Below are 192,239 nucleotides of genomic sequence, written 5' to 3' on the forward strand. Positions count from 1 at the left end.
AATTTAATTGATCTTCATCGTATAGATATGTCACATCGAAATAACGTCAAAATTTTAGCACAAAACGGGATAACAATTGGTAAGCAAAATAGTAACGGCGAACGATATTATGATGGAACTGAAGATTTGAAACGAGTACAATTTGCGATTTTTCTTAGAAAGACGATGGAATAGAAGGGGTGGTGCCGGGGTAGGTGCCTGTCACTCCCCGAGTTTTGTCGAATCGGGGCATGGATACTATGACGGTTATACCAAAACTTATAAAAAGCTCTCTCGGTATGAATTATCGAGGGAGTTTTTTTGCCCTTTTGATGGTAGGAGTAACTGCAATTTACTACTGTATTTTGGATGAAGGCCTTGCGGGAGTAATCGCTGCAAGGTCTTTTTACTTTTCCATTTTAAATATAGAATATTACTAGTCAATAATATATAATGGGGGTAAAGAACGCGCTGTTGGTAGATGTTTACTAGGGGAACATCACCCGCACTAAAAAAGAGCGCGATAGATAAAAAAGAATGAAATGGCTAGGGAAAATCCGTAAATTGGCAAATAACGGTCGAACCAGTAAGTTAATGACATCATAATATACGATATTCACAATACTTCAACAGGGGATGTTACGTAATGGGGCAAAGAGGCAGAAAAAAAGGAGCAAATGGAGAGCAAAGTCGTGCGTTATTACTTACTATTGCAGCTGAGGAATTTGCTGCAAATGGTTATTATCAAACAAAGGTTAGTAACATCGTCAAAAGGGCGAATGTTACACAGCCAACCTTCTATCTCTATTTCCAAAGCAAGGAGGATATATTTCAAGAACTGGTCCAATTATTTCACGATAAATTGGCAAAGTTTATTCAAGATAGTCGTTTGGAACCGGGGGTTGAAATAAATTCTGTACCTGAGCAAATTACTACCGGATTAACAAAAATCTTTAGCTTTTTTGCAGAGAACCCTGATCTTACTAGGATTGGATTCATCATTTCATCTAAAGCGGAAGTTTTAAAGGAAGAAGTAGTTGCTTATATTGAAGAAAATCTTACATTTGAGGCAGAAGCGGGATATTTCCGTATGGATATTGATATGAATATGGTTGCCGAAAGTTTAGTTGGCATCATCCAACGGCTTACGTTCACCAAATTATTTCCAGGATTAAAAAGCCAGGCGCAATTGGCAAAAGAGATCGTTCAACTTTTGTTCTATGGAATGATTAGAGAAAAAGGAGATCTTACAGGTGAATGATGTGAAATTATTCGAGCCTCTAAACCCCTACATAGATATTTAAAAAGGAGAGAACTGGTCTTAGGATTGGTTCTCTCCTTTTGGGTTCCAGATACCTAAGTCACAAAAATATTCAAAATTTATCGGTAGTTAGCCATTTATATTATTGACAAGTAATATAAATGGTTTATACTTTGATTAAAGAGAAAGAAGTACAAAGTCCTGACTTCAGAATTGAGGTGGTATGTTGGCTTACATTATTTACGGGGATGTAAAGATGCATTATGAGTGGTTGGATGCTCCGTCCCCTGATACGAAAGATACAATTGTGTTCATTCATGCAGTTGGCTTGGATATGCATTCATGGGATTTTATCGTTCCGCAGTTAAGAGAGCACTACAATATATTGCGTTATGACCTCAGGGGCCACGGGCAAAGCACTGCTGGAAATAGAGAAAGAACCATCGATTTGCTATGTGAGGATCTTTCAAACTTGCTGGCATCCTTAAACGTGAAACAATACCACTTGATAGGACAAGGAATCGGTGGATTTTTGGCCATTCAGCTGGCAACGCAAGCAGATGAGCGTTTGCAGTCATTAATTTTGATCGGATCGCCTATTCATTATCCAAAGTCGCTTGGCAAAAAAATTGCGGCGCAGCGCAAAGCACTTGCTCAAGCCGGCTCCATCATGCCAATGGCAGAAAATCTGGTGACAAAGATTTGTTACCCACCTACAGCGGAAAAGACAAAAATACTGCTTGATGCTTATCGAAAAGTACCGACCAATGTGTATTTTGACTTATTTCAACCTGCACAAGGAGCAATCAGCGTGCGGAACTTGCAGAAAGTTTCTGTGCCGATCCTCATTTTGTCGGGAGCTGAAGATGCGATTTTTCCTCCAGAGTTATCCAGTGTCAGCATGATTTTCAACCCGAATGCGAGATATTTTACTGTCCCATATGCTTCCTTTATGGTTCAAATGGATCAACCTGACATCACTGTCGCATGGATACACGATTTTATCGGAAAGAGCAAACTTCAGCAGAAAAATATTGTTTCCATTGATTATCAAACACGATTGACAACAGAAATGTACAATGAAATTAAGGATATGATGGAAAATGATACTCATGCAAAGCCTATCAATCAACTTAAACTCGATTTCATGCATTGCTTCGGCGTTTATGTAAACGGTGAAAAAATCCTGGATGGCTGGAATAAACGAAAAGCCAAAGAATTACTTGCATTTCTGGTGTTGCAAGCGTCCGTGACGCGGGATCAGTTATGCGATATGTTCTGGCCTGATGCAGATGTAAAAAGTGCGCGAAACCGATTAAGGGTTTCTTTACACCACTTGAAAAAAGTGCTTGCAACATCCACTTCCCTTTCTAACGAGGCCCCATTATTGATCATGGATCGGGAACAAGTTTTCTTGCAGGGACATATTGAATCCGATTTGCTGACGTACATAGAGTCCATCAAAGAAGCAAAACGTGAAAAAAATCTTGAAAAAAAATGCAATCAGTTCGAACAGCTCCTTCAAGAAGAGACAGATCATTTGATGCCTGGTTTTTATGATGAATGGTTCCTTGACCTGCGTAACTGGATAGAACAGGAATGGGGTGAAATGGCAGCATTTCTGGTTCACCTATATGGGCAGCAAAAAGATTTTTCAAAGGTAAAACATTATTCGGCTATCGCTGTAAAGTATGGTACAACGAATATGGAATGGAATTTAACTGAAACGGAACCCGAACCGTCAGTCATCAAATAAAATTTTCAATACCTTCTTTTTAAAGAGTAAAGTATAGAATTTGGGCGTTAGTTCGTTCCTTTATAGGAATAGCCACGTCCGGTTCTACGCCCATTGCTCTTCCGGTACCCCCTTAAGTTAACATTGAACCATCCTTAAGCTGGATGTAGTTCGCCTATATAAGTCTGAATATTGGAAATGCATTCAAGAGCAGCCATACTCTTTTAATAAGTTCAACAACATAGATGGTGTAATGATGATGTAATGTTTCGTTTGTTACAGTGGTTGATATGTTAGTTACCAGTATGGAATTGTCATGCAGTATTTGAAAAATTAATAAATACTGTTTGTCAGCTTTAGCTTATCAGATGAAGTAAATGCTGTAATCTATCTAAAGTTGGTAATTCCGGTCATGTAATGATAAATGGGGGGAACCAAAGTGAAAGAAATTGTTACCGATCGACCTTTATCCATGCAAATTCCCATCTTACAGACGAAGCTAAATGTGCCACAAAAAACTACCACAACACTCATACGAACAAAACTGATGGAAATACTGAATGAATCTAAAAGCAAGCAAGTGATTACCGTTACTGCACCAGCTGGGTTTGGTAAGACATCGCTTGTTAGTGAATGGATTCGTGGTTTACCGTTTGAAGTTGGTTGGGTTTCGCTTGAACTGGGAGAAAATGATCCAATTAGGTTTTGGAATTACATTTTATGTGCATTGAAGGATGTCGTTCCCTTGCTTGTGAAAAATGCACATACGTTGCTTGAGTCCATGCCATTATCATCTGCAGAATCAATTGTCGTTCCACTTATTCAGGAAGTTGCCAAATATCCGTCTGATTTTTTTCTGGTACTAGATGATTACCATATGATTGAAAATTCACTTATCCATCGGGCGATGATTTACCTAATTTCACATCTTCCAAAAAATATGAAGCTCGTGTTGATATCACGTGCATTACTACCACTTCCTTTACATCGTTTGCGTCTGGAAGATCTTGTGATGGAGCTGGATACGGAGGATTTGCGATTTTCACGTTCGGAGATCAAATGCTTCTTTGATAAGGTAGACATCCCTTTGCTTACGGATTCGGATCTGGATTTGCTGGAGAAGCATACAGAAGGTTGGATTGTTGGGATGAAATTATTAGCATTATCGATTGGCAAGAAAAAAAATGTCTCGGCATTTCTAACGTATTTTTCAGGATTTGACAGATATATTTTCGAATATTTGACAGAAGAAGTATTAAAGAATTATAACGCGGCAACAAGGAATTTCCTATTGGAGACTTCTATTTTGGAACGAATGACAGGGCCACTTTGCAAGACCGTAACAGGGGAAAAACATGCCAATGATATCCTAGTCACTTTACATAAGGAAAGTGGTTTTATTTTCCCGCTAGATCATGATGGGCATTGGTATCGATACCATCAGTTTTTTAGAAATTTATTGAAACGGCGGCTACTTGATGAACAGGGAGAAAATGTTTTACTTTTACACCAACGTGCGGCGTACTGGTTGGATCAACATGGGTTTGTCCAAGAAGCAATTGACCATGCTTTTTTATCACAAGATTTTGAGATGGCGACCAAGCTGATTGACAATATTGCTCCGGAAATTGTCAAGAAACGGGAATTCTCCACGATTCAAACGTGGATGAATCGGTTTCCGGAAGAATGGATGGATACACACCCTTCATTATGTGTCATTATCACATGGGTATTTGCCTTAACGGGGGAGTACAGTAAGGCAGAGGCGACACTTTTAAAAACTGAAAAGTATGTTAAAGGTGCCAAGGGGGAATCGTTTGAACATATTTTGGTAGAAATGGATGTGCTCCGCGGCTATCTGGCAATTATTGCGAAAGATGCTGACAAGGCTGTGCAATATATGCGGAGTTCCATCACCAGACAACCAAAATATAGTCGTTTTTTCCAATTGGGAATGATATTAAATCAAGACGGTCCATGTTTATTGCATAGTGAACTCGGTTTAAAAGGAAGCCTGACAAAAGTGAACCAGATTTATACGCAGTTACGTAAAATCTGGAAACATAGCGGTCTGCCGATTGTTGGCTATGGATCTGTCATACTTGGGGAATTGTACTATGAAAGAAACCAGCTGGAAAACGTACATTACTTTATCAAAAGAGGACTACAGATTGGAGAGGAAAATCAAAATATAGGGATTTTAATGCCCATCTATTTTCTTGCAATAAACATGAAAAGAGCGCTGCAACAGCAAGATGAAATAGGACCATTGATTGAAAAAATGGAGAAAAAATTGATGGAATGGAATATTTCCCCACACTGGAGTGAAATGCTTGATTCGTTGAAGGTGGAGATGCTGATAAATGCTGGAAGGCTGCCAGAGGTACACAAGTGGCTAGATACAAAACAATTGCATTCTGACGATAGCGTGATGAATGCTAAAACTTATCCATATACCATTTACGCTAGATCCCTTCATGCTGTCGGTAGAACTGAAGAGGCCATCGCATTGCTGGATAAACTCATTACTAATGCAAAAGCCGATGATCGCTTAGCCTCCACCATCAAAATGCTTTTTATAAAAAGTTTGATGATGCATGAGACAGGAAAGAAAAATGAGGCTTGCCAATTGTTGGATCGGGTGCTTGATTTGGCGGAACCGGACGGATATGTGCGTACATTTTTGGATGAAGGCGAGCCTGCACAGAAACTATTTATTAGTTATAGCCGAAATAAAAAAGGGGCGTATCTGTCTCGATTATTGCTTCTGTTTGATGAAGAATTTGGCCCAGCAGTCAATCATTCCAACCAATCCCTTATTGAACCGTTGACAAACAGGGAACTGGAAGTGCTTGAACTTTTAGAAAAGGGATTAACCAACAAGGAAATTGCTAACAAACTTTTTATTACGATTGGCACGGTAAAAAGTTATAACCATAATATTTATGCAAAACTACAAGTGAAAAATAGGACACAAGCATTGGCACATGCCAGAAAAATTGCCTTGCTTGGGTGAAACGATTTGAGATAAAAATCTCCCACCATGTGGGGGATTTTTTAATGTAATCCTATGGGAAAGTCACAATCAATCATAAAAACCAACCACCTTTAGTACCAAAAACCTATCTTTGGATAGGGTGAATATTTCTATTTTTTTGTTAAATTACAACATATGGGCAGGGGATCTGGCTGCTTTATTTCGTAGCGCAAGGAGGACGAGTTAAATCGTACAATTGAACAATTAAACGAAGAAATATAGAAAGAAGCATAGTAAATGAAGGAGGAGTACGAATGTCAAACAAAAATAAGAAGCATAATCGTAAATTATTTTTAGCAGGATTGGCAACAACGACTGTGGCAGTTAGTGCAGTAACGCCAGCTTCTGCTGCAACACATTTTATGGATTTTGGTCCTGGACAGAGCGGCTATGAAGCTACCATGGCATTGGTGAAGCAGCAAATCATTTTTGGTTACGGGGATAAAACGTTTCGTCCATATGAACACATTTCACGCGAACATGTAGCAACCATCCTAGTTAATGCGAAGAAATTGCAAACGCCACCCAATTTTTCCGAAATCATCTCACATTATCGTGATGTAGATGAAAGTATGGTTTATGCAAAACAAATCGCTGCTGTTACACATGAAGGCATATTCAAAGGGGCGCATGGCTACTTTGCTCCAAATACCAGTATTACCCGAGAACAAACAGCAACGATTCTTGTGAAGGCTTTTCATTTAGAGCCAACGGACACTCCTGTGGCTTTTGTGGATATGAAGAAAGTGGATGGTTCCCATCGAGAAAATGTTAAGGTTTTGGCACAACACGGTATTTCTATCGGAATATTGAATCAGGCGGGAGATCGTTATTTTGATCCACAAGCACCCATTACACGGGCGCAGTTTGCCAGCTTGCTTTATAATACAATGCGCGTAGCAAGCGGTGAGGTATTAACATCAGCCCCTGTAGCGAAAAATGTCGTCATCAGCGGAACGGAAAAAGTCGGTAGTACCCTGACTTCTTCTTATAACTATTATGACGAGGATGGGGATAAAGAAGGGAAAACGCGTTACCAGTGGTACCGTTCAGATACTTCATCCGGAGATAAAAAGGAAGCAATAGATGGTGCAAACGCATTGGGTTATACCTTGACGGCTGCTGATGAAGGAAAATATGTAACATTTGAGGTTACACCAGTTGCCAAGACAGGAAATCAGCTGGAAGGGAAACCAGCGCAATCGGCAACAACTGGAAAAATTACAGCGAAATCAGGCAATGCACCGATTGCGAAAAATGTCCTGATGAAAGGTTCGGAAAACGTTGGTGAAACATTAAGTGTTTCGTATGATTTTTCAGATGCCGATGATGATGCGGAAGGTAAATCACTGTATCAATGGTATCGCAGTGATCATGCTGCTGGAACGAATGCAGAAGCAATTACAGGTGCAAATAATAAGAGCTACAAACTTACTGCAGATGATGAAGGCAAATTTATCAGCTTTAAAGTAATACCTGTTGCAGCAACAGGTACGCCTAAGGAAGGGGAAGCGGTTGTCGTCAAATCGTCTGGTTCTATTGGACCTTCCAATGGCAAAGCGCCCGCCGTTTCGGGATTGCAAATCGATGGACCGGAAATCGTTGGTGGTGAATTAAAAGCAACGTATACCTTTTCAGATGCGGATGGGGATGCAGAAGGTGCTTCTAAGTACCAATGGTATCGTGCTGATAATGTCAGTGGGAAGAATCAAGTTGCCATTTCAGGAGCGACTTCGAAATCTTATAAACTGACAACAGCGGATGAAGGCAAGTATATCAGTTTTTCTGTTACTCCAGTATCCAAGACAGGAGAACCATCTGAGGGAGAAAAGATTAGTGCTGGAACAAAAGGTCTGATTTCCGCAGCGCAAGGGTCTGCACCAGTAGCTAAAGAAGTTTCGATTACAGGGGCCTATACAGTCGGTGCGAAATTGACGGGTTCATTTGATTTTTATGATGCCGATGGAGATGCTGAGCAGGGAACTACTTTTCAGTGGTATCGCAGTGTGTCGCCAAATGGTGCCAAGGAAACGATTGATGGGGCAACGAAAGAAACTTATACGTTACAACCGGAAGATGAAGGCAAATATATTTGGTTTGAAGTCACTCCGCGCACTGCAACCGGAAAAGAAAAAGAAGGCAGTCCAGCATCGGAAGTAACCAGTGTAGCCATTTCCCCTGCTGTGATTGATCACGCACCAACAGCCAGCAATGTACAAATTGACAAGGATAACCATCCAGTTGTTGGTGATACATTAACTGCATCCTATCAGTTTGCAGATGTGGATGGGAACAAAGAAGGGGCAAGTATTTACCAGTGGTATCGTGATGGTAAACAAATTGATGGTGCAAATTCCCTTACTTATACGTTGACGAAGGAAGATGAAGGCAAAAATATTACCTTTAAAGTAACACCGGTATCTGCTACAGGCAAAAATAATATCGGTGATACAGTTGGAAAAGAGACTGCAAAGGTTCAAGCAGCGGATGGTGTAGCTCCAAAGGCAAACGATTTGTCCATCAATGGTACCCATACAGTTGGCGGAACATTGACAGGTCATTATACATTTGGGGATGCAGATGGTGATGAGGAAGGAGTAAGTACCTACCAGTGGTATCGTGCAGATGCTGATGATGTGAAGGGTGAAAATAAAACAGTTATAAAGGGCGCGACAGATCAAGCCTATACATTAACCACAAAAGATGAAGGCAAATATATTTGGTTTGAAGTCACTCCGGTTTCTAAAACAGGGACAAATAAAACAGGTGAGGCTGCAAGTGTTGCATCTAGTAAAACAATTGATGCGGCAAATGGTAGTGCGCCAACAGCCAAAAACATCCAGGTGACAGGCATACCTACTGTTGGAAAAACATTAAAAGCAACATATGAATATGTGGATGCCGATGGAGACAAAGAAGCAGGATCTGTTTTCCAATGGTACCGTGGGGAAGAAGCTATTCCTGGCGCGAATGATTTGGAATACACACTGACACGTGCTGACGAAGGTAAACAAATCCGTTTCAGTGTGACACCAAAAACGGCAACCGGTGACGTCAAAGAAGGGACAGAGACTTTTTCCGCAAATACAAATGCTGTTTCTCCAAAAGCAGGAGATGCACCAGTTGCGGATAAATTAGTAATGGAAGGCGCACTTCAAGTTGGGGCAACAGTGACAGGATACTATGAATTTTCAGATGCAGATGATGATGAGGAAGGCAACAGTATTTATCAATGGTACCGGGCGGAGGATGCAAATGACAAAAATCCGGAACACATCCAAGGTGCAAATGAAAAAAGTTATACCTTAACGGCTGATGATGAAGGAAAATATCTTATATTTAAAGTGACACCGGTAGCTAAAACAGGGACACCTAAAGAGGGAGAAACACAGCATGTATATTCAAATGGCGCTGTTGCTGCAGCGAAGAGCAGTGCACCAGTAGCACAGGATGTTACCATTGAAGGTGCAGGCAGTCCGGTGGTCGGAAATGAGCTAAAAGGCCAATACAAGTACCTTGATGCAGATGGCGATAAGGAATCGGGAACAACCTTCCAGTGGTACCGTGATGGTAAACCTATTGAAGGAGCGACCAAACAGACATATACGTTAACAAATAAAGATGAAGGCAAAGTCATTACCTTTAAAGTAACGCCAAAAGCGGCAACAGGTGATGTGACAGTTGGTAAAACGGTTGAAGCTTTTACGTCAGAAGTTCAAGCAGCGGAGGGATCAGCACCGACAGTAAGTAACGTGAGTATCACAGGTGCATTATCTGTTGGGCAAGCGCTAACAGGGACTTACATCTACAATGATGCAGATGATGATCTTGAGGGAGTCAGTATATATCAATGGTATCGTGATGGATCCCCGATTACAGGCGCCAATGCTAAAACGTATAAATTAACAGAAGCGGATAAAGGACACACTATCTCTTTTGAAGTGACACCAGTAGCTAAGACAGGTTCACCAAAAGAAGGTCAGCCAGTAAAAGTGAAGTCAAGCAGTACCGTTAAAGAAGTCGGCATAGCTTTAGACCATTATATCGTATCCGAAGCCACAGCTAATGATGGCAGTATTTCTGATACATTAGAGATCACGATCACGGGAGGTACTTTTAAAGAAGATGTGGTAGAAGGAGTAGAAGTTAATCATTTGCCTGATGGACTACGGAAGCATGTTACGCGTGATAGCGATACGACGTTAACAATTTCTTTTTCCGGTCAGGCTAAACATCACTCAGACAATGATGATGTACATGATGCCAGTATTACGATCAGCAAAGAATATGTAAATAATGCTTCAGAAAACATTAGATCAGGGAATTTTACATTTGATTTTGCGGGTCCGGATAAGACTGCACCGGAACTAGTAGTGTCGGAAATTACGCCTGGTGATAAAGCCGGCGAACTTGATTTACTTGTCGGATTGAACGAACCAGGTAAAGTTTATTATGTAGTACAGCCAGCAGGAGAAAGCGCACCAAGCGTGGAACAAGTAAAAGCTGGTGAAAATAGCAAGGATGAGGAAGCGGTTGGCGCCGGGACTATCGATTATGTGGATGTAAATGATAATCAATTTAGAACAATTACAGGTCTGAATCCTGGAAAAGGTTACGATTTCTATTTTGTAACAGAAGACGTACATGATAACACCTCTTCCATCGTGGCAAAAACCAATATCACCGCGACAATCGAAGTGGATAAGACGGAACTGCAATCGGCCATTGATGAGGCTCAAGAAAAAGTTGAAGCGGCAGAACCAGGTGCGGCTGATGGCAATTATCCAGAAGAGGCTATTACAGCTTTGGAAGATGCGATTGCTGCAGCACGGGCTGTAGCTGACGATAAAGATGCTACAGAGGAAGAAGTTGAAAAAGCTATCGATCGGCTAAATACCGCGGTAGATAAATTTAATGCCTCTAAAGTTGTGGTTGTGAAGGACGCATTAGGTACAGCCATTACCCTTGCAAGTGTGCTTAATGAAAAGAATTATACGAAAGATAGTTGGGGCAATTTGGTAAGTGCGCTGGATGAGGCAGATCGTGTAAATAATGATAGCAATGTATCTCAAGAGGATGTAAACGAGGCGTATGCAGCGTTAAATGATGCTATTCAAAATTTGGAGAATGAAACACCTCCTACAATAGATAAAGTGGATCTTATTTTGGCTATCTCCAATGCACAAGCCGCAGTAGATGGGGCGACAATAGGAAATGTGCATGGTGACTATCCAAAATCAGCAGTTACTGCATTAAAGGAAGCAATTGGCAAAGCACGTGCTACATTTAATAAGAATGATGTAACACAAGATGAGGTTGACAAAGCGGTAGCAGACTTGCAAACAGCAATGGATGTATTTAATGCAGCCAAAGTAGTAGTGGATAAAACAGCATTAGGTATTACCATTGATCAAGCGGAGCCCCTAGAAAAGGATGATTATGAAGCAGACGGATGGGAAGTTTTACAACAGGCGTTAACAAAAGCGAAAGATGTAGAATCCGAGCCAGCGGTAACACAGGCTCAAATTGATCTGGCTCGCGCTAATTTGCGTGCTGCTATTCGAAATCTGAAACCATCTGAGGATATCAATAAAATATATTTGGGAATCGCTATAGATTCAGCTGAAAAGAAATACGATGAAGCTGAAACAGGTGATACGGATGGGAAATATCCGGAAGCGGCCAAAGAAAATTTGAATGATGCGATACAAGTTGCAGAAGCAGTTTTTGAAGATCCTTCATCCCAATTAGATGTTGACCTTGCCATTACAACATTGGAAAAAGCAGTAGAAAAATTTGAAGCGCAGGTCGTGAAAGTTGATCGAACAGGTTTGGGTACTGCAATTGCTTATGCAAAACAATTAGATGAAAGTAAATACGAGATAGACAGCTGGAAAGCACTACAAACCGCACTAGCAGATGCGATGGATTTGGTAGATTCGGCTGATGCGTCACAGGCTGATTTGGATGAGGCACAACATAATTTGAATGCCGCAATCAACGACTTAGTGCTAGATGACACACCGGCAGTTAACAAACTTGATTTGTCATATAGCATTTTCGCTGCTAAAGATAAGGCGAAAAATGCTGTAGCTGGTAACGAGGAAGGCAACTACCCGCAATCAGCCATTGATGAGTTAAATGATGCGATAAAAACGGCTGAAGATGTGGTTAATAAGGAAGATTCCACGCAATTAGATGTTAATTTGGCAAAACGGACACTCGAAAAAGCAGTGGAAAATTTTTATGGGCAAGTCGTAACAGTAGATAGAACAGCACTAGGAAATACAATTGATCTTGGAAGGTCGCTCATACAATCAAATTACACATCTGAAACTTGGTCAGCATTGCAAACAGCGTTAATTGACGCTGAAAATGTGGAGACGAAAGCTGCTGTGACGCAGGAGGAAGTAGATGGCGCACATGCAACATTAAGTGATGCTATTAGAGGTCTAAAGTTAGCTGATACAGAAAATGTCAGTACCACAGATCTATTGCTAACCATTTATAAGGCTCAAGACAAATTGGACCGCGCCACGATTGGGGCTGCAAATGGCAACTACCCTAAAGAAGCTGTAGAAGCATTGCAAACAGCTGTTGATAATGCTAAAGCAGCAGCGAATAATTCTGAAGCCAAACAGTCAGTTGTTGACGATGCTGAGAAAGAATTGAGTGAAGCTATTGCGGCTTTTGATAAGCAAGTCGTGAAAGTGGATAAAACAGGATTGCAAACCGCACTAGCATTTGCAAACACGCTTGATAAGGCAAATTATACAGAAGGTACTTGGGCTGCTTTGTCAACTGCTTTATCAGAAGCCAATGAAGTTGATAGTAATAAAGGTGCGAGCCAAAAAGAGGTTAACACTGTACTTTCCAATTTGAATGAAGCTATTAAAGGTTTGGAATTAAAAGAAACGGAAAAAGCAAATACCGTTGATCTATTGCTTGTTATTTACAAAGCGCAGGACAAATTGGACCGTGCCACGATTGGGGAAGCAGATGGCAACTATTCAGAAAAAGCAGTAAAGGTCTTGGAAAAAGCAATTACCGATGCCAAAGCTGTAGTGACTGATTCCGATGTAGACCAAGATACCATTAATGATGCTGAGAAAACTTTGAAGGATGCTATTGCGGCCTTTGAAAAGGAAGTAGTCAAAGTAGATAAAACCGGATTACAATCTGTATTAGCTTTCACCAGCACCTTAACGGAAGATAATTATACGTCTGAAAGCTGGAAAGCATTGCAGGAAAAAGTGTCTACAGCCAAATCCGTAAATAATGATACAAAAGCGGCACAATCACAAGTCAGCGAAGCAACTGCAGCATTGAATACTGCAATAGAAGGTTTGGAAAGGGCGGATAAAGTAAACACTGGAAAACTTTTGCACACAATTTATAACGCGCAAAATAAAGTGGATCATGCAATGCCAGATAAGGACTATCCAGCTGATGCAATAGATGTCTTAAAAGCGGCTATTGAAGAGGCGCAGGATGTAGCAGGAAATTCAAGTGCCACGCAAGATGAAGTGGATCATGCATTCACAGCATTAAACAATGCAATAGAAACGTTTGAAAATGCAAAAATTGTAGACGAAGGTGAAGCACCAGAAGTAGATACAAAAAATGTTACTAATACAGAGTTGGGATTAACAGCAGAAACTGTAACCACAAGTGATAACGCTGTAGCGGAAGTAGATAAGACAGCGGAGGGTGTAACTATCACTGCGGTAGGAGCAGGCGATGTAACGATAACTGTAAAAGATAGTAAAGGTAATGAAGCAACAATTAGCGTTACAGTTGCAGATGATCTAAGTATTACAAAAGCGGATGTTACCCCTTATGAAGATGAAGACCAAGCACCAACCATCGCGGGTGTTAGTAATAATACTATTGGGCTATCCAAAGTCGATAGTTGGGATCCTTTATCAGGGATAACAGTTAGTGATGATGTAGATGATCTTACTACAAGTGATATCAATGTATCCTACTTGAATGTCTCAACAAATGAAGCAATGAGTCTAGACGAAGCGAAGGTCTATTTAAAAGCAGCTGCTGGAAATCAAGTAAAAGTAATGTATAACCTGGCAGATAAAAAAGGTCATCCAGCATCAGCAAATGCAATATTTACATCTAAAGATGATGTGAATACCATCTCGTTGACATCTGCATCTGTGGGATATTTACCGCAATATAATAAACTTGAGATAAAAGGAATAACTGGATATGAAGGGGGTTCAACATTTGATTTCACTAAAATTACGTATACTAATGGGCAAGGTCCTGTTGCGTTAAGTGGAGGTACTTATACAGTGGCAAATGGTGAAGAGCCGGATGGTCCACAGCAGTATCTTATTGAAAAGGAAACAGACGGCACATACACATTACATTTACAGGTAAGTGATGCAGATGCCAATTCTATTGAATATGCAGAAGATTATAATCCAGGTGGAGATATTTTTGAAGATACTATTACTCTAGCAGATGGATGGAATACGGATGAAAATGGTAATCAGGCAGTTAAAGTAGTTAATATAAGTACATCAGTGCAGCCGTAGAAGAGGGTTTGGTATCTAGGCGGGACGAGGGAACGGATTTCCTCGTCCCGCCGTTTTTTTGGGTGGGTGCCTGTCACTCCCCGAATTTTGTCGAATGCACGGGTCATGGGAACCCTGGGACATGGGGACAGGTCCCTTGTCCCGGTCAAAAACCCCGTATTATCAAGCAAACCCAACCGGGACAACAAACCTGTCCCCATGTCCCGCACACAGTTCTTTTTACCTAATTTTTAACTTAAAGGTTTTCTTCTTTTTTTGTGTAAAATGGCACAAAATACCCTGCAAAATAAGCTTATATTCAAGTATGCTTAAATTACTAGAAAAATACCTAAATTAAGAATCTAAATTGAGCAGAATGGATTAGTCGAGTGGGGTGATAACATGAGCGCAGTGGGTGCACAGCTTGCGGCTATTCAGAGTCTTATAAGTGCATATCGTATACAGTTAAGAGAGAAGCAGGAAGAATTAAGACGTTTAGAAAAGGCCTTGTCCGAGTTGGGAATGAATAAGAGCGACTTTATTGAATCGAAAGGAATATGTCTGAAGCCTGAGTTTACGGCTAAAACTTTTCATGGTGAAAATGCCAGTGACTTAGATGAGTTTAGAGAAGATGGTTTGCAGGCAAGCTTTGTTGCGATCCCAAATGAACAAATTAGTGCTGCAGAGGGGAAAATAAGTGATCAGATTGCAATAGTGGAACAGGAAATAGCAAGCCTGGAAAGCACTATTTCGTCACTTGAAGCGCGGCTAGCGGCATTATCAGCAGCATTGTAATTGGAGGTGAAAATCAATTATGAGTAATGAAATTAAGCTTCAGCCCGATAAGATCGATAAGGGCATCGCTGATTTACGTTCATCCGCAGAGGCGCTGAAGACTACTTTTGCAAAAGAAATCGACGGGGAAAACGAACTTGATATGGTTACCACATTCAATGAAATTAAAAAAGATTATGATGAGCTGCTCAGTCAGTTTAAAGCGCTGTTTCTGAATAATGTTCAAGCAGCGGATGAAGCAGTTGATGATTTTCTGGAGAAGGAAAAACAGGTGGCAGAAGCAATCGAGATGACCGATTAGTCTTATGTGTTTTATATATAAGACCACTATGCATTTATAGATATTGCGCATGGATTAGGAGGTACTTGCATTGAAAGTTTTAGAGGTTAGTAGCTTGGAGACTGGGATCGATAATGCTGTTTGGGACATTGATACCTTTTACGATCAAATTAGTGCGATGCAGCGGGGAGTACGTGATTTTTATGGACTGGAAGAAGCTCTGAAAGGGAAGGGCGGAGAGGCGATCCGCTCTTATTTCAATGAGGTTCACCAGCCCTTTTTAATTTATTTATATCAATCGATGGTCGATTACCAAAATATATTGACAGAGATGAAAGATGCGATTGATTCGTTCGAGTCGAATTCAAATGGTTTTGTCAAACAGCAGTTTCTGGAACAGGATGTGGAAGAAGGATTTAACAAGGTAAAAAAGAAGACAATTACATTAACGGACGATGCGAATAGTATCATTGATAGTGTGCGGGATTTGGTTGCGATTAAGAGCATTGATGATTCGGAGGTTCTTAATAATGTTCAGGATGGGAAGAAGAAGGCGGAGAAAGTTGTGGAGAGATTAAATGCCCTTGATGAATCCCAAGTTAAAGCATTGCAGTCAGTTAAAGAAGATTTAAATACGATGAAAAATTATATTTCAGATATTGAGTCTAAGTTTAAGGGTGGAGATTTGTCAGTAGGAAATTTTGACATGGAAGCTGTGAAGGGTATAGGGTCCTATAATAAAATACAGGAAGTTTTTGGTCCTATAAATGATGTAACTGACTTCAATTTTCAAAAACGGAATAATGATGTCGCTGAGGTAATTTCCGCTTATGAGTCGATGTTTCCACAAAGTTTTGCCTTAACAAGATACAATGTAATAGATAATATGATTGCAATAAATAGAAATAAAAATAATTACAATGATATCACAAAAGGAGAGGTTGTTCTTGAGGGTAACAGTAATGGTCAACATGAAATTACTAAAGGAGTAGAGGCTGATTTAGACAGCCTAGGAATAACATATAATACTGTTAGATTTGATAAAAATGAAATAGAAATAAACTATGCAGTAGAAGATGGCAAATTTATAATATTCAAGGATAATCCGGATCTTTACTACTATACACAGAGTGCGGAACATGGAAAGTTTAATTACTATGTTGCTGGTGCAACAAAGGCCTATGGGCAGGTATACAGTGCATATATCTTAAAAAAAGGTTCGGATAAGATACCGGGTTTTAATAAAATTACCAGTATGTTAGATCCTAAATTGTTGGACTTCGGAAAGTATGGTGGGTCATGGATGATTAAGGATAATATTCCTTACGTAAAGGATATACTTGGTGCGGAAATCCCTAAGGCAGGAAGTAAGGAAGTTATTTTGTATATTAGTAAGGACGGAGAAAATTGGGATAAAGGTGTAAGGTTTGTTGTGAAAAAGGGTGAGGATCCCGATACTAGCAAGTTCACTCCAAACACTTGGTAAAAATTCCATTCCCCCTTGATTAAGAGTACGTCCTGTTGAATTGTGTTATAACGGATGAATTTATTTTCAATTCTTCATTAAACTAGGGACTGGTTTAAATACATTGGATTAAATTGATGATTAAATTGATCACTTTCCGCTTAGATTTTGCGAGAGGGGCATATAAAATGAAAAAATGGGAAGGGAAATATCGTATAATTACACTTTTAATCTTTCTTTTATTCTTATTGTTATTTCAAAAATTTGTATGGAATGAATATATTGTAAATCCAACAGCTTCGGATGCGTTAGAAAAGGGGGAAGGTAAGCAAGGATTTCTTACGGAGATTGATAAGAAGCAATCACTCGGTATTTTAGAGACAGAGGATGGTTACCATGCCTATGCCTTATCGCAAGGTTTTTGGGGCTGGTCGATTACAGGTGGTGTATATATACAAAACGCATCGAGTAAAGAAAATTTTGTTACTAAAAAAGAAACATTTGAATTCAAAGATAATAAAGAAGCAGACGTTATTTTAATTACTACCAAGGATGACAGCATTTCGTACTTTTTGGCCTTTGACGAGAATGGAAATGAAATCCACTTCGACACTACTAGGGACGAGGGTAAAGAGTTACATTATGCATACAGCGAATCTCCTTTATCAGGTAAAATCACCTTTGAGGCTTACTCGTCTGATGATGAATTGTTATATCGAAAGTAAAATCTAATATTCTAATAGAATGGATTGAGGAAAAATATTGCCTGGGCACTTTAAAACATCTAGTGAGAATATACATAATATGCTATCCGCTGGTACTGAATCTACTACAGGAATACACGGATTGAGTTCATTTATTTTGGCTGCCACCACGGCAATGCAGACTGCCTACTGTAATGTCAAATATGCACAGTCTATATAGCTTCAAAGTATCCATGGATGGAGGGAAATCGTGTTATTTAGAACGGAAAAAGAAAAAAGAGTGCTGTCAGATGCATAGTAAATAATACGTGCCAGGCACCTGAACTATTCTGAATTGTTTGGGTTCATGGCACGTACTCACGTACTCACGTGAGGGACCGTTCTCTAATAAATACATACCAAACTCGTGGTAAACTTAATTTTGCCTCGGTGCTTAGGCAAATAGGAAGGGAATCTATTTAAATTATATTAATTAAGTTCCTTAAATCCTGGTTAATGTACATAGGGGGATTATGATCGCATAAAAAAATCTGTAGATAAAAGACACATAGCTATGATTTCTTTTTTCCTTCTCGCCTTAACTGTTATTTCAACAATTTGTATGGGATAAATACATCGTTAATCCAACAGATTCGGCTGCGTTAGAGAAAAAAGAAGGTGAAAAAAGCTTTATGACGGAGATTGACAGAAAGCACTCATTCGGTATTTTAAGGCTGGAAGACGGTTTTCGGGCAACTGCCATATCGGAAGGATTTTGGGGATGGTCTGTAACCGATGACGTTTTTATATCAACTAAATCAGTGGAGGAGCCGTTTATCACTAAAAGAGAAACAATCCAATATAAAGATAATAAGAAATTAGATGTCATTTTAATTACTGTAAATGATAAGGAAATCGCTGACATTGATGCTTATGACAAAAATATGGAGAAGATTCATTTTGGAAAGATTCCTTATAACGACACATATTTATATTATGCATACAGCGAAAAACGATTTTCAAATAATATAACGATTAAAGCATATTCAGTAGATAAAACGTTGTTATATAATTGGAAATGAAGTCAAAGAAACATTTAGCAATGTAGTGGAGAGCACTGGTGAGGCTATTAAAAGTGGATTGGACTTTATTAATCCAATGAACTGGGGACGGTGATTATTTAATGGATTGTGAAGTTCAGTACCTAAATAAAAATATGAGGTTAAGATATAAGCTTCTGATTATAAACGGAGAAAACTACATTATTGACGTAGATAAACCATTTTGGATATATTTATTTCCTTTTGCTTACTGGTTTCTTCCAAATACCGTCTTTAGAATTGATGATGAAAAAACCTTGGAGCAAATAAAAGTCCCCAAAGTTAAGCAGATAAAAACTAGTTATTTTAGTGCATTAGGGACGGGGATTTCACTAATCCTAGCAAATTTATTAACTCCTTTGATGGACTTTTTTAATATCGAAACATCAACAATTTTAAATTGCTTAATTCTTTTCTTTTTTACAGTATTGGTTATTCTGTTTCGTTTCTTTTTAAGTAAGATAAACGGAAAAAACTTATATAAAATTGTCAACACGGATCAACTACAAATCGATAAATTATGGATTAGACCTAAATCTATTAAATATTTTTTTCAATATCTAATAGGATATTTATCTTTTTTAATATTTGCTGTTTTAACTATTTGGATGTTTATTGATCACGGTAATGTGATGATGCTGTTGTTTTCAATGTTTCTTTTGTTTTGCTTATTGTTAGCTAATATCCTAACAATGGTACCGGGAACTACTAAAGTAAAATTTAAGAAAAAGCAACATGTTGTCTAGTTTGGGTTTCAAAGGTTATAAAGTGGATAGGGAGTAATTGGAGAAATGTGTTCTAGGATATAAACTAATCTAAATTTTCTTTAGAAATATAGGGGGAATAGCAAAATGTTATCTATAGGTTCAATTATCTATTTAAAAGAAGGAACAAATAAATTAATGATTCTAAACAGGGGACCTATTATTGAAATGGATGGCGAAAAAACGATGTTTGATTATTCAGGATGTTTATATCCTTTAGGTCTGGTACCTGAAAATGTTTTATATTTTAATGATGAAAATATCGATGAGGTTGTTTTTGAGGGATTTAAAGATTCAGAGGAAGAGCGTTTTCGGAAGTTGTATAGCGAATGGAAAGAGGAAAATGAAGAAAATTTTAAAAGAGGGACAGTGACAGAACCGCTTAAGTAAAAAGAGAAAATTAAAATGGTATTATGCGTGTCTCATCTGATCATATGTTAGGGTGAACTTAAATGAAAAAAAGTTGTTACTTATTCTTTTTATCATTCTGCTTACCGGTTGTAGCAAAGACGTGACTGAAGATTACTTAATCGGCGGTCATTGGGTTGGAACGGCAGGGTATGAGGATGGGGAAAGTGGAGGGGAGCCATATTGTACCCCTTTCGATGAAGGCATGGATTTCAAGGATGAAGATACTGTTTATGTCGACGCCTATGAAAGGGATTTTGAATACAAACTTGAGGATAACGATTATGGGTTTGTAATCGAATTTTACGATCCAGATAAGTCTTTACTTAGTTATTATCTTACAAAAGTTAGTGATGATGAAATGGGATTTATCGGAATAGGTGATTTTCAAGACGGAGAGTCATGTTATTTGGAAAGGAAATAAAAGCTAAGTGAAGGTCATTCGTGCCAGGCACCTTAACTATTCTGAATTGTTTGGGTGCCTGGCACGTGCCCACTGGCAGCCCGCTACCATGCCAAATTATAACCTATAAATCTTAATACCATTACTTCCCTTATGAAATTCAATCATTAACTTAGTAGAAAGTAAGATTTTTAGTGATGGCTTATAAAAGGAGAGTTAAACTATTGAAAAAATTTTTCATAATTTTTCCTATCCTTTTTATGCTTATAGGATGCAGCCAAAAAGTAACGGAAGAAGATTTAATCGGTGGCAACTGGACTGCTACAGCGGGATATGAAGATGAGGAAATAGGTGGGGAACCAAATTGTTATCCATTTGAGGAAGGCATTGAATTCAAGGATGAAGTCACTGCCTATAATGAAACGTATGAAAGAGATTTTGAATATGACATTAGAGATAAAGGCTCCAAAATAACATTTCTTGATAAAAGCAGATCATACAGTTATCAAATAAAAAAGATAAGTCAAGATGAAATAGTTTTAGAGGGGTTAAACTTTCAAGAAGGTCGGGCGTGTACCCTTGAGCGCAAATAAATTACATAATACTTGGGGACTGACTTCTTGATCCTGCGTTCCGTGACCTTCCTTGTTTTTATAGGATATAAAGGATGAAGAAAAGGACTTCCTGACAGCTTTAGTTTTAGGATCGAATAAAATAATGCGTGCCGGATACCTGAGCTATTCCGAATTATTTGAGTGCCAGGCACGTAGAAGATTGCTGAAAGGTTAGATTGGATAATGAAAAATAGCAATAAAAAAAAGAATATGATGATTGTCATTACTTTATTTATTATATTTATTATTTAAACATTTTGTATGGAATGTTTATATTGTTAATCCTACTGCTTGGGATACATTGGAAGACAAGGACGGGCAAACGGTTATTAAAAGATTTATTGATAAACAAAAAGGATATGCTGTTTTACATACAAACAATAGCTTTCATATGTATGCCTTTTAAAGGGGTTTTGGGGATGGTCGATAACCGATGAAGCATATATAACGGATGAATTAAACGAAAAGCCTTTCGTTGCCAAAAAAGTGACATTTCAAATTAAAGGAGAAGAAGGGCTAGACATTATTTTAATTATTTCACAAGATGAAGATATTGATCATTTTATTGTACATGATGAAAATAATCAAAAGGTTCATTTTAATAAAACTATAATAAATGAAAATGATGATTCTAATTATTACAGACTGTACTTTAATTATAGTGAAAAACCGTTAAAGGGCAAAATCATCTATGAAGCTTATTCATCCGATAATGAATTATTGTATCGGGAATGAAATTAGAATTCTAATGAATATTGTAACATAACGGCGATCTATCATGTGGAAGTATGTTGCAACATATGCTTCTTTCATTTGTATACGGTTCGGTAGAGATGAAGTGGATGGTGACCTCATAGGCTGTTGGCTGCCAAATTCGCAGGGGAAATCAACCATTTAGTGGTTCTTAAGTCAATAATATCCAAAGCATATTTAAAACCATGAATGATAGCAAAGATTGGTATTTTAATTATAGTGAAAAACCTTTAAAAGGAAAAATCACTTATGAGGCTTACTCATCTGATGATGAATTGTTGTATCGTAAGTAAAATAAAAATCTTGATGACCGTGAAACTTCGCAACTTGAACAAACGAAAGAAGATTTGCGGACAATGAAAAAATATATATCGGAAATTGAGGCCAAATTTAAGGGCGGCGATTTATCGGTTGCAAATTATCTGGGGTGCCTGTCACTCCCCGAATTTTGTCGAATGAAAAACATTCCATTGACGGTCAATTTTTGAAATGTTATATTATTAATATAATTACCTGTAAGCGCTCGCATGAAACAAGCTACTGCAAGTTTCCCTTGTTGGTCCCTTGTATCGTCTGTAGTGTGTTGAAGGAGATTGTATAATTGTATAATCAGATTACCATCTATGTAATTGGGGATGCGAAGGCACCACAGAATAATCCGATTACAAAAAAGTATAGCCAATTTTTCTTGGCGTTGGTGATTAATGTTACCAATGATGAAATTGTTGATAGTGAATGTTCCTCGACCATCCAATTGACGAATCAGTTTGTGCGTTCCTTATTTATCGGGCGTTCTGTATATGATGGTAATATTGAGGAGAATGTTCGCAAACGGTATCAGGGTTCTTCGCAAAAAGCGCTTATTGTTGCATTCCATGATGCCAAAAATAAATATGAGCAAGCAAAAGCTGCTTTGACTACATAAACCTAGTCAGAATCCAGCCTAACAATCATTTGTTGGGCTGGATTTTTTCATTCATCAAAGGGGGAAGAAAATGATTACAGATGGCTTTTTGTATATCGCTATCCTGGTGGCGCTGGCTGCTTTGATGGTGGGAGTTGAAAATAAATTTAACTCTAATCGTTTCTTTAAATTTATTCCGGGGATTGTGCTTATTTATATTGGGGCAGCATTCCTACAGACAATTGGTTTGTTTGATAATGATGCTACGGAGGCTGCGTATACCAATGTGAAAGGTGCACTGCTTCCGGCGATGCTGATGATCATGCTGCTGAAATGTGATATTCGCAGTATTATCAAGCTTGGACCGCGGATGCTGGGCGGTTATCTTGTAGCAGTGGTCAGTATTATGTTTGGTTTTGTTATTGTTTATGCAATTTTTCAATCGTTTTATGTGGAAGATACATGGCGTGCTTTCGGTGCGCTTGCAGGAAGCTGGACTGGTGGCTCAGCGAATATGGTTGCGTTGCAGGATATTCTTAAAGTTCCGGAAAATATTTTTGGCTATGTTCTAATGATGGATACAATTAATTATGCAGTATGGGTAATGTTCATGTTCTGGCTAGTTCCGTTTGCAGGTGCATTTAATCGCTGGACAAAGGCGGATACGGCTTTAATGGAAAATGGACTGGAAGAAAGTGCAGCAACACAGCAAATTGATCAAAGACCTGAGTTTAAGCATATTATGTATCTTCTTGGAATTGGGTTACTCGTTTCTGCGCTTGCTACATTTGCCGGCGACCATTTGCCAGCATTGGGAGACGTGTTCAGTTCAACAACTTGGACCATTTTAATCGCTTCTGTTGTAGGCTTAATTCTTGGTCAGACACCGGTTTCCCGTATTCCTGGTGCACTCGATGTTTCCAATGTGATGTTGTATATTATCGTGGCATTAATTGCTTCTCAATCGGATTTTTCACAGATTGCCCAGGCTCCGATTTATCTCGTTTCTGGCTTTCTGATTATGCTGTTTCATTTGGTTATCATGCTGCTGCTGGCGAAGTTATTTAAATATGATTTATTCACACTCGGCATCGCCAGTCTTGCCAATATTGGCGGCATGGCATCAGCACCAATGCTTGCGGCTGCATATAGTCGGACCTTGATTCCAGTTGGTGTCATCATGGCATTAATCGGCTCGTTCCTCGGAACCTATTTCGGCATGCTAGTCGGAAAAATTCTTGGAATTATGTAAGGCGGAAATTGATATTTTTGAATAGGAGGGGGAATTTGGATGCTTATTAAGGATTTACAAGTGGAACACCGCGGAATACCACTGCACACACCGTTCAAAACAGCGTTAAGGACGGCAACTGAAATCGAGAGCATCGAGGTGAAGGTGGAACTGGAAGGGGGAATTACCGGCAAGGGTGCTGCGGCGCCGACATGGGTAATTACTGGCGATTCAACCGAAAGCATTCAGGCTGCTTTACTGGGACCGATCAAGCAGGCTTTGATCGAACAAGATATCTATCATTTCCAAGCATTGCTAGATGCAATTCAAACATGCTGTATTGGGAATACAAGTGCGAAGGCCACAGCAGATATGGCACTTTACGATGCGTACAGTAAACTGCTACAAGTACCGTTATACCAATTTCTAGGAGATAAAAAACAACTGAAAACTTCGATGACGGTTGGCGTGGACACACCGGAAAAAATGGTAGCTGACGCAGAAAAATGCGTGGCAGAAGGGTTTAGCAGCTTGAAAATTAAAGTTGGCGCTCAGCCTGAATTGGATATTGCCCGGATTTCTGCAATTCGAAGGGCGGTACCGGCAGATGTAATGCTCCGACTTGATGCAAATCAGGGTTGGAAGCCAAAACAGGCTGTCCAGCTGATTAAGCAATTGGAGGCCATGAATGCGGGTATTGAATTTATTGAACAGCCTGTAGCTGCCCGGGATTTGGATGGATTGAAATTTGTGACAGACCATGTAGGCATACCGATCATGGCGGATGAAAGTTTATTTTCTCCAAAAGATGCGCTTCAGTTGGTGAGCGGCCAGTATGTGGATCTGTTGAATATTAAATTGATGAAAAGCGGAGGAATTGCTAACGCATGGAAGATTGCTAGTTTGGCCGAAATTGGCGGAGTAGCTTGTATGATCGGCAGCATGATGGAGCCAGCTCATTCAGTCGCAGCAGCCGCCCACTTTGCTGCCGCCCATCCGAACGTTATCTACTTTGACCTCGATGCACCGTTGTGGCTGACGGAAACACCGAAAGCGATGACGTATGAAGGGGAACAGCTTTATTTGTCTGGGGATCCTGGAATTGGGTGATGGTGCCTGTCACTCCCCGAATTTTGTCGAAACAAACGTCGGCTATCAGATACGATAGCCGGCGTTTTTTCTACTGTTGTTTCTTATATTTTTATTGCTCAGAAGGCATCGATACATACACTAACCCTCAGACAGCAATTCTAAAGTATATGTTATTCCTCCAGTTTAAACTCCCAATCCTGCTCTGGATAAAGTGGCATTCTCATAGCGCGGTAGGCCTGTTTTCCGCTAAATTCGGTGAAATCTGATACAGTTATTTCAAAAACAACATTTGAACCGGACAAAGGGACAGGTTCCTTGTCCCGAGCGCCACGCCATACTCCGCGTCATAATCACCTGGAAACCTAACCTGTCCCCACATCCCATTAAGAGAACTGTGGAATGTGTGTTTTTTAATTCATTTTGTCCTCCTATCTTTAATCTTTAAAGGACAACCGGCTATTTGTTGCTTATTATTTCAAATATGGCTGCTCAATTTTGGTTGTTATAACGTGAGTGATTTATATCTACACAGTCTAGTGATCTGAAACTATTTAATTAATCAGAATTATATAGTATGATAGTACTACTATCGGTCTTACTTCAGTATTTTTAGGGAATTGACCTGATCTTTGCAAGAAAGCAATGATTAACCTTTTAATAGTGTGGGGTGCTAAATGGGAAATTATTCGAACTTGAGTTTAGAGAAGTCCGTAAACCTCTTAGAAATTAATAAATTACTTACACAATCCTTAAAACTGGAAGAAGTACTACAAAACGTTATCATATCAGCTAGTAAGTTAATTAGTGTTTCGGATACATTCATTATATATTTATATGATGAAAACACCCACAAGCTTCGTTTTGCAGAAGGAAAAGGGATATATAAGGATACGTTACAACAAATTGCATTTTCTCCAGGCGAGTCAATAGCAGGGCTAGTATTTAAAAATAAAAAACCTAAGCTGTTTAAATCAGAGGAAGAAATAGATGCTTGTATGAGCAACATGTCTGCGGTAAATTATCATCATTACTATAACGGGGTTTATCGGCGGAAGATTAAAAGCACTATTTGTGTTCCCATCCTTAATAAAGATCGATGCCTAGGTGTTATAGTAGTAAATAACTTTAAACAAGATGGGATTTTTACTGAATCAGATATGCAAGTAATTAAGGCGGTTGCTGATCAGAGCGCTATTGCGATTGATAATTCAAATGTATACTACAGCCTTAAAGAAAAGAACGATTTGCTATTGCAATCAACTACAATACATAAAAAATTTTATAAGCTAATTATTGAGGGAGGAGGTATTGATAAAATACTTTCCTTATTGGAATCCATTATTAATACCAAAGTTTCTTACCAATTAACATCCTTTTACACGAAAGGAGATGCAGTCTTTCCGATCGTTCGCAGGAATGAAGTATTGGGTTTATTAGAGCTTGAAAAAGCGTTTCAATCATACACAGAAATGGAACAAATAGCTATTGAACATGCCAGTTCAACTATTGCATTAGAATTGATTAAAGACAACGCTTTGTTCGAGAAAGAGTTATATTTCCGCCGCGAAGTATTTAATCAGTTGTTAGAGGGATTATCAATGGACGACCTTCATCGTGTTTTAGATTATATCAATTGGGAACGGAAATGGAATATGCAGTGCATTATAGTAGAGGGTAAACAGGAACCTTTATGGGATCAGGTTAAGCTAATCGACAAAGAATGGTTTGTTCGATCAATTGAGGATATTTCCAAAAGTATTTGCGGCCGAAGTTTCGTCTTTACGAGTGCGTTTCAATTAATAATAGTAGTACCTAAAATAGGGGAAGATTTTATTGATCAAATTATAAGTAGTATTGAATTAAAATGGGGTGCTAGAAAAGGATTAATATTTGGTATTGGGAGAGAAACTACTATTCGGGAACTATCAACCTCGTACAATGAGGCCATTAGTTCAATTAGATACGCAAAATCCAATAAGGATATAAATGTAGTTGAATATGCCAAATTAGGAATTGAGAGAGTACTTCATGAAGTGGAACCAACAACAATTGAGATGTTCATAAGTGATAAACTTAGTGGATTACTTAAAATGGATTATCATTTTATAGAAACATTACGAACGCTTATTAAACATAATAAAAATCATAAGAAAACAGCTAAAGCTCTTCACATCCATGCAAACACTCTATATTATCGTTTGAAGAAAATTGAAGAAGTCCTCAATATAAGTCTAAATGATGAAAAAGAATGGTTAGATTTAGTGATAGCTATCCGTCTATTTGTTGCAAGTAACAAAGAATAATAATAAACTTTGTTGCTGACCACATTTAATTATATAAGTCAGAGTATTATAATTACTCCAACAAGGTTAAGGGGGAATATTGATGACCGCGACTTATCATAATTATATAAATGGAGAATGGGTACCATCTCACACCGGAGAACTTTATACTAGTATCAATCCAGCTAAAGCAACAGAAGTGCTAGGACAATTTCAGCTATCTGATGCGAATGACGTAGAAAAAGCTATTACATCATGTGAAAATGCATTCAATGGATGGTCTAACACACCTGTACCGCAGCGTGGTGAGGTATTATTTCGTTTAATTGACTTATTAGAAAAACAAAAAGATGAATTAGCTACGATTATTACAAAAGAAGTAGGCAAAACAAAACATGATGCTATCGGAGAGGTAAAGAAGACAATTGAAGCAATGAAACAATTCAGTGGTGAGTCAACACGTCTGAATGGTGAGACTGTACCATCCCAAGATGGTGACATATTTGCATATACGATTAGAGAACCATTAGGTGTGGTGGGGGTTATTGCGCCATTTAATTTCCCTCTTGGTATTGGCATTTGGAAAATAGCGCCTGCAATCCTAGCAGGAAATACGGTTGTGTTTAAACCTGCAAGTAATACATCTCTAATTAGTGTAAAAATCATGGAGTTATTCGAACAAGCGGGAGTACCTGCTGGGGTAATTAATATGGTGACTGGATCAGGTGGTGTAATCGGTGGGGCTATTGGAAATCACCCGAAAATAAAGGCAGTATCTTTCACAGGATCAACAGATGTCGGACTTACTCTGGGAAAAGCGGTTACCTCAAGAGGTGCAAAAATGCAAGCAGAAATGGGAGGGAAAAACCCATCTATCATATTGGAAGATGCTGATATCGATCAAACAATAGAAAATATTGTTGTGAGTGGCTTTTTTGATAATGGCCAACGTTGCACTGGTACAAGTCGCCTAATTGTCCTAAAATCTATTGCCGAAGAAGTGACCAAAAAATTGGTTGCTCGAGCAGAGAATCTTGTTGTTACAGACGGTTTTAGTGAAAATGTTGATAATGGACCCATCATTGATGAAAATCAGATGAATAACTATTTACAATATGTAAGCGCTTCAATAAAAGAAGGTGCGAAATTAGAATGTGGTGGTAAGAGGTTAACTGATGATGGAAAAGATAAGGGCTATTTTGTGGCCCCAACAGTATTTAGTCATGTTACCAAAGATATGACGATATTCCGTGAAGAAATCTTTGCTCCAGTTATCGCAATTACTGAAGTTGATAACTATGATGAAGCATTAGTAGTGGCTAATGATAGTGATTTCGGTTTATCCTCTACCATTTATACAAATGATTTAAAGAAAGCATTCCATTTTGTTAGAAATATTGAATCAGGTGTGACGCACGTTAATATACCATCTAACTATTTTGAAAACCAGTATCCTTTCGGCGGAAAAAAGGCATCAAGCATTGGTCCACGTGAACAAGGATCAACTGCATTGGACTTTTGGACAGAATATAAGACTGTATATATAAAACCGTGAAGGGAGGGGAAGTATTATGGAAAAGGTTGGCGTTGTTGGCTGCGGTCTAATGGGTAATGGAATTACGAAAAATTTAATAAGAAGCGGCTATGAAGTTTATGTTCATGACATTAATGAACAAGCAGTAGAGCGATTAGTAAATGAAGGAGCATTTGGTACTGAAGATATTAAGTCGATGGGCGAAGTGGTAGATTACATGATTTTATCACTCCCTTCACCAAAACTAATTAAGGAACTGATGTTGGGCCAAGAAGGTGCCATTCATTCTATGAAGAAAGGTACATTTATTCTTGATATGAGTACCAATGATGTTGCAGTTACAAGGGAGTTATATGAACAAGCCAAATTAAAGGAAATTGAGTTTTTCGATTGCCCATTGAGCGGTGGGCCAGACGGAGCCGAAGATGGTACACTTACTATTATGGTAGGGGGGGACGAGAAAGCATTTCCTTCTATCTTACCTGTATTGTATGCAGTTGGCGAGTATATCGAATATATTGGTGAAAGCGGTGCAGGCCAAACAGTAAAACTCTGTCATAACATGGTGGTAGGTGGAATTATTACTCTATTGGGTGAAGCCTTTTTGACTGGGGAAAAAGCTGGAGTAACAAAGGAGAAGCTAGCCGTTATATTACAAAAGGGGTCTGCAAACACGCGAGTGATGGATGTGTTCGGATCAAACATTTTAAATAGCTCATTTGAAGATATAAAATTTTCACTTGCGAATATGAGAAAGGATATCCATTTATATCGAAACCTGGCCGAGAATAAACAAATACCAACAATTGCAAGTCAGTCTATACATCAAATTTTTCAACTCGCTAATTGTAAAGGAAAAGGAACACAGGACTCCACAGCAGTTTATGAAATAATGGCTGAGTTAGGAAATGGTCTTACTGTAAGCTGAATGAATTCAAAACAAGGGGGTAGTTATTATGAGCAGTGAAGTGTTACCTGGACTTTGGAAGGATTGGCGGCTCCACTTACTGGTTTTAGTGACTGTTGTGGCTACAGAAGCTATTGGAACGATTAGCTTTTCGGTGGGACCTGGGGTTATTATGTTACTACCAATGCTTTATGCTCTAATTATTGGGCTAATCTTATATTTCACACCAGTTGTTCAAGAAAAACAATCCAAGAATGCTGAACCGATTATTGTCTTAGGTGTTGCGTTGTTACTGGCTAAGATAGGAGTAACAATTGGACCTTCATTACCTGAACTAATTGCAGCTGGCCCAGCATTGTTGTTGCAGGAACTAGGTAATCTAGGAACAATATTTATTGCATTACCTGTTGCTATTTGGTTAGGTTTGAAGCGGGAAACTATTGGGATGACACATTCGGTAGCACGCGAACCTAACGTCGGATTAATAATGGATAAATACGGTATCAACTCACCTGAGGGACGAGGCGTTATGGCGGTTTATATTTTTGGGACTGTATTTGGCGCTGTATTAATGGGTGTTCTCTCAGGATTCTTGGGAACATTAACGCCGTTGCACCCTTTATCATTCGCAATGGCCTCTGGTATTGGTAGTGGTAGTATGATGGCTGCAGCGAGTGGGTCATTGATTGAAGCATTTCCTGCCATGGAAAATCAAATCGTGGCGTTTGCTGGTGCAAGTAATTTATTGTCTCTATCAACAGGATTGTATGTCAGTATTTTTGTTGCACTACCACTTACAGAAAAACTGTACAGTTCAATGACGGCGCGTCGTGATAATAAGGAAAAAGCTGCATAATTAGGGGGAGACTTAATGCTATTAAAAAATATCCAAGAATGGACATTGTTGCTGCTCATATTCGGCTTTATATCGTTGTTAGGTAACTGGGCGGGTTATAACATTATGCCGCTAACGGCAATCCCGGGTATGATAATACTCATATTAATCTGCTTGACGGGGTTTATACTAAATAAATTAATACCTATTAATTTCCCGAGTGTTGCCTATATTGCGATTATAGGTGTAGTTGTTTCTATGCCGTGGATGCCTGGATCTGAGAAAGTGGTTGAATGGACTAGTGAAATCCAGTTGCTTGCACTGGCGACCCCAATCCTTGCATATGCAGGTATTGCAATTGGACGCTCATGGGCAGATTTCAAAAAACTTGGATGGAAAACAATTATAGTATCCAGTCTTGTACTGATTGGATCATTTGCGGGATCTGCTATAATAGCTGAAATAATCTTACGGTGGCAAGGAATTATATAATATAACTCTATCAATGATTGTTAGCATCAAATAAATTATAAGATAAAATCACTATAGTTTATGCAAGGAGGGCGCTAGGATTGGGCAGTGGTACCTGTCACTCCTCAAATTTTGTTGGAACAGGGAATTTTAATATTGATAAACATCCATGAATGACTATCCCTATTGCTTTATAGCTTTAATTGGGTCCTCATATCTCATAACAAAATACCGCCGGCAATAGCAAACGAAAGCCGGCGGTATTTTGTTATATTTTTTCATATATTACCTGCTGAAATTGTTTAGAAAGTCTCGCATCAAACCTTTAAAGCGTATGTTATTCTTTAAGTCCAAACTCCCAATCCTGCTCTGGATATAGCGGCATTCTTACAGCGCGGTAAGCCTGTTTTCCGCTAAATTCGGTGAAATCTGATACAGTTATTTCAAATACAACATCTGCATCATCTTTGTCATTTGTTTCAACGACTTTACTAATTCTTGCATCTGAGTCTTCTTCCGGTGCGATATACCCGGAAGTAATTAGGCGGTTACCGGTATCGGGTAAGTACTGGGTATTGCCGACGATGGCGGAAAAGAATGATTCCCCACGATCTTTCCCATATTCCCATACCTCGCTGATTGTATGTTCTTTTTCATTAATCCGGTACTGAACCGCATGACTGTATTTATCACTAGCTTCACGATCTCCTCTTGTAACCACATGATTATTGTCAAAGAGTAGTATATCAAGTGTGTCATCGTCCCTATCCATGTCTGGCAATGTTTTCACTGCATGCTGACCTCCAGGGAATTTCATATCTTCATTTTCCGGATCCAGTAAATACTGCTCATAATCTTTTGGCCATTCTTCGTGTGCAGCCAAAATCCACTTAATTTTCGCATCTGGATAAGAAAGCTTCATTACAGTATCCTGGTGACGGCCCGAAATTAGGATTGAATTATCTGTTTCATCAAACCAGATCGCATTTAGATGGAACCAGTCGTGATCCTCAGCATATTCTCCGTCATATTCCTCATAAGCTTCTTTCGGGAATATATCTTTAAGATCGATTTCTTGCACAGTTTCTCCAGTTTCCCTGTCGATAACGTGCATGTGATCTTCCGTATATTTGGAATCCGGCTCATGTGTAGTGGCAAGCCAGTTTCCATTCGGCAGTTCGATCACGTCATGATGAAGCAGATTGTCCTTCTCATAACCATCAATATGAATCTTGTAGCCATTGCTTATTTTCCCAAGTAAATCCATTTCTAGTAATTCAGGATATTGCTCCTGCTCGCTTTCCTTTGTGTTAATTAGGATATTGCCATTATCAAGTCGGGTAAAAATAGTCCGGAATTCCATATCGGTATACCAGCGAATATCAGCGTTTTCATCCACAGCATATAAATAGTTTTTACTCGGAACTACAAAGGTGAGCCCATCTTCCATTGCCTCCGGGTTTGCTTTAACAAGTTCTGTCGTTGGCAACCCATCTGGTAAGGCCTCTGTCTTAATAGATAGTTCTGTTGTCTTCGTATTTCCATCTTTGTCTTGCGCCTTTAGAACAACGGTATTGTTCGTGTCTGGATATAGTCCGAGCACAGGAATTTCATGATCTGTTTCGTAGCCCTTCCACTTTTTTTCAATCGGAGTCTGACCGTTTCCACTGCCAACGATCACCTCGATCTCCATTGGCTTGTCCGTTTCAAATTTAAGTAGTGCGGTGAGTGGTGCGACGTTATATGGATCCAGTTTTATGAACGGGTCATCGAATGAATAAGAGCCTTTCTCATATTCGGCTAAAAGTTTTTGATCAATTTTCTCCTGTTCTTTTATGCGATCCTCATCATAAGTAGATATTTGAGTTGCATCCGGATTTGGCTCCGGATCGAACACTTTTTCTTCCGCTTCTTCCTGTTTATTTTTCTCTTCGTCTCCCCCCGCTGTGCATGCAGTAAGCACTGCCAGCACAAGCATAAGGAGACCAAGCATCTTGATCAGACTTTTTCTTTGCATGTTTATCCCTCCAACAAGTTACTCTTCCGGGTTAATATTACCTCACTTTTTGGTGCCTGTCACTTCCCGATTTTTGTCGAAAAAATTTGTTGACAAGAAGAATCCTGTGGAGATAATCCCAGCACGGATTTTAAAAAATTTAGGACAGTTACTGATTTTATTTTAATTGTTTCATGAATAGTAAAATTGATGATGGAAAGTACTCATGGAATATAAAAAAATTCATGTTATAATTAAATTCTGATCGGAGTCGTAACTATTGTATACCAATCATAACCCTGATTTGCCTCTGTATCATGGAACAATTAGTTTGTACTCCGACAGTATTGTTAAACATGGAGTGAAAATATTTCCAAGAAAAAAAGGCGGAGTTGATTTTGGACCGGGTTTTTATTTAACAAACAGTTTTGATCAAGCTAAAGAATGGGCAGAGCGTAGAACCGATAGGCCAATTCCTAATAAACAAGTACTAGATTTATCTGGTATTACTATTCATGATTTTCTTGGAATGAAAAGAGGCTTTAAACCGGTTGTTCTAAGGTTTCGGATTAATGATTTAATCAAATGGAAACAATTAAACTATAAAATATTTGAATTTGATAACAACAAGTGGAAATTTCTTGTTTGGAATATGCGACAAGATAACCAGCATTTACTAAAACCTAAGTTTAATTTTGATTGGATTTACGGACCGGTTGCTGATGGCGGTTTAGTATCAATGAATTATAAGGACATAAAAGCATATAATAATAAAAATCAACTGGCAGTATTAACAAACGGAGCTGCTGAGTATTTGGAGTTATTGGAGGTGATACAATGTTAAATGGTTCTGAAATCCGTAATGAAATCAACTTAATAATTAATCGTATTACCTATGAATTAATTAATGAGTTCGGTAAAAGTCAAGATGAAGCTATGGATCTAATAAAAAGATCAAAAGTAGAAAAGTCTTTAATTGAGGATGGGATGGGGTTTCATGAGTCTCCGTATAATTGGGCAATAAGCGTACTGACGGACCAGAATGATTATGAAGCATTAGAGAAATATTTATATCATTAGTAAAGGAAGCAAAAACAAATAGTTGTTTTACTTCCTTTTTTTGTGAGTGCCTGTCACTCAAGTTATTTACTATTATATGCCCGATCTATAAATGAAGATATTTGATTTAATGACTCTACCCACTCTAAACGGATGTATGCCTCATGTGGATATTTATCATATTCATAATCTTTTCGTTCAAAGTTTCTTCCTAGAACTCTGTCAATTTCCTTTTGCATTAATAATCCGTATCTATTTTCCTTTTTTCCAACATGCAATATCAAACATCTTTGTCTAGCAGTTGTAAGTGTGACGAATTTTGTTTTAGTTATCTTTCTATAGCCGATTCCATCTTTCGTTCCTGCATCCTCAATTTGATTAGAGTAATGTTGCCAAATATAGTTATCGATTTGTCTTGCTAATTTCTGAGCTTGTAACTTTTCGAACTTTAAGAAAAAGTACTCCTTTGATTTTTGGCGATCTCCAATACAATTTATGATGCAGAATTCCTCAAACTGCTCAATCAAAAAACAAGTAACGGAATCCTGATTTGACTTAAAAAACTCTAGTTGATTTTTTAAAAAGCCCCTTATCTCACTCCAAGTTAAAATGATGGGATCCTCTTTATAGTTTGTCCCTAAAGCAAAAATTTTTTTATGTCCCTCTAATTGGTAATGTTCAAGGTAGGAATTATAGCCGATTTTATTCTCAATTAATAAGGAGTGCTTATTAGATAAGATAGCCCCATCTGGTATGTTGAATGATTTTTTTAATCCTTTGTGAACCTCCGTACTTTCTGCGATACCTAGGATAACACCGGCTTTTGTTGGACTTTCCAATCTGTTTTTGACCTGATATCGATAATCATATGTTTGTGTATTAGTGTAATCAAACCCGATGAATTTAAAAAAATGAGTAGTTAATTCTGGTGAAGAGTGCTGAAGAACATTAAGAAATGCCTTCGTTACATTATTCTCAATTTGAAGTTGTTTTGTGTCTTCCGTTTTTCCTTTGGTTTGTCCTCTGTAATAATGAAAAATATTTTTATAATTGGACATAAGATCCCCCTTAAAACTTTTGTATAATAAAATAGTGAAATTGAAACAGTTGGGCGCTTCAACGTGAAGTGGATTGTTTATTCCGAACATTCTAGTAACAATTCGATATCATGATTTCTGTTATATTCTTCCCAATAGCTCCGTACAAGTAGAGAATTCAATATTCATAGGGGTTTCAATTACTAAATGGCCAACATCTAATATACGACCTTTTTCACTAGAGTTTAGCAATAAAAAAATATCTTCTTACTGTGCAATGATCTTAGGAACCATTTTAGAATGCTTAACCTTAACATAACTACAACTATTTTTGATACACAGGCGGGGTGAACATCTATTTCAAAGCCACCGTCTTCCTGATTCTTCATACTTTCCCATGCATCTTCCACTAAACTCGCGCAGCAATTTGGACAAATTAATTTTTAATAAAATTCACTTTCCTAAAAGTATATACGATTAAATGATTGAAAACAGCAAGAATTTAGTGCGTATCATTCTATAAAAATTTTAATAAAGGATATCAACATGCTTATTCATTATGCGATTGTCTTATGACTATAAAGAAGAACTATTTTAGAAGTTATAGAAATCAGCTTGGACCCTCACAGCACAAGCCTACTTGACCTAATATTAATGAATCCAGTTGTAGACAAAAAATATCAAAGAGCAACAGGGCGATAGAATTTATGCTAAACTTTTTTGCAATCTCTCCGATATTTATAAGTGACCACAAATAATTAAAGGGGATAGCGAAATGAAAAGGTACATGTATGTCTTTCTAGCTTTTGCACTCATTGTAAGTTTATTTTTCTTTGAAAGTGGCAATGTCAGTGCTGATACAGCTGCTAAAATAGCACCAGCATCAACAAAGTCTATTCCATCAATCCTCAGCCAATCCTCTGAATCTACTACCCAGCTAGACGATAGCTATGTGGTAACTTTTAATGCAGGTACATCTATTGAACAGATGAAATCAACGATCAAGCAATATAGTGGAAAGATTGTTGACAGCAGTTTCAACAGTCAGACGGTTAAAATTCATCTATCCACAAACCAATATAAGAAAATGAAGAATGCCCCTAATGTGAAATTTATTGAAGAGAATCATACTTTTCACACTTTAGGATTTGGACCTTTAATACAATACAGTCATGAAAAAACGCATATTTCCAATGCTTGGGATCAAGATTTAAAAGGTAAAGGGATTGACATTGCTATTTTAGATACGGGCATTTCATCTCATGATGATTTAAATGTTGCTGGTGGTTCTTCGACTGTTAGCTATACTGATTCCTACAATGATGATAACGGGCATGGTACGCACGTTGCGGGAATTGTTGCTTCAAAAGATGATGGACGTGGGACTACAGGGGTTGCAAGTGAGGCCAATATCTATTCGGTAAAGGTCCTGAAAGGCAATGGTAAAGGAGATCTTATGGACATCATTGAGGGTATAGATTGGTCTATTAGAAAAGGTGTCGATATTATCAATGTCAGCTTGGGATCAAAAATTGATTCAAAAACGTTAAAGGCAAAAATTGACGAAGCAAGGTCAAAAGGCATTATTGTAGTAGCTGCCGCGGGCAATACAGGCGATACACATATGACATATCCAGCTAAATATGATGATGTTGTTGCGGTTGGGGCTACAGACAAGAACAATTATATAGCCTCGTTCTCTTCTAGAGGGGATGAATTGGATGTCGTTGCTCCGGGAGTAGAAGTAGTCAGCACATATTTAGGTAATATGTATGCAAATGGAAGTGGGACTTCACAAGCTGCTCCTTATGTATCCGGCATGTTAGCTCTTTTAAAAGAAGAACATCCTAGTAAATCAGCCGACGAATTAATTCAAACTCTTTATGATGACACCTTAGATTTGGGTGTGAAGGGAAAGGATCCTTTATACGGTTATGGTTTTGTTCAATTCCCTAATGAGGAAAAAGCGGATGATATAGATTCAAACAAAATGGATAAAGTAGATGAGAAAGAATCAACGGGTAAAGATATAAATGAGGAGCTGGATACATTAAATTATACGGATGTGAAACCGGGAGATTCGCATTATCCGGGCGTCAAATGGCTAACCGAAAACGGAATTAAAGGATACAGTGATGGAACCTTTGGCGTTGGTCGTGATTTAACTCGTCCACATTCCGCCATCATGTTTACCCGAGCTCTGCATTTGAATATTCCAAGTGCCGAAAGTATAGAGGATTATTTTGATGATGTTAGCCCTAATCATATATATGCTGAATTTATTGCTGCAACAGGAAAAGCAGGTATTTTCAAAGGCAGCAACGGTAAGTTCTTGCCTAATAAAAAATTAGATCGGTGGTGCCTGTCACTCCCCGAATTTTGTCGAAAAAAGTTCTGTGGTGGGGAATCACCAAAGGGCTTTTCTTTTTTTAGTTGAAATTTAAATTCAAGTGGTTGTTTAACCCAATTTTTTTATCGTCATATTCCAAAATTGAGATATACGAGTGTATAACTTAGAGATAATTTCATTTCTAAAAACTAATTATTGATTTTAGCCTTTTGACATTCCCATCCCAACGGTATATTTTATACTTAAATGATGGCTATAGGTAACTTGTATTGGAATGGAATAGAATAGGGGGAGACCATACCTACCGTGTGCAAATGGAAATTCAGCTGCTCCCGGGAATCGAGGTGATTGTATTGTCGGGCTGCCTGATGCCAAACAGAAGGATTGTGAGCACTGGCAGCAATCCAGGAGACTGTCACAATGCGGTGTATGTATTTAGCAAAGAAACAGAATAGGATGGTGAAAAGTTGGCAAGAAAGAAACGAATTTGGATACCTGATGCCTATTATCATGTAATTTGTCGCGGTAATCGTCGTGATGCGCTTTTTATAGATGATAGTGATTTCAGGATTTTTCTCCACATGCTTGATCAAGTCAATAAAAAAACCCCTTTTGAAATGGTGTCCTATTGCTTAATGACAAACCATTTTCACCTACAAATGCGATCCACAGAACAACCTCTTTCAAAAGTAATGTCCCTGATCAATAAACGGTATGCCAATTATTACAATACAAAATATCGACTCACCGGCCACGTATTCGAAAAACGGTATTATGACAAAATGATTGATTCTAATATTGGTATGTTGGAAGTCAGTCGTTACATCCACCTAAATCCCGTGAAGGCTGGAATGGTTGTGCAAGCAGAAAGGTATCGTTGGAGTAGTTACCGGTATTATCTTCATACCTCAAGTCATAAGCCTTTAAATATGAATGTGATTTTAGATAGCTTCTCGGGAAATCAAGGGGATAAGCAAAGGAAATACCGGGATTTTGTGGAGAGTGGTTAGGGTGCCTGTCACTCCCCGAATTTTGTCAAAATATCGGGATTACTCCTTAGAATTTTAGCCACAAAAGTCCAGCAGAGATAGAGAATAAATCTCAGCTGGGCTTTTTGTGTTGATATTGGGGGGAAGCTCTCTTTAAAAAAATATTCGACACTTTTCGGGAAGTGACAGGCACCACCCAAACTAACCCGGGACTATCAATCTATTTTTAGCGAAAACAGGGTGAAAGCGTTGACATCAGAGTGGTAGTTTTATAGAATCACTGTTGAAATATTACGATCATTATCAAAAAAGGAGGTTTTTTAGTGTTTAAGGGGAAGCTAAGCAAAAAAATAGCACCACTTGCGCTGTCATCTGGTTTAGTATTATCCAGTTTTGCTGGAATTGGGACAACTAAGGTCAGTGCAGCTGAAAAGATGGATGGTGAAATTGAAAATATCATCTTCATGATTGGGGATGGAATGGGGCCAGCTGCTCTCACAGCCCACCGATATATGGAAGATGATGATCTGTCAACTTCTTTAATGGATGACATGGCATTTGATCCATACTTTGTAGGTATGCAATCCACTTTTCCAGAAGATGATGATGAAAACATTACAGATTCTGCTGCAGGCGCAACAGCAATGGCTACAGGAATAAAATCATATAATGGCGCAGTTTCTGTAGACAATGATAAAAAGGACGTAAAAACAGTTTTAGAACGAGCAAAGGAAGTAGGGAAAGCTACTGGAATGGTTGCTACCGTTCAATTAAACCATGCTACACCTGCATCTTATGGTGCTCATGCGGTCGAACGGCATAATTATAATGAAATTGCGGATGAGTACTATGATGAACTAATTAACGGTGAGCATAAAATTGATGTTTTACTTGGAGGCGGAACGGATTATTTTATTCGTGAGGACCGCAATCTAGTTAAGGAATTTAAAAGTGATGGCTATAGCTACGTTACAAATCGTGAAGAATTGCTTAACGATAATAATGAGCAAATACTAGGTCTATTTGCGCCTGTTGCGTTACCAATGATGATCGACCGTACAGAAGATATCCCGTCTTTAGCCGAAATGACAAATGCTTCAATTGAACGATTAAATCGGGATGAGGACGGATTCTTCTTAATGGTTGAAGGCTCTCAAATTGATTGGGCCGAACATGATAATGACATTGTTGGTGCAATGAGTGAAATGAAGGATTTCGCGGAAGCATTTAAGACAGCGATTGAATTTGCTAAGAATGATGGCCATACATTAGTTGTAGCAACTGCTGATCATTCTACAGGCGGACTCACGATTGGACGCGAACATGACTATGTTTGGCATCCGGAAGTTATTAAATCTGTCAAACATTCTCCAGACTATATTTCAGAGCAAATTGTTGAAGGTGCAAATGTAGAAGCAGCATTGACAGAAAATATCGATCTTGATTTAACAAATGAAGAAATTCAATCTGTTATTGACGCCAAGGAAAGTGCAAATCCAGATGAGGCCCTGGATAATATCTCCTCTGCGATTAAAAAAATTATAGACATACGCAGTGCAACGGGTTGGACGACTAGTGGACATACAGGAGTCGATGTTCCAGTTTATGCGTATGGACCAGGTAAGGAAATGTTTGCTGGCAAAATCGATAATACGGATCAAGCCAAAAACATTTTTAAGATTTTAAATGAAGAAGAGACTGAAGCTGATTATACCGATGTTAAACCAGGGGATTCCCATTACGAAGGTATCCAATGGCTAACGGAAAAGGGAATAAAAGGATATCAAGATGGTTCGTTTGGCGTTAGCAACGATCTTACTCGTCCACATGCCGCAATTATGTTTACGAAAGCGTTGGAATTAGACGTTCCTAGTGCCGAAGAAGTAGAAAAATATTTTGATGACATCGATGCTAATGACCAATACGCTAAGTTTATAGCAGCTGTTGGAAAAGCTGGTGTGTTTAACGGCAGCAATGGAAACTTTTTGCCTGAAAAGGATTTAACACGTGAACAAATGGCAACGACGCTTGTAAATGCATTTGACCTTGAAAGTAACGGAAAGAATGTTGATGTTAATTTGGATAATGTTAGTGATTCGCACAAAGCTAACGTCCAAATTTTAGCGGACCTTGGAATTACTAATCAACTAGAAGATTTCCATCCAAAAGATGCAGTAACACGCGGCCAATTTGCGACATTTTTATATCTTTCCCGGTAGGTGGTGTATGTCACTTCCCGTATTTTGGTGGATGAAGTTCTCTGGATTATCAAGGAATTATTACGTAATAATAGTTCCAAAAAAATTGCCGAGTGTTGATCCAAGGATGCAATATGTTTAACTTTAGAATGCTGTGGGGTGAGTGTTTTATTATAAAATACTCGCCCTTTAATTTGGAAGCTGTAAAAAACTTGCGGATGCCAGCCGTTTTCCGGATTTTACCGAATGAAAGAAAGGTGAAATCATAGTGGAAACTGATAGCTTTATATAGAGAGGATGTTCAAAAAGTCACCAAATGATAAGCGGCGAATCTCTTCGTTGCTTGTTTCTCCGCTGCTCACGTATCTAACTGCATACGTTCCGCTGCTCGAAACTACGCCGCCTCGACCTTCTTGCTTCTAATTTCGCGACTTTTTGAACACGCACATATAGTAACCCGCCAATGGAATGCTTGTGAGATGAAGGGTTTGTTTTCACAAAATTGACCTAAATGCGGTCGGAGTGTTTTTTGACCATGAGATCATATGGGTTTATTTTAAAAAAACCAAAATTTAAAATTTTAATGTTTGTTCAATTCAATTTTTCGATCTTTATATCCAAAAATCTAAATTTACGAAACCTAATCTATCGAATAATACCATTTTCCAAGCGATTGGCCAATTTTTACTCTTTTGACATTTTCATCCTCACAGCCTATCTTATACCTAACATATGAAAAGGTCCTACTGTTTATACCGCTATCATATATGATAAATCAATTACTTGAAGGTGAAAGGAAATACTAGAAGAGGGCACTTATGAGTAATTCGGCCCCACTATAAGGAAGGTTAATTTATGAGTGTTGTTTTAATTGCGGATGATTCAAGGTTTATGCGAATGTGGTTAAAAAGAATACTTCAACAGTATGGATATAAAGATGTTGTTGAAGCAATTGACGGCCAAGAAGCGATTGACCAATACAAACAAGTCCGGCCTGAAATTGTTTTCCTCGACATAACCATGCCCAATGTAAATGGATTAACTGCATTGACGAAAATTATCAAATTTGATTCTAAAGCGAAAGTGGTTATGTGCTCAGCTTTAGGTACAAAAACAAATATTATTAAGGCTTTACAAATAGGAGCGAAAGACTTCGTTGTTAAACCTAATTTTGATAGTTTGATTAACATTTTGGAAAAGCTGGAAGATTATTCAGCGAGGGTATAAAACAAACTAGATTACTGCAACGAGCCCGAAACCATTAGATATAGAAGCAATTAGAGAAATTTATACAAACGCATACGAAGGAAAACGGGTTAAAGAACTTTTAAACGACAAGAAAGAGTGGAATATATAAAACGATTATAGAACTGCGTGTCTCGGAAACCGATGGAGTTGGACAGATTAACAATACGGTTGTTCCTGTTTGGCAGAAATAAAATTTTTGAGTTGTTTACTCCAGATTATCGCTTTGAAAATTGGAGAATGATTATCATCAATATGAATATTAATTATGTTAGTCAGATTTATTTCGGAAAGAATGAGGAAGTTTATACCTGGGTGACAGGCACCTGGTAGTTATTTAGTCCCAAAATTCAGTAAACTCATTGACATTTTTACCCTTTGGAAGTATGTTTAGTTCATATGAAATTTGAATATGGAATGGGAAGACACCTTGGGATCGACATCAATTAATGTGTGTGCGTTCGCCAAGGTGTCTTTATTCTGACTGCCATTTTCTATTAATCTATTATCAATGGAGTTTTCAATACTCCTGATATAAAAAACCTTAGGAGGGGATGTATTAATGGTAGATAAGAAGTTTTTTAGGAGGTTTACTGGTACAATGGCCACGGTTGCGGCTGCAGCAAGTTTAACTTTCGTACCGGTTGCCTCAGCAGCACCCGATTCGTACCCGGATGTAAAAAAGGGTGACAGCCATTACGAGGGTATCATGGCTCTAACAAAAGAAGGCGTTGTTAAAGGGTATGAAAATGGCAAATTTGGCCAATGGGATGATATTACGCGTCAACAAGTAGCTGTTATCTTGTATGAAGCTTTTGACTTGGAGGAGCCAAAAAATCTTGACAATGTGTTGAGTGTTTACGATGATATTGACAGCAAGCATATCTATGCGAAACAAATTGCTGGGGTAACCGAGGCGGGTATTTTCAAAGGAAGTAGTGGTTCTTTCCACCCCGGTAAGATGATTACCCGTGAACAGGTAGCATCAGTTATTTTGCTAGCAAAAGACTTAGAAGAATACGACTCAGCTGAGGTAAAAGAAATTGAACTTGATAATGTTGATGCGTCACATAAAGAACGCGTTCAAATTCTGGCTAACCTTGGAATCACGAACCAGTATGAAAATTATCGGGCACAACAACCTATTAGCCGTGGTGCCTTTTCGACAATGCTTTATAAATTGGGACAAAAAGTTGATGAATTAGGAAGCAAGTATCAGCTTTATGACAACAAAATTATTAAGGATATCAATGTTGATAGTATGTACGACAATATTGCCTATCTATCTGAAGTACCGAGGGAAGCTGGAACGGATGGCGAAGTGAGGGCCGTAGAATACATCGAAAGCGAGTTTAAGAAACTAGGATATGAAACGGAAATTCAGCCATTTCCTATCTATGATTATAAATCAGAGGCCAATGTTCAAATTGACGGTACGGAACTTGAGTCACCACATGCATTTAACGGAAGTGAAAGTGGTAAGGTAACAGCGCCACTTGAGTATGTTGGAAAAGCATCACCTGAGGAAGTCGGGGATGTAGAAGGGAAAATTGCTTTAATAAAACGTGGGGATTTGACCTTTGTTGAAAAGGTCCAGAACGTTCTAGACAAAGGTGCTGTAGGTGTAATAATGTTCAACAATAACGATAATGGAAACTATTTTGGCGAAGTACGTAATGGTCAAAATATCCCTGCAGTCGCTATTACAAAGGAAGCTGGACAAAAATTGGTTGAGCAATTGGATTCATCAGAAGTTTCGGCTACGTTAGATGTTAACACTGAAAAAATCGAGAAGACTTCCTATAACGTAATCGCTTCAATGAAACCAGATCAAGAGCAAGATACTGGTCAACTCATAACAATCGGAGCTCACCATGATTCTGTTCCTGGAGGCCCAGGTGCAAATGATGATGGTTCTGGGGTTTCGGCTGTGCTTGAGCTAGCAAGAATATATGCTGACTCTCCGATTGATACAGAGGTTCGTTTTATGACGTTTGGTTCAGAGGAAAGAGGACTAGTTGGATCTTCTTATTATGTAGATTCACTTCCTCAAAGTGAGATTGATCGTATGGTCGCCCACTTCCAAATGGATATGATTGGTGGTCGTGATGCTGGGGCTGATAACCCTGCTGGTGGCTTAATCATGTATACAATTGACGGTGAGAAAAACCTTGTCACGGATTTAAGCGCCGCTTCTGCCTCAAGAATGTTAACAGAAATGATTCCATACGGGCAATTAGGACGCAGTGATCACCAACCGTTCCATGATGTAGGCATTCCATCCGCATTGTTCATCCATTCACCTGTTGAGCCTTGGTACCATCAGCCAACAGATACAATAGATAAAATTAGCAAAGAAAAATTACAACAAGTTGCCGAGATTGTTGGTTCATCTGCTTATCAAATCGCTCGCCCAGAAACACCAGCATTAGCAAACGATCAAGTAGCAGAAGGATTTGTTGACTATCAATTTGAAGACCGCCCAGTAGACTAAAAAAGAAGTATATTGTGCCGAAAGCCCTGCAAGGAATAATCCATGCAGGGCTTTTTTGCTGGTCGTATGGAGGTGGGACGTGGGGACAGGTTTGTTGTCCCACCTCACATGTCTTGCTTGGTACGGGAACGCGTGTGGGACAACAAACCTGTCCCCACGTCCCGACAAATTTTTTAATATTTTGGTAGTTTTTTTAATAGAATTCCATTATAATCGTATTGCGATGTAGTTTTTTTATGGTTTGCAGTTTTGCGATAATTCAGGGAGGGGGATTTTATTTAATGAAAGATGATAAGAAGCAGTCACGTACATGGTCAGGGGCAACGATTGCTACTGCAGCGGTGGCCGGGGTAGCACTTACACCAGTGGCAGTAGCGGCGGATACAGGAATTTATACAGATGTGGATGCTGATGATTCTCATTATGATGCGATCAAGAGTCTGACAGAAAAAGGGTATGTGCATGGTTATCCGGATGACACGTTCAAACAATGGAACGACATCAGTCGCCAACATGTTGCGGTTATTTTGGCAAACGCGATGGATTTGCAAACACCGGAAAATGTCGAGGAAGTATTAAAGGTATATGATGACGTGGACCCGGATGATTTATATGCTGAGGAAATTGCAGCAGTGACAGAGGCAGAGGTTTTTAAAGGGGAAAATGGTAGTTTTCAACCTACTGAACCGATAACAAGAGAACAAATGGCAACCGTATTATACAATGCTTTGGATTTAAATGATTATTATACGAATACGAACGATGTTGACATTGATTTAGGCAATGTGGACGCTTCTCATAAGGAACGTGTCCAAACATTGGCCAATTTAGGAATTACGAATCAGTTAGAGGACTTCGCACCAACAGCATCTATCTCACGTGGTGCCTTTTCTACGATGCTTTATTTATCACTCAAAGCAGTTGATTCACCTGAAATTCATCATATTCAGGGAGCAACACACTACTCTCCTTTTAATGGGAAACGCGTAAATAATATAGATGGCATTGTAACCTACAAATACGAAATGAATGGATCACATTATTTTCATTTGCAACAATCGACAGATGAATATGATAACAATCCGGCTACTTCAGAGGCACTAGTTGTCTATCTGGGTACAAATGATCTTGTTGAGGTTGGAGATCGTGTCACTGTTTCCGGGGAAGTGGATGAATATGCGATTGACGGATATGGAGATCGCCAAGAAACTGACCTTCCAATTACAGAGATTAATGCAAGAGATGATCAAGGTGGGAGTGTAACGGTAGAAGAAAGTGGTGTTGACCTGCCTGAGTCAATAAAAATTACGTCCAGTGGGATACCTGAAAAAATTGCTGATGAGACAACATTTGAAGCATTTGATCCCGCCAGTTATGCACTGGATTATTGGGAAAGTTTGGAAGGAATGCGAGTTACGGTAGCACCAACAAAAGCTGTAGCGCCACAAGAGCACGGTGATATTTTTACCGTTACCCAAGAATTTGAAACAGATACGATGAATGATGGTGTTTTATTAAAACCTACTGGACAAAACGCTCAAGCAATACCGTTCAAACTATATCCAAATGGAGATGCACGCGATTTTGATGTGAAAACAGGTGACCTATTTAATGGTGACATCACTGGCGTAGTGAATTATGGTTTCTCCAATTATAAAGTTTATGCGGATTTAAATGAAATGAAAGCGGTCTATAAAGATGGTGGAACGACACAGGAGCAAACGACGATTACACAAAAAGAAGGAAAATTAACAGTAGCCTCCTATAATGTGGAGAATTTCTCTGCAAATGCCGATGAATACGAAACTCCTGATGAAAAAGCACAGCGTATTGCCGAGGCTTTTGTAAATGATATGAACAACCCTGATATCATTGGTATTACAGAAGTACAGGATAATAACGGGGGAGAGAAGGGCCCAGACGATGCAGACGCTTCTAAAAGTTTTGAACGACTAATTGCGGAAATAGAAGCTGCTGGTGGTCCGAAATACGATTATGTCAGTATTAATCCAGAATATAATGCAGATGGTGGAAAACCAGATGCGAATATTCGTGTTGGATTCTTGTATAATCCTGAGCGTGTAAGTCTAAAAGGTGACAAGCCTCAAGGTGATGCTGATGATGCGGTGGCTTATCAGGATGGTGAATTATCGTTAAATCCTGGACGTATTCAACCGAACAATCCTGTATTTGAAGATACACGTAAATCACTCGCGGCCCAATTTACATTCCAGGGAGAAGATGTGGTAGTAGTTGCTAACCATTTGAACTCTAAAAGCGGAGATACAGGAGCATTTGGTTCTACACAGCCTCCTGTGTTGGGTAGTGAAGCAGAACGTGTTGAGCTTGCAAAAGTGATTAATGGATTTGTAGAAGATATTCAAAAAGATAATGCCGATGCAAATGTCATCGTACTTGGTGACATGAATGATTTCCAATTTTCTAAGCCACTAGAAGTATTAGCTGGTGATGAATTAACAAATATGATCAATGAAGTACCACTTGGGCAAAGATATTCTTATGTTTATCAAGGAAATTCCCAAGTACTTGATCATATTCTTGTAAGCAATCACCTAGCAGAAAAAACAGCAATTGACATTATCCATGTAAACGCCGACTTCACAGAAATGAGTGGAAGAGCAAGCGACCACGAACCAGTACTAGTACAAATCGATTTATAAGGGACATGGGGACAGGTCCCTTGTCCCACCAGCATACCACCGCCAAACAAGGCTTGTCAGGTGGGACACCTAACCTGTCCCCATGTCCCCATAAAAAGGGGGAAATAAATAATGAAAAGTAAAAAGAACATTGGTAAATTTACTGGAAGTACACTTACAGCAGCTGCTGCGGCTAGTTTAGCGTTTGTGCCGGTTGCTTCAGCCGCAACGTCAGATGGTTATACAGATGTAGCAAAAGGTGATAGTCATTATGACGCAATTATGGCACTTACAAAAGATGAAATTGTAAAAGGTTTTGAAGATGGTTCATTCGGTCAATGGCAGAATATAAATCGTCAACAAGTTGCGGTTATATTATATGAAGCTTTTAATCTAACACCACCAGAAGATATGGATCAAGTTCTAGAAGTATATGATGATGTGGATAGTGACCATCTGTATGCAAAACAAATCGCTGCTGTAACAAAAGCAGGAATTTTCAAAGGGAGTAATGGATTATTTGCACCTGATGAAAAGATTTCGCGTGAACAAGTTGCCTCTGTTATTTTACTTGCTGAGGACCTAGCAGACTATCATGTGATAGATGGAAAAGATATTAATCTGGATAATGTAGGTGATTCACATAGAGAGCGCGTACAGATCCTAGCAGATTTGGGAATAACGAACCAAACGGATGATTTTCGCCCGAACGAAGACATTACAAGAGGGGCATTTGCTACATTATTCTATAAGCTAATGAACAAAGCGGATGAGTTGAATGACAAGTACCAGCTTGACTTAATGCATACAAGTGATACACATGCACACGTAGATAATGGTGCGAAGCGTGTTACTGCTGCTAAAAATTTCCGCAGCGAGTATCCAAGTGCGCTATTACTTGACTCTGGCGATGTATTCTCAGGTACTTTATACTTCAACAAATTTTACGGGCAAGCAGACATGGCTATCATGAACCTAATGGGCTATGATGCGATGACGTTTGGAAACCATGAATTTGACCTAGGCCAAAAAGAAGGAAATCACGAGAAATTAGCTGAATTCATTGATACCGCTAATTTCCCAATTGTTAGTTCAAATGTTAATGTTACCGCTGATGAAAATTTAAGCCCACTTTATAAAGGTGGAATTACTTCTCAGCCCGAGGAAAGCAATATATATGATGGGATTATCAAAAATGTTGATGGAGAAAGGGTTGGAATTTTTGCTTTAACAACCGAGGAAACAGAAAATATTTCAAGTCCATTAAATGTAACGTTTGATGATTATGTAGCGACAGCAGAAAAAATGGTTACAGAATTTGAAGCTAAAGGTGTCGATAAAATTGTTGCTGTGACACACATCGGTTATAACGATAATCCTGATAGTAATGACATTAATTTGGCAAAAGCTGTTGACGGTATTGACGTCATCCTTGGTGGACATAGTCATACTGAATTAGATGAGCCAGCTGTTGTTACAGTGGATGCAGCAGGACAAAAGAAAGCGCCGACTATTATTGACCATACATTCCAATACAGCAATTTCCTTGGTACGCTAAATGTGAAATTTGATGATCACGGAAAAATCATTGGCCATGCAGCTGAATTGGTATCCATTGATGATCAGGAGCCAGATGCTGAAGCTGCAAATGTATTAGCACCGTTCAAAGAAGAAATAGATGAAACAATGGAGAAAGAAACTGGTGCAACTGCAGCCCATCCTTTCGACAACCCGCGTGGTGATGTGAGTGTTCGTAATAGTGAAACGGCCCTTGGTAACTTGATCACAGATGGTATGTTGAAAAAGGCGAAAACAATTAATAGTGATACAATCATCGCTCTACAAAATGGTGGAGGTATCCGCACAAATATCGATGAAGGACCAATCACGTACGGAGAAATCATGGAAGTTCTTCCATTTGGTAACACGCTTGCAACTATGGAGATAACCGGAGCAGAATTAAAACAGGCGTTTGAACATAGTGTAGCTAATGTGCCAAGTGAATTTGGTGGTTTCTTACACATCTCTGGCATGAAGTTAACCTATGATAGCTCAAAAGATGCAGGTGAACGAGTTGAAAGCATGGAACTTGCAGACGGTACACCAATCGATCCTGAACAAACATATGTAGCAGCAACAAATGCATTTACTGCAATGGGTGGCGATGGCTACGAAGTCTTTGAAAAAATCTACAAAGACGGACGCGTACAAGACCTCGGATTATCCGATTGGGAAAACTTAAAAGAACACGTAGTCAACCTCGAAACAGTAGAAACCGAAATTGAAGGAAGAATTGTTGACCAAAACAAATAAGTGGGACATGGGGATAGGTTTGTTGTCCCGCTCATTACGCACCCACAAGGTTGATGGTTCTGCTGTCGCATGCCTGGGAGGGTAGTGAGCAGTGGAACCGTCCCTACATCTTGCCTATATAGATAATTATCCCGGCAACCTCTACCTCAGGGTGGTGGTTGCCTATTTTAGGAACCACCTTTCTGCTTAGCAAAGGAGTAGGTGTCCTTGTTGTTTTTTATTATTTTTTCTGAAACTAATTTTTCAAAACATCTTAATTTAAATGGCCGAGAAGTGGGACAAGAAACCATGTCCCACTTTGAATAATAGCTATTACGTGGTAAACTTTCCCGTGGACCAAACAAAAAGAAAAGGAGAAATGTCAAACATGTCGAATAACAACATACATCTTAGAAGAAAGGCAGTTTTATTTTTTTTGGCCTTTATTCTATCAGTAAGCAATATATTCATAGCTTTACCTCAAAACGCTCATGCAGATTCCCAAAAAATTAAAAAGCAGTACAGGGCATCTGAGGGAATCACCTATAAGAATATCAACTTTAATAATGGATCCACCCGGAATAATGTGAATTTGATGCAAATAAATTTGGGAGATCCATATACAAAAGTGCAATTGGGAATAGCTGATCCAATGAACAAATTAGAAACACTTAGAAATAAGGCGGAAAAATCGAGTAAACCTGGCAATAAAGTTATCGGAGCTATCAATGGATCTTTCTATAACTTAAAAGATAGGATTCCAGTCAATTTGATTTCCAAGAATAATCGCTTGGTGTTTGCTGGGAATGTTCACAAGAGTAAAAACACCTATGTCAATGAACCAATTGCATTTGGCATAAATGCAAAAGGAAAAGGGCTAATTGATCAATATGATTTGACATTGAATTATACATATAATGGAAAGAAGTATAAAATAACAAACACGAACAAGCCGCGTAAGAAAAATAATACTATTTTATATACGAGTGAATTCTATCAATCTACTACGGGGACAAATCAATATGGGACCGAAGTAGTTTTTAAAACATCTTACCATCCAAGACTTACTTTTGGCTCAAATTATAACCTGGAAGTAACCTCGATACGCGAGGCCGGGGATAAAAAGCCTGTTAAAATACCGAAAAACGGTTTTGTTTTATCGGGACATGGAAAGGCTTCCGATAGGCTTGCTAAAATGGAAGTCGGGGATAAGGTAGAAATCAATGTAGATATTGATGATAAATGGAAAGATTCGTCCTTTATGCTTGCGGGTGGACCGCGGCTTGTAAAGGATGGAAAGGTAAATATGACAATTAATGAAGATAGTGCAGTTGCTAAAGCGGTTGCTCCGCGGACAGCAGTTGCAGTAGATAAGACTGGAAAGAACGTATTTTTTGTAACGGTAGATGGTCGACAAGATGGAAGTCCAGGAATGAATCTGAAACAATTTGCAACGTATTTAGCTTCTATTGGTGCAGATCGTGCATTGAACTTGGATGGAGGTGGATCTACAACAATGGTAGTCCGCCCTCCAGGGAAAAAATCCCTTCAAGTGGCTAATTCATTATCGGGTGGCTTTGAGCGTAGTATTTCTACTATTTTAATGGCTGTAGATACAGTGCCAGAAAATACGATTTTTAAAGATGTCGCTTATCGAAATTCCCATTATGAAGGGATCAATTGGCTCAAAGACCATGGAATTCAAGGGTATCCTGATAATACATTTGGCGTAAATGAAAAGTTGAAACGTAAACATAGTGCGATTATGTTTACCAAGATACTAGACTTGAATTTGCCACAAGCTGAGAAGGTAGAAAAACTGTTTAATGATGTCGAAGCTTCGTATGTGTATGCAGATTACATTGCAGCGGTCGGCAACGCTGATATATTCAATGGAAGCAATGGCGATTTTCAACCCGAAAAAACGATGACTAGAGAACAAATGGCAACCACTCTTGTTAATGCTTTTGGGTGGGAGGAAAATGGAACACATAAAAAGGTTAATTTAGCTAATGTTGATCCATCCCATAAGAAAAATGTACAAATACTGGCTGATCTTGGAATAACAAACCAGTTGGAAGATTTCCGACCGCAGGAAGCAGTGACAAGAGGACAATTTGCTACTTTCCTTTATAAGGCAAATGAAAAGAAATAGGTAGAATTGGCTGGAGTTAAATTGTAAAGTTGGTCCATCCATAATGGTATTTATTTTAGAAATCCAAAGCATATTAAGTGAACAGCCCCTCACCAAGCACGCAAACGGAATGAGGGGCTATTTTTTTGGAAAAATAATGATAACCTGCCAAAACTATTCACTATTTTACCATGTTTATATTTGATAGAATGGGAAATAGTTAAGTAGAGGTTTTCGTAAAGAAACCATAAACTTGATATAACATAAGGGGCAGTTCAAAAATAGATACATATATTAGCGAACTGTACTTAACATCTTTGGGAGGGCATAATTTATGTCAAATAAAAGAAATTATAGAAAGCTTGCTACTTCTACAATGGCAGCAGCAGCTGCTGTAACTGCAATAGCTCCTGTTGTTTCGGCAGCAGAATCGACTACTGAATTCTCAGATGTCGACAAAAGTAATGACCATTATGAAGGTATAATGGCATTAGCAGAACAAGGAATCATTCAAGGATATACGGACGGTAGATTCGGCCCATGGGACAATGTTACTCGTGCGCAAGTAGCGGCAATGTTGAGCAATGCATTGAATCTAGATGCTCCTGCAGATATAGATGAAGTGTTGAAAGGTTATACAGACGTTAATGCAGATAATGAATACGCAGAGCAAATAGCTGCTGTAACTGCTGAAAATGTATTTAAAGGTCAACTTAATAATAAATTTAATCCATGGAATGATATTTCCCGTGAACAAATGGCTACTGTTCTTGTTAAGGGATTAGATTTGGATAAATATGATACAGGTGAAAAGGCCGACGTTAACCTTGATAACGTTACTCCTGACCATGCGGATAACGTACAAGTATTAGCTGACCTTGGTATCACTGTTGAATTGGATGATTTCCGTCCAACTGAAAAAATATCTCGTGCTCAATTCTCTACAATGTTGAATAAAGCATTGAATGTTGTTGAAGAGAATGCTACACCAGTTGTTGAGAGTGTAAGTGCGGTAACTGCTGGGGAAGTAACGGTTAATTTCAACAAACTTCCTGAAAACTTGAATGCTGATCAATTTACGATTGAAAATAGCAAAAATGTTGAGGTTCCAGTTAAAGAAATTAAAGCATCTGATGATAACTCTGTTGTTTTAGTATTAGATCGTGATTTGGAAAACAATGGTGAATATAGTCTTTCTTATAATAACGGGGAAGAATCTAAAAGCTATGATTTTTCTTATGTGAAAGCAACACCAACTTCAGTTGAAATCACTACATCTACTATTGCTGCTAATGATGGAGCTGCAGCAGTTGAAGCAAAAGTACTTGCTGGTTCTACAGATGTTACTTCTGACTTTGATGTTATTTTCTCTGATGATAATGGATACTTGAACGAAGATGGTAGCTTGAAAGACGAACTTGAAAAAGGAACAACTTTCTTAGCAAAAGCAAAAGTTGTTTCTGATGATACTACAATCGAATCAAAACCAGTACTAGTAACAGTGGAATCAGCAGTAGCAGATGATTATAACTTCTTTACTATAGCTGATTCAGCAGTAGCTGATTCTACTCTTAAAGAGGAAGATACAGTAACTACCGTTGAGACTGACTATGTTAGTGAAAATGCTAAGTATGTAGTACCATATGTTAATGATCAATTTGGCGATTTACTAGAGAATACGGATGAAACTTTCCAATTCAAGTCATTAAATCCTGATACAGTTCTTGTTAACGAGAACAGCGGGAAAATCCTTGGTGTTTATAAAGAAGGAAAAGCTCAAATTGAAATTACTTCTCCTGGTACCAGCTTTAAACAAATTGTTACATTAAATGTACAAAAGCCAGCTGAGGTATCATCATTTGAATTATCTGATACAGAATACTCAACTGTAGATACAGCTAGCGCTAAAACAATTTCTGTAACAGTAAAAGACCAATACGGCAAGGCTGTTTCTGGTGTTACTCCAGAGGTTACTGTAGCAGATAATAGTAAAGATAAGGTGTCAGTAGATAATAATATTGAAGCTACTGATAAAGATGGTAAAACAACTTTTACAATTGAACCAAATGCGGGAGAGTCAGGTAAAGCAGTAATAAATGTCAAAGCCGGTGAACTTGACGTACAAACTGTTACTGTCGATATTGAAAAGGCTGGACAAACAGTTGGTTATGATATCACTAATACTGGCGATGATCTTGTATATGATAAAAACGATAGCAAAGACGACGCTCTTGCATTCAGTGTATATGGTGTAGACGCAAATGGTAATCATACATCTAAGGATTCAGTAGATGATGTTAAATATGTTGTTAAAGACGATGAAGGCAATAAAGTTGAATCTAATGGTCTATCCTATGATGTTTCAAAATCTGAACTAGGAGTAGGGAAATATACACTAGAAGCTAGTAAGAATGGATTCTCATATGGTTCAGTATCATTTGAAATTGTAGATACAACTTCTCATTTAGCAACAGTAGACTTCCAAACTACTTCAATCGAATTAACCGGTGATACTAATTTAGTAGATGCTCTTAATGGAGTGAAACCAGTTCTTAAAGATCAGTTTGGTGAAGTGATCAAGAGTGATGATGATAAAAATAAACAACTAGACGCTACCGATATTGATTTTGAGAATATTGTAGTAACAAATGAAAAAGTATTTGACATTGATGAAAATAAAAATATTAATCTTAAGTCCTCTGGCACAGCTACTTTAAACGTACCATTCAAAGTTGTTGATGCGGATGGAAAAGAAACAACTAAGAATGTATCATTCCAAGTTACAACTAAGATTGATACTCAAGACGAATTAGAAGATGCTATTAGTCATTCAACCGCTGCTACAGATACAATTACTCTAGCAGGAGATATTGATCTTGATAGTGAATTGGATATTAATAACCCTGTTACAATCAATGGTGATGATGCATTTACAATTGACGGTTCAGTACTGGTTACCGCTGACAATGTAACACTTAAAGATCTAACTGTAGATGGACCAAATACAGTGGCTGATCATTGGGATGGAGACTATGCAATCCAACTTTATGATGTAAATGATGCTAAGCTTACTAACGTAACTGCTAAAAATAGTGATGCAGGTATCTTAGTAAATGGTTCAACTGCTACATTCCATAACATTACTACTTCTGACAATGAATTTGGAGGAATTGAAGTATCAAAAGGCACAGGAGTTTCACAAGATCCAGAATTAACAGTTACTGGTACATCTAAACATAATGATGCGGAAGGTAAACCAGCGATCTGGATAGATGGAGAAACTTCAAATAATGGTTGGGTAAGTGCAGATGCTTATGAAGAAACTACCGAGAATGATAAAACTCAAGTTTGGTTTAATTTGAAATAAGCAAACCATGTTGGGAATCATGGGAACATTATCATTTCCCAAGATTTGTCGAATTAAACTTCTAGACAAATGAGAAAGCTCCGTGGAGAGAGATCTCTACGGGGCTTTTCTTTTCTTTTATTAATTACAGGGACAATCCATAGGTGCTTTGGTAAAGTACATAAAAAATACAAAAGGCATAATTTGCCACCGGTATATAAAATTTAAACTCGATATAATCATATAGTTCGTAATTGAGAACATAAGTAGTACGTTATCAATTTAACCATAATAGTTAGGGGTGTTTAAAATGGGGGAAATCATCAATATACAAGCATCAGAAGAGGAACGATTACGAAAAGTTGCGGAACAAAACGGAAGAGATTTTGATTCTATCGTATTATTGTATTTGCAAGAGCGTCTTTTGCAACGCTTGTCCGTCTCCGAATATCGGAATAAATTTTTGCTGAAAGGGGCATTGTTCTTACATACTTTGATACCTTTTAGGACAAGACCAACAAAAGATATGAATTTTTTGGCTGGGCAAATTTCCAATGATGTTCAATCTATAAAGGAAGCATTTGTAGCAGTTTGTGCAATATCTAGTGAGGATGGCGTGACATTTGATGAAACTAGTATTACCGTAAAACGTTACAATGAGGGAGTCGACGATGAAGGGATTCGGGTAATGATTCCAGCATCGCTTGGAAATCTAGAAAAGGAATTACAGCTAGATGTCCACTTTGGTGATGTAGTTGTACCAAAGCCACAGGATCTTCAGTACCCTACGATGATTGGCATGACGCAACCTAGCCTTTGCGCATATTCAAAGGAATCCGCTGTAGCTGAGAAGTTTGAATCCGTTTTGCGAATGGAAGCTGATCGTAGAATGAAAGACTTTTATGACCTTTATACATTATTAACTACGGAAAACTTTGATGGTCGTGTTTTACTTGAGGCTGTATTTGAAACATTCCAGAGAAGAGGAACGGTTTTAGAAAAAGAACATCTGGTATTTTCCGGCTCATTCGCAGAGGATAATGCAAACCAATGGACTACCTATTTAGGCAGAATTGGATTAGAAGAGAATTTGGAATTCCGTGTTGTAATGAACGCAATTAGCAATTTTTTATTTCCTATCTATCAAGCTATCATTGAAGAAAATGAATTCTTTAAAACGTGGAATACCCAACTTCAAGCGTGGGAGTAGCTGGGGGAACTAGATACACATTAAATAAGGAAGTCCTGTGGAAAGAAATCGCTACAGGACTTTTTTATTTTGTTCTCAAGGAGTAGGGTTACATCTACAAATGCTAGAAAATTTCACAAATTAGGTTGATCTTCTTTTTTTGTTACTATAAGCTAGACTATAAGTGTCTTTTTAATATCAGAAGACCGTGTTAAGGAGGTAGATTATGAAAAAGGTTTTATTTAGTACAATGGTTTTATTGATCAGTTTGTTTGGAATCTCAACGCAGAGTGCATTAGCCAGTGGAGATCAAACAAAGTCTAGTAATCTCTCAATACAAGAAACAAAACAGATCATTTCTGAAACGGCTAGAGAATATGGAATCCCACCGGAAATTTTAAAAGCCATCGCAGCTATGGAAAGTGAAGACGAGTATAAGCAATTTAATGAAGATGGAACTCCGGTAATTTCATCAGATGGCGGAATTGGTGTTATGCAAGTAACCCCGGATAAAATAAATATACCAGTGGATATTGAAAAGTTAAAAACGGACATAGACTATAATATTGATATTGGTGCAAGAGTACTAATGAACAAGTGGAATCTGGATTATTTACCGAAGATTAATAGTCATGATAAAAATATTCTAGAAGATTGGTATTTTGCTATTATGGCATATAATGGATTATCAGAAACAAACGATCCGAATCTTCATAAAGGCAAGGCCTACCAGGAGCGGGTGTATAAACGGATTGAAAGCGCATCTTTGCTTTATGGTAACGAATCTTATTTTGAGTTTCCTAAGTTTACTATTAATTATGAAGCGGACAATGATACAATGTTCTTTCCGCCAAATAAAAACTATGAGACAGGAACTTCAACTACTTCTCGGGAATTCTATCAAAAAGGGGATATTGTCTATATTGATGGAAGAGATGGTTCTGTTAGTCTAAGGGAAGGTTCATACAATGGTCCTGTATCAACAAAACTATGGTCATATACACCTTTAACCATTACAGGTGACCCAGTTGAGACTTCAAGTTTTGGTAATGAATTTGCATATTATCCAGTAAGTGGTGTGGATGCGAATGGATTTGTAGCCTCTGCATACCTGAATAAGGGTAGTGAAGATTTAATGTTCACTGATCCGGTCGATGATAAACGTGCTGCAGCTCTAGCATTTGCTGCTAAGAATGGATATGTGAAAGGTTATCCAGATGGAAGTTTTGGTTCTAATGATCCACTGAAACGAAAACACGTGGCAGTTATTCTAGACAAGATATTATCACTTTCCGCACCGGATAGTTATCAGATGGTTGCTGATGATGTACCGGTAAACCATAAATATTATGAACAGCTAAGAAGAGTTGAATATCATAAATTGCTTGGCGGTGGCGGAAAACTTCGTCCAAAACAGAATCTAACACGCGCGCAAATGGCTGAGGTTATGGCAGAAGCATTTGATTCCTACTATGAAAAGCCGGAAAAGCAGCATATTTTCATAGATCAGAAAGCCATCTGGAATCCAGAGAAGGTGAATACGATTTATTATAATGGGGTTACTGTAGCGGATCCATTCCGCCCAGGAGAGAATATCACCCGATCTCAATTTGCGCTATTCATCTACTTAACAATGGTTGACGTTGAGTAGTTAGATAGTTTCTTTAAGCTTTTTAAATTTTGTCTTTGGAAATAAAAGTGCGATTAACGCTTATACTTAGTTCGATTACTTTTATGTTCTAATGTTTCTTCATTAAAAGTACTTGTTTACAGTAAAAAAATGAGAGTATACCTAATTACATAGAGGGAGGTTTACATTTATATGTTCAAAGATAAAAGATATCATAAATTTGAGGCTGCCACGATGGCAGCAGCTGCCGCAGTGGTAGCAGTTGCCCCTGTGGCGGTTGCCGCAGACGAAACGGGTTTCTCTGATGTAGATACAGATAATGATCATTATGACAATATCCTAAAGCTAAAGAATGCTGGAATTGTCATAGGAGATAATGGCAAGTTCAAACCTTATGAAGAAATTACCCGTGGCCAGGTAGCGGCAATTTTAAAAAAATCACTGAACTTGACTGTCCCTACTCCAATAGGGCCAATTTTGACAAGGTATTCAGACGTATCAGCTCTCGACGATGAATATGCAGGTCAGATTGCAGCCGTAACCAAAGCAGGTATTTTCAGCGGTGATAATGGTAAATTCAACACATATACCAACATTACTCGTGAACAGATGGCAACAGTACTCGTCAAAGCATTTAATCTAGATAAGATTGATGCGGAAGAGGTGGCATTAACTGACAAGAAGATAAGCGATTCCCACAGAGCAAATGTACAGGTGCTTGCTAATCTGAACATTACGAACCAGACAAAGAACTTCCATGCGTATGAAGATATCTCGCGCGACCAGTTCGCAACAATGGTTGTTAAATCAATGGAAGCGGCTGGTGTGAAAGATGTGAAGGAAATCGATGTAAATTCCATAGGGACGAGTGAAGCCGCAGCTTACAGTGAGGATACTGATGGTGGTCGTGATTTCGAAGCAACTGTCTCTGAATGGAATGGTTCCCTAGCTCCTGAAGGAACCGACGTATATGTGACGATTTCAGATAATGATTTACAAGGTAACGTACAACTTCAGAATGCGGATGGTCATACAATAACAGCAGAAGATGGAGATGACAGATTTAACGGAAATGCGGAAAACATCTTCGCTTTGGAAACGGACAAAGACGGCAAGATAAACTTCACGTTAATTGGAGAAATGAATGCCAATGCGCAACCGACTGTCTTTCTAGATAACGGCGAAATAGAAGGCGAGCTGGACGCCAAAGATACGCAATCCATAGGTGAAACAACCTCATTCGGCAAGGCTGTTTTTAAAAATTCTACGCTGAAAGTGCTGGATAAGAATGGGGAAAAAGTAGAAGATGTACAAGTCGGTGAAGAAGGATTTTTCGTTTATCAATTATTGGATCAAAATGGGAAAGTTAACATATCATTGGAACATGCAACGACTTTTGAAGTGAAGAATATTGGATTGAATGAGATTGAAATTGAGGGTCAGACTATCCCGCGATATGAGTCCGAAACTATTCAAATTGACTCAGAAGACGGAAAAGCAATTTTGAATATGACTGCACAGGGACCGGCACATGTATCTGTAAAGGCTTCCAGTTCAAAGGACTCAATTCCGGATAAAAACGCAATGTTTGAATTCAAAGCAGGAGCTGAATTAAAGGAAGGCATGTATTATTTTGGTACGGGTAAACTATACAATAGTGATATTGATGCTAAAGAGATTACCGTGCGCATTAATGGTTATCCACACAAATTGGCATATGACGAAGCCGATTTGTACTTTAATCGCAATCAAACTTCCATTGATACATTTGAAAAAAAATCGATGTATGCTTCAAAATATGTTTTCTACAAAGCGAAGTCTGATGAAACCGATCAGCTCAACGTGACAAGATATTTGAGCGTGACAGAAGAGCCCGAAGAGGTGATAGCCCCAAGTAATGATATAGAAATCACTTCCTTGGAAGCAAAAAGTTACTTTAATCCGGCAGTCCTTGGGCTAAACTATAAAGTATCATTAAAAGGAACCATTGCACTCGAAGATATTGCGGATATTAAAGAAGTTACCGTGACTTTGTCTAGTAAAGAAACTGGCGATAAAAAAACAGAGTCCCTTTATGTAAACGAATACGGGATGTTTATGGGTTCATTTATAGAGAACAATTACGATTACCTTAACGGGCTTGTAGATGAATTTACTTTTGCTTCTTATGATCAGATAACGATTTCTTACACCAATGCAAAGGGCGAGGAATTGTCTGTAACAGAGGATTATGAATTCTAAGATGAATAACGCGTGTTAATCCAAAATCCATCAGAGGAAAGTTTATTCTAAATTTCCTCTGATGGATTTTGTTGTATTCAGCAATCTAGCGCGCGCGACATGTTCCGCTTTAAACACTTTGAAGCGTGAATATGTAAATAAGAATTTAGTGGAAGGGGGAACGCTATGTTAAAATTGGCTTACTCGCCGGTTTCGCATTCTTGATCAGAATTTACTAAGCTTAAAATGCTCAAAATAGCGGCAGTAGAATATTCTATTCTACTGCCGCTTTTCTATTATTGGATCGGATATGCTTGCCATTTGCTTAGGTCTATTTCTTCCTTTTTGATCATTGTTGAAGGAAAGACAAATGACCATGGTTTGCTCGTATTGGCCTTTACTGTAAAGTTTTCCAGCTTGAAACTCCCCCGAGCAATTTCTTCGTTGCTCGCATCTTTGATACCGAGCGGGATTTGTTCCAGTTGAATATTTTTATCCGCGCCATTGCGAATTAAAATGGTTACCGCTAAATCACCGTTCTCCACTTGTTTTGCTTGAATACCCATGAAATTTACTTCCCCAGGCTTTAATGAAGGTGCGTTATTCAAAAATTTTGTCAATGAGGCCTTTGTGTCTTCAGCAATTGATTTTTCCCATGATTCTTCTAAATCAAGTTGGTGTTTTTTCTTAAGTTCAAATGCGAGTGACCAGTCATCTATCGGTTCATCACTATTCGTCATGATCTTATTTGACTCAAATATAAAGGTCCATGGTCGCGCACTATTTGTAGGAAGCGTTCCAAGTTTGCTAAGGTCAAATTCCTTTCGCGCAATAGGCTCTCGATCGGCATTTAATAATAAAATAGTCGTTTTCCCGAATTGAATGTTTTTTGTCACTGTGCTTCTTATCAATCCTGTAACTTGTAAACCATTCTTGCCTTTTGTCAGTTCCATCCCGTAAATGGATATCTGATTCACATTAAGTTTTGGGCTTTGACTATTATGAAAAGCGTAAACATATCGCGCTTCATCCGTTAAATTCCAACCTTCTGGAATTGATAATGTCGTCTCGATTCCAGCTTCGTCAGATTCTGAATTGCTAGATTCTGATTCCAAAAAATCATTAGCATCGGCTACATCATCCTTGGTTTGTTTCTGTTTTTTCTTGTCTTTTGAAAAGTTGAACATAAGATCTCCCTTTCTAGATTTTAATGTTGTGATTCTGATTCTCGGCGTTCGTTTGTACGTTTTATAAAGCGGGCAATTTGAACTGCAATCTCGTAATTGATTTCCTTAAACAACGATTCAAATAGTGTGTAGCCTTCTTTTTCAAACAGTTGAACAGGATCCTCCTGCTGGTATTGCCTAATGCCGATTCCTTCTTTTAGCTGGTGCATCGTATTCAAATGAGTTTTCCATAAGTTATCAATGACAAACAATGCTAGTCCTTCCGAAGTTGTCAGGACTTCCTCGTCTTCTTCAAACGATTGCAATTGTTTGAAGTGCTCATCAATTGATGGCTGTACATAATCTTTCATTTCTTCAACGCTTTCGAACAATTGTTCAGCAAATGAGACTTGTACAAGTAACACTTTGTTTAATTCTTTCGCCAACTTTTCTAAATCCATTTCCTCAGGTAATTCTTCAACAGCGCAAAATGCATCAACTATTTCCATTGGTAGGGATTCTGTTTGTTTCATTAGAAAAGATAGCGCATTATCAGATTCCAGAATCTTGTCCCGGAATTGGTAAATCACTTCACGTTGATTGTTTAAAACACTTTCCAATTTCAAATTATATTCCCGGAATTGATAATGGATGCCTTCACATATTTTTTGAGCAGTATCTACAAACTTGTGAATACTTGCTGAGGTTATACAACCGTTTTTATCTGACTTTACCTTTGACTCGATCCGTTCCAATTCATCGGATGCGTAGCGGGTAAATAGATAATCTTCCAGGGAAATGATAAATTGGGTCGAACCAGGATCACCTTGACGAGCAGAGCGCCCTTTAAGCTGATTGTCAATTCGTTGGCTTTCGTTACGCTCCGTTCCTATTACATGCAACCCACCAAGCCTGTCCACACCTTCACCAAGGATAATGTCTGTACCGCGTCCAGCCATATTCGTGGCAATGGTGATTTTTCCTTCTAGACCTGCTAGAGCGATCAATTGTGCTTCTTTTTCAACGCTTTTGGCATTTAATAATTGATAATTCAAGTTTCCATCATCAAGTGTTTTGGCAATCTCTTCTGACTGCATGATAGATGTTGTGCCAATAAGAATCGGTTGACCCTTGTCATGTCGTTTTTTAATTTCTGTTAATAAATAATTGTTTTTTTGTTCTCTAGTCATAAAAACCATGTCAGGCATATCGATGCGCTGATTTGGTTTGTTCGATGGTACGATGATAACATCCATGCCATAGACTTCTCTTATTTCTTCTTCTTCCGTCTTGGCTGTTCCTGTCATACCAGATAAAGTTGGATACATACGGAAGTAGTTTTGAATGGTGATCGATGCATGTGTTTTGTTTTCTTCGGTATTCATTAAACCTTCTTTTGATTCGAGTGCTTGATGGAGACCATCGCTCAAACTTCGCCCTTCCATAATTCTGCCGGTATTCATGTCAACCAGTTTTATTTCTCCGTCTTCTACTATATAATCCACATCACGTTCATATAACACTCTGGCACGTAATGCTTGTAGTAGGGAATGGAATAGTGTGCTGTGCTGCAAGTCAAATAGGTTATCGATCCCGAACACTTTTTCACATTTCGTTATTCCGTCATCCGTGAAATTAACGACTTTTAATTCGCGGTCATACACATAATCATCGTCTGGTTTCAGTCCTTTTACGGTGCTTGCGCAAACTTTATAAAGTCTGCCACTTGGCTGATCTTTTCCAGCAATGATTAGCGGTGTTTTGGCTTCGTCGATTAAAATACTGTCAACTTCATCAATGATGGCATAGTGGTATGGACGTTGTACTTTGTTTGAAGTGGATTGAGCCATGTTATCACGTAGATAATCAAAACCAAATTCGGTTCCAACCCCATAAGTAATGTCACGGTTATAAGCTTCTTTCTTTTCAAAATTACTTAAACCAGCAACATTTAGACCAACCGTAAGTCCGAGGAATTCGTGAATTTGTCCGATTAATTCCATATCCCGTTGTGCAAGATAATCATTGACCGTGATCACGTGGACGCCCTTTCCTTCAAGGGCAACAAGATAACTTGGCAGGGAGGCAACAAGTGTTTTCCCCTCACCTGTTTTCATTTCTGCTATATTCCCTTTCAGCAGGACAAGCCCACCTAATAACTGCACATCAAAATGGCGCATACCTAATACACGTTTGGAAGCTTCCCTTACTGTGGCAAATGCTTCCACCGCTAAATCGTGTATGGTTTCACCTTTTTTTAATCGTTCTTTGAATTCAATTGTTTTCTCTTTCAATTGTGCATCTGTTAATTGCTGATACTGTTCTTCGATTGCATTTATTTTTTCAACCATTTTCAGATATGGTTTTAATGCACGAATATTTTTCGGCTTTTGATCCGTAGTTTGTTTAACCATACAAATTAATACTCCTTAGATGTGGTATTCATGGTACTAGTATAACATGAATGAGCATGTTAAGATAAGATATTGGAAAAACATTATTTGGGTGTTTTTCCTTTATTCAGTGTACGATAATCTATGCTATATAATAGTTTGACTTTAGTTGTTTAGGTTTGGAAGGATTGAAAAGAAAATGACAATTGGAATTGTAGGAAACTACGGTAATAATAACCAGGGTGACGAAGCAATACTGGAAGGTATCCTCGTCCAAATTGAAGATGCGTATCATATGGAACGGAAGGATATGATCGTTTTTTCATTGCGGGCGGTTTGAAATTTGTTAAGTGATTAAGATCAAATTTTAAAGAGAGGTACATGACTTATGTATGGCTTTTGTTGCTGCCGTCACTATATGTTAAATTTTCTTTTCGCATTTGAGAAAGTTTGGTATTATTTAAACAGTTATTTTAATTAAAAATGAGGATTTGACTTATGAAACAGGTAAATAAAAAGGCTGATTATGAAAGAATATTTTTCGCTTTATTTTTCATTTTATTATTGATGAACACATTTGTGCGCACGCAATTAACAGGATTGTTCAGTATTGGGGAATTAAGTACTAATCTTACGCTTTTTTTTATGTTCCTATTACTCGTTAAAAGCTTTATAACTAACAAGCAATATGACATTTCTTTGGGAAAAGTCTATATTTCGTTGTCCCTTTTGATTGCGATTTTTTCGTTAAGCTTTTTAACCAGCAACCAAATGGAGTCATTTGAGTTTGTTAAATTATTCTTTTTATTTTTATTTATTCTTGGTGCAATTCGAATCAAGTGGCATCAAACACATATCAAAATTGCAGGATATGTATTTAGTGTTGTGATACTGCTTTTCTTTGTCCATTGGGTGGCATCAGGGTTTTTGATCCATGGATTTAAGAGTGTATTTCGTAATGAGAACTATTTAGGTGTACTCCTTTTTTCGATGCTTTATTTTAATATCTTATCGATTAAATACAGTAGAAGATTTGAACGTTCCTTTTTTACAGGTATTCTTTTTATTACGGCCGTGTTGATAATGGCTTCCGGTTCAAGGTCTGTTTTAATAGGTATCGCGGTTGCGGTATTCGGCTGGGTTATAATGAAAAAGTTTAGGAGTAAGTTTTCCTATCTTATTTATATCGTGTTGTTTGGCAATTTATTATTTATTGCTACATATGTCAAACTTAAAAATACATCACTTGGACACATGCTAAATGAATGGAGCAGGTCATTATTTGAAAAGAACTTATTTTCCGGAAGAGTGGAAATCTGGGAAGGTGTTATTCATGCTATTTTGAAGAAGCCTTGGTTCGGACATGGAGTGGGAATCAGGGCATCGGATGTAACGGATATTAATCTAACAGCGCATAACCTTTATCTACAGTTATTCCTTGAAGTAGGGGCTGTTGGTGTTATTTTCTTTTTTGCTTTTATTATAGGTATTTGGAAGCTGCTAAATGCGCGGCTGGATCATTATGTTTCCCGTTGGTCTGCTTGTTTTATGTTGGGAATCCTGGTTTATGAAACATTGGAATTAACTTTATTTCAAAACAATTATTCCATAGCAATGCTACAATGGCTAACTATAACGTTTGGTGTTAGCTTCGTGGACAATGACAAAATCGCTAAAAAAAGTAATTCCCGGTTATCACATCGACGGTATTATTAATTGAAATCTACAAAACTTGAATACGAAAGAAGTATAATCTAGGTATAAAAGTATTGGGTTATACTTCTTGTTTGCATGATCCCCCTTGTAACCACATGATTATTATCAAATAGTAATAGATCAGGTGTGTAGTCCCTTCTATACGAATTAAATATAGAATTATTCCTATGATATAGATTAAACTTCTTACAACCTTATCATCCCAGTATACCAAGTTAGTCATTAGTCGTTTGTAAATAAGTGCGAATTATTAGAGAGTCAGACATAATTTCTAGGCTAACAGTATTATTATGTACACTGTGTAGAACGTCATGGGACACTTAGTGGAAAACTTTAGATATTTAGATTGTTTGAAAAGGCCACCAAGTATCAGCACGGTAGCCTGAAAAAGTGTACAAAAGAGAGTGCCGGAAATATTGGTCTTATAACTAGGTTGAAAAAGTTGATATATACTGTGTATTGATTGTACTAGTATAACATGAATGAGCATGTTAAGATAAGATATTAGAAAAACATTATTCGGCAGTTTTTTCCTTAAATCGACAGGTTGTTGTTAGAAATTATCATATGGTTAGTTTGGAAGGATTGAAAGTGTATGGCAATTGGTATTGTGGGTAATTACGGAAATGATAATCAAGGTGATGAGGCAATCCTTGAAGGCGTTCTTGTCCAGTTGGAAGATGCGTATGCAGTTGAGCGGAAGGATATTATCGTCTTTTCCAATAATCCGGAACAAACGCGTGAGAAATTTGGTGTTCAATCTGCAAAACTTTATCATAAGAAAAAAAGCGCACCAATGACACTAATTGCAACCATAATGAAGAATAAATCCATTTTCCGTAAACTTGATATTTTGTTTGTTGGGGGTGGCGGAATTTTAATGGATTTATATGTAAATAGCCTTGTTATATTTAGCATGTACGGCTGGATTGCAAAGTTAACAAAAACCCCAGTTGTTATTTACGGGGCTGGTGCTGGTCCAATCTCAACTTTGACTGGAAAGGTGCTATTAAGGGCTCTTGCAAATCAGGCAAGACTTGTTACGGTTCGTGATCAAAAATCCAAAACGTTGTTGCAATCCATTGGTGTCAAAAAATCAATACATGTAATTACAGATCCCGCATTCCAAAATGGCGTTCCGGAAAAATCTATAGGAAGTAAAGATAAGCTTCGTATTGGGGTTACAGCGGTACCCTTTTACCATCCAGCTTACTGGCCAGAGGAAGACATGACAAAATATAATAATTATATTGATGGGATGGCTCGTAATCTTGATGAACTTTTACGTGAATATCCTGATGCAGTGGTGAATTTTTTTGCGACCAAACACCCACAGGACACTGCGGTAACAAAAGATATAAAAGAACGAATGAACAATAAAGATCAATGTGTAATATACGACGAAGGGCTGAATCATAAAGAAATTGTTCAACTTATTAATGAACAGGATATCGTGATTGGAACAAGACTTCATTCGTTGATTTTGGCACTTGTTACAAAAACTCCCATTATTGCTGTTGCTTACCATCATAAGGTGCAGGATTTTATGGATTCCATCGAATGTCATGATCTTGTGATTCCGATTGATGTGGTGAATAAACGGGATGATTATTTTTTCAGTGCCTACAGGGAAATGAGGGGAAATTGGAATCATACCTTGAAACGTTTTGATACAATAGCAAATGAAATGAAAAACAAGACACCAAAAGGGATGGATTTGGTCAAACGTGTTTATAGACCTTAGTGCAATTTCTGGCGTGTGTCAGGATGTCAGAGGATAGGTGCGTATGTTGAAATCTCGCTTTTTAAAGTTATTAGGTGCTATCACCATTATTAATATTGTCGCACGGTTATTCGGCTTTTTTAGGGAAGTATTCATCGGTTATCAGTATGGTACGACCTACCATGCTGACAGTATTATAACAGCATTTACAATTCCAAACTTTCTCTATCTTGTTCTTGGTGGAGCTTGTACAACTGCGTTTATTTCTGTTTATAGTAAGATGAATGCGTCGGTGAAGAATGATTTTGTGCAAACGATTTTTACACTTTTAAGCATAGTAGTTGGGGCATTAACAATATTGTTCATGGTCTTTCCTGAATTCTGGATTAAAATTATTTTTTCCGGGATGTCGAAAGAAGCACTAACATTAACAAGTAACTTATTCCTATGGACGGCGCCCTCAACATTATTTTTAGTATTATCTATTGTTTTTAGTGGACTGCATAATGTTCATGAAAATTATCGTTTAAGCACTTTTTCTACATTTACTTTTAATGGTATCTATTTATTTATTGGTGTCGGATTAACACCGTGGTTAATGGAATATTCATATGCATTAGGTGCGACAGCGGGTTCCGTGTTCATGTTTATCATTCTAGTTCATTATATTCGGAAACAGCAGCTTGTTCCACTTCGTTTTAAGATTGTAAAACTACCTGAGACAAGGCGGTTTTTGAAATTGGCCTTGCCTCTAATTTTTGGCGGAGCGACGATGCAGTTTTATCTATTGATCCAACGTATTTATGCGGCTGAATTAAATGATGGGACAATAGCTGCGATAAACTATGCATCAAAAATGACACAATTTCCCCAAGCAGTACTAATGACGAGTGTTACCACTATCATTTATCCGATGTTGGCCAAAGCGGCTGGTGAGGGTGATTTCACAAGAATTAATCAATCATACAAAAAAGGCTTTCGTATGCTGACATTGATTTTATTGCCAGCAAGTATTTTTATCTTTATTTATGCAAAAGAAATTATTACCTTTATTTTCGAATATGGGAATTTCAGTCAGGATTCAACAAATGTAACATATCCATTGTTGCAGATCTTTTCTATTTCTATTTTTTCTCTAGCGCTGAATACGTATGTTACTCGGTTCTTTTATGCGATGGAAAATACATTATTACCAACTGTGTTAAATGTTGTCTCGATATTCGGCATCAATATTTTATTGATCACTTTATTCATCGATCAATTGGGTGAGAACGCTATTGCGCTTGGAACGGTAATTAGCGCTATTATAAATATGATTTTACTGATTTCCTTTGCGAAATTTAAGCTGAATTTAGTTGTATGCAATTGGAGGTACTTGGTAGGTCTGTTAGTATTCATTATATTTTCCGCAAGCATACTATGGCTAACCTCGTTTATTCCAATTCGTTCTATCATCCTTTCCCTTCTTATTGGAGGAACAGTGACACTATTACTAATTGTTGGAGGCTTAAAATTAGTTAAAGAACCGGAGAGTGGACGATAATGTATGAAAAAAGTAAAGATGGTTTAGTCTCAATAATCATGCCGGCATATAATTGTGGTGATTATATAGGGATTGCAATTGATTCTGTAATCGCACAAACATATAAAGATTGGGAAATCATTGTAGTTGATGACTGTTCGATCGACCATACCGAAGAAGTAGTGAAAAATTATATGTCAAGGGACTCCAGAATTAACTATTATAAGCTAGAAAAAAACTCGGGTGCAGCAGTGGCTAGAAATACTGCCATTGATATTGCTAGTGGAGAATATATAGCTTTTCTTGACAGTGATGATGTTTGGTTTTCTGAAAAATTGACAAAACAGCTTAAATTTATGAAAGAAAACAATTATAATTTTACTTGTACAAATTACACTAAAATTGATGAAGACGGAAATTATCTTAACCAAATGATTACAACTAAAAACAAGAGTGATTATAATGGGATTTTAAAAACCAGCGCAGGAAATTCAACAGTTATGTATAATGCGAAAAAATTAGGTAAGTTTAAAATTCCAGATATCAAAAAGAGAAATGACTATGTAATGTGGTTGAAAATAATTAAAAAAGCGAAGTATTTGTATGGATTAGATGAATCACTTAGTAGTCACCGAATAAGAACTGGCGCAATATCACGAAAAAAGACAGGTCTGGTTGGCTATCACTGGAAGGTATATAGAGAAATAGAACATTTATCCTTTGCAAAGTCCGTTTATTTAATTGTTCACTGGGTGGTAGTAACAGTTTTTAGAACGTTAAGAAAATAAACTAAAGGCTAGACCATGGCCAAAGTGCTCAGTATCTAGATCGTGACACCTGTATTATATATGCAAGCGATTGGGTTGTTGCAATGGTTTATTATTGCTATTGGTATAAGCGGCGTGATTTCGTATAAACGTCGAGAACCAGATTAACAATTACATCTTCTACAACTAAAAATTGTTATATTTTTTCCTGCTTTTTGATGCTATAATTGAGAGTATGCAAAATTAGCTAGACCTTGCAAATAAGTCTATCATGATAGAAGGGGAATGACGTTATGAGATATCGAACCAGGCTGATATTACTTATAATCATGGATTCGATCATTGTCAGCACAGCCATATTTATCGGTGCTTGGATTGCATATCCATATGAACCTGTTATTCAGACGTCGTCACTTGTTATAAGCGCAATAGCACTACTTGTATTTCATCACCTATTTGCGTTAGTTTACAATTTATATAAAAAAGTTTGGGCATATGCCAGTGTTGGGGAATTAACAGCCATCGTAAAGGCGATAACATTATCCATTATTGCAACCGCGGTTGTTCAATATGTGGCAAGTGGTTTTGTTATCTACAAACGCGCATTATTGGTTACATGGATGCTGCACATCATTCTTATTGGTGGATCGCGGTTTGTTTGGCGTGTTTTTCGTGATTGTTATGTGAATAAAGATGGTAACAAAAAGAACACCTTGATTATTGGTGCGGGTTCAGCCGGTGCTATGATTGCTAGACAATTGAAAAACCAAAATAATTCAGGGTTGCTGCCGGTTGGGTATATTGATGATGACTGGTCAAAACAGAAAATGCAATTATATGATTTACCTATTTTGGGCCAAACCGAGGATATTACAACGGTTGTTCAAAATCATAATATAGAACATATTGTCATTGCGATTCCATCATTACAAAATGGCGCATTGAATAAAATTGTAGAAACTTGTAAGAAAACAAGAGTAAAAACACAAATACTCCCGAAAATGGAGGATATAATGACGGGGAAGCTTTCGGTAAGTCAATTGAAAGATGTTGAAGTAGAAGACCTTCTAGGACGCGAACCAGTAGAACTCGATATTGATGCCATTTCTGGGGATATCACGGGAAAGACAATAATGGTTACCGGTGCAGGTGGATCAATTGGGTCAGAACTATGTCGTCAACTTATGCGTTTTACTCCAAAAAAAATCGTATTAGTGGGGCATGGTGAATACAGTATTTATTCCATTGATATGGAGCTTAAGGACAAGTATTCTGATACGAATATTGAAATCGTTCCGGTTATTGGCGATGTTCAAGATCGTGCTCGTATGTTTGAAATTGTCGAAATGCATAAACCGGTTATCATTTATCATGCTGCAGCACATAAGCATGTTCCATTAATGGAATATAATCCACATGAGGCAGTAAAAAATAATATTATCGGTACGAAAAATGTAGCAGAAGCAGCGGATGCATTCGGTGTTAATTCGTTTGTCCTCGTTTCATCAGACAAGGCTGTCAATCCAACAAGTGTGATGGGTGCAACAAAACGACTTGCGGAGATGGTTATCGAGGACTTGAATAAGCGTAGCAAGACAAAGTTTGTTGCGGTACGTTTCGGTAATGTATTAGGCAGTCGTGGAAGTGTTATACCGTTGTTTAAGAAGCAAATCAATCAGGGTGGTCCGGTCACGATTACAGACCCGGAAATGAGTCGCTACTTTATGACGATACCTGAAGCATCACGATTAGTCATTCAGGCAGGAACACTTGCAAAAGGTGGAGAAATTTTTGTGCTGGACATGGGTGATCCAGTCAAAATTATCGATCTTGCTAAAAATTTAATTAGACTATCAGGTTTCACGGAGGAAGAGATACCGATTGTATATACTGGAATTAGACCCGGGGAAAAAATGTATGAGGAATTGTTAGATGACAATGAAATTCTCCCTGGTGAAGTGTACGAAAAAATATATGTTGGCAAGACGACGGAAGTAGAACCCGAGTTATTGTCAAACCTTGTCACGTATTTTAAAGGCTATTCAAATGAGGACTTAAAACATGAATTGATGCGGATTGTCTTTGTGGATAACGCATTAATGAAAGCAAGGTAATTAAAAAACAGAAATAGTAAACAGGAACGGTGATAATCAAATGAAAGTCTGTTTTTTGGCGGCAGCCTCTTCAATCCATACTGTACGTTGGGTGAATGCAATAGTAGAACGAGGACATGACGTGGATTTAATAACAATGCACCATTCAAAATCGGATCGTATAGATTCTAGGGTGTGCTTACATCAATTAAAGGTTCCTGCTCCGATTGGTTATTACCTAAATGGACTAGAAGTAAAAATGCTTATTCGCGGGATTCAGCCGGATATCTTGCATGTACATTATGCGAGTGGATACGGTACATTAGCAAGATTAATTGACTTTAATCCGTCTTTATTATCCGTGTGGGGAAGTGATGTCTATTTATTTCCTGATAAAAGCAAGCGAAATGAAAAGACGTTGAAAAAGAATCTTAATGCCGTAACGCAAATTACATCGACCAGTTACGCAATGAAGGAACAAACAGAACAATTTGTTACACCGAAGTCTCCAATAGAAGTTATTCCTTTTGGGATTGATTTGGATTTGTTTAAAGCTAGTGGGACAAAAGATTCTAATTCAATCGTAATTGGGACTGTAAAAAAGCTGGAACAAATTTACGGAATTGATATACTAATTATAGCTACTGCAAAATTAGTCGATTATTTACGTTCAACTAATTACGAAGATATAGTGAAAAGATTAAAACTAATGATTGTTGGTGATGGTTCTCAGTTAACGTACCTACAAGAGTTAGCTAGAAAATTGCATATAAGTGAAATCACAGAATTTGTTGCTGCTGTTCCGAATAATCAAGTTCCGCACTATCTGAATCAATTGGATATTTATTGTGCATTTAGCAGAAGTGAGAGCTTTGGGGTCGCGGTCTTGGAGGCATCTGCTTGTGAGGTGCCTGTCGTGGTTAGTCATGTAGGTGGATTACCAGAAGTAGCAAAAGACGGACAAACTGGTTACATGGTTGATTACGAAAATATAGATGATATTGTAAACAGGTTATTTGAATTAGTGATTGATAAGGATAAAAGAAATCATTTCGGAAAAAACGGTCGGGATTTTGTGAAAAATAATTATAATTGGTATCGAAATGTGTCGCATATGGAAGAAATATACCTCGGATTGAAATAATTTTAATAAGGAATTGAGTTTACGATGAATTTTCAAGAGAAGCTAGCTGAAGAACTGAAGTATTTATCCGCCCATGATAATAAGGCCATTACCATTAATAACACTGCAAAATATGAGACTAATTTTAGAATACTTCCCAGAAGATATGCACTTGATACAGCGATATCGAGTTTCTTGATCAATGATTCTAAACTGCTCCACGATACGCTTCGTTATTTTGATGGTAAAGTTGAAACTATTTTTGTTGATGTCGAACAAAAGCTGGAAATTAACCTGTTTAAAGTTGCCAAAGATGTTGTGAAGCAATCACGATTAATAGCAATAAAGCCAAATGACATGGCCATCGAGGCTTGTGACTTATTAATACGTCATGAGTTTCGTGATGATTTGATGAATAAAAATGTGTTGGTTATTGGCACAGGAAACTTGGCTAGTAAAATTGCGTTACGAATGAGTGAAAGACAAGCAAATGTATTTATAAAGGGTAGATCAAAAGAAAAGGAACATGCTATTGTTAACGGGTTGAATGGATTTCTTCCAGCTTTTTCACCTGAAATAAACACAATGGAGCACTTGCAGAAGATTTCACTAAAAGCAGATGTAATCGTATCTTTTCTTTCTGGTCAATTTGAAGAAGAAGAACTGTTATTTCCTTATATCAGCCAAAATACGTTCATTATTGATGGTGGAATAAGTAATTTTAGTCAACATTTTATTAGCCAAATGATGGAGCATCATACGACCATTACAAGATTAGATGTACGAATTGCTTTGCCTTATCAATTTATATCTGCTTTTCACTACACCACATCTTTTTTCGAAAATGTTTATGGTAAATCAGAACTTAATCAAATTCCCGTTGTTTCGGGTGGATTTGTTGGGCCTGAAGGAACCGTTATTGTTGATAACATAAGGCAGCCTAACCAAATTGTTGGCATTGCTGATGGTATGGGGGGAGTGAAGCATAATGAATACCTCACTGAATCAGATAGAAGGTCTATCCAAGATGTCCAAAAAACCATTACAACTGGCCTGTAAACGAATCATGGATATTGTAGTTAGTTTTATTTGTTTAATTCTATTGTCTCCTATTTTTCTGGCAGTGGCAATATGTATTATTATGGAAGATGGTCGCCCTGTATTTTTTAAGCAAAGGCGTAGCGGGAAAGATGATTCTGTATTTGAAATATACAAATTTCGTTCGATGAAGATCAGCCAATCCAATTCTTTAGGAAAAAGTAAAGGCAAAATCTATAATTGGAAAAACGGTGTACCAGATGACTTCGTTTTTAAACTTGGTTCTGTTGATAACCCCAATATTACAAGAACAGGGAATTTTATTCGAAAGTACAGTCTGGATGAACTCCCACAGTTTTTAAATGTATTAAAGGGAAATATGAGTATCATAGGACCAAGACCTGAAATTTTGGATATTACGAAATGCTATAATGAAGAACAAAAAGTAAGATTATGTGTAAAACCAGGTATAACTGGATGGGCGCAGGTTAATGGCAGAAGTGAAATGAACCATGGCGAAAAAATTAAGCATGACTTGTATTATGTAAACCACTTTAGTCTATGGCTGGATGTTAAGGTTTATTTTAAGACGGTATTTCAAGTGATTCTTGGGAAAGGCTCCGTTTGATAGTGTGGGACAGGGGAGATGGCGTTAGTTAGGGTAACTGAAAAAGTGCCCTTTTTTTAACACATATTTCCGGGATTATAGCACGAATTTTTTAAAAGAGTATAATGTCTTTGACGTTTAACCATGTTAAATACTACCGTTTTGATGTAATGATCATCAACCCTGATTGAACAGCTGGTATTTGTGGATGTCGATTAAGGAGGGAGAGAGTTAACGGTTATTATGGCTTGGACAATGTAAAATGTACATCAAGCTTCCATATTTTCTAGGGAACTCCCTCTTAATTTGTAGACCCTATAAAAGTGATATAAACAATTTTATCTTGGATAAAGAAACTAAAAGAGTTAATGGGAAATATATCTTTTAGAAACATACAAAAAAATTGTAATTGGTTCACCCTTGAATAACTATAAATATTAAGAATTTAAGTGCAGTATGTCACGTTGACGTCGCTGTCAAATATAAAATAAGTAGGCAAATTATGTCTGGAAATGAAATATCTTTTACTAGATAAAAGATAATAATCAAGTATATAATTAAATATGATGCTTTGCGCTGAATAAAAGTAATATAAACGTCAAGATTGTCGAAATAAGTTGAGTTGTGAAGACATAATAGAATAGTGATGCATGGTTATTACACAAATTTATAGTGATCATCCATTGCTATTTTATTTGTATAAATGTTAAAGCTTCTGAACTATGCCTATTATAATAAAATTTAGGGGGAAAATTACTTGCATAAAGTCAAAAAGGCGATTATTCCAGCGGCAGGTCTGGGTACAAGGTTTTTACCCGCAACAAAGGCGATGCCGAAAGAAATGTTACCAATTGTTGATCGACCGACAATTGAATACATTGTCGAAGAAGCTGTTAAGTCAGGCATAGAAGATATTATTATTGTTACTGGTAAAGGGAAACGTGCAATAGAGGATCATTTTGATATTAACTTTGAATTAGAAGATAATCTAGTAAAAAAGGGTAAGTTTGAGTTGCTGAAAAAAATTAGACAATCATCGGAAGTGGAGATTCATTATATACGACAAAAAGAACCCTTGGGATTAGGACATGCTGTATGGTGTGCACGGAAGTTTATTGGAGATGAACCATTTGCCGTACTATTGGGTGATGATATTGTCCAAGCGGAAAAGCCTTGCTTGAAACAATTGATGGAAGAGTTTGATGTGACACAATCATCCGTAATCGGCGTGCAAAAGATCCCGCATGAAGAAACACATCGGTACGGCATTATTGACCCTAGCACAATGGAAGGTAGACGTTATCAAGTAAGTAATTTCGTTGAAAAGCCTGAACAAGGAACTGCGCCTTCTAATCTAGCAATCATGGGTCGCTACATCTTAACGCCTGAGATTTTTAGCTTCTTGGCTCAGCAAGAAACTGGTGCTGGTGGGGAGATTCAGTTGACTGATGCGATTCAGAAGTTGAACGGTATTCAGAGTGTGTATGCTTATGACTTTGATGGTAAGCGGTATGATGTTGGAGAGAAGTTAGGGTTTATTCGGACGACGATTGAGATGGCTTTGCTGGATAAAGAGTTTGGTAAAGACGTAGAAATCATGCTTAAAAAACTTTTGACTGAAAAAACACAAGTATAAGGTTAAATATATGGAGGTAAGAAGATGAATATCGCTGTTGTTGGTACAGGTTATGTTGGCCTAGTTACTGGTGTTAGTCTTTCTGAGATTGGCCATCATGTTACATGTATCGATATTGATGAGGCAAAAGTAGATAAGATGAAGAACGGAATTTCGCCAATCTATGAACCTGGCTTAAGCGAATTAATGACGAAGAATATAGACAGAAACTGTTTATTTTTCACAACAGACCATCGTGAAGGATTTCAAAATGCTGATATCATATATATCGCAGTTGGTACACCGGAAAATGAAGATGGTTCGGCGAATTTAAGCTTTGTTGAACAAGTAGCTAAGGACATTGCGAAACATGCGAAACAGGATACGGTTGTGGTTACCAAGAGCACGGTTCCTGTTGGTACGAATCATAAATTGAAACAAATCATTAATACAAATCTGGTTCAAGATGTAAAAGTAGAAATGGTGTCAAACCCAGAGTTCCTAAAAGAAGGATCTGCTATTCACGACTCCTTTCATGGCGATCGCATTGTGATTGGGTCGGACAGTGAAAAAGCTGCAACTCTATTAGAAGAGGTTAATAAACCATTTGGGGTCGCGATATATAGGACAGATATTCGAAGTGCGGAAATGATTAAATATGCTGCCAACGCTTTTCTTGCAACAAAGATTAGTTTTATTAACGAAATCTCAAACATATGCGAGCTAGTAGATGCCAACGTGGAAGATGTTGCGAAAGGGATGGGCTTAGATAAGCGGATTGGTAACAAGTTCTTAAACGCTGGAATTGGTTATGGTGGATCTTGTTTTCCGAAAGATACAAAAGCACTTATAAAAATCGCTGGTAATGTTGATTATGACTTTGAATTACTTAAAGGCGTTGTCAATGTTAATAAAAAACAACAAGCCCTACTAATAGATAAATTAAATAATAGATTTGACTCATTAAAAGGTAAGAAAATTGTAGTTCTTGGTCTTGCGTTTAAACCGAACACAGATGATATGAGGGAAGCAGCTTCTATTGTAATAACGGAAGAACTTATAAAGCAAGGTGCAGAAGTTGTTGCATATGATCCAATTGCAATGGATAATGCTAAACAAGTTTTAAATCCTGAAGTTCAGTATTCGGAAAATGTTGGTGGGGCTATTAAAGATGCTGATGCTACATTGATTCTTACAGAGTGGGATGAGATTAAAAATATCGATTTAAAGTTGTTTGAGACAATGAAATACCCATTGGTAATTGATGGTCGGAACTGCTTTGCCTTGGATAAAATGAAAGATTACCGTATTGAGTATCATTCGGTTGGAAGACCATTTGTAAATAAGGAAATAAATAAAATTTTTCTGTAGAATTCGTTTGCCGTTTATAACTTCTAATTAAAGCCCAGGTGATACCTTATCTAGTTTTTTGGTAAGTAAGCGTATGATGGATTCTATATGAGCTATTATCGATGTTTATTATCTTCTGTGTTTATAATTGACTGTTGACTTATTAAAACAAAAGACAAACACGGATCAAAAGTGGCTAAACGTCTTTGGTTGAAATTAGCTTGGCAGAGATTTTAATACTAGTGCTTGGTGACGGGACTTACGCATATTCAATTTACCACAAAGCGAAGGAACCGTGAATGTGAAAATGCATAAGACGATTACATCTATTGATACAGTTATTGGCAAAAAGAAAATGAACAAGCAAAAGCCACTGAACATTTTGATGCTTGATGTTGATAAACGTCCTTTTTCTCATTGATAAAGCTAAAGTCTACCTCATCACGAAGTATTTTAAGTATATGACTTTCAGGAATTTTATTGTATAAAAAGGAATAGATGCTTAATTGCATTTTTGTCTTTAAGCATGAAAATACCCCCAGTTTGGTTGATGGTTTCTTTACAATTCTATTATACCAAATTTTGGGGGTATTTTTAGCTGTTATTAAGAGTTATTGAATTTTCAGGGTGGCTTTTCAGTGGTCTCGACCTGTCCCCATGTCCCAGTTTCTTATTCCGCTATCCCAAGCTCTTTCAGTCCATTAAATATCCCCGATTCCTCACCGATGTTGTCCGGTGTTTTGCATGGTCAAAAAGATCGGGATGTGCGTTTCCCATTGCAAAGCCTTCTCCAACTATTTGAAGCATTTCCTTATCATTCATTCCGTCACCAAACGCAATAGCCTTTTCTTTAGGAATGTCCAAACGTTTTAGCACGTTTTTGATTGCCACCCCTTTGTTCACCGATTTGCGAATGATGTCATAACAATGTTCCACGCCTTCAATGTTCACTTGTGAAAGGCGGATATCGGCTTCAATTTCATAAAGGGATGCCTGCGTTGAATCCAATTTCATGATAGTTGCGACTAAAACACGATCAACTATATCATTCGTAAAGCGTTTATTTTTTACCAAATAAGGAAGGTAAAACTGTGACCTATTCATTAGAGAAGCCGGTTGAACCAGTTGATCCAGCGGCAGTAAAGAGTGCCATGGAGGAAATCATTTCGCAAAATGCTTTCACATCGACAGGCGGTGACCTTGTTTCAATCAAGAGTGCACGAATTGTGGATCGGATTGTGACAAATATTGAATTGGGATAAGTTTTGGAGCGACTCTCGTGGAAAAAGAATTGGAGTTTGTTCTTCTTATAAAAACAAGGCCAATGTGATGTCTACCTAATCAAAAGGAAGTAATCGCCCACGCCATGGTCGCAATTACTTCCTTTGGTTAGGCAACATGTTTAGTGGCCAACTGCACTTAATGCAGTTTGTAGTTGCCGGTGCCGGGTAGTTAGCGCTACTCGATACCTTATTCTAAGTATTGTATAAAGTTTTTTATTTATACTGTCAATTTGTTTAGGTTTATTTAAAATAGATCCTCTACATTAGAAAATACAGTCCTACCTCTAATCCTAAACCTGCTCGCCCGCACACAACGATTTGAATCATTCAAATACCGGCATAAATATATATTTCCCGGGAAATACCGACAAACTTATACCGTTTTCGTTTCCTATTATTCGACTAATTTTGGTGAGCAACAGACGCTACAATGACACTAGTAATGAGAATCTTTCCTCTATACTGCATTATTTCCCCAAGCCTGCCCATCCTAAAAAACACCTTATTAAATGATGTCAACAATACGATTGACAAAATGACTTTTAGATTCAATTGATACTGATTCTGTAAGCGCTGTATAATTTAATTATGAATTCAATATTTATTTATTTTTTATCATAGAGAGGGGATTTTTATATGGCTAATAAAGGCTTTCGTGCTAAGGTACAGCGCTTTGGTAGTTATTTGAGCGGTATGATTATGCCAAATATCGGCGCATTTATCGCCTGGGGTATTATCACAGCTTTATTTATTCCAGACGGTTGGTTGCCAAATGAGCATTTGGCAACATTAGTCGATCCAATGATCAATTACCTGTTGCCGCTTCTTATCGGGTTTACTGGTGGGCGTATGGTTCATGAAAAACGAGGCGGCGTTGTTGGTGCAATTGCTACGATGGGTGTTATCGTCGGGGCAGACATTCCAATGTTTTTAGGGGCCATGATTATGGGGCCGCTAGCGGGATATTGCATGAAAAAAATCGATGACTTATTTCAAGAAAAAGTCAAATCGGGCTTTGAAATGCTTTATAACAACTTTTCAGCAGGTATTTTAGGAGCAATTCTGGCAGTGATTTCTGTAATGCTAATTGGTCCTGTTGTCGAGGGGCTAAATAATATATTAGCTTCAGGGGTAGAGGTAATCATTAACGCAGGATTACTGCCATTAGCAAACATCATTATTGAACCAGCTAAGATTTTATTTTTGAATAATGCCATTAACCATGGAATATTAAGTCCAATTGGGGTTGAGCAAGTAGCGGACGCAGGGAAGTCCATTCTATTTCTACTGGAAGCGAATCCTGGTCCTGGATTAGGTATTTTGCTTGCATTCGCTATTTTTGGCAAAGGAACATCGAAGAGCTCGGCATCTGGTGCGGCTATTATTCACTTCTTTGGTGGGATACACGAAATTTACTTCCCATATGTCTTAATGAAACCTACACTGATTTTAGCTGCTATTGGTGGTGGTGTAAGTGGCGTATTCACGCTTACAGTCTTTAATGCAGGCTTGGTAGCGCCAGCATCTCCAGGAAGTATTTTCGCTGTGTTGGCGATGACACCTCAAGGGAATTACATCGGCGTCATTTTAGGAGTTCTTGTGGCAACAGCTGTTTCCTTTATCATATCCGCATTTATTTTGAAAACGAGTAAAGCAAAAGATGAAGATTTATCAGCCGCTGCAGGTAAAATGGAAGAAATGAAAGGAAAGAAAAGCTCTGTAGCTGGAGCCTTAAACCAACAGGATGAAGAAACCGATGGGCAAGAAGTTGAAAATAAGACTTCGGATGAAATTAATAAAGTTATTTTTGCCTGTGATGCGGGAATGGGTTCGAGTGCGATGGGCGCATCGTTGTTAAAAAACAAATTTAAAAAGGCGGATATTGATATATTTGTTACCAATACAGCGATCAATAACCTACCTGATGATGCAGATATCGTCATCACCCATAAGGATTTAACCGATCGTGCGAAAGCCAAGTTACCAAGCGCTGAGCATATTTCGGTGGAAAATTTCTTGAACAGTCCGAAATACGATGAGTTGGTGGATCGTCTGAAGTAATAAGACAAAAATCCATGTTGCAAGGTGGTGAACAGTTTGTATATATCGGGCCGTGAACGAAAGGTGATCGAACTTTTATTAAATGCGCAAAAGGAACTGACGGTGAAAGAAATTGCCAGTGCTCTTGACGTAAGTGAACGAACGATTCATCGGGACTTGAAAAGTATCGAAAAAATCGTTTTTGATCACAACCTGGAGCTAATGAAAAAGTCAGGGGTAGGTCTTAGGATTATTGGAGACAGCAATGACAAGCAACAACTGGAATTAACACTCTCCAATGCAGTGGCATCTGACTTTACGCCTGAGGAGCGGCGGGCCATTGTTTTGGCAACACTTTTGGAAACGAAGGAACCAATCAAACTGTTCACCCTTGCAAATGAGTTGAACGTGACCATTGCGACGATAAGTAATGATTTGGACCATTTAGAAGAAGACTTAGCAAACTTCCACCTCCCATTAATAAGAAAAAGAGGGTATGGGGTCAAAGTGGAAGGGGATGAAGCAAATAAGCGCGCAGCTATTAGTCGTTTAGTGACAACATATGTGGATCCATTTGATTTCGTATCCTATTTAAAGGAAAACATCCAGCAAAAATCACAACATCCACTCAATACGATTTCTGATCGTTTGTTAGGCATGGTTAACCCAGAAATGCTACGTACGATTGAAAAAAGGGTGGAACAAGCCCGAAATGAGTTACCACACGATTTAGCTGATAGTGCTTATATCGGGTTAGTAGTTCATCTGGCATTAGCGATTGAGCGATTGAAAAAAGGCGATAAAATCAAGTTCGATCAAGCGTTTATGAAACAAATCGAAGGAACAACAGAATACAAAATTGCTAAAATGATGATCCAAGACCTGGAAGTTTCCCTTGCCATGGATATTCCGAATGATGAAATCGGGTATATTACCATGCATTTAATGGGAGCAAAATTGCGTATCGATCAACATTATGTAATGGAAGACTCCAGCTTGGATATCGCGTATCAAACAAAGGAGTTAATCCGGTATGTCAGTTCCCGTCTGGACGTCGATTTAACGGAAAATGCCTCCTTGTTGAATGATTTGGTGGCCCATTTGAAACCAATGATCTATCGGCTGAAACAAGGAATGAATATTACGAACCCACTGATCGGAGAGATTACAAGAGATTACCTTGACCTTTTTCATTTGGTGCAGGAAGGTGTTCAGAAAATATACCCTGATTTAACGTTTCCAGACGATGAAATTGGGTATCTTGTTCTTCATTTTGCGGCCGCGTTATTGCATGGCGAGCAGGAATTTAAATTACGGGCATTAGTTATCTGTTCCAGTGGGATCGGAACAGCAAAAATACTTGCCACGAATCTATTTCAACAAATTCCAGAAATTAAACAAGTGGAAAATAAATCCCTGTTTGATTTGAAAGAACTGAATCCAGATGAGTATGACATCGTTGTGTCGACTATCCCATTAAAAGGATTTGCTGGTGACTATCTTTTAGCATCACCAATTTTGACGCAATCAGAGGTCCATCGTATTAAGAAGGTGGTCAGACAAAAGAAGCTTGCTTATCAGACAAAAAGGAACCAGGTAGGATCAAAACCAAAACGTGACGATAGGAAAACTCTGGACTTCATCCCACAATTGGAGGCAATGCAACAGTATACAAAAACCATTTTAGATCTGCTGCATGCTTTTCACGTCAAGCAAATTACGGAAAAACGTTCAATGGAATCCATTTTGCATTTGATTTGTAGAGAACTAGCAGAAAAGGGTAAGATAACAGATGAAGAAAGTGTTGTAAAAAAGCTGCTGGAAAGGGAAAAGGTAAGTGGATTGGGAATTCCAACTACCTCCCTTGCCCTTTATCATACACGTTCACCAGAGGTAGAAAGGCCAAGCTTTACTGTCTATTCCTTAACTCATCCGGTAACTGTTTCTGGAATGGATGGCGAAATGGTTACAATTAATACTGTCATGTTCATGCTTGCCCCTGAGGTTACCAATCAGGAAGTGCTGGAGGTTCTTAGTTACGTCAGTAGTTTGTTGATACAGGAAGAGGAAAGTATAAAAATGTTTGAATCGGGGAACGAAACCGAAATCAAACAATTTCTTTCCGCAAAATTTCATACATTTTTACATGAAAAAAATCTATTGTAAGGAGCGCATCACGAATGACTAAAGAAATTTTAAGCAAAGACAATATCCATCTAAATGTAGCGTTAAATAATAAAGAGGAGGCTATTCGTTATACGGGGGAAATCCTTGTCAATAACGGATATGTAGAAGCTTCCTATGTAGATAAAATGCTAGAAAGAGAAGAAATGACTTCTACTTTTATGGGTAACAATGTCGCGATCCCACATGGTACAGAGGATGCAAAGGGAGCTGTTAAGGAAACAGGCCTGACCGTTGTAACTGTACCAGATGGGGTCGATTTTGGTGGCGGAAATATCGTCAAAGTCCTTATCGGTATTGCAGGAAAAGGCGATGAACATTTAGAGGTTCTCTCTAAAATTGCGATCGTTTGTTCAGAAGAAGAGAATATCCAACGAATAGTGGAAGCAAAATCAAAAGAAGACATTCTAAATCTATTCGACGAGGTGAGCTAAATGTTAGCTGTACATTTTGGTGCGGGGAATATTGGCCGGGGATTTATCGGCGCTCTCCTCTATCAAGCAAATTATCATACAACATTTGTCGATGTAAACGCCGACGTAATTCAGGAATTGAACGAAAAGCAGCAATACAATGTGCGATTTGCTGCTGAAAACAGTGAAACAGTAACAGTAAAAAATGTTTCAGGAATTAATAGCGTTCGTGACCCTAATAAAGTTATTGAGGCCATTACCGAAGCTGACATCGTAACAACCGCTGTCGGTCCAAACATTTTACCAATCATCTCAGAACTTATCGCGAAAGGCCTAGGCGAACGGTTGAACTCCAATAAAAAAGCATTAAACATTATCGCCTGTGAAAATAAGATTGGAGGAAGTTCGCTACTGAAGGAAAAAGTAATGGATCATGTAACAGAGGAAGAACGGATCGCTTTTGATGCTGTTTTCGGATTTCCGAATGCGGCTGTTGACAGAATTGTGCCCAACCAAGTGAATCACGATCGCTTAGAAGTGTCGGTTGAACCGTATTATGAGTGGGTCGTGGAAGAACCAGCTATCAAGGGCGAAAAACCACCAATCGATGGGATTACGTATGTTGGTGACTTAACACCATATATTGAACGGAAATTATTCACCGTCAACACCGGCCATGCGGTACCTGCATATATCGGTCACTACATGGGATATGCAACAATTAACGAAGCAATGAATGATCAAAAAGTACAAGAAATTATCAAGGGTGCGCTAACAGAATCAGGAGAAGCGCTTATCCAGACCTATCAATTCGACAGGGAAGCGCACCAGACATATGTGAACAAGATTATTCAGCGATTTATGAATCCGTATATTTCCGACGAGGTTACCAGAGTAGGACGGGGACCGATACGTAAATTGGGACCAAAAGATCGCTTAATCCGCCCGGCAAGCATGTATATGGACGTTACAGGAAAACAGCCAACATATCTTGCTAAAACAATTGCAGCCGTCTTAGAATATAAAAATGAAAATGACGAAGAAGCGGTTAAACTACAGCAAATGGTAGCGGAAAATGGATATGAACAGACATTACAATCTGTTTCCGAACTGGACTCGAATCACCCACTAATACCGGTTGTTTTGCAGGAATTAGCGGAAATTAAAGCTTTAAAAGGATAAAGGTCTCAAAGGGAAAGCTCACGCCCAGCGTGAGCTTTTTGTTTTGGATGGTGGGACATGGGGACAGGTTTGTTGTCCCAGCATCGAGCAGGGCGGAAGTAGCGGCATAGAGCCATTTTCTTGAAATATTGAATGGGACAAGGGACCTGTCCCCATGTCCCGCTAGGAAGGAGGGGGGAAGATGAAAAAGTTTGTGTTAGAGTTTGCTAATAAGGAAGGTAAAACTGTGATCTATTCATTAGAGAAGCCGGTTGAACCAGTTGATCCAGCGGCAGTAAAGAGTGCCATGGAGGAAATCATTTCGCAAAATGCTTTCACATCCACAAGCGGTAACCTTGTTTCAATCAAGAGTGCACGAGTCGTGGATCGGATTGTGACGGATATTGAGTTGGGATAAGTTTAGGGAGCGCTTCTCATGGAAAAGGAATTGGAGTTTGCTCTTATAATAAAAACAAGGCCAACGCGATGGAATGCGCATTGGCCTTGTTTTTTGTGGCAACGAATTGACGATAGTGGTATTTCACGAATCGCAATTGCTACACCTGATATCGTTTTAAAGAAAAATGATTAGTATGTCTTGGTTTGTTGGAATCGCTATTGGCGAACGTTTGTACATATTTTGATTACCAATTTTCTGATGATTGTGGTAAAATAATAACAGCAACTACATAGGTATTGTGGGCGGTTGGCCATCTTTCCTTGTCCCTTAAGTCATGTGAAAACTTAAGAAGGGGAGGTGGTAGGATGACGGCATATGAAGCATTAAGTTTGGTGGCACAGTTTGGGTTACTCCAAATTGCAACACTTACTTTTATTGTGACGATTGTCGTTTATCTGAGAACAAAAGCGGAAGCGCCCGTTTAGCGACGTATGGACTGGACTGAGCCGTAGGAGATAAAGGAAACACGGTGAGTGTAAGCGAACCGATGTTGACTTATCGGACGGAGGTGAGGGAAGTCCACTAGTCGCTGGGCGCTGGAGCTGGACGTGGCTCATCTTGTCGCTAACAAAATATAGCCTGAATTTTTATACCATGTTTACTGATCAAAAAAAAGTAATCGCCCCCACCACGGCCGCGATTACTTCCAGTAAAGCTATCTAGATTTGTGGCCAACTGCACTTAATGCAGTTTGTAGTTGCCGGTGCCGGGTAGTTGACGCTACTCGGTACCTTATTCTAAGTATAGTATAAAGTTTTTTATTTATACTGTCAATTTGTTTGATTTAGTTAGTTGGTTAGCAACAGAAGAGGAAACTACTGCTATTGTGGGAAAATAAGGAGGGTCTTCTGAGCAGTATAGATGGTGGAAGAGACTGGTATGTGCGTACTGCTGAGGATTTCAGCCCATTAGTGGAAATTGTCTTGCGAGGGAGATGGGTGATTTAGTCAATTATTTATCAAAGCTGTGATTCTGCAAAGAAATATTATATAATGTCTGTAGAATAATGAATGGTTTCAAACAAAGTCTCGCAATCGAGGTTATTGGAGGGAAAAGCATGACTTTACCACAAGAAAACAATTTATTGACTTATGCTGAATACCTGAAATTAAATGACGATATACAATATGAAGTGATCGATGGTCAAATATATAACATGTCGCCATCGCCAAATGTGAAGCACCAATCCATTGCATCAGAGCTTATTACAGAATTTAATATACACTTCAGAGAACAATCATGCAGAGTGATTAGTGAAATTGATGTTTCCCTTAGTGGAGAAAGAGAACCTTCCCAAGTGAATGAATGGGTGAAACCGGATATTGTGATTGTTTGTGACAAAGAAAAGATCATGAAAAATCATATTGCCGGTGCTCCAGACTTGATCGTGGAAATTCTGTCAAAATCTACTGCGAAAACAGACAAAATGATGAAGTTTAACCAATATCAAAAAGCAGGTGTGGATGAATATTGGATTGTTGATCCTGCGCATGAAACCATTGATGTATATGTATTGGAGAATGGATACTATAAATCCGTTGGTACATTTGCAAATGATGACGTGTTGAATGTAATCAGCTTTGAAAATTTGTTCGTGAAATTGAAGAATATTTTTCGAGATGATTTTTAATATTTATCAGACATTCTGCACCCCCATCTAATTATTATGCTACAGAATCCAAATGTTGCAAGCCGCCTAAAAGTGTCTCTGACAAGGTGAATTCAATTATATGTGAATCCCCCCACCCAACATAACAAGATGGATGGGGGTGTAGAGGTATTGCAGTAGGCTGTTTAAAACCTATTTCACCAACCCCAATTCCTTCAACCCATTAAATATCCCCGATTCCTCAACCGATGTTGTCCGGTGTTTCGCATGGTCAAATAGATCAGGATGTGCGTTTCCCATTGCAAAGCCTTCTCCAACCGTTAGAAGCATTTCCTTATCATTCATTCCGTCACCAAACGCAATAGCCTTTTCTTTCGGGATGTCCAAACGTTTCAGCACGTTTTTGATTGCCTCCCCTTTGTTCACCGATTTGCGAATGATGTCATAACAATGTTCTACGCCTTCAATGTTTACTTGTGAAAGGCGGATATCGGCTTCAATTTCATAAAATGATGCTTGCGATGGATCCAATTTCATGATAGTGGCACCTAAAACACGATCAACTATAGCATTCGTAAAGCGTTCATTTTTTTTCATCTGGAATGTCTCGATGAAATTGTTCACTTCGGGTGATTCTAACGACGTAAAGTAGTTTTTTCCGTTGGTGTAAAGCACGATTTCATGTCCGTTTTTCTCCGCGATCTCAAGAAACTGCTCAACCGTATTGGTATTCATCGGTTCATCGAGGATTGTTTCGTTTTGATAAATCGCATATGCCCCGTTATACCCGATGAACGAATTTACTCCAAGTTCCTTAGCAAGATCCGCAATTTCATGCAAAGGGCGTCCCGTTGCCAGAAAAACTTCTATACCCTTCGCCTTGGCCTGCGAAATTGCCTCCTTCGTTGATGCAGAATAAGTATGATCCGGCTTTAAAATTGTTCCATCGATATCCAGAAAAAGTACGTTATATGTCATAATAGTCTCCTTTTGATTTTGTTAGTGGGACATGGGGACAGGTTAGGTGTCCCACATCGTCAGCCTTATTTGGCGCGGGATAGGAAGTGGGACAAGGGACCTGTCCCCATGTCCCACTTAAGAGATAGCCGCTGTATGGTTTCTGATCTGTTCATGGTAGGCGGCTATCTTTTCTTCATCTATGCCATCCGGTTCCTTGGGGATAATTAAACCTTGTAAATCGGATACATACAGGAAAAAGTGATGTGGATCTTCCCTCAATTTTACAAAACCATCCCAATTAAAATGAGTTGTTTCATCCTTTATTACCCGATCGATGCCACTGTCAGAGAGGGTCATTTCACACGCACCCAGTACATGTGAATAGTCATTTTTTTGCATTTGCGCTTTTAGCTTGAAAAATGCGATGTTCGAATACAGCATCGGAAAAATCATAAAATAAATAATCGCTATCACCAAACTAGCAACAACGGCTGCGAAAGATGTATCCATGAGAAACAAAATAGCTAGGAAAAGCACAATCGTACTGATCCACTTAAAATATCTTTCTTTAATATGATGCGTATAGGAATGCTTTATGACGTCCTGCTGGAATGCAGTTAAATCATCAAAATTAAGTTGAAAACGAATGGTCATTTTCCTAAACTTCCTTTCACCAAACATATGGTTTTGCTGTATGAAATTATATGTGTTCAATTATATCAGATCCAGGCTAAAAACTTCATTTATAAAGGGCGTCTTTGCGTTAGCTAAACGTACCATATGTTGAGGGAGTAAGCTAGCGGCCGGTTCATCTAAAAAACGATAATGCCTTGCAATAAAAATTCCTCTTCAGGAGATGGATAAAAAGTGAATAAATTTTTACGAGGAGGTTATTTCCGTGTCAGAGGAGAACAAAAATCGTAATAAGGACAAGAACAAATAACGAAATGTGAAAAAATACAATATCGACCCAAAACGTGACCGGGACGTTGAGTTTGCCAATGATAGTGAGTATCTGAACCTGGATAATAAGAAGAATAAAAGAAAACGATAAAAAATAGCGCTCGTTCTCTGTTAGGGAGAACGGCGCTATTTTTTGTGGGATAGGTGGGACGCGGGGACAGGTCCCTCGTCCCACCGCGCAGCCCCCGTCTTCAGTGACATCTGCGCTGGGACAACTAACCTGTCCCCACGTCCCATTATATTTTATTACTTTCCACAAATGCCTTTTTTGTCCATTTCTTAGATTTCCATCTTTTAAGCATTAAAAATCCTCTTAACCATTCGTCTGCGATGAAGGCAATCCAAATTCCGACAAGGCCTAGTCCAAGATACAATCCGAAAAACCACGCAAACGTTACACTAATCCCCCACATAGAGATAATCCCAATGAAAACAGGAAATTTTACATCTCCAGATGCACGAAGGGAGTTGATGACCACAAGATTAGATGCACGTCCGGGCTCCAAGATAATATTAAGTAGTAAAAGGAGGACACCTTTTTCAATGATAGAGTGATTATCTGTAAAAATGCCAAGAAGCAAATCACTTGAAAAATACACAACAATTGCTGCAGAAACAGAGATGATAATTGCTAACTTTAGACTGTTTAGGCAACGTTTATAGGCCCTGTTTAGTTGATTATCTCCTACCATATGGCCGATTAGTATTTGGGTTCCTTGACTAATAGCAATCGAGAAAAGGAAAATAAACATGATTATATTCTGGGTATAAACTTTTGTAGTGATAGCAGTTGTACCCATTTGAGCAACAAAATACGTAATAACCATCTGACTAACATTGTAGGAAAGTTGTTCTCCAGCTGAAGGAATGCCAATGGCAAGTAAACTTTTTACGTGACCTTTTTGATATTTGATAAACGAAAGGATTGGTAATGCACCTTTACTTCTTTTTATTAAAAGAACAAGTAATGTCAAAAATCCTAAAAAACGACTCAATGTTGTGGCTATGGCGACTCCTTCTACACCTAGAATTGGAAAGCCAAACGGACCAAAAATAACAAAGTAATTTCCGATAACGTTAAGTATATTCATGCCAATGGTCACATACATGGTGTCTTTGGTAAAACCATAGCTCCGTAAAATAGCTGCTACTGGCATAATTAAAGCTTGAACAAAAATGAATCCGCCAACTATGTTCATATAGATAGTTGCTTCTCCCATTAATTCGTTAGGAAGACTCATAAGATTTAAAATCGGTTTGCTAAAGAAAAATAGCCCCAAGCTTAGTAATAGTGAGAACCACAAATTTAGGCTAATCGAGGTAACCGCTATCGCTCCGGTAGTTTTTTCTTGTTTAGCTCCTAGGTATTGGGCGACAAAAATGGCTGCTCCAGCTGAAACGAAACCAAACATTACAATAACAACTGAAATGGTCTGATTTGCTACACCTACTGCAGCAACAGAATGGTCTGAATACTGACTCAGCATTAGCGTATCTGCATTACCCATTAGCATGTGAAGCAATGTTTCAATAAATATCGGCCATGTTAGTGCAAGTAATGTTAGTTTTTTCTTGTTTTGACCAATCATTTGGGTTACCCTCCCTCTGACAGCAGCAAATGAAATCTTATATCCTATGTTCTGCGCCGTTTCAACTAGTTACCCATTCATACACTACCTACAATTTACCTGAAAAGCACCGCCTCAGGGTATAGACGGTGCTCTAATAACGGCTCTTTCACGTCAAATCCTTCGTTTCATAAATAATCAAGCTTCTAGGAGTAATGCAACTGATGCGCCTATCTCGTCCCTAACTGTTATGGGAGCTTCGTGGGTAAATTTGATAGACATTTTCACCGCTACTAGTTCCTGCTAATCTACTTTTCCATCGCCCTTTTCAAAAATCCTGAATCCATATGGTGCTAGATCAATAGAGACTTTACTAGTGTCAACTGATTTTTTTTCAAATCCAGATTCCGTTAAAATTTGTTCATCAAACATACCTGACAGTCCAAATGATCCGGTGACGTGTCCAGCACTATTGTTCACAACAAAAATAACACGGGTGTCTTCATTGTATTTTTCATAAACAATCGTATTTTTTTCATTGTCTACATCCAAAAAACGAAAATTTGCTCCGTTAGCGTAAAAGGAATTCGATTTTCGTAATGAAATCAACGCTTTAACAAAATGAAAAAGATCACGATTTTGCTTGTCCTTATCCCAAACCATACATGCTCGGCACCCTGGATCCTGTCCACCTGTCATGCCAATCTCATCCCCATAATAGATGCATGGTGTGCCAATAAATGTTAATTGAAAAAGGTAGAGTAATTTGACACGGTCTACATTCCCGCCTGCTAAAGTCAATATCCGCGGTGTGTCATGGCTATCAAGTAGGTTGAACGCAACTTCATTGATGTTGGCAGGGTACATATGCAAAACTTCAGTTATCGAATTGGCAAAATTGCTTGCACTCATTTCTTGCTTGGCAAAAAAATCAATCGCTCCATTTGTAAACGGATAGTTCATAACAGCATCAAATTGATCACCTAAAAGCCAAGGCATCGAGTCATGCCAAATTTCACCCAAAATGTACGCATCCGGATTGACAGTTTTAACGACCTTTCGAAATTCACGCCAAAATGCATGATCGACTTCATTGGCTACATCCAGGCGCCAGCCATCAATATCGAATTCTTCTATCCAATAGCGGGCAACATCCAATAAGTATTGCTTTACATCTGGGTGCTCGGTATTTAATTTTGGCATGGAAGCTCCAAAAGCAAACGTGTCATAGTTTGGTTTCGGTTCTGTAACGACTGGAAACCCCCAAAGGTGGAACCAATCACGGTAATTGGACTTGTCCTGATGTTCTAATACATCTTGAAACGGGGCAAAGTAATAACCACTGTGATTGAATACCGCGTCTAGCATGACACGAATCCCTCCTTTGTGACACTCCGAAACGAGACGGCGAAACGTATCCTTATCCCCGAATTGCGGGTCGAGTTCCATATAATCGATCGTGTCATATTTATGATTCGAATGTGCCTTGAAAATTGGAGTGAAATAGATTCCGCTAATGCCTAAGTCAACCAAATAATCAAGATGATCCATTACCCCTTGAAAATCACCACCAAAAAAGTTGGTCAGAGTTGGATCGGCCTCGCCCCATGGTAATGTCCCAACTGGATCGTTGGAAAGGTTCCCATTTGCAAATCGTTCAGGGAAAATTTGATACCAGACTGTTTCTTTCACCCAGGCAGGAGCCGAAAACACATCACCTTTATGCAAATATGGAAAACAAAAATAGGAATCTTTATCTGTAGATGCAGATTCAGAAAATCCACGCTCCGTATAATAAATGGTTTTATCAGAATCTGAGCAGCGGAATCCATATCGCATTCTCCGGAATTCAGGTTTTACTGCAATTCTCCAATAATCATGCATTTTTGTGGATCCCGATTTTTCCATAACCGCGATATTATACATCCATTGTCCGTTTTCGATATGATAAGGATCGCCGAATAGGAGATCAACAGAGTCAACATCACTTTTTCCAGTTTGCAAGATGATATGCCGCCGGGATCCGTTTGATAGTATTGAGATTAGTATGGATTATTTGAAGGGGAAGTTGTTGAGCTAGATGTAGGGTGAGCAGCGCGCTCGGGCGGGGAAGGGCGTCACTCGGGCGATAACCAGCTGTACTCGGGCCATAACCGGAGCAACTCGGGCGATAACCAGAGTGGGACGCGGGGACAGGTCCCTCGTCCCACCGCGCCGCCCCGTCTTCAGTGACATCTGGGGTGGGACAACTAACCTGTCCCCATGTCCCGCTGCCTATTGTGTTGCAATAAAGAAAGCATCTTCTAAAGTAATTCACATTACTTAGAGGATGCTTTCTTTTGGTTCAAGGATAAATGGGACGAACAAGATACAACACTAAATTAGTCTCGGTTCTAAGCCGGAAATTAATAGCTTGGTACGGGGTGGGAGCATTTTTAATTCAAAAGACATCTGCCATTCGCTAATTATGCAATAGGTACGTTATGCCCTAACGTAAGGCCTATTCCTACACAAAGATAAACTTTAAACATAACCATAAAAGAAAGTTTATAATGCACCTCAAATTTTTTCTGTTACACATCAGCTGTCAAAAAATTCTCAATAGAAAAGGCTGCTACTCCTAATGCAGTTGAATGGGTGGACAACTTTGAAAAGTTTAATTTTAGATCCTCTTGATGGAACCAAAGTGAATGGTTACTAATTCTATTATTCAGTGACTCTTGAAGCCACTTTTCATAAGAGGCTAGTCGGTTTCCAATAATTACTTGTTGAGGGTTAAAAATATTGATAATATTATTTATCCCAACTCCCAAATAATCACCAATTTGCTTGAATAATTTTAGTGCTGTTTGATCATTATTCTCCGCAAGTTGATCAAGAAGTTCTAAGGTGATCTCCTCATTAGAAGGTGCCTTTATATTTAATGCTTGGGCATTATTGAGTAATGCTTGTTCTGAGGCATACAATTCCCAGCATCCTTCATTTCCACAACTACATTTAGCTCCATTAAGATCAATGGTCATGTGTCCTAGTTCTCCCGAAAAACCGTTAGTTCCTTTATACAGCTTACCATTAAGAATGAGACCGACACCAATTCCTATGCCAGCACTAACGTAAATGATGTTATCCAGGTCTTCACCTACACCGAATTTTTTCTCTCCATATGCTCCGGCATTGGCTTCATTTTCAACTATGACAGGCACTTCATATTTTTCTTCCAATACCTTTTTAAAGCTAATATTTTTCCAACCTAGGTTAGGAGCTATTAGTATTTCCCCATCATTGCTGACTGTGCCTGGAACGCCTACGCCAATTCCTACAATACCGTAAGCACTTGAAGGAGCGGACTCAAATAGGTAATTAATAATATCAAATAATTTATCCTTGATTTCATCATAGGACAAATTATTAAATTTAAACGTTTTCTCAGTGCATATATTTCCTTTTAGGTCGGTTAATACACCAAGTAGATAGTTTACACCTAAATCAATTCCGATAGAATAGCCCGCTAGCTGATTAAAAAGTAACATAACGGGTCTTCTGCCTCCATTGGATTGCCCTGGACCAGATTCATAAATGAGTTGTTCATCAAGTAATTCGCTTACTAGAGAAGATACTGTCCCTTTGTTTAAACCAGTGTGATTTGCTATATCTGCACGTGATAGAGGGGAGTATTCTATAATTGTTTCAAGAACTAACGATTTATTTCCTTTCTTTACAACAAATTGATTCCAAGTTTGGTTCATCGCAATCTCCATCACTTTCTTCTTTTTCTTCTATTATAACAAATAAAATTTTTATAACAAACTTAGTTTATCCAGTGGACAAACATGGATTGGTTTGTTATTATAAATTTGTAATATAAATTCAAAGGGGGAATTTGTTAATGAGAATAAAGAAAGCGATTACATCATTTATTGCAATTTTTGCTTTGGTTCTGTTTGTATCTGGCTGTTCAGGTTCTGGTGATGATTCAGAAGCAAGTTCTGGTGATGTTAAAACAATAAAGTTTATGCATCTATGGCCTGAAGGTAGTTCAAAAGATCATTTTGACATTGTGAATGAGATCATTGCCGATTATGAAGACCAAAATCCAGATATTAAGGTTGACCTTGAAGTACTAAGTAATGAACAATATAAAGATAAAATAAAAGTTCTATCATCTTCTGGTCAGCTTCCCGATGTTGGTATGACTTGGCCAGCAGGATACTTAGAGCCATATGTAGAGGGAGATATGTTTGCTCCATTAGATGATGTGTTAGATGAAGATGGATTACGCGATAAATTTGTATCAGGCACAACGGAAGCATATCAAGTTGACGGTAAAACTTATGGTCTTCCACTTGAGTTGAATATTGCAACAATCTTCTATAACAAAAAGATATTTGATAAATATAATCTAGAAGCACCTAAAACATACGAAGAGTTTGAAAATGTAATTTCCGTTCTAAAGGAAAATGATGTAGCTCCTATTGCTTTAGGAAATAAAGATCGCTGGACAGGTTCTTTATGGTATATGTATTTTGCTGATCGTATTGGCGGGGCAGATGTTTTAAATAGCGCAATTGATCGATCAAGTACTTTTGAAGATCCTGCGCTTATAGATGCGGCTGATAAAATTCAAGAATTAGTAGGTATGGGGGCCTTTATTAAAGGATACAACGGTCTTGCTGATCAGGAAGCTAAGAGTATGTTTATGAATTCACAGGCAGCTATGTACTTGATCGCTACTTGGGATTTACCGAACTACACTACAAATGAAGATGTTCCACAAGAATTTAGAGATTCTGTAGACTATTTTAATTTCCCAACTGTAGACGGAAAGGGAGACATAAATAGTTTTGTGGGTGGTCCTGGGGTTGGATTATTCGTCGCACAAGATTCTGATGTAAAAGAAGAAGCAAAAGCTTTTGTTAAGTACTTTGCAGAACAATGGGGAGAGAAATCTGTAACACAAGCTGGTGTTATTCCGGCGACGAAAGTAAATAGTGAGAATGTTGATCTTCCTGATATGTATCTTGATGTGTTAGATGATTTAAATGGAGCAAGTAATATTACGTTATTTGCTGACGTACAAATGAGCCCTGACGTTGCACAGGTACATTTAGATCAAATTCAAGCACTATTTGGAGAAGAAACTACACCTGAAGAATTCACGAAGAAACATGAAGAGGCTCTTGCAAAAGAAGAGTAGACTTATAGTTTGTCTAAGGATACAAAAGAACACTTCATTGATTTGAGGTGTTCTTTTGTATGCTCGGCATGATCACTCGCTATAGGGTTGAAGGTAAGACTCTAGAATAGTCGAAAATCGAGAAAGAGACTGAGGTAAATAATCAAAATAGTAGAAAATATACTATTAAACTTTGTTTAACCACTAGACAAACAAAGGATAGTTTGATATTCTTAAAACAATAGAAGGAAATTTATTATATAAAGAAAGGAGTTACTAACGGAAGATAGTAAGCGATTACAATTTAGCTGCTATTCGGTAAAAAATTTTAAAAACTTTCATGTTTAATGAAATTCACTCTACTTAAAAAAGAAAGGGTATATTCTAATATTGAGGATGTCCCTTCTAAATGATATGGGGTTGAAATTATGAACAAAGTTATGTCTAACAAGCTGTTTATTGCCTTGTATGTTTTACCGGCGCTTTTACTAGTTGGTGTGTTGATTTTCATTCCATTAATCCTAACGGGATATTATGGTTTGATGGATTGGGATGGCATAGGGGCTATGAAATTTATTGGCTTAGAAAATTATATTAATGCAATCCAGGATCTCAAGTTCTGGGACAGTGCATGGCATTCATTCTTACTGGCTGTGTTTTCAACATTAAGCCTAGTTATATACTTAGGAATATCACTTATACTAGCTTCTAAAATTAAAGGTGCGGATTTGTTAAGAAAAATATATTTAATCCCAATGCTTTTATCATCTGTAGCCATTGCACAGCTATGGATAAAAGTATTTAATCCGACGAATGGGATTTTAAATAGTATTCTAATGAGTATCGGTATTGATAGTCCCCCTTCATGGTTGGCTGAACCCAAGTTTGTTCTTTTTGCCATTTTTATTCCGATATTATGGCAATATGCAGGTTTTTATATTTTGATCTATTATGCTGCGTTGAAAAATATTCCTGAATCTTTAGTAGAAGCTGCAAAGATTGATGGTGCAACTCCCTTTCAGGTGGCTTATAAGATTAAATTACCATTGATAATGGGCGTTGTTAAAGTAACAATCGTGCTAGCTATTGTTGGATCATTAAAGTACTTTGATCTCATTTATGTTATGACTGGTGGCGGGCCAAATGGGGCAAGTGAGGTTATGGCATCATATATGTATAAACTTGCCTTCGCAAGCAATGACTTCGGATATGGGAGTGCCATCGGTTTCTTATTATTAGTTATTACTTTAATTGTCACCTTTATTGTACGTAAATTAACTACTTCCGATGAAGAAATACAGTATTAGAAAGGGGTTTACTAATGGGTCGCTTGGGATACGCATTTTTATATCTATGTCTAGGGGTAATTGCATTATTTCAAATTTTCCCAATCATTCGGCTTTTTCTTTTCTCCCTAAAAGATAACCAAGAAATTTTTTCCGGATCACCGTTTGCGTTGCCAACAGAGTTCAGGTGGGAAAATTACCAAAAGGTTTGGGAAGGCGGAATAGGAATTTATTTCTTCAACAGTGTGTGGATTACGGCATTAGCCATATTTATTACCGTTTTACTGGCAAGTATGGCTACTTTTGCTATCACACGGATGACGTGGAAATTAAGTACGTTCGTGTTAGGTCTATTTATGGTTGGTTTAATGATCCCAATTCATTCTGCTTTAATACCGTTATTTAATATGTTTTTAAATGTCAACTTAATCGATAGCCCATTTTCAATTGTGATAACGTATGCAGCCTACAATTTGCCGATTACAATGATGATATTACTTGGATTTTATTACACGTTACCTCGTGAAATTGAGGAAGCTGCTATCATCGATGGCTGTTCCATCAATCGTTTGTTTTTCCGAATTATCCTCCCAATGACAACGCCAGTAATGTCAACTACGGTCATTATTAATATGATCTATAACTGGAACGAATTTGTTTTTGTTAATACGTTTATCAGTTCAGATAAGTATAAAACATTGACAGTGGGTATTCAAAATTTCATTGGACAGTATATGACAGATTGGGGGGCAATTGGTGCAACATTAATTATAAGTGTATTACCAATTTTGCTCGCATTTATTTTCTTTAGTAACAAGGTTGTGGAAGGCATTTCTGCAAGTGCTGTGAAAGGGTAAACGTTAAAAAATATTAGAGTAGGGATAGAGAGGCGGATTAAAAAATGACAACTATTCAAAATCCGATTTTAACCGGATTCAATCCAGATCCAAGTATTTGTCGTGCAGGAGAAGATTATTATATCGCTGTTTCAACATTTGAATGGTTTCCCGGCGTTGGGATTTACCATTCAAAGGATTTAAAAAATTGGCGTCTAGCATCAAGACCACTAAATCGTTTAAGCCAGTTGAACATGGCAGGAAATCCAGATTCTGGTGGAGTTTGGGCACCGGCAATTTCGTATAGCAATGGTAAGTTCTGGTTGATCTTTACCGATGTAAAGGTGACAGAGGGACAGTGGAAAGATAGCCATAATTACCTTGTTACTTGTGATACGATTGATGGCGAATGGTCTGAACCCATCCACTTAAATAGTTCAGGCTTTGATCCATCTTTGTTCCATGATGACGATGGGAAGAAATATTTAGTAAACATGTTATGGGATCACCGTGTTGGTAACCACAATTTTTATGGAATTGTGCTCCAAGAGTATAGTGTCCAAGAGCAAAAACTTGTTGGAAAGCAAGAAATCATCTTTAAAGGAACAGATATAAAACTAACCGAAGCCCCGCATTTATATAAAATGAATGGCTATTACTACCTTCTGACAGCAGAAGGTGGCACGAAATATGATCATCAGGCTACAATTGCTCGTGCCAAGGATTTGAAGGGTCCATATGAAGTGCACTCTGAAAATCCACTGATTACGTCTATGCCTTATCCGAGAAATCCACTTCAAAAGGCTGGACACGCTTCCATTGTTCAGACACATACGAATGAGTGGTTTTTAGTACATTTGACTGGACGACCATTACCTAGAGACGGACAGCCTTTATTGGATCCACGGGGATACTGCCCGCTAGGAAGGGAAACCGCCATTCAACGAATAGAATGGAAAAATGATTGGCCTTATATTGTTGGCGGTAATCAGCCGTCGCTTGAAATAGAGGGGCCAGATATTGAGGAAGTAAAATGGGAAAAGGATTATGATGAGAAGGACGATTTTAATACGGATACATTGAATCCTCATTTCCAAACATTACGTATTCCATTAGGTGAGAATATTGTTTCATTAAAAGACAATCCTGGACATTTGCGCCTATATGGAAAAGAATCACTGCAATCAAAATTCACACAAAGTTTTGTTGCAAGACGCTGGCAACACTTTAATTTTACCGCTGAAACGAAGGTTGCGTTCCATCCGGAAACGTTCCAACAGTCTGCAGGGTTAGTGAACTATTATAATACACAAAACTGGACGTCACTTCAGATTTCGTGGCATGAAGAAAAGGGGAAGGTCCTCGAACTCATGACCTGTGATAATTTCACATTTGATCAGTCTCTTAAAGGTAAAGAAATTATTATTCCAGACCATGTGGAATATGTTTACCTTAGGGTTGATGTGAAAACAAGCATTTATGAGTACTCTTATTCCTTTGATGGGGAGAGTTGGACGGTTATACCTGTGCGATTTAAGTCTTATAAACTATCTGATGATTATATTCAAGGTGGGGGCTTCTTTACAGGTGCTTTTGTCGGTATGCAATGTCAGGATACTTCCGGGCAAAGTCAGTACGCTGATTTTGATTACTTTATTTATAAAGAAAACACGAACAATTAGAGACAGTAAAACACCCCTTTTTAGTTAGGGGTGTTTTCTTGTTTGAATTTGAGTATAGTTTTCATTATAAACCCTAATTTTCTGTACGATTCATCTTCTTTTCAACTTTCCTAAATGCATTATAACAGAACCACATCGTTATAAATGCATACACACTACCACCAAAGATAAATGCTAATGCAGGAATGGATCGCATAATTAAATAAATGGAAACTAGGCTGATGATCATAAGGAAACTATTTATTGGGCTAATTAACATGATCAAAAACGCATTTTTTAGAATGCCTCGAACTTTCATATCGTAATGAACAAAAGCTGGAAAAATATAAAAATAATATAAAACAAAAATAAGCATAAAAGCAAATAAGGGTATGTATGTCCAGGCTAAACTATTGTTTATTTTTATATAAAAAATATCAATACCAATAATTGTTGCAATACCTATTATAAACAAACCTAATCGATTACTTTTCCAAAAATCAGCTTTATAGAATTCCCAAAAAGATTTCATGATCGGAATATCTGGATTACCCTTGATCCATTTACGGATTACCGCAAACATTGCCACAGTAGCAGGAAAGAAGCCTAAGACAATTCCACCCATCAGAGAAAATAAAATCCATAAAAGGTTCACATAGGCAAATCTTGTTATCCATTCCAATCCACTATAGATTGCTCCGCTCGTAGTATTCATGAGTGAACCTCCTCAATTAGTTGATAACGTACAGGAACATTGAAAAATACCCGTTTGTGCCTAAGGGGCAATTTCTATTATACGTTATTACAAAATCACAAACCAAATGTATTCTGTATTTTATAATGGATTATAAATTAAGTATAAACTTTGTTCATGTAATAGACAAACTAATTAGGAGTTGATATAATTATTTATGAAAGCAGTTACATGGCATGATACATTATATTACTAATTACAAAATTGAGGAGGGTATAGTTGTACAGGTCTGTTTTTAGAAATTTACTTGTTTAAGTTACCCAAACTTTAAATTATTTGGAGGTATATAAAATGACATATTTCAAAAACATCAACAAAATCAACTACGAAGGTGCAACATCCACCAATCCATACGCATTCAAATTCTACAATCCACAAGAACAAATTGGTGGCAAATCAATGGAAGATTATCTTCGTTTTGCCGTAGCTTATTGGCATACATTTACAATGGACGGTTCTGATCCATTTGGCGCTGGCACAATGGTTCGTCCGTGGGATAAATACACAGGAATGGATTTAGCAAAAGCACGTGTCGAGGCTGCATTTGAATTATTTGAAAAACTTGATGTACCATTCTTCTGTTTCCATGATGTCGATATTGCTCCAGAGGGAAGCAATTTAAGAGAAACGAATAAAAATTTAGATGTAATAGTTAGCATAATGAAAGATTACATGAAGGATAGCAAAACAAAATTACTATGGAATACAGCAAATAATTTTACACACCCGCGTTTCATTCATGGTGCAGCATCATCTAATAATGCTGATGTGTTTGCTTATGCTGCAGCTAAAGTGAAAAAAGGTTTAGAAATTGGAAAGGAACTAGGGGCACAAAATTATGTGTTCTGGGGTGGACGTGAAGGTTACGAAACACTGCTCAACACAGATATGAAATTGGAATTGGACAATTTAGGCCGTTTCTTCCATATGGCGGTTGATTATGCTAGGGAAATCGACTTTGATGCCCAATTTTTAATCGAACCTAAACCAAAAGAGCCGATGACGCATCAATATGATTTTGACGTTGCCAGCGGATATGCATTCTTACAAAGCTATAATTTACAAGATCATTTTAAATTCAATATTGAGGCAAATCATGCAACACTTGCGGGACATACATTTGAACATGAACTTCGCTATGCACGTGTAAACAATATGCTTGGTTCGGTTGATGCGAATCAGGGACATCCATTGTTAGGCTGGGATACTGATGAATTCCCAACTGATTTGTATTCTACAACACTGGCAATGTATGAAATTATTAAAAATGGTGGACTTGGACGTGGAGGCCTGAATTTCGATGCTAAGGTACGCCGTGGTTCATTTGAGCCGGAAGATTTGTTCCACGCACACATTGCTGGGATGGACAGTTTCGCAGTAGGTTTAAAAGTTGCTCAAAAATTAATTGATGATAAAGTCTTAGATGATTTTACAGAGGATCGTTATAGCAGTTATAAACAAGGTATCGGATTGGACATTGTTGAAGGAAAAACAGATTTCCGTAAACTGGAGGAACATGCTCTAGGATTATCAGAAATTACCCATCAATCAGGGCGTTTGGAAAAAATTAAAGCAACCATCAATCAATATTTGTTGAAAGCTTACGCTGGAGAATAAGGCTTTAACAATAGTAGGAGAGGTGTTGCAATGAAATACGTAATTGGTATTGATTTAGGAACCAGCGCAGTGAAGATCCTGCTGGTGAATCAAAACGGGGAAGTGACGCAAGAGGTTTCTAAAGATTATCCATTAATCCAAGATAAAACCGGTTATAGTGAACAGGATCCGAACGTTTGGGTGAATCAGACAGTTGCAGGACTGTCTGAGCTTCTGAAAAACTTTGCTGGTAATAAAGCAGACATTGAAGGGATCAGTTTTTCCGGACAGATGCATGGACTCGTATTGCTTGATGAAAATCATGATGTACTGCGTCATGCTATACTTTGGAATGACACGCGGACAACCGCTGAGTGCCAGCAAATTTATGATACGGTTGGTAAAGAGCGCTTGTTAGAGATAACAAAGAATCCTGCATTGGAAGGGTATACTTTACCGAAGATACTTTGGTTGAAGCAACATGAGCCAAAGCTTTATGCGAAGGCTAAAGCATTTGTACTGCCAAAGGACTATCTGCGCTACAAACTCACAGGTGAATTGCATATGGAATACTCTGATGCCGCTGGGACATTATTATTAAATGTCGGCGAGAAAGAGTGGAGCAAGGAAATCTGTGATTTGCTCGGAATTGATTTAACCATTTGTCCACCATTAGTAGATTCCTATGAAGAAGTAGGAAAAATTACTTCGGAAATAGCAGAAGCTACTGGGTTGTCACATGAAACACGTGTATTTGCTGGTGGAGCAGACAATGCGTGTGGTGCAATTGGTTCTGGAATTCTGGAAGATGGCCAAACACTTTGTAGTATAGGAACGTCTGGGGTCGTGCTTTCCTATGAGTCTAGTAATGATAAAAACTTCCAAGGAAAAGTCCATTATTTTAATCATGGTGCACCGGATGCCTTTTACACGATGGGTGTGACACTTGCGGCAGGCTACAGTCTGAGCTGGTTTAAAGATGTTTTTGCAAAAGACGAAACATTTGAGGATCTAGTAGCTGAGGTAGGAACAGTTCCTGCAGGATCAAATGGCTTGCTGTTTACACCATATGTAGTCGGAGAAAGAACGCCGCATGCTGATGCATCCATTCGCGCTAGCTTTATTGGTATGGATAGTTCACATGAAAGAAAAGACTTCGTGCGTGCGGTAATGGAAGGGATCACTTTTTCATTAAATGAATCGATTGCCATTTTCCGTAGAAACGGCAAAACCATTGATACGATCGTTTCTACTGGTGGCGGTACGAAAAATGAAGACTGGCTACAAATGCAGGCTGATATTTTCAATGCGAAAATTGTGAAGCTTTCCAGTGAACAAGGTCCCGGCATGGGGGCGGCTATGCTGGCAGCTTATGGCTGTGGGTGGTTTAAGTCCTTAAAAGATTGTGCCGACAAATTTTTAAAAGTAGACAAGGAATTTAAGCCGAAGAACGATAATGTTGAAAAATATAGGGAGTTATTTGCCATTTATCAGGAAGTATATGGCCAGACAAAAGCGTTAAACAAACAATTAGTACAATATAGAAAATAGGATTGTTCCGTGAGAATGGTGGTAGTTTTATTATACCACCATTCCTATTATTATTTATGAAAACGCCAACATTCAGTTGAGCTCCCTCTATCACTTTGTTAGGAGTTGGTTAATTATGAAACAAGCTTTAATTTTTCAAGGTGGCTGGGATGGACATGAACCAGAAGAAGTTGCTAGGATTTTAGCCGGTATCCTTAAGGAAGAAAATTTTGATGTAAAGGTTACAAATACATTAACAACACTTGAGGAAGAGGATTTAAACACTTATGACTTAATTGTTCCAAACTGGACACAGGGTACAATTAAGAATAGTCAATTACGGCCCCTCATTGATGCTGTTGCAAATGGAACTGGATTAGCTGGTCTTCATGGTGGACTAGGAGATTCTTTTCGCTGGGAGCCGGAATACCAATTTATGGTTGGAGGCCAATGGGTAGCCCACCCAGGAAATGATGGTATCACTTATAACGTACATATTGTGGACCCTGATCAACCACTTACCAGGGGAATGAAAGATTTTACAGTTGTATCTGAGCAGTATTATATGCATGTGGATCCGGCAGTTAAGGTTCATGCTACAACAAGATTTCCAGTAGCAGATGGCGCTTACCAAACGAATGGAGTGGTTGATATGCCAGTGGTTTGGACAAAATCCTGGGGAAAAGGAAAGGTCTATTATTGTTCATTAGGACATATTGCAGAAATTGTTAGAATGCCGGAAGTTATCCAGTTAATGCGAAACGGCTTCATTTGGGCAAGCAGATAAAGAATATGCTGAGATAAATAGATTGGATGGATGGTATGAAACAACTAAAAGCAGGTATAGTAGGGTGCGGCAACATAAGCGAAATATATTTTAAAAATGCCAAAAGGTTTGATGTATATGATATTGTTGCTTGTTCTGATTTGAATGTAGATCGTGCAAAAGAAAGGGCAAAGAAATTTAACATTCCAAAAACTTGTTCAACAGAAGAGTTGTTGGCAGATTCAGAGATTGATATCGTGATTAATCTTACTGTCCCTTCTGTGCATGCAATGGTTTCTTTAGCGGCACTTGAAGCGGGAAAGCACGTGTATACAGAGAAACCACTTGCAGTTACTCGGAATGAAGGTAAGCAAATTTTAGAAACTGCAGAAGCAAAAGGATTGGTTGTTGGTAATGCTCCGGACACGTTTTTGGGAGCAGGAATGCAAACGTGTAGGAAGTTGATTGATGATGGTTGGATTGGCAAGCCTGTTTCGGCAACCGCCTTTATGATGAATCACGGTCATGAGAACTGGCATCCAGATCCAGGCTTTTATTATCAAAATGGCGGTGGACCGATGTTTGACATGGGTCCATACTACCTGACAGCTTTAATTTCCTTAATGGGTCCTATAAAACGTGTAACAGGATCCACGACTATTGCTTTCCAAGAAAGGACCATTACAAGCGAACCAAAATTCGGTGAGAAAATACAGGTCAACACACCGACGCAAATCAACGGTGTGCTTGACTTTGAAAGTGGAGCAGTTGCCTCCATTATTACAAGTTTTGATACATGGCATCATCATTTGCCCAATATCGAAATTCATGGTACGGAAGGAAGTTTAGTTGTACCTGATCCAAACACGTTCGGGGGACCTGTATTTGTAAGAAGACACGATCAAAGTGAATGGTATGAGGTGCCTTTAACGCACAGTTTTTCAGATAATAGTAGAGGATTAGGTGTTGCTGATATGGCTTATTCCATTTTAAAAGACCAAACACCTAGGGCGAACGGGACACTTGCTTTTCATGTTTTAGATGTCATGCACGGTTTCCATGATGCATCAGATTCAAACAGACATTATGAGCCAGTTAGCACATGTGAGCAACCTGAACCTCTTCCCAATGGTTTAATTCATGATCGTCTTGAATAATTATAAAGTGATAACTACTATATAAGGAGTGAACATTTATGAAATTAGGTGTTTTTGCTGTATTATTTGGTGACCGAAAATTAGAGGATGCATTGGATACTATCACTGAAAATGGGCTAGAGGCAGTTGAAATCGGAACAGGTGGCTATCCTGGGGACGCGCATTGTAAACCAAAGGAACTGTTAAACAACAATAAGAAACTAGAGGCTTTTAAAAAAGCTGTCGATGATCGTGGATTGGAAATAAGCGCTTTAAGCTGTCACGGAAATCCGCTTCACCCCAATAAGGAAATTTCCGAAAAGCACCATGAGCAATTTCAGAATACTGTGCGTTTAGCTGAAAAACTAGGGGTAGAAACAGTAATCACGTTTTCAGGCTGCCCTGGTGAATCAGAACATTCCCGTTTTCCTGTATGGGTAACGTGTCCGTGGCCAGAGGACCATACAGAAGTATTGGAGTGGCAATGGAAAGAACGCGTAATTCCTTATTGGTCAGAACAAAGTAAGTTTTTAGCTGAGCATGGTGTTCGAGTAGCGATAGAACCCCATCCAGGATTTGTTGTATACAATAATGAAACAGCTTTGCGCCTTCGAAAAGAATGTGGACATAATATTGGTGTTAATTTTGACCCAAGTCATCTCTTTTGGCAAAACATGGATCCCATTGCTTCTATTAAAGAAATTGCAAGACATGATGCATTATACCATTTTCATGCGAAGGATACGGGGATTGACGAACAGAACACGGCAACTAATGGTGTACTTGATACGAAACCTTACAGCGATGAATTGAATCGATCCTGGATTTTCCGGACTGTTGGTTATGGGCATGGGGAAGAAAACTGGCGCAAGATTATTAGCACCCTCCAATTAGTTGGCTATAAAGGTACGATTAGTATCGAGCATGAGGACAGTCTTATGTCAGTTGATGAAGGGTTCCAAAAAAGCGCTAAATTGCTAAAGAATGCACTAATTAGAGAAAAGGTTGGTGAGATGTGGTGGGCCTAAATCAAAGAGAAATTAGAATCGGTATGGTTGGCTATCAATTTATGGGAAAAGCACATAGCCATGCTTACCGGGATTTACCATTTTATTTTGATACAAAAGTTAAACCAATACAAAAGGCAATTTCAGGTAGAAATGAATTAGGTGTGAAGGAAGCAGCTGAGAAAATGGGATGGGAATCGTACGAAACAGATTGGCAACGTTTGATCGAAAGGGAGGACATTGATGTCATTGATATTGTTACCCCAAACCATACCCATGCTGAAATTGCCATTGCAGCAGCTAAAGCTGGTAAACATATTATCACCGAAAAGCCGCTTGCTTTAACGATGGAGGAAGCGCAAGAAATGTATGATGCGGTCAAAGAAAATAATGTAATTCATATGATTTGTCACAATTATCGCTTTGCTCCAGCGGTTCAGTTCACTAAAAAACTAATTGACGAGGGGCGATTAGGAAAAATATATCACTTCCGCGCGAACTATCTACAAGATTTCATTATGGATCCACAATTTCCACTTGTGTGGCGTTTAAAGAAAGAAGTTTCTGGATCTGGAGCACTTGGTGATATTGGTGCACATAGTATTGATTTGGCTCGTTTTCTAGTAGGGGAATTGAAGGAAGTTGTTTCTATGATGGAAACGTTCATTAAAAAACGCCCGATTGGAGAAATGTCTGGAAGTTTACGTGCAAAGTCTGAAAGTAATTCGTTGGGAGAAGTTACCGTTGATGATGCAGTTGCGTTTCTAGCGAGATTTGAAAATGGAGCATTAGGGACATTTGAAGCGACACGATTTGCAGGTGGTAATCGAAACAAAAATAAATTTGAAATCAATGGAGAAAAAGGCTCTGTACGTTGGGATATGGAAAACATGAATAATCTGGAGATTTATCTAGGTGATGATGAGCCAGGGCTTCAAGGTTTCCGTTTGATTAACTGTACAGAAGAAAATCATCCATATGCAGCTGCATATTGGCCAGCTGGACATATCATTGGTTATGAGCATACATTTATTCATTTGATATATGAGTTTTTGAATGGAATTGCAAGTGGAACGCAACCCGAACCAAATTTTGAAGACGGGATAAGAAATCAAAAGGTTCTCGAGGCAGTTGAGAAATCTGCTAAGTCGAAGCAGTGGGAGAATATTTAGTAACTACTTATCGGAAACGTCAACTAACCTGGGACACGGGGACAGGTCCCTCGTCCCACCCGCGAAGCCCCGTCTTCAGTGACATCTGGGGTGGGACAACTAACCTGTCCCCATGTCCCGCCCGCCTCATCCTAGCATTCTAAGCAATTCTCTCAAACTTATATCAGCCATGGATTCAATTTTATGTTCCACCTTACAAAATTCCATGGCTCTTGTTACTTCATTTGGGACAACCACGCAGTGCATTCCTGCCTTTTTAGCGGCTAATGATCCATTGGCGGAATCCTCGAAAACTAGGCATTCTTCCACTTTTAGCCCCAAACACTTTGCAGCTTCTACATATAATGCTGGATCGGGTTTTACGAATTCAACGTCATCAGAAGTCTTGATGCACTGGAAATATTCGTATAAGTTAAGTTGCTTCAAGTGATTCGATACCCATTTAAAATTAGAGCTTGAAGCTAATCCTATTTTCAAATTAAGCTCTTCGGCCTCCTTTAAATAATCCTCAACGCCCGGCCTCGCCTCTTCCACAGTTAATTTTCCCTGAAAAAGATCATTAAATTTCCTTTCCAGTTCATCCTGATTTACTTTTCTATTAATCTGTTCTTCCAAGTATTGAAATGGCATAAACCCGGTATATGTTCCGATCTCCTCTTGCCATCTGGAAAGGGGAAGCTCGCTGCCATTCTCTTGGAAAATCTCATTTAAAACATGGTATTGCAGTGTTTCTGTATCAAAAATTAACCCGTCAAAATCAAAAATAATACCTTTTATCATTTATAGTCTCCTCTGCCATTTGCTGTTGTTACACAGCCATTATAAAGTCAATTGTTTGATTGCTCAAGCTAATTAACCAGATGCTGGCAGGGACATGGGGACAGGTCCCTTGTCCCGCAGCACAACCCGCATCCAGCTTCGTTTCGGGACTGGGACAACTAACCTGTCCCCATGTCCCAGTATTTTTAAAAGTTATAATTATCGCAAATATTATTGATTGTACGGACGAATTGTATTAATATAAGAATAGGAGCCTTATGTTATACGTACATGATATTTTGTGTGGAAGGTGTTGATAACATGTTAGAAGATTTAAAGCAAGCAGTGTTAGAAGCGAATCTTGCATTACCAAAGCATCACTTAGTAACTTTTACATGGGGAAATGTAAGCGGTATCAGCAGGAAGGACCAGCTTATCGTTATTAAACCTAGTGGGGTTCCATATGATGAATTAAAAAAGGCAGATATGGTTGTAGTTGATTTGGATGGGAGTATTGTTGAAGGGGATTTGAATCCGTCATCAGACACGCCAACACATCTCGTTTTATATCAAAACTTCCCGGAAATCGGTGGTGTTGTCCATACACATGCACCATGGTCAACAAGTTGGGCACAGGCGGGGAGAGGTATACCGTCATTAGGAACGACACATGGTGACTATTTTTACGGTACAGTTCCGTGTACAAGGGCGATGACGGAAGCAGAAATCAACGGGGCGTATGAGCATGAAACTGGAAATGTTATTGTCGAGACTTTTCAAGGAATCGATCCGAACCAAGTGCCTGGAGCGCTTGTCCATAGCCATGCTCCGTTCACATGGGGAAAAGATGCAAATGAAGCAGTTCATAATGCTGTTGTGTTAGAGGAAGTTGCGAAGATGGCTTTACAAACATATCAATTAAATCCAAATGCTTCACCTATGGACCAAGCACTGCTGGATAAGCATTATTTAAGAAAACATGGTGCAAAAGCATATTACGGACAAGAGAAATAAGGGGGATATCATACATGGCAGAAAAGTATGCTATTGGTGTTGATTATGGAACGGAATCAGGTCGAGCTGTATTAGTATCACTAGAAAATGGTCAAGAAATTGCTGATCATGTAACACCATATAGGCACGGTGTGATTGATCAAGAATTGCCTGATTCCCGAATTGAATTAGGTTATGAGTGGGCTTTACAAAATCCGCGCGATTATATCGATGTTTTAGGAAACTCTATCCCAGCTGTTTTACAGGAATCAGGCGTACATCCAAACGATGTGATTGGACTTGGAATTGATTTTACCGCATGTACAATGCTACCGGTCGATGAAAAAGGAGATCCCTTAAGTTTTAATCGCAAATTAAAAGATAACCCACATGGTTGGGTGAAACTGTGGAAACATCACGCAGCACAGGATGAAGCGAACAAATTGAATGAAATAGCTGAACAAATGGGGGAAGCTTTTTTGCCGAGATATGGGGGTAAAATATCTTCCGAGTGGATGATCGCAAAAATATGGCAAATTTTAAATGAAGCACCTGATATTTATGAAAAAACAGATCGATTTGTTGAAGCTACCGATTGGGTCATAGCAAGACTTACGAATAACTTGGTTCGTAATAGTTGCACGGCTGGTTACAAGGCAATTTGGCATAAGCAAGATGGGTATCCAAGTAAAGAATTTTTCAAGGCGCTTGATCCACGGTTAGAAGATTTAACAGACACGAAACTACGTGGGGAGGTTGTTCCATTAGGCACAAAATCCGGCGAATTAACAGAAGAGATGGCTAGGCTAACTGGGCTAAATGCAGGGACAGCAATTGCCACTGGAAATGTGGATGCACACGCTGCAGTACCTGCTATGGGTGTGGTCGAACCAGGAAAACTAGTGATGGCAATGGGGACTTCCATTTGTCATATGCTTTTAGGTAATGAGGAAAAGCAGGTTGAAGGTATGTGTGGTGTCGTTGAAGATGGAATTATTCCTGGATTTTACGGCTATGAAGCGGGACAGTCAGCTGTGGGAGATATTTTTGCATGGTATGTTGATCAAGGAGTACCAGAATATGTAAAAAAGAAGGCTGATGATGCAGGTATTACGGTTCACCAATGGTTAGAGGAAAACGCAGCAACTTACAAACCAGGTGAAACAGGATTATTGGCACTTGATTGGTGGAATGGGAATCGTTCAGTACTTGTCGATACAGACTTAAGCGGATTGCTATTAGGGATGACATTGCAGACAAAACCAGAAGAAATCTATCGAGCGCTTCTCGAATCAACTGCTTTTGGTACTCGTAAAATCGTCGACGCATTCCATCATAACGGAATCGAAGTTAATGAGTTATATGCGTGTGGAGGATTACCACATAAAAACAAGTTGTTAATGCAGATATACGCAGATGTTACGAATCGGGTTATCAAAATTGCCGATTCATTTCAGACCCCTGCTCTAGGTGCTGCAATGTTTGGCGCAGTTGCAGCGGGAGCGGCTAACGGTGGTTATGACACAATATTAGATGCAACCAAAAAAATGGCTCGAATAAAAGATGAAATTATTAAACCTATACCTGAGAATGTAGCTATTTATGAAAAACTGTATCAAGAATATTCAACGCTTCATGATTACTTTGGTCGTGGTGAAAATGATGTGATGAAGCGGCTGCGAGCAATTAAACTTACTACAAATAATGCCCAAATTAGGAGGAGCGAACATGTTAACAATTAGACCTTATGAATTTTGGTTCGTAACAGGAAGTCAGCATTTATACGGGAATGAAGCACTTCAGGAAGTGGAAGGTCATTCAAAACAAATTTCAGAAAAACTCAATGAAAATGGTAATCTACCATTTAATATTGTTTTTAAAACGGTATTAACTAATGCAAATGATATTCGCAAGTTAATGTTAGAAGCAAATAACGATGAAAATTGCGCAGGACTAATCACGTGGATGCATACATTTTCCCCTGCAAAAATGTGGATTTCCGGACTAAAGGCATTGCAGAAACCAATGTTACATTTACATACGCAATTTAACCGTGATATTCCTTGGAAAAATATTGATATGGACTTTATGAATCTAAACCAATCCGCACATGGGGACCGTGAATTTGGTTTTATTGGAACACGTATGAACATCCCACGCAAAGTGGTTGTCGGTCATTGGGAAAACCCAGATGTAGCAGAAAAAATCGGTGACTGGATGCAAACTGCAGTAGCTGTAACAGAAGGAACGAATATTAGAGTTGCTCGTTTTGGCGATAATATGCGTAATGTCGCTGTTACAGATGGAGACAAAGTGGAAGCGCAAATTAAATTTGGCTGGACAGTAGATTACTATGGAATCGGTGATTTAGTCGAGGAAATGGAGAAGATCACTGATGCTGATGTAGAGGAGTTGTATCAAGAGTACAATGAATTATACGAACTACCGGTTGAAGCCGAAGAGTCGGGCCCTGTTCGAGATTCCATATTGGAGCAGGCACGGATCGAGCTGGGTTTGAAAGCATTTTTATCAAAGCGAAATTATAATGCCTTTACAACTAACTTTGAGGATTTGCATGGCATGAAACAACTACCAGGCCTAGCAGCTCAACGTTTAATGGCAGAAGGATACGGCTTTGCTGGGGAAGGGGACTGGAGAACAGCGGCTTTATTACGGATGATGAAAGTTATCGCTGGAAACAAGGGAACATCCTTTATGGAGGATTATACGTACCACTTGGAACCAGGCAACGAAATGATATTAGGTTCACACATGTTAGAAATTTGCCCAACAGTCTCCGCAACAAAGCCTAGAATTGTCGTTAATCCACTTGATATGGGTAATAAAGACGACCCTGCTCGTTTAGTATTTGATGGTCGTGGCGGCCAGGCAGTTGTCGCCTCACTGATTGAACTAGGCGGCAGGTATCGACTCGTTGTCAATGAAGTGCAAGCAGAACAGCCAACGGAGGAAACACCAAATCTTCCGGTGGCAAAAGTTTTATGGAAACCTGAACCATCTTTAAGCGAAGCAACGGAATCATGGATATATGCGGGTGGAGCGCATCATACGGCATTTTCATTTAATGTAACGACAGATCAATTATATGATTTTGCGGATATGGCAGGTATTGAATGTGTTGTAATTGATCGTGATACGAGGGCAAGGCAATTGCGGAGTGAGTTGAAGTTGGGGGAGAGGGTTTGGGGGTGAATATCTAAACCTAATCCACCATTACAGAGCTATAGTTTCAAGGTATAGCTCTGTAATAGTTTACAGTTTAAAACGAGTAGAAATAAACTGTATATAATTATTGTATTTATGTTAAGCTTAACTTATACGAATGTGTTTTGAATAATATGCAAATAATACCAATAATAATGACTTTCTATTTGATAACTTTTTTGTACACATTTTAAAAATAATTGCCTAAACGTACGAGCAGGGATGTGTTTTTATTTTGACAAAATATAATATGGTGAAAAAGGCAATAAAATCAAAGATCATAGACGGAACCTATATACCAAATCAGAAGATCAGTTCAGAAAGTGAATTAATGAAGGAATTTAGTGTCAGTCGTCACACGGTGCGACAAGCAATCGGTGATTTGGTTACAACAGGTTGGCTTTATCGGGAACAAGGATCAGGAACCTTTTGTGCAGATAGAAGCGCAGTGAGCAATAATCAAGAACAAAGTAGCCAAAAGAATATTGCTATTATTACTACCTATATCTCCGATTATATATTTCCTTCCATTATACGTGGTGCTGAAGCAAGGTTAAGTGATGAAGGATATCAGGTAAGCATTTTTAGCACAAATAATAACCAGGAGAATGAACAGCGTATTTTAGAAAAGATTCTAACACAAAAATTTGACGGCATCATTGTTGAGCCAACAAAAAGTGCGTATTCGAATCCTAACATTAGTTATTATCTAAATCTAGAACGCCTCTCCATACCCTATATTATGATTAATGCCTTTTATGATGAGTTAGAACCAATTAATATTGTGATGGATGATGAAAAGGGTGGCTTTTTGCAAACGGAACATTTGATAAAACGTGGCCATAACAATATAATAGGATGTTTTAAAACGGATGATACCCAAGGAACTAAGCGTATGAAAGGATTTTTAAAAGCTCATAGACAAAATAAAATACCAATAAATCCGAGTAATATTATCACGTATACGACAGAGGAAAAGAATGCAAAGCCTATTGATGAATTGAAAAAAATACTATCGTCGAAAAACAATTCTGTTACGGGGTTAGTTTGCTATAATGATGAACTTGCAATGAAGTTACTCGATGTATTACGGACGATGAATATACGGGTTCCAGACGATTTGTCTATCGTAGGCTATGATGATTCTCCATTGGCGGAAATATCAGAAGTGAAATTAACGTCTATTGCACATCCGAAAAGTGAGTTAGGGGAAGCTGCTGCGAACATGATTATAGATCTTATAAAATTAAAAAAGGATAATAAAAATAAAGACGTTTATAATGCTAATTCTATTGTATATCCCCCTGAAATTATAATTAGAACATCTACAAAAGATTTAAATAAGTCTGAAATGACATCCTAACAATTTACCATCTTATTTTATAAGGTGGTATTTATTTTCCAATAAAATAATTTTTCAAAATATTTTATTGCATAATACGTCCCTTTGTTTTATAATAAATGTACGTACAAGATGGGTGTGTGTGATCATTGTATTGTACGAACAATTTTTTGTTACTAATCATTTATTATGCAGGGTTATTTAACAGAGCATATATTTTTTTGCTTCGAATGAAAGCGCTATCTAATAAGCTCTGTATAATGGATTAACAAAAACAAGGGGGTAAAAAGAATGAAGAAATTTAGTTGGATCTTATCTATTATGGTACTTGCTATTGCCATGGTAGGATGTAGCAATGACGCGAGTGGTGATGGTGGAGATAGTGGAAAAACTGTCGGAATTGCCATGCCCACAAAGTCTTCTGAAAGATGGGTCAAAGATGGAGACAACATGGTTAGCCAATTTGAAGAATTAGGGTATGAGACTGATTTGCAATATGCAGAGGACGTTGTAGAAAATCAAGTATCGCAAATTGAAAATATGATCACAAAAGGTGTAGATATTCTTGTGATCGCTTCAATTGATGGAGAGGCGCTTACAGATGTTCTGGAACAAGCAAAGAATCAGGATATTCCTGTAATAGCATATGATCGTCTTATTATGAACAGTGACCACGTAAGCTATTATGCAACTTTTGATAACTTCAAAGTTGGAGTGCAACAAGGTGAATACATTGAAGACAAGTTAGGGCTAGCAGATGGAGAAGGGCCATTTAATATTGAACTATTTGCTGGATCTCCAGATGATAACAATGCATATTTCTATTGGGATGGTGCAATGTCTATCCTTCAACCGTACATTGATGAAGGGAAATTAGTAGTTCAAAGTGGTCAAACTAGTTTTGATCAGGGTGCAACATTACGTTGGGATGGCGCGAAGGCACAAGAACGTATGGATAATTTGTTAAGTGCTCATTATTCCAGTGAAAAAATAGATGTTGTTTATTCACCATTTGATGGTATAAGCCGTGGAGTAATCTCTTCACTAAAAGCAGTAGGATACGGGACAGACGACAATCCAATGCCAATTGTTACTGGGCAAGATGCGGAATTGTCATCAATTAAGTCCATTATTGCTGGAGAACAAACACAAACAATCTTTAAAGATACAAGGGAACTAGCTAAAAGTGCAGTTAATATGGCAGACTCTGTGCTAAATGGAGAAGAACCTGAAGTGAATGATACGGAAACATACGATAATGGTATGAAAGTTGTTCCTTCAAACTTATTAGAATCTGTTTCAGTAGATATCGATAATTATGAAGAATTACTTATAGAGTCAGGATATTATACAGAGGACCAATTAAAGTAACATTAAAAAGGCTTCAGGATGATTTAGCGTCATATATTTTGCTAAATCATCCTACTTATTTTCATTTTAAAGGTGTGATAATAATGGCTGAGACAATTTTGGAAATGAAGCAAATAACAAAGACATTTCCAGGTGTAAAAGCTCTAGATAATGTAAACCTTAAAGTTCAAGAAGGAGAAATACATGCTCTGATTGGTGAGAACGGTGCTGGTAAATCTACTTTAATGAAAGTATTAAGTGGTGTTCATCCATACGGGACATATTCTGGGGATATTATTTTTAAAGACAGCACATGTGAGTTTAAAAATATTAATGAAAGTGAGGGGCTTGGGATTGTTATTGTGCATCAGGAGCTTGCGTTAATTCCCGACCTATCAATTGCAGAAAATATATTTTTAGGAAATGAGCAAGCGAGAAAAGGTGTTATTAACTGGAATGAAACGATTATCGAAACAAGACAATTGCTCAAGAAAGTTGGACTAAATGTAGATCCTGAAGAACAAATTAAAAACATTGGAGTGGGTCAACAGCAATTAGTGGAAATTGCGAAAGCGCTATCTAAGAAGGTGAAATTATTAATTCTTGATGAACCTACAGCAGCTTTGAATGAAGAAGATAGCGAAAACCTCTTAAAGCTATTACTAGAATTTAAAAAGCAAGGGATGACATCCATTCTCATTTCTCATAAATTAAAAGAGCTTTTTAAGGTATCTGATAGTATAACGGTTTTACGTGATGGTCAAACAATTGAGACATATTCTATTAATGATGTTACCGAAAATAAAGTAATAAAAGATATGGTTGGTCGTGACCTCACAAATTTATTTCCAGAACGGCAAGATAACATTAAAGATGAAGTTGTTTTTGAAATTAAAGACTGGTCTGTTTATCATCCACAAGATTCAGAGAGAAAAATATTACATGATGTTAATGTGAAAGTTAAACGCGGAGAGATTGTTGGTATTGCTGGGTTAATGGGAGCAGGAAGAACAGAACTTGCTATGAGTGTTTTTGGGAAATCCTATGGTAAAAAAATTTCAGGACAGCTTATTAAAGATGGACGGGAACTATCGTTTAATAATGTCGATCAAGCGATTAAGCATGGTGTGGCGTATGTTTCTGAGAATCGAAAAGAATATGGACTTATATTAATTGATAGTATTAAAAATAATCTATCACTAGCAAACTTAAATAAATTGTCAAAAAACAATGTTGTTGATGGAAGTAAAGAAATTGTAGAAGCAGAGACACTAAAATCGAAAATTAATATTAAAGCTCCTAGTATTCAACAGAAAGTGGTGAACCTTAGCGGGGGAAACCAGCAGAAGGTAGTGTTGGGGAAATGGATATTTACGGATCCAGAAATTCTAATCTTGGATGAACCAACAAGGGGAATAGATGTTGGAGCTAAATTTGAAATATATAAAGTTATTAATGAACTTGCTGAGCAGGGAAAAAGTATTATTATGATTTCATCTGAACTACCTGAGTTAATAGGTATGTGTGATCGCATTTATACTTTAAGCGAAGGAAGAATCACGGGTGAAATTGATAGAAGTGAAGCAAACCAAGAAATTCTGATGACATACATGACGCAAAGTGGGAGGTAATGAGAAGTAATGGATGGATTTAAGAATTTAATTAACAATAATTTAAGACGATTTGGAATGGTTATTGCGTTAGTTGGTATATCGATATTATTTCAAATTTTAACGGATGGAATTTTATTGACTCCATTAAATGTAACGAATATTGTTATGCAGAATAGTTATATGATTGTACTGGCAATTGGTATGATGTTGATCATTATTACGGGTGAGATTGATTTATCAGTTGGTTCAGTAGCGGCTTTTGTAGGAGCGGTTGCAGGGGTAATGCTCGTAACTCATGATATGCCTGTAATTGTTGCGTTGTTGTTAAGTTTAATCCTTGGTGCAATTATTGGTGCATGGCAAGGATTTTGGATAGCATACGTTAAGATTCCTGCATTTATTGTGACTTTAGCTGGAATGTTAATATTCAGAGGATTAACGTTGGTAGTTTTACAGGGACAGACACTTGCGCCATTTCCAGATGGTTTTAGAAGTTTAAGCTCTTCCTTTTTACCAGATATTTTCGGTGGTGGGGGAGAACTTCAATTATTTACAGTAGTGGTTGGGATCGTATTATCAATTCTATTTATACTTAATGAGTTTAAAATAAGAAGAACCGATATGAAATACAATTTTAACACAACTTCACTACCTTTATTCATCGCAAAGTTAATTGCTTTGGTGGTTGTTATTAATGTATTTACATATGTACTAGCATTATATGAGGGTATACCATATGTACTGATTATATTATTTGTCCTAATTATTGGATATACATTTTTGATGAATAAAACAGTTGTTGGTCGACATATATATGCTGTCGGTGGAAATGAAAATGCAGCTCAGCTATCAGGTGTTAAGACGAAAAAAATGAAGTTCTGGGTTTTCGTTAATATGGGAATCATGGCAGCATTAGCTGGTCTTATTTTTGCAGGTCGGTTAAATGCAGCAACACCTCAAGCTGGTAACCTATTTGAACTAGACGCTATTGCCGCAGCAGTTATTGGTGGTGCATCGTTGACAGGCGGTGTAGGAACCGTATTTGGCGCGGTAATTGGTGCATTGGTTATGGGTATATTAAATAACGGTATGTCCTTAATGGGTATCGGGATTGATTGGCAGCAGGCTATTAAAGGACTAGTATTACTAGGTGCTGTAGCGTTTGATGTGTTGAATAAGAATAAATAGGAGTTCAACCAGCGGCATGTTGGATTATATTGGATGTAATGCCCCCATGAGAATGAGGAAAATGCAATGAATGTAATTAGAAAGACTTCTGCATCATGGGGCGGTTTTCAAAATAAGACTTGTGGGGAATTTTATAGGTTGAAAAACAAAACTTCGGTGATAGCCGAAGTTTTTTGGTATGTGGTGAAAATAAATTTGAACAATCATTAGTCGGGGTGGACCTCTATAACATGCCAAATCTAAGTCTCTATTAATCAATCAAAGAATACGGTATTGCCAATAATATTAAAGTGATGTTTAATTGGATTATATTAATTTAAAAATAAAGGAGATTATTATGAATATAGTCGTGGCACCGGATTCCTTTAAAGGAAGTTTAACCTCAGTAGAAGCATCCGAGATAATGAAATCTGCCATAATGAATGTTGACCCCAGTCATTTCATTACTATAAAACCAATGGCAGATGGTGGGGAAGGAACCCTGGAGTCCTTACTTAATGCAAGTGATGGGGAACGTATAGATGTGAAATGCACCGGACCTTTGGGGAAAAACATAATCACTTCATATGGAATTATAAATTCAAATACAGCTGTTATTGAGTGTGCGAATATTGTTGGATTAACGCAAGTTCCTGAAAATAAGCGTAATCCAGATAATACAACTACATATGGTATTGGTGAAGTTATCACTCATGCACTTAACAGGGGATGCACTTCTTTTATTATTGGATTGGGAGGAAGTTCTACAAATGATGGGGGGTTAGGAATGCTCGTGGCTTTAGGGATGAGCGCCTGGGATGAAAACGGTAATCAGATAGATGGATACGGACGTGATTTGTATAGTGTGAAAAAGGTTAAATGTAATAATTTGGATCCAAGAATTGCTCGTGCCTCGATTAATATAGCGAGTGATGTAGAAAATCCATTATGTGGTAAGCTAGGTGCAACTAAAGTGTTTAGTCCCCAAAAAGGTGCGACTGTGAAACAAGTAAAGCAATTAGATGAGGCTTTAAGGCAATTTGGAAACTTAGTTGAATCTGATCTTCATGTCAACATACAAGAAATGCCTGGCGCTGGCGCTGCGGGAGGATTAGGCTTTGCACTTATGGCAATTGGTGGTAGTTTGGTGTCCGGTGCAGCGTTAATAGGTGAAACGATAGGTATTGAAAGTGCGATTAAAACAGCTGATCTTGTAATTACCGGGGAGGGACAAAGTGATGAACAAACACTTTATGGCAAGGCGCCTGGTTACGTCGCAGCAATCGCGAAGACATTTGGAGTTCCTGTTGTTCTGATTTCTGGAAGCCTCAATGGCAATTTGGATTCATTACGGGAAAGGTTTTCGGGTTGCTTTTCTATTATTAATAAACCATTATCCTTACAACAATGTTTTGAAGAGGCTGATAAACTACTTTTTGAACAAACAAAACAAGTAATTCATTTGGTGGCCAATATCAAGTAATGTTTCAGTGTGGAAGGTGATACCTGTGGATGGCAATGCATTAGAACAACGGGTTATTCGTTTGAATGAGAGTATACATTCTGAGAAGGACACGGTTAAGAAGCATTTTCATGAAACTTATCAGATCCTGTATGCTATGGAAGATGAAGGAGAAATAAGTCTTAATGGAGAAAACTATTCATTTGACCGTGATCAGGTGGCATTTATTACACCATATTCCAACCATTCCATTTTGGCTCATACAAAGCTGGCAGTTCTAGTACTTGAGTTCGAACCAATTATCCTAGATTCAACAATTCATCAAAAGTTAATTGATGAGTATTTCAATCAATCGAAAATAATTAAAGTAAATGAATTTGATGCAATGGAAATAAGGCAATTACTACGGAAAATGTTGTATCAGCAATCGTTAGGTGATTCTCTTGATATAGTTGGAATGCAAGTGTATCTATTACAGCTTTTGTATCTCTTTGCACGGTCACAAAAGTATGAAGTCATTACAAATGCTAATACATTAAGGGCGGAAAAATTGAAGGAATATATCGATTCCAACTACTATAATGTGATGAGTTCGAATGACCTATCCGCCAAAATGGGGGTCAGTTCCCGCCATGTAAATACAATTTTCAAGGATCGTTACAATAAGACACCATTACAATATTTAACAGAAGTCCGTTTGGAATTAGCAAAGAAGCTGTTAGTGGAATCAAACAAGGATATTATCTCCATTTGTTTTGAGGTAGGGTTTGAATCACTTTCCACTTTTTATCGAACGTTTAGTAATTACGCACATACATCCCCTAAAAAGTACAGATCTATCCATAATCATAGTTATTCCGCTTTGTAAGCGGACACTATGATTTTTTTCTGCAGAAAAACAGTTCCGAAATTGAGAATTTATTACCTGAAGTTATAAGAAATTTTAGTGAAAACGTAATATCATTACATACAAATAGCGTAATGAGAGAGGGGAAAAGAACATGTCAATACGAAAAATCGGAATTATTATGAATGGTGTAACAGGGAGAATGGGAACAAATCAACATTTAATTCGCTCGATTGTTGCAATAAGGGAACAAGGTGGAGTTAAATTAGCGAATGGAGATAAGATTATGCCAGATCCTATTCTGGTCGGACGCCGAGAAAACCGGTTGAAGGAACTGGTGGAACAGTTTAATCTGTCTCGTTGGACAACTAATTTGGATGAGGCACTGGAGGATGACTATAATCAAATTTATTTTGATTCTCAGACTACTGTGCGCCGGGCTGATGGTATACGAAAGGCAATAAAAGCAGGAAAAGATATTTATTGTGAGAAGCCAACAGCTGAAAGTACGGAAGAGGCATTAGAACTTGCGAAGCTTGCAAAAAATGCTGGAGTTAAGAATGGCGTGGTTCAAGATAAACTTTACCTACCAGGGTTATTAAAACTTAAACGACTCATTGATTCCGGTTTCTTTGGTGAAATTTTATCCGTACGAATGGAGTTCGGTTATTGGGTTTTTGAAGGGGATTGGCAGGAAGGACAGCGTCCATCGTGGAATTACAGAAAAGAAGACGGAGGCGGAATAATCGTTGATATGTTTGCGCACTGGAGATACGTTATTTCCCATCTTTTCGGCACGATTCAATCATTATCATGTATCGGTAAAACACACATTGGGGAACGAATAGACGAAAATGGAGAACCGTATCAATGTACAGCAGATGATGCGGCCTATGCGACATTTGAACTTGACAATGGCGTTATTGTTCAAGCAAATTCATCGTGGGCAGTACGAGTGAACCGTGAGGATTTGCTTACGATTCAAGTGGATGGTACGGAAGGAAGTGCTGTTGCTGGTTTAAGGGATTGCAAAACACAACATCGCGTGAACACGCCAAAACCAGTTTGGAATCCAGATATCCCTAATCCATTTGATTTTCAGTCACAGTGGGAGGAAGTACCGGCAAATCAGGAATTCGAGAATGCATTTAAGGTTCAATGGGAAATGTTTTTGAAACATGTAGTAGCCGATGAAGCCTATGATTTAGATTTACTTGAAGGGGCAAAGGGAACACAATTATCAGATTTAGCATTGAAATCCTGGAATGATCGTCGCTGGATTGACGTTCCCACACTAGAAATTTAGGGGGGTACTATTTTGACGAACCAACTAAAACTACCAAAAAGCGGTGGAAAATTATACACGTATACACCAAAAGAAGCGGTTTCTTTTGAGATTCCAAAGGGTCAACAATTTCAAAAAAGGATTGCTTTTTCGGCAGCACACGTCGTAGCAGATCCTTTTGCAGATACGGATCCACTTAACAATAGTCAGATAGACTGGGATGCTACGATGAAATACCGTCACTATCTCTGGTCACATGGATTAGGTGTGGCTGAAGCAATGGATACAGCGCAGCGTGGAATGGGGCTTAACTGGGAACAAGCCAAGGAGTTGATAAAGAGATCTGTTAAGGAAGCCAAATCGGTTGATGGAAAGATAGCGAGTGGTGCGGGGACAGATCATCTAAACGCCGGACCGAATGTGCGACTTGAGGATGTACTTAATGCTTACATGGAGCAGTGCGAATTTGTTGAAAATCAAGGTAGTCAAATTATCTTAATGGCGAGCCGTGCATTGGCAGCTTGCGCAAAAACACCTGAAGACTATGAAAAAGTGTATGGCAATATATTAAGCCAAGTTTCACAGCCGGTTATTCTACATTGGCTTGGAGACATGTTCGATCCTGCTTTAAAGGGATACTGGGGACATGATGATATTGATAAGGCAATGGAAGTTTGTTTACGAGTGATTAAAGAAAATAAAGATAAAATTGATGGAATAAAAATCTCCCTGTTAGACGAACAACGTGAAATAGAAATGAGACGTTTGCTTCCAGACGATATCAAAATGTATACAGGTGATGATTTTAATTATCCCAATCTGATTCTTGGAGATGAACAGGGATATAGTCATGCTTTGCTGGGAATATTTGATGCAATTGCTCCTGCTGCTTCAGCGGCATTTCATGCATTAGATAGAAATGACCTGGAAACCTATCATGCGGCTTTGGAGAAGACGGTTCCGTTATCGCGGCATATTTTTCAAGCGCCAACTTACGCGTATAAAACAGGTGTTGTCTTTATGGCTTATTTGAACGGGCATCAATCTCACTTCAAAATGATAGGGGGAGCGGAAAGCTGGCGTTCCATTGTTCATCTTTCCGATCTGTTTGTCCTTGCTGATGATGCGGGGCTTTTACAAAATCCGGAGCTTGCAATTAAACGAATGAAGGTTTTATTAGCACAATCTGGGATTGAATAATTAAAGAGGAGATCTGTTACTATGGTAAATAATTCACCACTAATAGAGAATCTAAGTCTTAATCAGATAACAACCGATAATTGGAGCTTACAAGAAGCTGTAAATGGTTGTGTTAAAGCAGAAATACCATGGATTTCTATTTGGCGTCATAAACTGCATGAAATTGGACTTGCAGAAAGTAAACGAATTATTAAGGATTCAGGGTTAAAAGTATCTAGTTTATGTCGAGGTGGAATGTTTCCAGCATCCACGTTGGAACAAAGACAAAAGAATCTGGACGATAATCGACGTGCAGTAGAAGAAGCAGCAGAATTAGGAACCGATGTATTGGTTTTGGTATGCGGCCCTGCGCCGGATAAGGATATCGAAACTTCCCGAAAATGGGTAGAAGAGGGTATTGAACAATTAGTTCCATTTGCTGAACAACATGGAGTCAAGTTAGGTATCGAGCCGCTCCATCCAATGTATGCTGCCGATCGTTCGGTTGTTGTCACATTAGATCAGGCTAATACAATGGCAGAGAAGTTTAACCCGAATCAGGTAGGGGTTATTGTGGATGTCTTTCATGTATGGTGGGACCCACAGCTTTATAAGCAAATCGAACGGGCAAAAAATAATATTTTGGGATTTCATGTTTCCGATTGGATTGTTCCCGTTCCAGATATGTTTAAAGGAAGGGGAATGATGGGTGACGGTGTTATCGAAATCCGTCGTATTCGTAAGGCGGTGGAAAAGGCTGGCTACAATGGTCCGATTGAGGTGGAAATTATCAATCAAGCTATCTGGGATCAGCCTGGTGATGAAACACTTGAAACGATGAAGGATTGTTATTTGAAGCATGTTTAGTTAACGGTTACGTATGGAATGTCATATAGATGAAGAATAGTAGATTAGTAGATACTATTCTTCATTGTTTGTATAAAATATGAAAAATACAGACTTATTTGTGGGGGCGTTTGTAACATGACACAACGAATTATATTTATTGGTGACAGTATTACAGAATGGGGAGTTCGAGAAGATACAGAAGGAATTGGGACAGGATATGTAAGGATACTGCATGATTATCTAAAAACAACATATCCTGAAGAAGATCTGGATATTATCAATAAAGGAATTGGTGGGAATAGAATAATAGACTTAGCTGAAAGATGGCAATGTGACGTTATTGACTTAAACCCCGATATAGTTTCAATATCGATAGGTATTAATGATGTATGGAGACAGTTTGATCAACCGAATATCGAGCAGGTATATCCAGATAAATTTAGAAATGTTTATGAATACTTATTAAAACAAGTTCATGAAAAAACAAATGCCCAAATTATTGTAATGGAGCCAACTATAATTGAAGAAAATGTAGATTCAATTGGGAATAAAAAACTGGAACCTTACGTGGAAATCACGAATTGTTTAGCCAAGAAATATAATCTGGTTGTTGTACCAACACATCAGGCCTTTCTAAAATATTTAGAAGCAGGAAATGGATATGAATTAACAACGGACGGGGTACATATGAATTCCTATGGAAATATGCTAATGGCTGTCAACTGGTTGAAAGCAAGTAGAGCTATTTTAAGCAATTTAATTGATTAATGTTGTGATCTAATATAGGCTAGTTCCTTCGTCAGTTAGAATTTGTAACGGGATGCGCAGCGGTATTGGAAGTGCAATATGTAAACATCTTATTATCAGGAGGCGTTCATGTTTTTGTTGCAAGATAGAGGTACAAGTTCTTATCGCTGAAACATACTTTTATACCCTTTTATTTCGTATTGGATTTTAAATAGAGTCAGAGTATTATTACTTATAAAAGTGCTATTATTTATGATTAGAAATTTATGGTGTTAAGGCTGGAATATAAAAAAACCAGGCATATCAATTTACTGATAGCCTAGTTTTTTGTTCTGTAATAATAATACGTTTATGTCAATGTTATTTGCTTTCCCTTTTTTGCCCAGGTGACCTTAGATTCACTAGGAAGAGTCCACTTATCATAGCAGTCCATCAATACCCTTTCTAAACCTGTTACTTGCCATTGTTTTATATCTTTATTGTATTTTTTTACTTTGGTTGGAAATTTAGGAACTTGCGGAACTGATTCATGCATTCCCTTAATACATATTGCATGAGCAACTGCCGCCTCAGGTCCACATAAAACTTTCTCGTCCCCATTTAGTATAGCATTCACACAAACCCTTAATTTTGCTAAATGGTCATCTTCCGGATTACTGTATACCTTAGTAGTTCCATCATTAAAATGGGCAACCACTTTATTTTTACCATCGTCAGGGTTGTAGACAATGGTAGCTAATTCAAACTCAAATTTGAAGCGAGGATTTAATTCCTCTTGAATAGCATGGGATGCGTAAAATAAGATTTCCGTTTGATTCACAGAATCCAGCCGAACAGCGCACGTATCAAATGTCTCAATATCATTTGCACGATAAAGTTCTGCTGTAACATCCCTCAACTTGCAGCTACTGTCTGTGGTTGCTCCTAATAGATAAAACATATGATGTAAAAAATGGGAAGTAGCATTATTGGCAATACTATCAAAAATCATGTCACCGTTCACACTGTATTTTTTTCCAGCCCATGGTGAGCGAGAATAATAATTATCATCACGCGGCCACAAAACAAGCGATTTCATGCGCCTTGCTTGCCCAAACATGCCATTTAAAATATCCTGTTTAAGTAATTGAACAGAATCGGTAAATGACCAATTAAATCCAATACTTAAAAATTTCCCTGTTTGGTTACGTATTTTAATCATTTCATCTATGTCATCCGGATTCCCACTGATTGGCTTTTCACAAAGTACGTTGCTACCATGTGACATGGCATAACAGGATTGTTTTTTGTGAAAGTGAATTGGTGTAGATATAATAGCCAAATCCGCCGTTGCATTCATATAAAATTCTTCCAGTGATTTGAATATTGGTATACCTCTTTCAGCAATCAGATTGTAATAATTAGATTGTTCTGGCTTGATATCTACGACACCTTGAATAAAAGTATTTTCATTATTGTGAAGCAATTCATTTAAATAGATATTTCCATAACCGCTGATCCCAACTAGAACAACAGAAACCTTTTGGTCCATTATAACGTAGTCTCCTTTACTTTCTTAGATGTGTACTTTTTTGTGTAAAGTTAGTCATCTATAAGCCTAACAATTTAGGCAAGAACAAACTTATTTGCGGAATATAGGTTACCAACATTAATAAAACAAAAATGGCAATATAAAAAGGAATGAGTGGTTTTATTAATTGTTCTACCTTTACCTTACCTACCATGGAACCAACGAATAAACCAGTACCAACCGGTGGTGTAATCGTACCAACACACAAGTTGAGGATAAAAAATATTCCGAAGTGTACTGGGTCTACACCTATACTTGTTGCGATTGGTAAAAATATTGGTGTGAAAATTAATATTGCCGGTGCAATATCTATAAACATACCAATTACCAATAATAATAAATTAATTAGTAGCAAGATAACAAATTTGTTATCAGATATGCCTAAAACAAAGTTACTTAATGCCTCTGGTATTCCGGTAAATGCCATTGCAAATGACATTAAGGAGGAGGCAGCAATCAATAACATAACTATTCCCGACATCTCAACTGCCTGAATTAGTACTTTAGGTAATTGCTTAATAGTTAATGTTCGATAGTAAATCAAAGACAAAAACAATGCATAGACTACACAGATTGCAGATGCTTCAATCGCCGTAAAGACACCGGTAAGTATTCCACCAATAATAATAAAAATCAATAGTATACTTGGTATTGCATCTAGAATAACCTTTTTTGCATTTACGTTGGTAGATTGTTGTACAATGGGATATTTTCTTTTCTTGGCGATTATGTAAGACACAATAATGATCGCCAATGCCCATAATATTCCAATTACATATCCGCCCATAAATAAAGCAGCGATGGATGTACCACCACTTATTAATGAAAATATAATGAACGCAGTACTTGGCGGAATCACCATTCCAGTGGGTGCGGACGCAACGTTAACGGCGGCTGCAAATTTTCTTTCATAGCCCTCTTTTTCCTGAAGTGGGACCATCACCCCACCTATTGCTGTAGAAGCAGCAATAGCTGAACTGGAAATTGATCCGAAAAGTGCATTACCCACTATATTCGTATGTGCTAGTGAGCCGGGAATTTTTCCAACCATTAACTTAGCAAAATCAACAAGTTTGTTGGCAATTCCTCCGTTGTTCATTATGATTCCAGACAGTATAAAAAAAGGTACCGCAATCAATGAAAAGCTATCAATACTTGCTACCATTTTTTGTGCTGATGTAAAGACGGCTATATCTAATGGCAACATTAATAATACGGTTGATAAGGATGCGACGGCAATACCAATAACAATAGGTATACCTACTGCAAGCAGAACAGCAAAAACAAGGACTAAAATTAAACTAGCTTCCAAAACCATACAACTTTCACCTACTTTGTTTTTTTATGCACTTTCAGTTAGATTATTGTTTTTATTAGTAAATAGCTCCATCAAATTAATGAGACTATAAAAAATTATCAATACCCCAGACACTGGCAAAGATAGATAGACATAGCCCATAGGTAAGCTTAGGGAAGGCGATATTTGTGCCATTGTAAGGGAAACGGCTTTTCCTCCTCCAAACAACATGATGATTGCGAAGACTATGAAACTAACTTGAATGATGACATCCAGTATCCTTTTACTACGATCTTTGAGTCGATCATTAAGAAAGGTGATGGCAATATGACTCTTTTTCCCTACAACATAAGCTCCCGCTAACAATGAGAACCAAATTAAACTAAACCTAAGAAATTCATCTGTGACAGCACTTGGCTGATGCAGTATATAACGGGTTATTACTTGCCAAGTAGTAACCGCTACCATAATAAGAAGTAGTGTGCATGTTACAAATTCAAGTGTTCTATCGAGATATTTCCTTAAATTCTTAATCATTATTTATGCTCCTATTCTTCATTTTTACTTAAACTTCGAATTGTTTGATAGATTTCACCTAAATCATCATCGTCTTTGAATTCTTGATGAATTGGTTGTACCGCTTCTAGGAATGGCTTTTTGTTTACTTGGTTAAACTCGACGCCATGGTTTTTGATCGCTGCTTCTTTTTCAGACTCAACAGCTTTCTTCCAGACGGATTTTTCAAATTCTGTAGATTCCTTTGCTGCTTCATGGACAGCTTCCCTTTGTTCTTTAGTTAAGTTCTTTAGTGTTTCATTGTTAATAATAACGATATCAGGTATTCTTGTATGTTCATCGTACGAATAATATTTAGTAACATCTCCGTGTCCAGCTGTAACCAAAACAAATTCGTTATTCTCAGCCCCATCAATAATTCCTTGTTGTAGGGATGTATACACTTCCCCGCTACCCATAGGTACCGCGGTTCCACCCAGTAAGTCAATCATTTTTATTGCCGTTTCACTTTGCATGACACGAATCTTTTTACCTTTTATATCTTCCGGTGTTTCTACAGGCCCATCAGTCATGTAGAAACTTCTTTGACCTGAGTCATAATAGGTTAATCCGACAAACCCTAGATCTTTTGTGGATTGATAGACGGGTTGCATTATTTCTTGATTTTCCATTACTTTATAAAAATGTTCTTCTCCATCAAATAAGTATGGAGTACCAAAAACAGAATATTTTTTTGAAAAGCTTTCAAGTGCGGAACCGCTTACTTTTGTAATATCTATAGCTCCGGTCTGCGTTAATTCAATGAGTTCTCGTTCACCTCCTAACTGCCCATCAGGGAAGTATTCTACGACCACTTCACCATTTGTCTTCTTTTCCAGCAACTCTCCAAATTTTGCCATGGCATCTTTAACTGGCTGGCTGTTACTTGCATAAGCAAACCTTAATACTACTTTATCTTTTGCTAATGTTTTACTGCTGCAACCGGAAAATGCCACAATGATAAAAGTACAGATAAGAAGTACCAAAATATTTCGTTTCATTTTATTCGCCTCCATTGTAGTTTTTTTGGCTTCATTTCTGTTTCCTGTTAATTTTGTTTACAATAGGAAAAGTAAGCCCTTACTATTTTGTAAATCAAAAATAGTCTGACAACGCTTTCATTATAATTCTATAAAATTACAAAGTCAACATAAAAATAAACAAAATAACTTCTGTTTATTTTGTTTTGTGTTTACTTGAATTTGGTGATAGAATTATAATAAAATTAAATCAAATAATGTAATCGTTAACATTCGGTTCTTAGGGAGGGTGAAAGAGATGATTAGAAAAGCATTCGTAATGACTGTGCATTCAGATATGCACGAAGAATACGAAAAACGACATAATGAAATTTGGCTTGAAATGGTAGAAGAACTACATAATCATGGGGCGTCAAATTATTCCATTTTTTTAGACAAGGAAACGAGCAAGTTATTTGGTTATGTTGAGATTGAAGATGAGGAAACCTGGAGTGAAATGGCTACAACGGAAATTAATCAGAAGTGGTGGTCATATATGGAATCTGTTATGGAAACGAATCCAGACAAAAGTCCAGTCACCAAAGACTTAACGGAAGTATTTCATATGGATTGATTACTAAGAATTGATATTTCTAAAAGGAAATTTGAGGTGACACATATGACCAAATGCAGCCTAGCCGTTGACATCGGCGCATCAAGCGGAAGATTAATCGCTGGTTATCTTGAAGACGGAAAACTACAGCTGGAGGAAGTTTACCGGTTTGAAAACAAATTAATTCAAAGGAATAAACACTTTTGCTGGGATTTAAACGGACTATTTTCCGAAATAAAAGCAGGCATCCAACAGTGCAGCACAAAGGGATTAAGACCAGAAAGCATTGGCATCGATACATGGGCCGTTGATTTTGTTTTGTTGGATGAAAATGATCAACTGCTCACAGATGCTGTTTCATATCGGGATCCTAGAACGGATGGAATGATGGAAGAAGTTTTTCAGAAGATTAGCAAGGAACGATTGTACTTAGAAACAGGAATACAGTTTCAAAAATTTAACACCATCTATCAATTATATTCTATTAAAAAAAGCAATCCGGAAATTTTAGAGAAAGCTAGATCTTTTCTGATGGTTCCTGACTATCTTCACTTTTTATTAACTGGAAAAAAAGTAAGCGAATACACCAATGCGACAACAACACAGCTTGTTAATGCGTTTACGAAAAAGTGGGATAAAGAACTTTTGGATCAATTAGGGATAAATAAAGATATGTTCCCGGAAACTTTGCCACCGAAATCCGAATTGGGAAGCCTAAGAGAAGATTTGGCAGCCGAATTTGGTTTCGACATGAAGGTGCTGTTGCCGGCAACCCATGATACGGGATCAGCTGTCGTTGCTGTGCCGGACTTTGAGGACACTATTTATATCAGTTCGGGTACGTGGTCCTTAATCGGAGTAGAAAACAGCTTCCCGATTTGTATTACAAAAGCATTGGATTTCAATTTTACAAATGAAGGTGGGCTGGATTATCGCTATCGCTTTTTAAAAAATATTATGGGGCTTTGGATGATCCAGGAAGTGAAACGGAATTATGCGGATCGTTATTCGTTTGCCGAACTGGCTGCGTTGGCTGATCAGGAAAAAGAGTTTCATTCGACCGTAAATGTTGATGAAGACAGGTTTTTAAAACCAGAAAATATGATCGTTGAAATCGAGGAATACTGTCTAGAAACCGATCAAGCTGTGCCGGAAAACCCGGGGCAAGTTGCAAAATGTGTGTTTGACAGCTTGACAGTAAGTTATCAAAAGGCGATTCATCAAATCGAAGAAATCTATGAGAAAGATTTTACAAAAATTAATGTCATTGGAGGCGGCTCGCAAAACGAGATGCTGAACCAATTGATAGCGGATTCAACACAGAAAGAAGTCTTAGCTGGACCAGTGGAGGCAACAGCAATCGGAAATATTGTTACCCAATTGATGGCTATGGGTGAAATTGATGGCATCCAGCAAGCTAGAAGTATCATTAAACAATCGTTTCCAATGAAAAAATATACGAGCAAAACAAAAGTGGAGGGATAACGTTGACAACCGAAGAAAACTATCAAACTGCTAAAAAGGCTTATGAAAAATGGGGTATTAACGTTGATGGAGCGTTAGAACAATTGAAAAAAGTATCGATTTCAGTTCACTGCTGGCAAGGCGATGATATTGGTGGATTTGAAGTGAATCAACAAGAACTATCTGGCGGAATTGATGTAACCGGTAATTATCCCGGAAAAGCAACGACACCGGAAGAATTAAGAAGTGACTTGAAAAAGGCACTTTCCTTTATTCCTGGTAAACATCGAGTGAATCTACATGCCATCTATGGGGAAACAAATGGTGAAGTGGTAGAAAGAGATCAAATAAAGCCTGAGCATTTTGAGAGCTGGGTAAATTGGGCGAAGGAAAATGAATTGGGACTAGATTTTAATCCAACACTTTTCTCTCATCCAAAAGCAGATGATGGATTAACGTTAGCACATCCAGACAAAGAAATTAGAGATTTTTGGATTCGACACTGCATTGCTAGCCGTAAAGTCGCCGAATACTTTGGGAAGGAATTAGGAACACCAGCATTAACGAACATTTGGATTCCTGATGGATACAAGGACATTCCAAGTGACCGTTTGACACCAAGAAGGCGATTGAAAGATTCGTTAGATGAAATTTTCAAAGTCGAAATTGATGAAAAATACAATGTTGACGCTGTTGAGAGCAAATTATTTGGTATTGGGTCTGAGGCATATGTCGTTGGATCCCATGAATTTTACATGGGCTATGCGTTGAAGAACAACAAATTATGTTTACTAGACACCGGCCACTACCATCCGACTGAAATGGTATCGAATAAAATTTCAGCCATGCTTTTATATAGTGATAAGTTGGCATTGCATGTATCACGACCAGTTCGATGGGATAGTGATCATGTCGTTATTTTGGATGATGAATTGCGGGAAATCGGATTGGAAATTGTTCGTAATGATGCATTGGATAAAGTTTCGATTGGACTGGATTTCTTTGATGCAAGCATTAATCGCGTTGCTGCATGGACAATTGGAACGCGCAATATGATAAAAGCGTTGTTATATGCCATGCTTACCCCGAATGAACATTTGAAACAACTGCAAGAAGAAGGTGACTTTACCGAGCGACTTGCATTAATGGAGGAGTTCAAAACATATCCGTTTGGTGCTATATGGGATTATTATTGTGAACAAATGGGAGTACCAGTGAAAGAGACGTGGCTTGAAGAGGTCAAAAAATACGAAAAGACGATTTTGTCTAACAGAAAGTAATGGGCAGTTTTCCGCATCGGAAATGCATATCAAAATAAAACAAACATATTCAAAAATAAACAAAAACATGATATACTTATTTCAACATCGACACACAGGAGGTTTTTCAATTGGTACAAAATCGTTGGGATAACAACAATAACAGCTGCCAAGCTGGCTTAGATGAACTAGTATACCGCTCAAATTTACTAGGCCAAGATCGCTCCGTGGCAAACTGGGGTGGTGGAAATACATCAACAAAAACAACAGAAACGGACTTTAAAGGAAATGAAATTGAAGTAATGTGGGTGAAGGGAAGCGGTTCTGACCTTGCGACAATGAAGGCTAAGAATTTCACAGGCCTAAAGCTTGAAGATATTAAGCCACTCATGGAAAAAGAGGATATGACAGATGAGGAAATGGTAGATTACTTGTCGCACTGTATGATTGATGCGAAACATCCTCGTTCTTCAATTGAAACGTTATTACATGCATTTTTGCCGTTCAAGCATGTTGACCATGCACATCCAGATGCCATCATTAGCATTGCGTGTGCTGATAACGGACAGGAGATTGCTAAAGAGATTTATGGTGATCGATTTGTCTGGGTACCATACATTCGTCCGGGATTTAAGCTTTCTAAAATGATTGCGGAAGGTGTGCAAAACAATCCGAATGCTGACCTAGTTATTATGGAAAAGCATGGCCTTGTAACGTGGGGAGAAACATCCAAGGAAAGTTATGATAAAACAATTTCTGTTATCCAAGAGGCTGAGGATTATATTGAAGCTAAAGCAAAAGGAGAAACACTTTTTGGCGGTCAAAAATTTGAATCATTGAATCAAGCAGATAGAGAAACAATCCTTGCTCAAGTTTTGCCGGTGATTCGTGGGCAAGTTAGTACAGATAAAAAGATGATCGTTACAAATGACGCTAGTGAAGCAATCCTTGAATTTGTAAATAGCCAAGATGCTAAGGAATTATCACAAATTGGTGCTGCATGCCCAGACCACCTTGTTCATACGAAACGAACACCATTATATGTCGAGTGGGATCCAGCAAGCAAAGATGTTGATAGTTTAATAGAAAGTATTAAAACAGGAATTGCTGCCTTTAAGGAAGAATATGTTGCTTATTTTGAACGTAATAAATCAGAAGGGGACAACATGGTCGAGGCAGTTCCGCGTGTGCTGCTGATCCCGGGAATTGGCATGGTCAACACAGGCAAGAGCTGGTCTGCTGCCAATGTTAGTCAATCATTATATCATCGTGCCGTGTCGGTTATGCGCGGATCCACTGTACTCGGAAACTTTGTATCGCTTAATGAGGCAGAATCCTTTGCGATTGAATATTGGCCATTGGAACTATACAAACTAAGCCTTGCACCTAAAGAGGCAGAATTCTCCCGTCAAGTTGCATTTGTAACTGGTGGCGCTGGCGGTATTGGCAGTGCAACGTGTAAACGCCTGTTGTCAGAAGGTGCCCATGTTGTAGTCGCTGATATTAATTTAGAAGGGGCACAAGACCTTGCCGTTGAAATTAATGAGCGCTACGGAGAAAATCGTGCATTCGCAGTCAAAATGGATGTTACGAAAGAAGAAGAAGTAGAAGCAGCGATTCAAGCATCTGTTTTGAAATATGGTGGGCTCGATATTATTGTGAATAATGCTGGTCTAGCAAGCTCTAGCCCATTTGAAGAAACAACGATGGATAAATGGAATTTGAACATAAATGTGTTGGTAACTGGATATTTCCTTGTTGCACGAGAAGCGTTCAAGTTAATGAAGAATCAGGAAATTGGCGGCAGCATGGTATTTGTCGGTTCGAAAAACTCAGTATATGCTGGTAAAAACGCGGCAGCTTATAGTACGGCGAAAGCGGCGGAAGTACATCTTGCCAGAACAGTTGCCGCGGATGGTGGTCAATACGGTATTCGCGTAAATTCTGTATTGCCTGATGCCGTTATTCGTGGGTCAAAAATTTGGGATTCAAATTGGAAAGAGGAACGAGCATCCTCATACGGAATTGGAACGGATGAGTTAGAAGAACATTACCGGAAACGGACTATCTTAAATGTCAATATTCTTCCACAGGATATTGCGGAATCAATTGCTTTCTTGTCATCTTCTAAAGCAGCGAAAACGACGGGCTGCATGATTACGGTTGATGGTGGAGTTGCTGCAGCATTCACAAGATAAGTATTATACAATAGATTCCCTGTCTTATTACGGGGAATTTATTGTATAATCAAACATAAATATTGTTAGTGAAAGAAAGGTGAGGTCATGCTTGTTGCTGAGAGACAACAAAAAATTGTTGAATTAGTAAATGAACGGAAAAGCGTCCGTGTAACAGAATTAAGCCAGATTTTTACTGTGACGGAGGAGACGATACGCAGGGATTTGGAAAAGTTAGAAAAGGAGAGAAAGCTATCCCGTAGCCACGGAGGTGCGATCAGTCTTAATCCCTCTGATTCCCTGGAAATTCCTTATTCAGAACGGGAAGTAATGAACGTAAATGAGAAAAAAGAAATAGCTCTCGAAGCAGCTAAGCAAATTGTGGAAGGAGATAAAGTGATTTTGGATGCCAGCACAACTGCTTGGTATATGGCCAAATCACTGCCAAATATCCCATTAACTGTGTTGACAAATTCAATCAAGGTGGCAATGGAGTTAAGTGCTAAAAAGCAAATTACTGTGATCTCAACTGGTGGAACATTGCTATCTAAATCGCTATCTTTTGTAGGGCCGTTAGCTGAAACGTCTATGGAAACGTACCATGTAAACAAAGCATTCATCTCATGTAAGGGCCTTCATTTAGAGCGTGGGATTAGCGAATCAAACGAACAGCAAGCCCGCATGAAGAAAAAAATGATCGAGAGTGCGGATACTGTTTATATCATGATCGATAACAGCAAATTCGGCGTACAAGCGTTTTCACACATTGGTGGCTTGGAATTGATTGATCATATTATTACGGATAGTAAGGTGGATAGCAATATTATACACCAGCTAGAGGATAAATCTTTACATTTAATAAAAGTGTAATAGCAGCAAGGGGAGGGTAGCTTTTAATGCGAGACAATAATGAAGGAATGAATTATGTCCCAAAAAGAAAGGGTGGAAAGGTAGTAGAATCAGGAATGTTTCCTTTTGCCGTTATAGGGTTAGACCATGGACACATTTATGGGATGTGTGACGGGTTGATAGAGGCAGGGGGAGAACTAACCTATGTTTATGATCCGGACCTAGAAAAGGTAAAAGCGTTTTGCGAAGCCTACTCAAATGTTAAGGCCGTTTCATCTGAACAAGAAATACTAGATAACCCTGAAGTAAAATTGGTTGCTAGTGCAAGTGTCCCCTCATCACGAGGCTCTCTTGGTGTAAAGGTTTTGGATAGTGGTAAGCATTACTTCGTGGATAAGCCTGCTTTTACTGATAAGAATCAGGTCGAAAAGGCAGAAGAAAAAACAAAGGAAACAGGGTTGAAATGGGGTATTTATTATAGTGAAAGGCTTCATGTCGAGGCGGCTGTGTTTGCTGGACAGCTTATTGACGAGGGGGCAATTGGCAAGGTTGTGCAGGTGATTGGGACTGGTCCTCATCGAGCGAATGCAAATGACAGACCAAACTGGTTTTTCGACCCCGAATTTTCAGGAGGCATTCTTTGCGATATAGGAAGCCATCAAATTGAACAGTTTTTGCATTACGCCGGGGCTAGTGATGCAAAAGTTTTACATAGTAAAGTGGGTAACTATACTTTTAAGGATTATCCTAAGTTTCAGGACTTAGGCGATGCTTCTCTCGTAGCTGACAACGGAGCAACTTTTTATTTTCGAGTGGATTGGCTTACTCCTGATGGGTTAGGTACTTGGGGTGATGGACGCATTTTTATTCTCGGGACAGATGGCTATATCGAAATGAGAAAGTACATTGATATTGCACGTAGCACGTCTACTGATAATTTGTATTTGGTTAACCGTTATGGGGAGAAGCGTTTTGAACTATCAGGTAAAGTTGGCTATCCTTTTTTTGGGGAATTCATTCTCGACTGTTTGAATGGTACACAAAATGCAATGACACAGGAACATGCCTTCAAGGCGGCAACCTTAGCCATCGAGGCCCAAGAACAAGCTATTCATATTGAAAGTGGGACATGGGGACAGGTCCCGCGTCCCACCAAAAATGAGCGAGAACACAAGGGAATTTAGCGGGACAATGGACCTGTCCCCATGTCCCAGAAATGGAGGTGAATGCCATGAAAGTTTCTTTTTTTATTACGTGTATGTGTGACATGATTACCCCAGAGGTTGGGAAGCATTCGGTAGAATTACTGGAACGGCTCGGGTGTGAGGTTGACTTCTCATCCGCACAAACGTGTTGTGGGCAACCGGCTTTTAACAGCGGTTATTTGGAGGATGCGAAGAAGACTATGAAACAGATGATTCGCGCTTTCAAAGATTCCGAGTATGTTGTCGGCCCGTCTGGATCATGTGTCGGGATGCTCCGTAAATACCGGGAAGTTTTCAAGGATGATCCGGAATGGGAACAGCCTGCCAAGGAACTCGCGGAAAAAGCTTATGAACTAACGCAATTTATCGTTGATGTTCTTGGTATAGAGGATGTTGGCGCACGTTTCCATGGAAGAGTCACTTATCATCCATCCTGCCATATGACGAGAATTCTAGGTGTTAAAGAAGCACCACTGAAACTATTAAAAAACGTCGAGGATATCAATTTAATAGAACTACCAATCAAAGAAGATTGCTGTGGCTTTGGTGGAACTTTTGCCGTGAAAAATTCGGTCATCTCGGGGGAAATGTCCAAGGAAAAGTCAAAACATGTTTCTGAAACACGCGCGGAATACCTGATCGGTGGGGATATGGCGTGTCTATTGAACATTGGTGGTATGATGCAGCGGGAAGGCAAGTACGTACAAATCAAACATATTGCAGAAATTTTGAATTCCCATTAACGGATTGTTTGAAAAACCAAACGGACGGAGGGAAATATAATGGGTATAAAAATTAGTGATAAACCCTATAAGGAACGGGTCAAGGAAGGTGTGGAAAATAGTTTCATGCAGCAGGCTGTTGCCTCAGCACAAGGGCGCTTCCGAGATGGCAGGCAGGCTCGGGCAGATGAACTTGGTGACTGGGAAGACTGGCGTACATTAGGGGAAGAAATACGTACACACACATTGGAAAATATTGATTACTATCTGCAGGAGCTTAGCGAAAACGTTGCGAAACGAGGCGGAAATGTTTTCTTCGCGGAAACGAAAGAAGAAGCAAATGCTTATATTCAAGAAGTTGTCCGAAAAAAGAATGCTAAAAAAGTAGTTAAATCAAAATCCATGGTGACAGAAGAAATCGGTATGAACGAGGCAATTGAAGAAGCTGGAGCAGAAATTGTTGAATCCGACCTTGGCGAGTGGATTTTGCAGCTGGATAATGATCCACCGTCCCATATTGTCGCACCATCCATACATAAAAATAAGGAACAGATTCAGAAAACCTTTGCGGAGGAGAAGGGGTATACCGGAACGGATACGCCGGAAGATCTTGGCTTATTTGCCCGGGAACAGTTACGCGAAGAGTTTTTGGATGCCGACATTGGTATCACGGGCTGTAATTTTGCTGTTGCCGAATCTGGTGCGGTCACATTTGTTACGAATGAAGGAAATGCCCGGATGGTTACAAGTTTGCCAGATACACAAATCTCGGTTATGGGATTAGAACGCGTTGTACCGACATGGGAGGAACTAGATATCTTGGTGAGCCTTTTGACGCGTGCCGCAGTCGGGCAAAAGCTGACTAGTTATGTTACGTCTATTACCGGAACACGGATGGAAGGCGAGACGGATGGACCTGAGGAATACCATTTAGTTATCGTGGACAATGGCCGTTCGAAAATTTTGGGATCCGAATTCCAATCTGCTCTCCACTGTATTCGCTGTGCAGCATGTATCAATGTTTGCCCGGTTTACCGTCATGTAGGCGGCCATGCATATGGTTCCGTTTATCCAGGGCCAATCGGTGCAGTGCTTACACCATTGTTTGATGGGTATGAAGATCATAAAGAATTGCCATACGCATCATCATTATGTGGCGCTTGTACGGAGGTTTGCCCAGTAAAAATTCCGCTTCATGAACAACTGATTCGACATCGCCAAATTATCGTGGAAGATGAGGGAATGTCACCAGTTGCAGAACAAATTGCGATGAAAGGATTTGCCAAATGGGGATCAAGTCCAGCTGCTTATAAAATGAGTGCGGCGGCTGCTCGTCCTGCGTTAAAACCCTTTTCAAAGCATGAGACGATTAAAAATGGTCCGGGACCACTAAAAGATTGGACAGTGAATCGTGATTTTCCTTTACCTGCTAAGCAAACTTTCCGTTCCTGGTTCCAAAAACGGGAAAAAGGGGGAAATAAAAAATGACAATCCAAAACCGTGATTCCTTCCTTGGTAATTTGGCAACGCAACTTGGACGCAAGCGAAAAACGGCCACCGTTGAGCGACCAAATTGGAGTGTCGGTCCTCAGCATCGTGTGTTAAAAAATGCAACACCGGATGAACTAGTGGATGTCTTGGAAAAGCAATGTGAGGAAATTCATACTGATTTTGTTCATACGGATAAGAAAGGGTTGGCTAACGCGCTCGGGCAAGTCGTTGAGAAATATGGAAATTCCATCGTCTCTGCTAGTGGCGAACGTCTAGCGCAATTTGAATTGGATCAAATCTATGAAAATCTAGCAGCGAATGGAAAGGATATTCATCTTTGGGATGAAGAAAAAGGAGAGCAAAACAAACTATTTGCCGAGCAAGCAGATATCGGAATAACCTTCAGCGATGTTACCTTGGCAGAGTCTGGGACGGTGACCTTGTTTAATGACCGTTATAATGGACGTTCGATAAGTCTCCTCCCGCAATCCTTTATCGCGATTATTCCCAAAAGCACGATTGTCCCTAGAATGACCCAAGCGACGAAAAAAATCCATCAACAAAATAAGAACGGACAGCCTGTTTCATCGTGTGTATCATTTGTAACGGGCCCAAGTAACAGTGCTGATATTGAGATGAAATTAATTGTCGGTGTGCACGGGCCAGTGGCAGCGACATATGTTGTTGTAGAGGATGCGTGATTAATAGGGTTAATACAGTTATTAAGTATTCGTAAATCATGGTTTTACGATTCAGTAATTCCAGCGAGAATATAATATTGTTTTGAATAAAAAGATGGCCCTTGTTGAAATTCAACAAGGGCCATCTTTTTACTTTTTAACCTACTTTATACCCATTATGTTAACGGTATTTCTATTTTATTTTGTTTTATTTTTAAAATCAAATGATTTAAGAAGTCATTTGAAAAGACAATTGATATCAGGGTTTATAAGATATATTATCTCATAAAAACATTCGACTATTCGTTTATAAATGTCGTAAAGGATATGAAATTATGTTGGAATTATAGATGTATTTTAGAAATATAGGTATATATTATATAAACAAACATAAATAAAACACATAATAAAGTAAACAAAACTTAATTATCTTTATATGTGTTTGCTTATTATTGACTTTTAGGAAATATCAAAGTATTATTATTTATGAAAGCGTTATTATTTTAAAATTTCCGAATCAGGGGATTAAAGGAGTGATAATTACAATATGAGTTAGAGGAGGAGACCAAATGTCAGTTCTCTCAACAAATATAGGATCCTTAACCAATTGGATAGTACGTTTGGCTTGTTTGAATACTTTATGGGTAGTGTTCTGTGTAGTAGGAGGGGTTCTATTTGGGTGGGCGCCCGCAACGGTGGGTTTGTTTACCATATTACGAAAATGGATAAAAAAAGAAAATCCCCCCTTAGTTTCTTCGTTTTTTAATGTTTATAGGAAAGAATTTATAAAATCTAATGTGATCGGAATAGGAATTGTAAGTTTAATGGCAATCTTTTTGACAAACTTTTTTATATTGTTGCCGCAATCCGATCCGATATCTAAAATATTTCTGTTAGGAAATGGTAGCCTATTTGTTACATTGGTGCTTTTCTTACTATTTTTCTTTCCAATTTATGTTCATTATAAAGGTGGATATAAAACAATCTTTAATAAAACTTTTCTAATAGCGTTAGCAAAACTACCATTTACAATCGTTGCTTTTATTTTATGTCTGGCGTGGGGAAGAATTTTATTGTTTTTTCCCGGACTAGTCTGTTTTTTTGGTGTTAGCGTACCTGCTTTAATGATTACGATTATTGCTCAGCATTGTTTTAGAACAAATTTAAAAACATTCTCAAGACAAATTGAAGAATTGGAGTGAATACATTGGGTCAATTAAAAAAAATGGGAATCACAGGAGTATTAATGATTTTATGTATGATTATATTAAGTGCATGTCAAGAATCTGATACATCCGGGGAAGTGGAAGAGCCTACATCTATGGACTCTGAAAAAGTATCTGGTGATATAACTGTTTGGGCCTGGGCATTGGAAGCCGATTATTTAAAATCTATTGTTCCAGAGTTTAATGAAAAATATCCAAATATCAATGTTGAAATTAATAAACAAGGACCAGATCAGGTTTTCCAAAGGTTAGTATCGGGACTTGCTTCTGGGCAGGAAAGCCAGCTGCCTGACTTAGTTCAAATTCAAGACACTGATTTACCCTCATTTACAGAGAAATTTCCGGGCTCGTTTACCAATCTATCTGAAATGGGATTTAGTGAATATGAGGGGGAATTTGCACCTGCAAAGGAAAAGATGATTAAGGACAATAAAGGGAACTATATTGCGTTTCCGAGGGATTTGGGACCCGTTGGGGTATTTTATAGGAAGGATATCTTTGAAAAGGCCGGGGTTGACGCAAAATCTATAGAAACATGGGACGATTATATCGATGCGGGGGAGACTATTAAAGAAAAAACAGGTACTTCAATGTTGGGATTAGCATTAAATGGGCATATACCGTTAATAAGGTTTATGATTCATCAACAAGACTCTTTTTATTTTGATGATGAAGGAAATCTAAATGTTGGGTCTGACGAAACCCTGCGAGCAGCTGAAAAGCTAAAAGAAATAGTAGACAGTGGTATTTCACAAAATGTTACTAACGCAGATGGACAGGCTGCAGCAATGAAGAACGGTACAGTCGCAACCATACCTAATTCAGTATGGTACAGCGGAACGATGATGGACCAGGCTCCTGAACTCTCAGGCAAGTGGGGAACTTTCCCTCTCCCAAAATTTGAAGAAGCTGGTGGTCGTGCAGCTAATAGTGGTGGATCTAGTTTTACTATTCCGAAAGGGTCAGATAATAAATCTGCAGCATACTTATTCGGTGAATTTATAAGTACGAATACGGAGAATCAAATTAATGCATTAGGGAATCAGGGACTTTTTCCTTCGCTTACTAAAGCATATGATAGCTCAAAATTCAGTGAAGGCGTTGACTATTTTGGAGGAGACAAATTCCATAAAAAATTTGCGGATATTGCGGTTGAAATACCGGAAGTAACATATACGGGAGATTACCCTGAGGTTAATGATATATTTAATGAGGAAATGGCATCCATGTTGTTAAATGATGAAAAGCCGGAAAAAGTCATAAAACGACTTGTAAGTAGGGTGGAATCAAGTATCGGTGAAAAAGATATAAATTAATTCAATAATAATGAAATAAAGGCTTCCAAAAGTATATTTTGGAAGCCTAACGTTAATCTTTTGAGAAAGGATGATCAACTTGGGTATTCCTTCATCTACATATAATAATACGGAGACTAATAGTCATAAAAAACAGTTCAAAAATAATAAAAATAAGTCTGCAAAGTCAATAATTAATCCTAAAACAGCACCATATGTTTTTATATTTCCGGCTGTGTTATTTTTCTTGTTGTTTACAGCCTATCCTATTGTGCAATCGTTTATATTAAGTTTTCAAAAGTCAGAGGCTGGTACAACATCATTTGTCGGATTTGATAACTATATACGGTTATTTCAAGACCCATTATTTTATGAGTCAATCGGTAATACTCTCATTATTTTGGTAGTACAAGTTCCGATTATGATTTTTTTGGCACTTGTTCTCGCTAATTTAATGAATTCTCCTTTATTAAAAATGAAAGGATTTTTTCGTGTTTCTTTTTTCTCTCCAGCAGTTACTTCACTCGTTTCGGCGTCTGTTATTTTTTTATTACTGTTAAATCCGGATTATGGAATCATAAACTTTTTGCTATCTTCTATTGGCATTGATTCTATCGGGTGGCTAAATGATCCTTTTTGGGCAAAAGTATCGATAGTTCTAGTAACGATCTGGAGATGGACAGGATATAATATGATTATTTTGCTAGCAGGTTTACAAAGTATTTCTACAGATCTGTATGAAGCTGCACGGATTGATGGGGCAGGTAAGATCAGACAGTTTTTCTCAATTACAATTCCCCAGTTGAAGCCTGTTATATTATTTACGGTTATTACATCAACCATTGGAACTCTTCAATTATTTGATGAGCCATATAACTTAACTGGTGGTGGACCAGTAAATTCCACAACGACCGTAACAATGTATTTATATCAAAATGCGTTTCAATATTTTGATTTCGAATACGCTTCAGCAATAGCATATGTTGTTGTGGTAATAATAGCGGTACTATCCTTTGCCCAGTTTAAATTGGGAGGTGACAAGAAATGAAAGTGATTAAAGTTCAGAAACTATTATTATACTTTGTACTTATGATCGGCGTCGTTTTAACAATTGGGCCTTTTTACTGGATGCTAGTTGGTGCAACCAACCCTTCTGGTAAGGTACTTAGTATCCCACCCAATTTTATCCCGGGATCACATTTTATAGATAATTTAAAGAACCTTATGAGTGAAATAAATATTTGGCGTTCACTCTTAAATTCAACAATAATTACGGTTATATATACTATTTTTGGTGGGTTGATCAGTGCTTCTGCCGGATATGCCTTTGCAAAATATAATTTTAAAGGTAAGAATTTAATATTTTCACTCATTCTCTTGTCTATGATGGTTCCTTATCAAGCCTTGGTCATTCCGCAGTTTGAACTTTTTGCAAACTTTGGTTTATTAGATTCATATGTTTCGGTAATTCTTCCGCAACTTACATATCCATTTGCCATTTTTTTAATGCGCCAAAATATGCAGTCAATACCTGATTCTCTATTAGAAGCAGCACGTATCGATGGATGTGGTGAGCTAGGGATATTCTTTAAAGTGGTTTTACCTACTTCAATTCCGGCAATTGCAGCAGTATCCATTTTTTTATTTACACATCAATGGAATAACTTTTTATGGCCATTGATAACATTATCATCAAAAGAAATGTACACCTTGCCAGTAGCTTTAGCGACCTTGGCTGGTTTGGAAAATGTTGATTATGGTTTGTTGATGTTGGGGGCTACCATTTCTATTATACCAATCTTCATTGCATTTTTATTTTTGCAAAGGTATTTCATTTCCGGAATTCTTGGTGGATCAGTAAAAGAATAGATTTTTCATAAATTTGATAAGGAGAGTTGATGTAATTGGATAAATTATATTATGGTGCAGCATTGTACCCCGAACTTTGGAATGAAAATATTGTTGAAAAAGACATTAAACATATGAAAAGTCTGGGTATGAATTTAGTAAGGTTCGGTGAATTTGCTTGGTCCACTTTTGAACCGGAACAAGATTGTTTTAATATGGCAATGGTAACAAAAACACTTGATTTACTAAAAAAGTACAACATGGACGCTATTATATGTACACCGACTGCAACACCGCCAATTTGGATGACACATAATCATGAGGAACGATTGCATCATACAGCTGATAAAACACCATTAGCGCATGGCTCCCGGCAACATATATGTACAAATAATGCTTTTTTTCGTGACAGGTCCAAAAAAATTACCGAAAAAATAGCTTTAACGGTAAAAAACTATTCGAACGTTATTGCTTTTCAATTAGATAATGAATTTAAATGCCATGTCGGTCCCTGCTATTGTGAAAACTGCAGAGAATTATGGCATGACTGGCTAAAAAGAAAATATGGATCAATTGAGGAATTAAATGAAAAGTGGGGTACAAAAGTGTGGAGCCAAACGTATTTGAACTTTAGCCAAGTTGTACAACCAATTTCAACGCCATTTATTCATAATAGTTCGCTTATTAATGCATATCAAGAATTTTCTTTAGAAAAAATTGCAGAATTTGCTAATGAACAGGCGAGTGTTATCCGAAATATCACTGATATTCCGATTACTCATAATTCAAGTTTGGGATTTGATTTAGATAATGAACTTTTATCACGCAGTCTTGATTTTATAAGTTATGACACTTATGCAACATACGACAACTATGCCGAATTTATGATGAACAATGATCGTTGGCCTAATATTAAGGAGAGTAATAGAAAATATATGTTATTAGAAACTAGTACTTCATATAATGGTCACACCCATGAGTATGGTCGGCTTCATCCAAAGGGATATGTAACTGCCGAAGCTTTCGCTACATACGCGTCAGGAGCACAAGCCTTCAATTATTGGTTGTTTAGAGGACAAAGAACCGGCTGTGAACAACCCCATGGTTCAGTTGTAAGCTCTTGGGGAGAACCAACAATTGGTTACCGTAACGTGGTTGATACTTCAAAAATGTTAAAAGACATTAAGCCATTTCTACACAGTACGGAACCATCTGAAGTAAAAGTTGCAATTACTTATTCGGACAGAGCTCGTTCCTTTTTTGATAGTGAACCAGGCGATGGATACAATTATAAAGATATGATGACTGAGTATTATAAGAATTTTTTAGAATTAGGAATAGAAAGGAAGTTGGTACCAGAAAACTTTAACCTTGAAAAGTGTTCGGTATTATTTACTCCTTTTGTTCATTATATTTCCAGTGAGTTTTTATCTAGAATAAAAACCTTTGTAGAAGAGGGAGGAATTTGGATAGCGGGACCGATGACGGGGGATCGGACAAAGGAACATACCTGGCATATAGGAAGTGGGCTAGGAGAGTTGAGCAAATTTGCAGGTGTAAAAGATATTATTCAATTTCCTGCAACAAATAGCATGAATTTTGGGGAGAGCTATGGTATTACAGCTGAACTGGGGATGATGAGTCATGTATTTAAGCCAGATGATGGAACAAAAGTAAAAGGCTATGTTAAGCAGGGGCAAGCAGAAGGCAATGCTTTTATTACAGAAAAACAACTAGGAAAAGGGAAAATAGTTCTTGTTGGTTCGATGCCAGTGGGTTATGAAGGTAAGCTTATATGGCAAAAAGTAATTAGAGATTATACGAGTAATCTGGATCTTACAAATGATTTGATACTTGATTCTGGTATAGTTGTTATTGCTAGAAAAAACATAAGAAATAACAAACAACAATATTGGTTAGTAAATTTTACAAATGAAGAGAAAGGGTGGAAATTAACTGCTTCTTTTTATGACCTTCTTGAAGATAAAGAAGTAAAGCCGGAAAAGTATTTGCTTCCACCTTTTGCTTATAAAATTTTGGAAGTCTTATAAGCAACCTGACAATTTACTATAGGGATTTTAATGATGAAACATAATTATGTAATTTAACAGGGCAGAGGGATGCATCTTTGCCCTTTCTATTTTCGATAAGAGAAATGGGCTAAGCTTCTCCCTACTATGCTCTTTTTCTCCAAAAATAAAACAGATGAAAATCATTTTCTCTAACTGAAATTATTGATTTTGCAATCCTCCAAATTCTTAGGCCTAAGCTAACTTTGAATTAACCTTTCTTTGCCTAGCGTTTTCACTACTATTAATCACTAATTCAGTTTTAGCTCTTCTGGAGGATTAATAGTTATTTTTTCATTGAATTTTCACTTTTAAGGATTGGTCAATGGAGGAAAAGTTGCGAAACAATATGCTTCGTAAGAGTAGTAAAAATGCCATAAAAACTTTTAATTCGTAAATACAATAGAAATTAAAAGTAAATATAGTCTAAACAAAAATTCAAATGGAGAAAACGTTTACAAAACAACATAATTAGAGTAGAATTCAGATAAGAGGCAGTAATTATATAATTTTAAAAAGTGTTACATTAATATCGATGTTTTCTTTTTGAGTGTAATTCATAATGTAAGCACTTACTGTTTAAATAACCATTATGGTTTTAATTTATATATACACTTGGTTATTTAAAAAAAATATAAAGGAAGGTGGTCCAATGCATGTAAAAGGTGCTCCAATTGTAAAAGTGATACTGATCTACTTTTTAGTATTGACTTTAATATTTTCAGGTATGATTAATGTTTCCGCTGAGAAAAGTAATTGGGGAAATGAAGGTGCCAAATTGGAAAATCTTGATAGAGGTTTGATAGCGGCTTCTACATCTGAAGGCGTATTTCTTAGTTGGAGATTATTGGCGAGTGAGGTGACAGGGTATTCCAAAACAGGTTTAACTGGTGCAAACTTTAATGTCTATCGAGACGGTAAAAAAATCGCAACTGTGAAAAACAGCACTAATTATTTGGATGAATCCGGAAGAGGAAAAGATGAATATTATGTAAAAGTTCTAGTTGATGGAAAAGAGGTACATCAGAGTTCGCCCGTTACCCCTTGGGAAAATTCTTATTATGATTTACCGCTGCAGAAACCTGAAAATGGAGTGACACCAGACGGGGTCACATATTCTTATCATGCAAATGATATGAGTGTCGGGGATGTAGATGGTGACGGGCAATATGAATTTTTTGTAAAATGGGACCCTACAAACTCTAAAGACGTGTCACAGGTCGGATATACAGGGAAAACGTATATTGACTGCTATGAGTTTGATGGATCCGGTATAGAATTGACCTTGGTGTGAATATCAGGTCGGGTGCCCACTATACACAATTCTTGGTTTATGATTTTGATGGAAACGGAAAAGCTGAGCTAATGTTAAAAACCGCACCCGGAACAAAAACCATAAAGTTTGATCAGAAAGGCAATGTTGTATCAGAAGAGTATATAACGATGACTCAGGACGATAAAAAGGCCGGTTACAGTCATCAGGATGACTATCGGATGAGTAGTGAAGATTACTATGATCATATTGTAGAAGAGTTTATGGGGTGGCATGAACATAAGCAAGTGTTAAAAGGAAACTGGCCGGAAACCTTAGAAGAATGCTTTGGTATTGAAAAGCAATATGAATATCCACTAACAAAGGAAGATGCGGAAAACTTAGCCGATTACTTTATCGATGTTTACGCTCCAAATCGAAGCAGTCGCAATGATCTAAGAGAATTCGAAGGTTTTATTCTCGAAGGTCCTGAATATTTAACAGTGTTTGAGGGAGCAACTGGACAAGAACTCGAAACCGTTCACTATAAGCCTGGTCGCCATGACGACGGTTTAATGTGGGGAGACTATGCGATGTCAAGAATAGAACCTGGTAACCGTGTTGACCGGTTCCTTTCCGGCGTGGCATACTTAGACGGCAAAAAACCATATGCAGTTTTTGCTAGAGGGTATTACACAAGAGCTGCTCTGGTCTCTTATAGCTGGGATGGTGAACATCTAAATGAATATTGGAATGTTGATAGTGGTTGGACAATTATGGACAATCCATTTAATGACTCCCCTCATGGAAAATCGGGAACAGACGAGGAATTTGGTTCTATTACAACACAAGGTGCTCATTCAATGAGTGCTGCAGACGTTGATGGAGACGGAAAACAAGAAATTGTTTACGGCGCAGCAACAATTGATCATAACGGGTCATTATTATACAGTTCAATGGACGTAATGCCTCCCGAAAGTGCAGATCCCGGCTCAGTGGCCAGGCTTGGACATGGCGATGCGCTACATGTTACAGATATTGACCCGGATAGGCCTGGATTAGAAATATTTATGGTACATGAAAGTGGAGTACACGCCCCTTATGGATACGCATTACGTGACGGAGCAACCGGAGAAGTAATATATGGAGATTATTCTGGAGAAGACACTGGTCGGGGAATGATAGGAGACATTGACCCTGACAACCGAGGCCTAGAAACATGGGCTATTGGATTGTGGACAGCGAATGGAACAAAAATAAATAATAAAATGCCTGGTACAAACATGAATATAAAATGGTCTGCAGATATGACAACACAAGTTATTAACGGTATAAAATCAGAAACGCCGACCATTGATAATTGGAAAAAGGGAACAGTCCTTAATGCTACCGGAACAAGAACAAATAATGGCACAAAGGGCAATCCAAGTTTAGTGGCTGACATATTTGGCGATTGGAGAGAGGAACTTGCTGTTAGAACAACTGATAGTTCCGCTATCCGTATTTATCTCAACACAGAAGTGACAGAACATAAATTGTATACGCTAATGCATGATCGCCAGTACAGAGCGGGTGTAGCCAGACAAAATACTGGTTATAACCAACCTGCATATACAAGTTTTTATTTTGCATCAGATATCGATTGGGCTAACGTTCCAATCCCAAATGCATGGATTCCAGGCAAGCTTTCTGATTTACAAAATGAAATGGACAAATTTATAGAGAATGATGAATTGACAGGACCCTTGGTAAAACAATTAACGAATTCATTGAAGCAAGCTAGGCACCACTTCGAAAATGGATCTAGGAAAAATACCATAAAGTTCTTGGAGAAATATTTGTTCCATATGAATCGAAAATCAAATCAAGACAATATTTCTCCGGAAGCAAAAAGAAGCTTGACCTATCATACGCAAGAAATAATAAAAATGTATAAAAAGATTGAGTAAGATACACTGTTATTAATATAAAGCTAAGGTCTGTATGTTTATCTTGATCAAGACGAAAAGAAAATCGATTGAGCGGTTCAGGTCGATCGGATACAAGCAAATGGCGATTGAAGTACCAATCCCAAAGTTGAGGGAGAGTAAGTCAAAGCGGGAAAGGACGTGCACTACGAGTCTAGTACGAGGCATTCCGCATCGGCAGGGTGGATCGTGCAAATCTGACTTGGATCTAGCTCAGAGCTCTCGTCTCGGAGACTTAATTCTATTCAGCTGAAACGCTACACCTTACTAGGTGTCCCTGTCCAGGATCCTGCATCGCTAAGGCTGGTGTACTTGCATTCCGTAACAGATCACCGACCTTTCCGACACGGTCAAAAAGAAAAACGAAGCAAAAGCGTCACGTTTGCTTCGTTTTTTGTTTATCTAATCATCAACTCCGCAAAATCTCATTCAACACATCCGGATAGTTCGTAAACATTCCCGTCACATCCCAGTCCAGCACTTTTTCCATGTCCTCTCTGGTATTTACTGTATAAGGGTGCGTAAGTTGGTTTTGCTAGCGAATTTTTTGAATGTATTCCCGGTCGACTTGCACAAATTCCCACCGCGTATTACTCAATCTCATTTAATTTAAGAGTTTTATTAACAAAGAAAACCTAAAAAATTCACCCCTCATAGCTGGAAAGGGATCGAATGAACCTGTCCATCCACCCCATCTACTAGTATAATAGAAAAATGTACTAAAAATTGAGGGAGTGATTGAGGTGCCTGGCGCGCAAATTAATCCATTGTTGATTCAACAACTGACAGGTAAAGATGTAGCAGATATTCCAAGCTCACCAACTCTATCATGGTTACCGGGGAAATATGCTATGCAGATAAATAGAAAAAAGGAAAATATTAAGAAGCATTTTGGAGAAAATTCGTTCATGATAAAGTGTAACAGTTGCGGGCGAAAAGGAAAGTATGATGTCGGGCTGATGATTTATAATCACAGCGAGAAGAAAAATGCTGGTGACCCGGCTAGTAAGATACAAACTACGGGCTATTTCCGCTGCAAACATTGTAATGATGCAGGTAACTGGGAGATGCCAACGCAATTTTCAACCGCTTCTATGGCCGGAGTGCTGGCAAGTGCTGTCGGGGGAATGAAGGATAGATTTGAAATAGGGGAAAGCCGATTGTATGACGGAAGCTGGCATTTATTTAGTTCCGATGGTGAAATGCATCTTTTAAACAAGTTAAAAGAAGACCCGACCAATTCTTTCATTTGGAACCGGCTCGGTAATTTATATGATAAAGGAAATCGCCCAGAGCTGGCGGCGTGTGTTTACGAATATTCTTTACTTATTGATCCTGGTCAATTAGAATCCCATTTTACACTCGGTGGGTTTTTCAGTCAGATGGAAGAGTTAGAAAAAGCTGCTTATCATTATAAACAGTTATTATTAGGTGCCAGTGATTATCAAGCATTGTCTCCAGAAAACTTGCGGGAAATGGTGGCTATTGGCTTACTGGAATTATTTAGCATACATCATTTTACAGATGGGGAAATTCCGTTTTTGCCTACAGGGAAAGAATTAAAAGTGGATGTAATTGAAAAAAATATAAAGAACCTTGACCCAGAAAAAATAGAGACCTTCTATCCATTCGCTGAAATGTATATGGGCGCACAAAGCAAGAAACTACCGGATAGAGTAAGAACATTAAAAATTGCAAAACCAAAAACTAAAAAGAAAAAAAGATGGAAAAAGAAGAAGAAATAGCAGGACAAGGGATGAAGCCCTATCCTGCTATTGTGCTGCGGGTCATAAAGCCGCCGGGACATGGGGACAGGTTCCTTGTCCCGCCGCTAAGCCCCGCCCTCATCGATAACTGAGCTGGGACAACTAACCTGTCCCTGCGTCCCACCTGGGCAAGGAAAATTTTAAATGAAAAGGAAGTTGAGTAATATGAAGCTAGAAGTGATCGCACAAAATGGTCAAGAGGCAAAACAGGCGGAAGAACTTGGCGCTGATAGAATCGAATTAGTATCTGCCATACAAGAGGGAGGATTGACACCAAGCTATGGAACAATAAAACAGGTTCTTCATAGTGTGTCGATCCCAGTTCAAGTGATGATTCGACCACACAGTTATCATTATTATTATACAAACGCCGACCTGCAAATCATTTATGAAGATATTAAGAATGTATTGGAACTCGGCGGGAACGGGATCGTATTTGGGGCATTGAATAAAGACAACACAATAAATGAAAAGGTCCTTGAAAATGTAATGGAGATTTCACCACAACTGGATATTACGTTTCACCGAGCGTTTGACGAAGTGACTTCACTTCACGATGCATATCAAACCTTAACCAAATACAAGCAAAACGTGAAACGAATTCTGACTTCGGGTGGTGAACATGACTGTGTTGCAGGGAAAAGCAAATTGCAAGAACTCGTACACACCGCTAAAAAACTGGATGGACCTAAAATAATGCCTGGATCCGGCCTAACACCTGAAAATATCCAAGACATTCATAAAACAGTAAACGCAAACCAATATCACTTTGGTAAAGCTATTAGAATCGATCAAACACTCGCAAACCCCTTCGACCAAAAGAAAATCACAAACCTAACCAACACACTAAAAAATTAGAGGTGGGACATGGGGACAGGTTTCTTGTCCTATGCATGAAGTGCGTGCAAAGCCTATTCTAGCGGGATTTGGGGACTGGGACACCTAACCTGTCCCCACGTCCCACGGCCGGGGGCTTTTCTTGTTGCGGGTGTGGCTTTGGATTTGAATGGGGTAGGTATTTGATAAAGAATCCTTCAAATATCGACTTTAGCAGTTCGGAATATGCTATACTAGACAAAAGAATAAGAGGAGGTGAATAGATTGGAAAAAGAAGATCAGATCATCGGTATGCTGGAGGCCATCACGGAAAGACTTGATAGTATGGACAAGCGCTTTGATGGTATAGACGTACGCTTTGGCGAAGTGGACAAGCGCTTCGACGGCATAGACGGACGCTTTGGTGAAGTGGACAAGCGCTTTGATGGCATGGACTCACGCTTTGGCGAAGTGGACAAGCGAATGGAAGGGTTTGAACAAAAGCTTGAAATGCAAGGCGAAACGTTGAAAGAGCATGGACAAATTTTGCGTGCTTTACGGACTGGCCAAGAATACTTAAAGGCAGAAATCGATGGCATGAAAGTTTCAAATGCAAAGGAATTCGGCTCTCTGAAAGAAGTGCTGGATGATCATTCCGTAAAACTAGAGCTGGTACGGGACGACACCTGGGCAAACAAAGTGGACATCCATCGTATTAAGACAACAATGGGCATGAAATGACTACTAGATTACCTACACAAAAACACTTCAAAAAAGTTTCTTCAGATTTAAGGGTGGACAGATGTTCATCCTTTTTTTCATAAATCCGACGTTTGTTATGTTGTCCTAATTGAAGAGCAGGATAAGATAACTGAAACGGGCGGAGGGGAAATTCAACCCCACCTTTAAAATCTAACCAATATACCTTTCAATCACATACGCAATTCCATCTTCATCATTTGAAAGCGTCACTTCATCTGCTTTTTTTCATGTCCTAAACTGCATTCCCCATGGCGACACCCTTACCTGCAAATTCAATCATTTCTATGTCATTTTCCGCGTCACCAAAGGCAATTAATTCATTTTGTTGGATATTTATAGTGGGACATGGGGACAGGTTTCTTGTCCCATGCATTAAGTGCGTGCAAAGCCTATTCTAGCGGGATTTGGGGACTGGGACACCTAACCTGTCCCCGCGTCCCCGTTATCTTTTTAATCATCTGCCTCGCAATACATCATTCAACACATCCGGATAGTTTGTAAACATTCCCGTTACACCCCAATCCAATACTTTTTCCATGTCATCTCTAGTATTTACTGTATATGGGTGCATGAGCAGGTTATGTTGACGTACTTTTTGAACGTATTCTCGGTCGATTTTCGTGTGACTTGCACCAATTCCTACCGCGTATTGCTCGATTTTGTTTAATTCCTCATCGGTGATTGTTGCTGGCTCAGAATAAGAGATTAATTGAATTAGCGGTATATTAGAATTCATAGAATGTACGATTGCTAGACTTTCCGGGCTAAATGATTGAATGAGTACTTTGCTTGATGGTGCATTGGGCCCGATTAATTTATATTTGTTTAAAATTCTCAGCAGTTCCTCTTCCATTCCAGGGTATACTTCTGGAGATTTTGTTTCGATATAGTATCGGGATCCACGGCCAAATTTCTGTATTACTTCTTCCAAAGTAGGTACGCTTAGCCCCTCATATCCAGGTTTTGCTTTTTCCGGGTATTTCTCATTGAACCATGAGCCCGCATCAAGCTGTTTAATTTCAGCTAACGTAAAATTTTTCACATAGCCTGTCCCATCCGTTGTGCGGTCAACTTTTTCGTCATGCATCGCGATTAGTACGCCATCTTTTGTCATTTGCAAATCAACTTCGATGTAATTCCCTTTCATTTTTTCACCTAATTCATAGGCTGGCATCGTATGTTCAGGAGCATGTCCAGAAGCACCGCGGTGGGCAACATTTAAGAAGCGATTTGGATTCAGTAATGGCTTGTCCTGTTTCTTAGCAAAAGCAACATTTCCACTAGGTAACAAAAAGATTGAAAAGAATAATAGAATTACTAAACTGAATGCTGTTTTTTTCAAATTCTTCATCTCCCTTAATTTTAGTTGGATTTATGCTACGTCTAAGATGAAAGGTAGAATTAAGCCTCCCTCCCGTAAGTTATTACCAATAATAGACAAATTTCTGAATAATGGAAAGGGTCTAACGATGTAGTTTGATTTTAGTAAATATGTACTGATGAGGGAGTGTGGGCATCGGCGGGAGATCGGGAGCATCGGCGCGAGAACGGAAACATCGGCGCGAAAGCAGGAACATCGGCGCGAAAGCAGGAACATCGGCTCGAGAACAGAAACATCGGCGCCAGAGCAGAAACATCGGCGCGAGAACGGGAACATCGGCCCGAAAACAGAAACATCGGCGCCAGAGCAGAAACATCGTCCCGAGAACAAAAACATTGGCTCGAGAACAGGAACATCGGCGCGAGAGCAAAAACATCGGCCCGAAAACAGAAACATCGGCGCCAGAGCAGAAACATCGGCCCGAGAACAAAAACATCGGCTCGAGAACGGGAACATCGGCCCGAGATCAGGAACATCGGCGCGAGAACGGGAACATCGGCTCGAGAACAGAAACATCGGCGCCAGAGCAGAAACATCGTCCCGAAAGCAGAAACATCGGCCCGAAAGCAGGAACATCGGCCCGAGAGCAGAAACATCGGCGCGAGAACGGGAACATCGGCCCGAAAACAGGAACATCGGCGCCAGAGCAGAAACATCGTCCCGAAAGCAGAAACATCGTCCCGGAAGCAGGAACATCGGCGCGAAAGCAGAAACATCGGCCCGAAAACAAAAACATCGGCGCCAGAGCAGAAACATCGGCGCGAGAACGGGAACATCGGCCCGAAAACAGGAACATCGGCGCCAGAGCAGAAACATCGTCCCGAAAGCAGAAACATCAGCCCGAAAGCAGGAACATCGGCGCGAAAGCAGAAACATCGGCGCCAGAGCAGAAACATCGGCCCGAGAACAAAAACATCGGCGCGAGAACGGGAACATCGGCCCGAGATCAGGAACATCGGCGCGAGAACGGGAACATCGGCTCGAGAGCAGAAACATCGGCGCGAGAACGGGAACATCGGCCCGAGATCAGGAACATCGGCGCGAGAACGGGAACATCGGCTCGAGAACAGAAACATCGGCGCCAGAGCAGAAACATCGCCCCCGCAGCACACAAGCCCCACCGCACCATCTCCCAACTGCTTGTTTTTTTCCCACATAAAACAAAATGAGGCTCATATATTTCTTAGAGAAAGTACCGAAATTAGAGGGGGGAGCTACTTGAAAAAATCATTATCGCTATTCATATCTATTTGTTTTTTGTTAAGTCTCGTGTTGCTTAGTGCTTGTGCTAATGATGATTCATCATCGGACGGTGGAGATGGGGAAGAAAAGCCGATAACGCTTTATTCACCGGAGACTCCGGAGCTTTCGAAAGAGCTGGCGGCGAAATATGAGGAACTTAATGGGGTAAAGGTCAATGTGAATTATGCGGGGACAAATGTGTTGGTCAATAAGATGATGGCGGAAAAGGGGAACCCACAAGCTGATGTCTGGTATGGCGGTGGCGGGATTCTTCCATTTGAAGCGGCGGTAGATAAGGACATTATTGCCTCCTATATTCCAGAGAGTGCAGAAGATTGGGAGGTAGTGGAAGACGGGATTAAAGTGAAGCATCAAGATGGTTATTATGTAGGTACGGAAATGTTTGTGCTTGGATTTTCCTATAATACGGAATTGGTATCGGAGGAAGAAGCTCCGAAAACGTGGGAGGATTTACTGGATCCGAAATGGAAGGGCAAAATTCAATTTCCTAATCCGGCAGCGTCTGGGACTGCTACATTAATGGTGTTAAGTTACATGATGCAGCATGGGGAAGAAGAAGGTTGGGAGTATTTTCAAAAATTGAAAGATCAGGCAAACTCTATTCCTGACTCTGGATCTGGCCCTACAAAAGGTGCTGCGATGGGTGAAGCGCATATTGCAGTAGGCTTTGATTTCATGACTTATGAACATCAGGCGAATGGCGAAACGGTAGAATTTATTGTGCCGGAAAAAACGCCTATTCTTGTTAACCCGGTTACATTAGTTAAAGATGGACCGAATCCTGAGGGCGGGAAGAAATTTATGGATTTCATGCTGAGTAAAGAGGCCCAGCAAATTTTAGCGGATTGGTATCACATTCCGATTAATCCTGAGGTGGAATCAAAGACACCATTATCATTGGATAAAATTAAAAAACATGCTGTCGATTTAGATATCGATTGGGTGAATGAAAACTATGACCGAATTAGGGATGAATGGAAGACGAAAATAAAGTAAAGGAAGCTGATAACAATGGGGTCTGTTGTGGTCGAACAGCTAACAAAGGATTTTTCCGGAGTAACAGTACTAAAAAATATAAACCTTGACATTCAAGAGGGCGAGTTTTTCGCTCTCTTGGGCCCATCTGGTTGCGGTAAAACGACAACAATGAGGTGTATCGCCGGATTTGAAAGGCCAACGAATGGTGTCATCAAAATTGGTGATAAAAAAACAAATGGATTAGCACCAAATCAGCGCAATTGTGGAATGGTTTTTCAAAGTTATGCACTTTTTCCGCATATGAATGTTTTCGACAATGTGGCGTACAGCCTTAATATAAAGCGTCTGAAAGAGAGCAATATGTTTAAAAAGATTGGCATTTACACGAGAATGCTGAATAGTAGGCTTGTGAAGTATCCGAAAGATATCGAGAAAAAGGTTATGGATATTCTGGAATACGTCGAATTAACAGAACATGCAAAAAAGCTAACAAGCGCATTATCCGGAGGTCAGCAGCAGCGGGTCGCATTGGCAAGAGCACTTGTCATGGAGCCTGAAGTATTGTTGATGGACGAGCCGCTATCCAACTTGGACCAGAAACTAAGGCATGCGATGCGGAATACGATCCGGCAAATTCAACAAGATTTAAAAATCACCACTATTTTTGTTACCCATGATCAGGAAGAAGCAATGAGTATGGCAGACAGGGTGGCAGTCATGAAGGATGGGGAAATTTTACAAATAGGCACGCCAACAGATTTATATAGTAATCCAGAAAGTCCGTTCATCGCTGATTTTGTCGGTACATCAAATATTATTCCTGGCAAAAAACTTGATCAAACAGATGGTTATTCCTTGATTGAAATTGGTAATCAAACGATCAAATCATCTGCAACTGCGGATAAAGAAGAGGTTCAAGTCATTATTAGGCCGGAAAATATTAATGTTTTAAAAGAAAACTCAATGGAATATGATAACTCATTTGATGGGGAAATACTATTTTCAACGTATTTAGGCTCAACGGTGAGATACGATATTAAGGTTGGTGACTATACATTGACCGCCGATACGATCTATGAATCTGGTAATCAAATATTGAAAAATGGAGCTTCAGTAAAATTGGGCGTTTCCCCTGAGAGGGTGTTATTGATATGAAAGGCCTGAAGAAAAATTTTACCGGCATTGGAATCATGAAACTGCTGATTTACGGCTTCTTTATTTTATTCCTGATCATCCCACTGCTATCCGTATTTTTGGTCAGTTTTACCGGGGAGCCCATTAATTTCTTTGGGTCACTGATTAGTCTCGATACATTAAATCAAACATTTGATCAATTCAAACATGCGACTCTAGATAATTTTAAATCGGTTTTTTCCAATGGATCGTATTTTAAAGCGTTGATGAACAGTTTGTATTTATCGCTATTGGTCTCAGTAATTGTATTAATTGTTTGTGTACCGATTGCGTATGGAATTGCTCGTACGAAAATGCCGTTTAAGCGGACGATTAGCGCGTTGTGTACGGTCCCATTAATTGTTCCAACGTTCATTTCAGCATACGCGTTTATCATTATGTTTGGCCGGGCCGGATGGGTGACGTATATCTATCAGGCGCTAGGTGGGGAAGGATTTTTAGTTGATCCGTATTCATTTACCGGAATTGTGCTCGTCCAGGTGTTTTTCTTTTTTCCATACGCACTTTGGCCGATGGTTGCCGCATTTAAAGTGAGCGATGTTTCATTAGAAGAAGCGTCAAGAAGCATGGGATCGAAAAGCTGGTTGACATTCTTTACAGTAACCTTTCCACTCGCTATTCCGGGTATGCTTTCCACAGCGTTAGTCATTTTTGCCGTTAGTTTTTCCGATTTTGGTACGCCAATCATTCTCGCACCAACTGATTTAAATTTGCTCGTTGTTGAAGCATATCGCGAAATAGCCGGATTCTTCAACTGGGGAGGCGCGGCAATTTTAACTGTCATCATGATTGCAGTAGCTGGGTTTGTTTTTTGGCTGCAAAATGCTTTCTTCAAAGGGAAAGATTATGGCTCCGTATCCGGAAAACCAAAACATATGAAATTGAACAATAATAAAGTGCTAACGATCTCGTTATCGATTTTTTCCAGTATTGTTGTGCTTGTTCCGCTGTTGGCAATGCTTACTGTATTCATGCAGTCGATTGCCACGACATGGGGAGTGGAACCATTGCCTTCCGGATATACGTTAGATCACTATAAGGATATTTTTACAAATTCACTAGGTAATATCCAAAATAGTATTATCCTTGCACTCGGCGCATTGTTATTGAGCATTATCATTGCGACGTTTGTTTCTTACTTTGTGGTACGGCAAAATTCCACCGGCCTGGATTTCATGACAACCATCCCACTGATCGTCCCGGGCATCGCATTTGGTATCGCTTTGATCCAGACGTTCAATACGGCACCATTGCAGTTGACCGGTACAGCGGCGATTTTAATTATCGCATATACCATCAGGCGGGTTCCGTATATGATCAGATCGACGGTGGGAACGATGAAATCTATTAAAGCAGATATTGAAGAAGCGGCTGTAAATCTAGGCGCTTCCACACTGACAGCAGCTATTACAGTGATTGGGCCGCTCATGTTGCCAGGCATTGCAGCAGGGTCGATATTGGTTTTTGTGACAGTTATCAAAGAAACGAGTATATCCATTTTAATGGCTCCCGCCGATTGGGCCCCGATGAGTCTAGCTATTTTCCAAAACATTTTACGAGCTGAATACTATTCCGCTGCAGCAATGTCAATTATTCTGATCGTTTTAGTGTTGGTCCTGCAAGCATTAGCAAACCGATTTTCACGAAATCAATCGTAGAACGTGTTTTGTTAGGGGGAAAGGAAAATGGCTAGGGGGTTTATTTTTGATTTGGATGGAACGGTTTATTTAGATAACAAGTTAATTGCCGGTGCTGCCGAGGCGATTAGTTATTTGCGGAAGCGTGGCGACAAGGTCGTATTTTTGACGAATAAATCAATTGCGACCGTTGATAATTACGTGGAAAAATTAAATCGGTTGGGAATTGGTACGGATCGAAATGAAGTTGTCAATTCCAACTATTTGGTTGCTAGTTATTTAAAAGCTAAACTAAAACAAGATGGCAAGGTGCTAGTTATTGGGGAACAGCCACTTTTTGATGAATTGCGACGATCTGGTATTGCCATAACGGAAAATAGCAAGGACGCAAGCTATGTAGTTCTAGGCTGGGATCGGGAGTTCACTTATGAAAAATTAAACCATGCGTTTCAAGCCTGGCGAAACGGCGCACGAGTCATCGCAACGAATCCCGATCGAACTTGCCCGATTACAGGCGGGCAAGTTCCAGATTGTGCCGCAATGATCGGTGCAATGGAAGGTGCCACAGGTGAGAAGGTTGAGGCCATATTAGGCAAACCTTCCCGAGATGCAGCCCATTTTATTGTGTCCGATATTTTAAAGCTCCCCCGTGAAAACTGTTATATCGTTGGCGATCGGTTGGAGACAGATATTAAGATGGGACTGGATTACGGGATGCAAGCAGTCCTTGTTCTAACCGGTATTACTCGGCATGATATGGTAGAGAGATCCCATATTAAACCAACCGTGATTTTGAATAGTATTGAGGGTGTGGTGGATTTGTAGTGGGACATGGGGACAGGTTTCTTGTCCGTCCGGCGTTATGGATGTGAGCGAGTCATGGGGATAGGCCATTGTCCACTCGTCGCTTTTGGTGCGGGTGTGGGTGCGGCATATGGATTATTGGCCTGTCCCCGCTATTTAAGAAAATAAATCTCCTGCCTTTACCTCAAAGTCATTACAAACATTTGATTTTGCAGTGCCCTCAGAAGAAATTAGATTCAATTGATATTCTCCCTTTTCATCTAAGGAATAAATCATTATATTGTTCAACAAAGGGTTAACAATCCAGTATTCCTTAACACCATATTTCATGTAAAGGTTTAATTTCGTGACTAAATCGTGAGCTTGATTAGAGGGACTTAAAATTTCAATGATAAGATCTGGGATGCCTATATATTCATTATTTGTAAACCCATCCGGATCACATACAACAAACAAATCAGGAACTACTTTTTTCTTTTCATCTGTTTCCCTTTTTTTCAGAATAACATCGGTTGGAGCGGAGAATACCTTGCATTTTTTATTTTTGAGTAAAATGTATAACTCGCCATGAAGAAACGAAGAAATTTCTTGATGCTTCATACTTGTGGAGGGTGCCATATACACTAAACCGTCTATATATTCTAATATTTTATCTGTTTCATTTTGGATCTTTTTAAAGTCCTCAAATGTAATTTTCTTTTTCACTTGTAAACTCATTCCCCTCACCATCCTATTGAAAAGATATACCGATACATAGTGCTGTAATTACGTATGACTTTGACCAAAATCACTTTTCACCTTTTGCTAAACGCTGAATCTCTCCCTTCTCCAAATGCGTAACTTCCGCAATTAATTCAACGGACAATCCTTTCTTTAACATTTCACGCGCTACCTTCTTCACTCCAGATTGTTCGCCAATTTCCTTCCCCTTCTCAATCCCTCTTTCTTCATACGAAATCGGCAATTCCAAAATTTTATCTGCATCGTCCAGTTGTTTGATCTCCTTCACTACTTCTTCCTCCTCACTTTTATTCAATGTTAGGTACGTTTCGAAAACGCCATGAATCAGTCGTTGTTTTGCCGGGTCCAATTCCATCCTGGCCATCATCTTCAAAAACTCTATTTTTACCTGTACCCTTTCTTCATTCGTATATCCCATTTTGCTGAGCAAGGCAGCTGCGACCGGATTATCCGATTGAATATAGTTTCTCCAATTCTTTTTTCGTAAATGCAGTGTCATGTAATGAAAAGTGAGAACGTGAAAGAAGGGAAAACCCATCGTATATTCATCCTTTTCCCAATTTTCATCGTAACTAAATACGGCAATAGGGATGATTGGTTTTCTGTATCTATTATACAACAGACTGAAGTAGCGAAACATCCGATCATGAAAATCCGTTTGAGTTGTGCTTTGTGGCTCAATGTGAACGATAATGATCGTATCCGTGCCCTTTAGTTTTGTTTCAATGACGATGTCTAATCTCCTTGTATTCCCTTCCAGCAAATCGGTATAAACTTCTTCTGAAAATGGCTTGATGGACTGAAAATCGATGTTGCGGTGAACTTCAGGGAAATATGCTTCCAGAAACTCTTCGAAAAATGTGTGGATTAATTGTTTGAATAGTTGATCATGCTTGGTGTAGCTAGTGGTATCTTCCTTTACTAATGTTGCTACAGACAAATTAGCACATCCTTTTGCAGGGTTATGAAGTGGAATTGACGTGGTGTGAATATTCTATTAATAGTATAGCAGACAAATGAGTGGGGAACAAGTGTTTTGTTATTTTTTTTCGAAGTTTACATCACTTTCTCCGTTTTGGGATAACTATTCTGACCTTATGTTCCATAACACTGCCTGGGACAACTAACCTGTCCCCGTGTCCCACTTCGCATCCGTTGCCCTGCCTATGCCCGCGCCTGGGACAACTAACCTGTCCCCATGTCCCACTCTTGTTCTAATCTTCTTTCAATTATATAATGGGGTTTAGAATCTGATGTTAGGGGAGAGATGTTGTTTTGCCTATTAATGTGCCTAAAAGGTTGCCAGTGCGGGATGAGTTGAAGCGGGAGAAGATTTTTGTGATGGATGAGGATCGGGCTGTTACGCAGGATATTCGTCCGCTTAATATTTTGATTTTAAATTTGATGCCGGAAAAAGAGAAGACGGAATTGCAGATTTTGCGGTTGCTTGGAAATACACCATTACAAGTGAATATTACATTTTTACGGATGGCAACGCATCATTCTAAAAATGTTAGTGAGTACCACCTGGATACGTTTTATAAGACGTTTGACCATGTTAAACAACAGCGTTTTGATGGAATGATTATTACTGGGGCACCGATTGAACAGCTGGATTTTGAGGATGTCGATTACTGGAATGAGTTAACGGAAATAATGGATTGGTCCAAGCAAAATGTGACATCATGCTTACATATTTGCTGGGGAGCACAGGCGGCATTGTATTATCATTATGGAATTGATAAATATGAGTTGTCGAAAAAGCGCTTTGGCATCTATAAGCATCGCATCTTAGATCGATCGAAGCCGCTTTTACGAGGATTTGATGAAGTATTTCATGCACCACATTCACGATATACTGAGGTTTCAAAGGAAGCGATTGAACAGGATTCACGCTTGTCGCTGCTTTCTACTACATATGATGACGAGGCGTTTATTATCATGTCCAACGATGCAAAACATATCATGATCACCGGGCATTTGGAATATGACGCTACGACACTTGCAGATGAGTACACGCGTGATATTGATAAAGGTTTGGATACCGAAATGCCAAAGAATTATTTTCCCAATAACAATACCGATGAAAGACCGCTTAATACATGGCGGTCGCATTCCCATTTGTTATTTTCCAATTGGTTAAATTACTATGTGTATCAGCAAACGCCTTTTGTTTGGGAGTAGTCGGCTAACTTGTAGAATAATGTTAAAATTTCCGGAAATTCATAAGTTATTTCCCGGGTAATATTTTGTCAAAAGATGATAGCTAATGATGAAACTATAGATGAAGTGTATGTGAGGAATTATGACAGTGTCTATCATATGGAGATGGATTTGTCGTTATTTCAGTGCTAATCTATTTATAATTATAATAAGCTTTTATAGGATTAACATTTAGTGAGGTGCTTGATAAGCATGGAACCGTCAAACGAACTACGCTGGAAGCAGAGGTTTGAAAACTTTGAAAGGTCTTATAAACTGTTAGAAAAATATGCCAATGAACCTATAAAATCCGAATTAGAACGAGCGGGCATCATTCAATTTTTTAAAATGACATTCGAACTATCATGGAAGGTCATAAAGGATTATTTGGAAGCACAAGGCTATATCATTAAGAGTCCAAGAGATGCAATTAAGCAGGCATTTCAAATTGAATTAATTGATGATGGTCATGTTTGGTTGGAAGCCTTGTCTAAACGAAATTTGACCACGCATACGTACGATGAAAACGTAGCAAAAGAATTTGTAGAAGAAATTACGACAATGTATTTGCCAGCCATCCAAGCGTTGTATAGGAAATTATTGAAGGAATGGTGGGGGCCATGTTTGGATTACTAGACCGGGATGTTGACCTAATTGTAAGAGCATTAAAGCATTTTGAAGAAACTGATCAGGCAATTATTTTTGGCAGTCGAGCCATTGGTAGTTATAAAAAAGGGTCGGATGTAGATATTGCCATAATCGGGGAGAAGGTTACAAGGAAAACCATATCAGATCTGGATATCTTATTAAATGAGGAATATCCGCTGCCTTATTTTTTCGATATCCTGGATTATAAGGCTGTTGGGAGTGAGAAGTTAAACGTTCATATTGATACGGTTGGGGTTGAAGTATATTCAAGAAAAGATAAATGTTAACTTTTGGCCCCCTAAAAAAGAAGTAATCGCTCACCATCCCAAGGCTAGCGATTACTTCTATTGTCCAGTCACATTTTAGCTTGCCAACTGCTCTTTATGCAGTTTGTAGTTGCTAGTATCGGGTAGTTAGCGCTACTCGATACTTCATTCTAATTTAATATAAATATGTTTTATTATTCTGTCAAATTAATTTAAAAATGCACTAAGATGGACGAGCTGCTTGAAAAAATGCGGGTAATGGAGGTGATATTTATTAACATTGTGATACAGCAATCAAAATCACGAACCTGTATTCTGATTTTTCTGCCAATCTATCAAAGCTTATGATATAATATAAACAACTACATAGGTATAGTGAGCGGTTGGCCATCTCCTTTATCCGTAAAAAGGAGGGAGGTGGTAGGATGACGACATATGAAGCATTAAGTTTAGTAGCGCAATTTAGTTTATCATTTGTTGCTACACTTACACTAATTGTAACTATTGTCGTCTACCTGGAAAAAAAGAAGTAATCGCTCACCCGTCCAAGGCTAGCGATTACTTCTATTGTCCAGTCAGATTTTAGCTGGCCAACTGCTCTACATGCAGTTTGTAGTTGCCAGTATCGGGTAGTTCACGCTACTCGATACTTCATTATAAGTATATTATAATTTTATTTATTTATACTGTCAAATTATTTGGATTTTGCGAATAATAATTGTATGATTACTTGAAGGTTAATTTTCCTCGGCTTTACAATTTTATAAAAAGGAGCATAACATGATTATAAGACGACGCCCCAAACCACGCCCGCTGGAAAAAGTAGAAGCACTTATTCCAAGAATCCCCTCCCATTTTAAACAATTAGCTGATTTACAACAAGACGCTGCAAAGAGACTCAAAGGATATATTGGTGAAAAGAAAGTCGATTATCATCTGGATCAGCTCGCTCACAGATATACGATTTTGCATGATGTTTGCCTGAAGACACAGAACGGGAAAACATTTCAAATCGATACTATTGTTATAACGCAACATGCTATTTTCCTTATCGATAGTAAAAATTACACTGGTACCATCACCTTTGACACGATCCTCCACCAATTTACCCGCGATGATGGGGAGAAAGAAACAGGTTATCGACACCCCATCACCCAAGCCGAGAATCACCAACTTCAAATCGAAAATTGGCTCCATGAACATCACCTTCCTAGCGTTCCCATACACTTTTTCATTGCAATCGCAGAACCAAGTACTGTTATAAAAGTAATCGGCGATCGGGAGGCTATTGCAAAAGTTGTCGCACACGGTGAACACGTTCCGAAAAAGCTGATGGAGATAGATGCCGCATACGCTCGCAGTAATAGCGTCAGATTACCAAGCCGCGAAATTGGTGACGCAATATTGCGAGAATGTCAGGAATTTGACGTGGACATCCTCTCGCAGTACGCGATTAAGAAGCAGGATATTATGCCGTGTGTGCGCTGCCCCGGATGTGGGTGGTTGGGAATGGAGCGGATTTATAATAATTGGCATTGTATTAAATGTAATCTTCATTCTCGTTATGCACATAAACAAGCCCTGGCAGATTACTTTTTTCTTATTAGACCATGGATAAGAAATGTGGAATGTAGATGGTTTTTAAAGCTTCATTCAAAAAATGTAGCAACAAAAATATTGAAGGAGGCAAATCTAACACATGACAAAAGTAAAAGAAGGTGGATTCGTAAGTAGGTTTCTTTTGATCTAATAGCGTTAGTCCGTGGAACTTGGGCCGAAGCGGGGACAGCTCAGGCCATAATTGGATGAACTTGGGCCGGAGCGGGAGCAACTCGTGCCATAATTGGGTGAATATGGGCCGGAGCGGGAGCAACTCGTGCCATAATCGGGTGAACTCGGGCCGGAGGGGATCAACTCGTGCCATAATCGGGTGAACCCGTGCCGGAGCGGGATCAACTCGTGCCATAATCGGGTGAACTTGGGCCGAATGAGGATCAACTCGTGCCATAATTGGATGAACTCGGGCCGAAGCGGGTGCATCTCGTGCCATAATCGGGTGAACCCGTGCCGGAGCGGGAACAACTCGGTCCATAATCGGGTGAACCCGTGCCGGAGCGGGATCAACTCGTGCCATAATTGGGTGAACTCGGGCCGAATGAGGAGCACTCGTGCCATAATCGGGTGAACTTGGGCCGAATGAGGATCAACTCGTGCCATAATTGGATGAACTCGGGCCGGAGCGGGTGCAACTCGGTCCATAATCGGATGAACTCGTGCCGGAGCGGGATCAACTCGTGCCATAATTGGGTGAATACGGGCCGGAGCGGGAGCAACTCGGTCCATAATCGGATGAACTCGTGCCGGAGCGGGATCAACTCGGTCCATAATCGGGTGAACTCGTGCCGAATGAGGATCACCTCGGTCCATAATCGTCTGACCTCGTGCCGAAGCGGATGCATCTCGTGCCATAACTGCCTGAACTCGGGCCACAAGCAGATCAACTCGTGCCATAATCACCTAAACTCGGGCGAAAGGAGCAGTAACTCGGTCCATAATCACCCAAACTCGGGCCACAAGCAGAGCATCCCGGTCCATAACCACCCAAACCCAAGCCGAAGTTACTCATTATAGTACACTACCCAGACAATCCACTCCACAAAAAAAGGACTCCAGCCTCAACTGGAGTCCTCCCATAACCGGCACTTTATTAACTTTTATCAATAGAACCGCTTATACCCTTCAAAATGCTTTTTCCAATATGGATTGCTTACGCTAGAGATCTGCACACCATTCGATCCAGCGTGAATGAATTGGCCACTGCCTAGGTAGATTCCTAGATGTGAGATTCCGCTCTTATAAGTGTTCTCAAAGAATACGAGATCGCCGACTGCGGGTTTGTTTACATAGAATGAGCGGTTGTAGTATCCTTCGCTTGATTGTCTGCCGATGCTTTTGCCTGCTTTATTATACGTGTAATAGATGAATCCGCTGCAGTCGAAGCCGCTTGGGGATGATCCGCCCCATGCATATCCTACGCCGTTTAGGCTTTTTGCTGTACTTATTAGTTTATCGACATTATTATCGACACCAACTGAGGATGAACCGCCTGAGCTGACGTTTTCGGATGTATCTTTATCGACTGTTCCGTTCCCGGCAGCTGCGCCAATGTTCAATTTCTGTCCGATGTAAATTAAATCTGATTTCAGGCCGTTCCACTTTTTCAAATTTGCAACGGTCACGCTATTACGTGAGGCGATGGCTGATAATGTGTCGCCGGATTTTACGGTGTAGACGGTAGATGATCCAACCTCGGCACCAGAGCTTGTCCCACCATTGGAGCTAGTATTACCGCCTGTATTTGCGCCAGCCTCAGCGCTCGATCCAGATCCAGCACCCGATGAAGCTCCCTTAGAAACAACAAACACATTCCCAGGATAAATCAAAGTTGAATCCAAATCATTCCATTTCATCAGATCCGCAATGGAAACATTATGCTTAAAGGCGATAGCGCTCAATGTGTCGCCGGATTTCACTGTATATGTACTCGATTTCGTTGTAGATGGTTTAGTAGTTGTAGTAGGCTTAGTAGAAGATTGGGTTTTTCCGCCTTCTGTTTCAATTACTTGATTAGGAAAAATAATGTCGTTTTCTAGATTATTAACCGCTTTCAATTGGGAAACGCTTGTGTCGAACTTTTGCGCAATGGCCCATAGTGAGTCCCCACTCTGTACTTTGTAAGATGCTGCTTCCACTTCATCAGCCGCGAAGATTGCTGATGCAATTGCTGCACTCGCCGTTACCGACATCATAATTTTTTTACTGGCCACTTCTCTATCCCCTCTCATCTTGAAAATCCTATAAAGTGACATAATTATACCACGGAAGTCTAAAAATTTAATAGATTTATTTCACATTTGTAACCATATTGTAATATACAACCTTGGACGTGTAGGTGGGACATGGGGACGGGATCCGTGTCCCAGCAAAACTTCCATATCTCAACATGTTCCTTTTGTCTCTCAGTCACAATTACTTAACCATACTTAAACCAAACATGGACGAAAACGAGCAAAAATCGGTACAAACAGTTCCGTTTCAATTGAAAATAGAATGGATAACCGATTTTATTGGATTTTTGGGTGGGGCTATCCAACCGGGACAAGAAACCTGCCCCCACGTCCCACACCCGCCAAGCCAGGAACCCCGCACCCAGCCTCACTCCACGCACCACCTGCACCCGGGACAAGAAACCTGTCCCCATGTCCCACCAGCTGTGGCATATGACGATACGTAAATGGAAACTCCTCTTCTTTACAGGATGGGCGTTTTATTTCGCCATCCGTCCCGAATTCAACACCAAATATATTTCCAAAAAATTACTTTTATATGACCATATTTTACAACAATGTATACTTTATAACTGTTACAATATAATATATAGGTATAAATACTCAATAAGCGCAGCTAGAGATAGTGAAAATATGAATCTATTAGGGGTGCATGAGATGATTGATATTCATTGTCATATTTTACCAGATATTGATGACGGTGCGAAAACATTGACAGAAAGCATGGCAATGGCGCGGGCTGCTGTTGAACAAGGCATTCATACAATTATAGCGACACCACACCACCGAAATGGTCGATACAACAATGAAAAGCAGCATATTTTACAGTACGTGAGTGAGCTAAATGATCATTTGCGGACGGAGGCTATTCCGTTGACGATTTTACCTGGGCAGGAAACCCGGCTCTACGGGGAGATGGTCACCGGTTTGGAATATGGCGAATTGCTGGCACTTAATCAAGACACGTCCTATCTTTTTGTCGAATTTCCATCGAATCATGTACCGCGTTACGCAAAGCAGGTGTTGTTTGATATTCAGGTGGCTGGATATATCCCGGTTATTGTGCATCCGGAGCGGAATCAGGAAATTTCCGAGTATCCATCCATTCTGTATGAATTTGTGCGTAATGGTGCCCTTTCACAGGTGACTGCGGCTAGTGTTTGTGGGAAGTTCGGGAAAAATATTCAAAAGTTAACCCATCAATTAATCAAGGCTAACTTGACCCAGTTTATTGCTTCAGATGCACATAATACAACGTCACGCGGGTTCGTCATGCAAGAGGCCTACCTGGAATTAAGCAATCGGCATGGGGATGATGTTTTTAATATGTTTAAGGAAAATTGCCAGTTGCTCATCGACGGGAAAAATGTAAATCGAAATGAACCATTACCGGTTAAAAAGAAAAAGTTCCTAGGCTTTTTTTAAGAGGGGAGACGCTACAAAATGTACAAAAACAATCAGGATCAACTATCTTCTAGCTGTCAATTATTAGGATATGTATAAAGGTGCATATTCTATTTTGTGTGATTATAAATAGGAATAATAGAATTAAGCTTGATATGGTCATGATGGGAACATTTCATACGAAGCAGCGGGTATATAGAGAACACACCGCTTCTCTCGGAGTAAATGTTATCTCGTAAAAGGAGTTGGTTTTTTGATAAAGGTTTTGCTAGTTGAGGATCAGCGATTATTTCGTGAAGGTGTCGAAGCAATAATTGATAAGAAAGACGACATTCACGTAATCGGGATGGCGGAAAATGGGGAAGCAGCCATCAAACAAATAGAAAAAGAAGTACCGGATGTTATCTTGATGGACATCCATATGCCGAATATGGATGGGATTAAGACAACCGTACATGTAAAAGAATACTACCCAGATGTGAAAGTAGTAATGTTAACAACACATGCCAAAGAAGACCTGATCATTAGGGGGATTAGTGTTGGAGCGGATGGCTTTTTACTAAAGGAATTGTACGCAGATAGTTTAATTAGATCGATACGAGACGCTGCTCGGGGCCAAGTTGTATTGTCAGGCGAAGTCGCAAAGATACTTGCCAATAGGATTAGAGTACTAACCCTTAACAAAAAACAAATTCTCGCCAAGCGGCTAGAAAACCGAGGGATGCATTTCTCGAATCGGGAATTGGATGTTGCGTACCTGTTTATGGAAGGTCATACGAACAAATACATTGCCCAAAAGTTGTTTCTTGGGGAAGGAACAGTGAAAAATTACATAAGTGAAATTTACAACAAATTAGGTATCCACAATCGCACGGAAGCGATCGACTTTTTAAGGGGAATCATGGACGGTAAACATTTTCTACCTAACCTGTGGCTTTTTCCTCATCTATTCACTAAAAAATATGACCAACTCTTTACTACAATTGTAAGGTAACACATATAAGGTAGTTTCCTTATTTTTCAAATCAATGAAGAGGCGATTATGGATATGATTCGGATTTGCTTGATTGGGAATGATGATTTTTTTATAGCGATAAAGAATGCGGTTTGGGGTCAAACTGACATGAAAGTGGTTGGGTATTTGGTCCATGCCAATGGAACGGCTGATATACTGAAACAAATTGACCCAGATATAGTACTGTTCCATCATGAATGACCATGCCTTTCTTCCTAGCGAACATGTTCAAACGTTAATGGAGCGTTCGATCTATTTGGAAAAGGTGAACAAGAACATATTCATCAAAAGGCTTCAGGAGCATAACATTCATCTGACCAACCGTGAGTTAGGGGTAGCCTATCTCATGAAACAAGGATTAACGAATAATCAAATAGCTAATCGACTTTTAGTAGCTGAAGGAACAGTCAAGGTTCACATTACACACGTTTATAGCAAAGTGGGGCAGAAACGGCGGAAGGAAGTGGTAGCGTTTTTTAATGATGTTTTTACCGTGAATGAGCCCGTTTAAATTACAAAACTAGTACTTAAATCGGTGACAGCGTGGTAATTATTTATCTCCCCATACTTTGGCACGGCGAGCGAGAGTGACAAAACGATTAAACCGTGGATGGAATGCTCCCTGCGATTATTGCTGCTAGAAAAAAGGGTTTTAAGATAATCTATTTGCACCCAATCGATCATACACCCCTTAATCACATTGATGGAATTGAGTTTCGTCGCCTATTAACATATACGAGATTAAACGAAGAACAAGAAAGAATGATGAGGCAATGGTCAAGTAAGCACAATTGGAGTACAAGGGTACAGGTGAAAATTTTACGCTTAGCAAGAACAATCTCTGACCTAAGCGGAGAAGATGAGATTACAAACGAATCTATTTGGGAAGCTATCACAATAAGTTGTTATCAAATAAGAAAACAACAGAGGGGCATGGTGAAATAAGATGGCGAGAAAACTTCGTGTTTGGTATCGGGTGTCATGTACCACATTACATATCGTGGAAACTGTTATTTTACGATATTCATAATAATCGTGCATATTTAGACATCTTAGAAGAGACTCGTATTTACTATCCATTTAATCTTCATTCATATTGCCTCATGACAAACCACGTACACCTTCAATTCATCATTTAGTCGGACATGTTTTCCAAGGACGTTACGGAGCAGAACTGATTGAAACAAAAACTATCAATTGGAAGTAAGTAGATATATTCATTTGAATCCAGTTGAGGGAAATATGGTAACCCGTCCCCAACAATATCGTTGGAGCAGTTACGCAGCCTATGTTACGGATGTAGAAAACCAGCATGTTAGAACGGATAAGTTATTGTCTTATTTTTCGAAGCAGGAAAAGGAGAATTATCGGTTGTTTGTGGAGGGGGATGGGGTTAGATTTCCGCCACGTTATAAAGAATATGTAATTGACATTTGGGATATCCGCCCTTTCACATATTCCGTCTTTTCCATATGTTAATATTGTAGCTTTTGAAAGGAGGATTATTAAGAATGAGTGCAGAATTCGGTTATGGCAACGGTTTTGCATTAATCGTTGTATTATTTATTCTTCTAATTATTGTGGGAACATCTTATGTAGGTGGTTATGGCGCATATTAATATAAGTAATTGAAAGAAGCATGGGGACGGACGCTCCCTGTGCTTCTTTTGCTATTGTGTTATGTGAAATTAGGGATATGGTTTATATAGTCAATCAAGCAGTTGTTATACTCGGAGAAGTATACGGGTGAAAAAGTTAATTTGTGAGTTGTTTGAGGAAAACCAGGTCAATGAGTCAGGCCTCCACTGTGTTCAAGCAATTGCACTTTTGAAAATCCATTCTTATACAAACGATGAATCTCGATGTAATCCATAAAACGGTTCACTCCTAACTCCTCACTTTCAATAGACTAATGTAAGTATATTAATTCTTAAATGGGAATTGTGCATCCGGCACGGACCCATTGGATCATCCTACGTCATATCCGTTTCTAGTAGATTCCCTTCGTCAATTTTCAGTTAGTGGAAGTGCAGACCTGTCTCGGGTTATACACCTAGATAAGGTAGATACCGTTTATAACATTACGATCGATATTACGGGGAAAACAAAAGAGGGTAATCACTTTAATCGGACGGTGGTGGATTCGGTTTGTTCTGGTGCCAGTTTTTCTTTAGCGCACTGAACCTTTCATAGCCTTTATATACCTAATCAAACCTGTAGTTGGGCCAGCTTAGTTATGGTTTATTTATTGCATTAGAACTTACGAAAAAGCTTTTAGAATAGGGGATTGGGGCAAAGATATCCAAGTTTATTGCAAGACATAAACTCAATTGTTGTAATCTATTCCTTTGCAGTATCAAGATATATTAACCTATACTAGATTAATATATTTGAATATTGGGGGAAAGCGCATGTTAGAATTGCTACATATTCTAAAAGACATCTTATTACCTGTGTTTATTATTATGGGAATCGGATACTTTATGCAAAAGAAGTTCCGACTTAACCTGGAGACACTTGCCAAACTGAACATTTATTTTCTAGTTCCTGGATTTATTTTTGTTAAACTTTATAGTACCCAATTTTCTGTGAAGGTTTTTACATTTGTCGTCCTTTTTTTTATCGCGTATATCGCCATTCTATTTTTGATTGCGAAAGGGGCTGCGAGATTACAAGGATTTGATCGCGGGAAAACTACCACATTCTCCAATAGTGTCATTTTTTTCAACTCTGGAAACTATGGGGTGCCGGTTAATGATTTGGTGTTCAAAGGTGATCCAATGGCGATGTCGATTCAAGTGGTTATACTTACGATGCAAAATATCTTAACCTTTACATACGGCATTTTCACCCTTCAGTCCGTTAACATTGGAAAATGGAATGCGTTTTTGGGTTACTTTAAAATGCCTATATTGTATGCGTTAGCCGCAGCAATTCTTTTAAACACGTTTAACGTTTCTTTACCGGAATTTATATGGGTACCTGCAAACTATATAGCTGATGCAATGATCGCAATGGCCTTAATATTACTCGGGGCGCAAGTGGCGCAGCTAAAATTCAAGTCGGAACTGTCATCTGTTTATATTAGTATTTTATTAAGGTTAGTAGTTGGGCCATTAGTCGCTGTCGTAATCATTAAGCTTATGAACTTAGACGGTATTGCAGCGCAGGCATTATTAATTGCATCAGCTATGCCTACATCGGTAAATAGTTCGGTAATCGCTCAAGAATATAATAATCACCCACAGCTTGCAGCACAAATTGTGTTATTTTCAACAATCTTCAGTGCGGTCACAGTTACTGGAACCATTTATCTTGCACGGCTAATTCTTTAACTACGCTTTTGGAAAATGGATCGTGTTTAAAAAGTCTTTCTTTGTTCTAATTACATGGTTTCGAGCATGTTCACGGGCAGCTGCTTTATTTTGTTCTAAAATAGCGCTAACCAGTTGTTCATGCTCACTGACCGATTTACTAGTCTGGAAGCTGACGAAATCCGGAAATTGCGGTTGAAGACCATTCCATAAATCGGAAAGGAGCGAATACAGCCTCGGACTATTGGAGGCCTTCCAAATTAGTCGGTGAAATTCCTCATTCAATTGAACGTAGGTACCTCCTTCTGATGAGGTTATCTTATCATGGATTTTTTTGAGCTCCCCAAAAAACTCCGGATGATCACAAGCTTTTTCCGCAGCCATTCCCTCCAAGAATGCACGAATATTGTAATGGTCCTCCACATCTTCTTCCTTTAAACCAATCACAACTACCCTGCGATTACTTTGGATATGGATAAGCCCCTCTCTATCTAGCACTTGAAATGCTTCGCGTACTGGCATGCGTGAAACACCTAGCAAACTGGCAATTTCCTCCTGCGTTATTTCTTGTCCTTGTTGTAATGTTCCGTTAAAAATGGAACTTCTAAGTGAATGAAGAACTTGCTCTTTCGTTGATAATCGTTTAATTTTTTCCATGGTCATTCTCCTTTTGTCCGTATTAACTGGCAGTAAAACCCTCACTTCATGAATTTGAGGGTGACCAAGAATTATAAGTAGGGGTCAACTGCCTGTTAAAGCTAAGGTTTCTGTTCAACTAGCATTCAGTGGTGGATAAAGAAACTCCTTACTGAATATAGTTTCCCTCGATAATGTTCACTTACTTTAAATTATAAACTATTTGACAATTTAATAGATAGCAAATATAATTATCTTATTAATTTTGGATACAAAATACATTATACAGAATCCAATAGGAGGAATAAAATGTTGCCCCTAGAAGGTATTAAAGTTATTTCATTGGAACAGGCAGTAGCTGCTCCATTTGCATCTAGGCAACTTGCTGATCTTGGTGCACGGGTTATTAAAATTGAAAGACCAGAAGTTGGTGATTTTGCCAGAAACTATGATCAGTCAGTAAAAGGAATGTCTAGTCATTTTGTTTGGATTAACCGTTCCAAAGAATCTCTAACACTTAATTTGAAAGCGGATACAGGTAAATCTATATTTAAAGATTTAGTACGAGATGCGGATATTGTGATTCAAAATCTAGCTCCGGGTGCAATGAACCGACTCGGCTTTAGTAATGAAGCACTTCACAATATAAATGATAAATTAATTATTTGTAACATTTCTGGTTTTGGATCTGATGGGCCTTACGTGAATAAGAAAGCATACGACTTACTTATTCAATGTGAGTCAGGTTTACTCTCTATTACAGGAACAGAAGAAACACCGTCTAAAGCGGGGATTTCTGTAGCTGATATTGCGGCAGGGATGTACGCGTATAGTGGTATCCTAAGCAGTATTATTAAACGCTCGAAAACCGGTAAAGGAGAGGTGCTCGATATATCCATGTTAGAAGCATTAGGGGAATGGATGGGATATCCGTTACATTATTCCTTGTATGGTGATACGGAACCCCAACGCACAGGCGCTCAGCATGCAACGATTTTCCCGTATGGTCCTTTTCAAACAGCTGGTGAAGAAACGGTCTTCTTTGCCATCCAAAATGAGCGGGAATGGGTCAATTTTTGTGAAAATATTCTCCATAAGTCTGATTTGGCGGGAGATATACGCTATAACAACAATTCAAAGCGAGTGGAGAATAAAGAAAGTCTAAGGGAAGAAATAGAACAGGTTCTACTAAAGAAAAGTGTAAAAGAAGTCATGAGCGAATTGGACGAAAATAAAATAGCCAATGCCCAATTGAAAGGGATGAAACAATTCGCCAATCACGAACAGCTGTCTGCTAGAAATAGATGGATAGATGTGGACACACCGGTAGGCAAGATTAAATCCTTGTTGCCGCCAGCTGCTAAAAGTGACAAAGATATTAAGAACACACCTATCCCAGAAGTTGGTCAGCACACTGCTAGAATTCTAGAAGAGTTAGGGATATCTGAAAATAAGATAGAGCAATTAAAGAATTCCCAGGTTATATAAAAGGACTGATATCATGCTAAACAGGTCGCTATTGTTTGTACCGGCAGATAAAGAAAAGATGTTATTAAAAATAAATCAATTGCAAGCAGATGTTATTCTTATCGATCTGGAAGATGCAGTGGCAATTGGTGATAAAGCAATCGGCAGAGATCTTATTAGGAGACATATTGATCAGTGGAGGAAGCCGGTTTTCATTCGGGTGAATAGTATCGAGACTGATGAATTCCAGGAAGATATGGATTTGCTAAAGCGGGTAAGTAATGCTGAATCGTTAAAAGGGGTCATGTTGCCAAAAGCCTCTTCAGAAAACGATATCAAAACACTTTCTCGGTATCTTAAGACCGCTGAACGACAGAGTGATAAAGCTGCTGATCTCTATATTATTCCTTTAATTGAAAGCGCATTAGGGGTGAAAAGGGCCTATGAAATTGCCACTGCTGACCAGCGTATAACAAGGTTGGCATTCGGGGGAGTGGACTTTACCAATGATATCGGGGCAGAAGTAACCATAGAAGAGAAAGAATTACTTTACGCCCGTTCTGAAATTATTTTATCTTCTCGTTGCGCACATATCGGGCAGCCAATCGATACGGTCTACACGGACTTTAAAAATATAGATGGGTTCAGCAACAACTGTGCATTTGCCAAGTCGCTAGGATTTGGAGGAAAGTTATTAATTCATCCCGCCCAGATTGAGATTGCTAATACGACATTTGCACCAACCGCAGAGGAAGTCGATTTTGCAAAAAAAATAATTTCACAATCTACTGCAGAAAAAGGATCCTTTCAATTAGACGGTAAAATGATCGATAAGCCTATTATTGAAAAGGCCCAAAGAATACTTCATGATTATGAATCCATAAAATTGAAAAACTAGGAGGTAAGTTGAGATGGGAAAACAACAAGTTCAACCTGTTGAAGAATATGACACAAAACCGAAGTCATCCTGGAGTCGGGTGAGTATTTTTAATATACCAATTGTTTGGTTTGCTGTTATAACGGTTTTAGCATTGGTTGCGATGTACACGGATAATCTGCCAGCAGGAATGATTGGCGGGCTATTAATAACGATGGTATTAGGTGAATTATTTGGCTGGATTGGTGATCATACGCCTATTATAAAAAGTTATTTAGGTGGTGGTGCAATTCTGGCTATATTTGGTTCCGCTTTCATGGTATATTCTAATCTAATGCCAGATCATACCGTTACCCTTATTACTGATTTTATGAAGTCAGGAGGATTTCTGAACTTCTATATTGCTGCTCTCATAACGGGTAGTATCCTAGGGATGAATTCGAAAACATTAAAACAAGCGGGTGCAAAATTTGCTTTGCCTTTACTTGCTGCAGTAACTGTATCCATGTTATTAGCAGGATTTACCGGATTAGTAATAGGTTATGGTTTCAAAGATGCGATACTTGTTATTGCCATGCCTATCATGGGTGGAGGAATGGGAGCAGGAGCTGTACCGATGTCCCAAGTATATTCGGAGATTTTAGGCCATGATCCTGCTTATTATATTTCAATATTGGTTCCGGCTTTGGCACTTGGTAACGTTTTAGCAATTATTTTTGCCGGATTACTAAATAAGTTAGGTGGAAAGTTCCCTAAATTAACAGGGAATGGTCAATTAATGGCTGGTTTTCATGTAGAGACAAAAAAATTAAAGTATAATATTGGCGAGATGGGAGTAGGGGTAGTTGCAGCTTTAATGTTCTATGTGATTGGGCAAATCCTTGGAAATTTTATCCCTTTACATCCATACGCATTGATGATTATCGTAGTAGCCATATTCAAACTTGCTGGCTGGTTACCAGAAATCGTTGAAAACGGGGCAAGCCAGTGGTATCAATTCGTTGCTAAAAACTGGACACTTGCATTGTTAATTGGTATTGGAGTGGCGTACACCGACTTGGATTCTGTCATTCATGCTTTAACGTTAGAATATGTCCTTCTTGTTGTAAGTGTTGTACTAGGTGCAGTAATTGGTGCTGGTGTAGTTGGGAAACTCGTTGGCTTTCATCCCATTGAAGCAGCGATTACTGCAGGATTATGCATGGCCAACATGGGAGGTACCGGAGATGTGGCTGTATTATCCGCATCGAAACGGATGGAATTGATGCCATTTGCTCAAATATCATCCCGTTTAGGAGGAGCACTGATTCTGCTGATTGCCGGGTTGATTGTACCGTTGTTATAGCGGAACTCGGGGCAGAGTCCCACGTCCTGTTGGGTGAAATAAGGTGGAAGAAAGAGACATTCTAGATTGGAATGTCTCTTTTTTATCCAAGCTTTTGCTTCGGTGCCTGTCACTTCCCGGATTTTGTCGAATGGTAATAGAGTCGAAAGGAAGTAAGAAAAACTAAAGTAGCAACTGAATATTGTCAGGCTGGTTGATTGTCATGCATAATGTTGACCTAAACTATTAAGATCGTATATCCCACAATGCAGACAACAAAGTGCCATCATTTAACTATCGCAGTGTCATTTTATCAGAATTCGAGAGAGCTAATGCATCCATTGCAAAATGAATCACCGCAATAGATATGAAAAACGGCCTCACATGACAAAAGAACCGCAACTTTGTCCCCCTCCCACCCTAATTTACCTACTTGCATTAATCAGTTATAACTGGTTTAATATAAAAATATCCTACAAAATAATTAGAATATTTAATAAAAATAACAACTTTTCTGACATGAATGTTAGCTCTACTGTATATAATATATCTAAATAAAAGTTGTCTTTTTATATCCTCTTTTGTTCTTTATTGGGAACAAAAGTGTCTGTAGTAAGGTCAGTATAGGATAGGAAGTGATAACTTGCAGGCTAAGCCGAGCAGAGCAAATTTTTATGAGGAATATGGTACTGAAATAAGGTTGAGAGATGTGAACCATGGACAGATGAAGCGGTATTTGATCGGAAAGAGAATGATGGATATTGTTCTCGCGATTTTATGTTTGCCGTTTGCCATGTGTATCATAGCGGTATGTGCGTTATTCATTAAACTGGAAACACCTGGTCCTATATTTTATTGCCAGGAAAGGGTGGGATTGGGTGGAAGGTATTTTAAGATATATAAGTTACGGTCGATGTATGTTGATGCCGAGAAGTATGGGGAAAGATGGGCATTAGAAAATGATCCACGGGTGACGAATGCGGGAAAATGGATGAGAAGAACCCGGATCGACGAGCTGCCGCAAATCATCAATATTTTAAAAGGAGAAATGTCTTTTGTAGGTCCCCGTCCGGAGAGGCCGACGTTTACAGCACAGTTTGAAGAGAGTTGTCCGGGGTTTGTAAGCAGGTTACGGGTGAAACCGGGATTGACGGGTATAGCGCAAGTTAATGGCGGATATTGGCACACACCAAAGGAAAAACTGAAATTTGATTTGCATTATATTGAGAATCAGGGATTGAACACGGATATAAGAATACTACTCAAAACAATAAAAATTGTATTATCAGGAGATGGAGCCAGATAGAAAAAGTGGTTCTTTTATTAGCATGGAGTGTTCTTTATTGACAATATTATTTTGTTCAATTGTTCTTTATTAAGAAAGCAAACATAAAATAAACGGGGGTGATTAAATGAAGTGTCTGATCGTTACTACATTAGATAGGCAGGTATCCTTATTTTTACTCCCACATATCGATTTACTGCGGGGAATGGGGTATCAAGTTTCTGTAGCAACATCACTTGCGAATCAATCACAGTTGGAGGAAAGGCATCCGGCTGTAGATTTTCGGCATATCCCTTTCTCACGTTCGATTCGTAGTCCCTTAAATATACGTGCATTTCGCAAAATCAGGAAATTGATGCTCCAGGAAAAGTTTGATTTCGTTCACGTTCATACACCGATTGCGGCATTTATCACCAGACTGGCAGCTCCCAAACGCCAGAAAATGATCTACACTGCACATGGCTTTCATTTTAATGAAAATGGCTCCACGTTAACAAATCGACTCTTTTATTTTGCTGAAAAAATAGCGGCGAGAAAGACAGATCAACTAATTGTCATGAATGAGGAGGATTACCAAAAGGCGACGGAATTTATGAGTCTCGACAAGATCCACCATATCCATGGTATTGGAGTGGATAGTGCGTATTTTAACAAAGATTATTCTACGGAGGCAGAAACAGCGCAGCGAAAGGAAATGTTGGGCATCCCGAAAAATCACAAGGTAATCACCCATATTGCGGAATTTAATGAAAACAAAAGGCAGATTGATGTCGTGCAGGCAACGGAACAATTAAAGGAAGTATACAAGGATTTCGTGATTTTACTTGTTGGGGATGGTGTATTGTCAGATGAGATAAAACGGGAGCTAAAGGACAGGGAGTTAGGCGCTTATGTTCGCTGTCTAGGTTTTCGGGAAGATATTCGCGATATTTTGAGTGTGACGGATATTGGTTTATTAGTGTCTTTACGAGAAGGATTACCGAAATCGTTAATGGAAATGAAGGCGATGCAGATGCCAATCATTGTTACAGATATCAGGGGAAATAGAGAACTTGTAGAAGATGGAAGAAATGGATTTATCGTCCCGGTAAAAAGCCCTAAGAAACTTATGCACGCACTCCATACGCTACTTGAAGATGAGAAGCTATGCCGAGAAATGGGGAGAAATGGAAGAAGGGAAGTGGTCATGAAATATGATGTGCAGCTCATTCTTAAGCAAACCAAAAAGGTGTATCAAGGCATCAATGCAGCAAAAAGCGATCTCGTGAAGGGGGAAGAAATGGGCGTGATGGAGCGAAGTCAATGATAGCGAATGTTGGTGATGGGATATGAATAATGCGGGTCAATTTATTATTTCGCTTGATTTTGAATTGAATTGGGGAATGTTCGATGTCTTCCGGGAAAATAGGTATAAAGACAATTTACTTGGTGCACGGGAGATTGTTCCATTGCTGTTGCATAAATTTCAGCATCAGGATATTCACGCAACATGGGGGATTGTCGGCTTCTTATTTTTTTCCAATAAACAGGAACTGTGGAGGATGATCCCTGATGTTCAACCACAGTATGCGAACCCGAATTTATCGGCATACCACCAGATTAAATCTATCGGTGTAAATGAAGCAGCGGATCCTATCCATTTTGGTGCTTCTTTAGTGGAGCAGATTAAGGAATTTCCCAACCAGGAAGTAGCGACACATACATTTAGTCATTATTATTGCCTAGACGCGGGGCAAGATCAAGAAGCGTTTGCGGCAGATTTACAAACAGCGGTAGCAGTAGCACACCAGCACGATATATCGATCCAGTCGATTATTTTCCCCCGTAACCAAATCGCGCTGGACTACTTGCCTATTTGTAAAACCAATGGAATTCATGCATACAGGGGCTGTGAATCCCATTGGCTATACCAGGTGAACCCGGATGGGGACGGGAAGGTGAAGCGGTTGCTCCGATTACTGGATAGTTACATCAATATCACCGGTCACCATATTTATTCATTGGATCCCCGTGATGAACAGGAATCGCTTATGAACATTCCTTCCAGCAGATTTTTACGGCCATATACGCCAAGTTTACGTGCATTTGAATCACTTAAACTAAGACGAATCAAGAAGGCAATGACCAAAGCCGCAAAGGAAGGTAAGCTCTATCATCTCTGGTGGCACCCGCATAATTTTGGAGTTCATCAGAAAGAAAATCTACAGATGTTGGATAGGATTATTACACATTTTCATCAACTTCGAAAACAATATGGAATGGAAAGTGTAACAATGCAGGAGGCAAGTGAAAAAGTGGTGGAGCCAATTGCGGGGGAAAAAGACCGACAAAAATACGGGTAAAAATGTGGTGTTGCACATGCGCGGACTATCAACAAAATGGATTGACTTCTTGTTCATCGGGCTGATGGTGTTTTGCCTGCCCATTATGTTCCATCTAAAACTTATCATCCAGTTAAATGCTTCCGTCAGTGATCTTGTCATCTTTATCATCTTGTTTTGGGTTATGACACAAAGGGAAAATAGAAATCTACTGATGATCGTTCTACAAAAATATTGGCTGATTATCCTTTATTTTCTCCTTCTGATCTATGCCTGCATTGTAAGCATGGCGAATTATATAACGAATATGTATGTCGACCTTCCCTATGGTATAGCCGCTATTTTAAAGCTATCGGTTAACTTTATGTATGTGGTCATTTTGCTAATTTTTATCGAAAAATACCGGGATGAAATCGTCCTATTCCTTTTTCGCTGGTGGAAGCGTGCTGCATTCATGATCGCACTCCTTTGCATGCTCAGTATGATTCTATTTCAGCTGGGAATCGATAATTGGCTATCCCTACAAGGGCGGGCCCAGGCAACCTTGAATGATCCCAATTTAGCGGCTTTATATCTAATCGTTTCCTTTTTTGTTATCGCGCTTTCATCTATTTATATGCAGAAAAGGGTTATCTTTAATCTCCCTATGCTACTTGTGTTCCTTGCTCTTATCTTAACTGCTTCTCGTGGTGGAATTTTAAGTTTTGGTTTAGCCATCGGAATGGTGCTCATCCTTAGTCTGTTCGCGGGGAGAATCAAAGAACTGGTTTTGTTTTCATGTTCAGCTGTTCTCCTATTTGCCATTCTTTTATGGATTAATCATTCATCCGAAGTGTTGAGTTTTGCCATGGAACGGGTGACAAGCATTGGTACAGAGGGGGATGGTACTTCTTATCGTCTCTTTTTATGGGAATCGGCTGTGGAGATGTGGCAGCATAATCCGTTCATCGGGGTCGGTATTGGTCAATTTATTCCCTATTCGACGGAAATGTTCGGCTTCACTTTTCCCAATATCCCGCATAATACGTATCTATCCTTTTTAGCGGAGACAGGGATATTCGGATTTGTTTCGTTTATCTGGTTTCCTGTGCACCTTGTTGGAAAACTGGTGCTGGGCTTGGTAAGTACGGGGGCGAAAAAATACTTTTATATATTAATTGGCTTGTTGGCAATCGCTATTCAGGGCATATCCATCAATATCGAAAATATCCGGTTCATCTGGCTTTTTCTAGTGATCGCCTATGTGCTGGTCCAATTAGAACCGGGAGATACTCATAAGTTGGAGGTGAATAAATGAACAATACTACCGCCCCGCACAAGGAAATCGTACAGATAATTAAAAAGCGCCTTGTCTTCATTTTTCTTTGTACAGGTGGGTTTGTAGGGATAGCGGCAATGATCAGTTATTATTTGTTGAACCCGGTATACCAATCATCCTCGCAATTTGTCGTCACGCAACAGCCAAATGAAGCGGTTCAGTTCGGCATCAATGAGATTGAGACGAATTTGGGATTAATTAATACGTATAGTGAGATTATCGAAAATCCAATTATTCTATCACAGGTTATGGAGAAGCTGGATACACAGGTTTCGCTGGATGAATTCCGAAAACAAATAGAAGTAAGCAGTGGGGAAAACTCGCAGGTCGTTACAGTGTCGGCTATTGGAGAGACACCTGAGGTCGCCGCGAAAATAGCCAATCTGGTGGTGGAAGCGTTCAGGGAAGAAATTATGACGATCATGCAGATTAAAAATGTGTTTGTATTATCGCAAGCGGACCCGGATTTGTCTATGGAGCCAATTCATCCAAGGCCCATTTTAAATATGCTGATTGCGGGTTTGATTGGAATTGTAACGAGCATTGGACTCACATTCTTATTCGAGTTTATGAATACAAAAGTGAAGGCCGTAAGTGATTTGGAAGAATTGGGGATAACCGTGTTAGGTGTGATAACAAAAATAGAAAAACAGCAATCTAGTACGCGCAGAAAATCCACGTCTGTTGTGGAGAAGGAGGGGGAAGACATTGAAACATTCTAAGAAAAAGGCAGGAAGAGGCAATCTGGTTAGGATAGGTAGGCAATACAATCCCGTTTTGGAACAGTTTCGCAGTCTTCGGTCAAATTTAAAGTTCGCGACGGATCGCAGGGAACTAAATAGCCTTGTCATTACGTCCCCAAACCCAAGTGATGGGAAAACGATGGCAGCAGCGAACCTTGCTGTCGTGTTTAGTCAGGAGGGAAAAAAGGTACTGCTGGTGGATGCGGATTTACGAAAGCCGAGCATTCATTCTGTTTTCGAGTTAGCGAACAATGATGGCTTAAGTAATTATTTAATCGAGCAAAAGAGCTTGGAGGCGGACGCAATCCCTGCCATTTTTCATCGTAATCTGAACGTGCTTCCAAGTGGGATAATTCCTCCCAATCCACCTGAATTACTCGGTTCTGAACAAATGAGTGAGTTTATCGAAATGGCAAAAAAACAGTATGACATGGTAATCTTTGACACGCCGCCCGTTTTAGCTGTCACAGATGCAACGTTGATCGCAAATCAGTGTGATGGTGTGTTACTTGTTGTCCGCGCGAAAAAAAGTGAACGGAAAGATGTGATGAAGGCGAAGGAACAGCTTTGTTTTTCCGGTGCCAATCTATTAGGTGCCGTTCTCAACGGGAAGAAGACGCATAAAGACTTGTATTATTATCACTAGGAAAGGAGTGTTCACGTGATCAAAGTTCGATACAAGCGCTGGTTTATCAACATGATGGATATCTATGGTTCTACCAAATGGAATCCGGAAAAGAGCGTAGATATTATTATTTCTTCTAACGTACTGTTTTCAGCCAATAGACATCAGAAGCTACCACCACAAAAACGTGTATTGCTGAGCTACGGGAAAACGTTAGTCATTGATTTACAACGATCCGAGGAAGAATTATTCGCGGATATTCATAAAAATGCCAGGTATAAAATTAACCGGGCAAAGAAAAGAGACGCGATTAACTATCATGAGTTGATTTCCCCGTCTGATAAGGAAATTCACGCGTTTATCCAATTTTTTGATCGATTTGCGAAACTTAAACAAATACCAAAGGGGAATTTTGGGAGGTTACAATCGCTAAGGGACAAGGGTGCGCTTATCCTTTCCTACATAACGGATGAAGCTGGCAATCCCCTTTGCTACCATGCCTATGTAAAAACAGCTGCCTACTGTTCGTTGCTTCATTCCGCTTCTGCTAGATTTGAAAACAATGCGGAGCGAAACAAAATTGGTAGAGCAAACCGCTTTCTCCACTGGCAGGATATACTGAGCTTCAAAAAGATGGGCTTTAGCTGGTTTGACTTTGGCGGGTTATTTTTGGATGAACAGGAAGGAGCAGAGCATTCCATCAATCGGTTTAAAAAGGAATTTGGTGGTCAGGTTGTAGACGTGGATAAAAAAATTACTCCACTTACGATGCTTGGTAAAATGGTTGTGTTCGTATTTTGGCTAAAAATGCGTAAACGGCCGGAATTTTTACGAGCGAAGCAACTTGCCAACCGCTATACGCTTGAAAATATGTAAGTCATCTTATTGGCGAAGCGTTTTTTGTGAGAGGAGTGTATCTATTTTGGAGCAAATGGGGCGAGCGATGTGGCGGTAAAGCGATTATCACTGAAAATGAACATGTCCTGGACGTTGGCTGGAAGTGTCATTTATTCATTTACCCAATGGCTACTTTTAATTATTATCGCTAAGCTTGGTAACCCGGAAATGGTCGGTTTATTTGCCCTCGGTTTAGCGGTTACGGCCCCGATTATCATGCTGACAGATATGGAGTTACGAATGGCGCTCGTCACTGATGCGAAATCAAGCTTCGGGTTTGCCCATTATGCAGGTACAAGAATACTATCGGTCGGACTCTCTTTCGCTATTATGATTGTCGCTGTCTTGGTGCTCGGCTATGGTGTCAATGCGGCAATCATCATCATATTGATCGGTATGACTAAATTACCTGAATCGGTTAGTGATATCTATCACGGGTTATTGCAAAAGCATGAGCGAATGGACCTCATTACTATATCCAATAGCAGCAAGGGGATTTTAACGGTACTGGTCTTTGCCGTTATGCTATATGTTACGAATAATTTGATGATGGCTATTATGGGGCAACTCATGGTATGGACCTTGATTCTGTTGTTTTTGGACTGCAAGCTGGCAAAACAATATGCAGCCATCCAACCACTTTTTCATCCTCCAAGCATAAGGAAATTAGTCCAATTAACGATTCCATTAGGGTTCATGGCCCTGTTAACTTCTTTCAATACCAATATTCCAAGCTATCTAGTGGAGTATTACCTAGGGAAAGAAGAACTCGGATATTTCGCTGCCATCCTTTATATCTATTTTGCCGGGAGTCGAATGTCCAATTCATTAAGACAGCCAACCGCCCCAATGCTTGCTACATTATACGCCGACAATAATATTAAAGGCTATCTAAAATTATTGTCGATGTTAATGGCTTTGGGATTACTGATCGGGTTCACCGGTTTTTTAGTGGTATCTCTCTTTGGCAAATTTCTATTGTCGATCATCTACACACCTGGTTATGCGGTGTATTCCAAGTTATTTATTGTCATCATGGTATCCGGAATTATTAGTTATCCGGCCTCATTTTTAGATACAGGCATTATGGCAACGAGATTTTTTAGATTTCAGCCATATCTTGCAGGTGTACGTGTGGTTGCTAGCCTAATCGGATGCTTTTTATTTATTCCTGAATATGGTCTACTTGGTGCGGCATATGCGCTAATATTTTCCTCAGCGGCGAAGTTATTCGGTCTGATATTTGTACTGGTATTTATTTTAAAAAGAAACATCCATGCTGCCAACATGGAAGGGGGAGAAAGGATCAGTGGATTTTGAAACAGTGAAGCAATGCGCGAAAAAAGATGAAGCCACAAGCTATTATACGGTTATCAAACGAAAAACCGGTGTACTGCTAACCTGGTTCATTATCAGGATATTCCCCTCTGTTTCGGCAAATGCGGTAACACTGAGTATGTTTCCCTTGAACATGCTTGTAGCTGGCATATTGTATTACGCTATTGTTTTCGAGAATATATGCGTTCTGTTGATATCTTTTTGTATCTCATTTATCACCCTTGTACTAGACACCGTTGATGGCAATATTGCAAGGATAAAAGGGACCTCTTCCATTAAAGGGGTATATTTGGACAGATTAGTGCACAACATTTCCCATCCGATGTTCTTTATGGTGCTGGCTTTTGCCCTTTTTGCAAGTAGTAATCAAATGATCTATCTCATCATGTTTATCATTGTCGCCATTCTTAGTGAACTGTCCCCATTAGATGTTTCACAGAAGGATGTGGAGGCATTATTTATTCGGCAGGCTGTTTTACATACAACAAAAAACTACCATTATGCAACACATCAATTCACTAGAAAGGTTGCTCGAAAACCGGAAAAAGCTTCAAAGATAAGAAAGATCATCAAAACAATTCTCTCCAATGATTCCTATTATTTCGTGGTACTGCTTGATCTGCTTTTATTTGATAAACAATTTTATGTTACGGGTCTTTTCGCTTTGGTGGATATTGTAGGGATGGTGTATGTGAGGTCGAACCTGAACAGATGGGAAAGCAATCTTCATGAAGTACTGGAAAGGTTATCGAAAACAGATGGGCGGTGATGTGTTGACCATACTCATTACAGGCGGTGCAGGTTATATCGGGGCACATATTTGTTTAGAATTACTGCGGGCAAATTATGAAATTGTTGTCGTGGATAACTTTTCAAACAGCACACCAGATACCTTGGAGCGTGTGAAATATATGACGGGAGCAACATTTCCAGTGTATCACCTTGATTTACTGGATAAGGAAGGTTTGCTAGAGTTGTTCGCCAAGGAAGGTATTACGTCGGTGATTCATTTGGCGGGCTATAAATCAGTTGGGAAATCAACATCCAACCCATTATCGTATTATGCGAATAATATTGTTGGGACAATTACCTTATGTGAAGTCATGCAGCAATTCAATGTAAAAAATTTGGTGTTCAGTTCATCTGCAACGGTTTATGCTCCAACCAAGCACCATGGCCCTATATCAGAAGAGTATCCACTTGGCGCGATCAATCCATATGGTAAAACAAAGCAAATCATCGAATGGATGCTCCATGACTTATACAGCTCGGATGAAACGTGGAGTATCCGGATTTTGAGATATTTTAACCCAGTAGGTGCCGATGAAAGTGGCCAGATCGGTGAGAATCCTAAGGGAGTCCCAACTAATTTAATGCCATATATGTCAATGGTCGCGCTTGGTATATTACCATATCTCTCCATTTACGGAAATGACTATCCGACGAGGGATGGCACTGGGATAAGAGATTATATTCATGTTACAGATCTTGCCAGGGGTCATCTGTATGCACTGGAGAATTCCTGGCAATCTCAAGGCATTGACTCATACAACTTGGGAACAGGAAAAGGTTACAGTGTCCTGGAGATGGTTCAAGCCTTCGAACAATCATCAGGCAAGCATATTCCCTATGCATATGCACCACGCCGGAACGGAGACATCGCCGTCAGTTATGCAGATGTTTCCAAAGCAAAGGAACAACTTGGCTGGCAAGCAACCAAGGGAATAGCCAGCATGTGCCAAGACGCATGGAATTGGCAAATGAGTCTGGAGCGGGATAGAGGGACGGTTTTTTAGGGGTGCCTGTCACTTCCCGACTATATTCACCTGAATCCAGTTGAAGCGAATATGGTAGCCAGACCTGATGCTTATTACTGGAGTAGTTATCTGGCGTATGTAACGAAAAAAAGAATTTGCATGTAACTACTGAAAAACTACTGGGACATTTTTCGGATCCGGTAAAGGAAAATTATCGGAAGTTTGTGGAGGAGAGCTTAAAGAGTAACGGAAAACGGAGTAAAACATGTGGCTATGGGGTTAGTGCCCATAGTCATACACGCTCAAAAGGTATGGTATAATTTTCTAATGATAACAGATGAAAAACCACCCTCAATTAATCCTGCATATAAAATGGAACATTCTGAGTTTATGTTATATTTATCAAAGGTATAGGGTGATGGATTTAAAAAGGATTTGTCGATTATGAATTACATTAAATATTTGACCCCACTAATTGCATTCTTAGCAACAGTTGCATCAGGTATTTTAAATGATCCTGTAAAATTATTTACTGATGATTTTATTTGGGCAGAATTTATATTTATTATATACATATTTATAACAATTATAATGATTATTCATGATTACTTTAGTAAACAAATTATAGAAAAGGAGAAGGTAATCAAAAACTACGAAGATGACATAAGGAATCAAACTGCAGGGATGTTAGAAAACTACAAAGGATTAAATAAATTTCAACTAAATGAAATTCTCCTCGATACAATGAGGGTGTTTACTGAGAAACATTCATATGTTATTTCTACACAATTATATAAATACACAGTACAACATTCCATAGAAAACCGCCAAGAAATAACCGTATTAAAAATAAATTTTGTTGAAGGATTTATTGATGAACGTGAAGAACAAAATAGTATGATGCAAATTTATTATTATATTCCTACAGAGCTTTACCAAAGATATTACGAAGCGATGTTCTACATTAAGAAAGAGAAAAGTTATACAATGGCTTTAATCATAGACATTTTGGACGAATTAAACAATACAATTGAATCTAAGGATGACGTAACCGAAACACATGCAACTAAATTTGCCTTCATACTTCTATGTTTTGAAGCATTGGGACTTGATGAAGAAACACAAGTCCTTAAAGACAATGACATTGAAGATGCCATAAGGAGAAAATTGAAAACTGGAATAATGCGTGGAGTTCTTAGTACCGCTAACGAATTTTCCTTCAACTATATTTCAACCAGGGATGGAAAAATTAGTGAAAAAGATGGACTTATTTATCTAACTAAAAAAATAAAAATAAAAGGCGAGCTGCATTTATTTTTAATCACTATTAGTAAATTTATACATGATACAGATGAGCCTACACGGAATATTAAAGGAATTGGAGATGAGTTTACGCAATTACTGATTGATAAAACTCCGGGAATTGAGTATAATAAAGGGGAAGGAAGGGATTTTTATGTTTAAAAAAACGTTAAAATCAGAAAAAGAACAACTTCAAGAAGTCATCCGGGAACTACGGAATAGAGGTATTGAAGTTAAGCCCAAAGATGGACACGGAAACCCTTCAGACCCATATTGGTCAACTAGTTTTGGTAAAGAACACAGAAAAGAATTGGTTATAAGATAAACTATTAAAGGAACCTGTACATTCAGGTTCCTTGTTTTGTTGCCTGGGCTATGGGGTCAGACCCCCATCGCATTCATTAAGTATTGTTCATGCTTAATTATTACAATTATGTTTTTATCTGTTCGGCTGCTAATGCGTCGTGTTAACCGTTTATAAAGGGGATGCTAGTAAGGTAGTTATTCCATTTAAGGCGCGGTTGCTGAATAAAAGTTGTGCCAGAATCGGCCAGATTATAGAAGAATAAAGGAGTTCCGAAATGGGTTGTGATTGGGAAACGTGTCCCTCTGATATTAAAAATTTTGTTCATGATCTTAAAAGAGGGATTAGGAAAATCATGAAAGAAAATTTCGCTGGTTTTTATATACATGGCTCTATAGCAATGGGGGGATTTAATCCGAATAGTAGCGATATCGATGTTTTGGTTGTTACAAACAAAACGATGAAAATTGATACTAAGAGGATTTTAGCACAGTTCTTTTTAAATCATTCTAATTCGCCATTTCCAGTTGAAATAAGTTTTCTAAGTAAGGAACAATTAAGGGACTGGCAACATCCCTGCCCATTTGATTTTCATTATAGTGAGTTTTGGAGAGAACAGTATCAGTCTGATTTGTTAAGAGGTACGTCTAATTTTTTAAATGATGATATTAAAACTGATACAGATTTAGCAGCCCACGTAACAATAACTAATCATAGGGGTATATGTATAGAAGGCGAACCTATTAATAAAATTTTCCCTTCAGTCCCACGTTCAGATTATATATCGTCAATAGTAGGGGATTTCGAGGACTGTTTGCAGAATATCGAAAATGAACCGATTTATTGTTCCTTAAATTTGATAAGAGTGTATTGGTATCTAAGAGAAGGGGTTATTTCATCAAAGTTAGAAGCTGGTAACTGGGGATTAAAAATATTACCACAAGATTTAAGTACGACAGTTGGAAACGTGATTAACATTTACACGGGTAAGAAAGATATATGGTCTCTGGATAAGGAGAGACTTGTATCTCTAAGGGATTATTTAGAGGAAAAGGTGCAAGGATTATTACAAAATTGTGGTTGAATTTATTAAGAAGGATTTTCGGCAAACAGGCGCGAGAATAGAAAGAGGGGAGTTCAAATAATGAAATTGGATACAGATAAACTCTTGCAATCTCTATACGAGGAAGAAATTCACTCTTTTATGCGAAATGTCTTACTCCGGCTGGATTTGTTAGAAACAACCGAATACCCAGAGAAACAATTCATAACAGACATAAGAGATTTGAAAAGTAGATATTGGCAGTTATATGAACACCGCACCAATCCCCGTACAGAATACGAAGAACAACAAGTTAGTAAAGTTCACATCGTCTTCGATTTCTCTAGTAGGGGAAGTTTGAAAGTTGCGCTACGCGATGTTCTGGCATTAGAAGGTGAAAAGGTTATTGCTATTTCCGATACATTTTCAGTAGGTCCCATATGGCAATTACATACGGAAGATGGTGTGAAAAAACGAAAAGAATGGTTGTTCTATAATATTAATCTAGATGAGGAATATATAGATGGATATGTAGAGGAGTTTGACAATGCACGGGCGCAAATTAGTTCCATTCCAGATGATATTCCAATTAATATTTGGTGCGGGGATAACAGCCATGAACAAACGGGTTTGCGACTAGCTCTTTATTTATTAAAGGGAAAGTCGAACCCAATCAAGATGATCAATGCCACCCAAGAATATCATACTGTTTTTCCTGAGAAGAAACTAGATGGATATCCCCTTCAAATAGCTGAAATCACACCAGAGAAATTATCAACCATCTATCAAAAGGCGATAGTTAATAAATTGACTCCTATACAACGACAGGAACTAGAAGAAGAATGGCTTTCTTTATCCAAAAATGATAAAAAGCTTCGATTATGGGAAAATGGCCACATTCTATCTGTGTCAGGGGGACAGTTAGATGAATTTATCATTCAATCATTGCAAAAGCTCCATAAAGAACGGGGAAGTAATGATTTTATCAAATCGGCTAGATTAATTGGTGAGGTCATCGGTCACGCTTCACAAGTTGTAGGTGATGGATTTATAGAATATAGGATTAGAGAGCTTATCGTTAAAGGAATATTTGATATAAAAGGTGTGCCTAAAGCGATGAGATTCTATGAAGTTAAGCTTCATTCTCCCTGATCATGGGGTCAGGCACCGTTGTTTTTCAAAGTAATTGCGTCTGATGCCAGCTTGAAAATGATGTTGTTAAATGTGTGCAAACATTGATTTCGTGGTATAATTAACATAGAAAAATGATAAGTGCATACACTAATAAAGACCGCCCATGCTGATACATGGAACGATCGTAATAGACTGATCCCCGACAAGAGGGGTTGGCAGCTTAGGAAATAATCCCTCACGTACGTCTAAAGCGCATGAGGGATTATTTTTTATGGTTTTTATCAGAAACGATAAACGCGTGCTTTCATCCCCAAGGATATCATGCGTCAGCGCACTAACAATGTGCATTGGGCAAGCATCTCCCTCCCCGGGAAGTCTCAAAGTGAAGAACAACTGCAGATCGACAGTGCTACCAAACCCCTCATGCGAAGCCAGTCTACTATTAAACATATTGCAAGTATTTATACTGTAGTTACTGAGGAAATAATTACCCTTCTTTTAAATTCGCCATGAACATCTTTTAGTAAAAATCATCGTGATGATGGGTTCAGGCACCGTTGTTTCTTAAAACATGCTGCATATTGTTAATTAATACCTTGACGAAAGAAAATAATTTGGTTAACTACCGGTTGATTACGGCCACAAAATGTACCAACGTTAACATACTCTTACCACTGAATGACAGATGATTCCACCACATATTTTAGTTGATTTTTAAAAGCCATACGTATTTTGGATTTTAAATGTTATACTTGTTGTGTGATATAATTTGGTTAATTCTGAATATTAGGTGTATCCAACAATTGTGGCGCAATTACGGAATAAAATTGTATTAGAATCGGTCCATTTAATTGAATAAATTACGTTAAAATTAAATCAAATTAAAAGCGAAAGAAAGGGGGATTATAATATGGCTTTAGCATTGGATATTGCGCTTACTGTATTACCTGTTGTAATAATGGGTGGGATTGCAGTATTTGTAGTTTTAAGAATGAAACATAAATATAAGAAAGGCACCCTGGGTAAGAAAAAGACAAAAGGCGCTCAAAATTTATTAGATAGTTTAATACCATTCGGAATGATGATTGGTCTTGCTGTTGCTGTACTTTTAAGTCTCTTTTTCGCAATTTCCTTACTATCTACAATTACGTGGGGACCTGGGATAGGTTTATTATTTGGATATTTTGCTTATGAAATATATAGCAAAAAAGAAGAGAGTCATTCGTAATCATTCATTACGGTGCCGGATATATGAAAAAATGTGGATGAGGAAGAAATGAAGGGACAAATGACCATTGTAGATAGGAGAAATGGGTTGAAAATCGACCGTTATTATGATGTTGCACAAAAGACGTTGGTGAATAAGTAAGCATCTTGTACCGCAATCGGGCCATATTGTCGCATAAAGTGGTCGCCTTAATTTCAGGAAGTTCCGTAAAAAAATAAAATTATTGGTGGTGAATTTATGAATGTAAGCCTCGTTAAAGCAAAGGAAAATGATGCAGAATCTATTTTCGATATTCAGGTTAAGGCATTTACACCATTGTTGAAGAAGTACAATGATTATGATGTTAATCCAGCAAATGAAACCATTGATAGGGTAGTACAGAGAATAAATAGATCCAATGGTGGTTTTTATAAGATATTAGCTGATGATGAAATTGTAGGTGCTATCTGCATTTTTTGGAAAGAGGATGTGCAGTTTTGGATTAGTCCAATGTTTATTCTACCTTCTTATCAAGGCAAAGGGATAGCTCAGCAGGCTATAATTTTAATTGAAAAAATGTTCCCAGAAGCCACCAGTTGGGAGTTGGCTACAATATTGGAGGAAGCCCGAAACTGTTATCTTTATGAAAAAATGGGATATAGCAAAACTGGGGTTAGCAAGAATATAAATGATAAGACAACACTCGTTTTTTATAAAAAGATTTGTTAAA

Annotated in this window: 157 protein-coding genes and 2 pseudogenes (1 of these 159 running past the window's edge); 135 read left to right on the plus strand and 24 right to left on the minus strand. The window is 38.6% G+C overall.

Going from position 1 to position 192,239, the window contains the following annotated elements; all coding sequences use genetic code 11:
• The 19 genes from ACW2QC_RS01030 to ACW2QC_RS01120 form a co-directional block, all read left to right on the plus strand.
• Positions 1-174, plus strand: the final stretch of a protein-coding gene (locus tag ACW2QC_RS01030; protein WP_457542115.1) for an S-layer homology domain-containing protein. 1,593 nt of this gene lie to the left of the window's left edge; the window shows 174 of its 1,767 coding nt (coding positions 1,594-1,767); its start codon lies off the left edge, out of view; its stop codon occupies positions 172-174.
• Between the two features lie 451 nt (positions 175-625).
• The gene (locus ACW2QC_RS01035) at positions 626-1,240 is read left to right on the plus strand and encodes a TetR/AcrR family transcriptional regulator (RefSeq protein WP_457542116.1); all 615 of its coding nucleotides are present in this window, start codon (positions 626-628) and stop codon (positions 1,238-1,240) included.
• Positions 1,241-1,496: 256 nt separating this feature from the next.
• Complete coding sequence (locus ACW2QC_RS01040) at positions 1,497-2,996, plus strand: alpha/beta fold hydrolase (protein WP_457542117.1); 1,500 nt, start codon at positions 1,497-1,499, stop codon at positions 2,994-2,996.
• A 418-nt stretch (positions 2,997-3,414) separates the two neighbouring features.
• Complete coding sequence (locus ACW2QC_RS01045) at positions 3,415-5,991, plus strand: LuxR C-terminal-related transcriptional regulator (RefSeq protein ID WP_457542118.1); 2,577 nt, start codon at positions 3,415-3,417, stop codon at positions 5,989-5,991.
• A gap of 275 nt (positions 5,992-6,266) precedes the next feature.
• Positions 6,267-14,567 carry an S-layer homology domain-containing protein gene (locus ACW2QC_RS01050; protein ID WP_457542119.1) on the plus strand — a complete coding sequence of 2,767 codons (8,301 nt, stop codon included), beginning with the start codon at positions 6,267-6,269 and terminating at the stop codon, positions 14,565-14,567.
• 381 nt (positions 14,568-14,948) lie between these two features.
• On the plus strand, positions 14,949-15,341 hold the full coding sequence (locus ACW2QC_RS01055) for a YwqH-like family protein (protein ID WP_457542120.1): 393 nt from the start codon (positions 14,949-14,951) through the stop codon (positions 15,339-15,341).
• A 19-nt stretch (positions 15,342-15,360) separates the two neighbouring features.
• On the plus strand, positions 15,361-15,642 hold the full coding sequence (locus ACW2QC_RS01060; RefSeq protein ID WP_457542121.1) for a YwqI/YxiC family protein: 282 nt from the start codon (positions 15,361-15,363) through the stop codon (positions 15,640-15,642).
• A 70-nt stretch (positions 15,643-15,712) separates the two neighbouring features.
• Positions 15,713-17,107 (plus strand): ribonuclease YeeF family protein, encoded by a 1,395-nt coding sequence (locus ACW2QC_RS01065; RefSeq protein ID WP_457542122.1) that lies wholly within the window; start codon positions 15,713-15,715, stop codon positions 17,105-17,107.
• Positions 17,108-17,274: 167 nt separating this feature from the next.
• Positions 17,275-17,811 carry a hypothetical protein gene (locus tag ACW2QC_RS01070; RefSeq protein ID WP_457542123.1) on the plus strand — a complete coding sequence of 179 codons (537 nt, stop codon included), beginning with the start codon at positions 17,275-17,277 and terminating at the stop codon, positions 17,809-17,811.
• A gap of 650 nt (positions 17,812-18,461) precedes the next feature.
• On the plus strand, positions 18,462-18,851 hold the full coding sequence (locus ACW2QC_RS01075; protein WP_457542124.1) for a hypothetical protein: 390 nt from the start codon (positions 18,462-18,464) through the stop codon (positions 18,849-18,851).
• Between the two features lie 101 nt (positions 18,852-18,952).
• Positions 18,953-19,615, plus strand: coding sequence for a DUF443 family protein (locus ACW2QC_RS01080; protein WP_457542125.1), 663 nt, complete (start codon positions 18,953-18,955; stop codon positions 19,613-19,615).
• Positions 19,616-19,720: 105 nt separating this feature from the next.
• Complete coding sequence (locus ACW2QC_RS01085) at positions 19,721-20,023, plus strand: DUF4176 domain-containing protein (protein WP_457542126.1); 303 nt, start codon at positions 19,721-19,723, stop codon at positions 20,021-20,023.
• A 121-nt stretch (positions 20,024-20,144) separates the two neighbouring features.
• Positions 20,145-20,465 carry a hypothetical protein gene (locus tag ACW2QC_RS01090; protein WP_457542127.1) on the plus strand — a complete coding sequence of 107 codons (321 nt, stop codon included), beginning with the start codon at positions 20,145-20,147 and terminating at the stop codon, positions 20,463-20,465.
• 203 nt (positions 20,466-20,668) lie between these two features.
• The gene (locus ACW2QC_RS01095; RefSeq protein WP_457542128.1) at positions 20,669-21,037 is read left to right on the plus strand and encodes a hypothetical protein; all 369 of its coding nucleotides are present in this window, start codon (positions 20,669-20,671) and stop codon (positions 21,035-21,037) included.
• A gap of 238 nt (positions 21,038-21,275) precedes the next feature.
• Entirely contained in the window at positions 21,276-21,464 is a 189-nt protein-coding gene (locus tag ACW2QC_RS01100) for a hypothetical protein (RefSeq protein WP_457542129.1), read from the plus strand.
• Positions 21,465-21,544: 80 nt separating this feature from the next.
• Positions 21,545-21,793, plus strand: a complete 249-nt coding sequence (locus tag ACW2QC_RS01105) for a hypothetical protein (RefSeq protein WP_457542130.1) — start codon at positions 21,545-21,547, stop codon at positions 21,791-21,793.
• Between the two features lie 619 nt (positions 21,794-22,412).
• Positions 22,413-22,736 carry a DUF3870 domain-containing protein gene (locus tag ACW2QC_RS01110; RefSeq protein WP_457542131.1) on the plus strand — a complete coding sequence of 108 codons (324 nt, stop codon included), beginning with the start codon at positions 22,413-22,415 and terminating at the stop codon, positions 22,734-22,736.
• Positions 22,737-22,806: 70 nt separating this feature from the next.
• On the plus strand, positions 22,807-23,967 hold the full coding sequence (locus ACW2QC_RS01115; RefSeq protein ID WP_457542132.1) for a DUF819 family protein: 1,161 nt from the start codon (positions 22,807-22,809) through the stop codon (positions 23,965-23,967).
• 39 nt (positions 23,968-24,006) lie between these two features.
• A complete protein-coding gene (locus ACW2QC_RS01120) occupies positions 24,007-25,056 on the plus strand; it encodes a dipeptide epimerase (protein WP_457542133.1) in 1,050 nt (349 codons plus the stop codon).
• A gap of 152 nt (positions 25,057-25,208) precedes the next feature.
• Here ACW2QC_RS01120 and ACW2QC_RS01125 read toward each other — a convergent pair whose 3' ends face one another.
• On the minus strand, positions 25,209-25,340 hold the full coding sequence (locus ACW2QC_RS01125; protein ID WP_457542134.1) for a hypothetical protein: 132 nt from the start codon (positions 25,338-25,340) through the stop codon (positions 25,209-25,211).
• A 372-nt stretch (positions 25,341-25,712) separates the two neighbouring features.
• Between ACW2QC_RS01125 and ACW2QC_RS01130 the strand changes: the two genes are divergently transcribed.
• The 5 genes from ACW2QC_RS01130 to ACW2QC_RS01150 all read left to right on the plus strand — a co-directional run bounded on the left by ACW2QC_RS01130 (position 25,713) and on the right by ACW2QC_RS01150 (position 31,088).
• Positions 25,713-27,341: a helix-turn-helix domain-containing protein gene (locus tag ACW2QC_RS01130; protein WP_457542135.1), complete on the plus strand. Its 1,629-nt coding sequence runs from the start codon at positions 25,713-25,715 to the stop codon at positions 27,339-27,341.
• Positions 27,342-27,423: 82 nt separating this feature from the next.
• Positions 27,424-28,875 (plus strand): aldehyde dehydrogenase family protein, encoded by a 1,452-nt coding sequence (locus tag ACW2QC_RS01135; RefSeq protein WP_457542136.1) that lies wholly within the window; start codon positions 27,424-27,426, stop codon positions 28,873-28,875.
• Between the two features lie 16 nt (positions 28,876-28,891).
• Complete coding sequence (locus tag ACW2QC_RS01140; RefSeq protein ID WP_457542137.1) at positions 28,892-29,782, plus strand: NAD(P)-dependent oxidoreductase; 891 nt, start codon at positions 28,892-28,894, stop codon at positions 29,780-29,782.
• Between the two features lie 28 nt (positions 29,783-29,810).
• Positions 29,811-30,617 carry a DUF3100 domain-containing protein gene (locus ACW2QC_RS01145; protein ID WP_457542138.1) on the plus strand — a complete coding sequence of 269 codons (807 nt, stop codon included), beginning with the start codon at positions 29,811-29,813 and terminating at the stop codon, positions 30,615-30,617.
• A gap of 15 nt (positions 30,618-30,632) precedes the next feature.
• On the plus strand, positions 30,633-31,088 hold the full coding sequence (locus ACW2QC_RS01150; RefSeq protein ID WP_457542139.1) for a hypothetical protein: 456 nt from the start codon (positions 30,633-30,635) through the stop codon (positions 31,086-31,088).
• A gap of 316 nt (positions 31,089-31,404) precedes the next feature.
• On the opposite strand, the gene ACW2QC_RS01155 is transcribed toward ACW2QC_RS01150, so the two are convergent.
• Positions 31,405-33,084, minus strand: coding sequence for an aryl-sulfate sulfotransferase (locus ACW2QC_RS01155; protein WP_457542140.1), 1,680 nt, complete (start codon positions 33,082-33,084; stop codon positions 31,405-31,407).
• Positions 33,085-33,343: 259 nt separating this feature from the next.
• Between ACW2QC_RS01155 and ACW2QC_RS01160 the strand changes: the two genes are divergently transcribed.
• Positions 33,344-33,907, plus strand: coding sequence for a DUF3990 domain-containing protein (locus ACW2QC_RS01160; protein WP_457542141.1), 564 nt, complete (start codon positions 33,344-33,346; stop codon positions 33,905-33,907).
• Complete coding sequence (locus ACW2QC_RS01165) at positions 33,901-34,143, plus strand: hypothetical protein (protein ID WP_457542142.1); 243 nt, start codon at positions 33,901-33,903, stop codon at positions 34,141-34,143. Before ACW2QC_RS01160 ends, ACW2QC_RS01165 begins: the two co-directional genes overlap by 7 nt.
• Positions 34,144-34,205: 62 nt before the next feature.
• Here the strand turns inward: ACW2QC_RS01165 and ACW2QC_RS01170 are convergent, their stop codons facing one another.
• Positions 34,206-35,180, minus strand: coding sequence for a hypothetical protein (locus ACW2QC_RS01170; RefSeq protein ID WP_457542143.1), 975 nt, complete (start codon positions 35,178-35,180; stop codon positions 34,206-34,208).
• Between the two features lie 754 nt (positions 35,181-35,934).
• Here ACW2QC_RS01170 and ACW2QC_RS01175 point away from each other — a divergent pair.
• The 12 genes from ACW2QC_RS01175 (at position 35,935) to ACW2QC_RS01230 (ending at position 59,927) form a co-directional block, all read left to right on the plus strand.
• Positions 35,935-37,596, plus strand: a complete 1,662-nt coding sequence (locus ACW2QC_RS01175; protein WP_457542144.1) for a S8 family peptidase — start codon at positions 35,935-35,937, stop codon at positions 37,594-37,596.
• 380 nt (positions 37,597-37,976) lie between these two features.
• Positions 37,977-38,519, plus strand: coding sequence for an REP-associated tyrosine transposase (locus ACW2QC_RS01180; protein WP_457542145.1), 543 nt, complete (start codon positions 37,977-37,979; stop codon positions 38,517-38,519).
• A 302-nt stretch (positions 38,520-38,821) separates the two neighbouring features.
• Entirely contained in the window at positions 38,822-40,717 is a 1,896-nt protein-coding gene (locus ACW2QC_RS01185) for an alkaline phosphatase (RefSeq protein ID WP_457542146.1), read from the plus strand.
• A gap of 834 nt (positions 40,718-41,551) precedes the next feature.
• Positions 41,552-41,923, plus strand: a complete 372-nt coding sequence (locus ACW2QC_RS01190) for a response regulator (protein WP_457542147.1) — start codon at positions 41,552-41,554, stop codon at positions 41,921-41,923.
• 580 nt (positions 41,924-42,503) lie between these two features.
• Positions 42,504-44,435 carry a M28 family peptidase gene (locus ACW2QC_RS01195; RefSeq protein ID WP_457542148.1) on the plus strand — a complete coding sequence of 644 codons (1,932 nt, stop codon included), beginning with the start codon at positions 42,504-42,506 and terminating at the stop codon, positions 44,433-44,435.
• 281 nt (positions 44,436-44,716) lie between these two features.
• The gene (locus ACW2QC_RS01200) at positions 44,717-47,116 is read left to right on the plus strand and encodes an S-layer homology domain-containing protein (RefSeq protein WP_457542149.1); all 2,400 of its coding nucleotides are present in this window, start codon (positions 44,717-44,719) and stop codon (positions 47,114-47,116) included.
• A gap of 111 nt (positions 47,117-47,227) precedes the next feature.
• On the plus strand, positions 47,228-49,408 hold the full coding sequence (locus ACW2QC_RS01205) for a 5'-nucleotidase C-terminal domain-containing protein (RefSeq protein WP_457542150.1): 2,181 nt from the start codon (positions 47,228-47,230) through the stop codon (positions 49,406-49,408).
• 367 nt (positions 49,409-49,775) lie between these two features.
• Positions 49,776-51,542 (plus strand): phosphodiester glycosidase family protein, encoded by a 1,767-nt coding sequence (locus tag ACW2QC_RS01210; protein WP_457542151.1) that lies wholly within the window; start codon positions 49,776-49,778, stop codon positions 51,540-51,542.
• A 313-nt stretch (positions 51,543-51,855) separates the two neighbouring features.
• Positions 51,856-54,888, plus strand: coding sequence for an S-layer homology domain-containing protein (locus ACW2QC_RS01215; protein ID WP_457542152.1), 3,033 nt, complete (start codon positions 51,856-51,858; stop codon positions 54,886-54,888).
• Positions 54,889-55,177: 289 nt separating this feature from the next.
• A complete protein-coding gene (locus ACW2QC_RS01220; RefSeq protein WP_457542153.1) occupies positions 55,178-56,077 on the plus strand; it encodes a nucleotidyl transferase AbiEii/AbiGii toxin family protein in 900 nt (299 codons plus the stop codon).
• Between the two features lie 205 nt (positions 56,078-56,282).
• Positions 56,283-57,707 carry an S-layer homology domain-containing protein gene (locus ACW2QC_RS01225; protein ID WP_457542154.1) on the plus strand — a complete coding sequence of 475 codons (1,425 nt, stop codon included), beginning with the start codon at positions 56,283-56,285 and terminating at the stop codon, positions 57,705-57,707.
• Between the two features lie 213 nt (positions 57,708-57,920).
• The gene (locus tag ACW2QC_RS01230; RefSeq protein WP_457542155.1) at positions 57,921-59,927 is read left to right on the plus strand and encodes an S-layer homology domain-containing protein; all 2,007 of its coding nucleotides are present in this window, start codon (positions 57,921-57,923) and stop codon (positions 59,925-59,927) included.
• Positions 59,928-60,202: 275 nt separating this feature from the next.
• Here the strand turns inward: ACW2QC_RS01230 and ACW2QC_RS01235 are convergent, their stop codons facing one another.
• Both ACW2QC_RS01235 and secA2 read right to left on the minus strand, forming a co-directional pair.
• Positions 60,203-61,093 carry an accessory Sec system S-layer assembly protein gene (locus tag ACW2QC_RS01235; RefSeq protein ID WP_457542156.1) on the minus strand — a complete coding sequence of 297 codons (891 nt, stop codon included), beginning with the start codon at positions 61,091-61,093 and terminating at the stop codon, positions 60,203-60,205.
• A gap of 20 nt (positions 61,094-61,113) precedes the next feature.
• Complete coding sequence (secA2, locus tag ACW2QC_RS01240) at positions 61,114-63,486, minus strand: accessory Sec system translocase SecA2 (protein WP_457542157.1); 2,373 nt, start codon at positions 63,484-63,486, stop codon at positions 61,114-61,116.
• Positions 63,487-63,664: 178 nt separating this feature from the next.
• Here secA2 and ACW2QC_RS01245 point away from each other — a divergent pair, with 178 nt between their 5' ends.
• The 11 genes from ACW2QC_RS01245 (at position 63,665) to ACW2QC_RS01295 (ending at position 77,040) form a co-directional block, all read left to right on the plus strand.
• Complete coding sequence (locus ACW2QC_RS01245; protein WP_457542158.1) at positions 63,665-63,805, plus strand: hypothetical protein; 141 nt, start codon at positions 63,665-63,667, stop codon at positions 63,803-63,805.
• Positions 63,806-63,963: 158 nt separating this feature from the next.
• On the plus strand, positions 63,964-65,181 hold the full coding sequence (locus tag ACW2QC_RS01250; protein WP_457542159.1) for an O-antigen ligase family protein: 1,218 nt from the start codon (positions 63,964-63,966) through the stop codon (positions 65,179-65,181).
• A gap of 595 nt (positions 65,182-65,776) precedes the next feature.
• Entirely contained in the window at positions 65,777-66,925 is a 1,149-nt protein-coding gene (locus ACW2QC_RS01255) for a polysaccharide pyruvyl transferase family protein (protein WP_457542160.1), read from the plus strand.
• A gap of 43 nt (positions 66,926-66,968) precedes the next feature.
• Positions 66,969-68,447, plus strand: a complete 1,479-nt coding sequence (gene murJ / locus ACW2QC_RS01260) for a murein biosynthesis integral membrane protein MurJ (RefSeq protein WP_457542274.1) — start codon at positions 66,969-66,971, stop codon at positions 68,445-68,447.
• The gene (locus tag ACW2QC_RS01265) at positions 68,447-69,214 is read left to right on the plus strand and encodes a glycosyltransferase family 2 protein (RefSeq protein ID WP_457542161.1); all 768 of its coding nucleotides are present in this window, start codon (positions 68,447-68,449) and stop codon (positions 69,212-69,214) included. The genes murJ and ACW2QC_RS01265 overlap by 1 nt, the downstream gene beginning before the upstream one ends.
• A 272-nt stretch (positions 69,215-69,486) precedes the next feature.
• Complete coding sequence (locus ACW2QC_RS01270) at positions 69,487-71,307, plus strand: polysaccharide biosynthesis protein (RefSeq protein WP_457542162.1); 1,821 nt, start codon at positions 69,487-69,489, stop codon at positions 71,305-71,307.
• A 40-nt stretch (positions 71,308-71,347) separates the two neighbouring features.
• Positions 71,348-72,430, plus strand: a complete 1,083-nt coding sequence (locus ACW2QC_RS01275) for a glycosyltransferase (RefSeq protein WP_457542163.1) — start codon at positions 71,348-71,350, stop codon at positions 72,428-72,430.
• A 24-nt stretch (positions 72,431-72,454) separates the two neighbouring features.
• Complete coding sequence (locus tag ACW2QC_RS01280) at positions 72,455-73,468, plus strand: hypothetical protein (protein ID WP_457542164.1); 1,014 nt, start codon at positions 72,455-72,457, stop codon at positions 73,466-73,468.
• Complete coding sequence (locus tag ACW2QC_RS01285; RefSeq protein WP_457542165.1) at positions 73,437-74,075, plus strand: sugar transferase; 639 nt, start codon at positions 73,437-73,439, stop codon at positions 74,073-74,075. Before ACW2QC_RS01280 ends, ACW2QC_RS01285 begins: the two co-directional genes overlap by 32 nt.
• Positions 74,076-74,811: 736 nt before the next feature.
• Positions 74,812-75,690 carry a UTP--glucose-1-phosphate uridylyltransferase GalU gene (gene galU, locus ACW2QC_RS01290; RefSeq protein ID WP_457542166.1) on the plus strand — a complete coding sequence of 293 codons (879 nt, stop codon included), beginning with the start codon at positions 74,812-74,814 and terminating at the stop codon, positions 75,688-75,690.
• A 24-nt stretch (positions 75,691-75,714) separates the two neighbouring features.
• The gene (locus ACW2QC_RS01295; RefSeq protein ID WP_457542167.1) at positions 75,715-77,040 is read left to right on the plus strand and encodes a UDP-glucose dehydrogenase family protein; all 1,326 of its coding nucleotides are present in this window, start codon (positions 75,715-75,717) and stop codon (positions 77,038-77,040) included.
• A 672-nt stretch (positions 77,041-77,712) separates the two neighbouring features.
• Here ACW2QC_RS01295 and ACW2QC_RS01300 read toward each other — a convergent pair.
• Positions 77,713-78,123 carry an HAD family hydrolase gene (locus tag ACW2QC_RS01300; protein WP_457542168.1) on the minus strand — a complete coding sequence of 137 codons (411 nt, stop codon included), beginning with the start codon at positions 78,121-78,123 and terminating at the stop codon, positions 77,713-77,715.
• Here ACW2QC_RS01300 and ACW2QC_RS01305 point away from each other — a divergent pair.
• The 9 genes from ACW2QC_RS01305 (at position 78,111) to ACW2QC_RS01345 (ending at position 86,190) form a co-directional block, all read left to right on the plus strand.
• Positions 78,111-78,281, plus strand: a complete 171-nt coding sequence (locus tag ACW2QC_RS01305; protein WP_457542169.1) for a DUF2922 domain-containing protein — start codon at positions 78,111-78,113, stop codon at positions 78,279-78,281. The two genes, ACW2QC_RS01300 and ACW2QC_RS01305, sit on opposite strands and share 13 nt — an antisense overlap.
• A 657-nt stretch (positions 78,282-78,938) precedes the next feature.
• Positions 78,939-80,363: a PTS mannitol transporter subunit IICB gene (locus ACW2QC_RS01310; protein WP_457542170.1), complete on the plus strand. Its 1,425-nt coding sequence runs from the start codon at positions 78,939-78,941 to the stop codon at positions 80,361-80,363.
• 27 nt (positions 80,364-80,390) lie between these two features.
• Positions 80,391-82,508: a BglG family transcription antiterminator gene (locus ACW2QC_RS01315; protein WP_457542171.1), complete on the plus strand. Its 2,118-nt coding sequence runs from the start codon at positions 80,391-80,393 to the stop codon at positions 82,506-82,508.
• A gap of 14 nt (positions 82,509-82,522) precedes the next feature.
• Positions 82,523-82,960, plus strand: a complete 438-nt coding sequence (locus ACW2QC_RS01320) for a PTS sugar transporter subunit IIA (protein ID WP_457542172.1) — start codon at positions 82,523-82,525, stop codon at positions 82,958-82,960.
• On the plus strand, positions 82,961-84,121 hold the full coding sequence (locus ACW2QC_RS01325) for a mannitol-1-phosphate 5-dehydrogenase (protein ID WP_457542173.1): 1,161 nt from the start codon (positions 82,961-82,963) through the stop codon (positions 84,119-84,121).
• 181 nt (positions 84,122-84,302) lie between these two features.
• Positions 84,303-84,518 carry a DUF2922 domain-containing protein gene (locus ACW2QC_RS01330; RefSeq protein ID WP_457542174.1) on the plus strand — a complete coding sequence of 72 codons (216 nt, stop codon included), beginning with the start codon at positions 84,303-84,305 and terminating at the stop codon, positions 84,516-84,518.
• Between the two features lie 18 nt (positions 84,519-84,536).
• Positions 84,537-84,692: a hypothetical protein gene (locus ACW2QC_RS01335; RefSeq protein ID WP_457542175.1), complete on the plus strand. Its 156-nt coding sequence runs from the start codon at positions 84,537-84,539 to the stop codon at positions 84,690-84,692.
• 173 nt (positions 84,693-84,865) lie between these two features.
• Positions 84,866-84,985 carry a putative holin-like toxin gene (locus tag ACW2QC_RS01340; protein WP_457542176.1) on the plus strand — a complete coding sequence of 40 codons (120 nt, stop codon included), beginning with the start codon at positions 84,866-84,868 and terminating at the stop codon, positions 84,983-84,985.
• A 632-nt stretch (positions 84,986-85,617) separates the two neighbouring features.
• A complete protein-coding gene (locus ACW2QC_RS01345; protein WP_457542177.1) occupies positions 85,618-86,190 on the plus strand; it encodes a Uma2 family endonuclease in 573 nt (190 codons plus the stop codon).
• A gap of 171 nt (positions 86,191-86,361) precedes the next feature.
• On the opposite strand, the gene ACW2QC_RS01350 is transcribed toward ACW2QC_RS01345, so the two are convergent.
• From ACW2QC_RS01350 to ACW2QC_RS01370, 5 genes are all read right to left on the minus strand, one after another.
• Positions 86,362-87,147 (minus strand): HAD family hydrolase, encoded by a 786-nt coding sequence (locus ACW2QC_RS01350; RefSeq protein WP_457542178.1) that lies wholly within the window; start codon positions 87,145-87,147, stop codon positions 86,362-86,364.
• Positions 87,148-87,264: 117 nt separating this feature from the next.
• Positions 87,265-87,783 (minus strand): YcxB family protein, encoded by a 519-nt coding sequence (locus tag ACW2QC_RS01355; protein ID WP_457542179.1) that lies wholly within the window; start codon positions 87,781-87,783, stop codon positions 87,265-87,267.
• A 545-nt stretch (positions 87,784-88,328) separates the two neighbouring features.
• Positions 88,329-89,681 (minus strand): MATE family efflux transporter, encoded by a 1,353-nt coding sequence (locus ACW2QC_RS01360; RefSeq protein ID WP_457542180.1) that lies wholly within the window; start codon positions 89,679-89,681, stop codon positions 88,329-88,331.
• 282 nt (positions 89,682-89,963) lie between these two features.
• A complete protein-coding gene (locus ACW2QC_RS01365; RefSeq protein WP_457542275.1) occupies positions 89,964-91,709 on the minus strand; it encodes an alpha-glycosidase in 1,746 nt (581 codons plus the stop codon).
• 524 nt (positions 91,710-92,233) lie between these two features.
• Positions 92,234-93,412 carry an ROK family transcriptional regulator gene (locus ACW2QC_RS01370; RefSeq protein WP_457542276.1) on the minus strand — a complete coding sequence of 393 codons (1,179 nt, stop codon included), beginning with the start codon at positions 93,410-93,412 and terminating at the stop codon, positions 92,234-92,236.
• A gap of 134 nt (positions 93,413-93,546) precedes the next feature.
• Between ACW2QC_RS01370 and ACW2QC_RS01375 the strand changes: the two genes are divergently transcribed.
• From ACW2QC_RS01375 to ACW2QC_RS01390, 4 genes are all read left to right on the plus strand, one after another.
• Positions 93,547-94,854, plus strand: a complete 1,308-nt coding sequence (locus tag ACW2QC_RS01375) for an extracellular solute-binding protein (RefSeq protein ID WP_457542181.1) — start codon at positions 93,547-93,549, stop codon at positions 94,852-94,854.
• Between the two features lie 407 nt (positions 94,855-95,261).
• Entirely contained in the window at positions 95,262-96,140 is an 879-nt protein-coding gene (locus ACW2QC_RS01380) for a carbohydrate ABC transporter permease (RefSeq protein WP_457542182.1), read from the plus strand.
• Between the two features lie 14 nt (positions 96,141-96,154).
• On the plus strand, positions 96,155-96,976 hold the full coding sequence (locus tag ACW2QC_RS01385) for a carbohydrate ABC transporter permease (protein ID WP_457542183.1): 822 nt from the start codon (positions 96,155-96,157) through the stop codon (positions 96,974-96,976).
• Positions 96,977-97,020: 44 nt separating this feature from the next.
• Positions 97,021-98,637 carry a glycoside hydrolase family 43 protein gene (locus ACW2QC_RS01390; RefSeq protein ID WP_457542184.1) on the plus strand — a complete coding sequence of 539 codons (1,617 nt, stop codon included), beginning with the start codon at positions 97,021-97,023 and terminating at the stop codon, positions 98,635-98,637.
• A 73-nt stretch (positions 98,638-98,710) separates the two neighbouring features.
• On the opposite strand, the gene ACW2QC_RS01395 is transcribed toward ACW2QC_RS01390, so the two are convergent.
• A complete protein-coding gene (locus ACW2QC_RS01395; RefSeq protein WP_457542185.1) occupies positions 98,711-99,331 on the minus strand; it encodes a YesL family protein in 621 nt (206 codons plus the stop codon).
• 330 nt (positions 99,332-99,661) lie between these two features.
• On the opposite strand from ACW2QC_RS01395, the gene xylA reads away from it, so the two are divergent.
• From xylA to ACW2QC_RS01425, 6 genes are all read left to right on the plus strand, one after another.
• Entirely contained in the window at positions 99,662-100,987 is a 1,326-nt protein-coding gene (xylA, locus tag ACW2QC_RS01400) for a xylose isomerase (RefSeq protein ID WP_457542186.1), read from the plus strand.
• Between the two features lie 30 nt (positions 100,988-101,017).
• Positions 101,018-102,517 (plus strand): xylulokinase, encoded by a 1,500-nt coding sequence (gene xylB / locus ACW2QC_RS01405; protein WP_457542187.1) that lies wholly within the window; start codon positions 101,018-101,020, stop codon positions 102,515-102,517.
• 115 nt (positions 102,518-102,632) lie between these two features.
• Positions 102,633-103,283, plus strand: coding sequence for a ThuA domain-containing protein (locus tag ACW2QC_RS01410; RefSeq protein WP_457542188.1), 651 nt, complete (start codon positions 102,633-102,635; stop codon positions 103,281-103,283).
• Between the two features lie 35 nt (positions 103,284-103,318).
• Positions 103,319-104,419, plus strand: coding sequence for a Gfo/Idh/MocA family protein (locus ACW2QC_RS01415; protein WP_457542189.1), 1,101 nt, complete (start codon positions 103,319-103,321; stop codon positions 104,417-104,419).
• 38 nt (positions 104,420-104,457) lie between these two features.
• Positions 104,458-105,426: a sugar phosphate isomerase/epimerase family protein gene (locus ACW2QC_RS01420; protein ID WP_457542190.1), complete on the plus strand. Its 969-nt coding sequence runs from the start codon at positions 104,458-104,460 to the stop codon at positions 105,424-105,426.
• Between the two features lie 23 nt (positions 105,427-105,449).
• Complete coding sequence (locus tag ACW2QC_RS01425) at positions 105,450-106,577, plus strand: Gfo/Idh/MocA family protein (protein WP_457542277.1); 1,128 nt, start codon at positions 105,450-105,452, stop codon at positions 106,575-106,577.
• A gap of 126 nt (positions 106,578-106,703) precedes the next feature.
• On the opposite strand, the gene ACW2QC_RS01430 is transcribed toward ACW2QC_RS01425, so the two are convergent.
• Complete coding sequence (locus ACW2QC_RS01430) at positions 106,704-107,357, minus strand: HAD family hydrolase (RefSeq protein ID WP_457542191.1); 654 nt, start codon at positions 107,355-107,357, stop codon at positions 106,704-106,706.
• Positions 107,358-107,657: 300 nt separating this feature from the next.
• On the opposite strand from ACW2QC_RS01430, the gene araD reads away from it, so the two are divergent.
• From araD to ACW2QC_RS01495, 13 genes are all read left to right on the plus strand, one after another.
• A complete protein-coding gene (araD, locus tag ACW2QC_RS01435) occupies positions 107,658-108,350 on the plus strand; it encodes an L-ribulose-5-phosphate 4-epimerase (RefSeq protein WP_457542192.1) in 693 nt (230 codons plus the stop codon).
• 14 nt (positions 108,351-108,364) lie between these two features.
• Positions 108,365-110,071 (plus strand): ribulokinase, encoded by a 1,707-nt coding sequence (locus ACW2QC_RS01440; protein ID WP_457542193.1) that lies wholly within the window; start codon positions 108,365-108,367, stop codon positions 110,069-110,071.
• Positions 110,058-111,542 (plus strand): L-arabinose isomerase, encoded by a 1,485-nt coding sequence (gene araA / locus ACW2QC_RS01445; protein WP_457542194.1) that lies wholly within the window; start codon positions 110,058-110,060, stop codon positions 111,540-111,542. Before ACW2QC_RS01440 ends, araA begins: the two co-directional genes overlap by 14 nt.
• 244 nt (positions 111,543-111,786) lie before the next feature.
• Positions 111,787-112,917, plus strand: a complete 1,131-nt coding sequence (locus ACW2QC_RS01450; RefSeq protein ID WP_457542278.1) for a substrate-binding domain-containing protein — start codon at positions 111,787-111,789, stop codon at positions 112,915-112,917.
• Positions 112,918-113,187: 270 nt separating this feature from the next.
• The gene (gene chvE, locus ACW2QC_RS01455) at positions 113,188-114,267 is read left to right on the plus strand and encodes a multiple monosaccharide ABC transporter substrate-binding protein (protein WP_457542195.1); all 1,080 of its coding nucleotides are present in this window, start codon (positions 113,188-113,190) and stop codon (positions 114,265-114,267) included.
• Between the two features lie 83 nt (positions 114,268-114,350).
• Entirely contained in the window at positions 114,351-115,877 is a 1,527-nt protein-coding gene (gene mmsA, locus ACW2QC_RS01460) for a multiple monosaccharide ABC transporter ATP-binding protein (protein WP_457542196.1), read from the plus strand.
• Between the two features lie 9 nt (positions 115,878-115,886).
• On the plus strand, positions 115,887-117,047 hold the full coding sequence (gene mmsB / locus ACW2QC_RS01465; protein ID WP_457542197.1) for a multiple monosaccharide ABC transporter permease: 1,161 nt from the start codon (positions 115,887-115,889) through the stop codon (positions 117,045-117,047).
• Between the two features lie 337 nt (positions 117,048-117,384).
• Complete coding sequence (locus ACW2QC_RS01470) at positions 117,385-118,509, plus strand: glycerate kinase (RefSeq protein WP_457542198.1); 1,125 nt, start codon at positions 117,385-117,387, stop codon at positions 118,507-118,509.
• Between the two features lie 25 nt (positions 118,510-118,534).
• Positions 118,535-119,356, plus strand: coding sequence for an AraC family transcriptional regulator (locus ACW2QC_RS01475; RefSeq protein ID WP_457542199.1), 822 nt, complete (start codon positions 118,535-118,537; stop codon positions 119,354-119,356).
• A 133-nt stretch (positions 119,357-119,489) separates the two neighbouring features.
• On the plus strand, positions 119,490-120,641 hold the full coding sequence (locus tag ACW2QC_RS01480; protein WP_457542200.1) for a Gfo/Idh/MocA family protein: 1,152 nt from the start codon (positions 119,490-119,492) through the stop codon (positions 120,639-120,641).
• 12 nt (positions 120,642-120,653) lie between these two features.
• Positions 120,654-121,820: a dihydrodipicolinate synthase family protein gene (locus tag ACW2QC_RS01485; protein WP_457542201.1), complete on the plus strand. Its 1,167-nt coding sequence runs from the start codon at positions 120,654-120,656 to the stop codon at positions 121,818-121,820.
• Positions 121,821-121,841: 21 nt separating this feature from the next.
• Positions 121,842-122,666 (plus strand): sugar phosphate isomerase/epimerase family protein, encoded by an 825-nt coding sequence (locus tag ACW2QC_RS01490; RefSeq protein WP_457542202.1) that lies wholly within the window; start codon positions 121,842-121,844, stop codon positions 122,664-122,666.
• Between the two features lie 117 nt (positions 122,667-122,783).
• Entirely contained in the window at positions 122,784-123,416 is a 633-nt protein-coding gene (locus ACW2QC_RS01495; RefSeq protein ID WP_457542203.1) for an SGNH/GDSL hydrolase family protein, read from the plus strand.
• Between the two features lie 328 nt (positions 123,417-123,744).
• Here ACW2QC_RS01495 and ACW2QC_RS01500 read toward each other — a convergent pair whose 3' ends face one another.
• From ACW2QC_RS01500 to ACW2QC_RS01515, 4 genes are read right to left on the minus strand one after another with little or no spacing between them, the layout of a single operon-like run.
• On the minus strand, positions 123,745-124,926 hold the full coding sequence (locus ACW2QC_RS01500) for a Gfo/Idh/MocA family protein (RefSeq protein WP_457542204.1): 1,182 nt from the start codon (positions 124,924-124,926) through the stop codon (positions 123,745-123,747).
• A 58-nt stretch (positions 124,927-124,984) separates the two neighbouring features.
• Positions 124,985-126,283: a TRAP transporter large permease gene (locus tag ACW2QC_RS01505; protein WP_457542205.1), complete on the minus strand. Its 1,299-nt coding sequence runs from the start codon at positions 126,281-126,283 to the stop codon at positions 124,985-124,987.
• Positions 126,284-126,307: 24 nt separating this feature from the next.
• Positions 126,308-126,799: a TRAP transporter small permease gene (locus ACW2QC_RS01510; protein WP_457542206.1), complete on the minus strand. Its 492-nt coding sequence runs from the start codon at positions 126,797-126,799 to the stop codon at positions 126,308-126,310.
• An 11-nt stretch (positions 126,800-126,810) separates the two neighbouring features.
• Complete coding sequence (locus ACW2QC_RS01515) at positions 126,811-127,818, minus strand: TRAP transporter substrate-binding protein (RefSeq protein WP_457542207.1); 1,008 nt, start codon at positions 127,816-127,818, stop codon at positions 126,811-126,813.
• Between the two features lie 277 nt (positions 127,819-128,095).
• Here ACW2QC_RS01515 and rhaM point away from each other — a divergent pair, with 277 nt between their 5' ends.
• From rhaM to ACW2QC_RS01590, 15 genes and pseudogenes are all read left to right on the plus strand, one after another.
• Positions 128,096-128,410: an L-rhamnose mutarotase gene (gene rhaM / locus ACW2QC_RS01520; protein ID WP_457542208.1), complete on the plus strand. Its 315-nt coding sequence runs from the start codon at positions 128,096-128,098 to the stop codon at positions 128,408-128,410.
• 45 nt (positions 128,411-128,455) lie between these two features.
• The gene (gene rhaB / locus ACW2QC_RS01525; protein ID WP_457542209.1) at positions 128,456-129,874 is read left to right on the plus strand and encodes a rhamnulokinase; all 1,419 of its coding nucleotides are present in this window, start codon (positions 128,456-128,458) and stop codon (positions 129,872-129,874) included.
• A 2-nt stretch (positions 129,875-129,876) separates the two neighbouring features.
• On the plus strand, positions 129,877-131,133 hold the full coding sequence (rhaA, locus tag ACW2QC_RS01530) for an L-rhamnose isomerase (RefSeq protein ID WP_457542210.1): 1,257 nt from the start codon (positions 129,877-129,879) through the stop codon (positions 131,131-131,133).
• 110 nt (positions 131,134-131,243) lie between these two features.
• Complete coding sequence (locus ACW2QC_RS01535) at positions 131,244-133,310, plus strand: bifunctional aldolase/short-chain dehydrogenase (protein WP_457542211.1); 2,067 nt, start codon at positions 131,244-131,246, stop codon at positions 133,308-133,310.
• A gap of 87 nt (positions 133,311-133,397) precedes the next feature.
• On the plus strand, positions 133,398-134,159 hold the full coding sequence (locus ACW2QC_RS01540; protein ID WP_457542212.1) for a DeoR/GlpR family DNA-binding transcription regulator: 762 nt from the start codon (positions 133,398-133,400) through the stop codon (positions 134,157-134,159).
• A gap of 26 nt (positions 134,160-134,185) precedes the next feature.
• Complete coding sequence (locus ACW2QC_RS01545) at positions 134,186-135,322, plus strand: Gfo/Idh/MocA family protein (RefSeq protein WP_457542213.1); 1,137 nt, start codon at positions 134,186-134,188, stop codon at positions 135,320-135,322.
• Between the two features lie 47 nt (positions 135,323-135,369).
• Complete coding sequence (locus ACW2QC_RS01550) at positions 135,370-136,086, plus strand: (Fe-S)-binding protein (RefSeq protein WP_457542214.1); 717 nt, start codon at positions 135,370-135,372, stop codon at positions 136,084-136,086.
• Between the two features lie 39 nt (positions 136,087-136,125).
• Positions 136,126-137,553 (plus strand): LutB/LldF family L-lactate oxidation iron-sulfur protein, encoded by a 1,428-nt coding sequence (locus ACW2QC_RS01555; RefSeq protein WP_457542215.1) that lies wholly within the window; start codon positions 136,126-136,128, stop codon positions 137,551-137,553.
• Positions 137,550-138,257 carry a LutC/YkgG family protein gene (locus ACW2QC_RS01560; protein ID WP_457542216.1) on the plus strand — a complete coding sequence of 236 codons (708 nt, stop codon included), beginning with the start codon at positions 137,550-137,552 and terminating at the stop codon, positions 138,255-138,257. Before ACW2QC_RS01555 ends, ACW2QC_RS01560 begins: the two co-directional genes overlap by 4 nt.
• A gap of 548 nt (positions 138,258-138,805) precedes the next feature.
• Positions 138,806-139,438 (plus strand): YesL family protein, encoded by a 633-nt coding sequence (locus tag ACW2QC_RS01565; RefSeq protein ID WP_457542217.1) that lies wholly within the window; start codon positions 138,806-138,808, stop codon positions 139,436-139,438.
• Positions 139,439-139,443: 5 nt separating this feature from the next.
• On the plus strand, positions 139,444-140,778 hold the full coding sequence (locus ACW2QC_RS01570) for an ABC transporter substrate-binding protein (RefSeq protein ID WP_457542218.1): 1,335 nt from the start codon (positions 139,444-139,446) through the stop codon (positions 140,776-140,778).
• Positions 140,779-140,947: 169 nt separating this feature from the next.
• The gene (locus ACW2QC_RS01575) at positions 140,948-141,805 is read left to right on the plus strand and encodes a carbohydrate ABC transporter permease (protein WP_457542279.1); all 858 of its coding nucleotides are present in this window, start codon (positions 140,948-140,950) and stop codon (positions 141,803-141,805) included.
• The gene (locus ACW2QC_RS01580) at positions 141,802-142,626 is read left to right on the plus strand and encodes a carbohydrate ABC transporter permease (protein WP_457542219.1); all 825 of its coding nucleotides are present in this window, start codon (positions 141,802-141,804) and stop codon (positions 142,624-142,626) included. The genes ACW2QC_RS01575 and ACW2QC_RS01580 overlap by 4 nt, the downstream gene beginning before the upstream one ends.
• A gap of 35 nt (positions 142,627-142,661) precedes the next feature.
• On the plus strand, positions 142,662-144,656 hold the full coding sequence (locus ACW2QC_RS01585; RefSeq protein WP_457542220.1) for a beta-galactosidase: 1,995 nt from the start codon (positions 142,662-142,664) through the stop codon (positions 144,654-144,656).
• 670 nt (positions 144,657-145,326) lie between these two features.
• A pseudogene (locus ACW2QC_RS01590) lies at positions 145,327-147,875 on the plus strand (rhamnogalacturonan lyase).
• 427 nt (positions 147,876-148,302) lie between these two features.
• Here ACW2QC_RS01590 and ACW2QC_RS01595 read toward each other — a convergent pair.
• Positions 148,303-148,410, minus strand: a pseudogene (locus ACW2QC_RS01595) (glycerophosphodiester phosphodiesterase); the annotation flags it as partial.
• A 250-nt stretch (positions 148,411-148,660) separates the two neighbouring features.
• On the opposite strand from ACW2QC_RS01595, the gene ACW2QC_RS01600 reads away from it, so the two are divergent.
• From ACW2QC_RS01600 to ACW2QC_RS01610, 3 genes are all read left to right on the plus strand, one after another.
• The gene (locus ACW2QC_RS01600; RefSeq protein WP_457542221.1) at positions 148,661-149,638 is read left to right on the plus strand and encodes a tetratricopeptide repeat protein; all 978 of its coding nucleotides are present in this window, start codon (positions 148,661-148,663) and stop codon (positions 149,636-149,638) included.
• A 165-nt stretch (positions 149,639-149,803) separates the two neighbouring features.
• A complete protein-coding gene (locus ACW2QC_RS01605) occupies positions 149,804-150,517 on the plus strand; it encodes a copper homeostasis protein CutC (RefSeq protein ID WP_457542222.1) in 714 nt (237 codons plus the stop codon).
• A 243-nt stretch (positions 150,518-150,760) separates the two neighbouring features.
• Positions 150,761-151,216, plus strand: coding sequence for a hypothetical protein (locus tag ACW2QC_RS01610; RefSeq protein ID WP_457542223.1), 456 nt, complete (start codon positions 150,761-150,763; stop codon positions 151,214-151,216).
• Between the two features lie 253 nt (positions 151,217-151,469).
• Here the strand turns inward: ACW2QC_RS01610 and ACW2QC_RS01615 are convergent, their stop codons facing one another.
• Both ACW2QC_RS01615 and ACW2QC_RS01620 read right to left on the minus strand, forming a co-directional pair.
• Complete coding sequence (locus tag ACW2QC_RS01615; protein ID WP_457542224.1) at positions 151,470-151,610, minus strand: HAD hydrolase family protein; 141 nt, start codon at positions 151,608-151,610, stop codon at positions 151,470-151,472.
• A gap of 81 nt (positions 151,611-151,691) precedes the next feature.
• Positions 151,692-152,588 carry a glycerophosphodiester phosphodiesterase gene (locus ACW2QC_RS01620; RefSeq protein WP_457542225.1) on the minus strand — a complete coding sequence of 299 codons (897 nt, stop codon included), beginning with the start codon at positions 152,586-152,588 and terminating at the stop codon, positions 151,692-151,694.
• A gap of 158 nt (positions 152,589-152,746) precedes the next feature.
• On the opposite strand from ACW2QC_RS01620, the gene ACW2QC_RS01625 reads away from it, so the two are divergent.
• From ACW2QC_RS01625 to ACW2QC_RS01645, 5 genes are read left to right on the plus strand one after another with little or no spacing between them, the layout of a single operon-like run.
• The gene (locus ACW2QC_RS01625; protein WP_457542226.1) at positions 152,747-153,787 is read left to right on the plus strand and encodes a hypothetical protein; all 1,041 of its coding nucleotides are present in this window, start codon (positions 152,747-152,749) and stop codon (positions 153,785-153,787) included.
• Positions 153,788-153,836: 49 nt separating this feature from the next.
• A complete protein-coding gene (locus tag ACW2QC_RS01630) occupies positions 153,837-154,877 on the plus strand; it encodes an ABC transporter substrate-binding protein (protein WP_457542227.1) in 1,041 nt (346 codons plus the stop codon).
• Positions 154,878-154,892: 15 nt separating this feature from the next.
• Positions 154,893-156,014, plus strand: a complete 1,122-nt coding sequence (locus ACW2QC_RS01635; protein ID WP_457542228.1) for an ABC transporter ATP-binding protein — start codon at positions 154,893-154,895, stop codon at positions 156,012-156,014.
• Positions 156,011-157,711 carry an ABC transporter permease gene (locus tag ACW2QC_RS01640; protein WP_457542229.1) on the plus strand — a complete coding sequence of 567 codons (1,701 nt, stop codon included), beginning with the start codon at positions 156,011-156,013 and terminating at the stop codon, positions 157,709-157,711. Before ACW2QC_RS01635 ends, ACW2QC_RS01640 begins: the two co-directional genes overlap by 4 nt.
• A gap of 27 nt (positions 157,712-157,738) precedes the next feature.
• A complete protein-coding gene (locus ACW2QC_RS01645) occupies positions 157,739-158,515 on the plus strand; it encodes an HAD-IIA family hydrolase (protein ID WP_457542230.1) in 777 nt (258 codons plus the stop codon).
• Positions 158,516-158,650: 135 nt separating this feature from the next.
• On the opposite strand, the gene ACW2QC_RS01650 is transcribed toward ACW2QC_RS01645, so the two are convergent.
• Entirely contained in the window at positions 158,651-159,211 is a 561-nt protein-coding gene (locus ACW2QC_RS01650) for a Uma2 family endonuclease (protein WP_457542231.1), read from the minus strand.
• Between the two features lie 70 nt (positions 159,212-159,281).
• Positions 159,282-160,175, minus strand: coding sequence for an Rpn family recombination-promoting nuclease/putative transposase (locus ACW2QC_RS01655; RefSeq protein ID WP_457542232.1), 894 nt, complete (start codon positions 160,173-160,175; stop codon positions 159,282-159,284).
• Between the two features lie 335 nt (positions 160,176-160,510).
• On the opposite strand from ACW2QC_RS01655, the gene metA reads away from it, so the two are divergent.
• From metA to ACW2QC_RS01680, 5 genes are all read left to right on the plus strand, one after another.
• Positions 160,511-161,419: a homoserine O-acetyltransferase MetA gene (metA, locus tag ACW2QC_RS01660; protein WP_457542233.1), complete on the plus strand. Its 909-nt coding sequence runs from the start codon at positions 160,511-160,513 to the stop codon at positions 161,417-161,419.
• Positions 161,420-161,650: 231 nt separating this feature from the next.
• On the plus strand, positions 161,651-162,073 hold the full coding sequence (locus ACW2QC_RS01665) for a nucleotidyltransferase substrate binding protein (protein ID WP_457542234.1): 423 nt from the start codon (positions 161,651-161,653) through the stop codon (positions 162,071-162,073).
• Entirely contained in the window at positions 162,058-162,372 is a 315-nt protein-coding gene (locus ACW2QC_RS01670; RefSeq protein ID WP_457542235.1) for a nucleotidyltransferase domain-containing protein, read from the plus strand. Before ACW2QC_RS01665 ends, ACW2QC_RS01670 begins: the two co-directional genes overlap by 16 nt.
• 404 nt (positions 162,373-162,776) lie before the next feature.
• Positions 162,777-162,884: a putative holin-like toxin gene (locus ACW2QC_RS01675; protein WP_457542236.1), complete on the plus strand. Its 108-nt coding sequence runs from the start codon at positions 162,777-162,779 to the stop codon at positions 162,882-162,884.
• 247 nt (positions 162,885-163,131) lie between these two features.
• On the plus strand, positions 163,132-164,085 hold the full coding sequence (locus ACW2QC_RS01680) for a nuclease-related domain-containing protein (RefSeq protein WP_457542237.1): 954 nt from the start codon (positions 163,132-163,134) through the stop codon (positions 164,083-164,085).
• 983 nt (positions 164,086-165,068) lie between these two features.
• Here ACW2QC_RS01680 and ACW2QC_RS01685 read toward each other — a convergent pair.
• Complete coding sequence (locus ACW2QC_RS01685; RefSeq protein ID WP_457542238.1) at positions 165,069-166,178, minus strand: LysM peptidoglycan-binding domain-containing protein; 1,110 nt, start codon at positions 166,176-166,178, stop codon at positions 165,069-165,071.
• Positions 166,179-166,856: 678 nt separating this feature from the next.
• Here ACW2QC_RS01685 and ACW2QC_RS01690 point away from each other — a divergent pair.
• The 7 genes from ACW2QC_RS01690 (at position 166,857) to ACW2QC_RS01720 (ending at position 171,953) form a co-directional block, all read left to right on the plus strand.
• A complete protein-coding gene (locus ACW2QC_RS01690; protein WP_457542239.1) occupies positions 166,857-167,624 on the plus strand; it encodes a tyrosine-protein phosphatase in 768 nt (255 codons plus the stop codon).
• A 232-nt stretch (positions 167,625-167,856) separates the two neighbouring features.
• The gene (locus tag ACW2QC_RS01695; RefSeq protein ID WP_457542240.1) at positions 167,857-168,597 is read left to right on the plus strand and encodes a response regulator; all 741 of its coding nucleotides are present in this window, start codon (positions 167,857-167,859) and stop codon (positions 168,595-168,597) included.
• Positions 168,598-168,645: 48 nt separating this feature from the next.
• Positions 168,646-168,819, plus strand: a complete 174-nt coding sequence (locus tag ACW2QC_RS01700; RefSeq protein ID WP_457542241.1) for a hypothetical protein — start codon at positions 168,646-168,648, stop codon at positions 168,817-168,819.
• Positions 168,820-168,856: 37 nt separating this feature from the next.
• Positions 168,857-169,129, plus strand: coding sequence for a response regulator transcription factor (locus ACW2QC_RS01705; RefSeq protein ID WP_457542280.1), 273 nt, complete (start codon positions 168,857-168,859; stop codon positions 169,127-169,129).
• A gap of 104 nt (positions 169,130-169,233) precedes the next feature.
• The gene (locus ACW2QC_RS01710) at positions 169,234-169,563 is read left to right on the plus strand and encodes a magnesium chelatase subunit ChlI family protein (protein WP_457542281.1); all 330 of its coding nucleotides are present in this window, start codon (positions 169,234-169,236) and stop codon (positions 169,561-169,563) included.
• A gap of 566 nt (positions 169,564-170,129) precedes the next feature.
• Positions 170,130-170,237, plus strand: a complete 108-nt coding sequence (locus ACW2QC_RS01715; RefSeq protein ID WP_457542242.1) for a YjcZ family sporulation protein — start codon at positions 170,130-170,132, stop codon at positions 170,235-170,237.
• Positions 170,238-171,029: 792 nt separating this feature from the next.
• Entirely contained in the window at positions 171,030-171,953 is a 924-nt protein-coding gene (locus tag ACW2QC_RS01720) for an AEC family transporter (protein ID WP_457542243.1), read from the plus strand.
• Here ACW2QC_RS01720 and ACW2QC_RS01725 read toward each other — a convergent pair whose 3' ends face one another.
• A complete protein-coding gene (locus ACW2QC_RS01725; RefSeq protein ID WP_457542244.1) occupies positions 171,954-172,589 on the minus strand; it encodes a GntR family transcriptional regulator in 636 nt (211 codons plus the stop codon). It lies immediately after the preceding gene.
• Positions 172,590-172,877: 288 nt separating this feature from the next.
• On the opposite strand from ACW2QC_RS01725, the gene ACW2QC_RS01730 reads away from it, so the two are divergent.
• From ACW2QC_RS01730 to ACW2QC_RS01820, 19 genes are all read left to right on the plus strand, one after another.
• Positions 172,878-174,056: a CaiB/BaiF CoA transferase family protein gene (locus tag ACW2QC_RS01730; protein ID WP_457542245.1), complete on the plus strand. Its 1,179-nt coding sequence runs from the start codon at positions 172,878-172,880 to the stop codon at positions 174,054-174,056.
• Between the two features lie 13 nt (positions 174,057-174,069).
• Positions 174,070-174,933, plus strand: coding sequence for an HpcH/HpaI aldolase/citrate lyase family protein (locus tag ACW2QC_RS01735; RefSeq protein ID WP_457542246.1), 864 nt, complete (start codon positions 174,070-174,072; stop codon positions 174,931-174,933).
• A gap of 13 nt (positions 174,934-174,946) precedes the next feature.
• Positions 174,947-176,257, plus strand: a complete 1,311-nt coding sequence (locus ACW2QC_RS01740; RefSeq protein WP_457542247.1) for a 2-hydroxycarboxylate transporter family protein — start codon at positions 174,947-174,949, stop codon at positions 176,255-176,257.
• A gap of 703 nt (positions 176,258-176,960) precedes the next feature.
• Positions 176,961-177,542: a sugar transferase gene (locus tag ACW2QC_RS01745; RefSeq protein WP_457542282.1), complete on the plus strand. Its 582-nt coding sequence runs from the start codon at positions 176,961-176,963 to the stop codon at positions 177,540-177,542.
• A 106-nt stretch (positions 177,543-177,648) separates the two neighbouring features.
• Positions 177,649-178,827, plus strand: a complete 1,179-nt coding sequence (locus ACW2QC_RS01750; RefSeq protein ID WP_457542248.1) for a glycosyltransferase family 4 protein — start codon at positions 177,649-177,651, stop codon at positions 178,825-178,827.
• A 22-nt stretch (positions 178,828-178,849) separates the two neighbouring features.
• Positions 178,850-179,863: a polysaccharide deacetylase family protein gene (locus ACW2QC_RS01755; protein ID WP_457542249.1), complete on the plus strand. Its 1,014-nt coding sequence runs from the start codon at positions 178,850-178,852 to the stop codon at positions 179,861-179,863.
• A complete protein-coding gene (locus ACW2QC_RS01760) occupies positions 179,808-181,139 on the plus strand; it encodes an O-antigen ligase family protein (RefSeq protein WP_457542250.1) in 1,332 nt (443 codons plus the stop codon). The genes ACW2QC_RS01755 and ACW2QC_RS01760 overlap by 56 nt, the downstream gene beginning before the upstream one ends.
• The gene (locus tag ACW2QC_RS01765) at positions 181,136-181,882 is read left to right on the plus strand and encodes a YveK family protein (RefSeq protein ID WP_457542251.1); all 747 of its coding nucleotides are present in this window, start codon (positions 181,136-181,138) and stop codon (positions 181,880-181,882) included. The genes ACW2QC_RS01760 and ACW2QC_RS01765 overlap by 4 nt, the downstream gene beginning before the upstream one ends.
• Entirely contained in the window at positions 181,869-182,549 is a 681-nt protein-coding gene (locus ACW2QC_RS01770) for a CpsD/CapB family tyrosine-protein kinase (RefSeq protein WP_457542252.1), read from the plus strand. The genes ACW2QC_RS01765 and ACW2QC_RS01770 overlap by 14 nt, the downstream gene beginning before the upstream one ends.
• 15 nt (positions 182,550-182,564) lie before the next feature.
• On the plus strand, positions 182,565-183,404 hold the full coding sequence (locus tag ACW2QC_RS01775) for a hypothetical protein (RefSeq protein WP_457542253.1): 840 nt from the start codon (positions 182,565-182,567) through the stop codon (positions 183,402-183,404).
• Positions 183,405-183,473: 69 nt separating this feature from the next.
• The gene (locus ACW2QC_RS01780) at positions 183,474-184,745 is read left to right on the plus strand and encodes an oligosaccharide flippase family protein (protein ID WP_457542254.1); all 1,272 of its coding nucleotides are present in this window, start codon (positions 183,474-183,476) and stop codon (positions 184,743-184,745) included.
• The gene (locus ACW2QC_RS01785) at positions 184,735-185,532 is read left to right on the plus strand and encodes a CDP-alcohol phosphatidyltransferase family protein (protein ID WP_457542255.1); all 798 of its coding nucleotides are present in this window, start codon (positions 184,735-184,737) and stop codon (positions 185,530-185,532) included. Before ACW2QC_RS01780 ends, ACW2QC_RS01785 begins: the two co-directional genes overlap by 11 nt.
• A gap of 4 nt (positions 185,533-185,536) precedes the next feature.
• Positions 185,537-186,559, plus strand: a complete 1,023-nt coding sequence (gene galE, locus ACW2QC_RS01790) for a UDP-glucose 4-epimerase GalE (RefSeq protein ID WP_457542283.1) — start codon at positions 185,537-185,539, stop codon at positions 186,557-186,559.
• Positions 186,560-186,964: 405 nt separating this feature from the next.
• Complete coding sequence (locus ACW2QC_RS01795; RefSeq protein WP_457542256.1) at positions 186,965-187,984, plus strand: hypothetical protein; 1,020 nt, start codon at positions 186,965-186,967, stop codon at positions 187,982-187,984.
• Entirely contained in the window at positions 187,977-188,147 is a 171-nt protein-coding gene (locus ACW2QC_RS01800) for a hypothetical protein (RefSeq protein ID WP_457542257.1), read from the plus strand. Before ACW2QC_RS01795 ends, ACW2QC_RS01800 begins: the two co-directional genes overlap by 8 nt.
• Before the next feature lie 256 nt (positions 188,148-188,403).
• On the plus strand, positions 188,404-189,210 hold the full coding sequence (locus tag ACW2QC_RS01805) for an aminoglycoside adenylyltransferase domain-containing protein (protein WP_457542258.1): 807 nt from the start codon (positions 188,404-188,406) through the stop codon (positions 189,208-189,210).
• A gap of 60 nt (positions 189,211-189,270) precedes the next feature.
• Positions 189,271-190,320, plus strand: coding sequence for a DUF1835 domain-containing protein (locus tag ACW2QC_RS01810; protein ID WP_457542259.1), 1,050 nt, complete (start codon positions 189,271-189,273; stop codon positions 190,318-190,320).
• Positions 190,321-191,212: 892 nt separating this feature from the next.
• The gene (locus ACW2QC_RS01815; RefSeq protein ID WP_457542260.1) at positions 191,213-191,530 is read left to right on the plus strand and encodes a hypothetical protein; all 318 of its coding nucleotides are present in this window, start codon (positions 191,213-191,215) and stop codon (positions 191,528-191,530) included.
• A 237-nt stretch (positions 191,531-191,767) separates the two neighbouring features.
• On the plus strand, positions 191,768-192,238 hold the full coding sequence (locus tag ACW2QC_RS01820) for a GNAT family N-acetyltransferase (protein ID WP_457542261.1): 471 nt from the start codon (positions 191,768-191,770) through the stop codon (positions 192,236-192,238).
• Position 192,239 lies beyond the last annotated feature (1 nt).

The sequence above is a fragment of the Virgibacillus sp. FSP13 genome (assembly GCF_054048505.1).

Coding starts and splice junctions, on each gene's coding strand:
- ACW2QC_RS01200 (WP_457542149.1), top strand. CDS start 44,717: ATGAAAGATGATAAGAAGCAGTCACGTACATGGTCAGGGGCAACGATT.
- ACW2QC_RS01720 (WP_457542243.1), top strand. CDS start 171,030: ATGTTAGAATTGCTACATATTCTAAAAGACATCTTATTACCTGTGTTT.
- ACW2QC_RS01295 (WP_457542167.1), top strand. CDS start 75,715: ATGAATATCGCTGTTGTTGGTACAGGTTATGTTGGCCTAGTTACTGGT.
- ACW2QC_RS01190 (WP_457542147.1), top strand. CDS start 41,552: ATGAGTGTTGTTTTAATTGCGGATGATTCAAGGTTTATGCGAATGTGG.
- ACW2QC_RS01510 (WP_457542206.1), bottom strand. CDS start 126,799: ATGATTAAGAATTTAAGGAAATATCTCGATAGAACACTTGAATTTGTA.
- ACW2QC_RS01215 (WP_457542152.1), top strand. CDS start 51,856: ATGTCAAATAAAAGAAATTATAGAAAGCTTGCTACTTCTACAATGGCA.
- ACW2QC_RS01715 (WP_457542242.1), top strand. CDS start 170,130: ATGAGTGCAGAATTCGGTTATGGCAACGGTTTTGCATTAATCGTTGTA.
- ACW2QC_RS01310 (WP_457542170.1), top strand. CDS start 78,939: ATGGCTAATAAAGGCTTTCGTGCTAAGGTACAGCGCTTTGGTAGTTAT.
- ACW2QC_RS01820 (WP_457542261.1), top strand. CDS start 191,768: ATGAATGTAAGCCTCGTTAAAGCAAAGGAAAATGATGCAGAATCTATT.
- ACW2QC_RS01175 (WP_457542144.1), top strand. CDS start 35,935: ATGAAAAGGTACATGTATGTCTTTCTAGCTTTTGCACTCATTGTAAGT.
- ACW2QC_RS01810 (WP_457542259.1), top strand. CDS start 189,271: ATGAAATTGGATACAGATAAACTCTTGCAATCTCTATACGAGGAAGAA.
- ACW2QC_RS01230 (WP_457542155.1), top strand. CDS start 57,921: ATGGCAGCAGCTGCCGCAGTGGTAGCAGTTGCCCCTGTGGCGGTTGCC.
- rhaM (WP_457542208.1), top strand. CDS start 128,096: ATGATTAGAAAAGCATTCGTAATGACTGTGCATTCAGATATGCACGAA.
- secA2 (WP_457542157.1), bottom strand. CDS start 63,486: ATGGTTAAACAAACTACGGATCAAAAGCCGAAAAATATTCGTGCATTA.
- ACW2QC_RS01755 (WP_457542249.1), top strand. CDS start 178,850: ATGAATAATGCGGGTCAATTTATTATTTCGCTTGATTTTGAATTGAAT.
- chvE (WP_457542195.1), top strand. CDS start 113,188: ATGAAGAAATTTAGTTGGATCTTATCTATTATGGTACTTGCTATTGCC.
- ACW2QC_RS01300 (WP_457542168.1), bottom strand. CDS start 78,123: ATGAATAGGTCACAGTTTTACCTTCCTTATTTGGTAAAAAATAAACGC.
- ACW2QC_RS01255 (WP_457542160.1), top strand. CDS start 65,777: ATGGCAATTGGTATTGTGGGTAATTACGGAAATGATAATCAAGGTGAT.
- ACW2QC_RS01795 (WP_457542256.1), top strand. CDS start 186,965: ATGAATTACATTAAATATTTGACCCCACTAATTGCATTCTTAGCAACA.
- ACW2QC_RS01500 (WP_457542204.1), bottom strand. CDS start 124,926: ATGGACCAAAAGGTTTCTGTTGTTCTAGTTGGGATCAGCGGTTATGGA.
- ACW2QC_RS01355 (WP_457542179.1), bottom strand. CDS start 87,783: ATGACCATTCGTTTTCAACTTAATTTTGATGATTTAACTGCATTCCAG.
- ACW2QC_RS01145 (WP_457542138.1), top strand. CDS start 29,811: ATGAGCAGTGAAGTGTTACCTGGACTTTGGAAGGATTGGCGGCTCCAC.
- ACW2QC_RS01385 (WP_457542183.1), top strand. CDS start 96,155: ATGGGTCGCTTGGGATACGCATTTTTATATCTATGTCTAGGGGTAATT.
- ACW2QC_RS01220 (WP_457542153.1), top strand. CDS start 55,178: ATGGGGGAAATCATCAATATACAAGCATCAGAAGAGGAACGATTACGA.
- araA (WP_457542194.1), top strand. CDS start 110,058: ATGTTAACAATTAGACCTTATGAATTTTGGTTCGTAACAGGAAGTCAG.
- ACW2QC_RS01080 (WP_457542125.1), top strand. CDS start 18,953: ATGGATTGTGAAGTTCAGTACCTAAATAAAAATATGAGGTTAAGATAT.
- ACW2QC_RS01205 (WP_457542150.1), top strand. CDS start 47,228: ATGAAAAGTAAAAAGAACATTGGTAAATTTACTGGAAGTACACTTACA.
- ACW2QC_RS01070 (WP_457542123.1), top strand. CDS start 17,275: ATGAAAAAATGGGAAGGGAAATATCGTATAATTACACTTTTAATCTTT.
- ACW2QC_RS01470 (WP_457542198.1), top strand. CDS start 117,385: ATGAATATAGTCGTGGCACCGGATTCCTTTAAAGGAAGTTTAACCTCA.
- ACW2QC_RS01680 (WP_457542237.1), top strand. CDS start 163,132: ATGATTATAAGACGACGCCCCAAACCACGCCCGCTGGAAAAAGTAGAA.
- ACW2QC_RS01490 (WP_457542202.1), top strand. CDS start 121,842: ATGGTAAATAATTCACCACTAATAGAGAATCTAAGTCTTAATCAGATA.
- ACW2QC_RS01800 (WP_457542257.1), top strand. CDS start 187,977: ATGTTTAAAAAAACGTTAAAATCAGAAAAAGAACAACTTCAAGAAGTC.
- ACW2QC_RS01270 (WP_457542162.1), top strand. CDS start 69,487: ATGAGATATCGAACCAGGCTGATATTACTTATAATCATGGATTCGATC.
- ACW2QC_RS01275 (WP_457542163.1), top strand. CDS start 71,348: ATGAAAGTCTGTTTTTTGGCGGCAGCCTCTTCAATCCATACTGTACGT.
- ACW2QC_RS01480 (WP_457542200.1), top strand. CDS start 119,490: ATGTCAATACGAAAAATCGGAATTATTATGAATGGTGTAACAGGGAGA.
- ACW2QC_RS01505 (WP_457542205.1), bottom strand. CDS start 126,283: ATGGTTTTGGAAGCTAGTTTAATTTTAGTCCTTGTTTTTGCTGTTCTG.
- ACW2QC_RS01075 (WP_457542124.1), top strand. CDS start 18,462: ATGACGGAGATTGACAGAAAGCACTCATTCGGTATTTTAAGGCTGGAA.
- ACW2QC_RS01650 (WP_457542231.1), bottom strand. CDS start 159,211: ATGAGTTTACAAGTGAAAAAGAAAATTACATTTGAGGACTTTAAAAAG.
- ACW2QC_RS01670 (WP_457542235.1), top strand. CDS start 162,058: ATGTTTGGATTACTAGACCGGGATGTTGACCTAATTGTAAGAGCATTA.
- ACW2QC_RS01340 (WP_457542176.1), top strand. CDS start 84,866: ATGACGGCATATGAAGCATTAAGTTTGGTGGCACAGTTTGGGTTACTC.
- ACW2QC_RS01380 (WP_457542182.1), top strand. CDS start 95,262: ATGAACAAAGTTATGTCTAACAAGCTGTTTATTGCCTTGTATGTTTTA.
- ACW2QC_RS01725 (WP_457542244.1), bottom strand. CDS start 172,589: ATGGAAAAAATTAAACGATTATCAACGAAAGAGCAAGTTCTTCATTCA.
- ACW2QC_RS01120 (WP_457542133.1), top strand. CDS start 24,007: ATGCTTATTAAGGATTTACAAGTGGAACACCGCGGAATACCACTGCAC.
- xylA (WP_457542186.1), top strand. CDS start 99,662: ATGACATATTTCAAAAACATCAACAAAATCAACTACGAAGGTGCAACA.
- ACW2QC_RS01210 (WP_457542151.1), top strand. CDS start 49,776: ATGTCGAATAACAACATACATCTTAGAAGAAAGGCAGTTTTATTTTTT.
- ACW2QC_RS01440 (WP_457542193.1), top strand. CDS start 108,365: ATGGCAGAAAAGTATGCTATTGGTGTTGATTATGGAACGGAATCAGGT.
- ACW2QC_RS01235 (WP_457542156.1), bottom strand. CDS start 61,093: ATGTTCAACTTTTCAAAAGACAAGAAAAAACAGAAACAAACCAAGGAT.
- ACW2QC_RS01605 (WP_457542222.1), top strand. CDS start 149,804: ATGAAAAGGAAGTTGAGTAATATGAAGCTAGAAGTGATCGCACAAAAT.
- ACW2QC_RS01560 (WP_457542216.1), top strand. CDS start 137,550: ATGACAATCCAAAACCGTGATTCCTTCCTTGGTAATTTGGCAACGCAA.
- ACW2QC_RS01745 (WP_457542282.1), top strand. CDS start 176,961: ATGAAGCGGTATTTGATCGGAAAGAGAATGATGGATATTGTTCTCGCG.
- ACW2QC_RS01635 (WP_457542228.1), top strand. CDS start 154,893: ATGGGGTCTGTTGTGGTCGAACAGCTAACAAAGGATTTTTCCGGAGTA.
- ACW2QC_RS01195 (WP_457542148.1), top strand. CDS start 42,504: ATGGTAGATAAGAAGTTTTTTAGGAGGTTTACTGGTACAATGGCCACG.
- ACW2QC_RS01765 (WP_457542251.1), top strand. CDS start 181,136: ATGAACAATACTACCGCCCCGCACAAGGAAATCGTACAGATAATTAAA.
- ACW2QC_RS01395 (WP_457542185.1), bottom strand. CDS start 99,331: ATGAATACTACGAGCGGAGCAATCTATAGTGGATTGGAATGGATAACA.
- ACW2QC_RS01410 (WP_457542188.1), top strand. CDS start 102,633: ATGAAACAAGCTTTAATTTTTCAAGGTGGCTGGGATGGACATGAACCA.
- ACW2QC_RS01040 (WP_457542117.1), top strand. CDS start 1,497: ATGCATTATGAGTGGTTGGATGCTCCGTCCCCTGATACGAAAGATACA.
- ACW2QC_RS01565 (WP_457542217.1), top strand. CDS start 138,806: ATGTCAGTTCTCTCAACAAATATAGGATCCTTAACCAATTGGATAGTA.
- ACW2QC_RS01345 (WP_457542177.1), top strand. CDS start 85,618: ATGACTTTACCACAAGAAAACAATTTATTGACTTATGCTGAATACCTG.
- ACW2QC_RS01710 (WP_457542281.1), top strand. CDS start 169,234: ATGCTCCCTGCGATTATTGCTGCTAGAAAAAAGGGTTTTAAGATAATC.
- mmsA (WP_457542196.1), top strand. CDS start 114,351: ATGGCTGAGACAATTTTGGAAATGAAGCAAATAACAAAGACATTTCCA.
- araD (WP_457542192.1), top strand. CDS start 107,658: ATGTTAGAAGATTTAAAGCAAGCAGTGTTAGAAGCGAATCTTGCATTA.
- ACW2QC_RS01390 (WP_457542184.1), top strand. CDS start 97,021: ATGACAACTATTCAAAATCCGATTTTAACCGGATTCAATCCAGATCCA.
- ACW2QC_RS01420 (WP_457542190.1), top strand. CDS start 104,458: ATGAAATTAGGTGTTTTTGCTGTATTATTTGGTGACCGAAAATTAGAG.
- ACW2QC_RS01035 (WP_457542116.1), top strand. CDS start 626: ATGGGGCAAAGAGGCAGAAAAAAAGGAGCAAATGGAGAGCAAAGTCGT.
- ACW2QC_RS01135 (WP_457542136.1), top strand. CDS start 27,424: ATGACCGCGACTTATCATAATTATATAAATGGAGAATGGGTACCATCT.
- ACW2QC_RS01330 (WP_457542174.1), top strand. CDS start 84,303: ATGAAAAAGTTTGTGTTAGAGTTTGCTAATAAGGAAGGTAAAACTGTG.
- ACW2QC_RS01690 (WP_457542239.1), top strand. CDS start 166,857: ATGATTGATATTCATTGTCATATTTTACCAGATATTGATGACGGTGCG.
- ACW2QC_RS01815 (WP_457542260.1), top strand. CDS start 191,213: ATGGCTTTAGCATTGGATATTGCGCTTACTGTATTACCTGTTGTAATA.
- ACW2QC_RS01805 (WP_457542258.1), top strand. CDS start 188,404: ATGGGTTGTGATTGGGAAACGTGTCCCTCTGATATTAAAAATTTTGTT.
- murJ (WP_457542274.1), top strand. CDS start 66,969: ATGTTGAAATCTCGCTTTTTAAAGTTATTAGGTGCTATCACCATTATT.
- ACW2QC_RS01140 (WP_457542137.1), top strand. CDS start 28,892: ATGGAAAAGGTTGGCGTTGTTGGCTGCGGTCTAATGGGTAATGGAATT.
- ACW2QC_RS01350 (WP_457542178.1), bottom strand. CDS start 87,147: ATGACATATAACGTACTTTTTCTGGATATCGATGGAACAATTTTAAAG.
- ACW2QC_RS01705 (WP_457542280.1), top strand. CDS start 168,857: ATGGAGCGTTCGATCTATTTGGAAAAGGTGAACAAGAACATATTCATC.
- ACW2QC_RS01740 (WP_457542247.1), top strand. CDS start 174,947: ATGGGAAAACAACAAGTTCAACCTGTTGAAGAATATGACACAAAACCG.
- ACW2QC_RS01265 (WP_457542161.1), top strand. CDS start 68,447: ATGTATGAAAAAAGTAAAGATGGTTTAGTCTCAATAATCATGCCGGCA.
- ACW2QC_RS01640 (WP_457542229.1), top strand. CDS start 156,011: ATGAAAGGCCTGAAGAAAAATTTTACCGGCATTGGAATCATGAAACTG.
- ACW2QC_RS01165 (WP_457542142.1), top strand. CDS start 33,901: ATGTTAAATGGTTCTGAAATCCGTAATGAAATCAACTTAATAATTAAT.
- ACW2QC_RS01170 (WP_457542143.1), bottom strand. CDS start 35,180: ATGTCCAATTATAAAAATATTTTTCATTATTACAGAGGACAAACCAAA.
- ACW2QC_RS01320 (WP_457542172.1), top strand. CDS start 82,523: ATGACTAAAGAAATTTTAAGCAAAGACAATATCCATCTAAATGTAGCG.
- ACW2QC_RS01085 (WP_457542126.1), top strand. CDS start 19,721: ATGTTATCTATAGGTTCAATTATCTATTTAAAAGAAGGAACAAATAAA.
- ACW2QC_RS01700 (WP_457542241.1), top strand. CDS start 168,646: ATGGATATGATTCGGATTTGCTTGATTGGGAATGATGATTTTTTTATA.
- ACW2QC_RS01055 (WP_457542120.1), top strand. CDS start 14,949: ATGAGCGCAGTGGGTGCACAGCTTGCGGCTATTCAGAGTCTTATAAGT.
- ACW2QC_RS01615 (WP_457542224.1), bottom strand. CDS start 151,610: ATGCATGGGACAAGAAACCTGTCCCCATGTCCCACTATAAATATCCAA.
- ACW2QC_RS01620 (WP_457542225.1), bottom strand. CDS start 152,588: ATGAAGAATTTGAAAAAAACAGCATTCAGTTTAGTAATTCTATTATTC.
- ACW2QC_RS01665 (WP_457542234.1), top strand. CDS start 161,651: ATGGAACCGTCAAACGAACTACGCTGGAAGCAGAGGTTTGAAAACTTT.
- ACW2QC_RS01285 (WP_457542165.1), top strand. CDS start 73,437: ATGTCCAAAAAACCATTACAACTGGCCTGTAAACGAATCATGGATATT.
- rhaB (WP_457542209.1), top strand. CDS start 128,456: ATGACCAAATGCAGCCTAGCCGTTGACATCGGCGCATCAAGCGGAAGA.
- ACW2QC_RS01555 (WP_457542215.1), top strand. CDS start 136,126: ATGGGTATAAAAATTAGTGATAAACCCTATAAGGAACGGGTCAAGGAA.
- ACW2QC_RS01550 (WP_457542214.1), top strand. CDS start 135,370: ATGAAAGTTTCTTTTTTTATTACGTGTATGTGTGACATGATTACCCCA.
- ACW2QC_RS01360 (WP_457542180.1), bottom strand. CDS start 89,681: ATGATTGGTCAAAACAAGAAAAAACTAACATTACTTGCACTAACATGG.
- ACW2QC_RS01545 (WP_457542213.1), top strand. CDS start 134,186: ATGCGAGACAATAATGAAGGAATGAATTATGTCCCAAAAAGAAAGGGT.
- ACW2QC_RS01580 (WP_457542219.1), top strand. CDS start 141,802: ATGAAAGTGATTAAAGTTCAGAAACTATTATTATACTTTGTACTTATG.
- ACW2QC_RS01225 (WP_457542154.1), top strand. CDS start 56,283: ATGAAAAAGGTTTTATTTAGTACAATGGTTTTATTGATCAGTTTGTTT.
- ACW2QC_RS01515 (WP_457542207.1), bottom strand. CDS start 127,818: ATGAAACGAAATATTTTGGTACTTCTTATCTGTACTTTTATCATTGTG.
- ACW2QC_RS01415 (WP_457542189.1), top strand. CDS start 103,319: ATGAAACAACTAAAAGCAGGTATAGTAGGGTGCGGCAACATAAGCGAA.
- ACW2QC_RS01245 (WP_457542158.1), top strand. CDS start 63,665: ATGACAATTGGAATTGTAGGAAACTACGGTAATAATAACCAGGGTGAC.
- ACW2QC_RS01735 (WP_457542246.1), top strand. CDS start 174,070: ATGCTAAACAGGTCGCTATTGTTTGTACCGGCAGATAAAGAAAAGATG.
- xylB (WP_457542187.1), top strand. CDS start 101,018: ATGAAATACGTAATTGGTATTGATTTAGGAACCAGCGCAGTGAAGATC.
- ACW2QC_RS01540 (WP_457542212.1), top strand. CDS start 133,398: ATGCTTGTTGCTGAGAGACAACAAAAAATTGTTGAATTAGTAAATGAA.
- ACW2QC_RS01375 (WP_457542181.1), top strand. CDS start 93,547: ATGAGAATAAAGAAAGCGATTACATCATTTATTGCAATTTTTGCTTTG.
- ACW2QC_RS01425 (WP_457542277.1), top strand. CDS start 105,450: ATGGTTGGCTATCAATTTATGGGAAAAGCACATAGCCATGCTTACCGG.
- ACW2QC_RS01335 (WP_457542175.1), top strand. CDS start 84,537: ATGGAAAAGGAATTGGAGTTTGCTCTTATAATAAAAACAAGGCCAACG.
- ACW2QC_RS01150 (WP_457542139.1), top strand. CDS start 30,633: ATGCTATTAAAAAATATCCAAGAATGGACATTGTTGCTGCTCATATTC.
- ACW2QC_RS01730 (WP_457542245.1), top strand. CDS start 172,878: ATGTTGCCCCTAGAAGGTATTAAAGTTATTTCATTGGAACAGGCAGTA.
- ACW2QC_RS01130 (WP_457542135.1), top strand. CDS start 25,713: ATGGGAAATTATTCGAACTTGAGTTTAGAGAAGTCCGTAAACCTCTTA.
- ACW2QC_RS01115 (WP_457542132.1), top strand. CDS start 22,807: ATGATTACAGATGGCTTTTTGTATATCGCTATCCTGGTGGCGCTGGCT.
- ACW2QC_RS01495 (WP_457542203.1), top strand. CDS start 122,784: ATGACACAACGAATTATATTTATTGGTGACAGTATTACAGAATGGGGA.
- ACW2QC_RS01060 (WP_457542121.1), top strand. CDS start 15,361: ATGAGTAATGAAATTAAGCTTCAGCCCGATAAGATCGATAAGGGCATC.
- ACW2QC_RS01280 (WP_457542164.1), top strand. CDS start 72,455: ATGAATTTTCAAGAGAAGCTAGCTGAAGAACTGAAGTATTTATCCGCC.
- ACW2QC_RS01750 (WP_457542248.1), top strand. CDS start 177,649: ATGAAGTGTCTGATCGTTACTACATTAGATAGGCAGGTATCCTTATTT.
- ACW2QC_RS01430 (WP_457542191.1), bottom strand. CDS start 107,357: ATGATAAAAGGTATTATTTTTGATTTTGACGGGTTAATTTTTGATACA.
- ACW2QC_RS01155 (WP_457542140.1), bottom strand. CDS start 33,084: ATGCAAAGAAAAAGTCTGATCAAGATGCTTGGTCTCCTTATGCTTGTG.
- ACW2QC_RS01050 (WP_457542119.1), top strand. CDS start 6,267: ATGTCAAACAAAAATAAGAAGCATAATCGTAAATTATTTTTAGCAGGA.
- mmsB (WP_457542197.1), top strand. CDS start 115,887: ATGGATGGATTTAAGAATTTAATTAACAATAATTTAAGACGATTTGGA.
- ACW2QC_RS01645 (WP_457542230.1), top strand. CDS start 157,739: ATGGCTAGGGGGTTTATTTTTGATTTGGATGGAACGGTTTATTTAGAT.
- ACW2QC_RS01325 (WP_457542173.1), top strand. CDS start 82,961: ATGTTAGCTGTACATTTTGGTGCGGGGAATATTGGCCGGGGATTTATC.
- ACW2QC_RS01250 (WP_457542159.1), top strand. CDS start 63,964: ATGAAACAGGTAAATAAAAAGGCTGATTATGAAAGAATATTTTTCGCT.
- ACW2QC_RS01675 (WP_457542236.1), top strand. CDS start 162,777: ATGACGACATATGAAGCATTAAGTTTAGTAGCGCAATTTAGTTTATCA.